Source organism: Variovorax cryoconiti, from assembly GCF_051216395.1.
Taxonomy (GTDB): Bacteria; Pseudomonadota; Gammaproteobacteria; order Burkholderiales; family Burkholderiaceae_C; genus Variovorax.
Window position 1 is genome coordinate 1 of the sequence record NZ_JBPJZI010000003.1, and the last position, 224155, is coordinate 224155.

At 68.4% G+C, this 224155-nt stretch carries 201 protein-coding genes and 2 pseudogenes (1 of these 203 cut by a window edge); 116 read left to right on the forward strand and 87 right to left on the reverse strand.

Going from position 1 to position 224155, the window contains the following annotated elements; genetic code table 11:
- Positions 1 to 118 (forward strand): annotated as a pseudogene (locus tag ACSFA2_RS09140) (TorF family putative porin); the annotation flags it as partial.
- Here ACSFA2_RS09140 and ACSFA2_RS09145 read toward each other — a convergent pair.
- Positions 102 to 860 (reverse strand): tRNA-uridine aminocarboxypropyltransferase, encoded by a 759-nt coding sequence (locus tag ACSFA2_RS09145; protein WP_435455012.1) that lies wholly within the window; start codon positions 858 to 860, stop codon positions 102 to 104. The pseudogene ACSFA2_RS09140 and the gene ACSFA2_RS09145 overlap by 17 nt on opposite strands.
- A 175-nt stretch (positions 861 to 1035) precedes the next feature.
- On the opposite strand from ACSFA2_RS09145, the gene ACSFA2_RS09150 reads away from it, so the two are divergent.
- The 4 genes from ACSFA2_RS09150 to ACSFA2_RS09165 all read left to right on the forward strand — a co-directional run bounded on the left by ACSFA2_RS09150 (position 1036) and on the right by ACSFA2_RS09165 (position 3956).
- On the forward strand, positions 1036 to 1872 hold the full coding sequence (locus tag ACSFA2_RS09150) for a DUF6502 family protein (RefSeq protein WP_435455013.1): 837 nt from the start codon (positions 1036 to 1038) through the stop codon (positions 1870 to 1872).
- Positions 1869 to 3248: a DUF5666 domain-containing protein gene (locus ACSFA2_RS09155; RefSeq protein ID WP_435455014.1), complete on the forward strand. Its 1380-nt coding sequence runs from the start codon at positions 1869 to 1871 to the stop codon at positions 3246 to 3248. The genes ACSFA2_RS09150 and ACSFA2_RS09155 overlap by 4 nt, the downstream gene beginning before the upstream one ends.
- Before the next feature lie 181 nt (positions 3249 to 3429).
- On the forward strand, positions 3430 to 3741 hold the full coding sequence (locus ACSFA2_RS09160; RefSeq protein WP_435455015.1) for a hypothetical protein: 312 nt from the start codon (positions 3430 to 3432) through the stop codon (positions 3739 to 3741).
- A complete protein-coding gene (locus ACSFA2_RS09165) occupies positions 3738 to 3956 on the forward strand; it encodes a hypothetical protein (protein ID WP_435455016.1) in 219 nt (72 codons plus the stop codon). Before ACSFA2_RS09160 ends, ACSFA2_RS09165 begins: the two co-directional genes overlap by 4 nt.
- A 71-nt stretch (positions 3957 to 4027) precedes the next feature.
- Here the strand turns inward: ACSFA2_RS09165 and ACSFA2_RS09170 are convergent, their stop codons facing one another.
- Positions 4028 to 4975: a LysR family transcriptional regulator gene (locus ACSFA2_RS09170; protein WP_435455017.1), complete on the reverse strand. Its 948-nt coding sequence runs from the start codon at positions 4973 to 4975 to the stop codon at positions 4028 to 4030.
- A gap of 105 nt (positions 4976 to 5080) precedes the next feature.
- Between ACSFA2_RS09170 and ACSFA2_RS09175 the strand changes: the two genes are divergently transcribed.
- The 3 genes from ACSFA2_RS09175 to ACSFA2_RS09185 are packed head-to-tail and all read left to right on the forward strand — an operon-like array spanning position 5081 to position 8468.
- Entirely contained in the window at positions 5081 to 6922 is a 1842-nt protein-coding gene (locus ACSFA2_RS09175; RefSeq protein WP_435455018.1) for a gamma-glutamyltransferase family protein, read from the forward strand.
- Positions 6923 to 6958: 36 nt separating this feature from the next.
- Complete coding sequence (locus ACSFA2_RS09180) at positions 6959 to 7924, forward strand: Bug family tripartite tricarboxylate transporter substrate binding protein (RefSeq protein WP_435455019.1); 966 nt, start codon at positions 6959 to 6961, stop codon at positions 7922 to 7924.
- Complete coding sequence (locus ACSFA2_RS09185; RefSeq protein ID WP_435455020.1) at positions 7917 to 8468, forward strand: GAF domain-containing protein; 552 nt, start codon at positions 7917 to 7919, stop codon at positions 8466 to 8468. Before ACSFA2_RS09180 ends, ACSFA2_RS09185 begins: the two co-directional genes overlap by 8 nt.
- On the opposite strand, the gene ACSFA2_RS09190 is transcribed toward ACSFA2_RS09185, so the two are convergent.
- From ACSFA2_RS09190 to ACSFA2_RS09210, 5 genes are read right to left on the reverse strand one after another with little or no spacing between them, the layout of a single operon-like run.
- On the reverse strand, positions 8465 to 9430 hold the full coding sequence (locus tag ACSFA2_RS09190; protein WP_435455021.1) for a D-2-hydroxyacid dehydrogenase family protein: 966 nt from the start codon (positions 9428 to 9430) through the stop codon (positions 8465 to 8467). The two genes, ACSFA2_RS09185 and ACSFA2_RS09190, sit on opposite strands and share 4 nt — an antisense overlap.
- An 11-nt stretch (positions 9431 to 9441) precedes the next feature.
- Complete coding sequence (locus ACSFA2_RS09195; RefSeq protein ID WP_435455022.1) at positions 9442 to 10446, reverse strand: Bug family tripartite tricarboxylate transporter substrate binding protein; 1005 nt, start codon at positions 10444 to 10446, stop codon at positions 9442 to 9444.
- The gene (locus ACSFA2_RS09200) at positions 10443 to 12584 is read right to left on the reverse strand and encodes an acetate--CoA ligase family protein (RefSeq protein WP_435455023.1); all 2142 of its coding nucleotides are present in this window, start codon (positions 12582 to 12584) and stop codon (positions 10443 to 10445) included. The genes ACSFA2_RS09195 and ACSFA2_RS09200 overlap by 4 nt, the downstream gene beginning before the upstream one ends.
- On the reverse strand, positions 12581 to 13387 hold the full coding sequence (locus tag ACSFA2_RS09205; protein ID WP_435455024.1) for an enoyl-CoA hydratase/isomerase family protein: 807 nt from the start codon (positions 13385 to 13387) through the stop codon (positions 12581 to 12583). The genes ACSFA2_RS09200 and ACSFA2_RS09205 overlap by 4 nt, the downstream gene beginning before the upstream one ends.
- 10 nt (positions 13388 to 13397) lie before the next feature.
- On the reverse strand, positions 13398 to 14405 hold the full coding sequence (locus ACSFA2_RS09210; protein ID WP_435455025.1) for a tripartite tricarboxylate transporter substrate binding protein: 1008 nt from the start codon (positions 14403 to 14405) through the stop codon (positions 13398 to 13400).
- 115 nt (positions 14406 to 14520) lie between these two features.
- Between ACSFA2_RS09210 and ACSFA2_RS09215 the strand changes: the two genes are divergently transcribed.
- Positions 14521 to 15294 carry an IclR family transcriptional regulator gene (locus tag ACSFA2_RS09215; protein WP_435455026.1) on the forward strand — a complete coding sequence of 258 codons (774 nt, stop codon included), beginning with the start codon at positions 14521 to 14523 and terminating at the stop codon, positions 15292 to 15294.
- Positions 15295 to 15316: 22 nt separating this feature from the next.
- On the opposite strand, the gene ACSFA2_RS09220 is transcribed toward ACSFA2_RS09215, so the two are convergent.
- Positions 15317 to 16555, reverse strand: a complete 1239-nt coding sequence (locus ACSFA2_RS09220; RefSeq protein ID WP_435455027.1) for a dienelactone hydrolase family protein — start codon at positions 16553 to 16555, stop codon at positions 15317 to 15319.
- Positions 16556 to 16885: 330 nt separating this feature from the next.
- On the opposite strand from ACSFA2_RS09220, the gene ACSFA2_RS09225 reads away from it, so the two are divergent.
- Positions 16886 to 17899 (forward strand): AraC family transcriptional regulator, encoded by a 1014-nt coding sequence (locus ACSFA2_RS09225; protein WP_435455028.1) that lies wholly within the window; start codon positions 16886 to 16888, stop codon positions 17897 to 17899.
- 24 nt (positions 17900 to 17923) lie between these two features.
- Here ACSFA2_RS09225 and ACSFA2_RS09230 read toward each other — a convergent pair whose 3' ends face one another.
- A complete protein-coding gene (locus ACSFA2_RS09230) occupies positions 17924 to 19057 on the reverse strand; it encodes an HD-GYP domain-containing protein (RefSeq protein ID WP_435455029.1) in 1134 nt (377 codons plus the stop codon).
- 307 nt (positions 19058 to 19364) lie between these two features.
- Here ACSFA2_RS09230 and ACSFA2_RS09235 point away from each other — a divergent pair, with 307 nt between their 5' ends.
- Both ACSFA2_RS09235 and ACSFA2_RS09240 read left to right on the forward strand, forming a co-directional pair.
- The gene (locus ACSFA2_RS09235; RefSeq protein ID WP_435455494.1) at positions 19365 to 19907 is read left to right on the forward strand and encodes a hypothetical protein; all 543 of its coding nucleotides are present in this window, start codon (positions 19365 to 19367) and stop codon (positions 19905 to 19907) included.
- A gap of 10 nt (positions 19908 to 19917) precedes the next feature.
- Positions 19918 to 20256 (forward strand): c-type cytochrome, encoded by a 339-nt coding sequence (locus ACSFA2_RS09240; protein ID WP_435455030.1) that lies wholly within the window; start codon positions 19918 to 19920, stop codon positions 20254 to 20256.
- Positions 20257 to 20412: 156 nt separating this feature from the next.
- Here ACSFA2_RS09240 and ACSFA2_RS09245 read toward each other — a convergent pair whose 3' ends face one another.
- Positions 20413 to 21348: a hypothetical protein gene (locus ACSFA2_RS09245; protein ID WP_435455031.1), complete on the reverse strand. Its 936-nt coding sequence runs from the start codon at positions 21346 to 21348 to the stop codon at positions 20413 to 20415.
- Positions 21349 to 21548: 200 nt separating this feature from the next.
- On the opposite strand from ACSFA2_RS09245, the gene ACSFA2_RS09250 reads away from it, so the two are divergent.
- Positions 21549 to 22418 (forward strand): hypothetical protein, encoded by an 870-nt coding sequence (locus ACSFA2_RS09250; RefSeq protein ID WP_435455032.1) that lies wholly within the window; start codon positions 21549 to 21551, stop codon positions 22416 to 22418.
- A 16-nt stretch (positions 22419 to 22434) separates the two neighbouring features.
- On the opposite strand, the gene ACSFA2_RS09255 is transcribed toward ACSFA2_RS09250, so the two are convergent.
- From ACSFA2_RS09255 to ACSFA2_RS09270, 4 genes are read right to left on the reverse strand one after another with little or no spacing between them, the layout of a single operon-like run.
- Complete coding sequence (locus ACSFA2_RS09255) at positions 22435 to 23220, reverse strand: SDR family oxidoreductase (RefSeq protein ID WP_435455033.1); 786 nt, start codon at positions 23218 to 23220, stop codon at positions 22435 to 22437.
- Entirely contained in the window at positions 23217 to 23828 is a 612-nt protein-coding gene (locus tag ACSFA2_RS09260; RefSeq protein WP_435455034.1) for a cysteine hydrolase family protein, read from the reverse strand. Before ACSFA2_RS09260 ends, ACSFA2_RS09255 begins: the two co-directional genes overlap by 4 nt.
- On the reverse strand, positions 23825 to 24361 hold the full coding sequence (locus ACSFA2_RS09265; RefSeq protein ID WP_435455035.1) for an aromatic-ring-hydroxylating dioxygenase subunit beta: 537 nt from the start codon (positions 24359 to 24361) through the stop codon (positions 23825 to 23827). Before ACSFA2_RS09265 ends, ACSFA2_RS09260 begins: the two co-directional genes overlap by 4 nt.
- Positions 24348 to 25679, reverse strand: a complete 1332-nt coding sequence (locus ACSFA2_RS09270; RefSeq protein WP_435455036.1) for an aromatic ring-hydroxylating dioxygenase subunit alpha — start codon at positions 25677 to 25679, stop codon at positions 24348 to 24350. Before ACSFA2_RS09270 ends, ACSFA2_RS09265 begins: the two co-directional genes overlap by 14 nt.
- A 252-nt stretch (positions 25680 to 25931) precedes the next feature.
- Here ACSFA2_RS09270 and ACSFA2_RS09275 point away from each other — a divergent pair, with 252 nt between their 5' ends.
- Positions 25932 to 27119, forward strand: coding sequence for an ABC transporter substrate-binding protein (locus ACSFA2_RS09275; protein WP_435455037.1), 1188 nt, complete (start codon positions 25932 to 25934; stop codon positions 27117 to 27119).
- Positions 27120 to 27146: 27 nt separating this feature from the next.
- Here the strand turns inward: ACSFA2_RS09275 and ACSFA2_RS09280 are convergent, their stop codons facing one another.
- A complete protein-coding gene (locus tag ACSFA2_RS09280) occupies positions 27147 to 27689 on the reverse strand; it encodes a VOC family protein (RefSeq protein WP_435455038.1) in 543 nt (180 codons plus the stop codon).
- Between the two features lie 188 nt (positions 27690 to 27877).
- On the opposite strand from ACSFA2_RS09280, the gene ACSFA2_RS09285 reads away from it, so the two are divergent.
- From ACSFA2_RS09285 to ACSFA2_RS09335, 11 genes are all read left to right on the forward strand, one after another.
- Complete coding sequence (locus ACSFA2_RS09285) at positions 27878 to 28525, forward strand: carboxymuconolactone decarboxylase family protein (RefSeq protein ID WP_435455039.1); 648 nt, start codon at positions 27878 to 27880, stop codon at positions 28523 to 28525.
- Positions 28522 to 29610 (forward strand): LacI family DNA-binding transcriptional regulator, encoded by a 1089-nt coding sequence (locus ACSFA2_RS09290; RefSeq protein ID WP_435455040.1) that lies wholly within the window; start codon positions 28522 to 28524, stop codon positions 29608 to 29610. The genes ACSFA2_RS09285 and ACSFA2_RS09290 overlap by 4 nt, the downstream gene beginning before the upstream one ends.
- On the forward strand, positions 29607 to 30389 hold the full coding sequence (locus ACSFA2_RS09295; protein ID WP_435455041.1) for an SDR family NAD(P)-dependent oxidoreductase: 783 nt from the start codon (positions 29607 to 29609) through the stop codon (positions 30387 to 30389). The genes ACSFA2_RS09290 and ACSFA2_RS09295 overlap by 4 nt, the downstream gene beginning before the upstream one ends.
- A 36-nt stretch (positions 30390 to 30425) precedes the next feature.
- A complete protein-coding gene (locus ACSFA2_RS09300) occupies positions 30426 to 31394 on the forward strand; it encodes a Bug family tripartite tricarboxylate transporter substrate binding protein (protein ID WP_435455042.1) in 969 nt (322 codons plus the stop codon).
- Between the two features lie 4 nt (positions 31395 to 31398).
- Positions 31399 to 32151, forward strand: coding sequence for an SDR family NAD(P)-dependent oxidoreductase (locus ACSFA2_RS09305; RefSeq protein ID WP_435455043.1), 753 nt, complete (start codon positions 31399 to 31401; stop codon positions 32149 to 32151).
- Between the two features lie 119 nt (positions 32152 to 32270).
- Positions 32271 to 33050, forward strand: a complete 780-nt coding sequence (locus ACSFA2_RS09310) for an amino acid ABC transporter ATP-binding protein (protein ID WP_435455044.1) — start codon at positions 32271 to 32273, stop codon at positions 33048 to 33050.
- Positions 33051 to 33072: 22 nt separating this feature from the next.
- The gene (locus ACSFA2_RS09315) at positions 33073 to 34026 is read left to right on the forward strand and encodes an aminotransferase class IV (protein ID WP_435455045.1); all 954 of its coding nucleotides are present in this window, start codon (positions 33073 to 33075) and stop codon (positions 34024 to 34026) included.
- Between the two features lie 47 nt (positions 34027 to 34073).
- Positions 34074 to 34913, forward strand: a complete 840-nt coding sequence (locus ACSFA2_RS09320) for a transporter substrate-binding domain-containing protein (protein ID WP_435455046.1) — start codon at positions 34074 to 34076, stop codon at positions 34911 to 34913.
- A 24-nt stretch (positions 34914 to 34937) separates the two neighbouring features.
- Positions 34938 to 35618 (forward strand): amino acid ABC transporter permease, encoded by a 681-nt coding sequence (locus tag ACSFA2_RS09325; RefSeq protein ID WP_435455047.1) that lies wholly within the window; start codon positions 34938 to 34940, stop codon positions 35616 to 35618.
- A gap of 165 nt (positions 35619 to 35783) precedes the next feature.
- The gene (locus tag ACSFA2_RS09330; RefSeq protein ID WP_435455048.1) at positions 35784 to 36452 is read left to right on the forward strand and encodes an amino acid ABC transporter permease; all 669 of its coding nucleotides are present in this window, start codon (positions 35784 to 35786) and stop codon (positions 36450 to 36452) included.
- A gap of 13 nt (positions 36453 to 36465) precedes the next feature.
- Positions 36466 to 37170 carry a GntR family transcriptional regulator gene (locus tag ACSFA2_RS09335; RefSeq protein ID WP_435455049.1) on the forward strand — a complete coding sequence of 235 codons (705 nt, stop codon included), beginning with the start codon at positions 36466 to 36468 and terminating at the stop codon, positions 37168 to 37170.
- A gap of 30 nt (positions 37171 to 37200) precedes the next feature.
- Here ACSFA2_RS09335 and ACSFA2_RS09340 read toward each other — a convergent pair whose 3' ends face one another.
- Together ACSFA2_RS09340 and ACSFA2_RS09345 are read right to left on the reverse strand one after the other, a co-directional pair.
- On the reverse strand, positions 37201 to 39633 hold the full coding sequence (locus ACSFA2_RS09340) for an AAA family ATPase (RefSeq protein WP_435455050.1): 2433 nt from the start codon (positions 39631 to 39633) through the stop codon (positions 37201 to 37203).
- 537 nt (positions 39634 to 40170) lie between these two features.
- Positions 40171 to 41994, reverse strand: coding sequence for a DEAD/DEAH box helicase (locus tag ACSFA2_RS09345; protein WP_435455051.1), 1824 nt, complete (start codon positions 41992 to 41994; stop codon positions 40171 to 40173).
- 651 nt (positions 41995 to 42645) lie between these two features.
- Between ACSFA2_RS09345 and ACSFA2_RS09350 the strand changes: the two genes are divergently transcribed.
- The 3 genes from ACSFA2_RS09350 to ACSFA2_RS09360 all read left to right on the forward strand — a co-directional run bounded on the left by ACSFA2_RS09350 (position 42646) and on the right by ACSFA2_RS09360 (position 45851).
- Positions 42646 to 45153 carry a hypothetical protein gene (locus tag ACSFA2_RS09350; RefSeq protein WP_435455052.1) on the forward strand — a complete coding sequence of 836 codons (2508 nt, stop codon included), beginning with the start codon at positions 42646 to 42648 and terminating at the stop codon, positions 45151 to 45153.
- Positions 45154 to 45302: 149 nt separating this feature from the next.
- Entirely contained in the window at positions 45303 to 45500 is a 198-nt protein-coding gene (locus tag ACSFA2_RS09355) for a hypothetical protein (RefSeq protein WP_435455053.1), read from the forward strand.
- Between the two features lie 120 nt (positions 45501 to 45620).
- On the forward strand, positions 45621 to 45851 hold the full coding sequence (locus tag ACSFA2_RS09360) for a DUF3606 domain-containing protein (protein ID WP_435455054.1): 231 nt from the start codon (positions 45621 to 45623) through the stop codon (positions 45849 to 45851).
- Between the two features lie 23 nt (positions 45852 to 45874).
- On the opposite strand, the gene ACSFA2_RS09365 is transcribed toward ACSFA2_RS09360, so the two are convergent.
- Both ACSFA2_RS09365 and glgX read right to left on the reverse strand, forming a co-directional pair.
- Entirely contained in the window at positions 45875 to 46576 is a 702-nt protein-coding gene (locus ACSFA2_RS09365; protein ID WP_435455055.1) for a hypothetical protein, read from the reverse strand.
- Between the two features lie 23 nt (positions 46577 to 46599).
- Positions 46600 to 48726, reverse strand: coding sequence for a glycogen debranching protein GlgX (gene glgX, locus ACSFA2_RS09370; RefSeq protein WP_435455056.1), 2127 nt, complete (start codon positions 48724 to 48726; stop codon positions 46600 to 46602).
- A gap of 242 nt (positions 48727 to 48968) precedes the next feature.
- Between glgX and ACSFA2_RS09375 the strand changes: the two genes are divergently transcribed.
- The 5 genes from ACSFA2_RS09375 to ACSFA2_RS09395 are packed head-to-tail and all read left to right on the forward strand — an operon-like array spanning position 48969 to position 53141.
- Positions 48969 to 49670: a helix-turn-helix domain-containing protein gene (locus ACSFA2_RS09375; RefSeq protein WP_435455057.1), complete on the forward strand. Its 702-nt coding sequence runs from the start codon at positions 48969 to 48971 to the stop codon at positions 49668 to 49670.
- Positions 49667 to 50425 carry an ABC transporter substrate-binding protein gene (locus ACSFA2_RS09380; RefSeq protein ID WP_435455058.1) on the forward strand — a complete coding sequence of 253 codons (759 nt, stop codon included), beginning with the start codon at positions 49667 to 49669 and terminating at the stop codon, positions 50423 to 50425. The genes ACSFA2_RS09375 and ACSFA2_RS09380 overlap by 4 nt, the downstream gene beginning before the upstream one ends.
- 30 nt (positions 50426 to 50455) lie before the next feature.
- Entirely contained in the window at positions 50456 to 51106 is a 651-nt protein-coding gene (locus ACSFA2_RS09385) for an amino acid ABC transporter permease (protein WP_435455059.1), read from the forward strand.
- On the forward strand, positions 51103 to 51834 hold the full coding sequence (locus ACSFA2_RS09390; RefSeq protein ID WP_435455060.1) for an amino acid ABC transporter ATP-binding protein: 732 nt from the start codon (positions 51103 to 51105) through the stop codon (positions 51832 to 51834). The genes ACSFA2_RS09385 and ACSFA2_RS09390 overlap by 4 nt, the downstream gene beginning before the upstream one ends.
- Before the next feature lie 8 nt (positions 51835 to 51842).
- The gene (locus tag ACSFA2_RS09395; RefSeq protein ID WP_435455061.1) at positions 51843 to 53141 is read left to right on the forward strand and encodes an NAD(P)/FAD-dependent oxidoreductase; all 1299 of its coding nucleotides are present in this window, start codon (positions 51843 to 51845) and stop codon (positions 53139 to 53141) included.
- Between the two features lie 12 nt (positions 53142 to 53153).
- On the opposite strand, the gene ACSFA2_RS09400 is transcribed toward ACSFA2_RS09395, so the two are convergent.
- Entirely contained in the window at positions 53154 to 53750 is a 597-nt protein-coding gene (locus ACSFA2_RS09400) for a TetR-like C-terminal domain-containing protein (protein ID WP_435455062.1), read from the reverse strand.
- A 75-nt stretch (positions 53751 to 53825) separates the two neighbouring features.
- Here ACSFA2_RS09400 and ACSFA2_RS09405 point away from each other — a divergent pair, with 75 nt between their 5' ends.
- Genes ACSFA2_RS09405 through ACSFA2_RS09420 form a run of 4 tightly spaced genes read left to right on the forward strand, consistent with a single transcriptional unit; the run spans position 53826 to position 59179 of the window.
- Positions 53826 to 54872, forward strand: coding sequence for an alpha/beta fold hydrolase (locus ACSFA2_RS09405; RefSeq protein WP_435455063.1), 1047 nt, complete (start codon positions 53826 to 53828; stop codon positions 54870 to 54872).
- A complete protein-coding gene (locus ACSFA2_RS09410) occupies positions 54869 to 55843 on the forward strand; it encodes a fatty acid desaturase (protein ID WP_435455064.1) in 975 nt (324 codons plus the stop codon). The genes ACSFA2_RS09405 and ACSFA2_RS09410 overlap by 4 nt, the downstream gene beginning before the upstream one ends.
- Before the next feature lies 1 nt (position 55844).
- Entirely contained in the window at positions 55845 to 57086 is a 1242-nt protein-coding gene (locus ACSFA2_RS09415) for a Zn-dependent hydrolase (RefSeq protein ID WP_435455065.1), read from the forward strand.
- Between the two features lie 5 nt (positions 57087 to 57091).
- Positions 57092 to 59179, forward strand: coding sequence for a molybdopterin-containing oxidoreductase family protein (locus ACSFA2_RS09420; protein ID WP_435455066.1), 2088 nt, complete (start codon positions 57092 to 57094; stop codon positions 59177 to 59179).
- 1 nt (position 59180) lies between these two features.
- Here ACSFA2_RS09420 and ACSFA2_RS09425 read toward each other — a convergent pair whose 3' ends face one another.
- The 4 genes from ACSFA2_RS09425 to ACSFA2_RS09440 form a co-directional block, all read right to left on the reverse strand.
- Positions 59181 to 59507 carry a hypothetical protein gene (locus ACSFA2_RS09425; protein WP_435455067.1) on the reverse strand — a complete coding sequence of 109 codons (327 nt, stop codon included), beginning with the start codon at positions 59505 to 59507 and terminating at the stop codon, positions 59181 to 59183.
- A 34-nt stretch (positions 59508 to 59541) separates the two neighbouring features.
- On the reverse strand, positions 59542 to 61353 hold the full coding sequence (locus ACSFA2_RS09430) for an AfsR/SARP family transcriptional regulator (RefSeq protein WP_435455068.1): 1812 nt from the start codon (positions 61351 to 61353) through the stop codon (positions 59542 to 59544).
- A 43-nt stretch (positions 61354 to 61396) separates the two neighbouring features.
- Entirely contained in the window at positions 61397 to 61672 is a 276-nt protein-coding gene (locus ACSFA2_RS09435) for a DUF4242 domain-containing protein (protein ID WP_435455069.1), read from the reverse strand.
- An 83-nt stretch (positions 61673 to 61755) separates the two neighbouring features.
- A complete protein-coding gene (locus tag ACSFA2_RS09440; protein ID WP_435455070.1) occupies positions 61756 to 62331 on the reverse strand; it encodes a flavin reductase family protein in 576 nt (191 codons plus the stop codon).
- An 86-nt stretch (positions 62332 to 62417) separates the two neighbouring features.
- Here ACSFA2_RS09440 and ACSFA2_RS09445 point away from each other — a divergent pair, with 86 nt between their 5' ends.
- From ACSFA2_RS09445 to ACSFA2_RS09455, 3 genes are all read left to right on the forward strand, one after another.
- On the forward strand, positions 62418 to 63920 hold the full coding sequence (locus ACSFA2_RS09445; protein ID WP_435455071.1) for a CYTH and CHAD domain-containing protein: 1503 nt from the start codon (positions 62418 to 62420) through the stop codon (positions 63918 to 63920).
- A gap of 54 nt (positions 63921 to 63974) precedes the next feature.
- Positions 63975 to 64925, forward strand: a complete 951-nt coding sequence (locus ACSFA2_RS09450) for a FecR family protein (RefSeq protein WP_435455072.1) — start codon at positions 63975 to 63977, stop codon at positions 64923 to 64925.
- Positions 64926 to 65031: 106 nt separating this feature from the next.
- Entirely contained in the window at positions 65032 to 66180 is a 1149-nt protein-coding gene (locus ACSFA2_RS09455; protein ID WP_435455073.1) for a YihY/virulence factor BrkB family protein, read from the forward strand.
- Here the strand turns inward: ACSFA2_RS09455 and ACSFA2_RS09460 are convergent.
- Positions 66164 to 67108 (reverse strand): alpha/beta fold hydrolase, encoded by a 945-nt coding sequence (locus ACSFA2_RS09460; protein ID WP_435455074.1) that lies wholly within the window; start codon positions 67106 to 67108, stop codon positions 66164 to 66166. The genes ACSFA2_RS09455 and ACSFA2_RS09460 overlap by 17 nt on opposite strands.
- Positions 67109 to 67227: 119 nt before the next feature.
- Here ACSFA2_RS09460 and ACSFA2_RS09465 point away from each other — a divergent pair, with 119 nt between their 5' ends.
- The gene (locus tag ACSFA2_RS09465; protein WP_435455075.1) at positions 67228 to 68142 is read left to right on the forward strand and encodes a LysR family transcriptional regulator; all 915 of its coding nucleotides are present in this window, start codon (positions 67228 to 67230) and stop codon (positions 68140 to 68142) included.
- A gap of 4 nt (positions 68143 to 68146) precedes the next feature.
- On the opposite strand, the gene ACSFA2_RS09470 is transcribed toward ACSFA2_RS09465, so the two are convergent.
- From ACSFA2_RS09470 to ACSFA2_RS09480, 3 genes are all read right to left on the reverse strand, one after another.
- Positions 68147 to 68755: a hypothetical protein gene (locus ACSFA2_RS09470; protein ID WP_435455076.1), complete on the reverse strand. Its 609-nt coding sequence runs from the start codon at positions 68753 to 68755 to the stop codon at positions 68147 to 68149.
- Between the two features lie 98 nt (positions 68756 to 68853).
- Entirely contained in the window at positions 68854 to 69645 is a 792-nt protein-coding gene (locus ACSFA2_RS09475; RefSeq protein WP_435455077.1) for a transglutaminase-like domain-containing protein, read from the reverse strand.
- A 136-nt stretch (positions 69646 to 69781) separates the two neighbouring features.
- Positions 69782 to 72223 (reverse strand): catalase, encoded by a 2442-nt coding sequence (locus tag ACSFA2_RS09480; RefSeq protein ID WP_435455078.1) that lies wholly within the window; start codon positions 72221 to 72223, stop codon positions 69782 to 69784.
- A gap of 136 nt (positions 72224 to 72359) precedes the next feature.
- Between ACSFA2_RS09480 and ACSFA2_RS09485 the strand changes: the two genes are divergently transcribed.
- The 4 genes from ACSFA2_RS09485 to ACSFA2_RS09500 all read left to right on the forward strand — a co-directional run bounded on the left by ACSFA2_RS09485 (position 72360) and on the right by ACSFA2_RS09500 (position 77934).
- On the forward strand, positions 72360 to 73685 hold the full coding sequence (locus ACSFA2_RS09485; protein WP_435455079.1) for an Nramp family divalent metal transporter: 1326 nt from the start codon (positions 72360 to 72362) through the stop codon (positions 73683 to 73685).
- Between the two features lie 186 nt (positions 73686 to 73871).
- Positions 73872 to 74378, forward strand: coding sequence for a (2Fe-2S)-binding protein (locus ACSFA2_RS09490; RefSeq protein ID WP_435455080.1), 507 nt, complete (start codon positions 73872 to 73874; stop codon positions 74376 to 74378).
- Positions 74375 to 76630: a xanthine dehydrogenase family protein molybdopterin-binding subunit gene (locus ACSFA2_RS09495; RefSeq protein WP_435455081.1), complete on the forward strand. Its 2256-nt coding sequence runs from the start codon at positions 74375 to 74377 to the stop codon at positions 76628 to 76630. Before ACSFA2_RS09490 ends, ACSFA2_RS09495 begins: the two co-directional genes overlap by 4 nt.
- Positions 76627 to 77934, forward strand: coding sequence for a c-type cytochrome (locus ACSFA2_RS09500; RefSeq protein ID WP_435455082.1), 1308 nt, complete (start codon positions 76627 to 76629; stop codon positions 77932 to 77934). Before ACSFA2_RS09495 ends, ACSFA2_RS09500 begins: the two co-directional genes overlap by 4 nt.
- Positions 77935 to 77971: 37 nt before the next feature.
- On the opposite strand, the gene ACSFA2_RS09505 is transcribed toward ACSFA2_RS09500, so the two are convergent.
- Positions 77972 to 79315 (reverse strand): aminotransferase-like domain-containing protein, encoded by a 1344-nt coding sequence (locus ACSFA2_RS09505; protein WP_435455083.1) that lies wholly within the window; start codon positions 79313 to 79315, stop codon positions 77972 to 77974.
- Between the two features lie 62 nt (positions 79316 to 79377).
- Between ACSFA2_RS09505 and ACSFA2_RS09510 the strand changes: the two genes are divergently transcribed.
- Positions 79378 to 79980 carry a DJ-1/PfpI family protein gene (locus tag ACSFA2_RS09510; RefSeq protein WP_435455084.1) on the forward strand — a complete coding sequence of 201 codons (603 nt, stop codon included), beginning with the start codon at positions 79378 to 79380 and terminating at the stop codon, positions 79978 to 79980.
- Between the two features lie 12 nt (positions 79981 to 79992).
- On the opposite strand, the gene ACSFA2_RS09515 is transcribed toward ACSFA2_RS09510, so the two are convergent.
- The 10 genes from ACSFA2_RS09515 to ACSFA2_RS09560 form a co-directional block, all read right to left on the reverse strand.
- Positions 79993 to 81177: an ABC transporter substrate-binding protein gene (locus tag ACSFA2_RS09515; protein WP_435455085.1), complete on the reverse strand. Its 1185-nt coding sequence runs from the start codon at positions 81175 to 81177 to the stop codon at positions 79993 to 79995.
- A gap of 46 nt (positions 81178 to 81223) precedes the next feature.
- Positions 81224 to 81931 carry an ABC transporter ATP-binding protein gene (locus tag ACSFA2_RS09520; RefSeq protein WP_435455086.1) on the reverse strand — a complete coding sequence of 236 codons (708 nt, stop codon included), beginning with the start codon at positions 81929 to 81931 and terminating at the stop codon, positions 81224 to 81226.
- Positions 81918 to 82694, reverse strand: coding sequence for an ABC transporter ATP-binding protein (locus ACSFA2_RS09525; RefSeq protein WP_435455087.1), 777 nt, complete (start codon positions 82692 to 82694; stop codon positions 81918 to 81920). The genes ACSFA2_RS09520 and ACSFA2_RS09525 overlap by 14 nt, the downstream gene beginning before the upstream one ends.
- Complete coding sequence (locus tag ACSFA2_RS09530) at positions 82687 to 83700, reverse strand: branched-chain amino acid ABC transporter permease (RefSeq protein ID WP_435455088.1); 1014 nt, start codon at positions 83698 to 83700, stop codon at positions 82687 to 82689. The genes ACSFA2_RS09525 and ACSFA2_RS09530 overlap by 8 nt, the downstream gene beginning before the upstream one ends.
- Positions 83697 to 84566 carry a branched-chain amino acid ABC transporter permease gene (locus tag ACSFA2_RS09535; protein WP_435455089.1) on the reverse strand — a complete coding sequence of 290 codons (870 nt, stop codon included), beginning with the start codon at positions 84564 to 84566 and terminating at the stop codon, positions 83697 to 83699. The genes ACSFA2_RS09530 and ACSFA2_RS09535 overlap by 4 nt, the downstream gene beginning before the upstream one ends.
- 241 nt (positions 84567 to 84807) lie before the next feature.
- Positions 84808 to 84978: a hypothetical protein gene (locus ACSFA2_RS09540; RefSeq protein WP_435455090.1), complete on the reverse strand. Its 171-nt coding sequence runs from the start codon at positions 84976 to 84978 to the stop codon at positions 84808 to 84810.
- A gap of 36 nt (positions 84979 to 85014) precedes the next feature.
- The gene (gene dbpA / locus ACSFA2_RS09545) at positions 85015 to 86412 is read right to left on the reverse strand and encodes an ATP-dependent RNA helicase DbpA (protein WP_435455091.1); all 1398 of its coding nucleotides are present in this window, start codon (positions 86410 to 86412) and stop codon (positions 85015 to 85017) included.
- Positions 86413 to 86431: 19 nt separating this feature from the next.
- Complete coding sequence (gene infA, locus ACSFA2_RS09550) at positions 86432 to 86695, reverse strand: translation initiation factor IF-1 (protein WP_068631262.1); 264 nt, start codon at positions 86693 to 86695, stop codon at positions 86432 to 86434.
- Positions 86696 to 86745: 50 nt separating this feature from the next.
- Complete coding sequence (locus tag ACSFA2_RS09555) at positions 86746 to 87147, reverse strand: hypothetical protein (protein WP_435455092.1); 402 nt, start codon at positions 87145 to 87147, stop codon at positions 86746 to 86748.
- A gap of 205 nt (positions 87148 to 87352) precedes the next feature.
- Complete coding sequence (locus tag ACSFA2_RS09560) at positions 87353 to 88408, reverse strand: sugar phosphate isomerase/epimerase family protein (RefSeq protein ID WP_435455093.1); 1056 nt, start codon at positions 88406 to 88408, stop codon at positions 87353 to 87355.
- Positions 88409 to 88547: 139 nt separating this feature from the next.
- On the opposite strand from ACSFA2_RS09560, the gene ACSFA2_RS09565 reads away from it, so the two are divergent.
- A complete protein-coding gene (locus ACSFA2_RS09565) occupies positions 88548 to 89435 on the forward strand; it encodes a gamma-glutamyl-gamma-aminobutyrate hydrolase family protein (RefSeq protein ID WP_435455094.1) in 888 nt (295 codons plus the stop codon).
- A gap of 6 nt (positions 89436 to 89441) precedes the next feature.
- Here ACSFA2_RS09565 and ACSFA2_RS09570 read toward each other — a convergent pair whose 3' ends face one another.
- Positions 89442 to 89615: a hypothetical protein gene (locus ACSFA2_RS09570; RefSeq protein WP_435455095.1), complete on the reverse strand. Its 174-nt coding sequence runs from the start codon at positions 89613 to 89615 to the stop codon at positions 89442 to 89444.
- A gap of 17 nt (positions 89616 to 89632) precedes the next feature.
- Entirely contained in the window at positions 89633 to 92569 is a 2937-nt protein-coding gene (locus ACSFA2_RS09575) for a DNA topoisomerase III (RefSeq protein ID WP_435455096.1), read from the reverse strand.
- Between the two features lie 88 nt (positions 92570 to 92657).
- On the opposite strand from ACSFA2_RS09575, the gene ACSFA2_RS09580 reads away from it, so the two are divergent.
- The 3 genes from ACSFA2_RS09580 to ACSFA2_RS09590 are packed head-to-tail and all read left to right on the forward strand — an operon-like array spanning position 92658 to position 94290.
- Complete coding sequence (locus ACSFA2_RS09580; RefSeq protein ID WP_435455097.1) at positions 92658 to 93302, forward strand: SET domain-containing protein; 645 nt, start codon at positions 92658 to 92660, stop codon at positions 93300 to 93302.
- Positions 93302 to 94111, forward strand: a complete 810-nt coding sequence (locus ACSFA2_RS09585) for a biotin--[acetyl-CoA-carboxylase] ligase (protein ID WP_435455098.1) — start codon at positions 93302 to 93304, stop codon at positions 94109 to 94111. Before ACSFA2_RS09580 ends, ACSFA2_RS09585 begins: the two co-directional genes overlap by 1 nt.
- Positions 94108 to 94290, forward strand: a complete 183-nt coding sequence (locus tag ACSFA2_RS09590) for a sporulation protein (RefSeq protein WP_435455099.1) — start codon at positions 94108 to 94110, stop codon at positions 94288 to 94290. The genes ACSFA2_RS09585 and ACSFA2_RS09590 overlap by 4 nt, the downstream gene beginning before the upstream one ends.
- A gap of 21 nt (positions 94291 to 94311) precedes the next feature.
- Here the strand turns inward: ACSFA2_RS09590 and ACSFA2_RS09595 are convergent, their stop codons facing one another.
- The 3 genes from ACSFA2_RS09595 to ACSFA2_RS09605 all read right to left on the reverse strand — a co-directional run bounded on the left by ACSFA2_RS09595 (position 94312) and on the right by ACSFA2_RS09605 (position 97037).
- Positions 94312 to 95745, reverse strand: a complete 1434-nt coding sequence (locus tag ACSFA2_RS09595) for a sensor histidine kinase (protein WP_435455100.1) — start codon at positions 95743 to 95745, stop codon at positions 94312 to 94314.
- Positions 95746 to 95761: 16 nt separating this feature from the next.
- Positions 95762 to 96436 carry a response regulator gene (locus ACSFA2_RS09600; protein WP_435455101.1) on the reverse strand — a complete coding sequence of 225 codons (675 nt, stop codon included), beginning with the start codon at positions 96434 to 96436 and terminating at the stop codon, positions 95762 to 95764.
- A 118-nt stretch (positions 96437 to 96554) separates the two neighbouring features.
- A complete protein-coding gene (locus ACSFA2_RS09605) occupies positions 96555 to 97037 on the reverse strand; it encodes a MarR family winged helix-turn-helix transcriptional regulator (protein ID WP_435455102.1) in 483 nt (160 codons plus the stop codon).
- A gap of 146 nt (positions 97038 to 97183) precedes the next feature.
- Here ACSFA2_RS09605 and recA point away from each other — a divergent pair, with 146 nt between their 5' ends.
- The 11 genes from recA to ACSFA2_RS09660 all read left to right on the forward strand — a co-directional run bounded on the left by recA (position 97184) and on the right by ACSFA2_RS09660 (position 108804).
- Complete coding sequence (recA, locus tag ACSFA2_RS09610; protein WP_435455103.1) at positions 97184 to 98308, forward strand: recombinase RecA; 1125 nt, start codon at positions 97184 to 97186, stop codon at positions 98306 to 98308.
- Between the two features lie 15 nt (positions 98309 to 98323).
- Positions 98324 to 98776, forward strand: coding sequence for a recombination regulator RecX (gene recX / locus ACSFA2_RS09615; protein WP_435455104.1), 453 nt, complete (start codon positions 98324 to 98326; stop codon positions 98774 to 98776).
- A 144-nt stretch (positions 98777 to 98920) separates the two neighbouring features.
- A complete protein-coding gene (locus ACSFA2_RS09620) occupies positions 98921 to 99844 on the forward strand; it encodes a MurR/RpiR family transcriptional regulator (RefSeq protein ID WP_435455105.1) in 924 nt (307 codons plus the stop codon).
- Entirely contained in the window at positions 99841 to 100782 is a 942-nt protein-coding gene (locus ACSFA2_RS09625) for an isoaspartyl peptidase/L-asparaginase family protein (RefSeq protein ID WP_435455106.1), read from the forward strand. The genes ACSFA2_RS09620 and ACSFA2_RS09625 overlap by 4 nt, the downstream gene beginning before the upstream one ends.
- Positions 100783 to 100793: 11 nt before the next feature.
- On the forward strand, positions 100794 to 102689 hold the full coding sequence (locus ACSFA2_RS09630) for a dipeptide ABC transporter ATP-binding protein (protein WP_435455107.1): 1896 nt from the start codon (positions 100794 to 100796) through the stop codon (positions 102687 to 102689).
- 58 nt (positions 102690 to 102747) lie between these two features.
- Positions 102748 to 104286 (forward strand): glutathione ABC transporter substrate-binding protein GsiB, encoded by a 1539-nt coding sequence (gene gsiB / locus ACSFA2_RS09635; RefSeq protein WP_435455108.1) that lies wholly within the window; start codon positions 102748 to 102750, stop codon positions 104284 to 104286.
- Positions 104287 to 104310: 24 nt separating this feature from the next.
- Positions 104311 to 105231: a glutathione ABC transporter permease GsiC gene (gsiC, locus tag ACSFA2_RS09640; RefSeq protein ID WP_435455109.1), complete on the forward strand. Its 921-nt coding sequence runs from the start codon at positions 104311 to 104313 to the stop codon at positions 105229 to 105231.
- A gap of 13 nt (positions 105232 to 105244) precedes the next feature.
- A complete protein-coding gene (gsiD, locus tag ACSFA2_RS09645; RefSeq protein WP_435455495.1) occupies positions 105245 to 106126 on the forward strand; it encodes a glutathione ABC transporter permease GsiD in 882 nt (293 codons plus the stop codon).
- Positions 106127 to 106128: 2 nt separating this feature from the next.
- Positions 106129 to 107175, forward strand: a complete 1047-nt coding sequence (locus tag ACSFA2_RS09650) for a DmpA family aminopeptidase (RefSeq protein WP_435455110.1) — start codon at positions 106129 to 106131, stop codon at positions 107173 to 107175.
- The gene (locus ACSFA2_RS09655; protein WP_435455111.1) at positions 107172 to 107990 is read left to right on the forward strand and encodes a M55 family metallopeptidase; all 819 of its coding nucleotides are present in this window, start codon (positions 107172 to 107174) and stop codon (positions 107988 to 107990) included. The genes ACSFA2_RS09650 and ACSFA2_RS09655 overlap by 4 nt, the downstream gene beginning before the upstream one ends.
- Positions 107991 to 108069: 79 nt before the next feature.
- Positions 108070 to 108804: a hypothetical protein gene (locus ACSFA2_RS09660; protein ID WP_435455112.1), complete on the forward strand. Its 735-nt coding sequence runs from the start codon at positions 108070 to 108072 to the stop codon at positions 108802 to 108804.
- A 24-nt stretch (positions 108805 to 108828) separates the two neighbouring features.
- Here ACSFA2_RS09660 and argC read toward each other — a convergent pair whose 3' ends face one another.
- Positions 108829 to 109752, reverse strand: coding sequence for an N-acetyl-gamma-glutamyl-phosphate reductase (gene argC / locus ACSFA2_RS09665; protein WP_435455113.1), 924 nt, complete (start codon positions 109750 to 109752; stop codon positions 108829 to 108831).
- Positions 109753 to 109927: 175 nt separating this feature from the next.
- Between argC and sucC the strand changes: the two genes are divergently transcribed.
- The 8 genes from sucC to ACSFA2_RS09705 all read left to right on the forward strand — a co-directional run bounded on the left by sucC (position 109928) and on the right by ACSFA2_RS09705 (position 118217).
- The gene (gene sucC, locus ACSFA2_RS09670; protein WP_435455114.1) at positions 109928 to 111091 is read left to right on the forward strand and encodes an ADP-forming succinate--CoA ligase subunit beta; all 1164 of its coding nucleotides are present in this window, start codon (positions 109928 to 109930) and stop codon (positions 111089 to 111091) included.
- Positions 111092 to 111101: 10 nt separating this feature from the next.
- Positions 111102 to 111995, forward strand: coding sequence for a succinate--CoA ligase subunit alpha (sucD, locus tag ACSFA2_RS09675; protein WP_435455115.1), 894 nt, complete (start codon positions 111102 to 111104; stop codon positions 111993 to 111995).
- An 88-nt stretch (positions 111996 to 112083) separates the two neighbouring features.
- Positions 112084 to 112770 (forward strand): TerC family protein, encoded by a 687-nt coding sequence (locus tag ACSFA2_RS09680; protein WP_435455116.1) that lies wholly within the window; start codon positions 112084 to 112086, stop codon positions 112768 to 112770.
- A 33-nt stretch (positions 112771 to 112803) separates the two neighbouring features.
- Complete coding sequence (locus ACSFA2_RS09685; protein ID WP_435455117.1) at positions 112804 to 113616, forward strand: Stp1/IreP family PP2C-type Ser/Thr phosphatase; 813 nt, start codon at positions 112804 to 112806, stop codon at positions 113614 to 113616.
- Between the two features lie 64 nt (positions 113617 to 113680).
- Positions 113681 to 114334 carry an FHA domain-containing protein gene (locus tag ACSFA2_RS09690; RefSeq protein WP_435455118.1) on the forward strand — a complete coding sequence of 218 codons (654 nt, stop codon included), beginning with the start codon at positions 113681 to 113683 and terminating at the stop codon, positions 114332 to 114334.
- A 36-nt stretch (positions 114335 to 114370) separates the two neighbouring features.
- The gene (locus tag ACSFA2_RS09695; protein WP_435455119.1) at positions 114371 to 116641 is read left to right on the forward strand and encodes a CHASE2 domain-containing protein; all 2271 of its coding nucleotides are present in this window, start codon (positions 114371 to 114373) and stop codon (positions 116639 to 116641) included.
- A gap of 16 nt (positions 116642 to 116657) precedes the next feature.
- On the forward strand, positions 116658 to 117467 hold the full coding sequence (locus tag ACSFA2_RS09700) for a 3',5'-cyclic-nucleotide phosphodiesterase (RefSeq protein WP_435455120.1): 810 nt from the start codon (positions 116658 to 116660) through the stop codon (positions 117465 to 117467).
- Between the two features lie 231 nt (positions 117468 to 117698).
- Positions 117699 to 118217 carry a pilin gene (locus ACSFA2_RS09705; protein ID WP_435455121.1) on the forward strand — a complete coding sequence of 173 codons (519 nt, stop codon included), beginning with the start codon at positions 117699 to 117701 and terminating at the stop codon, positions 118215 to 118217.
- A 190-nt stretch (positions 118218 to 118407) separates the two neighbouring features.
- Here ACSFA2_RS09705 and ACSFA2_RS09710 read toward each other — a convergent pair.
- The 7 genes and pseudogenes from ACSFA2_RS09710 to ACSFA2_RS09740 form a co-directional block, all read right to left on the reverse strand.
- Positions 118408 to 118809, reverse strand: a pseudogene (locus tag ACSFA2_RS09710) (transposase family protein); the annotation flags it as partial.
- 94 nt (positions 118810 to 118903) lie between these two features.
- Positions 118904 to 123079 (reverse strand): PilC/PilY family type IV pilus protein, encoded by a 4176-nt coding sequence (locus tag ACSFA2_RS09715; RefSeq protein ID WP_435455122.1) that lies wholly within the window; start codon positions 123077 to 123079, stop codon positions 118904 to 118906.
- A 16-nt stretch (positions 123080 to 123095) separates the two neighbouring features.
- Positions 123096 to 123752: a pilus assembly PilX family protein gene (locus ACSFA2_RS09720; RefSeq protein WP_435455123.1), complete on the reverse strand. Its 657-nt coding sequence runs from the start codon at positions 123750 to 123752 to the stop codon at positions 123096 to 123098.
- The gene (locus tag ACSFA2_RS09725; protein ID WP_435455124.1) at positions 123749 to 124951 is read right to left on the reverse strand and encodes a PilW family protein; all 1203 of its coding nucleotides are present in this window, start codon (positions 124949 to 124951) and stop codon (positions 123749 to 123751) included. The genes ACSFA2_RS09720 and ACSFA2_RS09725 overlap by 4 nt, the downstream gene beginning before the upstream one ends.
- On the reverse strand, positions 124948 to 125376 hold the full coding sequence (gene pilV / locus ACSFA2_RS09730; RefSeq protein ID WP_435455125.1) for a type IV pilus modification protein PilV: 429 nt from the start codon (positions 125374 to 125376) through the stop codon (positions 124948 to 124950). The genes ACSFA2_RS09725 and pilV overlap by 4 nt, the downstream gene beginning before the upstream one ends.
- The gene (locus ACSFA2_RS09735) at positions 125373 to 125969 is read right to left on the reverse strand and encodes a pilus assembly FimT family protein (protein WP_435455126.1); all 597 of its coding nucleotides are present in this window, start codon (positions 125967 to 125969) and stop codon (positions 125373 to 125375) included. The genes pilV and ACSFA2_RS09735 overlap by 4 nt, the downstream gene beginning before the upstream one ends.
- Complete coding sequence (locus ACSFA2_RS09740) at positions 125966 to 126451, reverse strand: type IV pilin protein (RefSeq protein WP_435455496.1); 486 nt, start codon at positions 126449 to 126451, stop codon at positions 125966 to 125968. Before ACSFA2_RS09740 ends, ACSFA2_RS09735 begins: the two co-directional genes overlap by 4 nt.
- A gap of 129 nt (positions 126452 to 126580) precedes the next feature.
- Between ACSFA2_RS09740 and ACSFA2_RS09745 the strand changes: the two genes are divergently transcribed.
- The 3 genes from ACSFA2_RS09745 to ACSFA2_RS09755 all read left to right on the forward strand — a co-directional run bounded on the left by ACSFA2_RS09745 (position 126581) and on the right by ACSFA2_RS09755 (position 130736).
- Positions 126581 to 128275, forward strand: coding sequence for a PglL family O-oligosaccharyltransferase (locus ACSFA2_RS09745; protein WP_435455127.1), 1695 nt, complete (start codon positions 126581 to 126583; stop codon positions 128273 to 128275).
- A 62-nt stretch (positions 128276 to 128337) separates the two neighbouring features.
- Positions 128338 to 129534, forward strand: a complete 1197-nt coding sequence (locus ACSFA2_RS09750) for a glycosyltransferase (RefSeq protein ID WP_435455128.1) — start codon at positions 128338 to 128340, stop codon at positions 129532 to 129534.
- Positions 129531 to 130736: a glycosyltransferase family 4 protein gene (locus tag ACSFA2_RS09755; protein ID WP_435455129.1), complete on the forward strand. Its 1206-nt coding sequence runs from the start codon at positions 129531 to 129533 to the stop codon at positions 130734 to 130736. Before ACSFA2_RS09750 ends, ACSFA2_RS09755 begins: the two co-directional genes overlap by 4 nt.
- Here ACSFA2_RS09755 and moaC read toward each other — a convergent pair.
- Positions 130721 to 131200, reverse strand: coding sequence for a cyclic pyranopterin monophosphate synthase MoaC (gene moaC / locus ACSFA2_RS09760; RefSeq protein ID WP_435455130.1), 480 nt, complete (start codon positions 131198 to 131200; stop codon positions 130721 to 130723). The two genes, ACSFA2_RS09755 and moaC, sit on opposite strands and share 16 nt — an antisense overlap.
- A gap of 63 nt (positions 131201 to 131263) precedes the next feature.
- On the opposite strand from moaC, the gene ACSFA2_RS09765 reads away from it, so the two are divergent.
- Together ACSFA2_RS09765 and ACSFA2_RS09770 are read left to right on the forward strand one after the other, a co-directional pair.
- Complete coding sequence (locus ACSFA2_RS09765) at positions 131264 to 132904, forward strand: M48 family metalloprotease (protein WP_435455131.1); 1641 nt, start codon at positions 131264 to 131266, stop codon at positions 132902 to 132904.
- 4 nt (positions 132905 to 132908) lie between these two features.
- The gene (locus tag ACSFA2_RS09770; RefSeq protein ID WP_435455132.1) at positions 132909 to 138134 is read left to right on the forward strand and encodes an amino acid adenylation domain-containing protein; all 5226 of its coding nucleotides are present in this window, start codon (positions 132909 to 132911) and stop codon (positions 138132 to 138134) included.
- On the opposite strand, the gene ACSFA2_RS09775 is transcribed toward ACSFA2_RS09770, so the two are convergent.
- The 3 genes from ACSFA2_RS09775 to ACSFA2_RS09785 form a co-directional block, all read right to left on the reverse strand.
- Positions 138121 to 138471, reverse strand: a complete 351-nt coding sequence (locus tag ACSFA2_RS09775; protein WP_435455133.1) for a phage holin family protein — start codon at positions 138469 to 138471, stop codon at positions 138121 to 138123. The genes ACSFA2_RS09770 and ACSFA2_RS09775 overlap by 14 nt on opposite strands.
- Before the next feature lie 100 nt (positions 138472 to 138571).
- Positions 138572 to 139036 carry a hypothetical protein gene (locus tag ACSFA2_RS09780; protein WP_435455134.1) on the reverse strand — a complete coding sequence of 155 codons (465 nt, stop codon included), beginning with the start codon at positions 139034 to 139036 and terminating at the stop codon, positions 138572 to 138574.
- 48 nt (positions 139037 to 139084) lie between these two features.
- Complete coding sequence (locus ACSFA2_RS09785; RefSeq protein WP_435455135.1) at positions 139085 to 139822, reverse strand: TerC family protein; 738 nt, start codon at positions 139820 to 139822, stop codon at positions 139085 to 139087.
- A 417-nt stretch (positions 139823 to 140239) separates the two neighbouring features.
- Here ACSFA2_RS09785 and ACSFA2_RS09790 point away from each other — a divergent pair, with 417 nt between their 5' ends.
- Together ACSFA2_RS09790 and ACSFA2_RS09795 are read left to right on the forward strand one after the other, a co-directional pair.
- Positions 140240 to 140689, forward strand: a complete 450-nt coding sequence (locus tag ACSFA2_RS09790; RefSeq protein WP_435455136.1) for a DUF3717 domain-containing protein — start codon at positions 140240 to 140242, stop codon at positions 140687 to 140689.
- Between the two features lie 8 nt (positions 140690 to 140697).
- Positions 140698 to 141003 (forward strand): DUF2007 domain-containing protein, encoded by a 306-nt coding sequence (locus ACSFA2_RS09795; RefSeq protein ID WP_435455137.1) that lies wholly within the window; start codon positions 140698 to 140700, stop codon positions 141001 to 141003.
- Here the strand turns inward: ACSFA2_RS09795 and ACSFA2_RS09800 are convergent.
- The 4 genes from ACSFA2_RS09800 to ACSFA2_RS09815 form a co-directional block, all read right to left on the reverse strand.
- The gene (locus tag ACSFA2_RS09800; protein WP_435455138.1) at positions 140996 to 141556 is read right to left on the reverse strand and encodes a YaeQ family protein; all 561 of its coding nucleotides are present in this window, start codon (positions 141554 to 141556) and stop codon (positions 140996 to 140998) included. The two genes, ACSFA2_RS09795 and ACSFA2_RS09800, sit on opposite strands and share 8 nt — an antisense overlap.
- 82 nt (positions 141557 to 141638) lie before the next feature.
- Positions 141639 to 143018: an adenylosuccinate lyase gene (purB, locus tag ACSFA2_RS09805; protein ID WP_435455139.1), complete on the reverse strand. Its 1380-nt coding sequence runs from the start codon at positions 143016 to 143018 to the stop codon at positions 141639 to 141641.
- Between the two features lie 32 nt (positions 143019 to 143050).
- Positions 143051 to 144115 (reverse strand): M48 family metallopeptidase, encoded by a 1065-nt coding sequence (locus ACSFA2_RS09810; RefSeq protein WP_435455140.1) that lies wholly within the window; start codon positions 144113 to 144115, stop codon positions 143051 to 143053.
- Positions 144116 to 144120: 5 nt separating this feature from the next.
- A complete protein-coding gene (locus ACSFA2_RS09815; protein WP_435455141.1) occupies positions 144121 to 145296 on the reverse strand; it encodes a YjgN family protein in 1176 nt (391 codons plus the stop codon).
- Positions 145297 to 145434: 138 nt separating this feature from the next.
- Here ACSFA2_RS09815 and ACSFA2_RS09820 point away from each other — a divergent pair, with 138 nt between their 5' ends.
- Entirely contained in the window at positions 145435 to 146046 is a 612-nt protein-coding gene (locus ACSFA2_RS09820) for a glutathione S-transferase N-terminal domain-containing protein (protein ID WP_435455142.1), read from the forward strand.
- Positions 146047 to 146116: 70 nt separating this feature from the next.
- Here the strand turns inward: ACSFA2_RS09820 and ACSFA2_RS09825 are convergent, their stop codons facing one another.
- Positions 146117 to 149722 carry an indolepyruvate ferredoxin oxidoreductase family protein gene (locus ACSFA2_RS09825; RefSeq protein WP_435455143.1) on the reverse strand — a complete coding sequence of 1202 codons (3606 nt, stop codon included), beginning with the start codon at positions 149720 to 149722 and terminating at the stop codon, positions 146117 to 146119.
- Positions 149723 to 149900: 178 nt separating this feature from the next.
- Between ACSFA2_RS09825 and ACSFA2_RS09830 the strand changes: the two genes are divergently transcribed.
- Both ACSFA2_RS09830 and ACSFA2_RS09835 read left to right on the forward strand, forming a co-directional pair.
- On the forward strand, positions 149901 to 150395 hold the full coding sequence (locus tag ACSFA2_RS09830; RefSeq protein ID WP_435455144.1) for an Lrp/AsnC family transcriptional regulator: 495 nt from the start codon (positions 149901 to 149903) through the stop codon (positions 150393 to 150395).
- Between the two features lie 20 nt (positions 150396 to 150415).
- Positions 150416 to 152038 carry an MFS transporter gene (locus ACSFA2_RS09835; protein WP_435455145.1) on the forward strand — a complete coding sequence of 541 codons (1623 nt, stop codon included), beginning with the start codon at positions 150416 to 150418 and terminating at the stop codon, positions 152036 to 152038.
- Here the strand turns inward: ACSFA2_RS09835 and otnI are convergent.
- From otnI to mdeB, 5 genes are all read right to left on the reverse strand, one after another.
- Positions 152028 to 152849, reverse strand: coding sequence for a 2-oxo-tetronate isomerase (gene otnI / locus ACSFA2_RS09840; protein WP_435455146.1), 822 nt, complete (start codon positions 152847 to 152849; stop codon positions 152028 to 152030). The genes ACSFA2_RS09835 and otnI overlap by 11 nt on opposite strands.
- A 23-nt stretch (positions 152850 to 152872) precedes the next feature.
- Positions 152873 to 153535, reverse strand: coding sequence for a class II aldolase/adducin family protein (locus tag ACSFA2_RS09845; RefSeq protein WP_435455147.1), 663 nt, complete (start codon positions 153533 to 153535; stop codon positions 152873 to 152875).
- A 303-nt stretch (positions 153536 to 153838) separates the two neighbouring features.
- Positions 153839 to 155110, reverse strand: coding sequence for a 3-oxo-tetronate kinase (gene otnK, locus ACSFA2_RS09850; RefSeq protein WP_435455148.1), 1272 nt, complete (start codon positions 155108 to 155110; stop codon positions 153839 to 153841).
- Complete coding sequence (gene ltnD / locus ACSFA2_RS09855) at positions 155107 to 156006, reverse strand: L-threonate dehydrogenase (protein ID WP_435455149.1); 900 nt, start codon at positions 156004 to 156006, stop codon at positions 155107 to 155109. Before ltnD ends, otnK begins: the two co-directional genes overlap by 4 nt.
- A gap of 97 nt (positions 156007 to 156103) precedes the next feature.
- Positions 156104 to 158755 (reverse strand): alpha-ketoglutarate dehydrogenase, encoded by a 2652-nt coding sequence (mdeB, locus tag ACSFA2_RS09860; protein ID WP_435455150.1) that lies wholly within the window; start codon positions 158753 to 158755, stop codon positions 156104 to 156106.
- A 107-nt stretch (positions 158756 to 158862) separates the two neighbouring features.
- Here mdeB and ACSFA2_RS09865 point away from each other — a divergent pair, with 107 nt between their 5' ends.
- Entirely contained in the window at positions 158863 to 159330 is a 468-nt protein-coding gene (locus ACSFA2_RS09865; protein WP_435455151.1) for an Lrp/AsnC family transcriptional regulator, read from the forward strand.
- 64 nt (positions 159331 to 159394) lie between these two features.
- On the opposite strand, the gene ACSFA2_RS09870 is transcribed toward ACSFA2_RS09865, so the two are convergent.
- From ACSFA2_RS09870 to mltA, 6 genes are all read right to left on the reverse strand, one after another.
- On the reverse strand, positions 159395 to 161617 hold the full coding sequence (locus ACSFA2_RS09870; RefSeq protein ID WP_435455152.1) for a PhoX family protein: 2223 nt from the start codon (positions 161615 to 161617) through the stop codon (positions 159395 to 159397).
- A 75-nt stretch (positions 161618 to 161692) separates the two neighbouring features.
- Positions 161693 to 163165 carry a glycosyltransferase family 87 protein gene (locus ACSFA2_RS09875; protein ID WP_435455153.1) on the reverse strand — a complete coding sequence of 491 codons (1473 nt, stop codon included), beginning with the start codon at positions 163163 to 163165 and terminating at the stop codon, positions 161693 to 161695.
- A gap of 24 nt (positions 163166 to 163189) precedes the next feature.
- The gene (locus tag ACSFA2_RS09880) at positions 163190 to 164425 is read right to left on the reverse strand and encodes a hypothetical protein (protein WP_435455154.1); all 1236 of its coding nucleotides are present in this window, start codon (positions 164423 to 164425) and stop codon (positions 163190 to 163192) included.
- A complete protein-coding gene (locus ACSFA2_RS09885) occupies positions 164422 to 165843 on the reverse strand; it encodes a UbiA family prenyltransferase (RefSeq protein WP_435455155.1) in 1422 nt (473 codons plus the stop codon). Before ACSFA2_RS09885 ends, ACSFA2_RS09880 begins: the two co-directional genes overlap by 4 nt.
- A gap of 3 nt (positions 165844 to 165846) precedes the next feature.
- Positions 165847 to 166221, reverse strand: coding sequence for a DMT family transporter (locus ACSFA2_RS09890; protein WP_435455497.1), 375 nt, complete (start codon positions 166219 to 166221; stop codon positions 165847 to 165849).
- 101 nt (positions 166222 to 166322) lie between these two features.
- On the reverse strand, positions 166323 to 167459 hold the full coding sequence (mltA, locus tag ACSFA2_RS09895) for a murein transglycosylase A (protein WP_435455156.1): 1137 nt from the start codon (positions 167457 to 167459) through the stop codon (positions 166323 to 166325).
- Here mltA and ACSFA2_RS09900 point away from each other — a divergent pair.
- On the forward strand, positions 167458 to 167604 hold the full coding sequence (locus ACSFA2_RS09900) for a hypothetical protein (protein ID WP_435455157.1): 147 nt from the start codon (positions 167458 to 167460) through the stop codon (positions 167602 to 167604). The two genes, mltA and ACSFA2_RS09900, sit on opposite strands and share 2 nt — an antisense overlap.
- Before the next feature lie 251 nt (positions 167605 to 167855).
- Positions 167856 to 168503 carry a YiaD family glycine zipper/OmpA-like lipoprotein gene (locus ACSFA2_RS09905; protein WP_435455158.1) on the forward strand — a complete coding sequence of 216 codons (648 nt, stop codon included), beginning with the start codon at positions 167856 to 167858 and terminating at the stop codon, positions 168501 to 168503.
- A gap of 6 nt (positions 168504 to 168509) precedes the next feature.
- Here ACSFA2_RS09905 and ACSFA2_RS09910 read toward each other — a convergent pair whose 3' ends face one another.
- From ACSFA2_RS09910 to ACSFA2_RS09925, 4 genes are all read right to left on the reverse strand, one after another.
- The gene (locus ACSFA2_RS09910) at positions 168510 to 169136 is read right to left on the reverse strand and encodes a response regulator transcription factor (RefSeq protein WP_435455159.1); all 627 of its coding nucleotides are present in this window, start codon (positions 169134 to 169136) and stop codon (positions 168510 to 168512) included.
- Between the two features lie 7 nt (positions 169137 to 169143).
- The gene (locus tag ACSFA2_RS09915) at positions 169144 to 171162 is read right to left on the reverse strand and encodes a two-component system sensor histidine kinase NtrB (RefSeq protein WP_435455498.1); all 2019 of its coding nucleotides are present in this window, start codon (positions 171160 to 171162) and stop codon (positions 169144 to 169146) included.
- A 76-nt stretch (positions 171163 to 171238) separates the two neighbouring features.
- The gene (locus ACSFA2_RS09920) at positions 171239 to 172054 is read right to left on the reverse strand and encodes a carbon-nitrogen hydrolase family protein (protein WP_435455160.1); all 816 of its coding nucleotides are present in this window, start codon (positions 172052 to 172054) and stop codon (positions 171239 to 171241) included.
- Complete coding sequence (locus ACSFA2_RS09925) at positions 172051 to 176100, reverse strand: YhdP family protein (protein WP_435455161.1); 4050 nt, start codon at positions 176098 to 176100, stop codon at positions 172051 to 172053. The genes ACSFA2_RS09920 and ACSFA2_RS09925 overlap by 4 nt, the downstream gene beginning before the upstream one ends.
- Before the next feature lie 24 nt (positions 176101 to 176124).
- Here ACSFA2_RS09925 and glnE point away from each other — a divergent pair, with 24 nt between their 5' ends.
- Together glnE and ACSFA2_RS09935 are read left to right on the forward strand one after the other, a co-directional pair.
- On the forward strand, positions 176125 to 178911 hold the full coding sequence (glnE, locus tag ACSFA2_RS09930; RefSeq protein WP_435455162.1) for a bifunctional [glutamate--ammonia ligase]-adenylyl-L-tyrosine phosphorylase/[glutamate--ammonia-ligase] adenylyltransferase: 2787 nt from the start codon (positions 176125 to 176127) through the stop codon (positions 178909 to 178911).
- Complete coding sequence (locus ACSFA2_RS09935) at positions 178895 to 179959, forward strand: septal ring lytic transglycosylase RlpA family protein (RefSeq protein ID WP_435455163.1); 1065 nt, start codon at positions 178895 to 178897, stop codon at positions 179957 to 179959. The genes glnE and ACSFA2_RS09935 overlap by 17 nt, the downstream gene beginning before the upstream one ends.
- A gap of 3 nt (positions 179960 to 179962) precedes the next feature.
- On the opposite strand, the gene ACSFA2_RS09940 is transcribed toward ACSFA2_RS09935, so the two are convergent.
- From ACSFA2_RS09940 to ACSFA2_RS09950, 3 genes are all read right to left on the reverse strand, one after another.
- Entirely contained in the window at positions 179963 to 180421 is a 459-nt protein-coding gene (locus tag ACSFA2_RS09940) for a carboxymuconolactone decarboxylase family protein (protein ID WP_435455164.1), read from the reverse strand.
- A gap of 75 nt (positions 180422 to 180496) precedes the next feature.
- Positions 180497 to 181378, reverse strand: a complete 882-nt coding sequence (locus ACSFA2_RS09945) for an RNA polymerase sigma-70 factor (protein ID WP_435455165.1) — start codon at positions 181376 to 181378, stop codon at positions 180497 to 180499.
- 57 nt (positions 181379 to 181435) lie between these two features.
- A complete protein-coding gene (locus tag ACSFA2_RS09950; RefSeq protein WP_435455166.1) occupies positions 181436 to 182293 on the reverse strand; it encodes a ferritin family protein in 858 nt (285 codons plus the stop codon).
- Positions 182294 to 182911: 618 nt separating this feature from the next.
- Here ACSFA2_RS09950 and yajC point away from each other — a divergent pair.
- From yajC to ACSFA2_RS09970, 4 genes are all read left to right on the forward strand, one after another.
- Positions 182912 to 183244: a preprotein translocase subunit YajC gene (gene yajC, locus ACSFA2_RS09955; RefSeq protein WP_435455167.1), complete on the forward strand. Its 333-nt coding sequence runs from the start codon at positions 182912 to 182914 to the stop codon at positions 183242 to 183244.
- A gap of 41 nt (positions 183245 to 183285) precedes the next feature.
- Positions 183286 to 185169 (forward strand): protein translocase subunit SecD, encoded by a 1884-nt coding sequence (secD, locus tag ACSFA2_RS09960; protein WP_435455168.1) that lies wholly within the window; start codon positions 183286 to 183288, stop codon positions 185167 to 185169.
- A 12-nt stretch (positions 185170 to 185181) separates the two neighbouring features.
- Positions 185182 to 186135: a protein translocase subunit SecF gene (gene secF, locus ACSFA2_RS09965; RefSeq protein WP_435455169.1), complete on the forward strand. Its 954-nt coding sequence runs from the start codon at positions 185182 to 185184 to the stop codon at positions 186133 to 186135.
- A 135-nt stretch (positions 186136 to 186270) separates the two neighbouring features.
- Complete coding sequence (locus ACSFA2_RS09970; protein ID WP_435455170.1) at positions 186271 to 188628, forward strand: DUF1631 family protein; 2358 nt, start codon at positions 186271 to 186273, stop codon at positions 188626 to 188628.
- A gap of 30 nt (positions 188629 to 188658) precedes the next feature.
- Here the strand turns inward: ACSFA2_RS09970 and ACSFA2_RS09975 are convergent, their stop codons facing one another.
- The 3 genes from ACSFA2_RS09975 to ACSFA2_RS09985 form a co-directional block, all read right to left on the reverse strand.
- The gene (locus ACSFA2_RS09975; RefSeq protein WP_435455171.1) at positions 188659 to 189174 is read right to left on the reverse strand and encodes a Smg family protein; all 516 of its coding nucleotides are present in this window, start codon (positions 189172 to 189174) and stop codon (positions 188659 to 188661) included.
- 78 nt (positions 189175 to 189252) lie between these two features.
- Positions 189253 to 190401, reverse strand: a complete 1149-nt coding sequence (dprA, locus tag ACSFA2_RS09980; RefSeq protein ID WP_435455172.1) for a DNA-processing protein DprA — start codon at positions 190399 to 190401, stop codon at positions 189253 to 189255.
- Positions 190402 to 190425: 24 nt separating this feature from the next.
- Positions 190426 to 191631 (reverse strand): LysM peptidoglycan-binding domain-containing protein, encoded by a 1206-nt coding sequence (locus ACSFA2_RS09985; protein WP_435455173.1) that lies wholly within the window; start codon positions 191629 to 191631, stop codon positions 190426 to 190428.
- A 162-nt stretch (positions 191632 to 191793) separates the two neighbouring features.
- Between ACSFA2_RS09985 and def the strand changes: the two genes are divergently transcribed.
- From def to ACSFA2_RS10015, 6 genes are all read left to right on the forward strand, one after another.
- Positions 191794 to 192315 (forward strand): peptide deformylase, encoded by a 522-nt coding sequence (def, locus tag ACSFA2_RS09990; protein WP_435455174.1) that lies wholly within the window; start codon positions 191794 to 191796, stop codon positions 192313 to 192315.
- Positions 192312 to 192800 carry a hypothetical protein gene (locus ACSFA2_RS09995; protein ID WP_435455175.1) on the forward strand — a complete coding sequence of 163 codons (489 nt, stop codon included), beginning with the start codon at positions 192312 to 192314 and terminating at the stop codon, positions 192798 to 192800. The genes def and ACSFA2_RS09995 overlap by 4 nt, the downstream gene beginning before the upstream one ends.
- 13 nt (positions 192801 to 192813) lie before the next feature.
- Positions 192814 to 193764: a methionyl-tRNA formyltransferase gene (gene fmt, locus ACSFA2_RS10000; RefSeq protein ID WP_435455499.1), complete on the forward strand. Its 951-nt coding sequence runs from the start codon at positions 192814 to 192816 to the stop codon at positions 193762 to 193764.
- Positions 193764 to 194501 carry an AzlC family ABC transporter permease gene (locus tag ACSFA2_RS10005; RefSeq protein ID WP_435455176.1) on the forward strand — a complete coding sequence of 246 codons (738 nt, stop codon included), beginning with the start codon at positions 193764 to 193766 and terminating at the stop codon, positions 194499 to 194501. The genes fmt and ACSFA2_RS10005 overlap by 1 nt, the downstream gene beginning before the upstream one ends.
- A gap of 58 nt (positions 194502 to 194559) precedes the next feature.
- Entirely contained in the window at positions 194560 to 194898 is a 339-nt protein-coding gene (locus ACSFA2_RS10010; protein ID WP_435455177.1) for an AzlD domain-containing protein, read from the forward strand.
- A gap of 67 nt (positions 194899 to 194965) precedes the next feature.
- The gene (locus ACSFA2_RS10015; protein WP_435455178.1) at positions 194966 to 196159 is read left to right on the forward strand and encodes a phosphoglycerate kinase; all 1194 of its coding nucleotides are present in this window, start codon (positions 194966 to 194968) and stop codon (positions 196157 to 196159) included.
- 70 nt (positions 196160 to 196229) lie between these two features.
- On the opposite strand, the gene ACSFA2_RS10020 is transcribed toward ACSFA2_RS10015, so the two are convergent.
- The gene (locus ACSFA2_RS10020; RefSeq protein WP_435455179.1) at positions 196230 to 197339 is read right to left on the reverse strand and encodes a fatty acid desaturase; all 1110 of its coding nucleotides are present in this window, start codon (positions 197337 to 197339) and stop codon (positions 196230 to 196232) included.
- 203 nt (positions 197340 to 197542) lie between these two features.
- On the opposite strand from ACSFA2_RS10020, the gene pyk reads away from it, so the two are divergent.
- The 5 genes from pyk (at position 197543) to ACSFA2_RS10045 (ending at position 203858) form a co-directional block, all read left to right on the forward strand.
- Positions 197543 to 198991 (forward strand): pyruvate kinase, encoded by a 1449-nt coding sequence (gene pyk, locus ACSFA2_RS10025; protein ID WP_435455180.1) that lies wholly within the window; start codon positions 197543 to 197545, stop codon positions 198989 to 198991.
- 61 nt (positions 198992 to 199052) lie between these two features.
- Entirely contained in the window at positions 199053 to 199961 is a 909-nt protein-coding gene (locus ACSFA2_RS10030; protein WP_435455181.1) for an alpha/beta hydrolase, read from the forward strand.
- 54 nt (positions 199962 to 200015) lie between these two features.
- Positions 200016 to 201080: a class II fructose-bisphosphate aldolase gene (gene fba, locus ACSFA2_RS10035; RefSeq protein WP_435455182.1), complete on the forward strand. Its 1065-nt coding sequence runs from the start codon at positions 200016 to 200018 to the stop codon at positions 201078 to 201080.
- A gap of 100 nt (positions 201081 to 201180) precedes the next feature.
- The gene (locus ACSFA2_RS10040) at positions 201181 to 202086 is read left to right on the forward strand and encodes a phosphoribosylaminoimidazolesuccinocarboxamide synthase (protein WP_435455183.1); all 906 of its coding nucleotides are present in this window, start codon (positions 201181 to 201183) and stop codon (positions 202084 to 202086) included.
- A 119-nt stretch (positions 202087 to 202205) separates the two neighbouring features.
- Positions 202206 to 203858: a hypothetical protein gene (locus ACSFA2_RS10045; RefSeq protein WP_435455184.1), complete on the forward strand. Its 1653-nt coding sequence runs from the start codon at positions 202206 to 202208 to the stop codon at positions 203856 to 203858.
- A gap of 14 nt (positions 203859 to 203872) precedes the next feature.
- On the opposite strand, the gene ACSFA2_RS10050 is transcribed toward ACSFA2_RS10045, so the two are convergent.
- The 3 genes from ACSFA2_RS10050 to ACSFA2_RS10060 form a co-directional block, all read right to left on the reverse strand.
- Positions 203873 to 204310 carry an META domain-containing protein gene (locus ACSFA2_RS10050; RefSeq protein WP_435455185.1) on the reverse strand — a complete coding sequence of 146 codons (438 nt, stop codon included), beginning with the start codon at positions 204308 to 204310 and terminating at the stop codon, positions 203873 to 203875.
- A 78-nt stretch (positions 204311 to 204388) separates the two neighbouring features.
- Positions 204389 to 205690: an aspartate carbamoyltransferase gene (locus tag ACSFA2_RS10055; RefSeq protein WP_435455186.1), complete on the reverse strand. Its 1302-nt coding sequence runs from the start codon at positions 205688 to 205690 to the stop codon at positions 204389 to 204391.
- Between the two features lie 40 nt (positions 205691 to 205730).
- Complete coding sequence (locus tag ACSFA2_RS10060) at positions 205731 to 206651, reverse strand: tetratricopeptide repeat protein (protein ID WP_435455187.1); 921 nt, start codon at positions 206649 to 206651, stop codon at positions 205731 to 205733.
- A gap of 36 nt (positions 206652 to 206687) precedes the next feature.
- On the opposite strand from ACSFA2_RS10060, the gene purE reads away from it, so the two are divergent.
- From purE to ACSFA2_RS10080, 4 genes are all read left to right on the forward strand, one after another.
- Positions 206688 to 207245: a 5-(carboxyamino)imidazole ribonucleotide mutase gene (gene purE, locus ACSFA2_RS10065; protein ID WP_435455188.1), complete on the forward strand. Its 558-nt coding sequence runs from the start codon at positions 206688 to 206690 to the stop codon at positions 207243 to 207245.
- Positions 207242 to 208423: a 5-(carboxyamino)imidazole ribonucleotide synthase gene (locus tag ACSFA2_RS10070; protein WP_435455189.1), complete on the forward strand. Its 1182-nt coding sequence runs from the start codon at positions 207242 to 207244 to the stop codon at positions 208421 to 208423. Before purE ends, ACSFA2_RS10070 begins: the two co-directional genes overlap by 4 nt.
- Positions 208420 to 209421, forward strand: a complete 1002-nt coding sequence (locus ACSFA2_RS10075; protein ID WP_435455190.1) for an L-threonylcarbamoyladenylate synthase — start codon at positions 208420 to 208422, stop codon at positions 209419 to 209421. Before ACSFA2_RS10070 ends, ACSFA2_RS10075 begins: the two co-directional genes overlap by 4 nt.
- A 135-nt stretch (positions 209422 to 209556) precedes the next feature.
- The gene (locus ACSFA2_RS10080) at positions 209557 to 209871 is read left to right on the forward strand and encodes a hypothetical protein (protein WP_435455191.1); all 315 of its coding nucleotides are present in this window, start codon (positions 209557 to 209559) and stop codon (positions 209869 to 209871) included.
- A gap of 19 nt (positions 209872 to 209890) precedes the next feature.
- On the opposite strand, the gene dacB is transcribed toward ACSFA2_RS10080, so the two are convergent.
- Complete coding sequence (gene dacB / locus ACSFA2_RS10085) at positions 209891 to 211348, reverse strand: D-alanyl-D-alanine carboxypeptidase/D-alanyl-D-alanine endopeptidase (RefSeq protein ID WP_435455192.1); 1458 nt, start codon at positions 211346 to 211348, stop codon at positions 209891 to 209893.
- Between the two features lie 67 nt (positions 211349 to 211415).
- Between dacB and ACSFA2_RS10090 the strand changes: the two genes are divergently transcribed.
- The 13 genes from ACSFA2_RS10090 to ACSFA2_RS10150 form a co-directional block, all read left to right on the forward strand.
- Positions 211416 to 212438, forward strand: a complete 1023-nt coding sequence (locus ACSFA2_RS10090; protein ID WP_435455193.1) for a DMT family transporter — start codon at positions 211416 to 211418, stop codon at positions 212436 to 212438.
- Positions 212431 to 213144: a tRNA (adenosine(37)-N6)-threonylcarbamoyltransferase complex dimerization subunit type 1 TsaB gene (gene tsaB / locus ACSFA2_RS10095; protein WP_435455194.1), complete on the forward strand. Its 714-nt coding sequence runs from the start codon at positions 212431 to 212433 to the stop codon at positions 213142 to 213144. The genes ACSFA2_RS10090 and tsaB overlap by 8 nt, the downstream gene beginning before the upstream one ends.
- A 1-nt stretch (position 213145) precedes the next feature.
- Positions 213146 to 213646: a ribosomal protein S18-alanine N-acetyltransferase gene (gene rimI, locus ACSFA2_RS10100; protein ID WP_435455195.1), complete on the forward strand. Its 501-nt coding sequence runs from the start codon at positions 213146 to 213148 to the stop codon at positions 213644 to 213646.
- Positions 213643 to 214428, forward strand: a complete 786-nt coding sequence (locus tag ACSFA2_RS10105) for a uracil-DNA glycosylase family protein (protein WP_435455196.1) — start codon at positions 213643 to 213645, stop codon at positions 214426 to 214428. Before rimI ends, ACSFA2_RS10105 begins: the two co-directional genes overlap by 4 nt.
- A 40-nt stretch (positions 214429 to 214468) precedes the next feature.
- On the forward strand, positions 214469 to 215293 hold the full coding sequence (pyrF, locus tag ACSFA2_RS10110) for an orotidine-5'-phosphate decarboxylase (protein WP_435455197.1): 825 nt from the start codon (positions 214469 to 214471) through the stop codon (positions 215291 to 215293).
- A 175-nt stretch (positions 215294 to 215468) separates the two neighbouring features.
- The gene (locus ACSFA2_RS10115) at positions 215469 to 217292 is read left to right on the forward strand and encodes a DUF1800 domain-containing protein (protein ID WP_435455500.1); all 1824 of its coding nucleotides are present in this window, start codon (positions 215469 to 215471) and stop codon (positions 217290 to 217292) included.
- A 20-nt stretch (positions 217293 to 217312) separates the two neighbouring features.
- The gene (locus ACSFA2_RS10120) at positions 217313 to 218812 is read left to right on the forward strand and encodes a DUF1501 domain-containing protein (RefSeq protein WP_435455198.1); all 1500 of its coding nucleotides are present in this window, start codon (positions 217313 to 217315) and stop codon (positions 218810 to 218812) included.
- Between the two features lie 88 nt (positions 218813 to 218900).
- Complete coding sequence (locus ACSFA2_RS10125; protein ID WP_262075994.1) at positions 218901 to 219122, forward strand: hypothetical protein; 222 nt, start codon at positions 218901 to 218903, stop codon at positions 219120 to 219122.
- A 4-nt stretch (positions 219123 to 219126) separates the two neighbouring features.
- Entirely contained in the window at positions 219127 to 219621 is a 495-nt protein-coding gene (locus tag ACSFA2_RS10130) for a GFA family protein (protein ID WP_435455199.1), read from the forward strand.
- Positions 219622 to 219756: 135 nt separating this feature from the next.
- Positions 219757 to 220800 carry an L-glyceraldehyde 3-phosphate reductase gene (gene mgrA, locus ACSFA2_RS10135; protein ID WP_435455200.1) on the forward strand — a complete coding sequence of 348 codons (1044 nt, stop codon included), beginning with the start codon at positions 219757 to 219759 and terminating at the stop codon, positions 220798 to 220800.
- Positions 220801 to 221002: 202 nt separating this feature from the next.
- On the forward strand, positions 221003 to 222175 hold the full coding sequence (locus tag ACSFA2_RS10140; RefSeq protein ID WP_435455201.1) for a porin: 1173 nt from the start codon (positions 221003 to 221005) through the stop codon (positions 222173 to 222175).
- 28 nt (positions 222176 to 222203) lie between these two features.
- A complete protein-coding gene (locus ACSFA2_RS10145) occupies positions 222204 to 223058 on the forward strand; it encodes a TauD/TfdA dioxygenase family protein (protein WP_435455202.1) in 855 nt (284 codons plus the stop codon).
- A gap of 26 nt (positions 223059 to 223084) precedes the next feature.
- Positions 223085 to 224155, forward strand: the 5' portion of a protein-coding gene (locus ACSFA2_RS10150) for an ABC transporter substrate-binding protein (RefSeq protein WP_435455203.1). The gene runs 456 nt beyond the window's last position; the window shows 1071 of its 1527 coding nt (coding positions 1-1071); the start codon lies at positions 223085 to 223087; its stop codon lies off the right edge, out of view.

A 224155-nucleotide genomic window follows, 5' to 3' on the forward strand; every position in this document is an offset into this window, starting at 1 on the left:
GTACGACTTCGGCAGCGGCGTGGCGCTGTACGGCGGCGTGCAGGGCGCCAACAAGAAAGACTTCTACGGCTTCGTGAACAAGGCGCGTGGCATCGTCACGCTCAGCAAGACGCTGTAGACGGCGGCAGTGCCGACACTTCGCGCAGCCGCCGATGGGCCGCATCCTCCCATGCAACGGGCTGCTGGTTCCTGGCGCACAGGTAGTGCTGGGTGAAGACATCCAGATACGCTTCCAAGGTCTGCTCGGCCGCGTGCTCGCCCGCCAGGCCCATGCACAGCGCGGCCACTTCGCTGGTGCAGAGGTGGTCGTCGCGGCCGGAGTCGCGCAATTGGTATCGAGAAGCCCGGTCCGGCGCCAGGCTCAGCACCGGCAGCGCGTCGAGGTAGGGGCTTCGGCCGAACATCTTGCGGCCCTCGGCCCAGGTGCCGTCGAGCAGGATGAACAGCGGGCGCTTGCCGGTTCGGTCACCTGAGGGCGCTGGCGGCGGCACGCTGTACACCACGCGCTCGGGCGCGGCGTACTGCCCGGGGAACACCACACAGGGTTGCCATTGCGGGTCGCTCAGCAGGGCCAGCAGCGCGGGGTCGGTGTCGGTGCGCGCCCAGCCGAAGGCGAAGGTGTCGGCCACCACGTCGGCGACCAGCCAGCCGGTGTTGCTGGGCTTGAGCGGCTCGATGTCGGCCATGAGCAGGCAGACGCCGGCGCGGGTGGAGATCGTCGGGCGCAAGGCGCACAGGCAGTGGCTCGGCAGCAGCCGGCAGCCGGCGCAACGCTCGCGCTTGAAGCCACCGCGGGCGAGAAAGGGTTTGCTGCTGCGCGCCAGGCGGGCGGCGCGCAGCCGGGCGACGGCGTGGGGCATGCGGGGATTCTCGGGCCAGTCGGTGGCCGATTTCGTCGGCTGCGTCGCCTCGACCTTGGGGCGGTTCGCGATGGTGATGCCAACGCGGCCTCGCATCCGGGTCCGCCGCAGACCGCCCATGGCGGTCCCGACGTCCTGAGTTTTTGAACAACTCGGCGACAATCGCAGCCGTCCAATGAATCAACTCGCCTTGGCACTGTCCGCTTGCGCACGCGTTCTGCGGCCTGTGGTCAGGCTCGCCATGGGCCTGGGTCTGAAGCAGCCGCACTTGCAGGAGCTGCTCAACGAGTTGCTGCTGGACGAAGCTCGGAGGTCGTGGCGTTCCAAGGGGGTGCAACCGAACCTCAGTCAGCTCTCCATCACGACCGGCATCAACCGGAAAGCTGTCACGGCGAGGGTTCGCACGCCGCGCGATCCATTGGCGCCGACCGAGCTCTCGTCTGCTGCGAAGACCCTCACGGTGTGGCTGGAGATGGCCACGGACAACCAGAAGCTGCGCAAACTCCCCGTAACGAGCGAGAGCAAGGCGCCATCGTTCGAGTCCATGGCATGGATCGGCAGCCGGGGCAATGTGCATCACCGCGTCATCCTTGAAGAGCTTGTCCGCCTGGGACTGGTGACCGACCACGGCGCGCAGGTCGAACTCAAGGCCGACGGCTTCATCCCGGCGAACGACCTCGGCGGCATGTTGGCCTTCTTCGCCGACAACGGGCGTGACCATCTGAATGCATCGGTGTCCAACATCCTGGCGGAACGTCCTCCGATGCTGGAGCGCTCGATTTTTGCGCATGGTCTTCCGATGGAAGCATGCGAAGAAATTCACCAGTTGGTACGAGCCCGCTGGACCACGTTGCATCACGAGCTGGCACATGAAATGCGAACGGCCATCGATGCCGGCGGCGCGGGCGCAACGGCTCGCATCAGAGTGGGCATCTACACGTATTTCGAAGACGACAAGGGAATCTCCGAGGAGCCGTTCGATGTGGCACCAACGGAAAATTTGAAGCAATGAACAAGCTCCTGATGCGTTGCCTCGTCGCGCTGTCGACCGTATTCGTGCTTTCCTGCGGCGGTGGTGGTGGTGACTCCATCGAAGGATCGTCGGCTGCCGGTTCGACGGGCACTGCCGCCGCCTTCAGAGACGCGAGTTCGCCTGACTGGGGCTTCGCCGGCCAGGCCGGCTCCCAAGACGGCGGCGGCAACGCAGGCGCCGGTGCCGACGGTGGTCCTGGCAGTGCGGGGTCGAGCGCGTCCGGCGGCAGCAGCGGTGACACGGCCTCGGCCTCGTCCGGCGATGCCGGTGGCGTGGGCTCCGGCGGCACGGGTGCTTCCGCATCCGCGGGGGACAGCGGCGATTCGGGCGTTGGGGGGGTGGGCGGCGTCGCCAGCATCATCGTCAACGACGTTCGGTACAACACCGCTGGCGCGGTGCTGAAGTTGCGCGATGCGCCCCAGCTCCAGCTGGGCATGACCGCCAAGGTCAACGGACCCACGAATGCGGACTTCACCGCTGGTGAGGCCACGGAAGTCGAGTCCGCGGCAGATGCGCGCGGCGTGGTCACCTCGATCAACGCGGGCAATGGCGACCTGGTCGTGCTCGGCATGACGATCGGCACGGATTCGACGACGGTGTGGGGCAACATCTCGGGTCTCGGCGCGCTGACCCCCGGAATGACCGTGCAGGTGTGGGGCTTGCCTGCCGGGCCGGGCTCACTGCGCGCGACGCGGATCGAGAAGCTTTTGGCCGGCACCCCGATCCTCTCGGGCGTCGTGCAAAACCTCGATGTGTCCAGCCGCAAGTTCCTGCTGGGAAGCCTGGCCGTCGATTTCGGCCAGATCGCTTCTCCGTCCGCGCTCGTCGCGGGGGTCAACGTGCGCGTGCGTGCGAACCTGTCGCTTGCGGGCGGTGTGCTGCAAGCCAGTTCGGTCGAGCTCTGGTATCCCGTGTCGCTGCAAGACGGAACGCGCCGCCAGCTGGGTGGCGTGGTGACGGATTTCAGCGGACTTTCCAGCTTCCGGGTCCTCGGCACGCCGGTGGACGCTTCGTCCGCTCAAGTGTCCGGGGGGCCGGCAGCGGCGATTGCCAATGGCGTCGAACTGAATGTCGCCGGCACCGTCATCAACGGATCGTTGGTGGCCAGCAAGATCAAGATCAAGAAGACCCCGGGTGGTGCGAGCTCGGCTTCCTTCACTGCCATGGGCACGGTGGGCGCTTTCAAGTCACTCGCGCAATTCAAGGTCAAGGGCCAAGCGATCGACGCCAGCGGGGCCGGCATCCAGTATGTGAATGGGGTGGCAGGCCAACTCGGCAATGGCGTCAAGGTCACCATCGTGGGGGGGCGCATCGTCAACGACGTGTTGATCGCCACGCAGGTCATCTTCGAGTGATCACGCTCCAGAGCCAGATGGCCTTGACCCTTCGGCTCGTCTGGGAGGCTGCTGCGCGCGACACCTCCCGTTACCAGAGAGTCCTTGGGCGAGCGTGTGTCCGACAGCCAGCGACCGCCTGAACAGAAAAAATGCGCGGATGTGAATTTTTCCCATCCGCCGAATTTTTCTGGGAGGGGCCATGTCGGCTCAACATTTCCTGCGGGTCGAACGGCCCAGGCTGGGCGCGATTCCGGCCTTCAATCGAGACGCCGCGGCGCTCGCGCGTGCAACGCGCGCCCGTGCTGCATTTCAGTCGCGTCTCGTCGACACCTTTCGCACCTACCTGGAAGGCGACGGCGCGGAGCCCAGCGATTCGGCGCTGCGCACCTTCGCGCTGCTTGCGGCTGAAGAGCATCGGCTCGAACAGCGGTTGGCCGGTGTCTCGGACCGCAGCACTGCAGGACCCACCCAGGCAGTGCGCGCGGGGCCGGCGTCTGGGGGGCTTCGGTGAAAGTGGTCAGCGGATGCTTCACGGTGCAAGGAGCGCCGTCGGGCGATGGCTATGGTGGGCGCTTTGAATACACCAATCCCGCACCCCTCGTGGCATCGGTGCGCGCCGACAGGGTGTCGCCGATGTTCGCCTTCGAGTTTTCGCCGTTGTGCATCGCGTTCTGCATTGTCATGAACATGGCAGCGCTGATGCTGGTGCTTTCCAAGGCGTGGTGACGACGCGCGCGTGAGGGGCGAGCGTCGCGGTCATCCTGCTGCCGACTGGCGCTCCCTGGCTTTCGTCACCCTCATCGCAGCGCCGCCGCCAACCCCTGGATCACCCCCGCCTTCGGCGAATCCCGCAGCCACGCCAGCCCCACCGGCGGCAGGCTCCACGGCAGCGGGCGCGGCATGACTTCAGCGGCGCCGGTGGCGGCCACGGCCTGCGCCACGTCGCGCGGCAGGATCGTCACGGCCCGCGACAACTGCTGCATGGCCGAGGCGACGGTGCGCACCGCATAGGCCTCGAGCAGCGGCACGGGCACCGTGCGGCCCGCAGCGGCGAAGACGGTGTCGATCATCTGGCGGATGGGCGTGTCCGAGGGCGGAAAGATCCAGTCCATCTCCGACAGCAGCGAGATGTCGACCGTGTCCTGGCGTGCGAGGCGCGGCGCGCTGGCCTTCGACACCACCACGCAGGCCTCCTGCCGGTACAGCAGCTCCTGCACCAGGTCGTCGTCGGTGCTGTCGTGCGAGAAGCGGCAGATGGCGCAGTCGAGCGTGCGCTGGCGCACCGCCAGCACCAGGTTGTGTGTGGTGTCCTCGTGCGCCAGCAGCGCGATGCGCGGGCGCAGGCCGAAGAGGTGCTGCCACGCGGCGTCGAGCGTCTGCGTGGCCGCATAGGGAATCACGCCGACGCGCAGCCGTCCTTGCAGCCCGGCGCCGCTGACGGCGCGCAGCTCCTGCTGCAGCGCGTGGTTGTCCGCCACGGCGAGCTTGGCGCGTGCCAGCACCACCTCGCCGGCCACCGTCGGCTCCAGGCCGCGGCGGCTGCGGAGGAAGAGCGGCGTCATGAAGATGTCCTCGATGTCGGCCAGCGCACGCGTCACGGTCGGCTGCGCGAGCGACAGCTGCTCGGCCACACGCGTGATGGAGCGGTGCCGGTCGACCGCCATCAGCAGCACGTAGTGCCGCATCTTCAGGCGGGTTTCCAGGCGCAGGGCGAGGGCGTCGGGGGCGAGGGGCGCAAGAGACATGGTGTCTCGAAGCATAGCAATTGATGCATGCATCGATAGCAATCCATGTGCATTGGCCTATTTCATGCGACCAGAATCGGCGCATCCCTTCGATGCACCAGAACCATGAGCACCTTCACCACCCGCCCTGAAATCACCGGTACGCACGGCGTCGCCGCGGCCACGCACTGGCTCGCCGCGCAGACCGCCATGGGCGTGCTCGAGCGCGGCGGCAATGCCTTCGATGCGGCCGTGGCCGGCGGCTTCGTGCTGCAGGTGGTGGAGCCGCACCTCAATGGCGCGGGTGGCGAGGTGCCGATCCTGTTCTGGAGCGAGAAGGACCGGCGCATGCAGTCGGTCTGCGGCCAGGGCGCCGCGCCGGGCGAGGCGTCGGCCGCCGCGTTCCGCCGCCTGGGTCTCGAACAGGTGCCGGGCATCGGCCTGCTGCCGGCCACCGTGCCCGGTGCCTTCGGTGCCTGGCTGACGATGCTGCGCGACCACGGCAGCTGGTCGCTGGCCGACGTGCTGGCGCCGGCCATCGGCTATGCGCGCGACGGCTACCCGCTCATTCCGCGCGCGGTGCAGGCCATCGTCGCGGTGCAGTCGCTGTTCCGCGAGCACTGGACCTCGTCGGCCGAGGTCTGGCTGCCCGACGGCCAGGTGCCCCAGCCCGGCGCACTGTTCTGCCAGCCGCAGTTGGCCGCCACTTACGAGCGCATCCTGCGCACGGCCGACGACGAGGGCGGCGGCACGCGCACCGGCACCATCGAAGCCGCGCTGCGCTGCTGGTACCGGGGCTTCGTCGCGCGCGAGATCGACAGCTACTACCGCACGGCACAGGTGCGCGACACCACCGGCGAGCGGCACGCCGGCCTGCTGCGCTACGACGACATGGCGCAGTGGCAGCCGACCGTCGAGTCGCCGCTCACCGTCGATTTCGGCCGCTACACACTGGCCAAGTGCGGCTTCTGGAGCCAGGGCCCGGCCTTTCTGCAGCAGATCGGCATGCTGCGCCACGCCGGCCTCGAGCAGCACGCGCCGCACACCGCGGGCTTCGTGCACCGCATCGCCGAAGCCGCCAAGCTGGCGCTGGCCGACCGCCTCGCCTGGTACGGCAGCGCACCCGGGGCGTCGCGCGAGGCGCAGATGGCGCTGCTGTCCGACGACTACCTGCGCCAGCGCTGGATGGCGGTGGGCGACAGCGCATCGCAACAGCTGCAGCCTGGGTCGCCGCTGGGCCAGGCGCCGCGCCTGCCCGACCTCGACGTGGCGGCCCGCACGCTGCGCACCGCCGACACGCGCTTCGGCATCGGCGAGCCGACCTTCGCCGCGCTGCCGCCCGTTGCGGAGTGGGCCGAGCGCGAAGTCTTCGTCGGCGACACCTGCCACATCGACGTGATCGACCGCCACGGCAACATGGTCGCGGCCACGCCGTCGGGCGGCTGGCTGTCGTCCAGCCCGGTGATCCCGGCGCTCGGTTTCGCGATCAACACGCGCCTGCAGATGACCTGGCTCGACGACGGCTTGCCCAACACCGTGACGCCGGGCGTGCCGCCCTGCACCACGCTGTCGCCCTCGCTCGCGCTGCGCGACGGCGAGCCCTACATGGTGTTCGGTACGCCCGGCGGCGACCAGCAGGACCAGTGGTCGCCCGCCTTCTTCCTGCGCCATGCGGTGCACGGCATGAACCTGCAGGAAGCCATCGACGCGCCGGCCTGGCACGTCGACCATTTCCCCGCGTCGTTCTGGCCGCGCGCCACCACACTCAACCGGCTCACCGTCGAGTCGCGCTTCTCGCCCGAGGTGCTCGATGCGCTGCGCACGCAGGGGCACGACGTGAAGGTCGGCGAGCCGTGGTCCGAAAGCCGCCTGTCGGCCTGCACGCGCGAGCACGACGCCCAGGGCCGCCTGTTGCTGCGCGCCGCGGCCAACCCGCGCGGCATGCAGGGCTACGCCGTCGGCCGCTGACCTGAACCCTTTCTTTTTTCTTGAGGAGTCCTTCCCATGTTTTCACGCATCCGACGCAGCCTCACGCTGCTGGCCCTCTGCGGCTTCGCCACCCTCGCCGCGGCCGAGTGGCCCGACAAGCCCATCACGCTGGTCGTGCCCTGGGCACCCGGCGGCTCGACCGACATCCTGGCGCGCTCGCTGGCCGAGCAGCTGACCAAGTCACTGGGCCAGACGGTCATCGTCGACAACCGGGCCGGTGCGTCCGGCAACATCGGCTCGAACTTCGTGGCCAAGGCCAAGCCCGACGGCTACACGCTCTTGATCGGCTCGATGAGCACGCATGCGATGAACCCGGCGCTGATGCCCGCCATGCCCTTTCGCGGCGTCGAGGACTTCACGCCCATCGCGCAGATGGCCAACGTGATCAACACCATGGTCATCAACCCGGCCGTGCCCGTGACCAACGTGAAGGAGTTCATCGCCTACGCCAAGGCCAACCCCGGCAAGCTGGCCTATGCGTCGGCCGGGCCCGGCTCCACCAACCACCTGAGCGCGGTGCTGTTCGAGAAGGCCGCGGGCATCCAGATGCTGCACGTGCCCTACAAGGGCGGCGCGCCGGCCGTGGTCGACACGGTGTCGAACCAGACGCAGGTGCTGTTCTCGGCCGGCACGCAGACGCTGCCACACGTGAAGGCCGGCAAGCTGCGCCTCTTGGGCGTGACCGAGGCCAAGCGCTCGCCGCTGCTGCCCGACGCCCCCACCGTCGCCGAGACGCTGCCGGGCTACGAGCTGGGCGTCTGGTACGGCGCCTTCGGCCCGGCCCACCTGCCCAAGGAACTGGTGACCAAGCTCAACGACGAGATCAACAAGGCGCTGGCGCAACCCGAGGTGCGCACGCGCATGGATTCGATGGGCGTCGAGATCGTCAAGGGCACGCCGCAGCAGTTCGCCGCCGTGCTGCGCAGCGACGCCGACCGCTACGGCAAGGTCATCCGCGAGCTCGGCATCAAGAATGAGTGAGGTGCAGACCGGGGCGATGCTCTGCCTGCCGGCAGAGGCCTGTGCGGCGCTGTGCCACGACCTGCCGCGAGCGCCCCATCTGGACGCGGCACTCGGCCTGATCGAGGCCGTGCGACAGGCGCAGCTCGGTGACGGGCTGCTGACCGTCAACATCGATGCCGCGCCGGACGGTCCGCAGGAGGGCGACACCATCGAGCTGCAGCGGCTGTGGAGCTCCAACCCCGACGCCTACCCGGTCGGCGGCCGCAAGCGCAAGACCATGACGCCCTGGACGCGCCAGCTGCTGCGCGGCGGCGAGCTGTTCGTCGGCGAGGGCGATGCGGTGCTGCGCGAGGTGTTCGACGACCATGCGCGCATCGCCTCGCTCGGCCTGCATGCGGTGCTCAACGTGCCGCTGATCGACGCCGGCCGCTGTCTCGCAACCTTCAACGTGCTGGGCAGCCGGCCGCGATGGTCGCCGCAGGAGCGGATGCTCGTGCAGCTGCTCGCCGTGCTCGCGACGCCCTGGGTGCTGCGTGCGGCGGCTGCATCGACACGCGACTAGCGTCGCGCCTCGGGGTTGACGATGTCCGTGAGCGTGCCCGCGGCGAAGGCCCGGACGTGGTCGAAGGCGATGCCGAAGTAGCGCTCGTAGTTGTCCTTCTCGACATAGCCGATGTGCGGCGTGCACAGCACGTTGGGCAGGCGCAGCAGCGGATGGTCGGCACCCAGGACAGGCTCGGCCTCGTACACGTCGACCGCTGCGAAGCCCGGGCGACCCTGGGCCAGCGCCTGTGCCAGCGCACCGGGCGCGACGAGTTCGGCACGGCTGGTGTTCACCAGCAGCGCCGTGGTCTTCATGCGGCCCAGGTCCTGCGCATCGACCAGGCCCAGCGTGTCGGCGTTGAGCCGCACGTGCAGGCTGATCACGTCGCTCTCTGCGAAGAAGTCCTCGCGCGACGGCGCCACCTCGAAGCCGTCGGCGCGGGCGGCGGCGGTCGATGCCTCGCGGCCCCACACCCAGACCTTCATGCCGAACACGCGGCCGTACGCCGCCACCTGCCGTCCGATCCGGCCATAGCTCCACACGCCCAGGCGCTGCCCGCCCAGCTGCTGACCGAGGTGGCCTTGCCACAAGCCCTGGCGCAGCCGCGTCGCTTCGTCGACCAGGTGGCGCCGGCTGGCCAGCGCCAGCGCCCAGGTGAGTTCGGCCGTGGCCGAGCCGGCGCCGCTGCCCTCGGCGACCCGCACGCCGCGTGCCGTGCAGGCGGCCAGGTCGACATGGCCGGCCAGCTTGCCGGTCTGTGCGATGAGGCGCAGGCGCGGCAGGCGATCGAGCAGCGCGGCGTCGATGCGCGTGCGCTCGCGCGTGAGCACGATGGCCTCGGCGTCCGCGAAGCGCGCGGCCAGCGCTTCGGTGTCGTGGACGGTGTCGTTGAACACCTGCACGTCGTGGCCGGCGAGCTTCGCGAAGCATTCGAGGCCGCGGACGCAGTCCTGGTAGTCATCGGGAATGACGATGCGCATGGAGGTCTCCTTCACTGCTGCGGAATGTGCAGCTGTTCGACGGTGCGCTTCCACCACGCCAGGTCGCTCTGCACCAGCGCCGTGAACGCCGCAGGCGGCATGCCGCCCGGCTCGATGCCCTGCGCCTCGAAGATGCGCCGGACCTCGTCCGTCGCCAGCGCGCGCTTGACCTCGGCATAGAGCGCGTTCATCACCGGCTCGGGCGTGCCGGCGCGGGCCAGCAGGCCGTACCACCCGTGGATGTCGAAGCCGGGAAAGCCCTGCTCCGCGACGGTCGGCACATCGGGCAATCCCACGAAGCGCTTGCTCGGCGCCACGGCGAGCGCGCGCAACTTGCCTGCCTTGATCTGCGAGAGCGCACTGCTCATGTCGAGAAACATGAACTGGATCTGCCCGCCGAGCAGGTCCTGCACGGCCGGCCCGGCTCCGCGATAGGGCACGTGCACCACCTGGATGCCCGCGCGCTGCGCGAACAGCGCAGCCCCGAGGTGCGCCGAGGTGCCGTTGCCCGACGAGCCGTACGACAGGCTGTCGGGTTTGGCCTTGGCCAGCGCCACCAGCTCGGGCAGCGTCCTGGCCGGGAAGTCGGGCCGCACCACCACCGCGTGCGGCACGAAGCCCACCACGGTGAGCGGCGCGAAGTCGCGCAGCGTGTCGAAGGGGTAGTCGCGCATCAGCGCAGGGTTGGTCACGGCCAGGATCGATGGAAAGACCAGGGTGTAGCCGTCAGCGGGTTGGCGCACGATTTCGCCCATTCCGATGACACCGCCGCCGCCCGGCTTGTTGTCGACGATGACCGGCTGCCCGAGCGACACCGACATGCTCTTGCCGATCGCGCGCGCCATCAGGTCGGTGGGGCCGCCGGGCGCGAACGGCACGACGATGCGGATCGGCTTGGACGGGAAGTCCGGTGCGCCGGCGGCTTGCGCGAGGCGCATCGGCAGTGCCGACACGGCCAGCCCGGCACCGATCGCAGTGCTGAATTGCCGGCGCGACATCGAATGAAGCGATCTCATGATTTGTCTCCTTGCAAGCCCTGGGGCTGCAGCACCGCCACACCGTCCGCTGCGCGCACGCCCTGGCCTTGGGGCAACACGAACAACGGGTTGATCTCGGCTTCGAGCAGCCGGTCGCCCAGCGTCGCCGCCATCTGCGAGAACGCGACGATCGCGTCGACCAGCGCATCGACGTCGGCCGGGGGCCGGCCGCGGAAGCCGTCGAGCAGCGGCCAGGTCTTGAGGCCGCGCACCAGCGAGGCGGCCTCGCCGCGCGTGAGCCCGCCTGCGGGGAGCATCTGCAGGACCGTGTCCTGCAGCAGCTCGGCCGTGACGCCGCCCATGCCGAGCAGGATGGCCGCGCCCAGCGGATCGCGGTGAAAGCCGAGGATCAGCTCGACGCCGCCGCTGGCGACCATCTCCTGCACCAGGAACCGGGACGGTCGCACGCCGGCGTGCGCTTCGACATCGCTGGCCATGCGCACCAGCCGCTCGCCGACCTGCGCCGGTGCCACGCCCACCGCCACGCCGCCGACGTCGCTCTTGTGCGTGATCGTCGACGACAGGATCTTGAGCACGACCGGCCCTTCGAAGGCGCGTGCCGCCTGCACCGCTTCGGCGGCGTCGGACACGATGTGCTCGCGCACGCAGGGCACGCCGAAGCGCGCGAAGAGCTGCTTGGCCTCGGCTTCGTCGAGCGCACCGGCGGGCCACGTGGCATCGATGGCCATCGGCGGCAAGGCCGGGCGCACGGCTGGCGCGCGCCACGACGCGGTCTGCTGCATGGCAGCCAGCGCGCTGCTGCAGCTCTCAGGGGCCATGAAGGCCGGCACGCCGCGCTGGTTGAGCAGGCTCGCGATGCCGGGCGCATGCGGACTCACGTACACCAGCAGCGGCTTGTCGCTGGCCGGCAGGCAGTCGTGGATGGCGTCGGCCATCAGGTCCGGCATGGCGAGTCCCGACGAGCCGACGATGACGATCGTCGCATCGTAGGTCGGGCTGGCGAGCAGCGCGTGGATGGCGCCACGCAGCAACGCCGGTTGCAGGCCGGCCAGCGTGACGTCGATCGGGTTGCGGTCGAGCACGGCATGGTCGCCCGACTGCAGCGCGCGCAGCGCGGCGGCGGTGAGCTCGTCGGGGGGGGGTGTCTCGAAGCCGCTGGTGCCGAGGCTGTCGGCCACCAGCGTGCCGGCACCGCCGGTCGACGTGAGCACCGCCACGCGCCGGCCCTGCAGGCGCCGGCCGCTCGCGAGCGCCGCCGGCAGGTCGAGCAGGTCGGCGAAGCTCTGCGCGCGGATCACACCGACCTCGCGGAACAGTGCATCGTACATGCGGTCCGCGCCGGCCAGCGCCCCGGTGTGCGACACCGCAGCCGCAGCGCCCGATTCGGAGCGGCCGATCTTGAACACCACCACGGGCTTGCCGCGCCGCGCCGCCTTCAGCGCGGCGGCGCGGAACTTGTCGGGGTGCCGCAGGCCCTCCATGTAGAGCGCAATCACCGAGGTGGCCTCGTCGTCGGCCAGATGGTCGACGAAGTCGGCCATGTCGAGGTCGGCCTCGTTGCTGGTCGAGACCAGCTTCGACAGCCCGATGCCGCGTGCCGCGGCACGCGACAGCAGCGCCCCGAGGATGCCGCCGCTTTGCGAGACCACGCCGATGTGCCCGGCCTCGAAGCCGGCCATCTCGAGCGCACCGGTGGCCGACAGCGTGATGTTGTCGGTCAGGTTGACCAGCCCGATGGTGTTGGGGCCGAGCAGCCGCATGGGGCCGGCCGCCTCCAGCAATTGCTGCTGCCGCCGAGCGCCTTCCTCGCCGACTTCGGTGTAGCCGCTGGCCAGCACGATCGCGGCCGAGGTGCCGAGCGCCGAAAGCTCGCGCACCGCCTCGTGGGCGCGTTCGGCACCGAGCAGCACGATGCCCACGTCAGGCGCCTCGGGGAGCGAGCGCACGTCGGGATAGCTCTTCAGGCCGCCGATCCGGTCGGCGCGCGGGTTCACCGGATAGATGGCGCCACCGAAGCCGTGCTTGGTCAGGTAGGCGACCGGCCGGCCCGCGGTCTTGGTCGGGTCGGCCGACGCGCCGATCACCGCCACGCTGCGTGGCTTCATCAGACGCGAGATCGCGTCGGTGCGCTCGCCAGGTTCGGTCGTGCCGCTCATGCCGCCTTCTCCCGCGTCGGGTTCAGGAAGGCCATCACCGCGTCCCGGTGCTGCTGTGTCGTGTAGCAGATGCCCTGCGCCTGGCTGCCCTGCGCGAACACCTGCTCGGCCGACAGCTCGAAGCTCTGGTTGAGGATCGACTTGCCCAGCGCCAGCGCCGGGGCCGAGCCCTGCGACAGTTCGCGCGCCCAGGCCTGCGCATCGGCCAGCAGCGCATCGGCGGCGCTCACGCGGTCGGCAATGCCGAGCGTCAGGGCTTCGGCCGCCTCGACCTTGCGGCCGGTGAAGATCAGTTCCTTGGCGCGCGCCAGGCCGACGCGTCGCGGCAGGAAGTACATGCCGCCGCCATCGGGAATCAGGCCGCGCTTGATGTAGCTCCAGGCGAAGCTGGACTCCTCCGACGCCACCACGAAATCGCAGGCCAGCGCCATGTCGGCACCCAGCCCGTTCGCGCCGCCGTTGACGGCTGCGATCACCGGCTTGGGCATCGTGTGCAGCAGGGCGACCGAGTGATGCACGCGCTGCTGGCGCGTCCAGCCGTTGAAGCCGACCTCGCCGGCCGGCGCATCCATGCGGCGCTGCATGCCGGCGACGTCGCCACCGGCGCAGAAGCCCTTGCCGGCACCGGTCAGCACCAGCGCGCGGATGGTGCCGTCGGCCGTGACCTGTTCGAGCGCGTCGATGAGTTCGGTGCGCATCGCATCGGTGATCGCGTTGCGCTTGTCCGGGCGGTTCAGCGTGAGGGTGGCGATGCCGGTATCGACCTTCAGGTCGATCAGCGAAGGTGCGGGGGTGTGGCTCATGGGGTGGACCTCAGTCGATGGTGATGTGGTTGTCCTGGACGACCTTGCGCCAGCGCACTTCTTCGGCGCGCACGTAGCGGTCCAGTTCGTCGGGCGAGCCGACGTTGACGTCGAGCCCTTCGGTCTGCGTCTGCTGGACGAAGGGCGCTTCCTTGACGGCACGGCGCACGGCGGCGTTGAGGCGATCGATCACGTCCTTGGGCGTGTTCGCGGCGGCGTACAGCCCGTACCAGCTCTCCGCGGCATAGCCCGGCACGCCGGCCTCGGCCATGGTCGGGACGTCGGCATAGGCGGGCGAACGGTGCGCCGTGGTCACGGCCAGTGCGCGCATCTTTCCCGCGGTCACGAAGGACTTTGCTGCGGCTGCGGTGGCGAACATCATGTCGACCTGGCCGCCCAGCAGGTCGGTCATGGCCGGGCCGGCACCGCGGTACGGCACGTGCACGAGGTCGATCCGGGCGAGGTTCTTGAACAGTTCGCCCGCCAGGTGCGCGGAGGTGCCGTTGCCCTGCGAAGCAAAGCTCAGCTTGCCCGGCTTGGCCTTCGCGCCGGCCACGAGGTCGGCCAGCGTCTTGTAGGGCGAGTCGGCACGCACCACCAGCACGTTGGGCGACGCGCCGATCAGCGCGACCGGGGCGAAGGCCTTGCGCGTGTCGTAGGGCAGCTTGGGCTGCAGGGCCGGGTTGACCGCATGCGCGAACGTCGCCATGACCAGCGTGTAGCCATCGGGCGCGCTCTTGGCCACGAAGTCGGTGCCGATGATGGTGCCGGCGCCGGGCTTGTTGTCGACGATGACGGGCTGGCCGAGCGTGTTCGCCATGCCCACGCCGAGCGTGCGCGTGATGGCGTCGGTCCCGCCGCCCGGGGCGAAGGGCACGACGATCCGGATCGGCTTGTCGGGGAACGCCGCCACGGCGGGCAACGCGCCGAAGAGCGCGATGGCAAGGAACGCAAGGAGCGCAATGAAGCGAAGGAACGTCGGGCGACGCAGCGCCCGCGAGTGCATGAATGCAAGCATGGTTTGTCTCTTTTCTTTGTGGATCGACGCGCTTGCAGCTTAGGTCGCATACTCGCCCGATGCACCCCTTCAATTCCACTGGATGGAATTGAGAGGCCCGACCGAAAGGACACCCATGGCGACGACGAACCGCTCCCTCGAACGCGGGGTGGAGATCCTGCGGGCCTTCCGGCCGGGGTCCACCTTGCTCGGCAACGGCGAGCTGGCCGAGCGCACGCAGCTGTCGCCGGCCACCGTGAGCCGCCTGACGCAGACGCTGGTCGGCGCGGGCCTGCTCGAGCACGACCGCCCGGCACGCGCCTACCGTCTGGCCGCGCCCGTGCTGAGCCTGGCGCATGCGATGCGCACCGGCTCGACCGTCCTGCAGGTGGCGGCGCCGCTGATGCGCGCACTGGCCGAAAAGCTGCGCATCAACGTCGGCCTCGCCGTGGCCGACCGTTCGGAGATGGTCTACATCGAATCGCTCCGCTACAACCGTCGCCCGTCGCTGCGCAACGTGGTCAGCGGCCAGCGGGTGCCCATCGAACTGACCTCGCTCGGTCGCGCCTGGCTGGCGGTCGCCCCCGAAGCGCAGCGCAATGCGCTGTTCAAGACGCTGAAGGCGCGCCGTGCCGACTGGCCGGCGCTGCGCCGAGAGATCGATGCGGCAATGGACAGCGTGCACACGCACGGGTGGTGCGTCGCGTCATGGCAGCCCGAGATCGTCGCATTGGCCGTGCCGCTTCGCGTGCACGGTGCGTGGGGCCATGTGCTGAACGTCAGCGTATCCACGACCGAGCCGGTGGCCGATGTGGCGGCCCATCTCAGCGCGCCGCTGGTGGCGCTGAGCCGGCAGATTGTCCACGGCCTCGATGGCCTGGCGCCTGCCACCGGATGGCCCTTGCCCTGACCGAGCGGGGGACGTCAGGGCGTCACACGCCCTCGCTCGTCTTCCAGCGCGCCATCAGCGTGTTCGACGGCAGCGTCTCGTCGATCAGCTTGTGCGCCTGCTCGGCCCCGGTCACCGGCAGGCCGGCCGGGTCAAGCACGCCGACCTGCACCAGCGCGCTGGCCTGGTCCCAGTAGATGTGCTCGTGGCACAGCTTGTCGCCGCGAAAGCGCACCACGCCGAGCATCGGCAGCTCGACCTTGCGGCCGGTCGGTGCGATGCCGGGCAGCATCCAGTCGACCTCGGTCGTGTGGGTGAAGCTCATGATGAACTCGTCGACGATCTGGTTGGAGCCGACGGTGCGCGACAGCGGCCGCAGCCCCATGTCCGGCGGGTTGCCGTGCACGAAGTGGTGCTTGTAGAAGCGGTAGAGCTGCGCGTAGCCCACGCCGCCGGTCATCGTCGGGATGTGGTTGACGTAGGGCTCGGCCACCATCGTCGCCATGGTGTCGTCGACGTTGCGCGTGCCGAACTCGTACTCGCAGTGCTTGTCCCACAGTGCCGACAGGTCGTAGTCAGGGCCGAGCTCGCGCTTGAGCGTGGCGATGGTGCGCTGCTGCGCCATCATCGAGGCGAGCTTGTCGAAGTGCATCCCGCCCAGGCGTGCAAAGGCATGCTCGACGCCCGGGTAGGTGTAGATCTCGATGCGCTTGTTGGGCGCGAGCGCTTCCGTGATGGTGGCGCGCGCCGCGGCGTCGCAGTAGCCATCGAGCTCGGCGAAGTGCAGCACCAGCCGGCCCTTGATCTTCGGTGCCTCGGCCAGCGCATGTTCGATGCCCATGCCGTAGTAGCCCACGGCCACCGCCACGTCGGTGCGGCAGGCTGCGAAGTAGGCGAGCCGCCCGCCCAGGCAGAAGCCGACGAGCCCCTGGCCGACGGATTGCTCGACCTCGGGCAGCGTACGCAGCAGGTTCAGCGTGGCCTGGATGTCGTCGATGCCCTTGTCCAGGTCGAAGCCCTGGAAGTAGCCAATGGCCTGCTCGAAATCGGCCGGGGTGTAGCCCAGCTCGATGCCGGGCTTCTGGCGCCAGAACAGGTCGGGCACGATCGCCACATAGCCTTCTTCGGCGTAGAGGTCGGCGGTGGCGCGCATGTTGGCGTTCACGCCGAAGATCTCCTGCGCGATGACGATGCCGGGGCCATGGCCGCTGGCGGGCACGGCCACGTAGGCGGAGAAGCTGCCGCTGCCGTCCAGCGCCGGGAGGGTGAGGGTTCTGCTCATGGGGGCGGCCTGCGTGGGGCAGGCGGAGTGAGTTGGCGACCGCCGATCTCACCGCAAAACCGGGCGCGTGGCTATCCGGAATCCGCAACCCCGTGCCGGGCGGGCTGCGGCGCATCGCCGATACCGGACAAAGGCGCCCGCGCCCGGCAGGGTCATCGGCATGGCTCTTGCTCGCCGGCAGGTGTGGATGCAGACTGCGATGCCGCACGCACGGCACCCGCCCCACCCCCGCGCACCCCACGGCGCCCCAAGGAGCTCGAAGCACATGACTCGGACCGCCCCGTCCCTTCCGTTCGGCTTCGACCGTGCCGCGTCCGCGGAGGGCCGGCCATGAGTCCGGCCATGCCGGCAATGGACCTGTCGCGGCTCTACCGCAACCGGGTCTTCGCGTCGAACCGCATCGACTCCTCCCGGGCCTACCTGCGCGACGCGCTGGTCGAGCACGACGTGCGCTGCGGTGCTGGCGCGGTCGATTCGGCGCTCTACAGCGCGGGTTCGCCGCGGCTGCAGATGTTCATCCTGCGTTACGGGCCCGAGGTCGAGGTGCGTCCCCAGCCCTTCGATGGCTTCGCGCTGGTGCAAATGCCACTCAGCGGCAGCGCCGAGATCGAGAGCGACGGCCACAGCCTCTCGATCGGCCGCGGCCAGGTGGCGGTCATCGCGCCGCGCCGCAGCGTGCGCCTGCGCTGGAGCCGCGACTGCGAGCAGCTGCTGCTGCGCATCCCGCTGACGCTGGTGCACGACGCCGCCGTGCGCAGCGCGCAGGCGACGACCGCCACCGGGTTGCAGTCGGCCCATCGGCTGCACGACGGCGCATCGGCCCAGTGGTTCGGCCTGGTGCAGTCGCTGATGGAACTCGCCCTGCCCGATGCCGCCGACCAGCCCGCGGCCTGCCACCCGGCCTGGCTCGAACATGTCGAGCAGAGCCTCGCCTACTTTCTGCTGACGCAGCAGCCGGCGGGTGCTGGACCGGCGCTGAACGACGCGGCGCTGACCCTCGACGCACCGTCGTCCGGCGCCGCCGCGCTCGAGCCGCCGCTGGCCGCCGCCGAGCGCTACATGCGCAGCCGCCTGTGCGCGCCGCTGTCGCTCGAAGACCTGGCACGCGCGGCCGGTGTGAGCCCGCGCACCCTGCACATGCACTGCAAGCGCCGCTTCGGCGTCGGCCCGATGGTGTGGCTGCGCCAGGTGCGGCTGGAGGCCGCGCGGCAGATGCTCGAGAACGATGCCGACTGCCTGGTCACCGACGCGGCGATGGAATTCGGCTTCGGCCATCTGGGCCGCTTCTCGGCCTACTACCGCGAGCGCTTCGGCGAACTGCCGCGGCAGACGGCGCGGCGCTGAGCCGCCGGCTGCGTCGGCCGACGTTCAGTCCGGCAGCGACAGCCGCTGGATGTGCGCGTCGTCCCAGAGGTCGCGCGGCTCGCGGCCGACGATCTGCACGTCGCAGCCCGGCTCGCTCAGATCCAGCAGCGCCGGCACCGTCGGCGTCTCCTGGATCGTGGAATAGAAGGTCCGGACCACCGGCGTGTACAGCTTGTCCTGGCGCTGTTGCACCACCACCGCCAGCAGGCCGGAACTCAGCCGCACCAGCGAGCCCACGGGGTACACACCCACCAGCTTGATGAAGGTGGCCAGCAGGTCGCGATCGAAGTGGCCCTTCCAGGCGGCCATGCGGACCAGCGCATCGGCCGGATCCCAGGCGCTCTTGTAGACGCGTGCGGAGGTCACGGCATCGAAGACGTCGCAGATGGCCGCCATGCGCGCGTAGATCGAGATCTCGTCGTCGTCCAGCCCGTCGGGGTAGCCACCGCCGCTGATCTTCTCGTGGTGATGCAGGCAGATGTCCAGGGCGATCGGCTCGTCGAAGCCGTTGCGCACCAGCATCTCCGTGCCCAGCCGCGGGTGGCTCTTCATCGTCGTGAACTCCGCGTCGGTGAGGGCGCCCGGCTTGTTCAGGATGTCGATCGGCACCCGTGCCTTGCCCAGGTCGTGGAAGAGGCCGCCGATGGCTGCGTTGCGGACCTGCCCTTCGTTCATGCCCAGCTCGCGTGCGAACGCCGCCATGAGCGCGCAGACCGCGACGCAGTGCATGTACGTGTACTCGTCGGCGGTCTTGAGCCGGGCGACGCTCAGCATGGCGCCGGCGTCGTGTTCGATCGATGCGTAGATCCCGTCGACCACCTGGATCGCCAGCGCCACGTTGAGAGGGCGGTTCGCCTGCACGTCGGCGAAGGCCCCTTTCATGGTGGAGGCGCCCAGGTTGCGCGCGCTCAGGGCGGCCTCGTGCGCATCGACCGGCGGCGGCGCTTGGACCACCGGCGGCGCCTCGGTGACTTCGATCCAGACGGCGATGTCGCCCCGGGCGCGCAGCGAGCGCAGCAGCCGCCGGTCGAGCACCCGCGAGGTCGAGCGCGAATTCGGCACACCCGTCCAGACGCCATCGAGCCCTTTGAGGACCATGCCTTCTTCCAACTGCGTGGCCTTGATCTTCTTCAGCATGACGTTCTGTGCGCGTTTCGAAGCAAGCGCTGCGGTGGGCAGGTATGAAAAAATTAACTATAGGACGAAAAGGTGTCCAAACCTGCTCGATGCGCGCGGCCCGCGTCAACCTTGGCACGTTCGCAACGGCGTGTTTTGCGGGCTGTCTTTCGGCTGTTGCCTTTCGCCTTACTACACTGACCCGATGCGCCCCGCCTCACCGCTGCCTGCCGAACACGGCCCCTCGATCGTCCGCTTTTTCACCGGCGAGAACCTGCGCAGCCGAAGCGTGAGCGATGTGGTGCTGGTCGGCACGCTCGACGTGCCGATGCCGCCCGCGCGTCTGACCGCCGACTGGGAACGCGAGGTGTCGTCCCGCCTGGGCCTGGCGCCCGGCGATGTCGAGCCGCTGCCCCTGCCGCGCGCCCGCGCGCGCTGGCCGGACTACCGGCCCTGCGTGCAGGCGATGGCCGAGTGGACCCGCGCGCTCGGGCTGGCGGAGGTGCTGGCTTCCAGCGAGGTGGCGCTGATGGCCTGCCGCGGCGCGAAGGTCCACCACGACGCCGCGCAATACGGCGGTGCGGCCTTCTGCAATCTCTTCCTCAGCGAAGACAAGGGGCTGGACCTGCATTTCCCGGCGGTGGGCCTTCGCCTTCCCCTCGCCCGCGGCCTGGCGGTGGTCTTCGACACGGGCCAGCCGCACGCCGTCATCCGGCGCGGTCGCAGCGGCTTCGACGAAGCCGACTTCGCGCCGGAGGTGGACGGCACCCTGGTGTTCCTGAGCTGGGAGCTGCCGATCGAGGACGCGCATGTGGCACGTGCGCTGGGCGTCGTCTTCGATGGCGAGCCGCCCATCGCGCACAGCGCTTAGAGTCCATCGCATGCGGACGCTTCTTTTCGCCGGCCTCCTGATCCTTTCCGCCACCGCGCATGCCGCGCAGGCGATGGACGGGCGGCCCGACGACGCGCCGCGGCTGAGCGGCACCTACGGTTGCATGGCCTGCCATGGCATGGTCAGAAAGCAGGTCGGCCCCGGCTTCGCGCAGATCGCGGCACGCTACGGTGGCGACGCCGCCGCCCCGGCACGGCTTGCCGCGAAGATCCGCGAGGGCAGCGTCGGAACCTGGGGCCGCGTGATCATGCCGCGCCAACCGAAGATGACGGTGGCGGAATCCGAGACGCTGGCGCGCTGGGTGCTCGCGCAGCCGCCGCAGCCCTGAGAACGTGTGAATGAACCTGCTGCGCACCCCGATCTCGCCTCTGCGGTCCTCACCGCACGCGAGTGCGGCTCCGGTCCTCGACGCAAGCTCGGGGCGCTCGCGACGGTTCCTTCACACGTTCTGCCCTTCTGGGCAGTCGGTACGGGGATCGGCGTATCAGCGCCGCCGGTACACCCGCCCGAGCGCCGTCGCCAGCGCCATCGACACGCGACGCCGCGCCAGCGTCAGGGGCGACAGCGACGCGAGCGGGCCGCGCGTGAACCGGTAGAAGGCCTGGCTCGCGACCGACGGCGGCAGCCCACGCAGCGCCCCGCGGAAATGCCGGCCCTGCCAGGGTTTGGCCACACCGACCGCATGCGACAGGTGCCGCCCCCCGGGGATGAAGTCCATCGCCTCGGGGCCTTGCGTGTGCAGCGGTGCCAGCGACAGGCTCAAGGCAAAGTTGAGCGCGTCTTCGTCGGTGGAATGGAAGGGATGGTCGGGTCCGCCGATCTTGCGCTGGCGCAGGGCGTTGCCGGTCTCGGCCGCGACCCGCTCGCAGATGCGCTGCCAATGCCCGAGGACATCGGCCTGCGCGCGCGGCACACCCACGAAGCCGCTGTTGTAGTAGCGCTCCAGCGGGCGTTGCGGCTGCTCGCCATGCGCGGCGAAGAACTGGCGCCACTGCTGGCGCTTGGGATGGTCCGACGGCAGCGCGCTGTCGAAGTCCTCGATCAGTGCGACCTCGCCACCGGCGAGCCAGGCCTCGATCTCCGACCAGGCGCACTTCACCACCAGGTCGGGGTCGAGGTAGACCACCGCGTCAGCCGCCGGTGCCCGCCGGTGCAGCAGCTCGCGCATGAAGGCCGGCTTGTGATAGTTGAGGCTCAGCGGCGGGTCGAGGGCCACCGTCTGCAGCGCCAGCCGCGAGGTCACCTGCAGCCGCGCCCGGCCGCGCTCGAAGCCTGCGCGGCGGGTCAGCCAGTCCGGCAGCGGCCCGCGGTGGCCGGCCCACACCGTGCCTTCGTAGCCTGCCGCCGCCAGCGAATTCACCAGCACCGCCACGCCGTGGTGGTAGTGGCCTTCGAAGAGGGTGCAGACCGCAATCGTCATGGGCCCATGATCGCGCATCGGGCCTCGGGGGTCGGCGGTGCGGCCTTCGGACGAGAAGGCCCTGGACTTTAGGGGGGTGGGCCGTTTTGCCACGCCGCGATCGTTAACTTCTTGGCAGTACGGCGATCTCAGATGCGGAATGCGGCCCGAGCGTTGACATTGCACAGACATTCGTCACCCCATGCCTCGACAATCTGGCCATGACCCGACGCCTCCTCTCCCTGTGTTTTCTGCTGGCGCTGGGCGCCTGCGCGCAGCGAGAGGCCCTGCCGCCGGCGCCCATCGATGCCACGCTGCGCGTGCCGACCCTGGAGTTCCACGCACCGCCGGTCGACAGCGTCATCTCGACCGTCCGCTACACGCTCGACCGCCAGTTCACGCCGCTGGTCAACTTCTACCTCCAGGACGAGGTGGCTGCGTTCGGGCGGGGCGAAGACACGGCCGTCGGCGAACTCTTCGGCACGGTGGCCGTCACCGCCGAAGAGGCCCGGCGGGTCTATGCCAAGGACCCGGCCGCGGGCGACCGCCGCCTGCTCGGCCGCCAGGTGCTGCTCAGCGGCAGCGTCCTGGGCATCAGCAAGGACGACGACCAGGTGCCCTACGTGGTGCTGCGCGACGGCGTGCTGCTCGGCACGAAGGCACGCATGGCGCGCGACAGCGTGGCCGTGGCGTCGACCGTCACGAAGGACCAGGAGGTCGCCTTCGTCTGCACCGGGCGCGGGCTCGTCGCCCGCACGCCGCTGTTCGACGACTGCCACCCGGCCGCGGTCGTGGCAGAGCGCCAGACCCAGATGCTGGCGAGTGAATTCGCCCGCTTCGCGCGCGGCCAGTCGGTGTCGCCCGAAGCGACCGAACTGGCTGTCCGCTTCGAAAGCCTGGCCCGTGCCGTGGATGACCGCGTCGATTGCTCGACCGGTTGCGAGCGTCGCGTGGACCACCGCCGCGCCGCCGACGCGAGCACGCTGGCCGCGCTCGTCAAGACGATGCGCGCCGGCGGCCTGCGCATCGACGCGAAGGCCGAGCGGGCGCTGTCGCAGTCGACGCTGACGGCCGCCGCGTCGAATCACTGAGGCATCACCGAGGCGGTCAGGGCGTCGCCTCGAACCACTCCCGCGGCGAGCGCCCCTGGTCCGGCCCCAGGCACGAGAAGCCGCCGTCCACCGACAGGTCCACGCCGGTGATCCACGAGGCTTCCGCCGAGCAGGCGAAGGCCACCGCCGCCGCCACTTCCTCGCCACGGCCGACACGGCCGAGCGGATGCACGCGCGCGCCGACGGCATCGGCCCGTTCGATCGAGCCGCCGCTCATGCGATCCAGCGCCGGCGACCAGGTCCACGCGGGTGACACGCTCACGCAGCGGATGCCCTGCGGCGCCAGCGTCACCGCGAGGTTGCGGGTGAGCTGCAGCAGGCCGGCCTTCGACGCCGGGTAGGTCGCGCGCCCGGCCGCGCCGAACTTGCCGCCCACGCTGCCGAGGTTGACGATCACGCCGCCACGCGGCATCACCGCCGCGGCCTGCTGCGCGAAGATCGCGGCCGACACCAGGTTGACGTTGAGCGTGTGCAGCCACTGCGCACGCGTCGACGCTAGCCCTGAGTCGTCGTAGACGCAGGCGTTGTTCACCAGCAGGTCGAGCTGGCCGAAGTGCGAGAGCGTGGTCGCGATGCACTGCGCGATCTGCGCGTCGTCCTCGATGTCGGTGCCGACGTAGCGCGCTGCATCGCCCAGTGATGCGGCGATCGCGCGCCCCGCGTCGTGGTCGATGCCGGCGATCACCACGCGCGCGCCATTCGCGATCAAGCCGAGCGCCACGTCGCGCCCCAGCCCCTGCGTGGCGCCGGTGACGATCGCGACCTTGCCTGCGAGCTTCATGCGTGGGCCTCCAGCGTGGCGAAGGCCCCGGCCACGGTCGTGACCGTCGCCACCAGCGCCATGCTCGCCAGCGACGCGTCGTGCACCGCGCGGTCGGCGGCGGCGCAGGCGTCGGCCGCCACGAACACGTCGAAGCCGCGGTCGGCCGCGTCGCGCACCGTGCCCTCGACCACCGAATGCGTGGCGACGCCGGCGACCAGCAGCCGCTTGGCATTGACCAGGTGCAGCAGCTGTTCCAGGGGCGTGCCGGCGAAGGCGCTGATGCGCGTGTGCGTGACGACGAACTCGCGCTCGCCCGCCTGCGGCGCCAGCGCTTCCAGAAACTCCGCGCCCCATTCGCCGTCGCGCACCGCGCCCAGTTCGACCGTGCGCCGGAAGATCGGCGTGTTGCGCGGGCAGTCGGCGTAGTCGGGCCGGAAGGCGATGCGCACATGCACGATCGGCCAGCCGCGCGCGCGGGCACCGGCCAGCAGCGTGGAGGCGGTGGCGATCACGGCGTAGCGCACCGCGTCGCCTGCGGCCAGGCCGACACGGATGCGCCCGTCCGGGTGCAGCGTCTCGTTCTGGTAGTGCAGCGCCAGCACGGCGGTCGCGGATGTCGGTGTCACACGAAGACCTCGAGGTTGCCGAACACGCTGTCGCAGTTGACCAGGTTCACCCGCTTGAGCTGCAGGCGAAAGCCGCCGTCTTCGGCGCGCGCGAGCTTGTAGAAGACCTGGCCGGCCAGCACGCGCTGCTCGAGCCGGTATTCGACGCAGTGCAGCGTCGCGCACACGATGAGGTGGCCTGCCGCATCGAGCCCGTCGAGCTGGATGTTGCCGACCAGCCGGCTGCTGCGCGTCGGCGGTTGCTGCGACCAGTTGCGCGGGTGCAGCAGGCGGCGCACGCGGGTCTCGCGCAACATGCGGTCTTCCCAGAACAGCGAAATCTGCGCGAAAGGGTCGGCCTGGCCGTGGTGGCGCGGCATCCAGTAGCGGCCCTCGTCGGTCCACAGCGCGAGCCAGTCGTCGAAGCGGCGCTCGTCGAGCAGGCGCGACTCGCGGCCGATGAACTGGGCGGCCTCCTGCGCCAGCGCCGGGTCGGCGGGTGCCGGCGTCGACGGCGTGGTCGAGACGTCGAAGGTGCGGTCAAGCAGCAGCATGCGCGGCCTCCGTGCCGGTCATCTCGCCGAGCATGTAAGCGCGCCATGCGGCGAACTGGTTGCGCATCGGCAGCTCGCTGGTGCCGTTGGTCGACACCGCGCCGTCGGGCAGCACGCGGTCGGTGCCGGCGTAGCGGTGCAGGCTCACCCACTCGCCGCCGCGCGTGTTGTTGCCCTGCTGGCAGCGGCGGTACAGCTCCACGTCGTCGGGCATCACGTTCGACGAGGGCGAGTTGATGAGGTTGGCGTAGGTCAGCGCACGGTCGAACACCGCGTCGGGTGCGCCCTTGCAGCGGAACAGCTGGATCTCGATCAGCGTGCGGTCGACCGCCAGCGGCCGGATCACGCGGAACTGCTGGAACACGTTGTGCGGCGAGCCGCTGCCGTAGAGGATGGTGTTGTGGCGGTTCATGCCCAGCACTTCGCGCGCGCGCTCCTCGCCCACCGCGTCGCTCAGGCACTCGAAGTGCGCCCGTGCCACCGGGTCGCGCGTGGCGGCGCCGGGGTCGAAGATGCCTTCCATGTAGCCGTGGCCGCCGTGGTAGGCGCGCAGCTCCAGCTTTTCCCAGAAGGTGTAGGGCTCGCCGTTGCCGTCCTGGATGAGCAGCTCGAAGGGCATCTCGCCGATGGCCGCGGCCTCGTCGCGCGCCGCGCGGAACGACGACTCGTGCGTCACGCGCGCATGCATCGTGTCGTGCAGGTTCTCGTAGAACACCTTCCAGTTCGACTCCTGCAGCACGCGGAACACGCCGCCCACCACCTCGACCTCGCCGATGGGCGAGCGGTCGCACAGGTTGTCGATGGAGCTCGCCACGCCGCCGAGGAAGTCGCGCAGCCCCGGCCCCTCGGCGCTCTGGCTGGCGAAGACGAAGCCACGGTAGCTGTCGACCCGCGCCACCGGCGCCATCGAGAACTGCGGGTTCGTCGGGTCGTAGGCCGTGCCCTCGAAGCCGTCGCGCATCGGTGCCGACAGGTGCGTGCCGTCGAGCTTGAAGGTCCACGCGTGGTACGGGCAGCGGAAGAACTTGCCGGCGCAGCCGTCGCCTTCGCTCACCAGCTTGGCGCCCTTGTGCGGGCAGCGGTTGTAGAGCACCTTCACCGCGCCGTCGGCGGCGCGCACCAGCACCACGTCCTGGTCGCCCAGGCGGGTCGTGTGGTAGTCGCCGGTGTGGGGCACCTGGCTGTCGTGGCCGACGTAGATCCAGGCGCGGCCGTAGATGCGTTCCATCTCCAGCGCGAAGATGGCGGGGTCGGTGTAGACGCGCTTGTTCACGCTGTCGGGCCGCACCAGGGCGGCCAGTTCGTCATCGGCAATCATCGAATGGGTCCTTGTCCGTCCACGACGAAAAGCACCAGTGTGGGGAGATCGCGCGATGCGAACTAGCCGCGATCGGCAAGGGCTTGTCCGGAAACGGCAAGGCGTCGATGGGCGCGCGGTGCGCTGCGTAAATCGGACAGCCCGCCGCCGCGCGCTTGCCGTTTGCGGATAGCTGCCGGCGCGGGTCGGCTCCTAGACTTCGCCGCACCCTTCCCCGGGCCTCACGCCTGCCCCACCCACTGGAGCTCCCGCATGCCACGTCCCTCCCTGCACCGCCTCGCCCTGGCGGCCACCCTTGGCGGCGCCCTGCTCGCCGCCTCCGCCGCGCAGGCGGCCGACGCGCTCAGGATCGGCTTCCTCACGACGCTGTCGGGCCCCGGCGCGGTGATCGGCAACGAGGTGCGCGACGGCTTCAACCTCGGCATCAAGAACAGCGGCGACAAGCTCGGCGGCCTGCCGGTGCAGATGGACATCATCGACGACCAGCAGAAGCCCGAGAGCGGGCTGCAGGCGGTCGACCGCTTCATCAAGCGCGACAAGGTGGACCTCGTGACCGGCGTCGTCTTCAGCAACGTGCTGCTGCCGCTGCTGCCCGGCATTTTGGCGAGCGACACGATCTACCTGAGCCCCAACACCGGCCCGAGCGACTATGCCGGCGCCAAGTGCAACCGCAACTTCTTCGCGGTGGCCTGGCACAACGAAGACATCCCGCAGGCCGTGGGCAAGTACGCGACCGACCGCAAGTTCGCGCGCGTCGCGCTCATCGCCCCCAACTACCCGGGCGGCCGCGAATCGCTGGCCGGCTTCAAGCGCCAGTACAAGGGCGAGATCGTCGAAGAGATCTACACCAAGATGGGCCAGCTGGACTACGCGCCCGAACTCGCGACGATGCGCGCGGCCAAGCCCGACGCGGTCTTCTTCTTCCTGCCCGGCGGCATGGGCGTGAACTTCATCAAGCAGTTCGGCGCGTCGGGCCTGTCCAAGCAGGTCACGCTGCTGGCGCCGGGCTTCTCGGGCGACGAGGACACCATCGGCGCCATCGGCGAACCGATCGTCGGGCTCTACAACGCATCGCAGTGGGCCTCGGACCTGCCCAACGCCGCCAACCAGAAGTTCGTCGCCGACTTCCGCAAGGCCTACGGGCGTGCGCCGACGCTCTACGCCTCGCAGGCCTACGACACGGCGATGCTCATCGACAGCGCGGTGCGCGCCGTCGGCGGCAAGGTCGAGGACAAGGACGCGCTGCGCAAGGCGCTGCGCAAGGCCGACTTCGCATCGGTGCGCGGGCCGTTCAAGTTCAACACCAACCAGTTCCCGATCCACAACCTGTACATGCGCGTGGTCGAGAAGGACGCACAGGGCAAGCTCGCGAACAAGCTGGTCGGCACCACGATGACCGACCACGCCGATCCGTTCGTGGGCGAGTGCGCGATGAAGTGAGGTGAGGTGGCGGTGCGCTGCTGCGCTTCAGCGCGCCGGCGTGCCCATGCGCCGGATCGGGTCGCTGCCGTCCCAGCCCCGCGAGGCCTCGGCGATGCGGCGGAAGTAGTCGCCCTTGCCGCCGGTGAGTTCCGACAGCTCGATCATTCCGCTCGGCAAGTCGGGGTGCACGTAGTACGCGAAGCGCCCGCGCTGCCCCATCTGCCCGCCGTGCCCTTCGACATAGCCGGCGGCCGTCAGTTGCGCGGCGAGTTCGTCGAAGCGGTCTTCCGTCCAGTACGCGATGTGCTGCGCGCCTTCACCCGATCGCTGGAGCGAATCGAGGTAGAGCGAGGGCGCGTCGTTGCGCTGCTGGATCAGCTCGATCTGCAGGTCGCCCGAGTTGGCCAGCGCGATCGACAGGTCCGGCAACGCCGAAGGCTGGCCGTAGTAGCGGAACTCGGTCGTACCCACTTCTTCCTTGTAGAACCACGGCCCGACGCCGAGCACGCGGCTCCAGTGCGCCATGGCGCGCTCGATGTCGTGCACCACGAAGCCGACCTGGCGGGCTCCCCCGAAAAAGCGACTCATGCGTGGACCTTTCTGCGCCAGCGGCGCTGATGGATAGAAACGGTTCCATCCATTCTGGTTGTAGCCGCCGCGACAGTGGCTCAGGGTATTCATGGAGAGGCATGGCGCAAAGTGGGCGAACAATGAAACGAAAGCGGAAACGTTTCTACGCCGCATCACCGCACGCCACCGCCGCTCATCCAACGCCCATGTCCTCCTCCGCCATCGCGACCCACGCCCACCCCTTGCCCCTCGAGCTGGCGACCTCGACCCGCCTGCCGTTGCGCCCGCCGCCTTACGAGCCCGAGGTCGAGAAGGCCATCCGCAACAGCGCGTTCAAGGGCCTCTCACCGCTCAACCTGCGGCTGGTGCTCGCGCAGGAGCCGAAGCTGTCGGTGGCCTTCCAGTCGATGGCGCATGTGGTGCTGTTCCAGGGCGCGTTGCCCGAGCGCGAGCGCGAGATCGCGATCATCCGCACCGGCGCGCTGACCCGCTCGGAATACGAGTGGGGCATGCACGTCAGCATCTACGCCGAGAAGTGCGGCCTCTGCGAAGCGCAGGTGATGGAGCTGACCGTCGGCCAGCCCGGCGAGGCGCTGTGGACCGAGAAGGAGCGCGTCATCGTGCGCATGGTCGACGAGCTGCACCACCACTCGACCGTCAGCGATGCGACCTGGGCGGCGATGTGCACGCACTGGCCCGAAGACCAGCGGGTGGAGCTGATTTTGTCGTCGAGCTTCTATCACATGGCTGCCTTCTTTTTGAACAGCACGGCGGTGCCGCTGGAGACCGGCGCGCGCCGCTTTCCGCCCGGCATGACGCAGGCCAGCGTGCCTGCCGACGGGGCCGCCGCATGAAGCCGGCACGCAAGGCCAAGCCGACCATCCGCGACGTGGCGGCGGCGGCCGGCGTGTCGGTCGGCACCGCGTCGCGTGCGTTCAACCGCGCCGGCCGCGTGAGCGATGCCGCCATCGAGGCGGTGCAGGCAGCCGCACAGCGCCTGGGCTACGCGCCCGACGCCATCGCGCAGAGCATGCGCACGCGCACCAGCGGCGTGGTGGGCCTGCTCGTGTCCGACCTGGCCAACCCGCTGTACGCGCGCATCGTCAACGCGGTGGAAGCGCGGCTGCAGCGCGACGGCTATGCGCTGCTGCTGGCCAACACCCACAACGACAGCCGCCACGAGCGCGCGATGATCGACTTCTTCCGTCGCCGCCGCGTCGATGGCCTGATCCTCGGGCCCTGCGAGTCGGAGCGCCCCGAGATGCTCGACGCGCTGCTGGCGCAAGACCTGCCCGTGGTGGCGCTCGACCGAGACTTCGGCCCCGCCGGCAGCGGCGTGCACGTCGACCACTTCCACGGCGCGCTGCAGGCCACGCGCTACCTGCTCAACCTCGGCCACACGCGCATCGCCCTGATGACGCCGGGCCAGACGCTGCGGCCCGGCCGCGAGCGCATTGCCGGCTTCACCGATGCCTTCGCCGAGCGGGGCCTCAAGCCCGCGCCCAAGCTGATCCGCGCCGAACGCTCGGCCATGGAGTTCGCCTTCAGCGAAGCGCTGGCGCTGCTGTCGTCGACCGAACCGCCAACCGCCTTCGTCTGCCTCGGCACGCGCATCCTGGCCGGCGTGCTGCAGGGCCTGCGCCATTCGGGCCGCAGCGTGCCCGACGACGTGAGCGTGATCAGCGTCGGCGACACCGACCTGTCGCAACTCTTCAGCCCGGCCATCACCTCGCTTACCTGGGACTTCGAGGCCGTCGGCACTGCCGCCGCCGAGCTGATGCTCAAGCGCCTGCCGCCCGCCGCGGGCGGCCAGGCGGTGGAGCCCGAGCGCATCGTGATGACCACGCAGATGGTGCTGCGCGAATCGTGCGGGGCGCTGGCGACACCGCGCCAAGCCAAGGCGCAGCCCGCGCGCGCACGCCAGGCGGCGAAGAAATGACGCAGCGCCTCGCAGGCCGCGCGGCGGTGGTCGTCGGCGCCGGCTCGATCGGCGCCGGCGTCAGCAACGGCGCCGCCTGTGCGATGCGCTTCGCGCAGGAAGGCGCGGCCGTGCTGTGCGTCGACCGCTCGCTCGCCGCTGCGCAAGACACCGTGCGCCGCATCGCCGACGCCGGCGGCACCGCCAGCGCGTTCGAGGCCGACGTGCGCGACGCCGCACGCATCCGCGCGATGGTGGCCGAATGCCTCGAACGCCATGGCCGCATCGACGTGCTGCACAACAACGTGGGGGTCGAGGAATTCGGCGAGCTGCTCGAAGTCACCGAAGCGTCGTGGGACCGCGTGCACGCCATCAACCTGCGCGGCGCCATGCTCACCGCGCGCGAAGCCATGCCGCACATGATCCGCCAGGGCGGCGGCTCGATCATCAACATGTCGTCCATCGCGAGCCGCAAGTGGAGCGCGATGCAGTTCCTGTCGTACAGCACCTCGAAGGCGGCGCTCAACCACATGACGAAGGTCGTGGCACGCCAGTACGCGCCGCATCAGGTGCGCTGCAACGCGATCGTCGCGGGCCTCATCGACACGCCGCACGCGGCCCACCTCTACCCGAACGAAGAAGCGGCGCGCGAAGGCCGCGAGATGCGCAACCAGCGTTGCCCGATGGGCCGCCAGGGATCGCCCTGGGACATCGCCAACGCTGCCTTGTTCCTTGCCTCGGACGAGTCGAGCTACGTCACCGGCCTCGAGATGGTCGTGGACGGCGGCGTCTCGCTCTGAGCAGGGCCCTGCCAATGAAAAGACGGAGACACAACCATGAAGACGTACGTATTGGGGGCGGTGCTGGCCGCTGCATGCGCCGTGGCCGCGGCGCAGCCTGCAGCGGCACCCGCCGACTACCCGAGCAAGCCGGTGCACCTGCTGCTGCCGTTTTCGGCCGGCGGTGGCGGTGACGTGCTCGGCCGCATCCTCGCGGAGCGGATGGGCAAGCGACTGAACCAGTCGATCTTCGTCGACAACAAGCCCGGCGCGGCGGGCACCATCGGCACCCACGCCGTGGCGACCTCGCCGGCCGACGGCTACACCATCACCATCGGCGGCATGTCGACGCACACGCTGGCGCCGGCCACCTACCCCAAGCTGCCGTACGACCCGCTCAAGGACTTCGCGACCGTCGGCCGCATCGGCACCTCAGCCATCGTGATGGTCGCGTCCAAGGACTTCCCGGCCAACAACATCAAGGAATTCGTGGCGCTGGCCAAGGCCAAGCCCGGTGTGCAGTACGCCAGCTGGGGCCCCGGCTCGACCGGGCACTTCTGCGGCGAGGTGCTGGCGCAGAAGGCCGGCGTGCAGCTCACGCATGTGCCCTTCAAGGGCGCGTCGCAGATCATGACGGACATCCTCGGCGGGCATATCGGCGTGGGCTTCGTCGACATGGCGACCGGCACGCCCTTCGTCAAGGAAGGCCGCGTGAAGGCGCTGGGCGTGTGCACGCAGCGCTCGCCCAGCCTGCCCGACGTGGCGAGCTACAAGGAGCAGGGCATCGACTTCGACAAGACGCTCAGCTGGGTGATGTACGCGCCGGCCGGCGTGCCCAAGCCCATCACCGACAAGCTGGCCGCGGCCTTGCAGGCCACGCTGAAGGAGCCCGAGGTGGTGTCGAAGCTGGTGGCGCTGGGCATCACGGCCGACTACCTCTCGGGCAGCGAGCAGGCCGCCGCCAACGCGATCGACATTCCGATCTGGCGAAAGATCGCGCAGGACGCGAACCTCAAGCTCGAGTGACCCGATGAAGCTGCTCGACAACCGTGTCGCCGTGATCTCCGGCGCCGGCCGCGAACGCGGCATCGGCAAGGCCACCGCGCGCCTCTTCGTGGAACACGGCGCCCGCGTCGCGATGCTCGACCTCGAGGAGGCCGAGGTGCACGCCGCCGCCGCGGAGATCGGCCCGCACGCCATCGGGCTCGCGTGCGACGTGCGCTCGGCCGCAGCGTGCCACGCCGCCATCGAACGCGTCATCGCCTGGGCCGGGCCGGTCGACGTGCTGGTCAACAACGCGGGCGTGACGCAGAGGCGCGGCGTGGTCGACGTCAGCGACGACGACTACGAGCTCGTCACCGGCGTGGTGCTCAAGGGCACGCTGAACCTGTCGCAGGCGGTGATCCCGACGATGCGCGCGCGGCGCTCGGGCGCCATCGTCTGCGTGTCGTCGATGTCGGCGCAGCAGGGCGGCGGCGTGTTCGGCGGGGCGCACTACTGCGCGGCCAAGGCCGGCGTGCAGGGCCTGGCGCGTGCCATGGCGCGCGAGCTCGGGCCGGACAACATCCGCGTCAACTCGATCGCGCCGGGCCTGATCCTCACCGACTTCTCGCGCAGCGGCAGCACCGACGCCGCCAAGCACGCCATCGCGCAGGCCTGGCCGATGCGGCGGGCGGGTTCGCCGGGCGAGGTGGCAGGCGTGTGCCTGTTCCTGGCGTCGGCGCTGTCGTCGTTCATGACCGGCGCGACGCTCGACGTGAACGGCGGGGCGCATATCCACTAAGAGCGGTTGGTTCGGCAACGCGCGCACCGCCGTGGCGCGCCGGCGCAGGCACGTCCTTTGCTTGGGTCGTAGAACTACCGATTGTCGATCGTCCGACAATCGCTACGATCCGCCGACCCATGACCGCCACACCGCCCATCCTTCAGATCCAAGGCCTGCACAAGCGCTTCGGCGATCACGCCGTGCTGCGCGGCATCGACCTCGACGTGCAGCCGGGCGACCGCATCGCCATCATCGGGTCGAGCGGCTCGGGCAAGAGCACGCTGCTGCGCTGCCTCAATTTCATGGAGATGCCGTCGGCCGGCCGCGTGGTGCTGAACGGCCGCGCCGTCGGCACAGAAGGCAAGGACGGCGCGTTTCGCTACGGGCAAAACGAGCTGAGCGAGGTGCGCAAGCAGGTCGGCATGGTGTTCCAGCAGTTCAACCTGTTCCCGCACATGACGGTGCTGCAGAACGTCATGGAGGGGCTGGTCACCGTCAAGCGGGTGTCGGCGAACGACGCACGTGAGCGCGCACTGCGCGAATTGACCAAGGTGGGCCTTGCCGAGAAAGCCGACGCCTACCCCGGCCACCTGTCCGGTGGCCAGCAGCAGCGCGTGGCCATCGCCCGCGCGCTGGCCATGGAGCCCGAGGTGCTGCTGTTCGACGAGCCCACGTCGTCGCTCGACCCCGAGCTGGTCGGCGAGGTGCTGCAGACCATCCTGGCGCTCGCCAAGGAAGGCCGGACCCTGCTGCTGGTGACGCACGAACTGGGCTTTGCGTATCACTTCGCCACCAAGGTCGTCTTCCTCGCCGACGGCCAATTGCACGAGACCGGCACGCCCGACGAGGTGCTCAAGCACCCGAAGCAGGAGCGCACGCAGCGCTTCCTCGAGCGCTTCACCGCCTTCCATTTCTGAACACCCCCATTCAAACGACCCCATGACCGCCGACAGCGCCCTCTCGAAAACCAGTTCCCAGGCCTACACCCCCGACGACCGCAACGACGCGGTGCTCGTCTACGTCAACGGCAACTTCGTGCCGCGCCACCAGGCGACGGTGTCGGTGTTCGACGCCGGCTATGTCTGCGGCGACGGCGTGTGGGAAGGCGTGCGGCTGGTCGATGGCCGCATCGTGTCCTTCGACGCGCACATCGACCGCCTGTGGGAAGGCGCCAAGTCGATCTCGCTCGACATCGGCATGCACAAGGAGCAGATCAAGAAGGTCGTCACCGACACGTTCTTGCGCAACGGCATGCGCGACGGCGCGCACGCGCGGCTGATGGTCACCCGCGGCGTGAAGAAGACGCCCAACCAAGACCCGCGCTTCATCATCGGCAGCGCCACCATCGTGTGCGTGGCCGAGCACAAGGTCGTCACGCCCGAGGCCAAGCAGAAGGGGCTGAAGCTCTTCACCTCGACCTTCCGCTGCAGCGGGCCCGACGTGTTCGACCTGCGGCTCAACTCGCACAGCCGGCTCAACTTCATCCAGGCGCTGATCCAGGCGATCCAGGCCGGCGCCGACGAGGCGCTGATGCTCGACCCGCACGGCTTCGTCGCCAGCTGCAACTCGACCAACTTCTTCATCGTGCGCAACGGCGCGCTGTGGACCTCGTCGGGCCGCTACTGCTTCAACGGCATCACGCGCGCGACCCTCTTGCGGCTGGCGCGCGAGGCTGGCATCCCGGTGTTCGAAGGCGACTTCACGCTGGCCGAGGTGTACGCCGCCGACGAGGCCTTCGTCACCGGCACGCTGGCCGGCATCACGCCGGTGCAGTCGGTCGATGGCCGCGCGCTGGTGCCGGGCGGCCCCGTCACGCAGCGGCTCGATGCGCTCTACCGCGCCTACATCGCGAGCCCAAACGCGGGGCACGGCACGCTGCCGGCCGCGCTCTGATCTCAGCCACTTCTTCATCCACCCACTTCAAGCCACCGGAGAAACCCATGAACGCCCACACTTCGTTCCTGCGCCGTGCCCTCACCGTCACGTTCGCCACCGCCCTGTCGCTCGGCAGCCTTGCCGCATCCGCGCAGACCCTGCAGAAGGTCAAGTCGGCCGGCGAGCTGCGCATCGGCGTCGCGCCCGGCGACCCGTGGTACTTCCGCGATCCGGCCGCCGACAAGTGGACCGGCCTGGGCGTGCTGCTGGGCGAGCAGGTCGCCAAGGAGATGGGCGTGAAGATGACGCCGGTCGAGACCACCTGGGGCAACAGCGTCGCCGCGCTGCAGTCGGGCCAGATCGACGCGATGTTCGTGCTCGACGCCACCGAGGAGCGCAAGAAGGCGCTCGACTTCCCGGCCAACCCGCTGCTCTGGTATGCACAGGGCGTGCTCACGAAAGACGGCCTGGCCGCCAAGAACTGGGCCGACCTCGACAAGCCCGAGGTGCGCATCGGCGTGGCGCTGGGCACCGCCACCGACCGCGACCTGACCGTGCGCCTGCCCAAGGCCAAGATCGAGCGCTTCACCAACACCGACGAGACCGTGGCCGCCTTCATGTCGGGCCGCGTCGACGCCATCGGCTTCTATCACCCGGCCCTGGTCATCGCGTACTCGAAGATCCGCAAGGGCAAGGTGGTGGTGCCGCAACCGGTCGTCGCGCTGCCGACCAGCGTGGGCATCCGCCGCGAAGCCGACACCGCCTTCCGCGACCAGCTCAACACCATCATCGGCAAGCTCTACACCTCGGGCCAGACGCAGGCGCTTTACGCGCAATACCTCAAGACCAAGAACATCGACGCCGCCACCGTGCCGGGCGTGATGAAGGAAACGCTGGGCCAGTAAGCCGGCGCAAAGCGACAGCGCGATATGAACTACGAATGGGACTTCAGCGGCGTCTGGGCGCACCGCGACATGCTGATGGCCGGCTTCGTCGGCACGATGAAGATCGCGGCCGTCGCCATCGCGGTGGGCGTGGTGGTCGGCATCGTGCTGGCCACGCTGCGGCTGTCGGGCAAGCGCTGGCTGGCGCTGCCTGCCCTGTGGTTCATCGAGTTCTATCGCAACACGCCGCCGCTGGTGCACTTCTTCTGGGCCTTCTATGCCCTGCCGGTGCTCATCGGCGTGAGCCTCGACCCGTACGTGGCGGCCGTCATCGCGCTGTCGACGCAGTCCGGCGCCTTCTTCGCCGAGGTGTTCCGCGGCGGCGTGGTGTCGGTCGAGCGCGGCCAGTGGGAAGGCGCCCGCGCCATCGGCATGAAGCCGCACCAGGCGCTGCGCCGCGTGGTGCTGCCGCAGGCCATGGCGCGCATGGTGCCGCCCTTCATCGAACGGTCTTTCGAACTCATCAAGACCACCGCGCTGGCATCGACACTGGCGTATTCCGATCTGCTGTACCAGGCGATGCAGGTCAACTCCATCACCTTCCGCCCGCTCGAGGTCTACACCGTGGTCGCGGCCATCTTCTTCTGCACGCTGCTGGTGCTGAGCATCGGCGCGCGTGCGCTCGAACACCGGCTGGGCGTGTCGACCCGGCCCCAGGGAGCTTGAGAAGCTGTGAACGAATCCGCCATGCCCGCTCGAACTGCCAAAACACGCCCACTCGGCGTTGCAAATGCTCGCCATAGCCCGAGCTATGGCTGCGCTTTGCGCCTTGATTGGCCGCGTTTTCGCAGCCCGCTCGGCCACGTCGAATTCATTCACAGCTTCTGAGCCATGGACTTCACCTGGGACTTCAGCGTCATCCTGCAGAACTGGCCCGTGCTGCTGCGGGGCGTGGGCGTCACGGCCGGCCTGTGGGCGGTGGCCTTTCCGGCGGCGATGCTCGTCGGCGTGCTCATCGCGCTGGGCGCGCGGTCGGGCAATCGCTGGGTCGGCGCGGCGGCGCGCGGCTACATGGAGCTGTTCCGCAACATCCCCATCCTCATCCAGCTGGTGTGGTTCTTCTATGCGTTCCCGATCGTCACCGGCGTGCAGCTGAGCCCGTACGTCGCGGCGCTGCTGGCGCTCACGCTCAACGCGTCGGCCTACTGCTCGGAGATCTTCCGCGGCGGCATCGCGTCGCTGCCCAAGGGCCAGTGGGAAGGCGCGCTCGCCATCGGCATGCAACGCACGCAGGTGCTGCGCCGCGTGGTGCTGCCGCAGGTGCTCAAGCGCATGCTGCCGGCCTTTACCAACCGCGGCATCGAGCTGGCGAAGAACACCTCGGTCGCCTCGGTGATCGCCGTGCACGAGCTGATGTACCAGGGCCGCGCGCTCAGCGCCGTGTCGTACCGGCCGCTGGAAATGCTCACCGCCGTGGCCGTGATTTACTTCGTGCTCATCTACCCCGGCGCCTGGGCCGCGGGCCGGCTCGAGAAGCGGCTTGCGCTGCGCAGCAACTGAACCCAAACACCCGATGGCGACCCACACCCTTCTTCCCGACTTCGCGCCCGCGCCGTCCGCCACGCGGCGCGACTATGTCGCCCAGACCCTGCGCACCGCCATCCTCACCGGCCAGATTGCGCCCGGCACGCAGTTGGTGGAAAGCCACTTCGCCACCCAGTTCGGCGTGAGCCGCGGCCTGCTGCGCGAAGCCATCCGCGAACTGATCGAAACCGGCCTGGTCGTGAACCGCCCCTACGCCGGCACCTACGTCGCCGACATCGACGAGAACACGATGAGCGACGTGTACGAGGTGCGCCGCATCATGGAAAAGCAGGCCTTCATCCGCCTCTGGCCGCAACGCGACGCCGCGTTCCGCACCGAGATGACCGCCCGCTACGAAGCCCTGGCCGAAGCCGCCGCCAACCGCGACCTCAACCGCGAAAGCGCCGCCGAGGCGTACTTCCACGGCCTGGTCTACGAACGCTGTGGCAACCATTTGCTGCTCGACGTGTGGCAGCAGATGACCCAGAAGATCCAGCTCGGCTTCGCCGTGTGCCGCCTCACGCACACGCCCAAGCCGGACTATGCGGAGAACCACCAGCTGTTCCTGAAGCTGGCGATCGGGGACGACCTGAACGCGATGCTGGAGGAGCTGGATGCGCATTTGCTACGCGGGTTGTCGACGATTCGGGCGGCGTTGAGGGGGTTGGGGGGCGGGGGTAATTCGGGCGTCTAAAAACCTGGTGATTTAGCTAATGCTCGCAGATCAGGCAATCCGCTCTGGTTCACCTATGCTTTTGAGCAGAGCGTTGTATTGAGTCTTGTCCGAGGCATAAATCTTGTCTAGAACATAGTTTGCAACCTTGGCAATTTCGGGAATTTCTACAGGCTTGAAACCCCGATCTGGTACAGCGTCAAGGTGAGAGAATTCATTGCTCAGACGGTTGATTAATGCGATAGCAGTGTCCTCCTCCTCGCCGAAGAACTTTTTGATTCGCTCAAATGCATCGTTCCTGTCGTCATGGTAGGGGAATTTGAAGAAAAGGAAGGCCTCTAGAAATTTGCGCAGGTTGTTGCCAAAACCGAAAAATGGTTCGTGACTATCTGCTGCCGCAGTTTGGTCTTTGCACTTGTAGATCTGGTGAAAGAGGTAGTGGAATTCCGTGATGTATTCACGGAGATAAGAGGGCATAAGCAGGATATTGCTTGAAGCCCCGTTGCGCTCAATCATGAAGCATTCAAGATCGTTTGTGCTTTTGGTCTTGCCATCACCAGTCGGAATCTTCTTTGTCGGGATCGAGAGCCGCTTCAGATATTTGAGAAAATCCAAATTGTGCGTGGATATAAAAAGTTGCTTGTAGCGATATACGTTCGCGCCATCTTTCTTGATTGGTTTGGCAATCAAGCTTTCAATCAAGCTGAACATGAAGAAAATGTGGTTTCCATCGAGGCTTGAGATTGGATCGTCAATGTAGATGATTAGCTCTTTACCCTTGCTCTCTGGATCGTCAAGTTTCGCCATGAAATAGCAGAACGCGATAAGGCTGCACTCTCCTTCGCTCAGGTTGTACGCGGCTTTTCCGTCCCGCGTGACTTCAAACTTGACCGTGGCTTCTTCTTCACCGTCACGAGCTTCAAGTTTGATGCCGTCATGACCAAAAAAGTTTGTAAGCAGGGAGTTGACCCGTTCGGCTCCCTTCCGCTCGTCCTTTTGCTTAGCCCTCAAGGTCTGAATTTCGGCTTCTGCCTCACGAATTTCCTTTTCTGCATCCGTATGGACTGTGCCTGCTGTTTCGGCCTCTGTCTTCAGAGTAACAATGCGACCAAGTTCCTTTTCATACGTAATTGCATCAGCGAATTCGAATATGTCAGTTAGGCGAAGCGCATCTCTGGCAGAGGTCTTGTCCTTCTCAAGCGTTAAGGTCTTGCCGTTGTTGGCGACGATCAGTGCATTGATGTTGGCAACACACTTCTCGATCTCCTTTGCATCATGTGACGGGGCCTTCAACGACGTCGGCTGGAACAAGTTGTCCTTGCGGGTCTCAAGCGCCTTCTTCAGCGTCTCTAAATCATTCTTGTAGACGGCCAGTGCCTGCGACAGCGCCTTGCTGCTCGCCTCAAATGCGGTTCGCTCGTCAGCGTAGAACTGGGCACCTGTGAAAGTGTTGAGGCCTGCAATGGTGTCGATCTCGTTCGCCACTGACGTGATGGCAGCGTCCAAGGCTGTTTCAAGATCGCCTGATTCTTTGCTGAAATGCTCATCGAGCACGTGCCAGATGTCGTGAGGTAGGTTCTGCCGGCAGAAAGCACATGTGTCCCGCTTTTTCCGGTGGTGCACCATCCCCTGCTTAACCCAAAGTTGCAAGGCGCTGTCTTTCAGCAGTTCCTCGATGGCTTTGGTTGGGGTAATGGCCTTGGACAGCAATGGCTCAGCGATGGCCGTTAGAGACTCCAGCTTGAGTCTGATTACCAGCGTGCCATTGAGGTCAGGCAGAGCTTCTTGCTTGAGCAGGCTGAGCTTGCCCGCTTTTTCTTCGGTGGTCAGCGCTACAAAGCCCGGTTTTTTTGTCGACGCAATGTCGCGTCTGATGTAGTCAATATTGTAAACAGCACTGCCGTATTGACGGTTCTTCTTGATCTTGTCGGCGGCATGGGTTCGCAACTTTTCATCCAAGCCGCTGGATGCCGTGGTGTGGGTAGACTTGGTGCGATCGCGCTCTTTTTTCTTGGATTCAAGATCAAAGCGCAGCCCAGCTTTGCTTTCTATGCTTCCAAGCCTGGATTCAATGGTAGCGATGGCATCGTCAATTTCCTTGTTCTGCTCACCGACGATAGCAAAGGTCTTAATAACGCCACCGACATCCTGATTAACCAAGAAGCTCAAATTGTCGGTCACGAAGTCTCGGTTGTAGACCCGCACGTCATAGTTGTGTGTCGTGAGGCCAGCATGGGTGACGGCACCTCTGTCACCTGTCGCCGTGAAGGAAGAACCTACATAGTTCAATGGGAGTTTGCGCGTCTCCAGCGCACGGAAGATGCGCGATAGCGTTGTCTTGCCGGAGTAGTTGCGCCCATACAGGATGTTCAAACGCTGAAACAGTTTGACATTCTTTCCGCTGTCACGAACTGACTTCTTCCAGTCCAACCCTCGGAAACTGCCAAAGTTCGCTATGTCTATCTGATTGATCACTGGTCCCATCCCCCTTGTGGTGGCCTTTCGGCGGTGCAGAAAATGTTGTACGCAGTCTATAAGTCTGAACTAGAGCTCGCGAAATCCCATAACATCGGCGTCACAAAGTTTGAAGCAGAGCTTGAGACGTTCAATACAACATTTGTGAAAAACTACGATCTAGCCTCTGGGCAATCTAGAAGGCGATCGCTGAGATCCACAGTGTCGATCGATCAATTGCAAAAATCAAACAAAGCGTGGCGGGTCACGGATCAGAATTTCGTCTTGCAAGCCACAAGGTGCAAGTCGTCACGATCAAGAAGTTGACGCGTGGCAATCCGACAGTGGCGGCCCACTCCTCCAAGCTGAAAAGGACCCGCCCAAATGGTTTGAGTGACGCAAAGCTGGTCAAGACTTGAAATGAATCCGAATTGAATCGGGGCGTATCCCATAGACAGGGGCGCCCTACGTCACCATTCAATTCTTTATAGCGCTTCATTTCTTTATTTGATCATTGGTTTCGTGACGCGTGAAAACAGCGCAGTCCGTCAAGCTACGCAGGACTCCCTACAACGTGAGCGCTTGCGCCGTCGCAATCAGGAGCCTTTGCGTAGCCCGCGTTGCGGCAACATAGAGCAACCGCGCTTCCGCTTCCACCTCGTCTTGCTTGGTAGACGATTCGTTGAGCCCCATCACCGCCACGATCGGAAACTCCAGCCCCTTGCTGACATGCATCGTCATCACCTTGATGCTGTCCTCCAGCGGCTTGAAATCCCCCGACCCCTTGCGCACTTGATGCGGCAACCTGCGCCGAGTCAGCGCACGCGCGCATTCCTCCATCCCGTCGTGGTGCCGACACAGCACCGCCATGTCGCCCCACGCATGCCCTTCCTGATGCGCTGCGCTCAGCAACTCGGCGACCTTCGCGGCCTCTTCGTGCAGCGTGGGCAGGTTGATCACCATCGGCTCCGGCCCTTCGCGGCCGCAGCTCACGGGTAGCAGCAGCGGGATGCCGTCTTCGCCCTGCTCGGAGTTCTCGGCCGTGAGCAGCCCGCCCGCAATCTGGCTGGCGGTCTGCAGGATCTGCCGCGTGTTGCGGTAGTTGATCTTCAGCACCGTGGTGCGCCCCTGCGCCTGGATGCCGACGCTCTTGAAGCTGAACTGCTTGCTGCGCTGCCGCTCGTAGATGCTCTGCGCGTCGTCGTACAGCAGCAGCAGGCTGTTGGTGCTCGGGTCGACCATCTGCGTCACCAGCTTCAGCCATTCGGGGCGGAAGTCGTGGCCTTCGTCGATGAGCACGGCGAGGTACTGGCCCGACGGGATGTGCTTGCGGTCGACGGCGCGGATCACGCGGTCGACCATGTCGTCCATCTTGGCGCCGGTCGCCATCTTCTGCGGCGGCAGTTCCTGGCCGAAGGCGACGAGCTGCTGCCGGCACCACTTGTGGAAGTTGCGCACGTGCACGCGCTCGCTCAGGCCCTTGGCTTCCATGACAGAGGCGAGCTTCACGGCCAGCGGCTCGTTGTAGCAAAGCACGAGCACAGGCTTGGCCGCGCTGGCGGCCTGGGCCAGGAATTCGGCGCGGTAGCCGAGGATCATGGTCTTGCCCGAGCCCGCCACGCCGTGGATCACGCGATGGCCGTCGCCCAGGCTGCGTGCCAACTGCTCCTGCTGCAGGTCCATCACGCTCAGGATGCTGGGCAGCGCGCGTTCGGCCGCTTCGTCCTGGCCGGGGTCGGAGCCGTCGAACAGGCTGCGCTGCGAGTTGACGCGCACCTCGGGGAACAGCAGCCAGCGCACACGGTCGATCTGCGGCAAGGTGAGCGCGCCGCGCATGAGCGTGGGGAACATGCCCCACAGCCGGCTCTGCAGGTCTTCGGGGTCGGCGTTCTCCTGCATCTCGTCGGCGCACAGCACGCGGTGCCCGTCGATGGCGTGGTTCAGCCCGCTGGCCTCGAACTGCCGGCGCGTGATGTGGCTGAAGACGACGCCGTAACTCCACGGAAAGGTCAGCATGCCCTGCCACTTGCCGCTGGGCTGCACCAGTTGCGGGTCGCGCTTGAGGGCGTCGACCACTTCCTCGGCGTAGTGCCGCGCCTGCTCGAAGGGGTTGTTGACCGACTTCAGTTCGCCGCCGGGCACGATCTCCCACATGCCGCGGGTGGCCTTCTGGATGGTCTCGAGCCGCCAGTCCTTCACCTCAAGGATGAGCAGGCCACGCAGCGGGTGCAGCACGATGAAGTCGGGGTGCGACCGCTTCGGCCCGACCGGCACGTCGTACCAAAGCAGGTAGTCGCTATCGAGCTTCTGTTCCAGCCGCTCGGCCAAGCGGCGCTCGCCCGTCGTCATGCGGGACACGCTGGCGCCGAACGACGGTATGAGAACAGCCATGGTTTGCCTGGAGCAACAATTGTTTACAAACCATCATGCCTCCCTGAACGCTGTCTGACTAGTCCTACAAACGTGCGCCGCTCATACGGGGCCGTGACTTTGTGCCCATCGAAGCGTTGCACCTGCCCAGTCCGTCGCCGCTCCAGCATTTGCGGAGGTCGGAGTCTTCGTTCCCGCATGTAGCGCGCCCTCCAGCCCGCAAAGCCCGGGGCCCGCGCAAGCAGGATGGCGGGGATTTGTCGGCGAATGCGTGCGCAAGAGGCCGAAAGTTTCGGTTTTGGCCGCACTTGCGATTTTTTGGTTACGCGCCTGAAACATGGCGTGGTTGTGCGGAGCAAGGCGCGCCCGTTCAAACGTGAGAGCTGCAACTGTCTGTGCAAAAGATTGCGGAACTTTCCGCGAGACCGTCAAATCGCGGCATCCGCAAGGATGAGTAGGGGCTTGTCTCCCGCAGGCGTCGGATATGTCCGACATCCCTTGAAGCTCAGTTCTCCGTTTGCAACCCCGCAAGGGGTCTGCAGATCCTGTAATTTTCTCGCCGGTAGTCGAACGCGCCCAGTGGCCTCCAAGAGGCCTTTGCTCTGCCATGCACCTCGTTCGACGGTCGTGCCAATCCACCTCTTCATCGTGTCAAAACTACTCGTCTCATGTTTGGGCGCCGTCGCCGCCATTGCCACTCTCCATCCCACGTCCGTTCTGGCGCAAAGCCGCTACCTCACCGGTCAAGGCGGTGGGTTCTCGCTGAGCAGTAGCACGGTGGTTCGCTACGGCGCCAACAACGCGTTCAACGCCAAGACGTTGGCGTCCGGCTCCTACACCTGCAGCGATCAGCTGTTCGGGGACCCTGCGCCCGGTCTTCCCAAGTCGTGCTTCGCGGATGGCGCGTCGGCACCCGCTCCGGCCCCAGCGCCCGCACCCGCTCCAGCGCCTGCGCCTGCGCCTGCGCCTGCGCCGGCCGCTCCTGCACCGAGCCCCTCCACCACGCAGCTGAAGGAGCTCACCGGTCAAAGTGGCCGCTTCACGCTGACGACGACGACGAGCGTCGTGTACGGGAGGGGCACCCAGACGGTGACCAAGGTGCTTGCTGCCGGTACCTACACCTGCGGCGACCAGCTGTTCGGTGACCCGGCACCGGGCGTGAGCAAGTCCTGCTACACGGCCACCACGTCGACCCCCAGCACGCCGGCGCCTGCACCGGCCCCGGCGCCCGCTCCGGCACCCGCGCCGAGCCCCGCACCGGCTCCCGCTCCCGCTCCCGCTCCGTCCAGCCCGAACGTGCTGGGCATTTCCGGTGACGTGATGGTCAACGGCGCGGTGTCGAATGCGGAGTACCAGGCCATGGCTCAGAAGATGGGCACCGACGCAGCCATCGCCTACCGCTACGGCCCGTCCCCGGCTGAATACGGCACCGCCACGCTGAGCGGCCTGCCGACCTACGGCAAGCGCCCCAGCCAGCCGATGAACATGGTGTCGATCCAGAACCCCAACGGCCGAGGCAACCGCGGTTGTGGCTGGACGAGCTGGTGCGGCAACTGGCAAGTCGGCGGGCCGCTCGACTACGAACCGGGCGACTACAGCTCGAGCATCCTGAACTTCGGCTACATCGCCGACGCCACGCCCGACGCCAGCTTCTACAAGAAGTCCTACGCCCCGGGCCTGGGCTCCGTGCAGGCCCTCGGCATGGCACACAACACGATGTCGGTCGAGCCCGAGCCGAGCTGGACGCGCAATGACGGCGTCTCCAACGACGGCGGCGCGCTCGATGCGAGCATCGTCTCCTACCTCAAGAGCTTCCCGCTCGACAAGCCGGTGGCGCTGGGCAAGTGCTATGGCCGCGGCGGCTGGTGCACCAACACCCTGGCGGTCTACGCCGACGGCCGCATCGTGAGCGTCGGCAGCAACACCGCCAGCACGCAGGTCAGCACGCAGTTGCCCTCGGGCAAGGTGCCCACGGCCATCACCATCACCAACAGCGGTGAGTTCGCCCTGGTGACCGTGTGGGACACGGCCGCCATGCGCGGACAGGTCGCCGTGCTGGCGCTGGGTGACGGTTGCCAGAACTGCACCATGGCCAACGAATCGCAATGGAGCGGCAACTGGGGCAACTGGAAGCGTTCCTACCCGGGCCTGCCGGGGCTGGGCAACTACAACTTCATCAAGCTCGTCGGCTTCGTGGATCTGCCCGAGAGCATGAGAGCGCCGACGGAGATTTCCGTGTCCACCGGTTTGGCCAACAACGACTACCAGCTCGTTCGCCGCTACTTCGACACCGACCTGGACAATTCCAGCGTTCGCGCCCGCTACTTCAACGGCGACCTGGCCAACGCCTACGCCCGCACCGGCATGGCGGTGGTGATCTCGAAGTCGGAAAAGCGCGCCGCGTTCGTCGACCTGCGCCCGCTCCTGGCGTACTACAAGCAGCAGTACTTCGGTCAATCGCAGTCGGGCTTCAACAGCATGATCGCCAACCGTGGCACGCAGCCATCGCAGTGGCCGTACACCTTCGACGTGGCGCCGAGCCAGAAGCCGTCGGTGATCAAGGTGATGGACCTGGACAACCGGCCGACGGCCGTGAAGGTGGCGCTGGCCGCACCGTTCCGCGCGTTCATCGCCACGCAAGAGGGCAAGCTGCGCGTGTTCGACCTCGGGTCGGGCTACCTGAACCAGCAGGCCGGCGGCTCGCCGTCGGACATCGTGGAACGCTTCTCCGTGGCCGTCGGGCGCAACCCGACCGGCCTCACCTACGCCAAGGAGAAGGGCGCGCCGCCCAAGGAGATCTACCCCAACTCCGTCGAGCGCGAGATGATCGTGACCTCGCGCGGCGACCGGAAGATCCAGTGGGTTCGCTTCGATGCGGCCATCAACGCGGGTTCCGTGGCACGCACGCTGCAGGAAAGCCGGATGGTCGACCCGATCTCGACGGAAGACGCCGACAACCACGGCAGCGAAAGCTACGTGCTCAGCGTGGCCGACTACGGCGGCAAGGGCATCCACAACTTCCTGTACGGCCCGATGGTCTGGCACACCAACCCGGCGTCGACGGCCTGCTCGACGGCCAAGGGCGGTTGCAAGCTGCTCAACAACGCGGCCTTCGAATACGGCGGCACGTTCAAGGTCCCGGGCAAGCCGTTCCACGCCATGGGCGCGAACATCAACTGATGTCGACGGGTGGTGCACACACCACCCATCCCTGACGCTGCACACCTTCCTCCCTGCCAGGCGCCATTCGGCTGCCTGCCAGGCGCCATTCGGCTGCCTGGCGGGCGTGCGGCTGTCACCCCCTCATCCCTATTCAAGAAAGAAATCACATGTCAGCCAAACTCAACGCGTTCGTCCTCCTGTCCATCGCCGCCCTGATCGGCGGCTGCGGTGGTGGCGGCAGCGACGGAGACGGAAACGATGCGGCGACGTCCAGCGCCCCGACCGTGATCGAGCCGGTCGGCCAGGCATCGCCGTCATCGACGCCGGCCAGCGGCACGGACCCGGCCGCGCAGCGCACCAACTGATCGCCGCCGACACGTCGGTCCAGGCAGACCTGTGTCGGCCCCCTGCGCCTACAGGGGGCCGTGCGAAGCGTCGCTAAGTTCATCTCATCGAACCAACGCTCCGCAAGGAAGGAACACACCATGACCGACAACGACCAACGCAATGCCCGCAACGGCGCAGAGCCCGACCGCATCGACCTCGTGTCCGATGCGTCGCTCACGGAATGGGCGAAGAAGCTCGCCGTGACCGAGGATCAGTTGAAGGAAGCGGTGTCGAAGGTCGGCGACCGGGCCACCGATGTCGAGATGCACCTCAAGGGCAGCCGCAGCACGACCAACAAGGAGCGTGTGAAGGAAGCGGGCGGCGTCTGAGGCGAAGCGCCGCGGGACCGCTCTCAGCCGCCCGTGGGGTTGCGCCGCGCCTCGTCGCGTCGGCGCTGGTCGCGCACCGCTTCGCAACGCGGGTGCCGTGCATACGCGGCCTGCTCGCAATGCTCGGCTTCGCAACGCGCGGCGAGCACGAAGAACAGGTGCTCGCAGCCCGTGCGTGGGTCGCCGGCGCTGCGTATCGTCGATAGGCGGGTGGGTGACGTGACGGGCGGCTTCGCGACCGGCGGTGCCGACGCCATGACGGGTGCAGCCACGACCGGCGGCGTCGCCGGTACCGTCGATTCACCCGGCGAGAGCGCCGACTCCACCGGAATCTGAACCGGCGGCGGCGCGACCGCAACGGCCGCGGGTGCGGCCACCGCTGTCGCGGGGAGCGTCTGAAGCGGCGGCGCCGCTGCCGACGCCAGCCCCGGGGCCGCCGCGCGCTCCGGGCCGAAGCTGATCCATGCCGCCAACGCCACCACGGTGGCACCCAGCAGCAGCACGGCCATCATCAAGCCACGCGGCGCATGGGGTGCAGGCGTGCCTGCCTGTTGGGGCATGGGCGCAGCGTCATCCGCCACCTTGTCCGGCCGCAGCTTGCCGCGAACCGTCTCCAGCGCAGAGGGGCCGGTGGCGGCAAAGGCCGGCAGCTTGCCCGCGCAGCCGATGCAGAACATGGCGCGGTCCCGGTTCGCGGTGTGGCAGTTGGCGCAGAGAACGGTCATGAACGTTCAGGCAGTCGGTCGGGTCAGGGTTGGCAGGTGAACATGAGCAACGACCGGCCGGTCACGGTGTAGCCGTGGCCAGGCTGGAAGTCGGCATCTTCCTGCGGGTCGAGGGCGGTGTCGATCACGCGCTTCCACGACTTGCCTTCGGCGCGCGGCGGCAGCACGAAGTCGATGGCGCCTTCCCACGCGTTGAAGACGAGCAGCACGCTGTCGTCGGCCGCGGGCTGCGGCAACGACGACGCGGGGGCGGTGCCTTCGAGCAGCAGGCCGAAGCAGCGGGTCTGCGGGTCGGTCCAGTGCGCTTCGTCCATCTCGTTGCCGTCGGGCGCGAGCCAGGTCGAGTCCTTCACCTGCGCCGTCTCGCTGAACTGGCCGGTGAGGAAGCGGTTGCGGCGCAGCACCGGCAGCGTGTGGCGCAGGTGCGTGAGGTGCTGGGTGAAGCTCGTCAGGCTGCGACCGGCCGGCGCGCTGGCGGCTTCCCAGTCGAACCAGGAGATGTCGCTGTCCTGGCAGTAGGCGTTGTTGTTGCCCTGCTGGGTGCGCGCGAACTCGTCGCCGGCCAGCAACATGGGCGTGCCTTGCGACAGCAGCAGCGTGGCGAGCATGTTGCGCTGCTGGCGGGCGCGCAGCGCGAGCACGGCCTCGTCGTCGGTCGGGCCTTCGACGCCGCAGTTCCAGCTGCGGTTGTCGCCGTGGCCATCGCGGTTGCCTTCGTTGTTGGCGTCGTTGTGCTTCTCGTTGTAGCTGGTGGTGTCGGCCAGCGTGAAGCCGTCGTGCGCAGTGATGAAGTTGACGCTGGCCCAGGGCCGGCGGCCGCGCTTGTTGAAGCGGTCGCTGCTGGCCGTGAGGCATTGCGCCAGCGCCGGCGCCATCGACTCGTCGCCCTTCCAGAAGGCGCGCACGGTGTCGCGGAAGCCGTCGTTCCACTCGGCCCAGCCGGGCGGGAAGCCGCCGACCTGGTAGCCGCCGGGGCCGATGTCCCACGGTTCGGCGATCAGCTTGACGCTGGAGAGCACCGGGTCTTGACGGCAGCTGTCGAGGAAGCCGCCGCCTTCGTCGAAGCCGTGCGGCTCGCGCGCCAGGATGGTCGCCAGGTCGAAGCGGAAGCCGTCGACGTGCATCTCGGTCACCCAGTAGCGCAGGCTGTCGGTCACCATCTGCAGCACGCGCGGATGGCTCAGGTTCACCGTGTTGCCGGTGCCCGTGTCGTTGATGTAGTAGCGCGGCTGGTCGGGCAGCAGGCGGTAGTAGCTGGCGTTGTCGATGCCCTTGAAGGAGATCGTCGGGCCGAGTTCGTTGCCTTCGGGCGTGTGGTTGTAGACCACGTCCATGATCACCTCCAGCCCGTGGGCGTGGAAGCGGTCGACCATGTTCTTGAACTCGTCGATGTTCGGGCCGTCCATGTAGCGCTGGTCGAGCGCGAAGAAGCCGATGGTGTCGTAGCCCCAGTAGTTGGTCAGGCCCTTCTCGGTGAGGAAGGGCTGGTTCAGGAACATCTGCACCGGCAGCAGCTCGACGCTGGTCACGCCCAGTTCCTTGATCGGGCCGATGACGTCGTCGAGCGCCAGGCCGGCGAAGGTGCCGCGGAACAGCTGGGGCACCTTGGGGTGCTTCATGGTGAAGCCGCGCACATGCGTCTCGTAGAAGACGGTCTGGTTCCAGGGCACGCGCGGCGCGTCGGTCTGCGTCCACTGGTAGCGCGAATCGACCACCACGCACTTGGGCATGCAGGGCGCACTGTCGCGCTCGTCGAAGCTCAGGTCGGCATCGGGGTGGCCGACGGTGTAGCCGAACAGCTCGGGGCCCCACTTGAGCTCGCCCATGTGCGCCTTGGCGTAGGGGTCGAGCAGCAGCTTGTGGTGGTTGAAGCGGTGTCCCTTCTCCGGCTCGTACGGGCCATGTACCCGCAGGCCGTAGCGGGTGCCGGGCTCCAGGCCGGGGACGAACCCGTGCCAGACCTCGTCGGTGTATTCGGGCAGCGTGATGCAGGCCGTCTCGGTGGTGCCCGCATCGTCGTACAGGCAGACCTGCACCTTCGTCGCATGGGCCGAGAACACGGCGAAGTTGACGCCGCGGCCGGTGTAGGTGGCGCCCAGGGGGTGGGGGGCGCCTTCTTCGAGCGCATGGGAAGTCACGGGTGCAGGCATCAACGCTCCGGGCAAAGATCAGCAATGTGCGCTCGTGCAGGCGTGGCCGCTATGGCGGGCCGGCCGGACTTCTCGTAGGCGAAAACCCTCGCCGGCCATCGACCCGATGTCGGTGGGCGACGGCCGTCACTGCGCGCGTTTGTACGGATAGGCAGCGCTGAGGCTCGGGCTAAGCTGGCGCGGCTCTTGCGTGTGAAATATTCACAAACGTGAAAGTTTTACCGAACCCCGCCCGCAGCCTCATGAACAGCCGACAGCCCTTCACCGCCGGATCCGGCCCCGCGCCGGACGCCGGGCCGGCGCACCGCATCCATTCGGTGATCGACCTGTGGCTGGGCGAGCAATTGAGGCGCCGGCGCAAGGCCATGGGCCGATCGCTGCTGCATGTGGCGCAGGCGGCCGGCATCTCGGTGAGCCTGCTGAGCCAGCTCGAACGCGGGTTGCGCTCCATTTCGATGCGCACGCTCGAGGCGCTCGCGCACGAACTGCAGCTCCCGATGGAAATGCTGGTGCGCAACAGCACGCACGGCGACGCGCAGGACGAGGTCGACGGCGCGGTGGTGCGCGTGGGCGCGCACCGCCGCATCGACCTGGGCGACAAGGGCATCCACAAGGAAAACCTGACGCCGCCGGCCGCAACCGGCCAGGTCGAGCTCTACCGCGCCGTCATCGAGTCGGGCGGCTCGACCGGTGACGAACTCTTCTTCACCCACCGTGGCGAGCAGGTCGGCTACGTGATCGAAGGCCAGCTCGAACTCTTCGTCAACGACCGGCTGCTCAAGCTGCATGCCGGTGACAGCTTCTGCTACGACGGCAGCACGCCGCGCCGCTGGCGCAACCCCGGCCCCACGCTCACCACCGTGCTGTGGGCCATCACCCGCGCTCCCCATTCCCCCGTGCCTCCCCTCCCGCAACCGTCCACCCTCCAAGGAAAGACACCATGAAGCTCCCCGCACTTGTCGCTTCGCTGTTCACGGCGCTCGCGTTGACGATCACGGCACCGGCTTCGGCCCAGGCCGTGCTGAAGGTCGGCTCCACACCGACCGGCAGCCCTTTCACTTTCCTCGACACCAAGACCAACACCATCGATGGCGTGATGGCGGACATCGTCAAGGCCGTCGGCAAGGAGGCCGGTTTCGAGGTGCAGATCGAGGCGATGCAGTTCTCCACGCTCATCAGTTCGCTCACCACCAAGCGCATCGACCTGATCTCGGCGGCCATGTTCATCACGCCGGTGCGGCTCGAGGTGGTCGACTTCTCGCAGCCGATCTACAGCTACGGCGAAGGCGTGGTCGTTCCGGTGGCCGACAAGACGGGCTACGTCACGATGGCCGACCTGAAGGGCAAGCGCGTCGGTGTGCAGGTCGGTACCGCCTTCGTCGATCCGCTGCAGAAGAGCGGCCTCTTCACCGAGGTCAAGCTCTACGACACCACCGCCGACCTGATGCGCGACGCCAACGCCGGCCGCATCGACGCGGGCTTCCTCGATTCGCCGATCGCGGGCTTCGCGATCTCGCGCAGCCTGTTCCCCAACCTGCGCATGGCGACGACCTTCAAGCCGACCATGGTCAGCAGCATCGGCATCGCAACGCGCAAGGGCGACACCGAGACGATGGGCAAGGTCAACGCTGCGCTTACCAAGCTCAAGGCCGACGGCACGATCGACGGCATCCTGAAGAAGTGGGGCCTGGCGTCCTGATCGGCGTCTGAACCGTTGAACGAAACAGCCATGCTCGTGCTGCTCGAACGCATCCGGGAGTACTTCCCGATCCTGCTGCAGGGGGCCTGGCTCACCATCTTGGTGACGCTCGGCTCGCTCGCCTTGTCGACCGTGCTGGGCATGGTGTGGGCCGTCATGCGCGTGTCGGGCATCCGCTGGCTGGCGAACATCGCCACGACCATCGTCAACCTGCTGCGCGGCATCCCGATCATCGTGCTGCTGTTCTTCCTCTACTTCGTGATGCCGGACTTCGGCCTCTCGCTGTCGGCGGTGCAGGCCTCGATCCTCGGCCTGGGCATCGCCTATTCGGCCTACCAGTCGGAGAACTTCCGCGCGGGCATCGAGGCGGTCGACCATGGGCAGGTGGAGGCCGCGCGCGCCATGGGCATGGGCTGGCCGCTGATGATGCGGCGCGTGGTGCTGCCGCAGGCCGTGAAGATCGTGCTGCCGCCCTACGGCAACATCATGATCATGATGCTCAAGGACTCGTCGCAGGCCTCCACCATCACGGTCGCCGAACTTGCGCTGCAGGGCAAGCTGATCGCCACCTCGACCTTCCAGAACGCCACGGTGTTCTCGATGGTGGCGGTGATGTACCTCGTCATGTGCGTGCCGCTGATCCTCTTCGTGCGGCATCTCGAGAAGCGGAACAAGACATGATCGAGATCCGCGGACTCCAGAAATTCTTCGGCACGCACCATGTGCTCAAAGGTGTCGACGCATCGGTCGCCAAGGGCGAGGTGGTCTGCATCATCGGCCCCTCGGGCTCGGGCAAGTCGACCATCCTGCGCTGCATCAACGGGCTCGAAAGCTACAGCGGCGGCACCATCGACATCGACGGCGTGCACGTCGACCACCAGGCGCCGAGCATCAAGAAGATTCGCACCGAAGTGGCGATGGTGTTCCAGCGCTTCAACCTGTTCCCGCACCGCAGCGTGCTGGAGAACATCATCGAGGGGCCGGTCTTCGTGAAGGGCGAGCCGCGTGCGGCGGCCATCGACCATGCGAAGGAGTTGCTGGCCAGCGTGGGCCTGGCCGAGAAGATCGACGCACGGCCTTCGCAGCTCTCGGGCGGCCAGCAGCAACGCGTCGCGATCGCGCGCGCGCTGGCGATGAACCCCAAGGCCCTCCTGTTCGACGAACCCACGTCCGCGCTCGACCCCGAGCTGGTCGGCGACGTGCTGGAAGTGATGCGAAAGCTCGCCGAAACCGGCATGACGATGGTCGTGGTCACGCACGAGATGCAGTTCGCGCGCGAGGTGGCCGACCGCGTGTTGTTCATCGACGGCGGCGTGGTGGCCGAGCAGGGCCCCTCGGCCGAGCTGCTCGGCAACCCGCAGCATCCGCGCACGCAGGACTTCCTGCGGCGCGTTCTCCATCCGATGTGAAAGGCACCATGCCGCAAGAAGAGTTTTTTCCGTTGACGCCGTCGCTCTGGGCCGCGACCGCCTCGCCCGCGCCGGACACGGCACCGCTCGACAGCGACGCGCAAGCCGACGTCGTCATCGTCGGCGCCGGCTACTGCGGCTTGAGCACGGCCTTGCACCTGGCCGAGCGCGGCGTGCGCGTGGTGGTGCTCGAAGCGCGAGAGGTCGGCTTCGGCGGCTCGGGCCGCAACGGCGGGCAGGTCATCCCCGGCTTCAAGCACGACCCGAGCGAAATGATCGCGATGTTCGGCGCCGAGAAAGGCCAGCGCCTCGTCGATTTCGCGGGGAGCACCGCGGACGCGGTGTTCGACCTGATCGACAAGCACCGGATGGACGTGCCGCATGTGCGGCGTGGCTGGATCCAGGGCGCGCACACGACGGACGCCCTCAAGCTGGCCGAGCGCCGTGCGCGCGACTGGCGCGCGCAGGGCGTCGCCACCCAGCTGCTCGATCGCGCAGAGACCGCACGCCTGCTCGGCACCGACAAGTATTTCGGCGGCTGGGTCGATCCGCGCGGCGGCGGCGTGCAGCCGCTCAGCTACGCGCGCGGGCTGGCACGGGCCGCGATCGCCGCCGGGGTGGTGATCCACACCGCATCGCCGGTCACGCAGTTGGCGCAGGCCGGCGGCAAGTGGCACGTCACCACGAAGCAGGGCGCCAAGGTGGTGGCCGAACGTGTGGTGCTGGCCACCAACGGCTACACCGACGACCTCTGGCCGCAGCTGCGCAAATCCATCATCAACGCGAACTCGTTCCAGGTCGCGACCGAGCCACTGGCCGAGCCGGTGCGCCGCAGCATCCTGCCCGAAGGCCATGTGACGTCGGACGCGCGCAACCTGCTGCTGTACTACCGCATCGACCACACGGGCCGGCTCATCATGGGCGGCCGCGGCAGCTTCCGCGAGCCCGATCCGTCGCAGCCCGGCAACTGGTCGCATCTGGAGAACGTGGTCGGCAAGCTGTTCCCGCAGGCGGCCGGCGTGCCGATCGCCTACCGCTGGTGCGGGCATGTCGCGATCACGCGCGACTACATGCCGCACCTGCACGAGCCGGCGCCGGGGTTGCTGATCGACATCGGCTGCCAGGGCCGTGGCGTCGGCCTGCAGACGCGCATGGGCCAGGCGCTGGCCGAGTACATCGCGACCGGCAACCAGCAGGCGTTGCCTGTCGCGCCGTCGAGCATCAAGCCATTTCCGCTGTACGGCCTGCGCCGGCTCTACGTCTCGGCCGTGATCGGCTGGTACAGGATGACCGACGGGGGCGTCTGAGCCGCCTTCGCGTCAGGCCGCGAAGGCGGTGTCGACCAGCGACTGCACGAAGCCCTTGTCGAGCCCCTTCAGCCCGAACTGGAAGCGGTAGAAGATCGTCCCGTAGATCTGGTCGTACAGCGCTTCGGCGGGGCGCTTCGACGCGATGCTGCCGTCGCGCTGGCCGCGGCGGATCACGCGCACACCCAGGGTGCGGCGCACGCGGAGGTAGCGCGCCACGAAGACCTCCGAGGTGCCGGTCTCGGCCATGCACTCGGCCAGCACCGCCAGCTGCACCCGGCCCAGGTCGCCGCGCAGCGCCACCAGGTACTGCTGCACGTGGGCGTGGATCGCCTCGGGGGGCGGCAGCGTTTCCGACAGCGGCAGCATCACCGTCGCCTGGCGCATGTACGCGTCGATCAGCAGTTGCAGCCGGCCTTCCCACCACTTGTAGATGGTCATCTTCGACACGCCCGACACGGCGGCGATGGCCTGGATGGTGGCGCCGCGCAGGCCTTCGGTGGCGCTCAGGCGCCAGGCGGCGTCGAGCACGGCGGCGGTCGCCGCGTCGGAGCGCGGGCGGCCGCGGCGCCGGGGCGCTTCGTCGTCGGGTGGCGGGGTGGCATGCATGTTGCGTCGGCTTTGCTGTACGCGGAGTATAGTTATTCAGCCGCACGATCGAAGCACCAAAAAAGGACATCCACCATGACGCCCACGCCCGTTGCCGATGCACGCGCCGATACCGGCACGTTCCAGGCCGGGGACGTGGTGCTGCAGTCCGGCCGCACCTTCCGCAACATGTTTCTGGTCTACAAGACCTTCGGCACGCTGAACGCCGAGCGCTCCAACGTCATCCTCTACCCAACCTCGTACAGCGCGCAGCACACCGACATCGAGCACATGGTCGTCGAAGGCGGCGCGCTCGACCCGTCGAAGTACTTCATCGTCATCGCCAACCTGTTCGGCAACGGGCTGTCGAGCTCGCCGTCGAACACGCCCTGGCCCGATGTCGGCACGCGCTACCCCGACGTGACGTACTACGACGCGGTGCACGTGCAGCGTCGCCTGCTGGCCGAACTGTGGGGCATCGAGCGGGTGGCGCTGGTCTACGGCTGGTCGATGGGCGCCATGCAGGCCTACCACTGGGCCGCGCTGTTCCCCGACGCGGTGGACCGCATCGCCGTGGTGTGCGGCGCCGCGCGCTGTGCGCCGCACAACCGCGTGTTCATCGAAGGCGCGGCGCACGCGCTGATGGCCGACCCCGCCTGGCGCGATGGCGCGTTCACCGAAAAGCCGGTGCGCGGCCTGCGCGCCATGGGCCGTGTCTATGCCGGCTGGGCGCTGTCGCAGACCTTCTACCGCGAGGAGATGTGGCGCCAGCTCGGCGCGTCGTCGCTGGAGGACTACCTCGTCAGCAACTGGGAAACCACCTTTGCCCGCCGCGACCCGGCCGACCTGCTGGCGCAGTTCCGCACCTGGCAGACGGGCGACATCAGCGCCAACGACCTGTATGGCGGTGACCTGAAGAAGGCGCTCAATGCCATCCGCGCCCGCGTGCTGTTGATGCCCGGCGACCACGACCTGTACTTCCAGGTCGACGACAACCGGGCCGAGTTGCCGCACCTGCGCCATGGCGACCTGCAGCCCATTCCGTCGGTGTGGGGCCATCGCGCGGGCAACCCCAGTGCCCTCCACCAGCCCGAAGACCGGGCCTTCATCGAGACGCGCGTGAAAGCGCTGCTGGCCACATGAGCACCACGACCATCACCGACACCGAGGCACCGCGCACCGTGCGCAAGCCCGCCACCTTCCGTGTGAGCGCGCAGGACCTGAAGGCGCTGGCAGTGCGTTCCGACGCGGCCGGCGCGCGCCGCGCCCTCGGCCACCTGGGCGCCATCGCACTCGGCGGCGTCGCGCTGTGGCACGCGCTCGGCACCGTGTGGGCCGTGCCGCTCACGCTGCTGCAGGGCTGGTTCATCGCCTTCCTGTTCAACGTGGTGCACGAGACCGCGCACCAGACCGCCTTCCGCACCCGCGCCTTCAACCACGCGCTCGGCCACTTCGCCGGCTTCGCGGTCGTGCTGCCCTACGAGTACTACCGCGCCTACCACTGGGTGCACCACCGCCACACGCAGGACCCGGACAAAGACCCGGAACTCGCCAACCCGCTGCCGCGCACCCGCGCCGCCATCGCCTGGACCTGGACCGGCATGCCGATCTGGGTCGGCCGCGCGAAGCTGCTGTGGCGCCACGGCGTGCTCGGCCGCGTGACCGTGCCCTGGGTGCCGGAAGACAAGCGCGGCCTGATCGTGCGCGAGGCGCGTGCCTATCTGGCGGGCTACGTGCTGATCGTGGCCGCGTCGGTCGCCACCGGCTCGCTCGCCGCGCTGTGGCTGTGGGTCGTGCCGCTGATGGCCGGCCAGCTCTTCCTGCGGCCCTACCTGCTGGCCGAGCACACCGGCTGCGCCCACAGCAACGACATGCTGGCCAACACGCGCACCACCTACACCAACCGCTTCGTCCATTTCTTCGCGTGGAACATGCCCTTCCACGTCGAGCACCACGCCTACCCGGCCGTGCCCTTCCACGCACTGCCGAAGCTCAACGCCATGCTGGCACCGCACATCGTCAACACGTCGCCCGGCTACCCGGCCGCGACGGCGGCGGTGCTGCGCCACCTGCTGCCCGCCGACACCCCCTTGCCTCACACGGAGAAGAACTGACATGACTGCCATCTCGATCAACGGCGACCGCCTCTGGGCCAGCCTGATGTCCCTCGCCGAAATCGGCGGCACGCCCGCCGGCGGCGTGGCCCGGCTGGCGCTGACCGACCTCGACCGCCAGGGCCGCGAGCGCGTCATCGGCTGGGCGAAAGAGGCCGGCTGCACCATCCGCGTCGACCAGATCGGCAACATCTTCGCGCGCCGCGCCGGCCGCGAGAACGATGCGCCCGCGGTCGCGTCCGGCAGCCACATCGACACGCAGCCGACCGGCGGCAAGTTCGACGGCAACTACGGCGTGCTGGCCGTGCTCGAAGTCTTCCGCACGCTGAACGACCACGACATCCAGACGCGCCTGCCGCTGGAGATGGCGATCTGGACCAACGAGGAAGGCTCGCGCTTCGTGCCGGTGATGATGGGCTCGGGCGTGTACGCCGGCGCCTTCACGCTCGAGACCGCACTGGCCGCGGTCGACCGCGAGGGCATCAGCGTCGAGACGGCGCTCAAGGCCATCGGCTACGCGGGCGAATCGCCGGCCGCCGTCTCGGCCGGCGCACCGCTGTTCGCGGCCTACTTCGAAGCGCACATCGAACAAGGCCCGGTGCTGGAAGACGCCGACGTCGTGATCGGCGCCGTGACCGGCGCGCTCGGCCAGCGCTGGTACGACATCACCGTGACCGGCCAGGAAGCGCACGCCGGCCCGACGCCGATGGCGCTGCGCCGCGACGCGTTGCAGGCTGCGACGAAGCTGATGCAGGAGACGGTCGCCATCGCACAGCGCCACGCGCCGCACGGCCGCGGCACCGTGGGCACGGTCGACGTGTTCCCCAGCTCGCGCAACGTGATCCCGGGCCGCGTGAAGTTCACCGCCGACCTGCGCAACATCGACGACGAGACGCTGTCGAAGATGGACGCCGAGATCCGCGCCGCCTGCGCCGAAGTGGCCACCGCCACCCGGACGAAGGTCGACATCGAACAGGTCGTGTACTTCCCACCGACCGCCTTTGCACCCGCATTGGTCGAAGGCGTGCGCCAGGGCGCGAAGACCCGCGGCTACAGCTGCATGGACGTGGTGAGCGGCGCCGGCCACGACGCGGTGTACGTCGCCAGCCAGCTGCCGGTCGGGATGATCTTCGTGCCGTGCAAGGACGGCATCTCGCACAACGAGGTGGAAGACGCCAAGCCCGAGCATCTGACGGCCGGCTGCAACGTCTTGCTCGACGCGATGCTTTTAGCGGCAGCCTGACGGCCATGGCCGCGATCGGCATCACCGGCGAACGCACCGTGCGCGGCACCTGCCCGCACGACTGCCCCGACACCTGCGCGATGCTGATCACGGTGAAGGACGGCGTGGCGACCAAGGTGCGCGGCGACCCGGCGCATCCGACCACGCAGGGCGTGCTGTGCACCAAGGTCTCGCGCTACCTCGAGCGCACCTACAGCCCCGACCGCGTGCTGTACCCGATGCGCCGCGTCGGACCCAAGGGACCGGGACAGGGCACGTGGGAACGCATCGGCTGGGACGAGGCGCTAGACATCGTCGCCGGCAAGCTCCAGGCCATCGCCGCGGTCGACCCGCAGGGCATCTTTCCGTATGCGTACTCGGGCACGCTGGGGCTGGTCCACAACTTCGGCATGCCGCGCCGCTTCTTCCACAGGCTGGGCGCCTCGCAGCCCGAGCGCACGCTCTGCGCCACCGCCGGGCGCATGGGCTACGCCACGGTGATCGGCGCGCAGATCGGCACCGACATCACGCACTTCGCCGAGTCGAAGCTGATCATCTTGTGGGGCACGAACCCCATCACATCGAACCTGCATCTGTGGACGCGCATCGCCGAGGCCAAGCGCAATGGCGCGCAGGTGATCGCGATCGACCCGTTCCGCTCGCAATCCGCCGAGAAGGCCGACTGGCACCTCGCGCCGCACCCCGGCACCGACGGTGCGCTGGCCTTCGGCCTGATGCACGTGCTGATCGAAGAAGACCTGCTCGACCACGACTACATCGCACAGCACACGCTGGGCTTCGACGCGCTGGCCGCACGCGCGAAAGACTTCACGCCGCAACGCGTGGCCGAGATCACCGGCCTGGCTGCCGACGACGTGGTGAAGCTCGCGCGCCTCTACGGCGCCGAGCGCGCCAGCGCCATCCGCATGAACTTCGGCATGCAGCGCCATGCCGGCGGCGGCAACGCGGTGCGCGCCATCGCCTGCCTGCCGGCGCTCACCGGCGCCTGGCGCGACGCTGCGGGCGGCGTGCTGCTCGACAACGCCGGCGCGCACGCGGTCGACCTGGCCGCGCTCGACGGCCGCGCCCTGCTGCCCGACCCGGCCAAGCCGCCGCGCACCATCAACATGGCGCAGATCGGCCGTGCGCTCAACGAGCTGACCGACCCGCCGATCCAGGCGCTGTTCGTCTATGCCTCGAACCCGATGGCGGTGGCGCCCAACAACGGCCTGCTGCGGCGCGGCATGCTGCGGCCCGATCTCTTCACCGTCGTGCACGAGATCTTCCTGACCGACACCTGCGACTACGCCGACATCGTGCTGCCCGCCACCACGCAGCTGGAGCAGTTCGACGTGCACCGGCCCTACGGCACGCTCTACACCATGCTCAACCAGCAGGCCATCGCGCCGCTGGGCGAGGCCTGCTCCAACGCCGAACTGTTCCGCCGCCTCGCTGCACGCATGGGCTTGGACGACCCGGCGCTGCAGGAGAGCGACGAGACCATCGCGCGCGCCGCGCACGACCTGCAGTCGCCGGTCAACGCCACACTCGACTTCGACCGGCTGCAGCGCGACGGCTGGCGACGCCTCGATGTGCCCGAGCGCTATGCGCCTTTCGCCGAGGGCCACTTCCCCACGCCGTCCGGCCAATGCGAATTCGAAAGCGCCAGCGCTGCCACGCAAGGCTGGAGCGCGGTGCCCGAGTTCATCCCGCCACGCGAATCGGCGCTGGCCGACCCGGAACTGGCGGCGCGTTATCCGCTGATGTTGTTGACGCCGCCGGCACGCCACTACCTGAACTCGAGCTTCTCGGCGATCCCCTCGCTGGCCGCCGAGGTCGGCGAGCCATGGGTCGACCTGCACACCGACGACGCGGCCGCGCGCGGCATCGTGGATGGCGAACGGGTGCGCGTGTTCAACGCCCGTGGCGCGTTCGAGGCGGTCGCGCGCGTCGGCACCAAGGCGCGCACCGGTGTGCTGGTGGCGCCGTCGATCTGGTGGCAGAAAAAGTCGGCCGATGGCGAGAATTCGAACGCCGTCACCTCCGACGGCCTGACCGACATCGGCCGCGGCGCGACCTACTACGACACGGCCGTTGAGATCAGCCGCTGCTGATTCAGCCCGCGTCGCTCTCGTCGAGCTGCGGCGTCTGCCAACCCAGCAGCTCCGCCAGCCGCAACACCACCCAGCGCGCCTCGTCGGTCGACACGCCCGAGCCGGCCGAGCGCAGGCCAGCGTGGATGCGCTGCAGCACCTCGTCTTCCGACGGCACCTCGACATGCGCCAGGATGCGCGCCTGCTCGACCAGCGCGGTCGCCAGGTCTTCGCACACCTCGTAGCGTTCGCGCACCACGCCGATGGGTTCGCGCAGGCGCTGGCGCACCGGGTCGCTGAACACGGCGAAGAAGGAGGGCGGGATATCGATCTGGTACTCGTCGGACATGGCGCCATCATGCCCGCGCAGCGCTCAGGGTCGCTCAGAGTCGCGACAGGGGCAGGCGATCGAGTGCGCGGCACAGCGCCGGGCTGTCGATGTCGCCCGCGAGCAGCCGTGCCGCAGCGGCGCTCGCGCCGTCGCCCCTCGCGGCACGGTGCAGGTGCGCGCGCACGGTGAAGTCGCGCATGCCGCTGCGCGCCGCGAGCTGCTGCATTTCGTCGATCCACGCCGCGGCCTGCGGCAGCGACTGGCGGGTGGCCAACCCGCACAGCGCATCGAGCGCATGGCACTTGCCCCACAGATAGGCATCGGGCAGGCGCATGCAGCGTGCGATGGCATCCGTCAGGGTCTCGACGGCGCGCGCCGTCTCGCCCCGGGCGATGGCCACGCAACCCAGGCCACGGCCCGCGATGCCTTCCCAGCAGGGGTCGCCGAGCTGGCAGCCGAGCGCGAACGCATGCTCGAAGCGGTCCGCCGCAGCGCCCACGTCGCCGCGCAGCAGATCGATTTCTGCGCGCAGCGATTCCGGCCAGGGCAGGAAGGCGGTCCAGCGGGACTGCGCCATGGCGATCGAACGGTCCAGCGCCTCGGCCGCGGCGTCCAGCTCGCCGTGCAGCATCAGCGCGCGCCCCGACATCGACAGCGCGTAGGCCAGCTGCCTGGGTTCGCCGATGCCGTTGGAGAAGGACACGGCGTCGCACAGCATGGCGATCGCTTCGGGGTAGTGCGCGGTATCGCTGAGCGTCGCGCCGTGCACGATGGCGATGCGGGCCTGTTCGGCGCGGTCGTCGCCGGCCAGGGGCCGTGCGCGCGCCAGCCAGACCTGCGCCCGTTCGTAGCGTCCGCGCAGGAACTCGACGTAGCCGAGCTCGCGGCAGGCGGCGGCCGCCAGCGGTGGCGAAGCGTCCTGCCCCACCGCCAAGGCTTCGTGCAGCGCGGTCGCGCCCTCTTCGTCGCGACCGCGCGCGGCATGCACCAGCGCGCCACCCAGCGCCAGGCGGGCGCGGGTGCGCAGCACCGGGTCGCCGGTGTGGTCCGCTTCGACGATGGCGCGCCGCAGGCACTGCAGCCCGGCGTCGAGTGCGCCGGCGCCGATGGCCGCCTCGCCCGCTTCGAGCTGGGCGAGCGCAGCGACGCGGCCGGTCGCCGGCCGCGCAGTGGGCAGGGCCGTGACGGTGCGTGCGGCGGCCTCCAGCGTGGCGCCCGGTTCGACGCCGAGCTCGCGCCGGAACAGCTCGCGGCACGCCGCGGCCTGGCGTGCCGCGCCGAAGCCGTCGCCCGCGGCAGCCAGGCTGCGCACGAGCAAGGCCTGGAAGTTCTCGTCCAGCGGATTCCGGCGCACCAGGCGCGCAGCCAGGTCGGCGGCTTCGCCGGCCGCTCCGTTCGCCAGGCGTGTCAGGGCGGCTTCGCGCAACACCGCCTCGGCCGTGGCCTGGAGATGGCGCCGCTCGGTCGCCAGCCAGACGTCGAAGGACGGGCTGCTGGCGAAGCCCATGCCTTCGAGCAGCTCGCGCCCCAGGCCCGGAACCGCCAGCGCCTGGGCCGAGTCGCCCCGGGTCAGGGCCTCGACATCGATGTGGCGTTCGGGGTCGGGCGAGAGCGTGGGCACGTTGCCGCGCAGGCCGGCGTCGCCGAGCAGGCGCCGCAGTTCGCTCAGGTTCCAGCGCAGCGCCGCCAGCGGATCCTCGGCGTCCTCGAAGAGCAGGTCCGCGAGGTGCTGGCGGGTCGCGCGGGTGTCGCTTCGGAGCAGGTAGGCGAGCAGCGCCCAGACCTTGAGGCCGCGCGGCGCAGGCACCGCCTGGCCGTCGCGTTCCACACGCGGCGCGCCGAGGAGGTGGATCGCGAGGCCCATGGCCCGATCGTCGCGCGCGTGCCTGCGGCCTGCAAGCGCGGCCTCAGGCCTCGGCGGTGGTCGGGCCGATGACGTGCACGACCCGTGCCACCTGCGTGGCCGGAAAGCCGCCGCGCCGGGCATGTTCGCGCACGAGGTCTTCGTGGGTCGCGTTGTAGATGCAGTACATCTTGTCGGCCGTCACATAGCTGTGCACCCACTGCACGTCGGTGCCCAGCGCCTGCAGCACGGCGCAGGATTTCTGCGAGACGGCTTGCAGTTCGTCGGCCTGGAGTTCACCGAGGCCGGGGATGTCGCGTTCGATCACGAATTGAGGCATGGCAGTTCCTTGAAGTGAAGAGGAGCTGCCGAGGCTAGGCACGGGCCGTGTGAGCGGGCGTGTGACGGAACGACCGTCCGTGCTCAGGCGCGTCGGGCCGTCAGCATGCCCCCGGCGCGCACGAAATTCCCGGCGCCGAGGTGGTGGATCGTCTGCAGGTCGCTGTTGTCGTTGCGAAAGGACCAGTGGCCGTCCGAGAAGATGCGTGCATCGGCCGCGGCGGCCACCACTTCGCCGAAACAGGTGTCGTAGGCGTCCTCGGTGTGGCGCTCGGGGATCAGGCGGCATTCGAGCCAGGCGGCGCAGCCGGCCTCGATCACCGGCAGGCCGAGCACCGGGCCCTCTGCAACCTCGATGCCGTGCTGCGCGAACTTGTCGGTCGTCCGGCCGCTGACGCTGCCGACGGCGTAGGTGAGGTCCACCAGCGCGGTGCCGGGGATGCAGATACCGAAGGTACCGCTCGCGGCCACCAGTTCGCGGGTGAAGGTGTTCTTGTCGATCACCACGGCGATGCGCGGTGGCGTGAATTCGACCGGCATCGACCAGGCGGCCGCCATCACATTGCGACGGCCGCCGTGTGCGCTGGTCACCAGCACCGTCGGTCCGTGGTTGATGAGGCGGCTGGCGTGTTCGAGGGCGACGGGGCGGAAATGGGTCATGGACATCTTTCGGGACAACGATTGGGCCACGGCTGCGTCGGACGTGCGACGATGCCACGAGTCCGCCGTCCTTGCCGAGACACGCCATGGAAATCGAGTTCAAGTTCCACATCCCCGCCGAGCGGCTGAAGACGCTCGAAGCCGCCGTGCGCCGCGCGCCGGTGCAGCGCACCCGCCTGCGCGCGCGCTATTTCGACACCGCCGACGGCACGCTGGCCGCGCACGGCGCCGTGCTCCGGCTGCGCCAGGAGGGCCGGCGCTGGGTGCAGACGGCCAAGGCGCTGGGCGACAGCCCGCTGCATCGCCTGGAACACAACGTCGATCTCGGCCTGGCCCGTGCCGGCGCGGCGCCGATGCCCGACGTGCAGCGCCACGCAGGCACGCCGGTGGGCGACACGCTGGCGCGGCTGCTCGCCGACGCGGGCCAGCCGCTCGTCGAAACCTACGGCACCGACATCTGGCGCCTCACGCGCGCGCTGCGCACCCCCGGCGCGGTGGTCGAGCTGGCGCTGGACACCGGCACCATCACCGCCCACCCGGCCGATGGCGGCGCGCCGCGGATGGCCGCCGTCTGCGAGCTGGAGCTGGAGCTGGTGAGCGGCAAGGTCGAGGGCCTGGTCGCGCTGGCCTATCGCTGGTCGCAGCAGCACCGACTGTGGTTCGACACGGTGTCGAAGGCCGAGCGGGGCGAGCGGCTGCTGGCTGGGATTGCGCGCGGTCCGGCAATGAAGGCGACCGCCCCTCGCCACGCCACGGGCGACGGCTTTCCGTCGGGGCCGGCGCTGCAGCGGGCGGTGGTCGCCGCCTGCCTCGCGCAGATCCTGCCGAACGCCAGCGAGGTGGCGGCCGGCAGCGACGACGCCGAGCACATCCACCAGCTGCGCGTCGGCATCCGCCGCCTGCGCACCGCCCTGCGCGAACTTGACGCGCTCGGCACGGGCTTCGATCCGGCCTGGGAGACGCCGCTGGTGGCGGCCTTTCGCGCCCTCGGAGCCCACCGCGACGCGGACATCGCGACCGGGATCGTCGCCCCCGGCCTGCGCGCGGCCGACGCGCCGGACATCACGCTGCCGGCCGACGCGACCGAGGCGCCGTCGCCCGGCACCGTGGTGCGCAGCCCGGGCTTCCAGGCGGCGCTGGTCGGGCTGATCGGTTTCGCGGCGCAGCCGCTGCCGCCGGAGGACATGGCGCCGGCCGAGGCGCGCCGCCACCTGCGCGAACGGCTGCAGGCGCTGCACGACCGCGCATGCAAGGATGGCAAGCGCTTCGACACGCTCGATATCGCCGCGCGACACACGGTGCGCAAGCGCCTCAAGCGGCTGCGCTACCTGGCCGAGTTCGTCGCGCCGCTGTTCGACGCCGCACGGGCCGGGCGCTACCTCCAGCGCCTCGCCCCGGCGCAGGACGCGCTGGGCCGGGCCAACGACGAGCAGGTGGCGCTCGAGGTCTACCGCGCCGCCGCCGCGAGCGACCCGCGTGCCTGGTTCGCGGTCGGCTGGTTGAGTGCTCGACAGGCGGAAGGCGTACAGACAAGCCGCCGCGCGCTGCGCAAAATGGCCGATGCCCCGCGCTTCTGGAAAAAGCGGTAACGGGCCTGCCGGCGCCACGCCGCCCGCCCCTGGTCCGCGTTTCGTCGAGCTCGTATGAACCCTCTCTCCGATTTCTGGAAGAAAAAGAACGTTCCGGGCCGGCCGTCGGACACCCCACGCGACGCTGCGCCCGCTGCCGTCCCTGACCCGGCCACCGTGGAGCCACCGGCGCCGCCCCGGTCGCACCGCTACGACTACGAGCCGCCCGCGATCGCGTTCCTCGGCGTGCCGAGGCTGGACGAGGTCGAGGCATTGGGCGCTACGCGTGCCGGTCGGCCGGCACTGGCGGCCGCCGTGGTGCTGGCCGTGACGGCCGGCCTGTGGTGGTCGAACGAGCGCTTCGACGCGGCAACCGGCGTTGGCGAAAGCCGAACCATGCGTCTGACCGACGGCAGCCAGCTGCAGCTCGACACCGACACCGCCGTGGACATCGAGGTCGGGGACAGGGAGCGCCGCGTCGACCTGGCGCGGGGTGGGATCTATGTCGAGACAGCATCGGCGGCCCTGCGCCCGCTGCTGATCGACGCGAGCGTCGGGCAGGTACGGGTGCACGACGGCGCGTTGTCGGTGCGGCGTGACCTCGACGGCACCGTGGCCGTCGCGGTCGAGCGCGGCGAGGCCGAGGTCGTGGGCACCGCGCTGGACGCACCCGCCGTGCTGCGCGCAGGGGACGTCCTGCGCTTCGACCGGCGCACGCATTCGGGTGTGCGGCATGAAGAGGCGCCACGCGCACTGGCCTGGCGCCAGGGCGAGCTTCAGTTCGAGAACGAGGCGCTGGGCCGGGTGATGGACGAAGTGCGCCGCTACGACCGGCGCCTCTGGTACGGGCCGGCCGGTGCGGTGGCCGAGACGCGGTTGAGCACCGTGGTGGCCTTCGACCACATCGACGATTGGCTCGACACGCTGCCCCAGACCCTGCCGCTGGACATCGTCCGCGTCGGCCCGGTGGTCTGGGCCCGGGAGCGCGGGGTGCCGGTGGCGCGACCTGTCGAGGCCTCGCGCTGAGTCCGGGGCGGCGCGGTCCCCGCCTACTTCAGCTTCCGCGCTTGGCGCATCGGCAGCGCCTTCCGGGCATTCACAGTGGGCGTCATTCCCTCGCGATGGTCGCCCCATGAAGCCTTCCCAACTCGTCAACCTTTGTCGGAAGGCCGTCAACGCCTGGATCGACGACTTCGCGCCCAGCATGGGCGCGTCGATTTCGTACTACACCGTGTTCTCGCTGGCGCCACTGCTGGTGATCGTGATCGCCATCGCAGGCGCGATCTTCGGGCGCGAGGCGGTGCAGGGCGAAATCGTTTCGCAGCTGCAGGGGCTGATCGGCCGCGACGGCGCGCTCGCGGTGCAGGGCATGATCCAGAGCGCCAACGAGCCCGGCAAGGGGCTGGTGGCCGGCGGCATCAGCATCGTCGTGCTGCTGGTCGGCGCGACCACTGTCTTCGCCGAGCTGCAGAGCTCGCTCGACCGCATCTGGCACGTGCCTGCGGCCGAGAAGCCCAGCGGCGTGTGGGCGGTGCTGCGGGCGCGCGTGCTGTCCTTCGGGCTCATCCTGGGCCTGGTCTTCCTGCTGATGGTGTCGTTGCTCGTCAGCGCGGCGGTGGCGGCTTTCGGTGGCTGGGCCGGCGGGCTTCTGCCGGGATCGGAAATCCTGCTGCTGGCATTGAACACCGCAATCTCGGTAGGCATCACCACCGTGCTCTTCGCGATGATCTACAAGCTGATGCCGACCGCCAGCATCGCCTGGCGCGACGTGTGGGTCGGCGCGGTGGTCACGGCCGTGCTCTTCGAGATCGGCAAGACGCTGATCGGCCTGTACCTCGGCAAGAGCGGCGTGGCCGAGACTTTCGCCGCGGCGGGCTCGCTGGTGGTGCTGCTGGCCTGGGTCTATTACGCCGCGCAGGTCTTCTTGCTGGGGGCCGAATTCACCAAGGTGTATGCCGACGAGCACGGCTCGGTCGCCGGCGCCAAGGCTGTCGCGAGCACGCAGGCCACGGCAGCGGCGGCCGAGGCGGGCACCGACGCCGCGCCGGCCGCCATCGCTGCCGGCGCGGTAGCGCAGGCCGGCACGCGACCGCGCGCCTCGCAGGCGCGGCTCGCCCGGACGACCGCCATGCAGCGCGACATCGAACGCCACATGCACGAGCGGTCGGCCGCCCTGGTGCGCCAGGTGTTGCTGCTGGTGGTGGCAGCGGCCGCGAGTTCGGCGGCCACGCGCTGGCAGAAGCGCCAGCGCAAGGCGGCGAAGCTCAGCCGAGGAACTTGACCAGCGCCGGGATCACCTGCTCGGGCGCTTCTTCCATCAGCCAGTGGCCCGAGCCCTTGACGATCACGCCTTCGACGTTCGTCGCCACCAGCTTGCCCTGGTCGATCAGGAAGCTGCCGCCGGCCTTCTCGCCGGAGAGCACCAGCATCGGCATGGGCAGCGGCGTCTTGCCCAGTTCGGCGAAGTCCGCCGCGTCGCGCTCGAAGGCCTTGAAGTACTCGAAGCCGGCGCGCATGCCGCCCGGTTGTGCATAGGCCTTGGCGTAGAGGCGGCGGTCGGCTTCGGGCACCGAGTGCTTCGGGTCGGCCGCGAAGTCGTTCCAGAAGTGTTCGAAGTAGGTGCGTTCGCGACCCTTCACCAGCGCCAGCGGCGTGGTGCCGTGGAAGTGGAAGTGCCACAGGTCGCGCAGCAGCCAGACGTTCTGCCATGGGCCGATGCCGGGGAGGAAGGCGTCCATGAGCACCACGCGCTCGGTCTCGGCCGGGAACTGCGCGGCGTACGCGTAGGCCACCATCAGGCCGATGTCGTGGCCGACGATGCTGGCCTTGGCGATGCCGAGCGACTTCACCAGTTCGTGGATGTCGACGGCCATGTTCTTCTTCTCGTAGCCGGTCTCGGGCTTGGCCGAGTCGCCGGCGCCACGCAGGTCGGGAACGATCACGGTGTGGGTCTTGGCCAGCAGCGGCATCAGCGGGTTCCACATGTGGCCGGTTTCGGCATAGCCGTGCAGCAGCACGACGGCCGGACCGCTGCCGCCGATGCGGTAGTGGATGCGCGTGCCGTTGACCTCGGCGCTGCGCGATCGGAAGCCCGTGACAGCGTCGGCAGCCGGCGCGGCGTGCGCCGTGCCGCCGAGGGTCAGCGCGGCGCCGAGGCCGGCGGCGCCGGCGATCAGGGCGCGGCGGGTGGGAAGGGTGTCGGTGGTCATGGTGAAAGTCCTTTCGATGGGTGGTGAAGCGATGGGGTGAATTTAGGATTCAGCTTCGCTTTCAAGAAGGCCCCAAAACTGCTCTACTCATTCAGCTTTTGTGAATGATTGGAGCGGCCATGGACCGATTGAGAGCCTTCGAAGTCTTCGTCACCGTGGTGGCGCGCGGCAGCTTCACCAAGGCGGCCGATGCGCTCGACACCTCGCCGGCCAACGTGACGCGCTACGTCAACGACCTGGAGGCGCACCTGGGCACGCGCCTGCTCAACCGCAGCTCGCGCCGGCTGTCGCTCACGGAGGGCGGCGAGACGCTCTACGAGCGGGCGAAATCGATCCTCGAAGAGGTGGCCGAGACCGAGGCGCTGGCCAGCACGGCGTCGCTCAAGCCGCGCGGGCGGCTGCGCATCAACGCGCCGCTGAGCTTCGGCATCCTGGTGCTCGCGCCGCTGTGGCCGCGCTTCATGGCGAAGTACCCGGAGGTCGAACTGGACGTCGTGCTGATCGACCGCATCGTCGACATCGTGGAAGAGGGCTACGACCTGGCGATCCGCATCTCGCGCAGCGGCTCCACCAGCCACATCGCCCGCCGGCTGAGCCGTTCGCGCAACATCGTCTGTGCCTCACCGACCTACCTGGCTGCGCACGGCATGCCGCAGGTGCCGGCCGACCTCGCGCGGCATGTGTGCCTGGGCTACACCTACGGTGCCACCGCCGACGAATGGCAGTTCGTCGACGCGGCCGGCACCCCGCATTCGGTGAAGGTGCGATGGGCCATGCGCGCCAACAACGGCGACACCGCACGGGCGGCCGCGCTGGCCGGCGCCGGCGTGATCTGGCAGCCCAGCTTCCTGATCGGCGAGGACGTGCGCGCCGGCCGTCTGGTCGAGGTGCTGCCGGGCTTTCGCATGCCCGACATCGACATCCAGGCCATCTACGCCAGCCGCCGCCACCTGAGCGCCAAGGTGCGCGTGATGGTGGACTTCCTGGCCGACACGCTGGCGGGCACGCCGGCGTGGGATGCGCCCATGCCGTGAGCGTTCAGTCCGGGTTCTCGACGCGCCGCAGCGTGGCCAGGTCGATCGGCCCGTGCTGGCTCGAGAAGCACAAGGGGCCGGCGCCGCCCTGCTGCTGCGCCACGCCGCCGATGCGGTGGTCGTCGGTGTCGTAGAGCGTGACCTCGCCGTCGCGCTCGACGGCCAGGCGGCGCTGCTCGGGGAACCAGGCATAGCGGATGCCGTTCTGCGCGCCGCTACTCGCGGGGGTAGACAGACCGGCGGGCCACCAGTGCACCGACAGCCGCCGGGGCGGCTCCGCCGCCCATTCCGGATGGGCGGCCAACAGCTGCGAGAGTTCGTCGCACAGGGCGCCCACGCGCAGCGCGAGGGCGTCGTTGAAGATGTCGCCGACCACGATCATCCCGCCGCGCAGCCACTGGCCGTTGCCACCGAATTCCGCATGGTCGAAGTGCGCCATGTGGCCCTGCCCGCGGCGCAGCGACTCCCACATCGCGTGCACCGCATTGCGGGCAAATCCATGCTGGCGGGCGATGCCGGCCAATGCGTCCGCCAGGGCGGCGAGCTGCTGGGTGGAGGGCGTCGAGGCGGCGCCGAGGGTCCCGCTCGGTCGTTCTTGTTCTTCTTTTCTCATGGCCCGACCCTAGACGTTTCCGTCTGCGGGCGGTGTGAGCCGAGGTCGCGTCGACGGGCCGGTACAGGCCGACGCCCCCGCTGCCGGAACCGTCGTCGTCAGCGTGCCGTGTCGAGTTGCTTGACCGCCACATGCATCTCGCCCATCTCGAGCGGGCCGTAGTTCGACACGAAGGCCACGTCGGCGGCGTCGCGGCCGTACGCCACCACGATGCGGCCGCCGCGCGGCGTGCTCTGCGTCGCGTCGAAGGTGTACCAGCGTCCATCGACGAAGGCTTCGAACCAGGCGTGCATGTCCATCGGGTCGAGTTCGTGCAGGTAGCCGACCACGACGCGCGCCGGGATCTTCAACGCGCGCGTCAGCGACACGCCGATGTGCGAGAAGTCGCGGCACACGCCAGCGCCGTGCCCCAGCGTGTCGAGCGCGTCGGTGGTGGCGTCGCTCACGCCGTAGCGGTATTCGATGTTCTGGTGGATCCAGGCGCGAATGGCCTCGACCTGGTCATAGCCTGGCAGCGCATCGCCGACAATCTCGCGCGCCTTCGCCTCCATCTTGTCGGACGGGCAGTAGCGGCTTTGCAGCAGGTACAGCAGCGCATCGTCGGGCAGTGACGCGATGGGCGTGGCCGGCGCGCCGGGCGTCACGCGGATGTGTTCTTCGGTCTCCATCACCATCTCGACCTCGATGCGCATCTCGCCCTGCGGGATGGTCAGGCGCTGGCACAGGTTGCCGTAGCTGTCGACGTACTCGGTGGTGCGCACCCAGGGCGAGAGTTCGTACCGCTCGCTGATCATCCACTGCGCCATGCCGCTGCGCGGCCGGAGCATGGCGATCACGGGGCAATCCTCCGCCGCCTTGACGGTCATGGTGCAGTTGGCCTGGAGCTTCATTCGGTGCTTTTCACAAAGATGGGAATGAGGCCCAGGGTGCCACGTCGGCATGGCGCCTGCGTGACCGCCAATGCCTACAGCTGCGGTCGGACGCCAGCGGCGCGACGGAAAACCGCCGCACCGCCGCGTCGATCGCTCAGACGCGCGGCGGGTCGGTGTCGCGTGCCGTGTGGCGGTGCATGCCGACAGCCGCGATGAAGTCGACCGTGGCACCGGCAATGTCCGCACCGTCCGCCAGGATCAGGCCGGGGTCGGCGGCGCCGTCGGGCAGCGTCAGCGGGATGCCCGCTTCGCCCAGCAGCGCCTGTGAGGCACCGAGCGCGAGGAGGGTCTTGCAGTGGCGATACTGATCCTTGATGAAGTCCATCGTGTGGCCCACCGCCGCCAGGGCTTCGGCTGCGGCCTGGCCATCGGGCAGCACCAGCGCGTCGAACAGGAAGCCGGGACTGTTCTCCATCGTCGCATCGGGTTCGAGCTTCTGGCCGTCGGCCGATGTCACGGTGCCGAGCTTGGCCGCGACCATGCGGGGCACGGCGCCGGCATCGAGCAGGGCGGCCTGCAAGGTGGCGAGCGATGCGCCATCCACGCCGTCGGCGACCAGCAGCGCGATCTTGCGCGAGCGGATGCCACCGTCACCGGTGCGCGCCATCAGCGACAGCGCCGGCGAGGTGTCGACCTCGGGCGTCACGGGCGTTTCGAGGGCCAGCGGCAGCGGCGCGGGCAGCTCCATGCCGAGACCGTCGGCCACCTTGGCGGCAAGGTCCTGCGACACGTTCAGCAGACCCGCGACCATGCGCTGGCGCACCGCCGGCACGGTGACCTTCGACAGCTCGAAGCGGAAGGCGGCCACGATGTGGGCCTGCTCCACCGGCGTCTGGCTCGCGAAAAAAAGCTTGGCCTGCGTGTAGTGGTCGGCGAACTTCTCCGGCTTGGCGCGCACCTTGTCGCTCGAGGCTTGCGCGTCGATGCGGCGCGCCACGCTGGTGAAGCCCTGCGCGGCACCGGCCTGGAACGGGCAGCCACCGGCCAGCGAATTCGGTTCGTAGGCCACACGACCGCGGTTGATCGCCTGCCGGTGCATGCCGTCGCGCTGGTTGTTGTGCACCGGTGCGACCGGGGCGTTGATCGGCAGTTCGTGGAAGTTCGGGCCGCCCAGGCGGCTGATCTGCGTGTCGACGTACGAATGGATGCGGCCGGCCAGCAGCGGGTCGTTCGAGAAGTCGATGCCCGGCACCACGTGCGCGGTGCAGAACGCGACCTGCTCGGTCTCGGCAAAGAAGTTGTCGGGGTTGCGGTTGAGCACCATGCGCCCGACGATCTGCACCGGCACCAGTTCTTCCGGCACGATCTTGGTCGCGTCGAGGATGTCGAAGCTGAAGCTCTCGGCCTGCTCCTCGGTGAAGATCTGCAGGCCCAGTTCCCATTCGGGGTACTCGCCCGCATCGATGGCTTCCCACAGGTCGCGGCGGTGGTAGTCCGGGTCGGCGCCGGAGATCTTCACCGCCTCGTCCCACACCAGCGAATGGGTGCCCAGCTTGGGTTGCCAGTGGAACTTGACGAAGACCGACTCGCCCGCCTCGTTCACCAGCCGGAAGCTGTGCACGCCGAAGCCCTGCATCATCCGGTAGCTGCGCGGGATGGCGCGGTCGCTCATCTGCCACAGCAGCATGTGGGTCGACTCGGGCATCAGCGAGGCGAAGTCCCAGAAGGTGTCGTGCGCCGAGGCCGCCTGCGGCATGCCATGGTGCGGTTCGGGCTTGACGGCGTGGATCAGGTCTGGGAACTTGATCGCGTCCTGAATGAAGAAGACCGGCATGTTGTTGCCCACCAGGTCCCAGTTGCCTTCGTCGGTGTAGAACTTGACGGCGAAGCCGCGCACGTCGCGCGCCGTGTCCTTGGAGCCGCGCTCGCCCGCCACGGTCGAGAAGCGCACGAACACCGGCGTGATCTTGCCGGCTTCCTGGAACGGTGCGGCCTTGGTGTATTTCGTGAGCGGTTCGTAGGCCTCGAAGAAGCCATGCGCGCCCGAACCCCGTGCATGCACGATGCGCTCGGGAATGCGCTCGTGGTCGAAGTGCGTGATCTTCTCGCGCAGGATGAAGTCTTCCAGCAACACCGGCCCACGGGCGCCGGCCTTCAGCGAGTTCTGGTTGTCGGCGACGGGCACGCCCTGGTTGGTCGTGAGGCGCTGGCCGCTCGAATCGACGCGCACGCGGTTGAGCGTGTCGATGGTGGCATTCACGCCTTCGGCGGCCACGGTGCCGGTCTTCTCAGAAGCATTGGATTCCGACAGCGTGCTGCCGCCCGGCAGGCGCGAGGGCGGCGTGGCCGTCAGGCCCTGCGGTGCCTTCAGCGCATTGGCTTCGCCATGTTCCAGCGGCTTGTTGGTGTTGGCCGGCATCGCGGCAGCGAGCGCCTGCGTGTCGGCGGCTTTCTGCGCGGGCAGGTCGCCCGGCGCGGCGCCCGGCGGTGCCGGGTGCGCGGGGCCGCTGTCGGTGTTGCGGGCGGCGGCCTTGGCGGTGTGGGTGGTGACGGGATCGACGGGCGATCGAGACGGAGCGCGAGGGGTTTTGGCCATGGTGGGGTTCTTTGGAAATGGACGGCGGTTCAGGGGCTGTTCAGCTTGAGCAGCATTGAAAGTAGGCAAGCCCCGATGGCCTCCGCGTAGGACGCCGCGCCTCCTTTGCCGCCGCGCGCACCTATCATCGGGCGCCATGTTTTCGCTGCCACGCACCGCCACCGCGCCCTTCTGCCCTTCCGAAGTCAAAGGCAGCGTCGCCGTCGACGCCGGGCTGCCCTTCCACAAGAAGCTCTGGCGCTACGCCGGCCCCGGCCTGCTGGTGTCGGTCGGCTACATGGACCCGGGCAACTGGGCCACTGACATCGAGGCGGGCTCCCGCTTCGGCTACGGCCTGCTCTTCGTCGTACTGCTCGCCAGCCTGGCGGCGATGCTGCTGCAGACGCTGTGCGTGCGGCTCGGCCTGGTGGCGCAGAAGGACCTGGCGCGCGCCTGCCGCGAGCGCTATTCGCCCGCCGTCAACCGCTTCCTGTGGCTGGGCGCGGAACTCGCCATCGTGGCCTGCGACCTGGCCGAGGTGCTGGGCAGCGCACTGGCGCTGCATCTGCTCTTCGGTGTGTCGATCCCGGTCGGCATCGCGATCACCGCCTTCGACACGCTGCTGGTGCTGGGCCTGCAGGGCGCGGGCTTCCGCCGCGTCGAAGCCATTGTTCTGGGCCTGGTGACGACCATCGCCGGCTGCTTTGCCGTCGAACTGGCGATGTCGCAGCCCAACTGGTTCGGCGTCGCGATGGGCTTCGCGCCCAGCCTGGAGCGGCTGCAGCATCCCGGCGCGCTGTACCTGGCGATCGGCATCGTCGGCGCGACCGTGATGCCGCACAACCTGTACCTGCACTCGTCCATCGTGCAGACGCGGCTGGTGGCCAAGACAGATGCCGCACGGCGCGAGGCGGTGCGCTTCTGCACGCTCGACGCGGTGGTGTCGCTGTCGCTGGCGCTGCTGGTCAACGCGGCCATCATGGTGCTGGCCGCCAGCGCGTTCAACGCGAACGGCCACCGCGAGGTCGCGGACATCGAGGACGCTTACCACCTGATCGAGCCGCTGGTCGGCAGCGCGCTTGCCGCCACGCTCTTCGGCATCGCGCTGCTCGCCTCGGGCCAGAGCTCGACCTTCACCGGCACCATCGCCGGCCAGATCATCATGGAAGGCTTCCTCGATTTGAAGATCCCGTGCTGGCAGCGCCGCCTGATCACCCGTGCGCTGGCGCTGGTACCCGCCTTCGTCGGCGTCTGGTGGCTCGGCGACGGCGCCATCGGCAAGATGCTGGTGGCGAGCCAGGTGGTGCTGAGCTTCCAGCTGCCCTTCGCGATCTGGCCGCTGGTGCGCTTCACCAGCGACCGCGCGCTGATGGGCGATTACGCCAACGGCATCGCGTTGAAGACGGTGGCCTGGTCGCTGTTCGGCGTGATCAGCGTTGCGAACGTGTGGCTGGTGGTGACGGTGATGGGCGGCCTGGGCTGACCCACCGTCGGCGTCTTCTACCAGCTTTGCGCTGCCTCCGACGAGGCAGGCGCGCATCGTCCGATGGACGTTCTGCGGCTCTCTCGGGCGTCGTGCACCAGCGCGTGAAAAAGAGGCGAGACTGCAAGGGCACCATAAATACAAGTGGGCGCATCACCCGACCGCGCCCACGACACGAGGAATCCCATGATCGATCTCAACATCAACGGCAAGCCCCATGCCGTGAACGTTCCCCAGGACATGCCTCTGCTCTGGGTCTTGCGCGACGTCGTGGGCCTGACCGGCACCAAGTTCGGCTGCGGCATCGCGCAGTGCGGCGCCTGCACGGTGCACCTCGACGGGCAGCCGGTCCGCTCGTGCGTGCTGCCGGTCGGCGCGGTCGGCACGAAGCCCATCACCACCATCGAGGGCGTGGCCCAGACGGCCAGCGGCCAACAGGTGCAGAAGGCCTGGCTCGACGTCGACGTGGTGCAATGCGGCTACTGCCAGTCGGGCCAGATCATGTCGGCGGCGGCACTGCTCAAGCGCGTGCCGAACCCGAGCGATGCCGACATCGACCTCGCCATGGCGGGCAACGTCTGCCGCTGCGCGACCTACGTGCGCATCCGCGCGGCCATCAAGCAGGCGGCCACGGGCAAGCCCGAGGTGCTGCAGTCGATCGTTTCCATGCCGGCGGCCAGGAGCGCATCGTGAAAGCGCCCGCCACCGTCGATCGACGGACCCTGCTTCAGGCCGGCGGCCTGGCCATCGCCTTCACCTGGCTCGGCGGCGCCGGCAAGGCCGTGGCGGCGATCAACGCCCGGCAGCAGCCCGGCGACGCCGCCGCCGCGCTGGCTGACGGCAACCCGCCCTTTGCGCCCAATGCCTTCATCCGCGTGGACGCCGACGGCGGCGTGCGCCTGGTCATGCCCATGGCCGAGATGGGGCAGGGCATCTACACCGGCTCGGCGATGATGATCGCCGAAGAGCTGGGCGTGGAACTCGACCAGGTGCGCGTGGAGCATTCGCCGCCCGACGAAGCGCTCTATGGCATGCCGCTGCTGGGCGGCCAGATCACCGGTGGGTCGACCAGCACCCGCAGCACCTACGGCGTGCTGCGCGAAGCGGGCGCGGTGGCGCGCACGCTGCTGGTGGCGGCCGCCGCCGCGCAATGGAAGGTGGACCCGGCGAGCTGCACCGTCGCCCGCGGCGTGGTGAGCCATGCACCCTCGGGTCGGCAGCTGGGCTTCGGCGCCCTGGCGGCGAACGCGGCCAGGCTGCCGATGCCGGGCAAGGTCGCGCTCAAGGACCCGAAGGACTTCACCGTCATCGGCAAGCCCTTGCGGCGCGTCGATTCGCCCGACAAGGTGAATGGCACGTCGCAGTTCGGCATCGACATCCGGCTGCCCGGCATGAAGGTCGCGACGGTGCAGGCCTGCCCGACGCTCGGCGGCATGCTGGCGTCGGTCGACGACAAGGCGGCGCGCGCGGTGCCCGGCGTCATCGACGTGCTGCGCATCGCGAACGCGGTGGCCGTGGTCGGCGAGCACTTCTGGGCCGCCAAGCAGGGGCTCGATGCGCTGAAGATCCAGTGGACGCCGGGTGCGAACGCCGGCCTCACCACCCAAAAGCTGCGCGACGCGCTGGCCGACAGCCTGGCCAAGGGCAAGGCCATCGTCGGCCGCGAGGTCGGCCAACGGCCGGAGGGCACGGTGGTCGAGGCGACCTACCAGCTGCCCATGCTGGCGCATGCCCCGATGGAGCCGTTGAACACGACGGTGCATGTGAAGCCCGATCAGTGCGAGATCTGGGTCGGCACGCAGGTGCCCGCGCGCTGCGTGGCCGTCGCTGCCAAGATCACCGGCCTGCCCGCGGCCAAGGTCGTGCTGCACAACCAGTACCTGGGCGGCGGCTTCGGCCGGCGGCTGGAGACCGACTCGGTGGAACAGGCCGTGGCCTTCGCCAAGCAGGTGCCGTATCCGCTCAAGGTGGTCTGGACCCGCGAGGAAGACATCCGCCACGACGTCGTGCGCCCGATGTACCACGACAACATCTCCGCCGTGGTGGACGCGAACGGCAAGCTCGTCTGGTTCGGTGATCGCATCAGCGGCGGCACCGTGCTGGGCCGCTGGGCGCCGGCGTTCATGGGCAAGGACGGCATGGACGGCGACCTGATCGAATGCGTTGCCGAGCCGGCCTACGACTTTCCGAACCTGAAGGTCGAATGGGTGCGCCACGACATGCCGCCGGGCCTGGATGTGGGCTGGTGGCGCGGCGTGGGGCCGACGCACAACCTCTTCGTGCTCGAGAGCTTCATCGATGAACTGGCGCAGCGCGCCAAGCAGGACCCGGTGGCCTACCGGCGCGCCATGCTGCAGAAGAACCCGCGCACGCTGGCGGTGCTCGACCTGGCGGCCAGCAAGATGGGCTGGGGCCAGGGCACGCTGCCGGCACGCGTGGGCCGCGGTGTGGCGCTGGGCGACCCGTTCGGCAGCCGGGTCTGCGCCATGATCGAAGTCGAGGTCACGCCCCAGGGCGAGGTGCGGCTGCGGCGCGCCGTGGTGGCGCTCGACTGCGGCATCGCCATCAACCTGGGCTCGGTCGAAGCGCAGGTGCAGGGCGGGCTGCTGTTCGGGCTGAGTGCGGCGCTCTTCAACGAGATCACGATCGAGAACGGCGCGATCCAGCAGAGCAACTTCCATGACTACCGGAGCTTGCGGATCAACGAGACGCCGCCCGTCGAGGTCCATACCGTCAAGAGCGGCGAAGCGCCCGGCGGGCTCGGCGAGGTCGGCACGGCCATCGCCGCACCGGCACTGGCCAACGCCATCTTCGCCGCCACGGGCGTTCGTCTGCGGGCGCTGCCGGTGAACCGCGCCCTGCTGGTGCAGGACAAGGCGGCACTCAAGAAGAAGGTCGCCGATGCCCGCACAAGCGACATGCGTGCCGAAGGGAGCGCAGCATGAAGCGGCTTTCGATGGTGATCGTGGCGCTGCTGGTCGCAGGCGCTGCGCTCTACGTCTTCCTGACCCGCTCCGACACGTCGCCGGGCCAGGCCCCGGTGCTGGCCGGCGCGCCGGCCGATGCGGCGGTGCTGGTGCGCGGCGAGTACCTCACGAAGGCGGCGGACTGCATCGCCTGCCACACGGTCGCCGGTGGCAAGGGGCAGCCTTTTGCGGGCGGCGTGCCCTTCAAGCTGCCCTTCGGCACGATCTATTCGTCCAACATCACGGCCGACCCGGACACCGGCATCGGCCGATGGACCGACGACCAGTTCGTGCGCGCGGTGCACGACGGCGTGCGCAGCGACGGCCAGCGGCTGTACCCGGCGTTCCCGTACACCTCGTACACGCAGTTGAGCCGCAGCGACGTGCTGGCGATCAAGGCCTACCTCTTCAGCCTGCCGACGGTGAGCCAGCCGAACCAGCCCGCCGACCTGAGCTTTCCGTTCAACCAGCGCTGGGCCATGGGCTTCTGGAACGCGGCCTTCTTCAAGAGCGAGCGCTTCGTGGCCGACGCGGCCAAGCCAGCCGAATGGAACAAGGGCGCCTACCTGGCGACCGCGCTGGGGCATTGCGCCGAATGCCACACGCCGCGCAACCTGGCCTTCGCGATGGACAAGGGCAACGACCTGGCCGGCGCAGAACTGCAGGGCTGGCGCGCCTACAACATCACCTCGGACCCGAAGGCGGGCGTCGGTGCGTGGAGCGATGCGCAACTCGCCAGCTACCTGTCGACCGGCCATGCCGACGGACGCGGCTCGGCCGGCGGACCGATGGGTGAAGCCGTCGAGCACAGCCTGCAGCACCTGAAGGCGGAAGACGTGGCGGCACTGGTCACCTACCTGCGCAGCGTGCCGGCCCGCCAAGGCCAATCACCGATCGACATCGACCCAAAGGCGCCGTGGGCCGTGACGGCCAGCGCCGCGGCGCCGGCCGCTAACACGGCCGAAGGCCACGAGATGGGCTTGAAGCTGTTCGCGGCGGCGTGCGCCAGCTGCCACCAGTGGAACGGCAAGGGGCAGCAGACGCCGTACGCGGCGCTGCTCGGTACGCGCGGCGTGAACGACCCCGAGGGCGCGAACGTCACGCAGATGATCCTGCAGGGCGTGAACATGCATGTGGGGGAGCACCACGTGTACATGCCGGCCTTCGGCAAGGCCTACACCGACACCGAAGTCGCCGCCCTGTCCAACTACGTCATGGCGCAGTTCGGCAACAAGGCGGGGCGGGTCACGCCGGAGATGGTGGCGGCGCAACGCAAGAAGTGATCTGTGGTGGACGGCGCGGGCTGATGCGTCGGACGGGTCACCAAGGCTGCGCATCGATCGCGCGCCGCACCGTTTCCAAGGCGCTGCGCAGCGCGTCGAGGCTGACCGACCCCAGCGCCAGTCGCAGGGCATGCGGCACCTGCGCGGAGCTCGCGAAGGGCTCGGCCGTCGACACGGAGATCCCGTCGCGCATGAGGGCCGCGGCCAGCTGGTCGGCGCGCCGCTCTTCCGCCAGCGGGAGCCAGACGAAGTACGACGCCGGATGGCGCACGCTTCGCAGCCCGGCGAACACCTCGGCGGCGATCGTCTGCCGCGCCGCGGCGTCCTGCCGCTTCTGCGCCTCGAGGCGCGTGACGGTGCCGTCGTCGATCCAGCCGCAGGCGATGGCGGTCATCACGCCGGGCGTGTTCCAGGTGGTCGCCCGGATCGCGCGTTCGAGCGCCGGCACCCGGTCGCTCGGTGCCGCGACGAAGCCGACGCGCAGGCCGGTCGCGACGCTCTTGGACAGGCCCGAGACGTAGACCGTCGATTCGGGCGCCAGCACCGCCAGCGGCGGGGGCGGGTTCTCGGCGAGGAAGGCATAGGCCGCGTCTTCGATGATCAGCAGGCCGTGCCGGTGCGCGATCGCCACCAGCCGCCGCCGGCGGCTCGCGCTCATCACCCAGCCGAGCGGGTTGTGCAGCGTGGGCATCGCGTAGATGGCGCGCACGCGTCGGCGGCTGCACAGGCGCTCCAGCGCGTCCAGGTCGGGGCCCTGCCCGGCCGCTGGAATCGGTGCCAGCTCCAGGCGATGCGCCTCTGCCAGCACCTTGAAGCCGGGATAAGTCAGCGCATCGGTCGCGACCACGTCGCCCGGTTTCAGCAATGCCATCACGGTGATGGCCAGGCCCTGCTGGGCACCGTTGACGATCAGCACCTGATCGGCAGGGACCGTCAGGCCGCGGTCCGCGAGGTGGCGGGCCACGCTCGCGCGTTCGTGCGGGCGGCCGCCGTGCGGCTGGTAGCGCAACAGGGCTTCCAGGTCGCCACCTGCCGCGAGCTGGCGCAGGCCCTCGCGCAGCAGTTCGGCCTGGCCCGGCAGCGCGGGGTAGTTGAAGTTCAGGTCCACCAGGTCCACCAGGCCCGCCGCCGTGGCGTGCTGGTCGATGCCCTGGCCGGGCGAGAGCGCGCTCTCGCGCACGAAGGTGCCGCGCCCGGTCTCGCCGCTGACCAGCCCCATCGCTTCGAGCTCGGCGTAGACGCGCGTCGCGGTGACGAGCGCCAGGCCGTGCTGCGCGGCGAGCGCGCGATGGGTGGGCAGGCGCGTGCCCGGCGGGAGGCGGCCCGATCGGATGTCAGCGGCGAGCGCGTCGACCCATTGTTTGTAGCGAGCCAGAGCCATGACGGATTGTATTCATGACAATTTTTTGATTGTATTGATCGACCTCTCTACGATCGTGCGGCATGCACATCGCCATCCTGACCTTCGACGGCTTCAACGAACTCGATTCGCTGATCGCGCTCGGCATCCTGAACCGCGTGAAGACGCCCGGCTGGCGCGTCTCGATCGCCAGCCCCACGGCACGGGTCCGCTCGATGAACGGCGTGGTGCTCGAGGCGCAGGCCTCGCTGCGCGAGGCGGGCGAGGCCGATGCCGTCATCGTCGGCAGTGGCGCGCTGACGCGGGAGGTCGTCGCCGATGCGGCCTTGATGGCGCAGCTGCAGCTCGACCCAGCCCGGCAACTGCTGGGCGCGCAATGCTCCGGCACGCTCGTGCTGGCGACGCTGGGGCTGCTCGACGGCCTGCCGGCCTGCACCGATCTGACGACCAGGCCCTGGGTCGAGGCCGCCGGTGTCGGTGTGCTGAACCAGCCCTTCGTGGCCAGGGGCCACGTGGCGACCGCGGGCGGCTGCCTGGCGTCGCAGTACCTGGCGGCCTGGGTCATCGCACGCCTGGCGGGCGTGGACGAGGCCCGCAGCGCGATCCACTACGTTGCGCCCGTCGGCGAGAAGGACGACTACGTCGCGCGTGCGATGCGCAACGTCACGCCCTTCCTCACCGCCTGAGCGCGAACCCCGTTACTTCAGCAGATCGCTCAGGATCACCGGCTTGATCTTCCCGCCCTCGACGGTGGCGACCGGCGGGTCGAGCAGCGTGCCGCCCGCGGCGTCGACACCGCGGAAATCGCCGGCATTCAATTCCTTGGGCAGCTTGCTCAAGGCGTCGCCGATCCTGGCGCGGATGGCGGTGGCGTCGGTGGTGGTGCCGGCCATCTTCATCGCGCTGGCGAGCGCGTGCGTCAGCGTGTAGTTGTACGAGGACTCGGTGGTCGGCGCCTTGTCCTCGCCATAGGCCTTGCGGTAGGCGGCGGCGAAGGACTTGGCACCCACGCGCACGTCGTCCGACACCGGCAGCACGCCGATCGAGCCATCGAGCATCGCCAGCCCGCCCGTGACCTTGGCCATCTCGTCGAACTTGGCCTGGTCCATGATCAGGAAGCCGCCCTTGAAGCCGAGCTCGCGCGCCTGCTTGACCACCAGCGCGGTCGGCTCCGACGGGCCACCGACGAAGAGCACGTCGGGCTTCTCGGCCAGCACGCGGCTCACGCCGCTGTAGAAGTCGGCCGAGCGGTTGTACGACATCGGGTTGTTCGACACCACCGTGCCGCCGGCTTTCTTCCAGGCGGGCTCGAACAGCGCGCTCCAGTTCTTCGCGTACTCGTGGTCGCCGGGCAGCATGCCGACCTTCTTGCCGAACTTGCCCATCTCGTAGCGCGTGAAGGGCTCGATGTAGCCGGCGAAGGTCGGCGGGATGCGGATGGTCAGCTTGTTGCCGGTCTCGGTGATCTTCGGCGTGCTCGAGTACGCCATCACGATGAACTTCTCCTGCTCGTTGAAGGCCTGCATCGCGTAGATGCCACCGGAGTGCGGCACGAAGACGGCCGGCGTCTGGTACTGCTGCACCAGCCGGCGCGCGTTGATGGCGGCCTCGGCCGGCGCGTACTTGTCGTCGAGCGACACCAGCTCGAGCTTGACCTTCTTGCCGCCGACCTCGAGCCCGGCCGCATTGATCTCCTTGATGGCCATCTCGATGCCGTTGACCACGTTCTTGCCGTAGAGCGCGGCGCCGCCCGAGAGCGGGCCGGTGAAGCCGATCTTCACGGCATCCTGGGCCGAGGCGGCGCTGGTGCCGAAGGCGGCCAGCAGGGCGAGGGCGAGCGGCGCACCGGTGAATCGGCGGCGGGTTTCGAAAGCGATCTTCATGGGTTTGTCTCCGGAGGTCGGGGTGGAATGAACGGCTGAATGGGCGTCAGGCGCCGATGTACGCGGCTCTGACGGCCTCGTTGTTGAGCAGGGAATCGCGGTCGCCTTCCAGCGCGATGCGGCCGCGTTCGATCACGTAGGCGCGGTCGGCGATGGCGAGCGCGGAGTAGGCGTTCTGTTCGGCCAGCAGCACCGTGGTGCCGGCGCGGTGGATGCGCTGGATCACCTCGAACACCTGCTTGACCACCAGCGGCGCGAGGCCGAGCGAGGGTTCGTCGAGCAGCAGCACCTTGGGCCGGCCCACCATCGCGCGGCCGATCGCCACCATCTGCTGCTGGCCGCCCGAGAGCGAGCCGGCGGCGTCGTGCTGCTTCGCCTCGAGGATGGGGAACAGACTGAACACCTCGTCGATCGAGCGCTGGATGCCGGCCTTGTCGCTGCGGTGCACGTAGGCGCCCAGCTCCAGGTTCTTGCGCACCGACATCAGCGGGAAGAGCTTGCGGCCCTCGGGGCAATGCACCAGGCCCGACTGCACGATCTGCGCGGGGCGCATGCCGACCAGCTCCTGCTTGTCGAAGCGGATGCTGCCGCGGCTCGGCTTCTCGATGCCGCTGGCCGCCATGAAGATCGAGGTCTTGCCTGCGCCGTTGGCGCCCAGCAGCACCACCAGCTCGCCCGCGTCGGCATGGAGCGTGACGCCCTCGAGCGCGCGGAAGCTGCCGTAGTGCAGGTCGACGTTTTCAAACCGCAGCATGCGCGACTCCATGGTCCGTGCCCAGGTAGGCCTCGATGACATGCGGGTCGCGCCGCACTTCCGCGGGCGTGCCCTCGGCGATCTTCGCGCCGTTGTTCAGCACCACGATCTTGTCGGCCAGCCGCATGATCATGTCCATCTTGTGTTCGATCAGGCACACGGTCTTGCCGTGGTCGACCAGCTTGCGGATGAGCGCGGCCAGGCCGACCGTCTCTTCCGGGTTCACGCCGCCGGCGGGCTCGTCGAGCAGCAGCAGCTCGGGGTCGGTGGCCAGCGCCAGCGCGAAAGCGACGCGCTTGCGCTCTTCCTGCGTGATGTCCGCTGCGATGCGGTTGGCCACGTGCGACAGGCCGACGAAGTCGAGCGCCTCGCGCGCCTTCTCGCGGCACAGGCGCTCTTCGCTCTGCAGCCGGCGCGAATTGATCAGCACGTCCCACAGGCCCGAGTGCGTGCGCAGACGGTGGCCGACGATCAGGTTGTCGAGCACCGTCGCGTTGTCGAACAGGTTGGTGGTCTGAAAGGTGCGCGCGATGCCCAGCCGCGCCACGTGGTCGGGCCGCATGCCGGTGACGTCCTGCCCGTTGAACACGATGCGCCCCGAGGTCGGCGGGTGCGTGCCAGCCACCAGGTTGAAGAAGGTGGTCTTGCCCGCGCCGTTGGGCCCGATGATCGCGCTCACCTGGCCGCGCTCGAAGCGGGTGGTGATGTGGTCGACCGCGGTGAGGCCGAAGAACTGCTTGGTGAGGTCGGTGATCTCAAGCATGGGAGCGGCCCTCCGAAGCGGCCGCGACCGGTGGCGTCGCCGCGGACTGCGCCGATGCCCGTGCATCGGCGCGCCGCGCACGCCGCTTGAGCCAGGTGCCCACCAGCCCGTCGGGCAGGAAGATGATCAGCGCGATCAGCACCGGGCCGAACACCACCATGCGGTAGTCCTGCAGGAACTGCAGGCTCTGCGTGAGGTAGGTGACCAGCACGGTGCCGACCAGCGGCCCCAGCAGCGTGCCGACGCCGCCGACCAGGATGAACATCACCAGGTCGAAGGTGACGACCTCGCTCGCCAGATCCGGCCCCAGGAAGCGCACCTGACCCGCGTACAGCGCACCGGCGAAGCCCGCGTAGGTGACCGACAGCACGAAGGACAGCGTCTTGGTGCGCATCAGGTCGACGCCCAGCGCCTCGGCCAGCAGGTCGCTGTTGCGCACCGCCATGAAGCTGCGCCCGAGCAGCGAGCGCACGATGCGCGCCATGATCCAGATGCCCAGCACCAGGAAGGCCAGCACCAGGTAGTACTGCGACAGCGGTGTGCCGAACTGCAGCGGCCCGATGCCGGTCGGCGCGGGGATGCCCATGATGCCCACCGGCCCGTGCGTGAGGCTTTCCCACTTTTCGATGAGCAGGAACATGATGTAGCTCACGCACAGCGTGAAGATCGAGAAGTAGTGGCCCTTCAGGCGCAGCGACAGCAGGCCGACGAAGTAGCCCAGCAACGCGGTCACGCAGCCCGCCAGCAGAAAGGCGATCCAGAACGGCACCTGATGGTCGACCGTCAGGATACCCACCGTGTACGCGCCCACCGCCATGAAGGCGCCGTGCGCCAGGTTGAACTGGCCGGTGTAGCCGGTGATCAGGTTCAGGCCCAGCGCGGCGATCGCCATGATGAAGGTCTGCGTCGCGACCGAGATCAGGTAGTTGTTCTGCGCGAACAGCGGGAACACCAGCGCGATCGCGGCCAGCAGCGCCCAGCCGGTCTTGCCTTCGAGCAGCTTCATGCGCGGGCTCCCTTCGGCGTGAACAGGCCCTGCGGACGGAACGACAGGATCACCACCAGCAGCACGAAGGCGATGATGTCCTTGTAGTCGGTCGAGAAGTAAAAGCCGCCAAAACTCTCGGCCAGGCCGATGATCAGCCCGCCGACGATGGCGCCCGGGAAGCTGCCCATGCCGCCCAGGATGATGATGACGAAGGCCTTGGTGATGACCAGGTGCCCCATCGCCGGGTAGACCAGGTTGATGGGCGCGTAGAGCACGGCCGCGATGGCCGCGAGCGCGCCGGAGATCGCGAACACCAGCAGCTTCACGCGCGTGGCGTCGATGCCCACGAGCGCGGCGCCCTTGGGGTCCTGCGCCATCGCGACGATGGTCGAGCCGGTGACGGTGCGCGTGAGGAAGAGGTGCAGCACCACCATCAGCGAGAAGGCGCCGACGATGATCAAGAGACGCTGCAGCGGTGCCGTGAGGCCGAAGACCTCGACGATCTGGCCGTAGGGCGTGGGCATGCGGTGGAAGTCGGCCCCGAACATCGCCTGTGCGCCGGCCTCGATGAACAGCAGGATGCCGATGGCGGCGATCATGTCGTGGAGCTCGGGTGCGTTGCGCAGCGGGTGAAACACCAACCGGTCGGCCAGCATCGCGATGACCGCCACCACCGCCGCAGCGCCCGCCATGGCCACCCAGTAGTTCAGGCCCAGCTTCGTCATGAAGTAGTAGCCCGCGAAGGCCCCGGCCATGTAGAAGGCGCCGTGCGCGAAGTTCGGCACGTGCAGGATGCCGTAGACCAGCGTGAGGCCGAGCGCGACCAGGCTGTACACGCCGCCGACCGTGAGGCCGTTCAGCAATTGCTGGAAGAAGAGTTCCACATCGATCCCCGGGGAAGAGCCAACACCGCACGGAAAGGTGCGGCGGTCCAGCGAGGCATTGTGGGGATGGGTCTGCGGCGGGTCGACTGAGGTTTGCCCGCAGTCGCGTCGCGTCGGCGACTTCTACCGCGGGGTAGGTCGCGTCTGCGCCGGACAAAGAAAAACGCGCCCGGCGGGCGCGTTTTTCAGGGAAGCGAACGAGAGAAGGGGAAAGGGGCGGAAGCAGTGCCTCCGCGCGCCTTCAACCGCCCTTCTTGGGGCGCTTGCCGGGGTTCTTCTTGCTGCGGGTCGCGGTGCCGCGTTCCAGGCTGACCTTCTGGCCGCCACCGGACTTGGGGATGCTGTAACCCGCCAGCGGCGTGGGGGCGGGAGTGGCAATGCGATCTGCCTCGGTGCGGATTTTCTTGGGCATGGTAGCTCGGGATAAAAAAGGGGTCGAAGGGCGTAATTAAGCCACATCGTCGAGCAGGCGCACTTTGACGCTCTTGCCCTTGACGCGGCCGGTGGAGAGTTTGTGGGCAGCCTCGCGCGCGATGCGCCGGTCGACCGCCACGTAGGTGGAGAACTCGTTGACGTTGATCTTGCCGACCTGTTCCTTGGCGAAGCCGGCGTCGCCGGTGAGCGCGCCCAGCACGTCGCCGGCGCGGATCTTCTCCTTGCGGCCACCGACGATCTGCAGCGTGGACATCGGCGGGCGCAGCGGCTCGCCGGTGCCGGGCGTGAGTTCGGCCAGCGGGCGCCAGTCGGATTCGCGGCCCTGCAGCTGCTCGATCTTGCCCACGAAACCCATCTCGTCCATGCTGGCCAGGTTGAGCACCAGGCCTTCGGCATCCGCCCGGCCGGTGCGGCCGATGCGGTGGATGTGGATCTCGGCGTCAGGCGTCACGTCGACGTTGATCACGGCTTCGAGCTGGGCGATGTCCAGACCGCGGGCGGCCACGTCGGTGGCGACCAGCACGGAGCAGCTGCGGTTGGAGAATTGCACCAGCACCTGGTCGCGCTCGCGCTGTTCCAGCTCGCCGAACAGCGCCATCGCGCTGAAACCCTGCGCCTGCAGCACGGCGACCAGGTCGCGGCACTGTTGCTTGGTGTTGCAGAAGGCCAGCGTGCTGGCCGGGCGGAAGTGGTCGAGCAGCATCGACACGGTGTGCAGCCGATCGCTGTTCTTCACTTCGTACCAGCGCTGAACGATCTTGCCTTCGTCGTGCTGCGAGGCGACCGTGATCTGCTGCGGCGACTTCATGAACTGCGCCGCCAGCTTGGCGATGCCGTCGGGGTAGGTGGCCGAGAACAGCAGCGTCTGACGCTCGGGCGGGCACTGGCGCGCCACCGTCACGATGTCCTCGAAGAAGCCCATGTCCAGCATGCGGTCGGCTTCGTCGAGCACCAGCGTGTTGAGCGCATCGAGGCTCAGGTTGCCGCGCTCGAGGTGGTCCATGATCCGGCCGGGCGTGCCGACCACGATGTGGGCGCCGTGCTCCAGGCTGGCGGTTTGGCCGCGCAGGGCGACGCCGCCGCAGAGCGTGACGACCTTGATGTTCTCTTCCGCGCGCGCCAGGCGGCGGATTTCGGTGGTGACCTGGTCGGCGAGTTCGCGCGTGGGGCACAGCACCATCGCCTGCACGGCGAAGCGGCGCGGGTTCAGGTTGGCCAGCAGGGCGAGGGCGAAGGCGGCGGTCTTGCCGCTGCCCGTCTTGGCCTGGGCGATCAGGTCCTTGCCGAGCAGCGCCACCGGCAGGCTGGCCGCCTGGATGGGCGTCATCTGCACGTAGCCGAGCTGCGTGAGGTTGGCGAGCGTCTGCGGCGCGAGCGGCAGCGTGCCGAAACCGGTAGCGGGACCTGTCACTGGCGGGTTTCTGCTGCGATCAACGACGCTGGGCGCCGCTGTTGACCGGCGGCGGGCCGCGGCGTTCCAGGTGGCGGAAGGTGATCCGGCCCTTGGTCAGGTCGTAGGGCGAGAGTTCGAGCGACACCTTGTCGCCCGCCAGGATGCGGATGTGGTGCTTGCGCATCTTGCCGCCGCTGTAGGCGATCAGCTGGTGACCGTTGTCCAGCGTGACGCGGTAGCGCGAGTCGGGCAGCACTTCGGTCACTGCGCCGTTCATTTCGATCAGTTCTTCCTTGGCCATGAATTACCTCTGAAAAGTTGTCGTGATGATGATGAAAAACCAGGTGCCGCTCAAGCGGCGCAAGTCGTTGGCGTCGGTCGGACGGCGGTGCGTTGACGCACCCAGTGCAGTCCTTCGTCGACGGCGTAGCGCAGGGCGGCGGCATGGCTGCCGAAATGCGGGGTGAAGCGCATCACGCGGTCGTGCATGCCGCTGCCGCGGCCCGAGCGGATCGAGACGGCTGCTGCGAAGCGGCCGTCGTCCAGGTTCTTGATGAGAGGCGACACGAGGTATTTGCCCACCGTGTGTTGAATGTTGTCCATGAAAGCCTTGGCGTTTTGCGACACCGCAAGACGCTGAAAATAAGTGAAAACGAACGCAGGTGCACCGGGAGAGGCGCCCGACAGGGGCGCGCACGGCGCAGACAGCGCGGAATTCGCTTCAACAGGAACGAAGGCAGTGGTGGCAATCATGGGCGCCCGGTCTGGCGCTCCAACACACTGTATGAGCCGGCTTGAGAATGAAAGGCCTGGCAAATCCGTAGATGGTCCAAGTCAGCCGGCAATAAGACGAAAGTGCTTCGTCGTGGTATCGAAACGAACCGCGTATTCTACCCGATCGGGCACAAGTGTTGCTAACCGCTGTCGTTATTTGTCCGCGGCTGCTGCGCGGCGACCGTTAGTCCAGGCCCAGCATGCGCCGGTTGGCCGCCTGATCGACCCCGCCGGCGGCGAAGTCGTCGAAGGCCCGGTCGGCCACCCGGATGATGTGCCGGTCGATGAAGGGCGCGCCTTCGCGGGCGCCGTCTTCCGGGTGCTTGATGCAGCATTCCCATTCCAGCACCGCCCAGCCCGGGTAGTCGTAAGCCGCCATCTTCGAGAAGATCGCACTGAAGTCGACCTGCCCGTCACCCAGCGAGCGGAAGCGTCCGGCGCGGTTCAGCCAGGGCTGGAAGCCGCCGTACACGCCCTGCTTGCCGCTCGGGTTGAACTCGGCGTCCTTCACGTGAAAGGCCTTGATGCGCGCGTGGTAGTGGTCGATGTAGGCCAGGTAGTCGAGCTGCTGCAGCAGGAAGTGGCTCGGGTCGTAGAGCAGGCAGGCGCGCGGATGCTGGCCGACGCGGTCGAGGAACATCTCGTAGCTCACGCCGTCGTGCAGGTCCTCGCCGGGATGGACCTCGTAGGCCACGTCGACGCCGGCGTCGTCGAAGGCATTGAGGATCGGCAGCCAACGCCGCGCCAGTTCGTCGAAGGCCTCGTCGATCAGGCCCGGTGGGCGCGGCGGCCACGAATAGAGATAGGGCCAGGCCAGCGCGCCGGAGAAGGTGGCGTGCGCCGATAACCCCAGGCGCGACGACGCGCGCGCCGCCAGCATCAGCTGCTGCACCGCCCACTGCTGCCGCGCCACCGGGTTGCCGCGCACTTCGGGCGCTGCGAAGCCGTCGAAGCCGGCGTCGTAGGCCGGGTGCACTGCCACCAGTTGCCCCTGCAGGTGGGTCGACAGCTCGGTGATCTGCAGCCCGTGCCGCGCCAGCGTGCCGCGCACCTCGTCGCAATAGGTCTCGCTCTCGGCGGCCTTCTGCAGGTCGAACAGGCGTGCATCCCAGGTCGGAATCTGCACGCCCTTGTAGCCGAGCCCTGCGGCCCAGCCGGCGATGGCGTCCAGCGAGTTGAAGGGGGCGGTGTCGCCGGCGAACTGCGCCAGGAAGATGCCCGGGCCCTGAATGGTCTTCATCGCGATGTCCTCATGGGTGTCGTCTCGGTGATCTTGTGGCCGAAAGCATACTTGGCGCGCCGTCCGACTCGCGGTGCGCGGGCCGTGACGCCACAATGGGCGCCTGTCTTTCCCTCACCGCTTCGCCCGCGCTCCAGACATGCAACAGACCGCCGCCGGCCGCCTCAAGATCGGCCTTTCCGCCTGCTTCCAGCACGCCGATCCGGCGCGGTCCCTCTTCACCAACAAGACCTTGCAGTACGTCGAGCAGTCCATCGCGCACTGGCTGATGTCGGCCGGCGCGATGGTCGTGATGGTGCCTTGCCCGACCGGGGAGACCGCGCGCGGCGACACCAAGCTGTCGCACTACGCGGAATGGCTCGACGGCGTCGTGATGCACGGCGGTGCCGACGTCTGGCCCGGCAGCTACGGCGAAGTGCCGCTGCGCGATGCGTGGGTGGGCGACCGCATCCGCGACCTGTACGACCTGGCGCTGGTCGAGGCCTTCGAGCAGGCCGGCAAGCCGATCTTCGGCGTCTGCCGCGGGCTGCAGCTCATCAACGTGGCCTTCGGCGGCACGCTGTTCCAGGACATCGAGACGCAGCATCCCAACGCGCTGCGCCACCGCGACCCGGTGAGCTACGACCAGAACTTCCACGACATCGTGATGGTGGAGAACACCCACCTCTCGCGCATGTATCCCGGTGTGCAGCACGCGCGGGTCAACAGCATCCACCACCAGGGCATCAAGGACCTGGCGCCGGGCTTCGAAGTCGAGGCCTGGAGCTACCCGGACCGCGTGCCCGAGGCGATCCGCAGGGTGAGCGGGCGTGCGGGGCGCGGCTACATCGCGGCCACGCAGTGGCACCCCGAGTTCCACAAGGCCGGCGGCACCATCAGCACGGTGGACGACACCGCCATCCTCAACGACTTCCTCGGCGCCTGCACCGCGGCGCGGGTGCAGCCGCACCGGCCGCACCACAGCACGCCCGGCAAGATCCGCGATCGGGCGGCGCGCATGCTGCGGCAGGCGCTCCTGCGGCGCTAACAGGCCCTAACGCTTCGTGTCAGTCCGGCCCACGCCGGCGTCGATGGTGCCGAACACCTCGACACCGCTGCGCGAGGCGCCGGTGGACCGGCTGTCGCCTGTCGGCAGGCCGCTGCAGCCCGAGGCCAGCAGCGCCACCAGCAGCGCGGGAACAAGCAAAAGGCGGGTCGAGATGTTCATGGTCGTCTCCAAAGGGTTCAACTGCTCAGGTGCTTGCCGACGATGCCGGCCAGCTCGAACATCGTCACCTGGTCCTTGCCGAAGACAAGCTTGAGCTTGTCGTCGGCATTGATGGCGCGCTTGTTCGCCGCGTCCTGCAGCCCGTTGGCCTTGATGTAGTCCCACAGTTTCTTGATGACCTCGGTGCGCGCCACCGGTTCGGCGCCGATCACCGCGGCCAGCGCCTCGCTCGGCTTCAGGCCGGCGCCGGGCTTGCGCGGCGCCTTGGGTGCGGCGGCTTTCTTGGCGGCGGGCGTCTTCGCTGCGGCGGTCTTCTTGGCCGCGACCTTCTTCGCCGGCGCGGCCTTGCCGAAGGTCTTGCGCGGCGGGAACTTGCTGCCGCCCTCGCGTGGCGCGAACTCGAAGGTCACCTTGCCCTCGTCCTTGTTCCAGACCAGGAAGGCCTTGAAGGCGCGGCGGGTGCGCATCGAGACGAACTTGTCGAGCAGGTCGGTCTTGCCGGTGGCCAGCAGCTTTTCCATCTGCGCGGGTTCCACCGGCTGTGTCAGGATCACCTTGCCGGTCTTGAAGGTGCAGCTCGGGGTCGGCTGCGCGTTCGTCGGCACCGACTTCTCGCAGACGTAGTTGGCGCCGTGCTCGAACACCGGGGCGCCGCAGATCGGGCACGGGCCCAGCGTGTCCTGCGCGCCGAAGTCGACAATCTCGCCGCTGTCGGCGTTGTCGTCGCCGAAGTCGAACTCCAGCTTCCAGTTCTTGCTCTCCTCGGCGTCGTACTTGAGGATGATCTCGGCCGTGAACGGCCAGCCCGCCTTGGAGCGGAAGCCTTCGAGCGGGCCGATGTGCTTGTCGCGCAGCAAGGCTTCCGCCTCCACCACCTCGAAGGTGCGGCCGGCGGGTGACTTGCCGAAGGAGAAGCCGCAGGCATCTTCGCCGGTGCCGGTTTTTCCGATGCATGCATAGCGACGGTAGTTCTCCTTCACCACGCCGCCGCAGTTGGGGCAGGGTGTCGCGAGCGTCGCGTAGTCCCCGGGCACGGTGTCGCGGTCGTACTCCTTGGCCTTCTTGACGATGTGCTGCGTCATCTCGGCGATCTCGCGCATGAAGTCGGCGCGGCTGAGCGCGCCCTTCTCCATCTGCGCGAGCTTGTATTCCCACTCGCCGGTGAGCTCGGCCTTGGAGAGTTCCTCCACGCCCAGGCCGCGCAGCAGCGTCATCAGCTGGAAGGCCTTGGCGGTCGGGATGAGCTCGCGGCCTTCGCGCAGCATGTACTTTTCGGCGATCAGGCCTTCGATGGTGGCCGCGCGCGTGGCGGGCGTGCCCAGGCCCTTCTCCTGCATGGCCTCGCGCAGCTCGTCGTCGTCGATGGTCTTGCCGGCGCCTTCCATGGCGCCCAGCAGCGTGGCTTCGGAGTAGCGCGCCGGCGGGCGGGTCTTCAGCGCCTTCATGTCGGCTGATTCGGTCTTCACCGTTTCGCCCGGCTTCACCACCACCAGGTTCTTGCCGTCCTTCTCGTCGTCGTCGTTGACGGCTTCCTTGCCCCAGATGGCGAGCCAGCCCGGCTTGACCAGCACCTTGCCGTCGCTGCGGAAGGGGTACTTCTTGCCGTTGGTTTCGACCGTGCTGATGCGGGTGGTCACCTGGAACTCGGCGCTCGGGAAGAACACCGACATGAAGCGACGCACGACGAAGTCGTAGAGCTTCTGTTCGGCGTCGGACAGGCCGCTGGGCGCCTGCAGCGTCGGGATGATGGCGAAGTGATCCGACACCTTGGCGTTGTCGAAGATGCGCTTGTTCGGTTTGACGTAGTTGCCGTCGACCGCCTGCCTGGCGAAGGGCGCCAGATGCTTCATGCCGCTGTCGGCGAGCATCTTCATCGTGTCCTTGACGACCGGCAGGTAGTCCTCGGGCAGCGCGCGCGAGTCGGTCCGCGGGTAGGTCAGCGCCTTGTGGCGCTCATACAGGCTCTGCGCCAGCGCCAGCGTGGTCTTGGCACTGAAGCCGAAGCGGCCGTTGGCCTCGCGCTGCAGCGAGGTCAGGTCGAACAGCATCGGCGAGGCCGAGGTGGTGGGCTTGCTCTCTTCGGTGACGGTGGCGGGCTTGCCGCGCGCGGCATCGGCGATCTCGGCGGCCTCGCGCTCGCGCCACACGCGGTCGGCGCGCATCTCGGGGTCGGCCACGCCATCGGGGCCGGGCGGCGGCTTCTTGAAGTTCGCATCGAACCACTTGCCCGGGTACTGGCCGGCCTCGGCCTGGAAGGCGCCGTGGATTTCCCAGTAGTCGCGGCTGACGAACTTGCGGATCTTCTCTTCGCGCTCGACCACCACCGACAGCGTCGGCGTCTGCACGCGGCCCACGGTGGTGAGGAAGAAACCGCCGTCGCGCGAATTGAAGGCGGTCATGGCGCGCGTGCCGTTGATGCCCACCAGCCAGTCGGCTTCGGAACGCGAGCGCGCGGCGTCGGCCAGGCCCTGCATCTGCGCCTCGGTGCGCAGCGACTCGAAGCCGTCGCGGATCGCCTGCGGCGTCATCGACTGCAGCCAGAGGCGCCGGACCGGCTTGTTCAGCGGGGTCTTGCCGCCGGCGTACTGCTCGATCAGCCGGAAGATCAGCTCGCCCTCGCGGCCCGCGTCGCAGGCGTTGATGAGCTGGGTCACGTCCTTGCGCTTGGCCTGCTTCACCACGGCGTTCAGGCGCGTCTTGGTCTTGTCGACCGGCTTCAGGTCGAAGTGCGGCGGAATGACGGGCAGGTTGGCGAAGCTCCACTTGCCGCGCTTCACGTCGAATTCCTCCGGCGCCTGGATCTCGACCAAGTGGCCGACGGCGCTCGTCACGACGTACTGCTCGCTCTCGAAGTACTCGTCGTGCTTCTCGAACTTGCCCGCCGTGGGCGTGAGGGCGCGGACGATGTCCTGCGCAACCGACGGCTTTTCTGCAATTACCAACGTCTTTGTCATCTGGGCTCTCTCTATACTTCGCTGCTCTCGCGTGCGTGCATACGCGCACGCGCACATGTGTGCACATTCAAACTATCAGACTTCGGCGATGCCTTCAAAAACCCCTCCGCTCCGTGGCCGCCGCATTCAGACCCGTCGATCGGGCGTCCATGGCAAGGGCGTGTTCGCCGCGCAGGACATCGCCGAGGGTGAAACGCTCATCGAGTACCTGGGCGAGGTGATCAGCTGGAAGGAGGCGCTGCGCCGCCATCCGCACGACCCGGCCCAGCCGAACCACACCTTCTACTTCCACATCGACGACAAGCGTGTGATCGACGGCAAGGTCGAAGGCAACGCCGCCAAGTGGATCAACCATTCCTGCGACCCGAACTGCGAAGCCGACGAAGTCGACGGCCGCATTTTCATCAAGGCGCTGCGCGACATCCCGGCCGGCCAGGAATTGAACTACGACTACGGCCTGGTCATCGACCTGCCCTACACGCCGGAGCTGCTGGCCGACTTCCCCTGCTGGTGCGGCTCTGCCAGCTGCCGCGGCACGCTGCTCGCGCCGAAGGACGAGGACAAGAAGAAGTCGAAGAAGCAAAAGAAGAAGGCCAAGGCCAAGAAGGCGGAAAAGAAGGCCGAAAAGGTCGACAAGAAGAAAGCCGAAAAGAAGGCAGAGAAGAAAATGGGCAAGAAGTTGCGCAAGCACGCTTCGCCCACGCCGGCCACCGAGGCCGCGGCCCTGGTGTGATGCACGCCGTGGCCGGGCCAGGGTTCGACGACCGGATCGCTGCGGCGGTCGCGCCGTATTGCCCGGGCTTCGCGGTCGAGCGCGTCGACGAAATCGACTCGACCAACACCGAGCTGATGCGCCGAGCGCGCGCCGGCAACCCGGCGCCGGTGCTGCTGGTGGCCGAGCGCCAGACCGCCGGCCGCGGCCGGCTCGGCCGCCCCTGGCAGAGCGCCCAAGACACGGCGCAGCCGGCCTCGCTGACCTTTTCGCTCGGCCTCCCGCTGGCCCCGAAAGACTGGTCCGGCCTCTCGCTGGCCGTGGGGGTGAGCGTGGCCGAAAGCCTCGATCCGACCGCATCGGCCAATGTGCGCCTGAAGTGGCCCAACGACCTGTGGGTGGACGACCGCAAGCTCGTCGGCATCCTGATCGAGACGGCCGTGCCGCAGGGTGATGCGGCGCAGCGCTACGTGGTGATCGGCATCGGCGTGAACCTCGGCCCGCGCGAGGCCGATGGCTTGCGCATGCCGCCGGCCTGGGTCCATGAATGGCGGCCGGACGCGACGCCTGGCGAATTGCTGTTCGATGTGGTGCCGCCGCTGGTCGCGACGGTGCAGGCGTTCGCCGAACGCGGCTTCGCGCCCTTCGCCGAGCGCTTCGCCGCGCGCGACGCCTTGCGCGGGCGCGAGGTGCAGTTGAGCGACGGCACCACCGGCCTGTGCGAAGGCGTTGGATGGGGCGGCGAGCTGTGTGTGCTGACGGCGGCCGGCCTGCAGCGCATCACCAGTTCCGACATCAGCGTGCGGCCGCGGGGCCTGGCCCTGCCATGAACACCCGTTGGCGTGTCGTCGTGGTGCTGCTGGTGCTGGCCAACGGGGGCTACTTCGCCTGGAGCCAGGGCGCCTTCGCGGCCTTCGGCTTCCAGCCGGCGCGCTTCAGCGAAAGCGAACCGCATCGCGTCGAGCGGCAGGTGCGGCCCGAGTTGCTGCAGATCCGAAAAGCCCCCTGAGGGAACACCGCCTCGCGACGTTCAGGCCGCGAGCTCGAAGCGCACGGTGACCCGCGTCCCGGGCAGCTGCTCGCCAGGGTGGGCGTCTTCCAGGCGCACGGTGGCGCCGTGCTGGCGCGCGATCTCGCGCACGATCGGCAGGCCCAGGCCCGAGCCGTCGGCCTCGTTGCCCAGCACGCGGTAGAACGGTTCGAAGACCAGTTCGCGGTCGGCCTCGGCGATGCCGGGCCCGTTGTCTTCCACCTGCAACAGCACGATGCGACCGAAGGGGTCGGCCAGCACGCGCGCCGTGACGATGCCGGTGCGTTCCAGGGCCGACGGCGTGTAGTTGAGTGCGTTGTCGACCAGGTTGCGCACCATTTCCTTGAGCAGCGTCGCATTGGCGCGCAGCACGACGCCGGCCGTGCCCGCCTCGGCCCCGTCGTAGCCCAGGTCGATGCGCTTCTCGATGGCACGCGGCACCGCCTCGCGCACCACCTCGATCGTCAGCCGCGCCAGGTCGCAGTTCTGCCAGCCGATCACGGCGCCACTGCTCTCGGCGCGTGCCAGCGAGAGCAACTGGTTCACCGTGTGCGTGGCGCGCACGCTGGCCAGGCCGATCTGCTTGAGCGACTGCTTGAGTTCCTCGGCGTTGGCCCCCTCGCGCTGGGCCAGGTCGGCCTGCATGCGCAGTCCAGCCAGCGGCGTCTTCAACTGATGCGCCGCATCGGCCAGGAAGCGCTTCTGCGTGGCGATCGAGTCGCGCAGCTTGTTGAGCAGCTCGTTGACCGACGACACCAGCGGTACCACCTCGAGCGGCACCGCTGACTCGTCGAGCGGGCTCAGGTCGTCGGGCCGGCGCTCGCGGATGCGCGCCTCCACCACCGACAGCGGTTTGATGCCGCGCACCAGCGCCAGCCAGATCAGCAACACCGCCAGCGGAAGGATCGCGAACTGCGGCAGCAGCACGCCCTTGATGATTTCGGTGGCGAGTACCGACTGCTTGGCGCGCGTCTCGGCCACCTGCACCAGCGCGGGCGGGTCGTCGTGGGCGCCGGCCACCCACAGCGACGCGATGCGCACCGCCTTGCCGCGCATCGTCGCGTCGTGCAGGTAGACCGTGCCCGGCGCGGTCGTCTCGTCGGCCAGCGGCGGCGGCACGTCGCGCTCGCCGCTGAGCAACTGCCCGCGCCCGTCGATCACCTGGTAGTAGACGACGTCCATGTCGTCGGCGCGCAGGATGTCGCGCGCGGGCTGCGGCAGCGCGAACTGGATGCGCCCGTCCTGCACCACCAGCAGCCGGGCCAGCGTCTGCACGTTGTTTTCGAGCGCCCGGTCGAAAGGGGCGTTGGCGATGCCCTGCGCCACCAGCCAGGTCACGCCGATGCTCACCGGCACCAGCAGCAGCAGCGGCGTGAGCATCCAGTCGAGGATCTCGCCGAACAGGGAGCGCTGCGCGCGCTGAAAGAGCTTCATCGCGCGGGGAAATGGCTCAGGCCTGGATCTTCTCGAGGCAGTAGCCGAGGCCGCGCACGGTGGCGATGCGCACCGGGCCCTTCTCGATCTTCTTGCGCAGGCGGTGGATGTACACCTCGATGGCGTTGATGCTCACCTCTTCGCCCCATTCGCAGAGCCGCTCGACCAGCTGGTCCTTGCTCACCAGCCGGCCGGCGCGCTGCAGCAGCACCTCGAGCAGGCCGAGCTCGCGCGCCGACAGCTCGATCATCTTGCCGTCGATGGTGGCCACGCGGCCGGCCTGGTCGTACACCAGCGGGCCGTGCTTGATGGCGTTGCTGGTGCCGCCCATGCCGCGGCGTGTGAGCGCGCGCACGCGGGCTTCGAGTTCCTGCAGCGAGAAGGGCTTGGCCATGTAGTCGTCGGCGCCGTGGTCCAGGCCCTTGACGCGTTCTTCCACGCTGTCGGCGGCAGTCAGCACCAGCACCGGCAGTTGCGAGCCACGAGCGCGCAGGCGCTTGAGGATCTCCAGGCCGTGCATGTTGGGCAGGCCGAGGTCGAGGATCAGCAGGTCGAATTCGCTGTTGGTCATCAGCGCGGCGTCGGCCTGCGTGCCGGTGGCCACGCGGTCCACCGCCGCCCCCGAGGTTCGCAGGCTGCGCAGCAGGGCGTCGGCCAGCACCTGGTCATCTTCTGCAATGAGGATCCGCATGAGCCACCTCCGGCTTGTGGGGCGCGTGTGTCGCGCCTTTGTTTGTCTCCGCGGCGAATTCTAGGGGCCGCACCGGCGGCCGCGCTTGTTCTGGCGCAGGTCTCGGTGCAAACCCCCGTCAACCCGCGTAGGCCTCCAGCCCCAGGGTGACCACCGTCGCGACCTCGTCGCCCACGCTCGCACGGAACTCGCCTTCGGCCTGTGCCACCGCCTGGCGGAAGGCTTCCAGCCACGCGAGCCCGTCGGCCGTGAAGCGCACCCGCCGCGCCCGCGCGTCCAGCGGGTCGGGCTCGCGCGTGACCAGGCCCCAGGCCTCGCACTGGTCGACCAGCGTGCCCATCGCCTGCTTGGTCATGCCGGCGCGCTCGGCCAGCTCGGTCAGGCGCGAGCCGCCGCGCGACAGGTGACGCGTGATGTGGATGTGCGCCGCGCTGACCTGCGCCCGCGCCGCCAGGTTCGACAGCGCCAGCGGCACGTCGGCGTCGTGCGCCATCAGCGCGAGCACGCGCTCGTCGAAGCGGCGCATCGCGTGGCCCAGCAGGCGGCCCAGGTGGGTCTGGCGCCAGGCGTCGGGATCGGTGGGAAACAGGGGCTCGACCATGGCGCCAAATGGTAAAGCAAACTGACTATAAATCGGGTTTACTTGAAAGTACGCACCGCTACACTACTGTTCAAGCATCCAGGCCTGTGGTTAAAAGCAGCGGGATGATTTCCAACACAACCCGTTGATATTCAAGGAGTTTTCTCATGGACGCACTCGTCAAGGGCAGCAGCATTTCGGTCGCCGGCAGCGAAAAGGCCAAGGCTCTGCAGGCCGCGCTTGCACAGATCGAAAAACAGTTCGGCAAGGGCACGATCATGCGGCTGGGCGAAGGCGAAGCGCTGGAAGACGTGCAGGTGGTGTCGACCGGCTCGCTCGGTCTGGACATCGCGCTGGGCGTCGGCGGCCTGCCGCGCGGCCGGGTCATCGAGATCTACGGCCCGGAATCCTCGGGCAAGACCACGCTCACGCTGCAGGTCATCGCCGAAATGCAGAAGCAGGCCGGCACTTGCGCCTTCGTCGACGCCGAACACGCGCTCGACGTGCAGTACGCCCAGAAGCTCGGCGTCAACCTGTCCGACCTCCTGATCAGCCAGCCCGACACCGGCGAGCAGGCGCTCGAGATCGTCGACTCCCTGGTGCGCTCGGGCGCCGTCGACCTGATCGTGATCGACTCGGTCGCCGCGCTCACCCCCAAGGCCGAAATCGAAGGCGAAATGGGCGACTCGCTGCCCGGCCTGCAGGCCCGCCTGATGAGTCAGGCGCTGCGCAAGCTCACCGCCACCATCAAGAAGACCAACTGCATGGTCATCTTCATCAACCAGATCCGCATGAAGATCGGCGTGATGTTCGGTTCGCCCGAAACCACCACCGGCGGCAATGCGCTGAAGTTCTACGCCTCGGTGCGCCTGGACATCCGCCGCATCGGCACCATCAAGAAGGGCGACGAGGCGATCGGCAACGAAACCAAGGTGAAGGTCGTGAAGAACAAGGTGTCGCCGCCGTTCAAGACGGCCGAGTTCGACATCCTGTTCGGCGAAGGCATCAGCCGCGAGGGCGAGATCATCGACATGGGCGTGACCGCCAAGATCCTCGACAAGTCGGGCGCCTGGTACGCCTACAACAACGAGAAGATCGGCCAGGGCCGCGACAACGCACGCGAATTCCTGCGCGAGAACCCGGCGCTGTCGCGCGAGATCGAGAACAAGGTGCGCGAGTCGCTGGGCATCCCGCTGCTGGCCGCCGAGGCCGGCTCGGCGGAAGCCAAGGCCGAGAGCGACGCCAAGGCCAAGGCCGACGCCAAGGCTGCCAAGGCGGCCGCCAAGGAATGAGCAGGCGCTGAATAGATGGGTTTTGCCGCACCGTCGCTCAAGGGCCGCGCCCTGCGGCTCTTGAGCCAGCGCGAGCATTCGCGCGCCGAGCTCGAGCGCAAGCTGGCGAAGTACGAGGAAGAACCCGGCACGCTGGCGCAGGCCCTCGACGAGCTCGCTGCCAAGGACTTCATCAGCGAGGCGCGGGTGGTGCAGTCGGTCGTGCACCAGCGCGCGCCGCGCATGGGTGCGGCGCGCGTGCGGCAGGAACTGCAGCACAAGGGCATCGCGCCCGCGGCCATCGCCGAGGCGGTGGCCGGCCTGCGTGACACCGAACTGGCGCGCGCCCGCGAGGTCTGGGCGCGCCGCTTCGAAACCCCGGCCGCCGATGCGAAGGAGCGTGCACGGCAGGCCCGCTTCCTGATGGCGCGTGGCTTCAGTGGGGACGTGGTCGCCAAGGTGCTGAATCCGAGTCGACACGACGACTGACGGCCGGCAGGGAGGGCGGCAGCTTCCAGCGTGGCCGGCCCGGAATTTGCATCACGCACTGCAAATGACCAAAAATTTTCGGCGTGAGGGTATATTTGTAATCAAATTTACTTTTTCGCCCACGAAGGGTGCACGCGCAGCGGCATGAACCCGACTTCTCCATCGATTCCTGGCACCACGGTGGCGCAACGCATCGCGCAGGAACTGCCGCGCCTGACGCGTTCGCACCGACAGGTGGCCGACTACGTGCTCACGCACCCGCTGCAGGTCGCGACGCTGCCGATCGACGAGCTGGCCGTGGCTGCAGGCGTCTCGGTGGCGACGGCCAACCGCTTTGCGCGGGCGCTGGGCTACGAGGGCTACGCCAGCTTCCGGGCCGAGCTGGTGCGCGGCTTCGAGCCGCTGATCGCACCGGTCGAGCAGTTGCGCGGCAACCTGGCGCTGCCGTCGACCGTGGCCGACGTGTTCGCCACGGCCCTGGAAGAAAGCCACCGCAACATCGAGGCGACCCGCCGCACGCTGGACTACGGCGCCTGCGAGCGCGCGGTGCAGCACATCCTGGACGCCCGCACGGTCTACATCGCCGGCTTCGGTGCCAGCGCCTGGCTCGCGGGGCTGCTGCACCATGGCCTCGACGCCTACTGCGCCGACCTGCGCCTGCTGCCGACGCCCAGCGGCGTGACGCACGGCGCCCGCTCGGTCGCGCGCGGCACGTCGCGCGATCTGCTGGTGGCCATCGGCTTCCCGCGCTACCTGACCGACACCGTCACGCTGGCCGGCATCGCGCGGGCACACGGCGTGCGGGTGCTGGTGCTGACCGACCGGCCCAGTTCCCCCTTGGCGCCGCTGGCCGATGTGGCCCTGTATGCGCAGACCGAAACCCGTTACCGTCCCAACTGCGAGACCAGCGCGCTGGCCGTGATCGAGGCGTTGAGCAGTGCGGTCGCCTTGCGCACACCGGGCGCCTTCCAGCTCGCCGGCAACGTGATGGAGTCGGTCGTGCCCTGGCTGCACGGCGCGCAAGCCCTGCGCGCGGCCGCGACGGCCCACAAGAAAGAGACACCATGAACACCACCCCCGTGATCGCCATTCATGGCGGTGCCGGCACCATCGCCGCCGTGGCGGCCGACGCCGCCAGCGCCCAGCCCTACCGCGACGCGCTGCACGCCATCGTCGCCGCCGCCCAGGCCGCCCTGCTGCGCGGCGCGCCGGCGCTCGACGCCGTCTGCCTGGCCGTCGAGATGCTGGAAGACTGCCCGCTGTTCAACGCCGGCCACGGCGCGGTCTTCACGCACGACGAAACGCATGAACTGGACGCCGCGGTGATGAACGGTGCCGACCTGCGCGCCGGCGCCATCGCGGGCGTGAGCCATATCCGTCGACCGGTGCGCGCCGCGCGTGCGGTGATGGAAGACGGCGCCCACGTGCTGCTCGCCGGTGCCGGCGCTGAGGCCTTCGCGCGCGAACGTGGGCTCGAGATGGTCGACCCGAGCTACTTCTCGACCGAGGCACGTCGCCAGCAACTGCACCATGCCCGCGCCGGCGATCGCGTCTCGCTCGACCACGACGGTGCGCCGCTGGCCGAGGGCAGCAAGTTCGGTACGGTCGGCGCGGTCGCGCTCGATCGGCACGGCCACCTGGCCGCGGCCACGTCCACCGGCGGCATGACCAACAAGCGCGTCGGCCGCATCGGCGATTCGCCGCTGATCGGCGCCGGTACCTATGCCGACGACGCCACCGCTGCCGTGTCGTGTACCGGCAGCGGCGAGATGTTCATGCGCGTCGTCGCCGCCTACGATGTCTGCGCGCGCATGCGCTATGCGGGCCAGACGCTGCAGGAAGCGAGCGACGCGGTGGTCATGCAGTCGCTGCCGACCATCGGCGGGCGCGGCGGGCTGATCGCGGTCGACCGGCTCGGCAACGTCTGCCTCCCTTTCAACACCGAGGGCATGTACCGCGCACATGCCCGTGGCGCCGAAGCGCCCCACACTGCCATCCACCGTTGAAACGGGTCGCCATGTCTGCCGTCCTCACTGCTCCGCCACCCGCCGTTGCTTCCGCGTCCTCGCTCACCCTGCCCGAGAGCCAGGTGCTGGCGGTCAACGACCTCAACGTCCGCTTCTCGACTTCCGAGCGCGTGGTCGACGCGGTGCGCCACCTGTCTTTCCACGTCGAGCGCGGCGAGACGCTGGCCATCGTCGGCGAGTCGGGCTCGGGCAAGTCCGTGACCTCGCTCGCGCTGATGCGGCTGGTGGAATATGGCGGCGGCCGCATCGTCGGCGGGCGCATGGCCTTCCGCCGCCGCAACGGCCACGTGCTCGACCTGGCGCGCGCGCCCGACGCCACGATGCGCGGCATCCGCGGCGCCGACATCGCGATGATCTTCCAGGAGCCGATGACATCGCTGAACCCGGTGTTCACCGCCGGCGACCAGATCGCCGAGGCCATCGCGATCCACCAGCACAAGGACCGCGCCGCCGCACGCGCCGAGGCGCTGCGCATGCTTGAACTGGTGCGCATTCCCGAAGCGAAGAACGTGCTTGACCGCTTTCCGCACCAGCTCTCGGGCGGCATGCGCCAGCGCGTGATGATCGCGATGGCGCTGTCGTGCAAGCCCTCGCTGCTGATCGCCGACGAGCCGACCACCGCGCTCGACGTCACCATCCAGGCGCAGATCCTCCAGCTCATCCGCGAGCTGCAGACCGAGATGCAGATGGGCGTGCTCTTCATCACGCACGACATGGGCGTGGTGGCCGAGGTGGCCGACCGCGTGCTCGTGATGTACCGCGGCGACAAGGTCGAGGCCGGCCCGTCGGAAGAGGTCTTCGCGCAGCCGCGCCATGCCTACACGCGCGCCCTGCTGTCGGCCGTGCCGCAGCTCGGCGCGATGCATGGCACCGACCTGCCGGCGAAGTTCGAGTTGCTCCGCGTCGATGGCGACGCGACTCCGGTGGCCGCCGTGCCGCAGGACACCGTGCGCGCCGACCAGCCGCCCATCCTGCGCGTGAAGGACCTGGTCACGCGCTTCGACCTGCGCAGCGGCATCCTCGGCCGCGTCACGCGCCGCGTGCATGCGGTGGAGAAGGTCAGCTTCGACCTGCATGCCGGCGAGACGCTGGCGCTGGTGGGCGAATCGGGCTGCGGCAAGTCGACCACCGGCCGCTCGCTGCTGCGCCTGGTCGAGAGCCAGCGGGGTGCGATCGAATTCAACGGCCGCAACATCCTCGAACTGCCGAAGAAGGACGTGCAGGCGCTGCGCCGCGACATCCAGTTCATCTTTCAGGACCCGTTCGCCTCGCTCGACCCGCGCGTGACCGTGGGCTACTCGATCATGGAGCCGCTGCTGGTGCACGGCATCGCGAGCGGCGACGAAGCGCAGGCGCGCGTGCGCTGGCTGCTCGAAAAGGTGGGCCTGCCGGCGGACCATGCGCAGCGCTATCCGCACGAGTTCTCCGGCGGCCAGCGGCAGCGCATCGCCATCGCCCGCGCACTGGCGCTCAACCCCAAGGTCGTGGTGGCCGACGAGTCGGTGTCGGCGCTCGACGTGTCGATCCAGGCGCAGATCGTCAACCTGCTGCTCGACCTGCAGCGCGAGCTGGGCGTGGCCTTCCTCTTCATCTCGCACGACATGGCCGTGGTCGAGCGCGTGAGCCACCGCGTGGCCGTGATGTACCTCGGGCAGATCGTCGAGATCGGCCCGCGCCGCGCGATCTTCGAGAACCCGCAGCACGACTACACCAAGCGCCTGATGGCCGCGGTGCCGGTGGCCGACCCGACGCGCCGCCACATCGGCCGCACGCTGCAGAAGGGCGAGATCCCGAGCCCGGTGCATCCGGTGGGCTACGAGCCCGATCTCAAGCCGCTGGTCGAGGTCGGTCCTGGCCATTTCGTCGCGCGGCATCCGATTGTCTGACCCAATTCAGTTTTCTCTTTTCAATCCCCACCCCAACCGACTTCAAAGGAGTCTTCGCATGTTCACCCAACGCCTTTCCCGCATCGCAGGCGCGCTGGCCCTGGCCGGCATCGCGCTGTCCGCCCACGCCGCCAAGGACATCGTTGTCGCGGTGCAGTCGAACTTCACGACGACAGACCCGTACGACGCGAACGACACGCTGTCGCAGGCCGTCGCCAAGTCCTTCTACCAAGGCCTCTACGGCTTCGACAAGGACATGAAGATGGTGCCGGTGCTTGCCACCGGCTACACGGTCAGCAAGGATGGCCTGGTCTACACGCTGAAGCTGCGCAGCGGCGTGAAGTTCCACGACGGCACCGACTTCAACGCCGAAGCGGTGAAGGCCACCTTCGACCGCGTGACCAACGCCGACAACAAGCTCAAGCGCTACAACCTCTACAAGAACATCGCCAAGACCGAGGCGGTCGACGCGACCACGGTCAAGTTCACGCTGACCGAGCCGTTCTCGCCGTTCATGAACACGCTGGCGCATCCGTCCGCCGTGATCATCTCGCCGGCGGCGCTGGCCAAGTTCGGCAGCAAGGGCATTGCGCAGAACCCGGTCGGTACCGGCCCCTTCAAGTTCGTCGAGTGGAAGTCGACCGACTACCTGAAGGTCGCCAAGTTCGACGGCTACTGGCGCAAGGGCTACCCGAAGGTCGACTCGATCACCTGGCGCCCGGTGGTGGACAACAACACCCGCGCCGCAATGATGCAGACCAACGAAGCGCACTTCGCCTTCCCGATGCCGCCGGAAGCCGCGCAGACGCTGCAGGGCAAGGCCAGCCTGGAAGTGACGGCCGCGCCGTCGATCATCCAGCGCTACATCTCGTTCAACACGCAGCAAAAACCCTTCGACAACCCGAAGGTGCGTGAAGCCATCAACTACGCGATCAACAAGGAAGCGCTGGTCAAGGTGGCCTTCTCGGGCTATGCGATCCCGGCCGAAGGCGTGTTGCCCAAGGGCGTCGATGGCGCGGTCAAGCTGGGCCCGTGGCCCTACAACCCGACCAAGGCGAAGGAACTGCTGAAGGAAGCCGGCTACCCGAACGGCTTCGAGAGCATCCTCTGGTCGGCCTACAACTACACGACCGCGCAGAAGGTGATCCAGTTCGTGCAGCAGCAGCTGGGCCAGGTCGGCATCAAGGTGCAGGTGCAGGCGCTCGAAGCCGGCCAGCGCGTCGAACGCGTCGAAAGCGCGCAAGACCCGGCCACCGCGCCGGTGCGCATGTACTACGTGGGCTGGTCGTCGTCGACCGGTGAAGCCGACTGGGCGCTGCGTCCGCTGCTGGCGTCGGAATCATTCCCGCCGAAGCTCTTCAACACGGCCTACTACAAGAACGACGAAGTCGACGCCGGCATCAAGAAGGCACTGGTCACGACCGACCTGGCAGCCAAATCGAAGATCTACGCCGACGTGCAGCAACGCATCTGGAAGGACGCACCCTGGGCCTTCCTCGTGACCGAGCAGCTGCTGTCGGTGCGCGCCCGCAACCTGGCCGGCTTCTACGTGATTCCTGATGGCAGCTTCAACTTCGACGACGTCGAACTGAAGTAAACGCGTCAACGCTGATCCGCGACGATGACTTCCTACATCCTCAAGCGCCTGCTGGGTCTGCTGCCGACGCTCTTCATCGTCGCGGTGCTGGTGTTCCTGTTCGTCCACATGCTGCCGGGCGATCCCGCGCGGCTCGCGGCGGGCGTCGACGCCAGCCCCGAGACGGTCGAACTGGTGCGCCAGGACCTGGGTCTCGACAAGCCGATGCCCCAGCAGTTCCTGAACTTCTTCGTGAACCTGGTGCAGGGCGACTTCGGCACCTCGCTGCGCTCGAAGCGCCCGGTGTCGACCGAGATCGCGGAGCGCTTCATGCCGACGCTGCTGCTCACCCTCACCAGCATGGTGTGGGCGGTGGTCTTCGGCATGGTGATCGGCATCGTGTCGGCCGTGTACCGCAACCAATGGCCCGACCGCATCGGCATGACGCTGGCGGTCTCGGGCATTTCCTTTCCCGCCTTCGCGCTGGGCATGCTGCTGATGCAGGTGTTCTCGGTGCAGCTGGGCTGGCTGCCCACGGTCGGTGCCGACACGTGGCGCCACTACATCCTGCCCTCGCTCACGCTGGGGGCGGCCGTCGCGGCCGTGATGGCGCGCTTCACGCGGTCGTCCTTCATCGAGGTGATCCAGGAAGACTTCGTGCGCACCGCGCGCGCCAAGGGCGTGAGCGAGAAGTGGGTGGTGCTCAAGCATTGCCTGCGCAACGCGCTGATTCCCGTGGTGACCATGATGGGCCTGCAGTTCGGCTTTCTTCTCGGCGGCTCGATCGTGGTCGAAGCCGTCTTCAACTGGCCGGGGCTGGGCCGTTTGCTGGTCGATGCGATCGACATGCGCGACTACCCCGTCATCCAGACCCTCGTGCTGCTCTTCTCGCTCGAGTTCATCCTGATCAACCTCGTCGTCGACGTCCTTTATGGCTTCATCAATCCCACCATCCGATACAAGTGAAGCGTCCGTGACGATGGCCGCCGCCGTGGCGGTGGTCGAGGCCGGCGTGCGCACACCGTGGAGCGAGTTCTGGCGCAAGTTCCGCATGCAGCACGTCGCCTTCGGCGCGCTGATCTTCGTCGTGCTGCTGGTGGGGGTCGCGGTGCTTGCACCGTGGATCGTGCCCTTCGACGCCGAGAACTTCTTCGACTACGACCGCATCAACCAGGGCCCGTCGGCCATGCACTGGTTCGGCGTCGACCCGCTGGGCCGCGACATCTTCAGCCGCATCCTGATGGGCACGCGCATCTCGCTGGCCGCGGGCTTCTTCTCGGTGGTGCTGGGCGCGATCATCGGCACCGTGTTCGGCCTCTTGGCCGGCTACTACGGCGGCTGGTGGGACCGCATCGTCATGCGCATCTCCGACGTGCTCTTCGCCTTCCCGGGCGTGCTGCTGGCGCTGGGCGTGGTGGCGATCCTGGGCAGCGGCATGGTCAACGTGGTGATCGCGGTGTCGGTGTTCAGCGTGCCGGCCTTCGCGCGCCTGGTGCGCGGCAACACGCTGGTGTTGAAGAACCTGACCTACATCGAGGCCACGCAGAGCATCGGCGCGAGCGACCGCACCATCCTGCTGCGGCACATCCTGCCGGGCACCATCTCGGCCATCGTCGTGTACTTCACGATGCGGCTGGGCACCTCGATCATCACGGCGGCGAGCCTGTCCTTCCTCGGCCTTGGCGCGCAGCCGCCGACGCCCGAATGGGGCGCGATGCTGAACGAGGCGCGTGCCGACATGGTCAATGCGCCGCACGTGGCGCTGTTCCCGTCGCTGGCGATCTTCTTCACCGTGCTGGCCTTCAACCTGCTGGGCGACGGCCTGCGCGACGCGCTCGATCCGAAGATCGACCGGCTGTAGCCATGGCGATGCCGGTTCCGCGCATCGGCCGCTTGCCCTCGGGTGCGCGCGATGCGATCACCGATGTGGCGGGCGTCACCGTCGGTCACGCGACGCTGGACGAGGGCGACGTGCAGACGGGCGTGACCGTGGTGCGGCCGCATGGCGGCGACCCGTATCGGCAGCGCGTGCCGGCGGGCTTCGCGGTGCTCAACGGCTTCGGCAAGAGCGTGGGGCTGATGCAGGTCGAGGAACTCGGCGTGCTGGAGACGCCGATCGCGCTGACCAACACCTTTTCGGTGCCGGCGGTGGCGGCGGCACAGATTCGCCAATGCGTGGCGGCCAACCCCGAATGCGGCCGCGACCTGCCGACCGTGAATCCGCTGGTCTTCGAGTGCAACGACGGCTATCTCAACGATATCCAGCGCATGGCGGTGGGCGAGACCGACTATCTGCGGGCGTGGTCGCACGCCGGCGTCGATGTCGCGCAGGGCGCGGTCGGCGCGGGGCGCGGCATGTCCGCCTTCGGCCTCAAAGGCGGCGTGGGCAGCGCCTCGCGCTGCGTGGCGATCGGCGCGACCCCCTTCACGGTGGGCGCGCTGGTGCTGGCGAACTACGGCCGTCCGGAACAGCTGACGGTGGCCGGCGACGCGTGGGGCCTGCGGCTTGCGGCGCAACTCGGCGCCTCGGACGCCAGCCCCGAGAAGGGCTCGATCATCATGCTGCTCGCCACCGACGCGCCGCTCGATGCGCGCCAGCTGGGCCGCCTTGCGCTGCGCGCCGGCGCGGGGCTCGCACGCACCGGCTCGGTCTTCGGCCACGGCAGCGGCGACATCGCGCTGGCCTTCTCGACCGCCTACACGCTGCCGCAGCACCCCGATGTGCCGATGCCCCCGGTCGCGCTGCTGCACGATGCGCTGCTCGACCCGCTCTTCCAGGCCGCGGCCGACAGCACCGAGCAGGCGATCCTGCATGCGCTGTGGTGCGCCGCGACCGTCACCGGCCGCGACGGCCATGTGCGGCGCGCGCTGTGCGATGTGCTGTCGCTTCCCAACGAACGGACCCCATGAAAATCCTCATCTCCACCGACATCGAAGGCGTGGCCGGCGTCTACCACCCGCAGCAGACCCGATCGGGCAACGGCGAGTACGAGCGCGCCCGCCGCTGGATGACCGACGAGGCCAACGCGGCCATCGCCGGCGCCTTCGACGGCGGCGCGACCGAGGTCTACGTCAACGACTCGCACGGCGACTTCCGCAACCTGCTGCCCGATGCGCTCGACCCGCGCGCGCAGGCGATCCAGGGCAAGCCGCGTTACCTCAGCATGGTGGCGGGTGTGGAGCTGGGCATGGACGGCGTCTGCATGGTCGGCTACCACGCACGCGCGCAAGGCGCCGGCATCCTGGCCCACACCATCAACAGCTTCGCCTTCGCGGCCATCGAATTCGACGGCCAGCCGATGAGCGAGGCCGGCCTCTACGGCGCGCTGGCGGGCGCGTACGGCGCGCCGGTGCTGATGGCGAGCGGCGACGACCTCTTTATCGAAGAAACGCGTCCGCTGTTCCCGTGGGCCACCTTCGTGCAGACCAAGCGAGCGACCGGTCAAACCAGCGGCATCTCGCTGTCGCCGGCGCAGTCGTGTGCGGCGATCCGTGCAGGCGTGGTCGAGGCCATGGCCGCGCGAACGGCGGCCCAGCCGCTCGTGTGGCCAACGCCGCTGCGCGTGACGCTGCGCACGCAGACGCCGGCGCTGGCCGACCTGTTCTGCCAGTGGCCGACCTTCGAGCGCGTCGCGCCGGTCGAACTGCGTTTCGCCGCGCCTTCGGTCGAGGCGGCGGTACGAATGCTCAATTGCTGCTCAGCGATGTCGGCCATGCTGCGGTAGCCCCTCTGCCAATGGCATGATCCCGCTCCAATCGGGGCCGCCACGCATGCGGACCCCTGGTCAATCAGGGAGGACCGTCATGTCATCGAATTCCAATGCCGCGCCGTCCATCGCGCGCACCGGGCTGAAGGCCGGTGCCGCCTTCGCCGGCTCGGCCATCCAGGGCCTCGTGCTCGCCTTCGTGCTGGGTGGCGGCGTGTTCGCGTTCTACGTCACGCAACTGAACGGGCCGGGCGCGCCTGCTGCGCGCGCGGGTGGCGCCGGTGCAGCGCTGGCGCTGCTGGTGTCACCCCCGTTGCTGGTGGCCACGCTGCTCATCTGCTTCATTCCGCTCTACGTGATGGTCGGCGTCGCGAACGGTCGCCGCAAGGCCATGCAGAAGGTGGTGGCCGACCATGGCGATGCGATGTCGCAGCGACTCGCCATCGCGATCGCCAGCCGCATCGAAGCCATGCCGCGCACGCATGGTGCGCTCCAGCGAACGGCCGATGGGCTGTCGCTCGACCAGCTCTGCAGCCAGGTGGCGCCGATGCTGGGGAAAGGGCGGGCAGTCCGCGCCGTGATCGCCTTCGTGCTGAAGCGTCTGCCGCTGTCCGACACGTTGACGGAGTGGCAACAGGCGCGCGCCGACATGCCCGATCAGCCCACGCCACCCGGCGTCGACAAGCCGACGGATCCGGCGCTGCGCGAATTGCTCACACGCCGCATTGCCGAGACGCTGAACGGCCTGGCAACGCCATCGCGCACGCCGCTCTACATCGCCCTCGCAGCGCATGCCGTGCTGCTCGGCATCGGCCTCTGGCTCGTGTGGTGAGCGGAGCGGACTTGAGCGGAGGGCTCAGAGCCCCAGCATCAGCTTCAGGTTCTGCACCGCGGCGCCGCTGGCGCCCTTGCCCAGGTTGTCGAGCCGGGCGATCACCACGGCATGGCGATGGTCCTCATTCGGGAACACCCGCAGCTCGAGCTGGTTCGTGTCGTTCAGCGCCGTGGGCTCGAGCTTGCCGTCCGGCGTCGGTGGCAGCACCGCGACGTACTTCTCCGGCGTGTTGCTCTGCGCATAGTGCGCGGCCAACACGTCGTGCAGGTCGCCGGCCTGGGGCTTGCCCGGCAGGTCGTCCAGGTGCAGCGGCAGCTGCACCAGCATGCCCTGCTTGAAGTTGCCCACCGACGGGATGAACACCGGCCGGCGCGTGAGCCCGGTGAACTTCATGATCTCGGGGATGTGCTTGTGCTTGAGGCCCAGCGCGTAGGTTTCGAAGGGCGGCGCCTCGCCCTTTTCATAGGCCTCGATCATGGTGCGGCCGCCGCCCGAATAGCCGCTGACCGAGGGCAGGGCAATGGGGAAGTCCTTGGGCAGCAGGCCGGCATCGACCAGCGGGCGAACGATGGCGATGGCGCCGGTGGCGTAGCAGCCCGGGTTGCCCACGCGCTGCGCCTTCGCGACGGCCTGCCAGTGGCCTTCGACCAGCTCGGGAAAGCCGAACACCCAGTCGGCATGCGTGCGGTGCGCCGTCGAGGCGTCGATGATCTTGGGCTTCTTGCCAGGGAGCTGGTCGATGAGCGCGACCGATTCGATGGCCGCGTCGTCGTGCAGGCAGAGGATGACGAGGTCGACGCCGGCCATCAGGTCACGCTTGGCGTTCGCGTCTTTTCGCAGCTCGGGCGCGATGCTGACGAGTTCGATCTGGGGCATCTTCGCGAGCCGCTCGCGAATCTGGAGGCCGGTGGTGCCGGCTTCGCCGTCGATGAAGACCTTGGCCATGGTGTTTTTACCGATTGAGGGCTACGTGATGACCGCAGGCGCACGCGCGCCGTTGGTGCGGCGCACCATGATACAGTCGCCTGTTGTTCCCGCCCCCGCCCTCCGGTGCGCCGTGGCCCGTGAACAACAGCCACATCCCTCTCCTGTTTTCAACCTCCGTTCCGAGAGACACCTCATGAAGATTCACGAGTACCAAGGCAAGGAAATTCTTGCCAAGTTCGGCGTGCCCGTGCCGCGCGGCATTCCGGCATACACGGTCCAGGAGGCGGTCGAGGCCGCCCAGAAACTTGGCGGCCCCGTGTGGGTGGTCAAGGCCCAGATTCACGCGGGCGGCCGCGGCAAGGGCGGCGGCGTCAAGGTCGCCAAGACCATCGAGGACGTGAAGCGCATCGCCGGCGAAATCCTGGGCATGCAGTTGATCACGCACCAGACCGGCCCCGAAGGCCAGAAGGTCCGCCGCCTCTACATCGAAGACGGCGCCGACATCAACAAGGAATATTACATTTCCGCCGTGACCGACCGCGCGACCCAGAAGGTCGCGTTCATCGCGTCGAGCGAAGGCGGCATGGACATCGAGGAGGTGGCGCATTCGTCGCCCGAGAAGATCATCACGGTCTTCGCCGACCCGCAGCTGGGCCTGACCGACGCGCAAGCCAAGGAAATCTCCGACGGCATCGGCATGCCGGCCGATTCGACCGCGCAGACCGTCGACATCCTCAAGAAGCTCTACACCTGCTACATGGAGACGGACGCCTCGCTGGTCGAGATCAACCCGCTCAACCGTGACAGCAAGGGCAACGTGATGGCGCTGGACGCGAAGTTCAACTTCGACCCGAACGCGCTGTTTCGCCACCCTGAAATCGTGGCGCTGCGCGACCTCGACGAAGAAGACGCGGCCGAAGTCGAAGCCTCGAAGTTCGACCTGGCCTACATCTCGCTCGACGGCAACATTGGCTGCCTGGTGAACGGCGCCGGCCTGGCGATGGCCACCATGGACACCATCAAGCTGTTCGGCGGCGAGCCGGCCAACTTCCTGGACGTGGGCGGCGGTGCCACCCCCGAGAAGGTGACCGAAGCCTTCAAGATCATGCTCAAGAACAAGAACGTCAAGGGCATCCTGGTCAACATCTTCGGCGGCATCATGAAGTGCGACACCATCGCCACCGGCGTGATCGCAGCCTGCAAGGCCGTGAACCTCTCCGTGCCGCTGGTCGTGCGCATGAAGGGCACGAACGAAGTCGAAGGCAAGAAGATGCTGGCCGATTCGGGCCTGCCCATCATCAGCGCCGACACGATGGCCGACGCGGCCCAAAAAGTGGTTGCGGCAGTCGCCAAGTAAGGAACAAGTCATGTCGATCTACATCAACAAAGACACCAAGGTCATCACCCAGGGCATCACCGGTAAGACCGGTCAATTCCACACGGAAAAGTGCCAGGAATACGCGAACGGCAAGAACGCCTTCGTCGCCGGTGTGAACCCGAAGAAGGCCGGCGAGTCGATCTTCGGCATCCCAATCTTCGGTTCCGTCAAGGAAGCCGCATCGCAGACCGGCGCGACCGTGTCGGTGATCTACGTGCCGCCTCCGGGCGCCGCTGCCGCGATCTGGGAAGCCGTCGAAGCCGACCTGGACATGGCCATCTGCATCACCGAAGGCATTCCGGTCAAGGACATGCTCGAAGTGCGCAACAAGATGAAGGCCAAGGAAGCCGCCGGCGGCAAGAAGACGCTGCTGCTCGGCCCGAACTGCCCCGGCCTGATCACGCCCGACGAAATCAAGATCGGCATCATGCCGGGTCACATCCACCGCAAGGGTCGCATCGGCGTGGTCTCGCGCTCGGGCACGCTGACCTATGAAGCCGTGGCACAGCTGACCGAAATCGGCCTGGGCCAATCGTCGGCAGTCGGCATCGGCGGCGACCCGATCAATGGCCTCAAGCACATCGATGTGATGCAGGCCTTCAACGACGATCCGGACACCGACGCCGTCATCATGATCGGCGAAATCGGCGGCCCGGACGAAGCCGACGCGGCCCGCTGGTGCAAGCTGAACATGAAGAAGCCGGTGGTCGGCTTCATCGCCGGTGTCACGGCGCCTCCGGGCAAGCGCATGGGCCACGCCGGCGCGCTGATCTCGGGCGGTGCCGACACGGCCGATGCCAAGCTCGCCATCATGGAAGAGTCGGGCTTCACCGTGACGCGCAACTTCTCGGAACTGGCCAAGCTGCTCAAGGCCAAGCTGTAAGACTCGCGTCCCGTCCCACACACAAACGAAGAGCGCTCGCAATCCATATTGCGGGCGCTTTTTCTATACATAACAGTGGAATAGAGACATGGAACTCCTTCAAAGCGCCGACTTCTGGATCGGCCTGATCAAGATTGTCTGGATCAACATCATTCTTTCGGGCGACAACGCGGTGGTGATCGCGCTGGCCGCCCGCTCGCTGCCGCCCGAGCAGCAGAAAAAAGCCGTGCTCTTCGGCTCGGGCGCGGCCGTGGTGCTGCGGATCGTGCTGACGGTGGTGGCGGCCAAGCTGCTGGCGCTGCCTTTCCTGCAGATCGTCGGCGGCCTGCTGCTGCTGTGGATCGGTCTGCAGTTGCTGGGTGACGAGGAAGAGGGCGACGGCGAGGGCAAGGAATACGGCAGCCTGATGGCGGCCGTGCGCACCATCCTGATCGCCGACCTGGTGATGAGCCTGGACAACGTGATCGCTGTGGCGGCCGCGGCACAGGGCGACACCACGCTGCTGATCCTGGGCCTGGCCATCAGCATTCCCTTGGTGATTTTCGGCAGCACGCTCATGATCAAGCTGATGGAACGTTTCCCCATCATCGTGATGCTCGGCGCGGCCCTCATCGGTTGGGTCGGCGGCGAAACCATCGTCAGCGATGTCTTCCTGCGCGATGTGCTGGCCGCCAACCCGTGGCTCCACTATGCGGCTGCGGCGGCCGGTGCCGCCTTCGTGGTGTTCGTCGGGCGCTGGCTCGGGCGCCGCGCTGCCCACAGGCCTGCACACTGACGCACCGCACGCGCCCCTTGTCGTAGCTCTTCAATGAACCGCCCCGATCCCACTCCTTCGTCCCTCCAGGACAGCATCCGGTCATGGGATTTCGCGGCGCTCACCGACGCGGGGCGGGTTCGCGCCAACAACGAGGATGCGATTGCCTTCGACGCCTCCCTCGGCCTGGCCATCCTGGCCGACGGCATGGGCGGCTACAACGGCGGCGAAGTGGCCAGCGGCATGGCGATCGCCCTGCTGCAGGCCAGCTTCGGGCGCTGGCTGGCGCATGCGGGCGTCGACGCGCATGTGCGCGCCATCAAGCGCGCCCTGCAGGCAGGCACGGACGAGGCCAACGCCGCGATTCTCGAAGCCGGCGTTGCGAACATGCAACTCCAGGGCATGGGCACGACGCTGGTGCTGGGCGCCTTCGGGCCGCAGCGGGTGGTGGTCGGCCACATCGGCGACTCGCGCTGCTACCGGTTGCGGGACGGTCGGCTCGACCTGCTGACGCGCGATCACTCGTTGCTGCAGGAGCAACTGGATGCCGGCCTCATCACGCTGGCGCAGGCGGCGCAGTCGCCACACCGCAACCTCGTCACCCGCGCGATGGGCATCGAGCCTTCGGTCGACCTGGAGATGCACGACCACGAGGCGCAGGTCGGTGACCTGTACCTGCTTTGCTCCGATGGCTTGAGCGAGATGGTGAGCGACGCGGAGATTTGCACGCTTCTGTTACAAAACTGCGACTTATCGCAGAAAGCACTACTTTTGGTTGCAGCTGCGAACGACAATGGTGGCAGGGACAATATTTCGGTCGTCCTCGCACGGGCTGCCGGTGACGAATCGGTGCGAGCCCAGGGGTAAAGAGGCCCAGGAATCTGCCGTTCCGCAGGCCCGCTGATACAAACAGGCAGTTCAGGAGTCGGCCATGCCGAAAATGATCGTTTCGATCGATGGGGTTGTCATCAAAGAAGTGACGCTCGCAAAGGACCGGACCACGTTGGGTCGGCGGCCTTACAACGACATCGTGATCGACAATCTGGCGATCAGCGGCGAGCATGCCGTGCTGCACATGATCGGCGGCGACGTCTACCTTGAAGACCTCAACAGCACCAACGGCACGTACGTCAATGCCCGCGCCATCAAGAAGCAGGCGCTGGAGAACAACGACGTCATCGAGGTCGGCAAGTACAAGATCCGCTACCTGGCCGGCGGCGAGCCGGGCGCTGTCGCGAGCGGGCCGGTCCGCGTCGGGCCGCCCATTGCCTCCGGGCCCATTCCCCTGTCGAGCGCGCCCACCGTGTCGTCGCCGCTGGGCGGGCCGGTCGCTGCGGCCGCCATCCGCGTCCTCTCCGGCGTCGGCGCCGGACGCGAAATGTCCCTGGAAAAGGTCGTCACCACCATCGGCAAGCCGGGTGTGGCAGTCGCTGCCGTCACGCGGCGCCTGCACGGCTATGTCGTCGCTCCGATCGACGGTGGCACCACGCTCAATGGCGAGCTGCTGGGCAACGAGGCCGTCGCCCTGCAGGACGGTGACGTGCTCGAGCTGGGCGGCACGCGCATGCAGTTCGTCCACGCCTGAGGCGGCGCGGCCCCACCGAGATCGGCGCTGCGCGCCATGAAAGCGCTGCGCCAGCACTGGCTGCGGATCCTCATCACGCTGGTTCCCGTGGTCATGGCGCTGGCCCATGCAACGGGCGCGTGGCGCTCCCCCTTCGTCGAACCCTTCGACAACTTCATCTACGACGCACGGCTGCGGCTGACCATGCCGCGCACGCTCGACCCCCGCATCGTCATCGTCGACATCGACGACCCCAGTCTCCAGCAACTGGGCCAGTGGCCGTGGAGCCGCGACAAGCTGGCGCGCCTGACCGACGAGCTCATGAGCCGGCAGCAGGCGGCGGTGCTCGGCTATGACGTGCTCTTCGTCGAAGCCGACGGCAGCTCCGGTCTTGCGACCCTGCGCGGCCTGGCCGAGGGAGCGCTGAAGGACAACCCGGCCTTCGCCGTGGCGCTGGAGCGCATTGCGCCGAGCCTCGACTACGACGTCACCTTCGCGCAGTCGCTGGCCAGGCAGCGCGTGTCGCTCGGCTATTACTTCACGCAGACCGACAAGCCGCATGCCAAGGGCATGCTCCCGGCACCGGTGCTGTCCACCGAGGCCTTCCCGCGCGGTCAGGCCTACGCCACGCGCTGGAACGGTTTCGCCGGCAGCATCGCGCCGCTGGCCACCGCGGCGCCGGCCAGCGGCTTCATCAATGTGCTGATCGAATCCAGCGAAGACGGTGTGGTGCGCGCCGCGCCGTTGCTCGCGCGCTATGACGGCGACGCGGCGGCGCCGGGCTTCTACGAGTCCCTGGCCTTGGCCGTCTATCGGCTGGCGAAGGGCGCGCCGCCGGTCCGGCCGGCGTTCACGCCGAACGCCCTGCAGCACTCGCCGGTCCTGCTCGAGGCGGTCGTGCTGGGCACGCCGGCAGCGCCGCAGTTGCGGGTGCCCGTCGACCAGAGCGCCAGCCTGCTCGTGCCCTACCGCGGGCCCGGCGGCGCGCGCGGCGGGTCGTTCCGCTACGTGGCCGCGGCGGACGTGCTGGCCGGCAAGCTCGCGCCCGCCGAGTTCAAGGACAAGATCGTCCTGGTCGGCGCCACGGCGCCAGGCTTGCAGGACCTTCGCGCGACACCGGTAGGCGCAGCCTTCCCTGGCGTGGAAGTGCACGCCAACATCATCTCCGGCCTGCTCGATGGCCGGTTGCCCTTCGTGCCCGACTACGCCCCCGGCTACGACGTGCTGGTGCTGCTCATCGCCGGGCTCACGCTGGCCCTCGGCATGTCGATGCTGCCTGCGTCGCGTGCCGTGCTGCTGGGTGCGGCCGTCGGCACCGTGGTGGTCGGCCTGAACGCCGTGCTGTTCGCCAGCTTCGGGCTGGTGCTGCCCCTGGCGGTCGCGCTGATGATGATGGCCATGGCCTTCGTGCTCAACATGAGCTGGGGCTACTTCGTCGAGGCGCGCGCCCGGCGCAGCCTGGCACGGCTCTTCGGCACCTATGTGCCGCCGCAGCTGGTCGACGAAATGCTCGCCCGCCCCGAGCGCTACAGCATGCGGGCCGAGAGCAAGGAACTCACGGTGATGTTCTGCGACATGCGCGGCTTCACGCAGCTGTCCGAGTCGATGGCGCCGACCGAGCTGCAGGCTTTTCTCAATGCCGTCTTCAGCCGGCTCACCGACATCATCAACGCCCACCGTGGCACGGTCGACAAGTACATGGGTGATTGCGTCATGGCCTTCTGGGGCGCGCCGGTCGACACGCCGCACCATGCGACCCTGGCTGTCCAGGCGGCGATCGAGATGGTCGCGGCCGTGCAGGAAATCAACCGCACCCACCGCGGCACCGGGCGCCCCCAGATCAGCGTGGGCATTGGCCTCAACACCGGCGTCATGAGCGTCGGCGACATGGGCTCCGCCGTGCGCCGCAGCTACACGGTCGTCGGCGACGCCGTCAACCTGGCCGCTCGGCTCGAGAGCCTCAGCAGCCACTACGGCACGCAGATCCTGGTCGCCGAAACCACGCGGAAGGCCGTGCCCGCCTATGTCTGGCAGGAACTCGACCGGGTCTACGTCCGCGGCAAGGCCCATGCCGTGGCCATCTTCACGCCGGTCGGGCGCGGCGGCGACGTGGGTGTGGCGCAGCGGGCACAGCTCGAGCGATGGGCATTGGTGCTTTCGGCTTACCGCGCGCAGCAATGGGCGGAAGGGCGGACCCTGCTGGCGCCTTTGCTGGCCGCGGATACGAAAAAAGTCCTTTACCAGCTTTACGCGAAGCGTTTAGCCTCCATGGCATTGCAGCCCAAAGACCCGAACTGGGACGGCGCAATCCGCTTCGATACCAAGTAACCAAGGGTCTTACACAATGCAGGTGCGTGTGCTCGGCTGTTCTGGCGCCATCGCCAAAGACTGCCGCACGACATCCTTTCTGGTCGACGACGACCTTCTCGTCGACGCCGGCACCGGCGTCGGCGACCTCACGCTCGAGCAGATGGCCGGCATCGACGACGTGCTGCTCACGCATTCGCACCTCGACCACATCGCGGCCCTGCCGCTCATGATCGACGCCATCGCCTCCCGCCGGGTACAGCCGCTGCGGGTGCATGCGCTGCGCGCCACCATCGAGGCGCTGCGTGCCCACGTCTTCAACAACGTCATCTGGCCCGACTTCGCCAGCATCCCCAGCCGCGAGGCGCCCTTCGTCAGCTTCCACGACATCGCCGTCGGCCAGACCCTGCAGCTCGGCAGCCGCCGCCCCAAGGCCATCGAGGTGCTGCCCGCCGTGCACACCGTGCCCGCCTGCGGCTACGCCGTGCGCTGCGCCGCGAGCCAGGGCCCGCACTGGGTCTTTACCGGCGACACCGAACGCAACCCGCCCTTCTGGGAACGCGTGAACGCGCTCGACGTGGCCATGCTCGTCATCGAGACCGCCTTCAGCGACCGGGAACAGGCCCTGGCCCAGCGCAGCCTGCACCTGTCACCCGCCAGCCTGGTCGACGAGCTCGCCCATATCGCCCCCGGCCGGCAATACCCGATCTACATCACCCACACCAAGCCAGCCGAGACCGGCGAAATCATGAGCCAGATCGACGCCATCACCGCGGACTGGCAAGCGCGTGGCGTGGCGGAGCACGACATCCGGTGGCTGCAGACGGCGAGCGTGCTGACCGTCTGAGTCGGACAGCGCAGTCGAAGGCGCTGCCATCGACACTTTCGGCAGGAGTGACAGGATTTGTCAGGGCATGAGGCCTCAAAGCAACGCGATCTGTCACATCATGTAAGTGAAACGTGAAGAACTGCACGTCTGCACGGGCCTGACGGCGCTTCAGGTGGTTGGCACAGTAGCTGCGGTTAGAAGACCGCACCGGGGGCGACCCGGGCCCCGTCAACCAACCTGGAGTAAGTAATGAACCGTCGTTCCATCGCACGCAACGTGCAAAAGGGTTTCACCCTGATCGAGTTGATGATCGTTGTGGCGATCATTGGTATCTTGGCTGCCGTGGCTCTGCCGGCATATCAGGATTACACGGTGCGAGCACGTGTAACGGAAGGTCTGGCATTGGCTTCCGGTGCGAAAACTGCCGTCGCTGAAAATGCGGCTCAAGGGGCCAGTTTCTATTCTGGTTGGACAGTTCCGACCGCGACTGACAATGTGTCTGCCGTCGCCATCGATGCGACCACTGGTGCCATTACGATCACTTACACCACGCGTGTTGGGCCTACGACCGCCAACAGTTTGACGCTGACCCCCACCTCTGGTGCTGCTGCGCTCGTGGGAACCGCCGGAACTGCCCCGACTACGACGACACCTGGATCGGGTGGCTCTTCCACTGTTCCTCAAGGCGGCTCGATCAATTGGCAATGCCGCCCCGCTGCCACTAACCCCATCCTGCCGAAATTCCTGCCGGCATCCTGCCGCGCCTGACGCTAGGCTCTCACGATCAGCCGCCTTTAGGCGGCTTTTTTTGGGCCTGTCACTTGAAGTGTTCGGCACGACAGTCGTTCACACCTAGCTGGGCTTCCTAAGAAACCGCCCTGCGCTCCTGAGCAGGATGCCCGAATGTCAGGTGAACAAACTGCAGGCTGGTGTTGAGCTTGGGTTCGCAGTTTTTCTACGGTCGCCCGTTCGTCTCCAGCCAAGCAACGCTGCGCTCGACCACCCAGCGCTCTAGGCATGTGAGGCTTGCTGCGCTCGGCGATCTGCACTGTGAGGTGCTGGCCCAGTATCTCCTCCACTCCCAGCGCAAAGGGCCGTCCCACGCAGCCGCTGTACTCAGTGGCTTGGCACCTGGCTCAGGCTCCGCAATGGCGCATCGCCTACAGCACTCCTGCGGTCTGTCACCTCGGCTGTGTGCACCGCAATTTGCGCTGCGCCCCAGTTTCTCGCGAGCCACCAACCTGATGTGTTTAGAGCCCGCTCCACTTGGCAAAGTACGGACGCAGCGTGCGCCATTTGGGGAAGTCGCTTGGCAGCAAGCCGTCCCCTGACGGCCGCTTCGCAGCAGATACAACATCGCGCTTCCCAGTTGGGGAGTTAGTGTGCGGACGCACGCTCTGCAGCAGCGGCAAGATTCCTTGAACCTCTATCGATCAAGCTCGGCGATCTTGACATCAATCCACCGTCGGCACTTCCCGCCAGTTCAACAGCCGCACACCCAGGCCTGCAGGCAACTCAAATGGCTCCTTCTTGCGGTCCGCATTGTTGGTGCCGGTGATCTGACGCACCGAGCCATCGATGTTCACGAACTTGATGTCCGTGATCGTGCTGGTGTATTCGGAGTAGCCGATTCCGGTAAGCACTGACCGTCCTGTCGCCAGGTCCACCGAGTACAGCCGGCTGCGTCCGGACGGGCTGCAAGCGTCGGCCGTGGTCAGCATCGGTGCGAAGGACACGATGCCGCTGAATGTGGCCGGGTTGGTCACCATCCGCCAACCTACGCCTGTGGCGGCGTCGTTTCCGAGGTCGATGTACCAGCCGCGGGACGACGCCGACAGCGTGACGCCAGTGGTCAGGTTTGTGACCTGGGTGAGTTGCGAACGGGTAACCGGCATCGTCTCGTCCACGGGGCGGAAGCCGCTGATCGTCCCATCCAGCACGCTGTAGAAGCTCTGTGCCCGGGTCGATCCGATGTCGACGGCGTCCAGCAGCTGGCCGGTTCCGAACATCACGAAGCGCTTGCGGGTCTGCGGCTGGATCTCGATCAATGGTGGCGTGGTGATGGGCTGCGCCACAGGCGTCGCCGACCCATCGCTTGCCTGCACCAGCTTGGTCGCGGCAGGGTAAGGCGTCGAGGTCCCGCGAGCGGCGGTCACATCGAAGCGCCACAGCTGGCCGTCCAGGTCGCCGGCGTAGAAGGCGTCGGCGGTGTTGTCGCTGAAGTCCTGGACGTAGGCCGAGGCGTGTGCCAACCCGTTCGATGCGCTGCCAGTGCTGACCTTCTCCAGAAGGGCCCCAGTTCGGGGGTTGACGAAATAAAGGTAGCCGTTGCCGCCACCGCCATCGTTGTTGTAGCCCGAGGTCAATACGACCACCCAGCCGTACTTCTTGGTCTTGACCACGTTGGGTGCGCCGAAACTGAAGCCCATGGTGGGGTCGGTGAACTCCCATAGCACTTTCCCCGCCGCGATCGCTTCGGTGGTCATGGTCGTGGGGTCGCTCACGTCGATCGCGTAGAAGCTGCGCCCGCCCTTACCGAGTCCCCCGATGAGGATGGAGCGCCAATCGGAGGTCGCGACATTGGTCGTCGTGAAAGTGCCGCCCGCATGATTGAAGTCGACGTCGAACACCTTCGGCGTCGCATCGACGTAGTAATGGTGCTGGTAGTTCGGGCTGCCCAGCTGAGCCAGTCCGTCGGCCTGCGGCGTTCCATTCGGGCCGCTGATGACGGCGCTGGGCACGTAGGCGAACTGTTCCGTCCCGTTGCTACCGTTGAAGGCATGCAGCATCCCGTCGTTGGCCCCGACGTAGACCATGGTCGGCCGCGCCGCCTTGGCCGTCTTGAAAGCCGTGTAGCCCGGATTGATCGATTCCGAGAAGGATTTGCTGGGCGGCCCCACAGGCGTCACTTTCGAGTTGACGACGTCCCCAAGCAGCAACGCGCGTTTGCGATAGGGCTTACTCCCGTCGCTGTCGGTCTTCTCCATGCTCCGATCGCCACGCAGGTAGTTGAGGTAGTTGGCCCTGTCGCTGCCGCCACCGTAAGAAGTGTTCAGGGAGTTGGCCTGCGCAGTACTCAGGCTGTCCAGGCGAAACGGCACACCGAGCGAGCCATTCCAGGTCATGATGCGGCGGTTGGTATGCCAGCCGTCGCCATTCAACTGCGCCGGCAGCGTTGTGGAGGTGCTCCAAAGCGTGGCCCCGCCCGGTGCCGGGTTGCCCTGCGCGTCGAAGGTGATCTGGGTCGCGGTCACGATACCGGTCCAGTCCTTCGAATCGTATTGGGCGCCATAGGACGCCACGCCGCTGGACTGCGCGTCGACGCTCGAAAGCGAGAACGAGGTGGTGTAGGCATCGATGTCGCCGGAGATGCGTTCGAAGGCCTGCTTTAGGCCGGCCACCATGGTGTCGGGGCGGCCCGCCGTGAAGTAGTTGTCGGGGCGTTTGACGTTGCCTGGCAGCAGATCACCTGTGGTGGTCCACCAATCGTCCGGGATGCTTGCGGCAGTCACGGTGTCTGGGTTGAAGGTGAGGGGCAGCTTCTTCTGGTTGAGGCCGCCGAACTTGGCCGCCATGTAGAACTTGTTGTTGGCCACGAAAGGCGCCTCCAGCACGTCGACCCAGTACGTCTGCACGGTCTGTTTACCCGTCAGGTCGCTGCGGATGTCCTTGGTGTTGGCGTAATAGGCCATGCCCGCCATGTAGTCGGTGGAGTAGGCGGAGCCGGTTGCCGCTGTTGCCCTGTTTTCCCCCAGGCCCTGCAGGCTCTTGACCTTGTTGGTAGATGTGACTGCGTCCGCGACAGCTGCGTTGTTCGTGAAGTCGGCGCGCACCTCCGTCGGCATGGTCGGCTCGTGATCGGTGAGCGTGTTGCCGGGCACGTTCTTGTCACGGTGTGTATAGATGTCGCCGATGCCCAGCACGAAATTGCGCTGGCATGAGTACTGGATCGGGTCGCCCCAATTGGTGATGACCGGGAAGCCATCGACCCATTTGGTGCGCGTGGCAGCGTTGCTTGCCCCGCTCATGTCGCTCCAGGCGGGCACGTTGCCCAGATTGCGGTAGTAGCGCAATGCCGCATAAAACAGTTCATTGACCGGGTCGATAGCCTTGTAGGTTCCAGGCATGAGCTGCCCGAACTTGTTGAGGTAGTTCATCACGCCGCTGTCCTGCACCGTGGCGGCGGTCGTGTTGGTGGCGTCGGTCGGGTCTGGGTTGCGCAGGAAGACGCCGGTGTTGGCGTCCCACTCGCGTCCGGCGTTGATCGCTGGTACCTGGCCTGGCACCGGGTAGGTGGGCCCGACGAACTTCTGCCGTGCTCGCAGCACCGCGCCGTCGCGGTATTCGTTGTCGTCGTTCAGATAACCGAAGGCGCTGTAGCGCATCTTGTCGGCGTATTGCTGGATCAGCCCCTCGGGCTTGTAGTTGCTGCCGTAGGCCTTGCAGTTTCCTTCCAGTCCACCCGCGGCAGCCGAAGGGTCGCACACCTTCACGCGCACCGTGTAATCGTTGGTGCCCGAGTCGTCACTGAAGGTGGTGAAGCTGCCGGAAGACGGCTTGCGCCACATCAATTGCATGACGGCGCCGCCGGCTGCTTCGTAGTACTCAACCCGCACGCTGAACTGCTGGCCGCCCGTCATGGGAATGACTGCGGAGTCGTCGAGGATGGGCCCGTGGTCGATCCAGTTGTTGATGACGCAGTTGCCCCCCGCGGTGCCGCAAGTGGTGAAGGTGCCGCCATTGGTCGACACCCAGACGCGTACACCGTCATCCGAGTTGGTGCGAAAGACATAGTTGCCTGTCTCGGGGGCGGTAAAGGTGCCCTCGAAGCGGGCCGAGAAGTTGTCGGCATTGATGCCGGTTGCGGGGCTGCCGGTGCCCCAATCGTGATAGGCGGAATCGTTGTTTCTAACAACTGGCGAACCGCTGAACGTGGTGTTGTTGTAGTAGTACGCCGTCATGGTTCGCGTGACTGCACCACTGACGCCGAGCCGCATCGCGAAACCGCGTCCATTGATCTCCACAGACAGCGCGGTCGCGGTCGAGAACGGCGTGGCGCCAGCGACCTGGTTCAGCGGGACGCGGCCTTCGGTGCGGGCCGTTTGGTCGCGGGTGGGGAAGTAGCCTTGTCCGGCGTTCCGACCTTTTTCGATGATGGTTTCGGTCGCGGTGTCGACGACGCGACGCCCACCCGTCATGGCCCAGCGGAAAGGATCGATGGCCGTGAGCGTGGCCCAATTGAGAAAGTTGCCACTCCATTGCCCGGTGCAGGTCCGATTGGTTGCGCGGCCTACTGGTCTGAAGTAACTGGAGTCGCCCAACGTGATGTCGGTGAGCACACCGTTCGGCGTTGCGTCGGGCACGTATTCGTAGCACTTCTCGGGGTCGAAATACCCCAGGAAGCTGCTGGCGCTGCTGTAGTCGGCGACGTGCGCCACACGCGACACCGTGGGGTATTCCACCGACAGCGACAGCGCCAGATTGCCCGGCACACTGGATGTCGAGAACACGGGCTGGTCCGCCAGCGTGGTGGCCGAAACGATCATGGCACTGGCCAAACCAAGGCCCAGGGCGGTGGCGATGCTGGCGCGCAGCAGCTTTCCCGCCACCCGTCGAATGCGTCTATTCATGGGAGCCTCTTTGCCGTTATTCCGGCTTGCTGAAAGATGTCTGCAAGAAGACCTGCGTGTCGCGAGGTCCATCCACGCGTACGCTCAAGCGGTACATGGCAGGCGGGGGAACAGGAGGGCGCTCCTCTCCGGCGGTGCCGCCCGTCACCTGCGACGCGGCGGTTGGAGAAAAGGTACAACGGGTCTTGCCAAGCGTCGCGAAGGTTCCCGTGGCGTTGCACAGCCGATCGATCACGTAGCGGATCTTCACGCCGTCCCGGCCGTTGACCTCGACGATGCCCGGCGTGAAGCTGTTTCCTGCCACATCAACGCCACTGGGGGCTGTGGACCGTTGCAGCAACAGCCTTGGAATGCCGCGATCGTTTGTCTGCAGTTCGATGGCGCTGTAGTTGAGTTGGGGTTGACTGGAGGCTGTTTGCAGTGCCGACCCCAGGCCTCCCGTGCTGGAGAACGAACGCAGCACAGTGGAGACGGCCTGCTCGCCCTGGTTGACCAGATCGCGCTTGAATGCCAGGTTGCCCGCGCTGAACATCGACGCGTTCATTGATCGCAAGATCGCCACGCCACCGGCCATCAGGATGGCGAGGATGACCAGGCAGAAAAGCAAGACCACCCCATGCTGGCGTTTTGCCCTGCCAGGCGCTGTGCCATTCGACTTTCGGTTCTTCATCATGATGTCGCCAGCAGCAGCATGTTGCGCAACGGGATCGTGGTGTCGATCACCCGCAGGCGGAAGTGCTGGTTGTCGCTGCCTTCGGTGTAAGTCTCAGCCGCGATCGCGCCGGGCGTGCCCTCGAATAGCGCCTGACGCGCCAGCGTGACGGGCTCTTTTTCGTAATGCGCCCCGCGCAGCACGATGGCCACGCGCACCGCTACGATTTGCCGCATAAGGTTCGGGTTGGCCAAAACATTGGCGCTGGCCCACGTCCCCGTGGGGGCGACCCATTGCAAGTTCGCCCCTGTATGCGGCGCGACAGGATCGATGCCGTACATGGCATGCAATTCAGTGACGCCGTCGGCCAGCGCCTGCAGGGCCTCCGTATCGGTTCCGCCTCCGACAGTACGCAGCAGATCGTAGGAAAACAGGGTGCGGTTCGTGTCCACGCCGAATACCTGAAACTGCAAGCTTCCCGGCGCATTGCGATTGCCCAGTACCGAGAAAAACGAAGCGCCGCCTGCCGCCATGGTGCTCAGGTTGCTGCTGGCGTTCAGGTAGTCGCCGCCCAGCGGCAACACGTCATTGCCTGCAGCAGCAAAGCTCGCGTCGGTTGGCCCGACCTGTTCAAGAAGGCAGTCCGTCGCGCCAGGCTGGGTGATAAGCCCGATGTCGCCTGCGCGCATCCCGACCGTGTTGTCCAGCCGAAGGTTGTTGCTGCCTGTCACGTCTGATCGAATGGGGCGGGCAACATCGCCCGCTGGGCTGTTGCCGGTCATCACCATCAGAACGTCGGATCCACCCGCCGATTGACCGTCACCGATGAGCACCGGTGCCAGGCGCAAATTGGCCATGCCTGACGCGCCGCCCAGGTAACCTGCGAAGGGAACAGGCAGCGCTGTGGCGCGCGGCAGGATGGTGGTGGCGGCGCCGCCCACGAGCCGTGCCACGCTCAAGCGGCAGCCGAACATGCCTTGATCCCAAGCCAGCGCGAAGCCGGAGCCCGCGCCGCGCAGCGCGCGATCAAGTGAATAGGCCACATAGGCGCCGCTCTGGCTGGTGTCATTGTTGCTGCTGGTGCTGCGCTTGTGGGTTTCGCCGACCAGCACCACGTTGGTGGCCGCCAGCACGATCACCAAACCGATGACGACCGCCACCAGCAACTCGACCAAGGTGACGCCCCGTTGCGCGTCAAGTGGATTGCGAGGAGTTTTCATAGAGGTGGCGCGAGGGTGACGCGCGTGGTGAGGCGGCTTCTCGCGGCTTCGTTGGTCCTGCGCTGGGGCGGCGCCCAGTCAATGGTCACATTGGCGCTGTTGGGGATGGTCGCCTCTGGTGCCACGACCACTGTGCCACCTGGCAAGGCCGCGCTGACACGGTCTGCCCAGGAGGGCGTTCCGGTTTCGGTATCCATCGTGACGCTGTTGGCCAGCCACATTGCGCTGGCGATCTCGTTGGCGAGCATGGCAGCGCGGTTGCGGTCTTCCACCTCGACGGAGTAGTTGATGGCACGGGCCTGGAGGCCGATCAGTCCGAGGATGCCCAGCGAGAACAGCAGTACCGACACCAGCACTTCAAGAAGAGCCATGCCGCGCTGCGGCCGCTCGGCAGGCAAAAGATGGGGACAACGTTGTTTTCTCATGGCGCACACCCATCGGGATGACTGGCGGAGAGCGTCTTGTCGCGGTCGCACATGCGAACTTGACCACCCAGCGCAACGGTGACACGCAGCCGCCGCGTATCGGTTGTGTCGGGTAACGAAAGGTTGTAGTCGACCGCCGCATTGGCCGTGCAATCAGCGCCATCGATGCCGGGGGTCGCATTGGCGATCAATCGCCCGAGCGAGCTGAAGCAGATCGACGCCGGCCCTGTGATCGACACGCCTGTGCTGGTCAGCACGCCCGACTGCACGAACGCAGCGACGTCCGTCGTTTCTCCGGTCAGCACCACCGTGTTGATCGACCAATAGCGTCCGTTCGCGACCGCTGTAAGGCTGGCTTCCGGAGAGGCACTGTTGGTCAGTGAGAACACCGTTTGGCGGTTACGGCGTAGCGCTTCGGCCTGTGCCAGGCGCAATCCGTTCTGCAAGGCCTCGGCGGTCGTGCGCAACTGGCTGTTTCTGATCCAGGTACTGAACGAGGGCGCGGCCAGCATGGCCAGAATGGCCACCAGCGTGATGGTGACCATCAATTCGATGAGGGTGAAACCCGCTGCGCGGGCACGTGGGCGGCTCATGATCCAGGGCAGGTCATGCCCTTCTTGGTCACCCAGGCGGTGGTGCAGAGTGTCCAGCTGGCTCCGGCAGCGGGCGTGGCCCGCGTGTCCTGCTGATTGATGGTGAACGTGAAACCGTTGGTGGGACCACTTCCGACGGCTTGCGCAGTAAACGTGGTCGCCGTGAGTGTTGGGCAGGTGATGGCGAAGGTGCCGGCGTGGAGGGGCGTTGCGTCGGGCGGGCACGGCGTGGTGAAGGTCCCCTGCGTGGTGTACTGCCGGTTATCCTGAAAATGCCGTTCCATGTTGGCGCGCAATGCAGAAAGAGCGTTCTGAGCTTCCACGATCTGCCCGCGTAGCACGTAGTCGCGATAACTCGGCAAGGCGATCGCCGCCAGGATGCCGATGATGCCGACAACGATCATGACCTCGATCAATGTGAAACCTCGGGAAGCTCGCAGTGGGCGATGTATGGCGTTGAACACTGGATGACCTTTGTGCATTGAAATTGGCAACAGTGACAAATTGTCACCAGAACGCGGATGCAAACGTTAACCGCTTGTCCGTCCGCCGACGCCTTTCGTCCATGACGTGAGGAAAAAGCTCGCTCTTTCGGTCGGCACAATCGACCCATGAGCTCCCCCGCCGCCCCGCCCGCCACCCCATCGGCCGGCGCACCAGGCTTCGCCCCCGCGGCCCTCATCGCCTTCCCCTTCCTCTCCCCCCTCGTCGCCGGCCCCTCCGCCAACGTCTGGCAACTGCTCGTCGCCTGGGCCTGCGCGACCGCGCTGTGGGCGCTCGGCCCGCGTGCGCTGCCGTCGCGGGGCGTGCTGGCGCTGCTGGCCTTCCTGGGCGCGTCGATCGCGCTGCGGCGCGGGCACGATCTGTCGCAGACCCTGGGCGCCTGCGTGGCGTTGGCGATGGCAGCCGTGGCCGCGTCGGTCGGCGCGGGGTGGGCGCGGGCGCGCGGTGGCGCCGCGGCGCCGCTGGCGCTTGGGCTCTTCGCCGCCGGCGTGCTCAGTGCGGTGCTCGGGCTGCTGCAGTACTACGGCGCGGCGGACTGGCTGGCGCCCTTCACGACTGCGCCCGACGTGGGGCAGGCCTACGGCAACCTGCGCCAGCGCAACCAGTTCGCCACGCTGATCTCGATGGCACTGGTCGCGGCGCTGTGGCTGCACGTGGACTTCGGCGGGCGGCGCCGGTGGGCGTGGTGGGGCGGCGTGGCGCTGCTGACGCTCGCCGCCGCCGCGTCGACCTCGCGCACCGGGCTGCTGCAGTGGCTGGCGATCAGCGTGGGGGCGGCCGGGCTCGCGTGGGGGGAGCGTCGCGGCAAAGCGGCCGCGGCCCCGCGGCTGCCGCACCCGGTGGGGTTGCTGTCGCTGGTCCCGGCCTATTTCGTCGCCGCCAGCCTGCTGCCGATGCTGGCCGGCCCGGCCGTCGAAGACATGCTGCGCCGCCTGCGCGAAGGCGCGCCCGAAGGCCACAGCCGCCTGCTGCTGTGGCGCAACGTGCTCGACCTGATCGCCGAGCGCCCCTGGGGCGGCTGGGGCTGGGGCGAGCTCAGCTTCGCGCACTTCAGCCATCTGTACGCCGGGCCGCGCTTCGTCGAGATCCTGGACAACGCCCACAACCTGCCGCTGCACCTGGCGGTGGAGCTGGGGGTTCCCGTGGCGGTCGCGGTCTGCGCCGGTTTCATGGCGCTGGTGCTGGGCGCCCGGCCCTGGCACGAGCGCGACCCCACGCGGCTGATGGCCTGGGGCGTGCTGGGTGCGATGGTGCTGCACAGCCTGCTCGAGTACCCGCTGTGGTACGGGCCCTTCCAGCTGGTGTTCGGCCTTTGCCTGGGGCTGCTCTGGCCGGCGATCGGGGCGGCGGTCACGGTCGGCCATGCCGCACCGCGCCGGCGCGCCTGGCCGGTCGCAGCGCACGCGGTGACGGCGCTGCTGGTGGCGGTGGTGGCCTACACCGGTTGGGACTACCTGCGCATCAGCCAGATCTACCTGGCCCGCGCCGAGCGGCTGCCGCCCTGGCAGGACCACACGCTGGAAAAGCTCCGCGCCTCCTGGCTGTTCGCCGGCCAGGTGCAGTTCGCCGAACTGTCCCTCACGCCGGTGGTGCGCGCCAATGCGCCGACGGTGAACGCCCTGGCGCAAGGCGTCTTGCACTTCTCGCCGGAGCCGACGGTGGCCGCGAAACTGATCGAAAGCGCCACGCTGCTGGACCGCGACGACGAGGCGCTGGCGCTGGCGGCACGCTTCAAGATCGCCTATCCCGTGGAATATGCCCGGTGGATCCGGGGTGAAGCGCCTGATGCGCCAGGAGATTGAGCGTCGTTTAGTCACAATTTGGGTCAAAATGTAAACTTTCGACTGCCTATCGTTTGCCCCGCATGAAGATCCTGAGCGTCATTTCCAGCATGGACCCAGTCAAAGGCGGGCTGTCGCAGGGCGTCCGCAACCTGGTGCCCGCACTGGCGGCGCTCGGCGTCCACAGCGAGGTGCTGAGCTTCGACGCGTCCGACGCGGGCTTTCTCGGGCAGGACGACTTTCCCATCCACGCCATCGGCCCGGCCAAGGGGCCCTACGCCTACTGCGCCGCCCTGCGGCCGTGGCTGGAGGAGAACGTCTCGCGCTTCGACGCGGTCATCGCGCAGGGGCTCTGGCTGCACAACAACGCTGGCACCTGGCGCGTGTTGCGGCAGCTGCGGCGTGCGCAGTCGGCAGCGGCCCCGCGCTTCTACGTGATGCCGCACGGCATGCTCGACCCCTATTTCCAGAAGGCCCCCGAGCGCCGGTGGAAGGCGCTTCGCAACGTGCTGGCGTGGAAGCTGTTCGAAGGCGCCGCGGTCAACGGTGCCGATGGCGTGCTTTTCACCTGCGCGCAGGAACTGCTGCTGGCCCGCGAGCCCTTTTCGCCCTACCGGCCGCAGCGCGAGCTCGACGTCGGCTTCGGCATCCAGGCGCCGCCGCCGCTCACCGCCGCCATGGCGCCCGCCTTCGCGGCCCGCTGCCCCGGCCTGGGCGACAAGCCCTACCTGCTCTTCCTCGGTCGCGTCCACGAGAAGAAGGGCACCGACCTGCTGCTGCGCGCCTACCTCGAACTGCGGCGCGAGCGGCCCGACATGCCGGCCCTGGTGATCGCCGGCCCGGGCCTCGAGAGCGACCATGGCCGCAGCCTGCTCGCCACGGCGGACGGCCAACCCGACGTGTATTTCCCCGGCATGCTGGGCGGCGACGAGAAGTGGGGCGCGCTCTACGGGTGTGACGCCTTCGTGCTGCCCAGCCACCAGGAAAACTTCGGCATCGCCGTGGTCGAGGCGATGGCCTGCGGCAAGCCGGTGCTGATCAGTCCGCAGGTCAACATCTGGCGCGAATGCGCGCCGGGCGGTCTGGTCGACGAGGACACCGCCGCCGGCGTGACCCGCCTGCTGACGCGCTGGTTCGCGCTGTCGCCGGCCGAGCGCTCGGCGCGCGGCGTGGCGGCCTTCGCCGCCTACCGACGCCACTTCGCCGCCGGCGAGGCGGCGCAGCGATTGCTGCGCGCCCTGCGCGCGGTGCAGAACGAACCCATGGGTGCCGCCGCATGAACATCGTCCTCTTCGCGCATCCGACCTTCCTCGGTTCGGCCAGCATGCCGCGCTACACGCAGTGGCTGGCCGACGGCATGGCCGCGCGCGGCCACACGGTGCGCATCTGGGCGCCGCAGCCGGGCTTCCATGCGCTGCCGGTGCCCGGGCGCCTGAAGAAGTGGATGGGCTACCTCGACCAGTTCCTCGTCTTCCCGCGCTGGGTGCGCCGGCAGATGGCGGCCCAGCCGGCCGACACGCTGTATGTCTTCAGCGACCATTCGCTCGGGCCGTGGGTGCCGCTGGTGGCATCGCGGCCGCATGTCATCCACTGCCACGACCTGTTGGCGCAGCATTCAGCCCTGGGCCGGGTGCCGCTGAACCCGACAGGCCTGAGCGGCCGGCTGTACCAGCGCTACATCCGCCGGGGCTTCGCGCAGGGCCGGCGCTTCATCGCGATCTCGAAGAAGACCGAGCAGGACCTGCGCGGCTTCGTCGGGCCGGCACCGACCATCGAGGTGGTCTACAACGGCGTCAATCCGCAGTTCGTTCCGGCGCAGGACATCACGGCCCAGCGTGCGGCGCTCGGGCGCCGGCTGGGCATCGACCTGTCTCGCGGCTTCCTGCTGCATGTCGGCGTGAACGTCTGGTACAAGAACCGCGCCGGCGTGCTCGCCATGGTCGACCGCTGGCGCCGCAGCACGCCCGAAGGCCTGCCGCTGCTGATGGTCGGCCCGCCGCCGCCGGACGCGCTGGCCAGCCAGCGGCTGGCGATGCATGCGCCGAGCGAGGTGCACTTTTTGTCGCGGGTCGACGACGACGTGCTGATCGGCCTCTACGGCACCGCCACCGCCTTCCTCTTCCCGTCGATCGCCGAAGGCTTCGGCTGGCCCATTGCGGAAGCGATGGCCTCGGGCTGCCCGGTCATCACGACCGATGCCGCGCCGATGAACGAGGTCGGCGGCCAGGCCGCGTTCTATGTCCCGCCTGCCGACGCCAACGCGCCCGCCGATGCGGCGTGGACGGCGGCAGCCGCCGTCGTGATCGCGAAGGTGGTGGCGTTGTCGCCGCTCGAGCGGCAGCTCGCCATCGACCAGGGGTTGTCGCAGGTGCGCCGCTTCGATTCCGAATCGGCGCTCGACCGCATCGAGGCCATCTACCGCCAGACCCTGGCCGCGCCCGCCGCGGTGCGGCCGGCCGCGGCACCTCAGTCGGCCACGTAGCTCCCGGACTTGCCGCCGTGCTTCTCCAACACCCGCACGTCCGTGATCGTCATCGCGCGATCGACCGCCTTGCACATGTCGTAGATGGTGAGCAGCGCCACCTGCACGGCGGTCAGGGCTTCCATCTCGACGCCGGTGGGGCCGACCGTCTCGACGGTCGCGGTGCACACCACCTGGGGCACGCCGCCTTCGGACAGCGCGAAGGCCACGGCCACGCGGGTGAGCGCGAGCGGGTGGCACAACGGAATCAGGTCGCTGGTCTTCTTGGCCGCCTGGATGCCGGCGATGCGCGCGATGCCGAGCACGTCGCCCTTCTTGGCGGTGCCGGATTCGATCAGCGCCAGCGTGTGGGCCTGCATCTCGATGCGGCCGGTGGCCACCGCCACACGGTGCGTGGCGGGCTTGGCGGCCACGTCCACCATGTGGGCCTGGCCTTGTGCGTCGAAGTGGGTGAGTGGGCTCATGGTGAACGTTCCCGAAGGGTGTGCATCATACGAGCCCACCGCTTCCTGAAGATGACGAACGCCATGCCGCGCCCGACCGCCGTTGATCGCCCCCTGAACCGCCGCCGGCCGCTGCGCCGCACGCTGCGTGCGGCGGCCCTGGCCGTGTGGGTCGCGTCGCAGGCGCTGGTGCTGCCGGCCGCGCAGGCGCAGCTGCTGCCGGGCCTGGGCGACGGCGGCGAGATGACGGCCGCGGCCGAGCGCCGGCTGGGCGACCAGATCGCCCGCGAGCTCTACCGCGACCCCGACTACATCGACGACCCGGTGCTGGTCGACTACGTGCAGGCCATCTGGCAGCCGCTGCTGGCTGCGGCGCGCGTGCGCGGCGAACTCACGCCCGAACTCGACGAGCGCTTTGCGTGGGCGGTGCTGCTCGGGCGCGATCGCAGCATCAACGCCTTCGCGCTGCCCGGCGGCTACCTGGGCGTGCACCTGGGGCTGATCGCCGTCACCGACAGCCGCGACGAACTGGCCACGGTGCTGGGCCACGAGCTGTCGCACGTCACGCAGCGCCACATCGCCCGCATCATGGCCAAGCAGAGCCGCGACATGCCGCTGATGCTGGCGGCCCTGGTGCTCGGCATGATTGCCGCCACCAAGAGCGGCAGCGGCGATGCGGGGCAGGCCGTGATCATGGGCAGCCAGGCCATGGCGATGCAGAACCAGCTCAATTTCTCGCGCGACATGGAACGCGAGGCCGACCGCGTCGGCTTCGGCGTGATGACGCAGGCCGGCTTCGCACCGCAGGGCGCGGCCTCGATGTTCGAGAAGCTGCAGTACGCCTCGCGCCTGAACGACAACGGCTCCTACCCGTACCTGCGCAGCCACCCGCTCAACAGCGAACGCATCTCCGACATGCAGGCGCGCTTCCAGTTCCGCGGCGACGCCGCGGCGCCGGAAGATGCGAGCGCCGGCCTGGGGCTGGCCGGCGCGGTGCGGCCGGCCGGCCCGCGCACCGCGGCGGCACCTGCGCTGCGGATGGAGCACGCCATCGTCGCCGCCCGGGCCCGTGTGCTGTCGCGCCCCGGCGTCGACGTGCTGCGCCTGTGGATCGACGCCGCCTCGGGCACCGAGTTCGCGCGGCGCTCGCCGGCGCAGCAGGCCGGCATGCTCGCCGCGGCGGCGCTGGCGGCCAACGAACTGCGCGATCAGCGGGCGGCCCGTGCGCTCTCGGACCGGTTGACCACGCTCGCCGCGGGCGACCCCGCGTCGGCGCGCCTGGCGCGCCTCCTCAGCGCCGAGCTGTACCTTGCCGCAGGCGCTGCCCCGCAGGCGGCCGCCTTGCTCGACGTGCGCGCCAAGGCACGTGCCGACATGCTGCTCGCGGCCCAGGCGGCCGTCGCCACGCGCCAACCAGAACCCGCCGTTGCCCCGTTGCGCGACTGGGTCGCGACCCATCCGCGTGATGCCGGGGCGTGGCAAATGCTCGCTTCCGTGTATAGCGCACAGAACGACACCTTGCGTGCGGTACGCGCCTACGCCGAAGCGAACGTAGCTGTGCTCGACTATGCAGCGGCACGCGACCGGTTCAAAGCCGCCCAGGACATGGCGGCGCGAGGCTCAGGCGGCACCGTCGATCATTACGAGGCCTCCATCATCGATACCCGGGCGCGCGCCGTCGAAGCCCTGCTGCGAGAGCAGCAGGCCGAACCGCCCTTGCGCTGACACCATGAACCATGACGCAGGACTCGTATCGCCGAGTTCCCTGTCTGCCGTCTTCGAGTCGGGCTGCGCCAAGCACCCCGACCGGCCTGCCTACATCTTCCTGAAAGATGACCTGTCCGCTGGCGAGCAACTGAGCTACGGGGACCTGTCCATCGACTGCCATCGCCTGGCCGTGCGCCTGGCGGCGCTGGCCCGCCCCGGCGACCGCGTCCTGCTGGCCCTGCCGCCCGGACTCGACTTCGTCCGCGCGTTCTGGGCCTGCATGCTCACCGGCTGCGTGGCCGTGCCGGTGCCCGCGCCCGACCCGGTGCGGCTGCTGCGCTCGGCGCCGCGGCTGCGCGGCATCCTCCAGGACACCGACGCCACGCTGGTGTGGACCGCCGCCGACCTGCTCGACGGCGCGCGCCAGGCCTTCGAGCCCGCCTTGTTCACCGCGGCGCGCTGGATCTCGACGGCCGAACTCGAGGCCGCCGAACCCGGCATGCCCGGCCAACTGCCCTTCGTCGCCGGCGACGCGCTGGCCTATCTCCAGTACACCTCGGGCTCGACGCTCGCGCCACGCGGCGTGCGCATCAGCCATGCGCAGGCGCTGGCCAACGTGCAGGCGCTCAACGCCGCCGGACGGGTCGACGCCCGAAGCCGCACGCTGAACTGGCTGCCGCACTTCCACGACTACGGCCTGGTCTGCGGGCTGCTGGCACCATTTCAGGCCGGCGCCACCAGCTGGCTCATGTCGCCGCTGACCTTCCTGCGTCGCCCGCTGCGCTGGCTCGAGGCGGTCGGTGCGCTGGGCATCACGCACACCGGCGCGCCGATGTCGGCGTACGTGGCGTGTCTGCGTGCGCTCGCCGGCGCCCCGCTGGCCAGCGACCTCTCGTCGCTGGTGTCGCTCAGCTGCGGGGCCGAGCCCCTGCGCGCCGATGCCGTCGAGCGCGTGCTCGACGTGTTCGGTGCCGCGGGCCTGCGCCCCGAGGCCTTCATGCCCGCTTACGGTTTGGCCGAGACGGTGCTGGGCGTCACGCTGTCGACGTCCGATCACCCACCGCGCCTGATGGCTCTCGACGCCCAGGCACTGCAGCACGACCGCGTCGTGCCCGCACGGGGCAACGGAACGGCGGCGGTCCGCCTCGTCGGTTGCGGCCTGCCGCTCGCGCGCACCACGCTGCGCATCGTCGACCCGGCGACCGGCGCGGTGGCGGCGGCCGATGCGGTGGGCGAGATCTGGGTGCAGTCGCCCAGTGTTGGTCATGGCTACTGGCGCCAGCCCGAACTGACCGAAGCCGGCTTCGGCGCGCGCCTGGCCGATGTCGACGGCCCCTTCCTGCGCACCGGCGACCTGGGCTTCCTGGCGGAGGACGGCGAGCTTTTCGTCACCGGCCGGCTGAAGGACCTGCTGATCGTCCACGGCGGCAACCACTACCCGCAAGACATCGAATGGACGGCCGAGCATGCGCACCCGGCGCTGCGGCCCGGCTACGGTGCGGCCTTCTCGGTCGAAACGTCCGAGGGCGAGGCGCTGGTGCTGGCGCTCGAGACCGAGCGCCGCACCCGCGACGACGCCGCCCAGGCCGCAGCGGCCGCCGTGCGGCGCGCCATCGGCGAGGCGCACGGCCTGCCGGTCGAGGCCGTGGTGCTGGTGCGCTCCGGCTCGCTGCCGCGCAGCTCCAGCGGCAAGATCCAGCGGCGCGCCACCCGGCAGCGCTACCTCGACGGCACGCTCGACATCCAGGCGGCCGTCACGCGCGAGGCGGTGCTGCCGAGCGTGGACGAGGCGGCTGACAGTGCCGTCGTGCCCTCGATGCACGAGATGCCGCGCGACGCCGCCGAGCAGGCGGTCTGGGACATCTGGCGCGAGGTGCTCGACAGCACCGCCTTCGGCGTGCACGAGAACTTCTTCGAGCTGGGCGGCACCTCGCTGCTGATGACCCAGGTGGCGTCGCGCGTGAGCCAGCAACTCGGGCTCGAACTGCCGCTCGCCGCGCTGTTCGACCACACCAGCGTCGCGGCGCTGGCCGACCATGTCACGCGGCTGCTGGCCGAGCATGGTGGCGTCGCGCCCGCCGTGCCGGCGGCCATCGCGCGCGTGTCGCGTGGCGTGCCGCTGCCGGTGTCGCTGTCGCAGCGGCGCATGTGGATCATCCAGCAGTTCGACCCGGCCTCCACCGCCTACAACGTCGTGGTCTCGCTGCGCATCCGCGGTGCGCTCGACGTGGCGCTGCTGCAGCGCGCGTTCGACCACATGGTCGAGCGCCACGAAAGCCTGCGCACGCGCCTCGTGCTCGAAGGTGCCGAGCCGATGCAGGTCATCGAGCCGTCGGCGCCCGCGCCGATCGAGCAGATCGACCTCTCCGCGCGACCCGACCGGCTGGCGCAGGCGCGCACCCTGCTGGCCGAGCGGCTGGACACGCCCTTCGCGCTCGACCGCGCGCCGTTGCATCGCGCCACGCTGCTGCGCCTGGGCACCAACGACCAGGTGCTGCTGTGGGTGATGCACCATGCCATCGCCGACAACTGGTCCTTCGCGGTTCTGATGCGCGAGGCCCTGACCGTCTACGCGGCCTGGCAGGCCGGGCGCGAGCCGGAACTCGACCCCATCCCGGTCGCGTACGCCGACTACGCCGCCTGGCAGCGCAGCCCGTCGTCGGTGGCGCAGCGCCGGCCGCAGATGGACTACTGGCGCCAGCGGCTGGCCCATCTGGCGCCGCTCGACCTGCCGACCGATTTCGCCCGCCCGCCACGCCCGAGCTTCCGCGGTGCGCGCGTTTCCGCCACGCTCCCGGTCGCCCTGCGTGCGGCCATCCGGGCCTACGGCGCGCACGTCTCGGTCACGCCCTTCGTCGTGCTGCTGGCCGCCTTCAAGCTGATGCTCACGCGCCAGGCACGCAGCACCGACATCGCCGTGGGCACGCCGGTCGCCAACCGCCACCGCTTCGCGGCCGAGCACCTGGTCGGCACGCTGGTCAACACGCTGGTGATGCGCACCGACCTCGGCGGCGACCCGAGCTTCGACACGCTGGTGCAGCGCGTGCGCGCCACCGCCATCGAAGCGTATGCGCACCAGGAAGCGCCCTTCGACGAACTGGTCGAGTCGCTCGGCCATGACCGCGCGGTGCATCCCGAAGGGCTGGTACGCGTGCTCTTCAACGTGCTGAACGCGCCGCTCGGCCGGCTCGACCATGCCGGCCTGGAGGTGGAGGAGTTCCCGTTCGACCGGGCCACCGCGCAGTTCGACCTGTCGGTGCACATCGACACCGAGTTCACCCACCGCGTGCACTTCGAGTATTCGACCGACCTGTATGCGCACGCCACGGTCGAGCGCATGCTCGAGAACTACCTCGCGCTGCTCGAGCGGCTGCTCGCCACGCCGTCGCTGCCGCTGTCGCAGATCCCGATCGTCGCGCCGTCGCAGCAGGCGTTGCTGCGGGATGGCTGGAACGCCACGCGGCGCCCGTTGCCCGCGACGCAGACGGTGCACCACTACCTGCTCGGCGCGCGATCGGTGGGCGACGACGCGGTGGCGCTGGTCGACGCAGAGGGCACCACGCTGTCGTTCGGCGACCTGGAAGCTCGCGCCAACGCGCTCGCACGCACGCTGCGTGCCCGCGGCATCGGCCGTGGCCACCGCGTGGGCCTGGGCGTTGCACGCGATGCCGGCCTGCTGGTGGCGCTGCTGGGCGTGCTCAAGTCGGGCGCCGCCTACGTGCCGCTCGACCCGGGCTTTCCGCAGGAGCGCCTGCGCTTCATGGCCGAAGACGCGGGCCTGTCGGCGCTCGTCACGCGCGGTGTGTCGGCGGACTGGCTCGCCGCGGCCGGCGTGCCGGTGCTGGCACTGGACATCGATCAGCCCGTCGCGCCGGGGCAGGGCGACGCGCTGGCGCCCGATGCATCGCAGGACGCCGGCCCGCTCGATGCGGCCTACATGATCTACACCTCCGGCTCCACCGGCCAGCCCAAGGGTGTGGCGGTGCCGCACCGGGCGGTGGTCAACTTCCTCGCGAGCATGGCGCGCACGCCGGGGCTGGCCGCGGACGACCGGCTGGTGGCGGTCACCACCCTGTCCTTCGACATCGCCGTGCTCGAGCTGCTGCTGCCACTGGCCGTCGGCGCGCGCGTCGTGCTGGCCGACGCGGCGCAGGTGCACGATCCGCACGCGCTGCGCGACCTCATCGCGCGTGAGCGCGCCACCGTCATGCAGGCCACGCCCACGCTCTGGCGCATGCTGCTCGACGCCGGCTGGTGCCGCCCGGACAGCGTGCCGCATTTCAAGGCGCTGATCGGCGGCGAGCCGCTGCCGGCGGCGCTGGCCGAACGGCTGCTGGCCGGTGGCGTCGAACTCTGGAACATGTACGGGCCGACGGAGACCACGGTGTGGTCGAGCGTGTGGCGCGTCAGTGCACCGCGCGACGGCATCTCGATCGGCCGGCCCATCGACAACACCGACATCCAGGTGCGTGATGCCGACGGCCAGCTGTGCCCGATCGGCGTGCCCGGCGAGCTGTGCATCGGCGGGGCCGGTGTCACGCTCGGCTACCACCAGCGCGACGAACTCACGGCCGACCGCTTTCCGCCGGATCTCGACAGCGACGAGCCCGGCGCGCGCTTCTACCGCACCGGCGATTTAGGCCGCTGGCGGCACGACGGCTGGCTGGAGCACCTGGGCCGGCTCGACCGACAGGTGAAGGTGCGCGGCCTGCGCATCGAGCTGGGCGAGATCGAGGCCGCGCTGCGCGACCATCCGGCGGTGGCCGAAGGCATCGTCGCGACCCACGCCCAGCACGAGGACGACGTGCGGCTGGTGGCCTATATCGTGCCGCGCGGCGAAGCACCCGACACGTCCTTGCTGCGCGACCACCTGCGCACGCGCCTGCCCGAGTACATGCTGCCGCAGCACGTCGTGGTGCTGGACGCGCTGCCGCTGCTGCCCAACGGCAAGATCGACCGCAACGCCTTGCCGGCACCGCACGTCGACCTGCGCCCGACCCACCGTGCCAGCCGCGCGGCACCGAGCACGCCGGCCGAACGCGCCGTCGCCGAGGTCTGGTGCGAACTGCTGGGCATCCACACGGTCGACCTGCGCGACAACTTCTTCGACCTGGGCGGCCATTCGCTGCTCGCGATGCGCGCCGTGATGACCATCCGCGAGCGCTTCGGCTGGGAGATCCAGCCGCCGCGTTTCGTCTACGAGACGCTCGGGCAGCTGGCCCGCGAAGAGAACCTCAGCGTTTCGTGAAACCGCCCAGCGCGGCCTCGATGATCAGGCGCAGCAGCGAATAGATCAGCGAGCCGATCAGCGCCGCGACGAAGCCGGTCACGACGAAGCCGCCGAGCAGGCCCGAGGCGGCCCAGAACATCAGCGCGTTGATGACGAAGAGGAACAGGCCGAAGGTGACGATGGTGACCGGCAGCGTCAGCACCACCAGCACCGGCCGCACGACCATGTTGAGCAGGCCGATCACCGCGGCCGCGATCAGCGCCGAGGTGAAGCTGCTCACCTGCACGCCGCTGTAGAGGTAGGTGACGGCGAGCAAGGCTGCCGCGCTGAGAAGCCATCGTAGGAGAAGTCGCATGGCGGGCAGGATACCCCAGCATGGCCGTCGCCCCCAAAGAAACGGCCGCCCGGAGGCGGCCGTCGTGACGGGTGCGGTGGACCCGTGCCGTGGGGCCGATCTACTCGGCCAGCTCGTTCGCCAGCACCAGCAGGGCGCCCAGGCCCATGGTCGCGCCAGGCAGTGCCCAGCCGCTGTGGCCGGCCGGCTTCTGGTCGGGCGACACGGGCTCCATGTCGACGCCGAGCTTCGGGCGGCGCGCATCGATGACGCGCGCTGCACCGTGCTCCTGCTTCAGGCGTTGCGTGAGGTCGGTCAGCGAGCCCTGGGCCAGCACCGGCGTGATCGCATCGCCCGAGCGCTGCAGCAGCGGCAGCATCTGGTCCTGCGTCTTGGCGAACCACTTGCCGCGCCAGTTCTCGCGGGCGCTGTGGCTGACCCATTTGCTGATGCGGTGCGTCATGCGCGGGGCGCAGGCCACCAGCACCCAGTGCTTGGCGCCGGCGCTCACGGTGCCGGCCGGCGCCTTGGCGAGGAACTCGCGGGCGTAGGCCGCGTCGTCGACGTACAGGATGATCTTTTCCACGATGCGCTCCTTCAGGTAGTTAGAGTGGCAGAGACTTCGGTCGCGAGATCAGACGGTGGCTGCATCGTGCGCCTTCGGACGGCGCGAAGCAACCCATTTGCCGATGGCCAACACCAGCAGGGCACCGGCGATGCCGGCGGCGTACTTGATGGTGTCGGTCTGCGGAATCTTCGGCACCCAGGTCCAGGCGTCCAGACGCACCACGGCCGGGTCGGAGATCAGCATCGTGCCGGCGATCCAGCCCAGCAGCATGCCGCCCAGGGTGATGATGAACGGGAAGCGGTCCATCAGCTTGATGACCAGCTGGCTGCCCCACACGATGATCGGGATGCTCACGAGCAGGCCGAAGATCACCAGCGGCATCTGGTGGCCGTCCCCGGCACCCTGTGCGGCACCCGCGATGGCGATCACGTTGTCCACGCTCATCACCAGGTCGGCCACGATCACGGTCTTGACGGCAGCCCAGAGCTTGTCGCTGCCGGCGATGTTGCCGTGCGCGTCGTCATGCTCGGGCGCCAGCAGCTTCACGCCGATCCACAGCAGCAGCAGCGCGCCGACGATCTTCAGGAACGGGATGGCCAGCAGCGTGAGCGCGAAGAAGATCAGGATGACGCGCAGGATGATGGCGCCAGCGGTTCCCCACAGGATGCCCTTCGTGCGCTGGGCGGGTGGCAGCTTGCGGCAGGCCAGCGCGATGACGACGGCGTTGTCGCCGCCCAAGAGAATGTCGATCATGATGATCTGACCGACCGCGACCCAGAATTCCGGGGTCATAAAAGCTTCCATGGCGTCCTCTGTGCATTTCGATGGGGGCCGAGCGGATCGGATCGAAGCGACTGAATGAAAAGACCAGAGTCAACGGGCCGCGCAAACGCTTCGATCAAACCTGCCAGGTTCAAATCGAAGGTCTTGCTCGGCAACGCGCATGGCGATGCCCGACAGGCCGGAAGTGTTGTGCTTCGTATTGACGACCTGGCGATACCCGCAGCGTGAGCGGCGGGCGGGAGCTACTCCCCTTCGTGCGCGGATTAGAGCATCCTGCGCTCGGGGCTGGCAACCGGGCTTGCCCGTGCTTCAAGGAAAAGCGTCCTGAAAGCCGCATGAATAGAAGCTTTGATGCTTTCAAAAGCATAGCGATTCATAACCTTGGACGAGCCCGGGACTTTGCCGCACTATGATGCCGCTCCGCAGTTTTTCTCGACCATGGCCGCCATTCACATCACTGACATCGAGGCCGCCATCAACCATTGGCGCGACAGGACTCCCTCGCCCGACGGCATCACGCTGGGGCCCGAATTGCGCGCGCTGGCGGAGGTCTACGCGCTCATGGTGTTCCACCACGAAGACGAGGTCGACGAGGTCGGCTTTCCCCCCAAGGCGTGGGCCGCGTGGATGGCCTGGTACGAGACCACCATCGACACGCCGTGCATCGCGATCTGTTCGACCAGCCAGGGCGATGACGAGTGCAAGGGCTGCGGCCGCAGCTTCGGCGAAGTGCAGCACTGGCCCGCCATGACGCCGGCGGAAAAGCGCCAGACCTGGCGCCGCATCACGATGGAAGACCGCGCCTGGCGCTTCAACACCTATGCCGAACGTGCGCGCGAGGCCCGGACGCCGTTGCCGCCGATATCGCCGGACGACGCGCCGACCTGAGCCCCGCGATGCGTCGACTCGCCCAGGCCCCCAACCTCGCGATCGCCACGCTCTGGGTGCATGCGCTGCACGAAGACGGCATCGCGGCCTCGGTGCAGCGCGAATACCTCGGTGCGGCGGCCGGCCAGTTGCCGCCGGACCAGTGCCTGCCCGAGATCTGGATCGAGGACGACGCGCAGTTCACGCAGGCACAGGCCGCGTTGCGCGACCTGCAGCACCGTCCGCAGCGCCGCTGGCATTGCGGCTGCGGCGAGCTGGTCGAAGGTGGCTTCGACCAGTGCTGGCAATGCGGCGCGATGATGCCGGTTACTTGAGCCGTTGAAGCTCGATGTCGATGCTGTTCTTGCCGTCGCCCAGCATCAGCGCGTTTTCCTGGATCGTCGCCTGCAGTTGCATGCTGCGCTGCGCCAGGGCCGCGACCGCCTGCGAGGTCTCGCTCGGGATGCGCCACACCGCGAGGTTCTGCAGGCGCACGAGCTTGTTCTCGATGCCCTTCCACCAGATGCCTGCGGCATGGCTGAAGCAGTAGAGCAGCACCTCGTCGGCCTTGCCGCAGGCCTTCATCAGCGGCTTCTCCTCGGGCTGGCCGACTTCGATCCAGACGCGCGTGCGGCCGGTGAAGTCGCGCAGCGACACGTCGGGGTCCTCCGGGTTCGACAGCCCCGCGCCGAAGCCCAGCACGCCGTCGCCGTCGCACACGCTCTGCAGCTTGTAGGCGTTGAGCGCCAGCGCGATGAGCCGCACCATCATGCGTTCGTCGTTCTCGCTCGGATGGCGAGCGAGCGTGAGCGCATGGTCGGCGTAGTAGTTGTGGTCGATGTCGGCGACCGCGAGGTTCGCCTTGAAGATGGTGGATTTGAGGGCCATCAGATCCGCCGGCGGGCCGCCCCAAGGCGGATCAGCCCCCGCGGGGGGCAGCGAGGACACGAAGTGCCGAGCGTGGGAGCCTTCATGCGCGTTTCGCGAGTTCGGCCGCCTTGCCGATGTAGCTGGCGGGCGTCATCGCGAGCAGGCGTTCCTTCTCGGCTTCCGGAATCTCCAGCGAGCGGATCAGGCCGTGCAGCGCTTCGGCCGTCACGGTCTTGCCGCGCGTGACTTCCTTGAGCTGCTCGTAGGCGCCCTGCACGCCGAAGCGGCGCATCACGGTCTGGATCGGTTCGGCCAGCACTTCCCACGAGGCGTCGAGGTCGTCGGCGATGGCTTCTTCGTTGATCTCCAGCTTGCCCAGGCCGGTCATGAGGCTCGCGTACGACAGCGTCGCGTAGCCGAAGGCCACGCCGATGTTGCGCAGCACGGTGCTGTCGGTCAGGTCGCGCTGCCAGCGGCTGATCGGCAGCTTCTCGCTCAGATGGCGCAGCAAGGCGTTGGCCAGGCCCAGGTTGCCTTCGGCGTTCTCGAAGTCGATCGGGTTGACCTTGTGCGGCATGGTCGACGAACCGATCTCGCCCTTCTTCAGGCGCTGCTTGAAGTAGCCGAGGCTCACGTAGCCCCAGATGTCGCGCGAGAAGTCGATCAGGATGGTGTCGGCGCGCGCCACCGCGTCGAACAGCTCGGCCATGTAGTCGTGCGGTTCGATCTGGATGCTGTAGGGCTGGAACGCGAGGCCCAGGCCCAGCGGGGCCGGCGTCTCGACGACCTTGCGGCTGAAGCTTTCCCAGTCGAAGTCGGGCCAGGCGGCCAGGTGGGCGTTGTAGTTGCCCACGGCGCCGTTCATCTTGCCCAGCAGTTGCACGCCGGCGATCTGCTCGCGCGCCTTGGCCAGGCGCACCGCGACGTTGGCGATTTCCTTGCCGACGGTGGTCGGGCTGGCGGTCTGGCCGTGCGTGCGCGAGAGCATCGACACGTCGGCGAACTGGTGCGCCATCTCGCGCAGTTTGGCGACGAGCCCGTCGAGCGCGGGCAGCATCACCTTGTCGCGCGCCGCCTGGATCTGCAGCGCGTGGCTGGTGTTGTTGATGTCTTCGCTGGTGCAGGCGAAGTGTACGAACTCGGCCGCGGCCAGCAGCTCCGGCCGGGCCTCGAACTTCGACTTGATCCAGTACTCGACCGCCTTCACGTCGTGGTTGGTGGTCTTTTCGATCTCCTTGATCGCGATCGCATCGGCCTCGGCGAAATTGGCGACCAGGCCCATCAGGTACTTGCGGGCGCCCGGCGTGAGCGGCTTGAATTCGGCGAAGCCGCAGTCGGACAGCGCGATGAACCAGGCCACCTCGACCTGCACGCGCCGGTGCATGTAGCCCTGCTCGCTCATCAGGGGGCGCAGCGCGGCCAGCTTGGCGGCGTAGCGGCCGTCGAGGGGGGAAAGGGCGGAAACGGTGGAGAAGCTCATGGGGCGAATTTTAGGCGTCGCCCCGCCCGCACCTATTCGGCCGCCGCCTTGAAGAAGGCGATGCGCTCCGCCGTCGCCGGGTGTGTCGCGAAGGCCAGGCCGATGGCGCTGTCGTTCCGGCCGTCGCGCGCCTGGTCGCCGCGCCAGCGTTCGATGGCCTCGAAGAAGCCCGCCATCACGCGCGGCGAGATGCCGGCGGCGCGCATCAGGCGCACCGATTCCTCGTCGGCCTCGCGCTCGGCGTCGCGGGAATAGCCCAGCGTGGCCAGCACCACCGGCGCCGTGCCGATCAGCGTGCCGAAGTCGCCGAAGGCGATCGACACCGCGAAGCCGACGGCCGAGGCCTGCACCAGCTGGCGCATTGTGTGGCGCAGCCGCACATGGCCGAACTCGTGCCCCAGCACGCCCAGGACCGCGTTCTCGTCACCCGGCAGCAACTGCACCAGCGCGTCGGTCAGGACGATGGTGCCGCCCGGAAGCGCCAGCGCGTTCGGCCCGAGCTTGTCGTCGCGGCCCTGGCGGAACTGCAGGTTCCACGGGGGCGCGCCCTCGGGATGCGCGCCGGCCACCATCCGCGTGAAGGCGCGGCGGATGCGGTCCTGCGTGTCCGTCGGCAGGGCGCTGGGGCGCAGCATCGCATCGTCGAGCGACGCCAGCGCCTCTGCGCCGATGAGCGCGTCGACCCGCTGCGGCACCAGCGCCGTCACGCCGCGCGCGATCCACGGCAGCCCCCACTGGTACACGGCCGCGGTGGCGGCGAGCAGCAGCACCAGCGCGAGGGCGACGCCCCGCCAGCTCTGCTGGGCGCGAACGATGGGGCTCTCGCGCCCGGGCAGGGCGCGCGCGCACCAGTCGTCCCAGCCGGGCACATCGAGCGCCTGCACACTGGCACCGCCCGGCAGCGACGCGAGCCGCCCGCCATGCCGGGTGCGCTCCGGCCAGCGGACCTGCGCGATCGGCACGGCGAGCGCTTCGAACGCCGCCGGCTCGGTGGCCGCGGGCGTGATGTGCAACTGGCCGTCGGCCACATGAAGGCGGGCGGCGCGCGGCCGGCTGCGGCGGCCGTCGAAGTAGCGGGCGTCGAGCGTGTCGGTCACCGGGCTCACATCCCGATGTCCAGGCCGAACAGGTCGGCCGCCATGTCGCCAGCGGCACTCGGGTCTTCTTCGCCCGCGGCGCGCGTGAGTTCGTCGAGCGGCGTACGCGTCTCCAGCGTCACCGCCTCGAGCTGAGCGCGCCGCGTGCCGATCACCGCGAAGGGCCAGTACAGGCCGAGCGTCAGGAAGATCAGCAGGTAGTTCTTCAGTTGCAGGCGCAGGAAGGGGCCGAGCTTCAGGCGGCTGTCGAAGCGCAGCACCTCGTTGCCGGTGGTCGACCACAGCAGGTTCTGCAGCCGCACCTGCAGGTACGACTTGGGCAGGATGTTGAACAGCAGCACGCCGCCGATCGCGAAGATCATCAGTGTCGCGACAACGGCGACCCCCATGCCGGGGCCTTTGCGACCGATCGCGCCGATGCCGATCAGCAGGCCGACCCCCAGGCCCGCGAGCACCATGACCGCCAGGGTGAGCCCGATCAGTTTGATGAAGACCCCATAGACCACGCCCACGTCGGCATCGAGCCGCGTCTGCAGTCCGCCGTAGGCGAAGTGGCCGTGCTGGTAGCGCCGCAGCTTCCAGAGGAAGAAGGGCAGGCCCACGACGAAGACCAGCATGCACAGGCCGATCAGCCCGGTGGCCGCGGCCGACGGCGCAGCCGGCCTGCCGCCCTCGCCGCTGTCGACCGTGAGCCCGGCCACGGCGAAGGGCAGCAGGGCCAGGGCGAGCGGCGGCAACAGGGCACCGTAGGCCCCGGCGGTGTCGCCGGTGAAGCGAAAGCGCAGCCCGCGCCAGCTGGTGTTCGCCAGCCGGAAGCGCATCGACGCCCGGAACAGCGTAGGCCAGAGGCCGACGAAGGCCAGCGCCGCCAGCAGCGCGGCCCAGCCGGAGAAATGGCTGCCCACCGAATAGACGATCAGGAAGGCGGCGGCGATCAGCGTGCCGCGCAGCATCTTCGCCGGCTCGCCATGGAAGCCCAGCGCGTCGCCGTCGACCCAGGTGTTGGCATGGAAGTACTGCAGCTTGCGCACCTTGGCCCAGGGGAGGTAAAGCCCCAGGGTGACGACGATGAGCAGCAGGTTCACGATCCAGATACGAAAGTACTCGCTGCCGCTGGCGGTGAAGCCGATCGGATGGCGTTCGGGGGGCGGCCCCGCGGGTGTGTCGATGTCCATGGTCATGGGTCCTCCCTCGTTGGTGATGCGCCACGATTCTGCATGCCGGGGGCGATTGCGCGTGGGGGCGTCCGGTGCCCACCCGGGGTCGCACACTAGAATCAAAGCGCTAAAACGATGACCCAGAGGGAAGAGAGAAGCCGAATGAAACTGATTGGATCCAACGCCAGCCCCTACGTGCGCAAGGTCCGCGTCGTCATGGCCGAAAAGCGCCTTGACTATCAGTTCGTCCAGGAAGACGTCTGGGCGCCCGACACCACCATTGCCAACTCGAACCCGCTGGGCAAGGTGCCTTGCCTGGTGATGGAAGGCGGCGAGGCGATGTTCGACTCGCGCGTGATCGTCGAATACCTCGACACCCTGTCGCCGGTGGGCAAGCTCATTCCGCAGCAGAGCCGCGAGCGCGCCGAGGTCAAGACCTGGGAGGCCCTGGCCGATGGCGTGATGGACGCCGGCGTGCTGTGCCGCCTCGAAGCCACCTGGGCGGGCCGCGCCGAGGGTGAACGCAGCCAGGTCTGGATGGACCGGCAGCGCGCCAAGATGGTAGGCGGCATCGCCGCCATGGCCAAGGGCCTGGGCGACAAGCCCTTCTGCAGCGGCATCCACCTGAGCCTGTCGGACATCGCGGTCGGCTGCGCGCTGGGCTGGATCGAGTTCCGCTTCCCGGACATCGACTGGCGCAGCCAGTACAGCAACCTCGCGAAGCTGCAGGACAAGCTGATGCTGCGGCCGAGCTTCGCAGACACCAAACCTTGAAGACGCCGCCGCGGCGGGCCTGAAACGAAAAAAGCGCCGTGAGGCGCTTTTTTTCAGGGGTGTGGGCCACTCAAGCTGCGACGCGCTCCGTCGTCGGATGGCGCCATTTGGCCATCAGCTCGGTCCAGCGCGTACGCGCCGCGGCCAGGTTGCGCTCCTTCACATGGCCGTAGCCACGGATCTGCTCCGGCAGCGTGGCGATCTCCACCGCCGTCGCATGGTTCGCGGCGCTGAGGCCGGCGATCACTTCCTCGATGCTCGCGCGGTACTCGCCGATGAGTGCGCGTTCGGTCTTGCGCTCCTCGGTGCGGCCAAAGATGTCGAGCGCCGTGCCGCGCAGGCCCTTGAGCTTGGCCAGCACCTTGAAGCCGGTCAGCATGCCGGGGCCGAACTTCTGCTTCTGCAGCTGGCCCTTGCTGTTCTTCTTCGCGATGAGCGGCGGCGCGAGGTGGTAGTTGAGCTTGAAGTCGCCTTCGAACATGCCTTCGACGCGGTCGAGGAAGGCACGGTCGGTGTGCAGGCGCGCCACCTCGTACTCGTCCTTGTAGGCCATCAGCTTGAAGAGGTAGCGCGCCACCGATTCGGTCAGCGTCGTCTTGCCGACCACCGCCGTCTCGGCCTGCTGCACCTTGGCGACAAAGGCCGTGTACTGCTCGGCGTACGCGGCGTTCTGGTAGCCCCTGAGGAACTCGGCGCGGCGTGAAATCAGCGCCTCGACCGTCTCGCGCTTCTTGAACTCGATCACCTGGCCCGGCGACACCAGCTTCTGCACCGCCGCCAGGTCATGCGCCGCACGGCGGCCCCATTCGAAGGCCGTCTTGTTGTTCTCTATCGCGACGTTGTTGAGCTCGATCGCGCGCATCAGCGACGCGTAGTCCAGCGGCACCCAGCCCTTTTGCCAGGCGTAGCCCAACAGCATCGGGTTGGCGTAGAGGCTGTCGCCCATCAATGACACGGCAGCCGCATCGGCGTCGAAGCTGCCAAGGCCGTCGATGCCGACGATGCGCGCGATCTGGTTCGCGCAGTCGTCCTGCGGGTTCACCCAATTGGCGTTGCGCACGAAGGCCGCGGTCGGCGTGCTGTGGCTGTTGAGCGCCACGTGCGTGCGCCCTTCGCGCATGCGCGCCAGCGTCTCGGCGTTGACCGCCACCAGCGGGTCGGCGGCGAGGATCAGGTCGGCCGCGGCGGTGCCGACGCGCGTGGTGCGGATCGCCTCCTGCGTCTCGCCGATCAGCGCATGGCTCCAGGTGGCGCCGCCCTTCTGCGCCAAGCCGGCAGCGTCCTGCGTGACGATGCCCTTGCCTTCGATGTGCGCGGCCATGCCCAGCAGCTGGCCGATGGTGATCACGCCCGTGCCGCCGACACCGGCGACCACGATGCCCCAGACCTGGTCGCGTGCCAATTGCGGCACGGCCGGCTCGGGCATGACGCCCATCTCGAAAGGCGAGTTCGCCTTGGCCTTCGACTTCTTCCTGAGCGCACCGCCTTCGACAGTGACGAAGCTCGGGCAGAAGCCCTTCAGGCAGCTCATGTCCTTGTTGCAGGTGCTCTGGTTGATGGTGCGCTTGCGGCCGAATTCGGTTTCCAGCGGCTCCACCGAGAGGCAGTTGCTCTGCACGCTGCAGTCGCCGCAGCCTTCGCACACCAGCTCGTTGATCACGACGCGCTTGGCCGGGTCGACGGCCGTGCCCCGCTTGCGGCGGCGGCGCTTCTCGGTCGCGCAGGTCTGGTCGTAGATGATGGCCGTGGTGCCCTTGATTTCGCGGAACTCGCGCTGGATGTCGTCGAGCAGGTCGCGGTGCTTCACCTCCGGATCGCCGGCCACCTTCACGCCGTCGTACTTCTCGGGTTCGTCGGTGACGATCACGACCTTCGTCGTTCCTTCGGCCAACAGGCTCTGCGCGATCTGCAGCACCGAGTGGCCTTCGGGCCGCTCGCCGACCTGCTGGCCGCCGGTCATGGCGACCGCGTCGTTGTAGAGGATCTTGTAGGTGATGTTCACGCCCGCCGCGATGCTCTGGCGGATGGCGAGCAGGCCGCTGTGAAAGTAGGTGCCGTCGCCCAGGTTCGCGAAGATGTGCTGGTCGGTGGTGAAGGGCTGCTGGCCCACCCATGGCACGCCCTCGCCGCCCATCTGCGTGAAGCCGATCGTGCTGCGGTCCATCCAGGTCGCCATGAAGTGGCAGCCGATGCCGCCCATCGCGCGCGAGCCTTCGGGCACCACGGTGCTGGTGTTGTGCGGGCAGCCCGAGCAGAACCACGGCTGGCGGTCGGCACCCTGCACGCCGTCGAGCTTGATGACCTCCATCGAGCGCTCCTTGGCCTCGAGGATGGCGAGCTGCGCATCGATGCGCGCGCGCATGTCGGCGCCGATGGCGTCGAGCAGGCCGGTCTTCCTCAGGCGCTGCGCGATGGCCTTGGCGATCAGCGCCGGGTTCAGGTCGGCGTTGGCGCGCAGCAGCGTGTGCGCGGTCGGGTTGGGCATCGACCATTCGCCGCCCGAATAGCCGTCGGCACTGGCTCCCACGCCCTCGTCGAACTTGCCGACCACGTTGGGCCGCACGTCGGAGCGCCAGTTGTAGAGCTCTTCCTTCAGCTGGTACTCGATGACCTGGCGCTTCTCTTCGACCACCAGAATCTCCTGCAAGCCGGTCGCGAAGTCGCGCGTGAGCTGGGCCTCCAGCGGCCACACGACGCCGACCTTGTGCAGCCGGATACCGATCTGCCGGCAGGCCGCGTCGTCCAGCCCCAGGTCGATCAGCGCCTGGCGCGTGTCGTTGAAGGCCTTGCCGCTGGCCATGATGCCGAAGCGATCGTTCGGCCCCTCGATGACGTTGTGGTTGAGCTTGTTCGCGCGGATGTACGCGAGCGCTGCGTACCACTTGTAGTGCATCAGCCGCGCTTCCTGCTCCAGCGCATGGTCGGGCCAGCGAATGTGCAGGCCGCCGGGCGGCATCTCGAAATCGGTGGGGATCACGATGTCGACGCGCTCCGGGTCGATCATCGCGGTGGCGCTGGATTCGACGATCTCCTGGATCGTCTTCATGCCCGACCACACACCCGAGAAGCGGCTCATCGCGAAGGCGTGGATGCCCAGGTCGAGGATCTCCTGCACGTTGGTCGGGAAGAACACCGGCGTGCCGCAGGCCTTGAAGATGTGGTCGCTCTGGTGCGCGGCGGTCGAGCTCTTGGAGATGTGGTCGTCACCTGCGACGGCAATCACGCCGCCGAATTCGGTGGTGCCCGCCATGTTGGCGTGCTTGAAGACGTCGGAGCAGCGGTCCACGCCCGGCCCCTTGCCGTACCAGATGCCGAAGACGCCATCGAACTTGTTGGTGCCCGGCGGCGAGAAGCCCAGCTGCTGCGTGCCCCACAGCGCGGTGGCCGCCAGCTCTTCATTGACGCCCGGCTGAAACACGATGTTCTGCGCCTTGAGGTACTTGCTCGCCTTCCACAGCGCCTGGTCGTAACCGCCGAGCGGCGAGCCGCGGTAGCCGCTGATGAAGCCGGCGGTGTTCTTGCCGTTCTGCGCATCGCGCAGGCGCTGCAGCATCGGCAGCTTGACGAGGGCCTGAACGCCCGACATGAAGGCGCGACCGTAGTCGAGCGAGTATTTGTCGTCGAGCGTGACCGTCTCGAGGGCCTTGCGGATGTGCTCTGGCAGGGGGGCGTTCATCGTCTGTGTCTCCGGTTGGCGTGGCCTTGTGGGCGTGGCTGGGCGGCATGAGCGCCCGACGGGATGCGGTGCCTTCATGATGCGCCTGAAAGTGTATTGGCGGGTGTCGGACAGGTGCTTTCAGATACCGCCAGGGAAACCCTAGTTTCTGGAAGATCCTTTCTTAGAATCACCCTTTATGGAAAGCCTTGATAAGTTCGACCTTGCCATCCTGAAAGAACTCCAGACGGATGGACGCCTGACCAACGCCGAACTGGCCCAGCGCGTGGGCCTGTCGGCCGCACCCTGCTGGCGCCGCGTGCGGGCGCTGGAAGAGTCCGGCTTCATCAAGGGCTACTACGCCGAGATCGACCGCCGCAAGATCGGCCTGGGCGTGCTCGCCTTCGTGCGCCTGGACACCGAGCGCGCCAACAGCGAGGTCACCAAGAAGATCGAGGAAGCGATCCGCAAGCTGCCCGAAGTCATCGCCTGCCACTACATCAGCGGCACCGGCATGTTCGAGCTGCAGGTGGTGGCCGAAGACCTCGACGCCTTCTCGCGCTTCGCCCTCAACAGCCTCATGCACCTGCCCAACGTGAAGGACCTGCACACCAGCTTCTCGCTGGGGGAGGTGAAGGCGAGCCATGCGCTGCCGCTGGGGCATCTGGCCGCCAAAGGGTTGCGCGCTGCGTGACGGCCTGACAATCGACGCCGATGCCGCCCATCTCCCCCGACGAATCCCCCATCCCGCCGATGCGCGCCACGCCCGCGCGCATCGGCCCCTTCACCCCGCTGAAGCTCCCGGTCTTCCGCATGCTGTGGAGCACCTGGCTGCTCGCGAACATCTGCATGTGGATGAACGACGTGGCGGCGGCGTGGATGATGACGACGCTGACCACCACGCCGCTGTGGGTGGCGCTGGTGCAGTCGGCCTCGACGCTGCCGGTGTTCCTGCTGGGGCTGCCGAGCGGCGCACTGGCCGACATCCTCGATCGTCGCCGCTGGCTGATGGCCACGCAGTTCTGGCTGGCCGGGGTGGCGATCGTGCTGTGTGCGGCGGTGGCGCTGGACATGATGACGGCGCCGCTGCTGCTGGCGCTGACCTTCGCCAACGGCATCGGCCTGGCGCTGCGCTGGCCGGTGTTCGCCGCCATCGTGCCGGAACTGGTGCCGCGGCCGCAGCTGCCGGCCGCGCTCGGGCTCAACGGCATCGCGATGAACGCCTCGCGCATCATCGGCCCGCTGGTGGCGGGGGCGCTGATCGCCAGCGCCGGCAGCCTGTGGGTCTTCGTGCTCAACGCAGTGATGTCGGTGGCCTCGGGCTTCATCGTGCTGCGTTGGCGGCGCGAGCACACGCCCAACCCGCTGGGCCGCGAGAAGCTCGTGAGCGCGATGCGCGTGGGCGTGCAGTTCGTGCGCCAGTCGCTGCGCATGCGCGCGGTGCTCACGCGCATCTCGATCTTCTTCCTGCACTCGACCGCACTGCTCGCGCTGCTGCCCTTGCTGGCACGCGGGCTCGAGGGCGGCGGGGCCGGCACCTTCACGCTGCTGCTGGCGGCCATGGGTTCGGGCGCCATCGGTGCAGTGCTGGTGATGCCGCGGCTGCGCCAGGCCTATGTGCGCGACCAGCTGGTGCTGCGCGGCGCGCTGCTGCAGTCGGCGGCCACGGCGGTGATGGCGGTCGCGCCCAACACGTGGGTGGCCGTGCCAGCCATGTTCTTCGGCGGCGCGGCGTGGATCACGGTGGCCAATTCGTTGTCGGTGTCCGCACAGCTCGCGCTGCCCGACTGGGTGCGCGCGCGCGGCATGTCGATGTTCCAGATGTCGATCATGGGCGCGAGCGCCTTCGGTGCGGCGCTGTGGGGGCACATCGCCACGGTCAGCTCGCTGCAGGCCAGCCTGCTGATCGCGTCGGTCACCGGCGTGCTGATGATGGGCGCGGCCCTGCGCTATGTGCTGGACGGCGGCGTCGACGACGATGTGAGCCCCGCCGCGCCCGGCTGGGCCGACGCACCGCCGCATGCGCCGCCGGGCGATGGGCGGCTGGTCATCAACGTCGAGTACCTGATCGACCCGGCCCGCGCCGCGGCCTTCCACGTCGTGATGCAGCAGACGCGGCGCACGCGGCTGAGCGAAGGCGCGATCGGCTGGGAGCTGCTGCACGACATCGCCGAGCCGGGCCGCTACGTGGAACAGATCATCGACGAGTCGTGGACCGGCCACCTGCGCCGCTTCCACCGCGCGACGGCGGCCGACCTGGCGCTGCGCGAACGCCGGCTGGCCTTCCACCTGGGCGACGGGCCGCCGCTGGTGACGCGCTACGTGGTCAGGCGCTGAGCGCCTTCGCGGCGCGCAGCCAGCCCAGGCCGTCCGAGGTGCCGTTGGGCACCGCGCCGCGCGCCGGGCGGTACTCGCCGCCGACCCAGCCGTCCCAGCCGCACTGGGCCGACACCTCGTCGATCACCTTGAACAGGTAGGGGTGGTTCAGCTCGCCGATGTCGGGTTCGTGCCGCTCGGGCACGCCGGCGATCTGGATGTGGCCGACGCGGCCGGTCGGCAGGTACTGGCGGATCTTCATTGCCACGTCGCCCTCGACGATCTGGCAGTGGTAAAGGTCGAACTGCACCTTGAGGTTGGGCGCACCGACCGCTTCGACGATGGCATGCGCCTCGTCCTGCCGGTTGAGGAAGAAGCCGGGGATGTCGCGCGTGTTGATGGGTTCGATCAGGAGGTCGCGCCCGGCCTTCGCGGCCTCGGCCGCGGCCCAGCGCAGGTTCTCGACGTAGGTCGCCTTGGCCGTTTCGCGGGGCAGGCCGGCAGGCAGCAGGCCAGCCATCACATGGACGCGCGGGCAGTCGAGCGCAGCGGCGTAATCGAGTGCCTTGGCGATGCCGTCTCGGAACTCGCTCTCGCGCCCCGGCAGGCAGGCCAGGCCGCGCTCGCCGCCGTCCCAGTGGCCGGGCGGCGCGTTGAAGAGCACCTGCTTCAGGCCGTTGGCCGTCAGCCGCGCCGCGATCTCGGCGGCAGGGAAGGCATAGGGGAACAGGTATTCGACGCCCGCGAAGCCGTCCTTGGCGGCGGCATCGAAGCGGTCGAGGAAGTCGAACTCCGGGTAGAGCATCGAGAGGTTGGCAGCGAAACGGGGCATGGTGGTCTTCGGGAGGGAGTGGGTTACCAGCGCGCGCCGAACGTACGGCGCAGGTCGTCGATCGCGTCCTCGCCCAGCGGCGCGGGTTCGGTCGCAGACAGCAGGCGCAGGCGCGCTGTTTCTTCGAGTTCTTCGAGCACCGCCATGGCCGCGGCCGGCGTGTCGTGCCAGACGTTCGGGCCGAGGCGCGCGAGCATCACGGCACGGATCGGCTGGCCCGCGTCGCCGTACTGCGTGATCGCGGCGGCCACCGCATCGGCCGCTTCCGCAGCGCCGGGCCGGTGGTACGGGATCACCGGCACATGGCCGACCTTCATCACGAAGTAAGGCGTCAGCGCGGCCAGCAGTTCTTCGCCGGTGGGCCGCAGCGTGAGGCCGACGCAGTGCGTGCTGTGCGTGTGGATGACGCAGGCCGTGGCCGAGTCGAAGCGCTGTGCCGCGGCATAGATGCGGGTGTGCAGCGCGATGGTCTTGCTCGCGCGGTCGCCGCCGGTCTGCACGCCTTGCGCATCGAGGCGCGCCAAGCGTGCCGGGTCGAGGAAGCCGAGGCAGGCGTCCGTCGGGGTGATGAGAAAGCCATCGTCGAGCCGCACGCTGATGTTGCCGGCCGTGGCATGCACGTAGCCGCGCTCGAACAGGCTGCGGCCGACGCGGCAGATTTCTTCTCGGGCTTCTGGTTCGTTCATTGGATTACTAGGTTGGTTCGGGGCGCGTGTGCAGGCCACCGGGTACTCCCCTCCGCGAATGTCCCCCGCCTTCGGCTCCTCCTTTATTTCGCTGCGGGGAGCACCCGATACCCTGCGCACGTGGACACGGCCGTGGTGCACCGTCGATGAACCACGATCGCGCCCGAGGCTCACGTCGATGGCGTGCTCTGCGCAGCGAAATAAAGGAGGAGGCCGCAGGCCGGGGGACATTCGCGGAGCAGAGTACGCCGTCGGCGCGAGCCCGCCCCGAACAACGCGCCTCTCGCGCAACGACCAAAACCGTCATTCGAGCACAGCAAAGGCTTTGGTGAAAAAGTCGTCGGCCCCGAAGTTGCCGGACTTCAGCGTGAGGTGCACGCCCGCGCCACCAGCAGCCTTGGCCAGCGCATGGCACCACGGCACGCCGGGGTCGATCTGCGGGCCGATCTGCATTTGCGTGACACCCAGCGCCTGCACGCAGGCGCCGGAGGTCTCGCCGCCCGCCACGACCAGTTGGCGCACGCCCAGCGCGACCAGGCCACGCGCGATGGCGGCGATGGTGCGCTCCACCATCGCACCGGCTTCTTCCACCCCCAGGCGGCCCTGCACCGACTTCACGGCGCCGGTCTCGGCCGTGGAGTAGACGAGCACCGGGCCGTCCTTGAGCAGCGGTGCGGCCCAGGCCAGCGCCTCGGCCGCGACGTCGATGCCCGACGCGATGCGCAGCGGGTCGATCGTCATCGCGGGCCGACCGCTCTGGATGAAATTCATCACCTGACGGTTGGTCGCGATCGAGCAGCTGCCCGAGACGACGGCGGTCCGCCCTTCGGCCGCTGGCAGCGCACTCGCCTGTGACGACGGCGCGATCCCGAAATTGGCCGGCAGCCCGATCGCCACGCCCGAGCCGGCCGTCACCAGCGGCATCGCCGCCAGCGCCGGCCCGAGGCGCAGCAGGTCGTCGTTGGACACCGCGTCCACCACCGCCATGGCCACGCCCGCGGCGCGCAGTTCGGCGATGCGTTCGCGCACCGCGTCGGCGCCGCGCGCCACCACGGTGTGGTCGATCAGCCCGACCTGGCGCGTCGTCTGCGCCTGCAGCACCCGCACCAGGTTCGGGTCGGTCATCGGCGTGAGCGGGTGGTTCTGCATGCCGCTTTCGTTCAGCAGCACGTCGCCGACGAACAGGTAGCCCTTGAACACGGTGCGCTTGTTGTCCGGGAAGGCCGGCGTCGCGATGGTGAAGTCGCTGCCCAGCGCGTCCATCAGCGCCTCGGTGACGGGGCCGATGTTGCCGGCGGCCGTGCTGTCGAAGGTCGAGCAGTACTTGAAGTAGATCTGCTGCGCGCCCTGCGCCTGAAGCCATTTCAGGGCGTCGAGCGACTGCGCGATGGCGTCGGCCGGCGCGATGGTGCGCGACTTGAGCGCGACCACGACGGCATCGACATCGGCCGCCAGTGGCACGCTCGGCACGCCGATGGTCTGCACCACGCGCATGCCGGCGCGCACCAGGTTGTTGGCGAGGTCGGTCGCGCCGGTGAAGTCGTCGGCGATGCAGCCCAGCACCATCTTGCTCATGCGGCGCCGTCCTTCTTCTTGGGCAGTTCGATGCCCGGGAAGATCTTGATTACCGCGCTGTCGTCTTCCTTCGCGAAGCCGGCGGTCGAGGCCTGCATGAACATCTGGTGCGCGGTCGACGCGAGGGGCAGCGGGAATTTGCTGGCGCGGGCGGTGTCGAGCACCAGGCCCAGGTCCTTCACGAAGATGTCGACGGCCGACAGCGGCGTGTAGTCGGCGGCCAGCACATGGGCCATGCGGTTCTCGAACATCCAGCTGTTGCCGGCGCTGTTCGTGATGACCTCATACAGCGCGGCGGCATCGACGCCTTCGCGCAGGCCCAGCGCCATGGCTTCGGCGGCGGCGGCGATGTGCACGCCGGCGAGCAGCTGGTTGATGATCTTCACCTTGCTGCCCGCGCCGGCGCTGTCGCCCAGCCGGTAGACCTTGCCGGCCATCGCGTCGAGCACGGCGCCGGCTTTCGCATAGGCCTCGGGCTTGGCGGCCGACATCACCGTCATCTGGCCGCTGGCGGCCTTGGCCGCGCCGCCGGAGATTGGCGCGTCGATGTAGTGGATGCCCAGGTCGTTCAAGCGCTTCTCGAGCGCGACCGACCAGTTCGGGTCGACCGTCGAGCACATCACGAAGGTGCTGCCCGGCTTCATCGCGGCGGCGGCGCCGTGCTCGCCGAAGAGCACGGCTTCGGTCTGCGCCGCGTTCACCACCACGCTCACGACCACGGCGCAGGCGGTAGCGACTTCGGCCGGATTGGCATGCGCGACACCGCCGGCCTCGACGAACGCCGCCGCCACGCCCGGCCGCACGTCGCAGACGTGCACCTCGTAGCCGTGGCTGCGCAGCGTCTGCGCGATGCCGGCGCCCATGGCCCCGAGGCCGATCAATCCCACTGTGTTCATGGCGTGGCCCGCAGGCAGGCTGGTGAAGAGGGGTCGACGATAGCGCGAAGCCGCGCGCCGGCCATCGGGGCAAGTCCCTGTCGCGCGCTCGGCCGGTTCAGCGCAGCGCGTGCTTCGCCGCGCGCACGATGCTCGCCGCATCCACGCCGAAGAAGTCGCGCAGCGCGGCGCGCGTGTCGCTGCGCCCGAAGCCGTCGGTGCCCAGCGTGAGGTAGCGCCGGCCTTCGGGCAGGAAGGCGCGCACGCTCTCGGGCACGGCGCGCACATAGTCGGTGGCGGCGACGATGGGGCCTCGCGAGCTCGCGAGCTGCTGCGCGATGAAGGGCGTGCCGGCGTCCTCGTCGCCGTGTAACGCGCGCGCCTCGCAGGCCTGGCCATCGCGCGCCAGCTCGCTCCAGCTGGTCACGCTGATCACTTCGGCGGCGATGCCTTCGGCGTCGAGTTGGCGCGCGGCCTTCACCACTTCGGTGAGGATCGCGCCCGAGCCCATCAGGGTAACCTGCGGCGCCGTTCTCTTCGCCGATGCATCGCGCCAGCCCTCGTAGCGCCAGCAGCCGCGCAAGATGTCCGCGGCGGCCTCGGGCGGCACGTCGGGCTGCGCGTAGTTCTCGTTCATGAGCGTGACGTAATAGAAGACGTCCTGCTGCTCGACCATCATCTCGCGGATGCCGGCGTCGACGATCACCGCCATCTCGCCCGCAAAGCCGGGGTCCCAGGCCTTGCAGTTCGGGATGGTGGCGGCCACGAGGTGGCTGCTGCCGTCCTGGTGCTGCAGGCCTTCACCGCCGAGCGTGGTGCGGCCCGAGGTGGCGCCCAGAAGGAAGCCGCGCGCGCGCTGGTCGGCGGCGGCCCAGATGGCATCGCCCACGCGCTGGAAGCCGAACATCGAGTAGTAGATGTAGAAGGGCAGCATCGCCAGCCCGTGCACGCTGTAGCTGGTGGCCGCGGCCGTCCAGCTTGCGATGGCGCCGGCCTCGCTGATGCCCTCTTCCAGGATCTGCCCGTCGGTCGCCTCGCGGTAGCTCAGGATCGAGTCGATGTCTTCCGGCGAGTAGCGCTGACCCACGCTCGAGTAGATGCCGACCTGCTTGAACAGGTTGGCCATGCCGAAGGTGCGCGCCTCGTCGGCCACGATGGGCACCACGCGCGGGCCGAGCGTCGCATCCTTCATCAGGTTGCCGAGCATGCGCACGAAGGCCATGGTCGTGCTCATCTCCTTGCCAGCCGCCGCCACGGCGAACTGTGCGTAGGCTGCGAGTTCCGGCTTGGCGACCACGTCGCACGCCGTTTCGCGCCGCGGCATCGAACCGCCGAGCGCCGCGCGATGCTGCTTCAGGTAGCGCATCTCGACGCTGTCTTCGGCCGGCTTGTAGAACGCGAGCGAGGTCACCTGTTCGTCCGACAGCGGCAGGTTGAAGCGGTTGCGAAAGCCGATCAAATCCGCGCTCTCGAACTTCTTGTGCGAGTGCGTGGTCATCTTGCCCTGGCCCGCCGCGCCCATGCCGTAGCCCTTCTTGGTGTGCGCGAGGATCACGGTAGGCTGGCCGACGTGCGCGGCCGCGGCGGCATAGGCGGCGTGGATCTTCACCAGGTCGTGGCCGCCGCGCTTCAGGCGGTCGATCTGCTCGTCGCTCATGCCTTGCGCGAGGCGCGCGAGTTCGGGGTCCTGGCCGAAGAAGGACTCGCGGTTGAAGCGGCCGTCCTTGGCGGCGAAGGTCTGCATCTGGCCGTCGACCGTGTGCGCAAAGGCGCGGGCCAGCGCGCCGGTGGTGTCGCGGGCGAAGAGGCCGTCCCAGTCGCTGCCCCACACCAGCTTGATGACGTTCCATCCGGCCCCGGCGAAGAGCTTTTCCAGCTCGTCGATGATGCGGCCGTTGCCGCGCACCGGGCCGTCCAGGCGCTGCAGGTTGCAGTTGACCACCCACACCAGGTTGTCGAGCTTCTCGCGTGCGGCGAGCGTCAGCGCGCTCATCGACTCGGGCTCGTCCATCTCGCCGTCGCCGAACACCCCCCACACCTTGCGGGTGCTGCAATCCTGCAGTTTGCGGTCGGTCAGGTAGCGCATGAAGCGGGCGTGGTAGATCGCGCTGATCGGGCCGATGCCCATCGAGCCGGTCGGGAACTGCCAGAAGTCCGGCATGAGGTACGGGTGCGGGTAGCTTGAGAGGCCACGTGCGCCCGTGCCCTGCGTGAAGGCGGGCGCCGTCAGTTCCTGGCGGTAGTGCGCGAGGTCGTCTTCGCTCAGGCGCCCTTCAAGAAAGGCGCGCGCATAGACGCCCGGTGAGCTGTGCGGCTGGAAGAACACCAGGTCGCCGCGATGCGCTTCGTTCCGCGCATGGAAGAAGTGGTTGAAGCCGACCTCGAACAGGTCTGCCGCGCTCGCGTAGCTGGCGATGTGGCCGCCCAGTTCGCCATAGGCCTGGTTGGCGCGCACCACCATCGCGAGCGCGTTCCAGCGCATCAGCGAGGCGAGCCGCTCCTCGACCGCGAGATCGCCCGGGAACGCGGGCTGCTGGTCGACGCCGATGGTGTTGACGTACGGCGTCGCCAGCTCGGGCTGCCAGCCGATGCGCCGGTCGCGTGCCACGCGGGCGAGCTGGTCGAGCATCTGGCGCGCGCGTTCGGCACCATGCGTCTGCACGAGCGCGTCGAAGGCGTCGCGCCATTCCGCAGTTTCCTGCGGGTCCGGGTCGGTCGCTGCGGGGCTCAGCAGCGCGTGCATCTGGGAGGCGGAGATCGGGGCGTTCATGCTCGGCACTTTAGGCCGCTCCGCGCCGAATGGGCTGCTGTCCCGCCGGATCGTTATCCCTCGTTCAGCAAATAATATGCCGTCAAAACGAGAAACGACAGCATTTCATGAAGCTCGACGCCATCGATCTACGCATCCTCGACGAACTGCAGCGTGACGGCGCGCTGTCCAACGTGGAGCTCGCGCGCCGCGTGCACCTGTCGCCCTCGCCGTGCCTGGCGCGGGTCAAGGCGCTCGAGGCGGCCGGTGTGATCGACCGCTACGTCGCGCTGGCCAGCGCGAGCGCGCTGGGCCTGGGGCTGAACGTCTTCATCTCGATCAGCCTCAAGACGCAGAGCAAGGCGTCGCTGGGCGACTTCGAGCGGCGCATCGCCGAGCACGACGAGGTGATGGAGTGCTACCTCATGACCGGCGACAGCGACTACCTGATCCGCATCGCCGTGGCCGACATGGCGGCGCTGGAGAAGTTCATCCTCGAGCAGCTCACGCCGATCCCCGGCATCGAGAAGATCCGGTCGAGCTTCGCGCTCAAGCAGGTGCGCTACAAAACGGCGCTGCCGCTGCCTCGGGGATGAGGCAGCGGCAGCGCGGGGACAACGGGGACGAGGCCCGGCCTGCCGGCCGGGCTCGGTGCATCGATCAGAGACCGATCAGGCCGCCGTCGTCCTTGGTGATCACCACCGTGGCCGAGCGCGGGCGGGCGTTGCCGCCGTCCGGCCAGTGGCTGCCGAAGTTGGCGGGCGTGCCGATGTTGCCGGCGGCCGTGGTTTCACCCGGATGCTGGATGTTCACGAACAGCGCGCGGCCGTCACCCGATTCGGCGATGCCGGTGATCTCGCAGTCCTTCGGGCCGACCAGGAAGCGGCGCAGGCCGTCGGTGCCCGGTGCCTTGCCGACGATGGTGGCTTGCGTCGCGGTGGTGGCGCCGTCGACGTTGGTGATCGTCTTCGCGGCGCCGTCGCCGACCTTGCCCGGTAGCGCGGCCAGCAGCATGCAGTTGGTCACGTCGGTGTACTTGCCGTCGTCGGTCTCCAGCCACAGCAGACCGGGGGCGGCCTCGCTGAACCACAGGCCATCGGGGCTCGAGAAATCGTTGTCCGCGCCGAGCTGCGACAGGTTGACGTCGGGCGAGGCGGTCGAACGTGCGCCGAACAGGTAGACGTCCCAGTTGAAGCTGAGCGCGGCCGGGTCGCCGTTGGCATCGGCGAAGCGGACGATGTGGCCGTTCGGGTTGCCCTTCTGCGCAGTCTGCGCCACGCCCTTGGGGTCGTTGTACGAACGCGGGTTGGCGGCATCGGTGCCTCCGACCGGTCGCGCGGCATTGTTGGTAAGGGTGACGTACACCTCGCCGTTGCGCGGGTTGACGGTGGTCCATTCCGGCCGGTCCATCTTCGTCGCGCCTACCACGTCGGCGGCCAGGCGCGTGTTGACGGCCACGTCGGCGGCGTCAGCGAAAGCGTAGGCGCTGTTGGCGGCCGTGATGCCGTTCACGCCGAAGGCGAGTTCGATCCACTGGCCGGTGCCGTCGGCGGCGAACTTCGCCACATAGAGGCGGCCCGCGTCCATGTACTTGTCGCCAGCGGCCATCCCGCGTGTGGCGTCGGCCGCGTCCCAGAGGGCGGTCGAGACGAACTTGTAGATGTACTCGTTCTGCGAGTCGTCGCCCATGTACCAGACCAGCGGCTTGCCGACCACGACCGGGCCGAGGCAGGCGCCTTCGTGGCCGAAGCGGCCGAGCGCGGTGCGCTTCTTCGGGGTGGAGAGCGCGTCGAACGGGTCGATCTCGACGACCCAGCCGTAGGTGTTGGCGCCGTTGCGGTAGTCGGCAAGGGCGTTGGCGCCACGCACTTCGGTGTTCCAGCGGCCGTACAGGTCGTCGGTGGTGTCGGGCGTGACGGTGGCCCACAGTTCGCGACCGTTGCCGGCAACGCCGTAGCGCGCGAAGGAGGTCAGTTCCTTTGCCGTGCGGTTCGTGTTGTCCGTGGCCGCGACGCGACGGAAGTAACCTGCCCAGTTCTCTTCGCAAGCGAGGTAGGTGCCCCACGGCGTGGTGCCGTTGGCGCAGTTGTTGACTGTGCCGCGCGTCATGCTGCCGTCGGTCGAGTACTTGGTCTTCACATAGTCGGTCTTGGCGACCGGGCCCGAGAGCGCCATTTCGGTCAGCGTGTGCACGCGGCGGTTGAAGCCCGAAGCTTGCTTGTAGCTCCACTTGTTGGCGGTCTTGCCCACCTCGATCACGCTCACGCCGTGCAGATAGAACTCGCGCAGCACTTCGTCAGGCACGGTGCGCACGCCGCCCACAGTGGTTTGACCGGTGGGGTGCAGGAACAGCGGCGTGATGGCTTCATGGTTCATCACCAGCAGGCCGCGGTCGGCGGCGGTGCGGCTCCATTTGCCGTTGGCATCGACGCCGAAGAAGGTCATGCCGTCGTGGTGGTCGCCGGCACGGCGGTCGTAGGTGGCGGCAGCGTCGGTGCCGTCGTTCTTGTACGCGGGCACGCCCGTCGCGATCGGGTCGCCCAGGCGATACAGCACGCTGGCGGTGTAGCCGGCCGGCACGGTGACCACGTCGTTGAGGCTTTTCGCCACGGCGCCAAAGTTGAGTTTCTGGGCTGCGGGTACCGGTGCGGGCGCCGGTGCAGGGGCAGGTGCGGGCGCAGGGGCCGGCGCGTCGTCGTTGCCGCCGCCGCCGCAGGCGGTCAGCAAGGCGGCACCGGCGGTACCGACGCCCAGGCCGAACAGTTTCCGGCGGCTCAAGCGCGCAGCGATCAGATCGTTGAACTCGGGGTTTTTCGTTGTGTTGTGGCCGATGTCGTCAGGATCGATCGCGAGCGATTGCGTCAGGTTTTTGTCAGTCGTCATGTGCTTGCTTAGTCGTGGGTTGGAAATACCCGCGAAGGTAGGCATAGGGCATGACGCCCGCGCGAAAGCCGTGTGTCAGTTCGGTGACGGAACTGCTGCGCGGCGCGGTGGCTCGGGCGCTTCACCGACCGTTCCGCGTTCCATCCACGAGAGCCGGTACAGCAGCGCCAGCACCAGCAGCCCGCCGAAGAAGATATACGACTGCAAGACGTTCAGCCGCGTGTCGGCCAGCAGGTTCACGGCTGTCATGAAGGTCTGGCCCGTCAGCGCGAGCGCCAGCCACAGCAGCGGCTCGGTCCGCCGGCCCCACGGCCGGGTCTGCAGCGCGCTCGGGAACACGAGCGCGAAGATCGGGAACAGCACGGCGTAGTGGTGCTCCCAGGCGATCGGCGAGGCGATCGTCAGGCTCAGCATGATGAGCGCGAGGTCGATGGCGGTCGGCGCCTTGCGCAGGCGCCAGAACATCGTCAGCGCCAGGATGACGGCCGACGACACCACGGTCGCGACATACACCGTCGCGTGATAGGGCGGGAAGTCGGTGCCCGACCAGACCAGGCCGCGCCCGAACAGGTTGGCGCCGTTGAACAGCAGCCGGTTCATCAGGCCGTTGACCGACTGGTTGATGAAGTAGCTCTCGCCGTGCCGGCCGAGGAAGGAGACCACCGTCAGGTAGTCGAGGTTGTTGCGCAGGCCGTAGTACGCCACCGACACGGCCAGGAACGCGGCGCCGGTAAGCGTCGCCGCGATCGCGAACTTCCATTGCCGGCGCAGCAGCGCCCACACGACCACCAGCGCCCACTGCGGCTTGATGATGCAGCACAGGGCCACCAGGAAACCCGACAGGCGCGGCTGGTCGCGCTGCCAGGCCAGCAGCGCCAGGCCGGCGGCCAGCGTCATGGCGGTCTGGATCTGGCCGTGGTGCTCGCTGCGTGCGAGCGGATAGAACAGCGCCGCGCTGACCAGGCACAGCACGAAGAGCGTGGCAGTCGACTTTGGCAGCAGCGCCGGCGCGCGCTCGCCGGCCGGCGCCAGCTGCTGCGACGCGCCCAGGAAGAGCTTCATGAAGACGAGTGCGATCACCGGCACGCACAGCCGCGAGAGCACCTTGTAGATCACCACCAGTTGCTCGCCGCTGATCGGGAGCAGCGCCAGCGGCAGGTCGATGAAGAGCAGCGCCGTCAGCGGGTACTGGAACTTCACATGCTGGTCGAAGAAGATGGCCTGGTAGAACGGCACGTCCGGGTGCGCCTGGAACTGCGCCGAGGCGCGCAGCATCGGCATCCACGAATCGTCGCCCGCATAGGCGCGCAGCAGGGTGCGCACGTAGGCGGTCGCACTTTCGTAGGGGTCGCCGCCCACCAGCGCGACGAGGCTGCTCAGCGCCACGCCGCTGAAGACGAAGCAGGCCCACAGCCGCCACTGGCGGGAAATGCGTTCGGTCGAGGGGCTGCCCGGCTGCGCGGCCAGCAGCGGCTGCCGACGCCAGAGATAGGCGACGATGGCGGCCGAGACCAGGGCGGTCAGCAAGACCCCGATGAACATCTTCATGGTGCGATTCCCTCCGGGGCGCTCTCAGGGCGCCGGTGTCGCGTGCTGCAGCAGGTGGGCCGCGGCGGCATGCATGTCGAAATTGTGGAAGCCGACCAGCGCCGCGAGCAGCAGGGCCAGCACCGGCGCCGCGCGCCCCAGCGGCGATCGGCTCGCGAAGAGCGCGACGGCCATCAGCAGCGGCAGGAAATGCGCCGCGTACAGGAAGGTCTCGTCGCCGTACACCAGGTGCAGCGCAATCTGCGCGGCCAGCGTCAGCCCGAGCACCTTGCCGAAGGCATGCCAGCGCGGCGAGCGGACCAGGCCGACCACGCCGGCGGCCAGCAGCAGCGCCCAGATCAGGAGGGCGGCCCAGCTGGCCGCGTCGACGAGGCCGGCGCCGTTCATCTGCACCGAGATGATGTTGAGCACCGGTGGCACCTGCTCCTGCACGCGCACCGCGGGGATGCGGATCGGGTACCAGAGCATCCCGATCAGGCGATCGCCGAGCGAGCCGCCGGCGGCCTGGTTGATGTAGTGCAGTTCCTCGCGGCTGCCGAGGAAGAACAGCATCGACCAGTGGTAGAGCTGGCGCTGGACCAGGGCCAGGACCGAGACGATCAACAGCGCCACGGCGCTGAGCCCCACGGCGCGGCGCCACGGGCGCTGCACGATTGCAAGGGCGAGGCCGGCCACCCAGTTGGTCACGGTGATGCTCAGGCTGGCCACGCTGGCCGCGACCAGCCAGCGGTCACCGACGGGGCGGTGCACCGCGACGGCCGCCACCAGCAGCACCATCAGCAGCGTGAGCGAGCCCGCGAAGAAGGTCTCGGCCACCGAGAACCAGAACTGGAAGGCGGCGCTGGCGACGGCGAGCGCCGTGAAGCACACGCTGGTGATGCGCCCGGCGCCGGACAGGCGGCCCAATGCGTAGAAGCCGATCGCCCAGAGCACGCCGACGAACTTGACGACCCGCATCGCGGCTTCCAGGTCGCTGCCGGCCCAGACCGAGCGCACGGCCACCGTCACCGGATGCAGCAGCAGCGAGGAAATCGGGTGGACCTTGGTCCGGTAGTGGTTGCTCTGCGCGTCGACCATGTTGGACAGCGTGCGCGGCGTGTCGGCGCCGAACCAGACGTCCCCGCCGGATTGCTGCTGGTACAGGGCTGGCGGCAGATGCAGCATCAGCGCGCGCAGCAGCCACACCACCGCCAGGGCCAGGAGCACGGCGATCAGCACATCCGGCGCCCGGCGGCGCCATGTCGATGCCGGCGCGCTCAACCCGCGATCCACAGAAGAAGCGCGCCGATCCCCACGGCCGTGAGGCTGACCCAGTCGCGTGCCGCGAAGACCACCGGGTCTTCGTGGAGCAGGCCGCGCACGGCCTTGAGCCAGATGCGCATCGTCCAGAACAGGAACACCGGGATCAGCATCCAGAGCCACACCGGGTTGTCGTAGCGGCCCATCATGTCCTGGTCGTTGATGTACAGGCCGAGCAGCAGCACCGACATCTGGCCGGCCGACACGCCGCCGCACAGGACGAAGGTCAGGTCGTTCGGCAGGTAGCCGCGGTCGGTGTTCAGCTTGCTCGGGTCGTCGACCGCACTGGCCAGTTCGACATAGCGCTTGGCCAGTGCCAGGCTCAGGAAGATGAACAGCGAGAAGGACAGGACCCAGAACGAGAGCGGCAGGCCGGTGGCCGCCGTGCCCGCCGCGATGCGGATGGTGTAGAGCGCGGCCAGCGAGAAGACGTCCACCACCGCCCGGCGCTTGAGGTGCACCGAGTACGCGGTGGTCAGCGCCATGTAGATGAGCAGCACGTAAAGGAACTCGATCGGCAGCGTGGCGATCGACAGCGCGAGCGATGCCGCGCTGAGCGCGATGGCCATCAGCAGGCCGCGGCCGATCGAGATCTCGCCGGCGGCGAAGGGGCGCCGGCGCTTGCGGTGGTGGCGCCGGTCCGAGCCGAGGTCGAGCAGGTCATTCACCACGTAGATGCCCGAGGCCATCAGCCCGAAGGCCAGGAAGGCGAGCGATGCATCGACCACCAGGCCGAGCGTCAACTCGTGCAGCGAGGGCAGCAGCGGCAGGAAGATCAGCAGGTTCTTCAGCCACTGGTGCAGCCGCATGCCGTAGATGTAGCGCTGCAGCCGTGCTGTCTGCGGCCGGATCACGGCTTCGATCGTCGTGCGCTGCGCTGCGCGATGGTTGAGCCGGCTGGAACCGCTGACGACCACGGCAGCGTGTGCGCTCTGCCAGATCGGCAGGTCGACGTGGTGATCGCCGGCATAGGCAAACGGCAGGCCACCGGCGTCGCGCTGGATGGCTGCGAGCTTGCCCTCGCCGCGCAGGTTGTCCACACCGTTGGAGGCGATCACGTCGTCGAACAGGTCCAGGTGGTGGGCGATCTGCCGAGCGAACTTCATGTCGCTGGCGGTTGCGAGCACCACGCGCCGTCCGGCGGCCCGGGCCTCGCGCACCAGTCGCAGCACTTCCTCGCGATAGGGCAGGGTCGTCACGTCGATCTCGACGCGCTGCGCGACCTCGTGTTTGAGCGTTGCCTTTCCACGCGCCAGCCAGGCCGGGAGCATCAACAGCGACAGGGGGGAAGCCCGCACCAGTTGCAGCAGGGATTCGTGCAGCAGATCGGTGGTGATCAGCGTGCCGTCCAGATCGATGTAGAGAGCCGGTGCCGTCATGGATCAGGCCCGGCTGAGAACGACGACACCGACCAGGATGATCGCGATGCCGGCGATCCGGCCGGGCGTCAGCGCCTCGCCGAAGATCTGCCAGGCCAGAACCGCTGCGATGACATAGCCCATGGACAGCAGGGGGTAGGCCACGGTCACATCCACGCGCGTGAGCGCCACGATCCACAACCCTGCACTGAGGAAGTAGCAGCACAGCCCGGCCAGGATCCAGGGGTGCTGGGCGGCCTGCATCGCGGCGTTCAGCACCGAACTGCCGCTGGTCAGGGACATGCCCTGCAAGGTCCTGGCGCCGGCCTTCAACATCAATTGGGCACCGGAGTTCAACAGGACACCGGCGAAGATCACCAGAAAGGTGGAAAAGGTCATGGAGGCGGGGGTTTTGATGGTCAACGCCATCATGCGCGGACCCCGGCCATATTCTGCAACACTTGTGAAAAAGTTAGTGCAAAAGTTGTCAACTAGGGAAACTATTTAGGCCAAAAGGCCCACAGCCTTAAGGTCTGGTTCACCGTCGCGGCCAGCCTTCCAGCCTCCGGCCCGGTTCCCGCGAAGTAGTCGGCCCGCACCGCGCCGAGGATGGCGCTGCCGGTGTCCTGCGCCACCACCAGCTTCTGCAGCGCCACCGTCGGCCCCGGCGAGGCCAGCCAGACGGGGGTGCCGTACGGGATGCTCTCGCGGTCGACCGCGATCGATCGCCCGGCCGTCAGCGGCACGCCCTGGGCGCCGCGCGGGCCGAAGGCGGCGTCGACCTCGGTGAGCGCCTCTTCGCGGAAGAACACGTAGCGCGGGTTGCTCCACATGAGCTGCGGCACCCGCTGCGGGTTCTGGGCGACCCAGGCCTTGGTGTCGTCGGGCCAGCGGCTCACGCGCGTCGCGCCCTGGCTGACCAGCCACTGCTGGATGCTGCGGTAGGGCTGCTCGTTGGTGGCGGCGAAGGCCGCGCGCACGGTGCGCTGGCTGCCGTCGGCCTCGGTGATGCGCAGGCGCCCCGAGCCCTGGATGTGCAGCATCATCGCGTCGACCGGGTCGGCCATCCAGGCGATCTCGCGGCCGCGCAGCGCGGCCTGCGCCTCGGGCATCGTCTCGATCTGCTGGCGCGTGTACCAGGGGCGGCGCGGCACCAGGCCGGCGGGCGGCGCGTACAGCGGCACGTTGAACTGCGCCGTCGGCTGGCGCGTGGCGTCGTAGATCGGCTCGTAGTAGCTGGTGAGCTGGCCGTCGCTCTGGCCGGTGAGCGACTCCACGCGGTAGGGCTGCAGCCGCTCGGTCATCCACTGGCGCTGCGCGTCCGGCTCGGCGATGGCCAGGCGCCGCACCTCCGGACACAGCGGCGCGAAGGCGGCATTGGGGCGAGCGCAGTTGCTCACCATCGCGTCCCAGCCCTCGTGCAGTTCGTCGTCGGCGAAGCCCGGCAGTTCGGACCACGCCACCGGCACCCAGCGGCTCTTCGGATGGGTGAGCGGGCCGGTCAGCGGACCCAATGTCGGTGGTTGAGCGTTCGTGGGTGGCGTCGCTGGTGCGGGCGGCAGGCGTGTGCCGGTCGAGCAGGCGGCCAGCATTGCTACGATCGCCAACCCAACCAGCCTCCGGAGTCCTTGTGTCATGGGCCTGATTCTCCTTGAAGCGTTCGGCGCGCTCGTGCTGCTGGTGTTCATCGTGTGGTGGACCATGTTCTCGGGACGCAAGGGCGGCGAGATCGACGAGCCGCACACCCGGGACGGCCCGGACGACGGGGGACCGCGCGGTTGAATGTCACGTTTTCCCTGTCGGGCGATGGCTCAAGGTATCGTGGGGTAACAGATGGATTGCTCCTTTTTCAGGAGCAATAAACGCTGCTGCGACGAGGCATTCGAAGGGAGTGTTCGTTCCTCATGATGATGCGACGGGTGGGGTCGCCGGTCGCGAACCGGGCGGTCAATGACCATAATCCGACCACGTTCCGCAGCCATGGCGCCAACGCGCCGTTGCGGTGTAGTACTCATCGATCGAAGGGAAACCCCATGAAAAAAATCGTCCTCTCCACCGCCGCTTTGGCCGTCCTCCTCACCGGCTGCGCCGGCGGCATGACCGACACGCAACGCAACACCGGCATCGGCGCCGGCGCGGGTGCGCTGGGCGGCGCGGCCATCGGCGCCATGACGGGCGGCCGGGCCGGCACCGGTGCCGTGATCGGCGCCGGCGTGGGCGCACTGGGTGGCTACCTGTGGTCGCAGCGCATGGAAAACCAGAAGCGCGAAATGGAAGCCGCCACCCGCGGCACCGGCATCGGCGTGACCCAGACCGCCAACAACGAGCTGAAGCTGGCGATCCCGAGCGACGTGTCCTTCGACACCGGCCGCTCGGCCATCAAGGGGAACTTCGCGCCGGTCCTCAACCAGTTCGCCAACGGCCTGCGCAACAACCCGAACGCCGAAGTGCGCATCATCGGCCACACCGACAGCACCGGCTCCGATGCCATCAACAACCCGCTGTCGGTGGACCGCGCCGCCAGTACACGGGACTACCTGATCGCCCGCGGCGTGCCGTCGACGGCCTTCCGCATCGAAGGCCGCGGCTCGCGCGAACCGGTCGCCGACAACAACAGCGATGCCGGCCGTGCCCAGAATCGCCGCGTCGAGATCTACGTCGGCGAGCGCCCGCAAGGCTGATCGCGCTCAGAGCCCTCTGAGCAGGTTGGCCAGTTCCACGGCCGACTTGACGGCCATCTTCTCGAACACGCGCGCGCGGTGGACCTCCACCGTGCGCACGCTGATGGCCAGCTGATCGGCGATCAGCTTGTTCGGCAAGCCCTCGACCACCAGCCGCATCACGTCGCGCTCCCGTTCGGTGAGTTCGTCGATGTGCGCGCGCAGGGCGGCGCGCGTGGCTTGCGCCTCGACGGCACGCAGCGACGCGCCCAGGGCCTTCTCGATGCGGTCGACCAGCGCGTTGTCCGAAAACGGCTTCTCACAAAAATCGAAGGCCCCGCGCTTGACGGCATCGACGGCGGTCGGCACGTCCGCATGGCCGGTGAGGAAGATCACCGGCATGCTGTCCAGCAGGCCCCGTTCGGCCAGCCGGTCGAACAGCACCAGCCCGCTGGTGCCGGGCATGCGCACGTCCAGCAGCAGGACGTGCGGTTGCGGCGGCAGCGACTGGCTGTCGAGGTAGGCCTCGAACGCATCGGCGCTGGCGAAATGCTCGCTGGCCAGGCGGCGTGAACGCAGCAGCCAGGCCAGCGCCTCGCGCACGCTGGCGTCGTCGTCCACGATGAAGATCAGGCCGTCGATGAGGGGTTGCATGGGGCGTTCAGGCGATCGGTAAGGTGAAGCGGAAGATGGTGCCGCGCGGTTGGTGAGGCTCATGCATCAACACGCCGCCGTGCTGCTCGACCACGGTGCGGCACAGGCTCAGGCCGAGGCCCATGCCATCGGCGCGGGTGGTGAAGAAGGGCGTGAACAGGCGCTCGGCCACTTCCGGGGCGATGCCGCTGCCGATGTCGGCCACGGAGAACTCGAGCCACCGGCGCAGGTCGGCCGGTGCATCGGGTGCGCCAATGCGGCCGGCGCGCGCCACGCGCAGCGTCAGCACGCGCTCGCGCAGCTCCGGCATGTCCATCGCCTGCATCGCGTTGCGGGCCAGGTTGAGCAGCACCTGCTCGACCAGCGTGCGGTCGCACAGCACGGTGGGCAGCGCGTCGGCCAGCACCAGGTCGATGCGCACCCCGAGCTTGCGCGCCTGCAGCCGTACCAGCGGCAGCACCGCGTCGATCAGCGCTTGCGGCGCCACCGGCTCGCGGGTGCGGTCGCGTCGCCGCACGAAGTCGTGCACGCTGCGGATCACCTGGCCGGCGCGGTCGGCCTGTTCGGCGATGCGCCGCACCGCCATGGCCACCTCGGCGCCGTCGCCCATCGCACCCTGCAGCAGGTTCAGCGAGCCGCTCGCGTAGCTGGCGATGGCGGCCAGCGGCTGCGTCAGCTCGTGGCTCAGCAGCGAGGCCATCTCGCCGACGGTGGCCAGCCGGGCGCTGGCCTGCAGTCGCTCCTGCGTGGCGCGCGAGAGCTCTTCGACGCGGCGCTGCTCGCTCACGTCGATGAAGGCGCTCATCCATCCGGTCTGCACGCCGTGCGCGTTGATCAGCGGCGCTTCGAAGATGAGCACCGGGAAGCGCGAGCCGTCCTTGTGCATGAAGACCGACTCGAAGCCTTCGCGCGGTGGCATGCCGCCGGCCAGCCGCAGCGTCTGGCGCTTCTGGTATTCGTGCGCCAGTTCGGTCGGCCAGTAGGGTGCTTCGCCGGTGCCGGCCTGGATCAGCGCCTCGGCGCTGAAGCCGACCATTTCGCAGAAGGCGGGGTTGACGTAGGTGATGCGGCCTTGCAGGTCGCGCGCGCGCAGGCCGGTGATGACCGAGTCCTCCATCGCCTTGCGAAAGGCCAGCGCGTCGGCCAGTTCGTTTTCGGCGCGCAGCCGGCGCCGCGTGTCGCGCGCAAGCAGCACCAGCACCGACACCAGCGCGATCGAGATGGCCGTGACCAGGCCGGTCAAGAGGTTGGGGAACACGTCCGGCGCCGCACGCCAGCCGTCGACGCGCAGCACCAGTGCCGCGCCGGGCAGGTCGATCAGCTGCTGCGTGCTGAACACGCGGCTGCCGCTGCGCCGCGCGGTGCCGACCGATGCGAGCCGCGTGCCGTCGGGCTCGGTCAGCGACACCTCCTGGCCCCGCCGCAGCGTCGGTGCGACCAGCTCGATCAGCACGTCGCGCAGCGTGTACGTGGCGATCAGGTAGTCGCCGCCTTCGGTCGGCAGGCACAGCTCCATCACCTCGATGCCGCCGCTGTCGGGCAACGCGACGTAGTGGCTTGGCGAATAGGCGGCGCCATCGGTCTTGCGGGCCGAAGCGCAGGCCAGCGCGACGTCGGACTGCGCGCTGCGACGGCTGTCGTCGTCGAAGTGGCGCACGCGGTAGGGCGTGTCGACGGCCGCCACCGTGCGCAGCGTGCGGTCGCGCCATTCGAGGCGCAGCCACTCGCGGTGTCCGCGCATCAGTGCCGTCGACTCGGTGGCCCAGCGTTCGGGGTCGAGCCCCGGGGACTGCAGCGCGTGCAGGCTCTGCACGTTGCGCTGCAGGCCGGTCCGCAGGTCGGCGGCGGCGTCGGCCGTGTCGCGGTCGAGCGCGGCCTGCACCTGCTCGGCTTCGTGCCGGCCCGCCAGCCACACGACGGTGACCAGCAGGGCAGACACCAGCACCGCCAGCAGCACCCACAGAAACCAGCGCTGCCAGACCGAGCGCAGACTCAAAAAGGCCTGCCCGCCGACGCGGATCGCCAGCCGCGTGGCGAGGTTCTCGCGCGACGGGGCCGAGCCGGGTGAGTCGAAGGGCGGTGCGGACACGTCTTAGGGTCGGCTAGAGCACGGCGTGCGACAGTGCCGGCAGCTGTGCGCGCGACGCGGCCGTGCGCTCTGCGTCGATGTCGAACAGCACCACGCCTTCGCCCGTCGCCTGCTGCGCGACGACCGTGCCCCAGGGGTCGACGATCATCGACTGGCCCCAGGTCTGGCGGCCGTTCTCGTGCAGGCCGCCCTGTGCCGGCGCCACGACCCAGGCGAGGTTCTCGACCGCACGCGCGCGCAGCAGCAGCTCCCAGTGCGCGGCGCCGGTGGTGTGGGTGAAGGCGCTGGGCACCAGCAGCAGGTCGGCCCCCTGCCTGGACAGCGTGCGGTACAGCTCGGGGAAGCGCAGGTCGTAGCAGACCGACAGCCCGATGCGCCACGAATGGCCGTCGCGCGAAGGCAGGTCGAAGTGCACCGGCTCGCTGCCGGGCACGATGACGCGGCGCTCGTCGAAACGCTCGCGGCCGTTGTCGAAGAAGAAGAGATGGATCTTGTCGTAGCGCGCGACGCCATCGCCCGACGGCGCATAGACCAGCGAGCTGTTGAAGACGTGCTGGTCGTCGCCGGCCTCGAGCGGCAGCGTTCCGCCGACGATCCACAACCCGAATTCGCGCGCCGCCTCGGCCAGGAAGCGCTGCACCACGCCGTTGCCCTGCTTCTCGCGCAGGGCGAGCTTGTCGGTGTCCTTCGCGCCCATGATGCAGAAGTACTCGGGCAGCACCGCCAGCTCGGCACCGGCCGCCGCGGCTTCGGCCAGCAGCGCGTGGGCGCGCGCGAGGTTGGTCTCGCGGTCGATGGCCGAGACCATCTGCAGGGCAGCGACTTTCATGGCGTGATCTCCTTGGCCAGCGCATCGCGCGCGGCCGGCAGCGCGCGGCGCGGCACCTTGGTGATCTTCGGGTCGGTCCACGTGCCCTCGATCTGAAATTCCTGCGTGGCCGCGGCCGCCAGCGGCTTGCTCAGAAGCGCCTGCGCGAGGAAGGTGCTCAGGCCGATCAGCGGGTTGATGGCGGTGGCCACCAGCGCGGCGGTGCCGGCGCTGATCTCGGGCACGACCACCACGCGCAGGTTCTGCGTCTCGTGGGCGATGTCGGCCGAGCCGTCCATCAGCACCGCGGCGTTCACGCCCTTCATCTGCAGGTTGTTGGTGCTGGCCACGCCGTTGGCGATCTTGGCGTCGCCGCGGACGAAGTCGAAGGCGAAGCCCTCGCTGAAGATGTCGCGGAAGTCGAGCGTGAGCCGCCGTGGCAACGCCTGCAGACTCAGCACACCCAGCAGCTTGGCCAGGCCCGGGTCGGCCTTGAGGAACTGCCCGGTCGCCACGTCGAGGTGCACCTGGCCGTTGAGGCTCGGGTAGTCGAGCGACAGCGGCGAGCCGCGCCAGTCGACCGAGCCTTCGAGCCGCCCGCGCCCGCGGCGGATCACGTCCTTCATGTTGAAGCGGCCCAGCAGCGCGCCGGCATCGGTGACGTCGAGCGTGAAGTCCATCGCCGTGCGGCGCTGCGCAGCCTCGGTGCCCGACCAGCTGCCTTGCGCGGTGAAGCTGGCCTCGGGCATCGTGAAGGCGAGCTTGTTGAGCCGCCACTCGCGCTGCGCACCGCCGCGGTTGACCGCAACGATCTCGGCACGGCCCAGGTGCCGGCCGAGCAGTTCGAAGTCGTCCACCACGATGTCGAGCGCGGGCAAGGTGCCCGGCTGTTCGTCGAGCAGCGACTCGACGTTCTTCGCCTCGCTGGCCGCGATCTTCAACCGCGACAGCCGCGCATAGATGCGGCCGTCCTGCGCCTGGCGGTATTCCATGTAGCCGCTCAGCTCGGAGGCGTCGACGTTGGCGCGCCACAGGGCGCCGTCGCGCGAGCCACCCAGCACCACGTCGTGCAGCGTGCGCCCGCCGCCGATGTCCAGTGCCCGCGCGCGCACCGCGATGGCGGTCGGCAGGTAGGGCGAGGGCTCGGCGCCGTTGCCGACGCTGTCCCCGGCGTTGACAGCGCTCCCCGTCGCTTCGCCGACGAGCGATTGCCAGGCGGGCAGATTGAAGTCGTCCAGGTGGAAGGTGGCCTGCACGCCGCGCGTCGGTGCGGCGGGCGTCTCGCCGGCCGGCATGCCCACGCCGATCGCGCCTTGCAGCACCCGCGCCTCGGCGCCCCCCAGGTCGCGCACGTAGAAGGCCGAGGCGACGTTGCCGAGTTCGACCGAAATGCGGTCGTGCAAAAAGGGCGGCGCGCCCGCACGGGCTTCGCGCAGCACCACCTTCTTCTCGACCAGCAGCGGCAGCGACGCATCGGCGGGCTTGGACAGCGGTGCAGGCAGGTCGAGTCCCAGTCCTTGCAGGTTGCTGGAGATGGAAAACTCGGGCGTGCCGTCGCGCACCGACAGCGTCGCGGCGTAGGCCGTGCCGCCGCTGGCCTTGGCCGCCAGACGCGGCAGCCAGTCGATCTCGCGGGTGGCGCGCAGCCCTTCGGCCGTGATGCTGCCCTGCGCGCGGAAGCTCATCTCGGACGACGCGCCGGTGGCATAGCGGCCGCGGCCTTCGACGCGGGTGTCGCCGCCGGCGATGCGCCCCTGCACGCCATTCAACTGGAAGCCGCTTTCGGTGAAGCTCAAGCTGCCGCGGGCCTGGCCGACGACCGGCGCGTCGGGCGCCAGCTGCAGGTCGTTGCCGCCGAGCACCACGCTGGCCTGAACCTTGGTCTTGTCCATGTTCTCCAGCGGCAGGTCGAGCTTGAGCTGGTAGTCGGCGTTCCCGGTGGCGCGGATCGCGGCGACCGAGGCGGCCACCTCGCCGGTCAGCGGCGCACCGGCCTTGAGCAGCTCGCCCAGCGGCCCGCGCGCCTGCGCGTCGACCCCGAGCATCGGTGCCGGGTGCGCCATGTCCTCGATCTGGACGTCGGCCTTCGTCACCTCGATGCCCGGTGCGCCCACGATGCGACCCCGCGCGTTGCGCACCCGCATGCCGTTGCGCTCGAAGATCAGGTCGCCCGACACGCCGGTGAGCGCCGGCCACGCCAGCGTCTTGCCCGCCGTGGCCAGGGACGGCGGCGCATAGGCGTAGTTCACGTCGCTCACCTTGGCGGCGATGCGGAAGTCGCCGTCGCGCGGGTCCGGGAAGGGCACGTCGTGCAGGTCGCCACGCACCCGGAAATCGACCGTGCTGGCCACGCCCCTGGTCACGCTTTCCTGCACGTAGCTGCGCGTGTGCTTCGGAATTTCCAGCGGCAGGTAGCGGTGCACGCGGGTCCCGTTGGCACGGGTGAGCTGGCCCTGCAGGTCGAGCACGCCGGGGTAGCGCGACTTGCTGCGCGAGGTGGCCGGGTCGCTGGTGCGCCAGGTGGCGCGGGCTTCGCCGGCGGCGTCGGCGTTCTCGAAGCGCAGCTCGCTCACCTGCAACTGGGCCTTGTCGCCGTCGCGCTTCCACTGGAGCTGGGCCGAGAGCTGGTCGATGGGAATGCGCGGTTCCTCGAACACGCCCGGGAAGTCGAGCGCGCCCTGCGCGATGGCCAGCGTGGCCTTGCCGCCGTCCTGGGTGGCGTCGAAGCTGATGGCGGCGCCGCTCAGGCCGGGCGTTCCGGTGTGTGGCGCCGGCGCGGGTTGCGAGGCCAGGCTCAAGGCGCTGACGCTGCCGCGGGCCTTGTACTGGTGCGGGTCGCCGAGGGCACCCTGCCAGCTGGCATCGATGTGCTCGACCACGCCGCGCGGCGCGTAGGCGGCGAGCACGCGGTGCGTGGTGTCGCCCAGCGGCAGGCGTGCGGCGATCAGGCTCAGCGCGGCCAGGTCGAGCCGGTCGGCGCGGAAGGCACCGCGCTCGGGCGTGCGGCCCTGAACGGGGGTGTGCTGAAACCACAGGTTGCCGCCGGGCCAGCGCAGACCGTCGGCGGTGTCGAACTGCAGTGCCGTCGTTGAGAACTCGAGGGTCTGGTCCTTCACCTGGCCCGCCACGCGGCCCGTGACCGCGCGCAGCACCAGCGGCTCGAGGGCGGCGTCGAGCGAGGCGTCGATGCGGTCGAGCGCCAGGTCGACCGCGCCGCCCACGACCTGTCCGTCGCGCACGTCGGCCCAGGCGCGCAGGCCGCCGCGGCCGTCGCGGATGCGCGCGTCGAGCGACACGTAGTTGCCGAGCCGGCGCACGTCGATGTGCGGCAGCTCGGCGTACAGCTGGCCGGCCCAGCGCTGCCAGTTGCCGCGGCGCACCGACAGGAGCGGCTGGCGGAATTCGCCACGCAGGGTGAAGCGGTCGCCCCAGCCGGCAGGCGGTGTGGCGTCCAGACGCATCGCGTGGCGGCGGCTGCCGTTGCGGGCGATGAAGCGCACATCGGTCAGCAGCAGCGGCTCGGCGCGGCGGCGCTCGTCGGTCCAGCGCACCGTGCCGCCTTCGATGACGAACTCGCGCTGGCCGAAGAACCAGTCGGCGGCATGGGTGTCGCTGCCGCCGGTGTCGCCCGACATGTCGAGCCCGGCCACGTGCAGCTTGCCCAGCGCGTCGAGCCGCACGTCGAGCTGCGGGTTCTGGATGTAGAGCTGCACGAAGCTCAGACGCCACAGCGAACGCGGCGACACGCTCGCGACCACGCGTGCCAGACGCAGCGCCTCGCGCCCGCTGGCGTCGCGCACGACCACGTCGTTCAACTCGAAGGTGGGGAACAGGGTGCCAGATTTCGCACCGATGGCGCCGATCTGCACCGGTACCCCGATGATCCGGCTGGCTTGTGCTTCGACGAAGCCGCGGTACTCGCCGATTCGCGGCACAATCCAGCCGTGTAGGACCACCACCGACACCGCGAACAAGAGCCACGCAGCGATCAGCACACCGAGCAGCCACTTCGCCGAGACAGCGGTGATCTTGAGCAGCCGTGAAGGGTGAGTCGCCGTGTCGTTCATTGAGGATCGCGCTGTGCAGGAATTATGACCCCCAGCCTCTCGACAGGTTCCGATCCGACCGATGCCCTTGCGCATCCCTCGCCTGCCGCCGAGACGCCGCAGTCCACGCTGCCGTTGTCGTCTCATTCGCGCTTCGTGCAGCGGCTGCGCCGACGCTATGCCGACGAGTTGCACCTGCTGCCGGCCGGTGCGCCGCTGCGTCCGGCCATGGCCCAGGCCTACGATCAACTGCGTGCCCGCGGCGACAGTGCCGCCGATGCGCTGCGCATCGTCCGCCAGCTGGTCATGGAACGGCTCGTCACGCTCGACTGCGACGCGCAGGCGCCGCTGGCCGTCGTCACCACGGCGGTCACGCAGCTGGCCGAGTTCGCGCTCGACATCGCCTGCACCGAGAGCGCGGCCGAACTCGACGCGCGCCACGGTGTGCCCATCGGCCCGGACGGCCGCCGCGCGCAGTTCTGGGTCGTGGGCATGGGCAAGCTCGGCGCGCGCGAACTCAACGTGTCGAGCGACATCGACCTCATCTATCTCTACGACCAGGACGGCGAAACCACCGGCGATGCGGCCGGCCGCGGCCGCATCTCGAACCACGAGTACTTCGCCCACGCGGTCAAGCGCCTCTACGCGCTGGTCGGCGAGACCACCGAGCACGGCTTTGTCTTTCGCGTCGACCTGGCGCTGCGGCCCAACGGCAACTCGGGGCCGAGCGTGGTGTCGGTCGATGCGCTCGAGGAATACCTGCAGGTGCAGGGCCGCGAGTGGGAGCGCTTCGCCTGGATGAAGAGCCGCGTGGTCGCGCCGGCCTCGGTCGTGGTCGACGGCTCGGCCCAGGCACTGCGCAGCGTGGTGCTGCCCTTCGTCTTCCGCCGCTACCTCGACTACAGCGTGTTCGATGCGCTGCGCACGCTGCACCGCCAGATCCGCGAACAGGCGCTGCGCCGTTGCGCCGGCCGGCCCGAGCGGGCCAACGACGTGAAGCTGTCGCGCGGTGGCATCCGCGAGATCGAGTTCACCGTGCAGCTGCTGCAGGTGGTGCGTGGCGGCCAGTTCCCCGAACTGCGCACGCGGCCCACGCTCGACGCGCTGCAGCGGCTGGCCCGCGCCGGACTGATGCCGCAGGAGACGGCCGACACGCTGGCCGCGGCCTACACCTTCCTGCGCCGTGTCGAGCACCGCATCCAGTACCTGGACGACCAGCAGACCCATGTGCTGCCGGTCGACGACGAGGATGTGCGCTGGATCGCCCGTTCCCTCGGCCTGGCCGACAGCTGCGTCTTTCTGGCCGAACTCGACAGCCACCGCGAGTTCGTGGCGCAGGAGTTCGACAAGCTGCTGGGCGGCGACAAGCAATGCGTCGGCTGCAACGGCAAGACGAAGCTCGAGCCACCGATCGACCTGAACGACCTGATCGCGCAACTGCCCGCGGCCTTCGGCGCGCGCATGGAGCGTTGGCGCGAAAGCCCGCGCATCCTGGCGCTGCGCGACGAGACCCGCGCCCGGCTGCGGCAGCTGGTGCGCCGCACCGGCCACTGGATCCAGGCCGCCGACGGCGACGAGGCCGGCGCGCAGCGCACCGAAGCCGCGCTGCGCTGGGCCGACTGGATCGAGCCGTTGCTGCGCCGCGAAAGCTACCTGGCGCTGCTGGTCGAACGTCCCACCGTGCAGGAGCGGCTGCTGAGATTGCTCGGCGCGGCCAAGTGGCCCGCGCGTTACCTGATGCAGCACCCGGGCGTCATCGACGAGCTGGCCAGTGATGAGATGCTGGCCGGTCGCTTCGACGCGGAGGAGTTCGAGCGCGAATTGGAGATGCGCCTGGCCTCGCTGCGCCGCACCGGCGAAGACGACGAGGAGCGCCTGCTCAACCTGCTGCGCCACGCGCACCATGCCGAAGTCTTCCGCACCCTGGCGCGCGACGTCGACGGCCGCATCACGGTCGAGCAGGTGGCTGACGACCTGAGCGCCATGGCCGACACCGTGCTGCGCGTCACCGCGCGCTGGTGCTGGCCGCATGTGCGCAACCGCCACCGCGAGACGCCGCAGTTCGCCATCATCGGCTACGGCAAGCTGGGCGGGAAGGAGCTGGGCTACGGCAGCGACCTGGACATCGTCTTCGTCTATGAAGACGACGACGAGCGCGCTGGCGAGGTCTATGCCGCCTACGTGCGCAAGCTGATCAACTGGCTCACCGTCAAGACGCGCGAGGGCGACCTGTTCGAGATCGACACCGCGCTGCGGCCCAACGGCAACTCGGGCCTGCTCACCACCAGCTTCGCCGCCTACGAAAAATACCAGTTGGGCCGCGGCGGCAACACGGCGTGGACCTGGGAACACCAGGCCATGACCCGCGCCCGCTTCGTACTGGGCGACCCCGCCCTGGGCGAACGCTTCGACCGCGTGCGCGACGCCGTCATCTGCGCGCCGCGCGACCGCGAGGCACTCAAGGCCGAGATCGTGGCGATGCGCAACAAGGTGCGTGCGGCGCACCCGGTCAAGGCCGGGCGCTTCGACGTCAAGCACAGCCCGGGCGGCATGGTCGATGCGGAGTTCGCCGTGCAGTACCTGGTGCTGTCGCAGGCCTGCCTGCATCGCGAGCTGGTGCCGAACCTCGGCAATATCGCGCTGCTGCAGCGCGCCGAGGCGACCGGGCTGCTGCCCGACGACGTCGGCCGCAGCGCGGCGGCTGCTTACCGCGAACTGCGCCGCGTGCAGCACCGCGCCCGGCTCAACGAAGAGCCCACGCAGGTGCCGCTGCCCGGCCTGGCGCCGGAGCGCGAAGCGATGCTGGCGCTGTGGCATGCGGTCTTCGGTTGATCGGATGACACCGGGCCGCGGCCCCGCTGCGCTGGCCTTGATCGGCGCGGCCCTGGTGCTGGCGGGCTGTGCGAGCGGCCCCAAGGGCGGGTCCTTCGGTCGCGACGGTGCACCGACGAGCCCGCCCTCCAACCTCAGCGCCGTGCCTGACGCCGAACCGCGCGTCGAGCCCGTCCGCGGCAGCGGCGGCACCAGCAAACCGTACACCGTGCTCGGCCGCGCGTACACGCCGATCACCGACGACCGGCCGTTTCGCGAATCGGGCCTCGTCTCCTGGTACGGCACGAAATTCCACAGCCAGTCGACCGCCAGCGGCGAGCCCTACGACATGTACGCCATGACGGCTGCGCACAAGACGTTGCCGCTGCCAAGCTACGTGCGGGTGCGCAACCCGGCCAACGGCCGCGAGGTGATCGTGCGGGTGAACGACCGCGGCCCGTTCCACGACGGGCGCGTGATCGACCTGAGCTACACGGCGGCGGCCAAGCTCGACCTGCTGCGCGGGGTCGCGCCGGTGGAGATCGAGCGCCTGACGAACGAGGACATCCGGACCGGCGCCTGGCGCCGTGGCGGCGACACGATGTTGGCGGCGGCGCCGCCCGCGGCACCGATCGTCAACACGGCGGTGTCGGTGCCGTCCGGGTGGGCGGCCAGCGTCGCTGCGACACCGTCCGACGCGACAGCGCAGGCCGTCGTCCCCGCGGCAGCACCGCCGCCTGCGCCGCTGATCGTGACCGAGTTGCCGCCGATGGCGCCGTCACCCATGGCATCGCCCGCCCCGCTGGCCGCCGATGCGCCAACGAACATCGCGCCCGCCGGCTTCTGGGTCCAGCTCGGCGCCTTCCGCGAGCGCGATGGCGCCGAGAACCTGCGCACCCGTGCATCGCGCGGCCTGCCGACGCTGGCACCGCTGCTGCGCGTCTTCAATGATGCCGACACGCACCGGCTGCAGGCCGGTCCCTTCGCCACGCGCGAGGCGGCATCTGCCACGGTCGCGCAGGTGCGCGACGAGTTGCGCATGGCCGCGATCGTTGTCGAGCGACGCTGAAGCCTATTCGATCGGCTTGTCGGCCACCGGCAGGTGCATGCCGACGCCCAGCCGGTTCCACGCATTGATCTGCGCGATCAGCACGGTCAGGTCGACGATTTCGGCGTCGCTGAAAACGGCCTGCAACTGGGCGAAATCGGCATCGCGATCGCCGTGGTGTTCGACCAGGCGGGTGATGCTCTCGGCCCAGTTCAGCGCGGCGCGCTCGCGGGCGTCGTAGAAGCCGACCTCGCGCCAGGTGGCGATGCTGTTGATGTGCTGCCAGGGCGCACCGGCCTTGCGCAGGTCGCGCACGTGCATGTCGAGGCAGAAGGCGCAGCCGTTGAGTTGCGAGACGCGGGTCTGGACGATCTCGTACAGGCGCTGGCCGAGGGTATGAGCGGCGATGGCACCGTTGACGCCGAGCATGGCCTGGTAGGCCTTCGGTGCGATCTTGAACCAGGGGAGGCGGGGGCTGTTCATGGCGGTTTCCTTGTCTTGAAAAGTGATGACACCCTCAAGACGCGCCAGCCTCCGCGTTTGTGACGTGCCTGACGCTCAGCGTGAAAATTCCGCGGCGATCCGCGCCAGCTTGTCCGGGTTGCGCTGGGCATGGATGCGCGCGATGCGCTCGCCGTCCCACTCGATGCTCTGCACCGACTCCAGCAGGCCGTCGACCCAGCGCAGCAGGCCGGGCGCGCCGTTCACGTTGGCCACTTCCACACGCACCGCGCCCGGGAAGCGGCGCGCCACCGCGAAATAGATCTGCGCCACGCGCTGGCCGCCGACGACCGGCTGGCCGAAGGACGGCACCTTGCCGCCGCCGTCGCTGACGATCGCCACGTCTTCCGCCAGCAGGGCCTTCAGGGCGTGGAGGTCGCCCCGCTGTGCCGCTTCGGCGAAGCCGCCGAGCAGGCGCAGGTGGATCTCGCGCGACACGGCCTGCTTGGGGCGATCGTCTTCACGCACCTGCGCCTTCGCGCGGTGCACGAGCTGGCGGCAGGCCGCCTCGGTCTTTCCGAGCGTCCGGGCGATCTCGTCGTAGTCCACGTCGAAGACCTCGCGCAGCAGGAAGGCGGCGCGCGCTTCCGGCGTGAGCCGCTCCAGCACCACAAGGAAGGCCATCGAGAGGTCCTCGGCGCGGCCCAGCAACTGCTCGGGTGTGGCCGGCCCGTCGCTCACGAACGGCTCCGGCAGCCAGGTGCCGACGTAGTGCGTGCGCTGCGCCTGGGCGGATCGCAGCCGGTCGATGGCGATGCGCGTGGTCACGGTGACGAGCCAGGCCTCGGCGCTGTCGAGGGCGTCGTGCGCGGCCTCGTTCCAGCGCAGCCAGGCGTCCTGCACCACGTCTTCGGCCTCCGCCACCGAGCCCAGCATGCGGTAGGCGATGCCCTTCAGGCGCGGGCGGTGGCGGTCGAAGGCGAGGGTGGCGGCGTCCATGGGGCGATGATGGCATCGCCCGCGTGCGGTCGCCGTCGCTGCCGAGGCCTGATGGGCTCAGGCGCCCTGGTATTCCGGCTTCGGGCCGAGCGAGGCGGCCAGTTCCTTGCGGTACTTGTTGAGTTCCTGCACGCTCTTGAAGCTGCGGTTCATCAGCAGGCTGAGGTTGTGCAGGATGCGCTCGCCCACCTTGGTTTCCCACGCCGCGTCGAACTTGATCTGGTGGTCGAGCCAGTGCTCGAGCCAGTCCGGGTCGGGCATGCGACTCTGGATGGTGTCGTTGGGGAACAGCGCCTTGCTGACGTGCAGGTTGGTCGGGTGCAGCGCCTGGGCGGTGCGGCGCGCGCTCGCCATCAGTACGCCGACCTTGGTGAAGGCGGCGCGGGCCTCGTCGCCGAACTTCTCCATGGCGCGCTTCATGTAGCGCAGGTAGGCGCCGCCGTGGCGCGCCTCGTCCTGGCTGAGCGTGGTGTAGATGTGCTTGATCACCGGCTCGGTGTGCCATTCGGCGGCGCGTCGGTACCAGTGGTTCAGGCGGATCTCGCCGCAGAAGTGCAGCATCAGCGTCTCGAGCGGCGGCGCCGGGTCGAAGTCGAAGCGGATGTCGTGCAGTTCCTGCTCGGTCGGCGCGTGCTGCGGGCTGAAGCGCTTGAGGTATTCCATCAGCACCAGCGAGTGCTTCTGTTCCTCGAAGAACCAGATCGACATGAAGGCGGAGAAATCGCTGTCGTGCCGGTTGTCGCGCAGGAACATCTCGGTGGCCGGCAGTGCCGCCCATTCCGTGATGGCGTTCATCTTGATCGTCTGCGCCTGTTCGTCCGAGAGCTTGGCGCCGTCGAACGATTGCCAGGGGATGTCCTTGTCCATGTCCCAGCGGACGGACTCGAGCTGTCTGAAGAGTTCTGGATAAAGCATGGTCGTCCTTCGTGAGCCGGCGCATTTTAGTGTCGCGATGTGACTGCGCGAACCGGCTTCAAAGCCATGAGACTAAGCGCCCCGGCCGGGGGTGGCGTCATCCACCCTGAGTCTTGCAGGGTCGGACGGCACGCCGCGTGGCGAAGCAATTGGTCACAAAACCCTCGCGCGACATCGGGAACCCGATTCCTCGACCGGTGCTCATACCGGCTCGTGCTCTTCAGGAGCCCACTGTTTTCATGTTGCGAGGTCTTCGTGGCGCTGTCATGGTGCCGCGTTGAAATCCCGGAGCGATTCTCCTCCTCCTCCCTCCCTCCCCTCCTTCGCCCGGGGCGCCTCGCAACATTTTTGTCTTCCCGACGAGCCCGTTCCGGGCTCGTTCCTGCCTCCTCACGCTGCGCTTGTTCTTGCCCCCCCCGCGGAGGGGCAACGTGTCGCAGCGCCTCCGGAATGCCCCGAGGCGTTCCGCGGGGAAGGTCCCGATGCGCTGCGCCCCGCCGAATACAATGCGCGATGCTGCGCGCGGCCCCCTGCTGCGCGCCGTGGTCGCCCATCGTGGCCACGCAGGCGCGAACCCCGTCCGCGCTCTTTCTACTCTCTCTTCTGCTGGAGACTCTCTTGTTCATTTCCTCTGCTTTCGCCCAGACCGCACCGGCTGCTTCCGGAGGCGGCGACATGCTGTCCTCGCTCGGCAGCATGCTGCCGCTGGTGCTCATGTTCGTGGTGCTGTACTTCGTCATGATCCGCCCCCAGATGAAGCGCCAGAAGGAAGCGCGGGCCATGGTTGAAGCGCTGGCCAAGGGCGACGAAGTGGCCACGGCCGGCGGCTTGCTGGGCAAGATCACCTCGGTGGGTGACCAGTATCTCGGCCTCGAGATTGCCGGCGGCGTGGAAGTCAAGATCCAGCGTACCGCCGTGGTCCAGGTGCTGCCCAAGGGCGCCATCAAGTAAGTTGTGTCAGTCCATGCGGCACTGCCGCACAAAGCGCGATCATGAACCGTTACCCGGTCTGGAAGTACGCGATCATCGTGATCGTGCTGCTGGTGGGGCTCGTCTATGCCCTGCCCAATTTCTTCGGCGAGGCCCCTGCGGTGCAGGTGTCGGCGGCCAAGACGACTGTGAAGGTCGACGCGGGCACGCAGGCCCGCGTACAGGAAGCGCTCAAGGCCGGCGGCCTGACGCCCGACATGATGACGCTGGACGCCACCTCGGTGCGCGCCCGCTTCGCCACCACCGACGACCAGCTCAAGGCGCGTGACGTCCTGCAGCGCGCACTGGTGCCGGACGCCAGCGACCCGCCCTACGTGGTGGCGCTCAACCTGGTGTCGCGTTCACCGACCTGGCTGACGGCGCTGCACGCCTTCCCGATGTACCTGGGCCTGGACCTGCGCGGCGGCGTCGACTTCCTGCTGCAGGTCGACATGAAGGGCGCGATCGACAAGCGGGCCGAGGCCTTCGCCGGCGATCTGCGCACCAGCCTGCGCGACAAGAACATCCGCGGCAGCGCGGTGAGCCGCAACGGCCAGACCATCGAGGTCCGCTTCCGCGACGCGGCCAGCCTCCAGGCTGCCAAGCAGCTGGTGCAGGACCAGTTCACGGACCTTTCCACCGTCGACAGCCAGGAAGGCAGCGACTGGAAGCTGACCGCCTCGATCAAGCCCGAGGCGGCCCGCCGCCTGCAGGACGCGGCGCTCAAGCAGAACATCACCACGCTGCACAACCGGATCAATGAACTCGGCGTGGCCGAGCCGGTGATCCAGCAGCAGGGCATCGACCGCATCGTCGTGCAGCTGCCTGGCGTGCAGGACACGGCCAAGGCCAAGGACATCCTGGGCCGCACCGCCACGCTCGAGATGCGCCTGGTCGACGAGTCGACCGAAGGCCGCGCGGCGGAGCTCGGCAACGGACCGGTGCCTTTCGGCTCCGAACGCTTTCTGGACCGCGAAGGGCGAGCCATCATCGTCAAGAAGCAGGTGCTGGTCACCGGCGAGAACCTGACCGACGCGCAACCCGGCTTCGACTCGCAGACCCAGCAGCCCAAGGTCGATCTGACGATGGACGCGAAGGGTGGCCGCATCATGCGCGACGTCAGCCGCGACAACTTCAGGAAGCGCATGGCGATGCTGATCTTCGAGAAGGGCAAGGGCGAAGTGCTCACGGCCCCCTCGATCAACGGCGAGCTGGGCAACCGCTTCCAGATCTCCGGCTCGATGAGCGTGGTGGAAGCCGCCGACCTGGCGCTGCTGCTGCGCGCCGGCTCGCTGGCCGCGCCCATGGAAATCATCCAGGAACGCACCATCGGCCCGAGCCTGGGTGCCGACAACATCAACAAGGGCTTCAAGAGCGTGATGTACGGCTTCATCGCCATCATGGTCTTCATGTGCGCCTACTACGCGCTGTTCGGCGTGTTCTCGTCGATCGCGCTGGCCGTCAACTTGCTGCTGCTGGTGGCGATCCTGTCGATGCTCCAGGCCACGCTCACGCTGCCGGGCATCGCCGCCATGGCGCTGGCCATCGGCGTGGCGATCGACTCCAACGTGCTGATCAACGAGCGCGTGCGCGAGGAGCTGCGCAACGGTGCCTCGCCGCAGGCGGCCATCCACGCCGGCTACGACCGCGCCTGGGGCACCATCCTCGACTCGAACGTGACGACGCTGATCGCCGGCGTGGCCCTGCTGGCCTTCGGTTCCGGCCCGGTGCGCGGCTTCGCGGTGGTGCACTGCATCGGCATCGTGACCTCGATGTTCTCGGCCGTGTTCTTCTCGCGTGGCCTGGTGAACCTCTGGTACGGCGGCAAGAAGAAGCTCAAGACCGTGTCGATCGGCACGGTGTGGCGGCCCAAGACCGACGGCACGGCCGTGGTCGAAGCGAAATAAGGGGCGCAGGCCATGGAATTCTTCCGCATCCACAAGACCATCCCGTTCATGCGCCATGCCAAGGTGCTGAACATCATCTCTTTCGTGACCTTCGCGCTGGCGGTGTTCTTCCTGGCCCACCGCGGGCTGCACCTGTCGGTGGAGTTCACCGGCGGCACGGTGATGGAGGTCGCCTACCAGCAGTCGGTCGACGTCGGCAAGGTCCGCGAGACGGTCGGCAAGCTCGGCTACCCCGATGTGCAGGTGCAGAACTACGGCACCTCGCGCGACGTGCAGATCCGCCTGCCGGTGCAGAAGGGCCAGACCTCGGCGCAGCAGAGCGCGCAGGTGATGGACGCGCTCAAGGCGGTCGAACCGACCGCCGTGCTGCGCGGCAACGAGTTCGTCGGCCCGCAGGTCGGCGAGGAGCTCACCACCAATGGCCTCAAGGCGCTCGCCATGGTGGTGATCGGCATCATGATCTACCTGGCCTTCCGCTTCGAGTGGAAGTTCGCGCTGTCCACCGTGTTGGCCAACCTGCACGACGTGGTGATCATCCTGGGCTTCTTCGCCTATTTCCAGTGGGAGTTCTCGCTGGCGGTGCTGGCAGCGGTGCTGGCGGTGCTGGGCTATTCGGTGAACGAATCGGTCGTGATCTTCGACCGGATCCGCGAGAACTTCCGGCGCTACCGCAAGATGAGCACGGTCGAGACGATCGACAACGCGATCACCTCGACCATCAGCCGGACCATCATCACCCACGGCTCGACGCAGCTGGTGGTGCTGTCGATGTTCTTCTTCGGGGGGCCGACGCTGCATTACTTCGCCCTGGCGCTGACCATCGGCATCTGCTTCGGCATCTATTCGTCGTGCTTCGTGGCCGCGGCGATCGCCATGTGGCTGGGGGTCAAGCGCGAAGACCTGATCAAGGCGCCGCCCAAGCGCGACGGCGACCCGGACGATCCGAACGCCGGCGCCGCCGTCTGATCGACCCCGACGTGGTCAAATCGGCCATTCCCATACGCCGTTCGGGTAGCCGAGCATGGTGCGCACTTGTGCAGCGCGTCAGACCCGGGCAAGCTCGCAGGGTCCGATGACGTTTACTTGCAATCCTGACTTTTCATGAGCACTGCGCGGCCTCACGCCATCTCCCTGCAAATCGCGCGCGAAACACGCGAGCGCTTCGTCTCCGCCACCGTCGCGGCGATCGAGCCGACCGAGCAGGCGATCCGCGAGCGGCTCACGTCGGCGGCGAATGCGATGGGCAGTGCCCGTGACATGCAGAACTGGCGCGACGATTTCCTGTCTTTTCAGGGCCAGGGCGCGCGCTGGGTGACGGCGTCGCAGGTCGCCTGGCGCAAGACGCTGGGCGTGGCGGTCGCCACCGGCAACTCCAATTCGCTCCGGCTGGAGCTGATGGGCGACGACGTCGTCGAAACCACCATCCTGTCCTCCCGGCTGGCGCAGGCGATCCAGGGCAAGGCGAATTTCGAGATCAACGACCTGCGCCTGCGCGTGCAGTATCTGGAAGACGGCGTCGAGCTCGACAGCAAGGACGTGCTCCGGCCCGAGGCCCTCGCCAAGGTGCTGGTCGAGCAATGGCTGGCGGTCGGCCTGACGCGGGTGCTCTGGACCCGGGTGCAGGACGTGATCGAGCGCCAGATCGTCGAGGCCACCGCCGAGGCCTACAAGGCGGCCAACACCTACCTGATCGACAAGGGCGTCATGCCCGAGATCGACCTCAAGAGTTTCGTCAAGCGCACCGGCGCGTCCGGCTCGGGGGCCATGCCGCTGGGTGGCGGCAATGGCGGCGGCTTCCACGGTGGTCAGGTGGCCACCGGGACGCAGCACTTCACGCCGGGCATGGGCGGGGCCGGCATGACGGGCGCCATGCAGGGGCGCCCGTCGGGCGGGAGCGCCGCCGGCAATGTGCTGGGCGCCACCGGTGGCACGCCCTTGCTGATGGCCCGCCAGCGCGCCCAGGGCGTGCTGATGAACCTCAAGCGCTTCGTTACCGCCCGCATCGGCGGCGACTTCTCGCAGCAGCGCGGGTCCGCCGGCCAGGGCGCCGTGGCCGGCGGCGGTGGCGTGCTGGTGCCGCAGGCCTTCGCCGCCGCCATCGCCGACGCTGGCGCCGCCTACCAGGCCGCGTCGTCCCAGTACGTGGTGGGCAACGATGCCACCGCCCTCCAGCACAGCGCCGCCGACCTGCGCCGCCGCAGCAGCGAACTCAAGCGACGTGCGCCGACCACGGCCGACAAGGCCACGGTCGAGATCGTGGCGCTGATGTTCCAGGCCATCCTGGCCGAGGAGCGCATTCCCTTTTCGGCGCGCGTCTGGTTCGCGCGCCTGCAGATGCCGGTGCTGCGGGTGGCGATCGCCGAGCCCGAGTTCTTCGGCACGCTGCAGCACCCGGCGCGCATGCTGATCGACCGCATGGGCTCGGTCGTGATGGGCTTCGACGCCGCCGCCATCTCGGGCAGTGCGCTCGAGGGCGAGATCCGCCGCGTGGTGCAGGTCATCGAGCAATACCCCGAGACCGGCCAGCGCGTGTTCAAGCTCGTGTTCGACGAATTCGTCGCCTTCCTGAACAAGTACCTGACCCAGAGTGACACCACGCAGCGCGTGATGAGCGTGGCGCAGCAGGTCGAGCAGAAGGAGACGATGGCGATCCAGTACACCATCGAGTTGCGCAAGATGCTCAACGACATGCCGGTGCGCGACGAGATCCGCGAATTCCTGTTCAAGGTGTGGGCCGAGGTGCTGGCCATCGCGGCCCTCAAGTACGGCGCGCAGGACGACCAGACCGTCACGCTCAAGCGCGCGGCGTCCGAGCTGGTGTGGGCCGCCAGCGCCAAGCCCAACCGCAACGACCGCACCCGTGTGATCCAGGACCTGCCCAAGCTGCTGCAGCGCCTGCGTGCCGGCATGGCCCTGCTCGGCATCGTCGGCGACCCGCAGGAGGCGCATATCAAGACGATCGGCGCCACGCTGTCCGATGCCTTCATGTCCAAGACCGAGGCGATTCCCCAGGCCAAGATCGAGGCGATGGCCGTGCGTCTGGCCAACCTCGAGGACTTCGTCAGCGACGAGGGCACCAGCGACCTGCCGCTCGACGCCGCCAGCATCGAACTGCTGCTGGGCGTCGACGCCGCGTCGATCGAGGTCGTGCCGGACACCGGCGTCAAGGTCGAGGAAGACATGCTGGCGTGGGCCCATGAACTGCAGGTCGGCAACTGGTTCATGCTCGACCACAACAACCGGGCGAGCCAGGTGCAGTTCGTCTGGCGCAGCACGCGCAAGCAGCTGCATCTGTTCGCCTCGGCCGATGGCCGCAGCTTCCTGATCCAGGCCGGTCGTCTGGCGTCCTACCTGCAGGCAGGCCTCCTGGTGCCGGCCGAGGAAGAGACGCTCACGGTGCGCGCCACGCGCGAGGCGCTGGCCAAGCTGGACGCGAACCCGGAGCGGTTGCTGGACTGACGCCTGCCTGGCCGAGTCGGCCGGCAGCGTTCAGTGGGCGATGCGGCCTTCGCGCCCGTCGCACAGTTCGTCGAGCACCAGCGCGTCGGGCTCGATGCCGCTGCTCCAGTGGACCATCAGCAGGATGATCTTGAGCTCGTCGAGCGCCATCGGCTGCTCGGACGTGGCCATGGCGCGTTCGATCACGATCTCGCGCAACGTACCCGACAGCACACCGGCCGCCTCGAGAAAATGGATGAAGCCCAGGCACTCCGCGCCGAGCTGATCCTGCTCGGCGGCGGAGTAGATGCGCATCGCGTCGGCCGAGGGGGCGCGCACGCTGCCGGTGGAGGCGCGAAGCCCGATCGTCACCTCCGACGCATCGACGCCGCGCTCCAGGGGCAGGCCCTGCGTCACTGCGCTGAGTTCGTCGAGCCATTGCAAGGCGGCGCGGATCTCGTCGGCCTCGAAGCCGTGCGCGCTGAGCTTGCGGCTCAGTTGCTCGGGTTCGGGGCACGCGTCGCCGCGCCAGTAGTTTTCGTAGACGAACACGAGCACTTCAAACATGGGTCAATATAGCCCAGCAGCGGCGCTGCGTCCGTGCTGTTGCGTGGATGCTGCGCATCCCGAGGCGTCGATCGTGCGTCAGCCGCGTGCCTGGCGCTGAAAGAGCCCGCCGGGCAGCCGTGCCACATGGTCGGCGAGCTCGAGCTCGAGCAGCAGCGCCTGCAGCCGCGCGGTGGTCTCGCCGGTGCGCGCCACCAGTTCGTCGAGGCCGACCGGATCGAAACCCAGCGAGGCCAGCAGGGCGACCGCCTCGGGCGGCACGGTGAGGTGGTTGTGCGGCGTGCGCGCGGTCGATGTCACGGTGGCTTCGTCCGTCGGCAGCTCCTCCAGCACGTCGTGCACCGACTCGACCAGCTTGGCGCCCTGGCGGATCAGCGCGTGGCAGCCGCGCGACTGCGGCGAGTGGATCGAGCCGGGGATGGCGAACACCTCGCGGCCCTGTTCAGCCGCCATGCGGGCCGTGATGAGCGAGCCGGAGGCCAGCGCGGCCTCGACCACCAGCGTGCCCCGGGTCAGGCCCGAAATGATGCGGTTGCGCCGCGGAAAGTTCTGGTTCAGCGGCGGCGTGCCGAGCGCGAACTCGCTGACGATCAGGCCATGTGCCGTGATGCGGTGCGCCAGCGCGCGGTGGCGTGCCGGGTACACGCGGTCCAGGCCGGTCCCCACCACCGCCACGGTGGTCAGTCGGCCCGGCGCTGCGGCTGCACCGTCGAGCGCGCCCTGGTGCGCCGCACCGTCGATCCCCAGGGCGAGGCCCGACACGATCGGAATACCGGCCTCGACGAAGGCGCGTGCGAAGGCCCTTGCATTCGCCTCGCCCTGTGGCGTCGGGTTGCGGCTGCCGACGATGGCCAGGCTCCGGCCCAGCTGGGTGAGATCGAAGTCCACCGCGCCGAGCAGGTAGAGCATCACCGGCGGGTCGGCCGTCTCGAGCAGCGACGTGGGATACGCGGCGTCGCCCAGCGTCACCAGGCGCCGCACCACGCCGTCGGGTTCGACCTCCTGCAGCCAGCGCAGCGTCAGGCCGATCTGTGCGGCCAGCCCCTCGGGCGCCTGCCGCAGCGCGGTGGCCTGGGCGGGCGTCACGATCTGGCGAAGGGCCGCGGCCGGTTGCCGGAAGATGTTCTCCGGCAGGCCGAAGGCGGCCAGCAACCGGCGTGCCGCGGTGTCACCGATGCCGGGCGTCAGCGTGAGCCGAAGCCAGTCGGCCAGTTCGTCGCGGTCCACGCGGACGGGCGGTGAAGCGTCAGCTCAGGGGTTGACGAGCAGGTCGCCAACCTTCGGCGTGTCGCTGATCTCGAGCACCAGCGCGTACGAGACCCGGTCGAAGGGGCGGAACACCATCAGCAGGCCGATGCGTTCGTTCGGCAGCTTGAGCGTTTCCTTGGCGGCGCCGGTCTTGTCGACGATGGTTTCGCCGTTCTTCAGAATGGCCAGCACGTGTCCGTTCTCGATGCCGTCGCGCAGGCCCTTGTTGATGGCCACCACCTGGTTCTGCGCCGCGAACTGCACCGCGTTGCCGTAGACCGAGACGATGCGGCCCTCGAAGGTGGCTGTCGGCGCGTGGGGCGTGTAGCTGAGCAACTGGCGGGCCGGCTCGGGCAGGAGGCGGTCGCCGGCGCGCATTTCCTCGCGGGCGGCCACGATGTCGATGGTCGCGGGCACGACGGTGGTCAGCTCCTTGCCGCCCTCCATCGAGCGCTCGGTCGATTCGCCGCGCTGCAACTGCGCCTTGCCGAGGTACTGGGCCTCGTAGCCCAGGATCTCGCCGGTGCCCGGGTCCTTCAGCGGCGTCGCGTTGCGGAAGATGCGGAAGGTCTTGATGGGGCCGGCCGTCTCGACCAGGGGCGAATTCGTCTCGCCGCGGGCATAGGCGCGGTCGCCGCGCGCCAGCAGCACGCGGCCATCGTTGCCCGCCACGATGCGGGGCGCGGCCAGCAGCGTGCCCTCGTCCACCACGATGGGTTCGCTGAGGAAGGGTTCGATCAGGGAGGGATTGAGCGTCGGCAGCGCCATGCCCGAGAGGGACTCGTAGCGGGTGCGGGGCGACAGCCGGATCGTCTGGTCGCCGCCCATGCCGCCGCGGCGCGTGCTCAGGCGGGCTCGACCGCCGGTCTTGTCCAGGTACAGCACCTGGCCGGGGTAGATGCGGTGCGGGTTGCGGATCTCGGCGAGGTTCATGCCCCACAGTTCCGGCCAGCGCCACGGGCTGCGCAGGTACAGCCGCGAGATGGCCCAGAGCGTGTCGCCGGACTTGATGGTGTATTCGTCCGGGGCGTTCGGCGCGAGTTCGCTGACGGGAATGCCGGCCTGGGCGGTCTGCTGCGCGGTGGCACGCTGCTGCGGCGTGACGGGATAGTTCTGCGCCAGCGCCGTGCTGCCGAAGCCGATCGCGGCGAGAGTCGCCAGCGTTGCAAGGACGGCCGGCCGCCGGCGATGGATGCGGAGTTTGTTCATGGTTGCTTCGATGGTCACGCAGTCGCCACGCCGGGCGTACGAATCCTCACAATTTGCAACGAATTTTGCGCTGAAGCCCTTGAATCGGCAACGCTTATCGCGTTTGCCGGCGCCGGCACGGCTTGGAATTGGCGAAAATAGCCACAATTTCCTTCCCGTTTCATGGCCAAAAGAACCATCCTGAGCTTCCCCGATCCGCGCCTGCACACCGTGGCCAAGCCCGTGCAGGGCGTGGATGCGCGCATCAAGGCGCTGGTCGCCGACATGCTCGAAACCATGTACGACGCCAAGGGCATCGGCCTGGCGGCCACGCAGATCGACGTCCACGAGCGGCTGGTCGTCATCGACGTTTCCGAAGAGCGCGACGAACCGATCGTCCTGATCAACCCCGAGATCGTGTGGGCCAGCGACGAGAAGGTACTCAACGAGGAGGGGTGCCTGTCGGTGCCCGGCATCTACGACGGCGTGGAGCGCTCCACGGCCGTCCGCGTGACGGCGCTCGATGCCGACGGAAATCCGCAGACCCTCGAGGCCGACGGCCTGCTGGCGGTCTGCATCCAGCACGAGCTCGACCACCTGCTGGGCAAGGTGTTCGTCGAGTACCTGTCGCCGCTCAAGCGCAATCGCATCAAGAGCAAGTTGCTCAAGCAGCAGCGCGAAGAGCTGCGGGACGCCGGGCGGTGACCCGCCGTCGCGCGCTGTCGTTCGCACTGACCGGCGTGTTGCTGGCAGGTTGCATCAGCGAGCCGACCCGCCTGCCGCTGGGAACGACGCGCGCCGATGCCCTGCAGCGCCTGGGCACGCCGACCGCCGTGTACCCGCTCGCCGCTGGCGAACGCCTGCAGTACTCGCGGGCACCGATGGGCACCGAGGTGAACAACGTCGACCTCGACGCCGACGGGCGGGTCGTTTCGATCCGTCAGGAACTCGACCCGGCGCTGTTCGACCGCACCATCCGCCCCGGCGTGTGGCGCGAGGCCGATGTGATGCGCACCTACGGCCGGCCCTTCGAGATCACGCGCGTGTCGTCCTTCGACGGCGTGATCTGGACCTGGCGCTTCAAGACCCTCAACCAGTACCGCCTCCTGCACATCTACATCGACCCGACCGGGGGGGTGGCGCGCTATCACACCGCCGACGACCTGATGCGCGACGTCGATCGCCGATGAGGCCGTCTTGACCCTGAAGATCGGATTCGCGGGCACGCCGGAGTTCGCCCGCGTCGCGCTCGAAGCGCTGCATGCCGGCGGCTTCGACATCGCGCTGGTGCTGAGCCAGCCCGACCGCCCGGCCGGCCGCGGCATGAAGCTGCAAGCCTCGCCGGTCAAGCAGTTCGCGTTGCAGCACGGCTGGCCCGTCGCGCAGCCGCGCAGCCTGCGGCTCGACGGCAAGTACCCGGACGAGGCGCAGGCGGCGCACGACACGCTGCAGGCCGCCGCGCTCGACGTGCTGGTCGTCGCGGCCTATGGCCTCATCCTGCCGCAATGGGTGCTCGACATGCCGCGCCTGGGCTGCCTCAACATCCACGCGAGCCTGCTGCCGCGCTGGCGCGGCGCCGCGCCGATCCACCGTGCCATCGAAGCGGGTGACGCCGAGACAGGCGTGACCATCATGCAGATGGACGCCGGACTGGACACCGGCGCCATGCTGCTGCGCGAGTCGCTCGCCATCGGCGACGACAGCACGGCCCAGCTGCACGACCGCTTGGCTTTCATGGGCGGCCGCCTGATCGTCGACGCACTGCACCGGGCCGCGGCCGGCACGCTGCAGCCGGTGCCGCAACCGGCCGACGGCGTGACCTATGCGCACAAGATCGAGAAGCACGAGGCGGCGGTCGACTGGACGCAGGATGCCGAGACGATCGTGCGCCGCGTCCGCGCCTTCGACCCCTTCCCTGGCGCCAGCAGCACGCTCGACGGCGCCGCGATCAAGTTCTGGGCGGCCCGGGCGCGCGACGCTACGGTGGCCGACGCGCCGGGCACCGTGCTGGCCGTTTCTCCGGCCGGCATCGAGGTCGCCGCGCACGGTTCCATCGTCAGCTTCACCGAACTGCAACGCCCCGGCGGCAAGCGCCTGCCGGTGGCCGACTTCCTGCACGGCTTCGACGTGAAGGCCGGCCAGGTGTTCGGCTGATGTTCCTGAGCGCCGACATCCGCCGTCGCCCGACCTTCCGCGAAGGCGTGGCGCTCATGGCGCCGATGGCGGTGGGCATCGGCGCCTGGGGCCTGATGACCGGCGTGGCCATGGTCAAGTCGGGCATGAGCGTGATCGAGGCGCTGGCCATGACCTTCCTGGTCTACGCCGGCAGTTCGCAACTGGCGGCCATCCCGCTGCTGGTGGCCGGCGCGCCGGCCTGGGTCATCCTGGCCACTGGCTTCTGCGTGAACCTGCGCTTCGTGGTGTTCAGCCTGCACCTGCGGCCCTACCTGATGCACATGCCGCGCTGGCGCCGACTGGTGCACGGCTACCTGACGGCCGACCTGAGCTACGCGACCTTCACCACGCGCTACCCGGCTCCGCCCGTCACCCGCGACGAGGAGCGCGCGCAGGAGGCCTTCCTGACCGGCGGCTACTTCATCACCTGGAGCGCGTGGATGGGCATGAGCACCGTTGGCATCGCGCTGGCCAACCTGATCCCGCAGGCCTGGGGCCTGGGCTTCGCCGGCGTGCTGAGCCTGGTGGGCATCCTGTGCTCGATGGCGACCACGCGCCTGCGCGTCCTGTCGGCGCTGATCGCCGGCGCGACGGCGGTGGCGGCCTATGCGCTGCCGCTCAAGCTCAACATCGTGACCGGCATCGGCGTGGCGGTGCTGCTGTGCTTCTGGCTGGAGAAGCAGTTCGTCCGCGATCCGGCGGAGGCGGACGAATGAGCGCCGCCCGGCCGCCCGAAGGCGCTCAGCACCGCAGCCCGCAGGGCGGAGGTCTTCCATGAGCGGCGAGACCGACCTCTGGAGCCTGGCCGTCATCGTCGGCCTGGCCGGCGTGACCGTCCTGGCCCGCTGCTTCTTCTTCATCCTCGACCGGCCCTGGGGCCTGCCCGAGTGGGCGCACCGCGCGCTGCACTACGCACCGGTCGCCGCGCTGGCGGCGGTGATCGTGCCGGAAATCGTGATGACACAGGGCCACCTCGTGTCCACCTGGCAGGACGCGCGCATCTTCGGTGCCCTGGCGGGCGCGGCCTACTATTTCTGGCGGCGCGGCGTCCTGGGCACGATGCTCGTGGGCATGGCGGTCTACCTGCCGCTGCACCTGGGTCTTGGCTGGTAGTGGCAGGAAGCGCGAAAACTACAATAGTTAAAGCTTTCTTATTCCTTTCACCTTCATCTCACCTCCCATGAACGTCATCCGCTTCACCGATCTCTGTGCGCAAGGCAAGGTTGCCGGCCAACGCGTCTTCATCCGTGCCGACCTCAACGTGCCGCAGGACGACGCGGGCCGCATCACCGAAGACACGCGGGTGCGCGCCTCGGTGCCCTGCATCCAGGCCGCGCTCGACGCCGGCGCGGCGGTGATGGTCACGTCCCACCTCGGCCGCCCGACCGAGGGCGCCTTCAAGCCCGCCGATTCGCTGGCGCCGGTGGCCAAGCGCCTGGCCGAGCTGCTCGGCCGCCCGGTGCCGCTGGTGGCGAACTGGGTCGACGGCGTCGACGTGGCGCCGGGCCAGGTCGTGCTGCTGGAGAACTGCCGCGTCAACAAGGGCGAGAAGAAGAACGACGAGGCGCTCGCCAGGAAAATGGCCGCGCTGTGCGACATCTACGTGAACGATGCCTTCGGCACCGCGCACCGCGCCGAAGCCACCACCTACGGCATCGCGCAGTTCGCGAAGATCGCCTCGGCCGGCCCGCTGCTGGCCGCCGAGATCGATGCCATCACCAAGGCGCTGGCGCACCCCGCCCGGCCGCTGGTGGCGATCGTCGCCGGCTCCAAGGTCAGCACCAAGCTCACCATCCTCAAGGCACTGGCCGAGAAGGTCGACCAGCTCATCGTGGGTGGCGGTATCGCCAACACCTTCATGCTGGCGTCGGGCCTGTCGATCGGCAAGTCGCTGGCCGAACCCGACCTGCTCGACCAGGCCAAGGCGGTGATCGAGGCGATGCGCGCGCGCGGCGCGGCGGTGCCGATCCCGGTCGACGTGGTCACGGCCAAGACCTTCGCAGCGGATGCAGTGGCCACCGTCAAGGCCGCCGATGCGGTGGAGGCCGACGACCTGATCCTCGACATCGGCCCCAAGACCGCCGAGATGCTGGCCGCACAACTGCGCGAAGCCGGCACCATCGTGTGGAACGGACCGGTCGGCGTGTTCGAGTTCGAGGCCTTCTCGCACGGCACCGAAGCCATCGCCCGCGCCATCGCCGAGAGCAAGGCCTTCTCGATCGCCGGCGGTGGCGACACGCTGGCCGCCATCGCCAAGTACGGCATCGAGAAGGACGTGGGCTACATCTCGACCGGCGGCGGCGCCTTCCTCGAGATCCTGGAAGGCAAGACGCTGCCGGCCTTCGAGATCCTCAGCAAGCGCGCGGCCGGCTGAACGCCCACTCCACGCCCATGAAAAAGCCCGCATTCGCGGGCTTTTTGCTGTCGTCGTCGCGGGCCGGGTGTCAGGCCATGGCCGCCGCGGGCGCACGCATCGCGCTGGTCGCTCGGCCCTGGAAGTCGGTCCAGCACTGGCGCGAGAAGTCGTAGAGCTTGCAGGCGCGGGCGGTGGAGAAGTACCACTTCCAGGAGAAAGGCTGGACGATGATGCGTTCGGGCAGCAGGTGCTCGAGCATCTTCTGGGCTTCCTTCAGCTTGTAGAGCGGGATGCTCATGTCCACGTGGTGCGCCGTGTGCTCCATGATGTGGTGAATGAGCGCACCGATCTGCAGCGGGAAGGTGAGGTGCACGGTGGTCGACACGAAGGGCTGCGCGCGCTGCCAGGCGGCCTTCTCGTCGTGCCACTGCACCTTGACGTGCGTGTGGTGGCCGTAGATCACGAAGCCCATCATGGTGAACCAGAAGGCCATCGGCACCACGAAGCCGAGCAGCAGCGCCAGCAGCACCGACTGGCCGGTGGCCAGCGCGGCGGTGCTCAGCGCGGCGATCCAGAGGGCGGCAAAGCCGGTCACGAGCGCGCAGTCCTTGGCGAAGATCGGGCGGTAGCTGTTGCCCATCGTGGCGCGGGACGGGAACATCATCTTCTTCCACCAGATCTCGACCATGTAGTACAGGCCGGGGCCCCAGCCGCTGCGGTAGATGCGCTCGAGGGCGCGGCGCACCGGCGACAGCGCGCGGTACTCGGCCTGCGTCAGCGGCGCCCAGACGAAGTCGACGCCCTTCAGGTTGGTGAAGCCGTGGTGCACCACGTTGTGCCCCATGTCCCAGAGGCTGTAGGCCGTGAGCGAGGGCAGGAAGGCAATGCGGCCCAGCCACTTGTTCAGGCGACGGTGCGGCGTCAGGCTCTGGTGGCAGCCGTCGTGGCCGATGATGAAGAGCCGGCCGATGACGAAGCCCGCCAGCAGTCCGGCGAGCAGCTTGAGCCAGACCGGCTTGAGCAGCACCGTTCCCGTGACGAGCGCACCGAACAGCAGGTAATCGATGGCCAGCAGCACGAAGGCGCGAACGGTCGTGCGCTGCGAGATCGGGATCAGCCAGGAGCGGATGACCTTGCGGTGCGGCAGCGGCATGTCCGGCGACAGGGGCGTGGGAACAGGATCGGTTGGGGTCTGCATAAGACGAGGCGAAAGAAAGGAAAAACGACGGCGCGGGTGTGCACCGTAACGCATTCATCGGAAGGGGTGATGACGAAGATCAAGTGCGTGGGGTTGTCAAAGCAACCGTGTCGTATCGCGCAACGACATCTCCACATGTGAGAATTGTGCCAAAACCCCGGTCCGCCCGCGGAACGGATTCCCCGACAGCCCCAGGAGACACTGTGGACACGACCCGCCTTCCCCGCCATGCCACCAAGATCGTCGCGACGCTCGGCCCCGCGTCGAACACGCTCGAACTGATCGAGCAGATGATCATTCACAAGGTCAGCGTGGTGCGGCTGAACTTCAGCCACGGCACCGCGCAGGACCACATCGACCGTGCGACCATGGTGCGCGAAGCCGCTCGCCGCGCCGGCCGCGAAGTGGCCATCATGGCCGACCTGCAGGGCCCGAAGATCCGCGTGGGCAAGTTCGCGCAGGGCAAGATCTGGCTCGAGCCGGGCGCCAAGTTCGTGCTCGATGCGTCACGCACCGAGCTTGGCGACGTCGACGCCGTCGGCCTTGACTACAAGGACCTGCCGCGCGACGTGAAGGCCGGCGACCGCCTGCTGCTCAACGACGGCCTCATCGTGCTGATCGTGAACCTGGTCAAGGGCGAGGCGGTGCACACCACCGTGCTGCTCGGCGGCGAACTGTCGAACAACAAGGGCATCAACAAGCAGGGCGGTGGCCTCACGGCGCCGGCGCTGACGGCCAAGGACATGGAGGACATCAAGACCGCCATGAGCTTCCAGGCCGACTACGTGGCGGTGAGCTTCCCGAAGAACGCGACCGACATGGAGATGGCGCGCCAGCTCTGCAACGTGGCCGCGGCCGAGTTCGGCCACCGGCCAGGAATGATCGCCAAGATCGAGCGGGTCGAAGCGATCCCGAACCTGGAAGCGATCCTGCGCGCCAGCGACGGCATCATGGTCGCGCGCGGCGACCTCGCGGTCGAGGTCGGCAACGCGGCCGTGCCGGCACTGCAGAAGAAGATGATCCGCATGGCGCGCGAGATGGACCGTGTGGTCATCACCGCCACGCAGATGATGGAGTCGATGATCACCAACCCGGTGCCCACGCGCGCCGAGGTGAGCGACGTCGCCAATGCGGTGCTCGACGGCACCGACGCGGTGATGCTCAGCGCCGAGACCGCCTCCGGCCGCTACCCGCTGGAGACCGTGCAGGAGATGAGCCGCATCTGCGAAGCCGCCGAGCAGGCCGAGGACACGGCGCGCGACACCGACTTCAGCGGCCACACCTACGCCCGCATCGACCAGGCCATCGCCATGGGCGCGCTCTTCACGGCCCACCACCTGGGCGCCAAGGCGATCGTCGCGCTGACCGAGTCGGGCTCGACGCCGCTGTGGATGAGCCGCCACTCGGCCCACATCCCGGTCTACGCGCTCACCTCGCGCCTGTCGACGCAGCGCAAGATGGCGCTGTTTCGCAATGTGCGCCCACTGCTGATGGATTCGCACACCGACCGCGACACGGCCCTCGAGCAGGCCGAGTCGCACCTGAAGAAGCGCGGCATCGTGCAGAGCGGCGACGTCTACGCCATCACCTGCGGCGAGCCGATGGGCGCGCCGGGCGGCACCAACATGCTGAAAATCTGCCGCGCCACCTGAGGCGCCCCGGGTGCAGGCGCCGTCCTGCAAACCGAAGCGTCGGGCGATGCGTACAGGGGGCATGACCCGTTCCTTCATCCTGCGCCGCCGCATGGCGTTCACCGCAGCGGCTGTCTCGCTCCTGGCCGCCTGCTCCCCCATCAAGCTGGTCGATCGGCTCACGCCACGCGACACCTACGTCGCCGAGACCGGCATCGCGTACGGCCGCGAGCCCCGGCAGCAGCTCGACCTTTACCGCCCGCTGCCCGAGACGGCACCGGTCGAGGGGCGGCGTCCGCTCATCGTCTTCTTCTACGGCGGCACCTGGACGAGCGGCGAGCGCGCGAGCTTCCGCTTCGTGGGCGAGGCGTTGGCATCTCGCGGCGCGGTGGTCGTCATCCCCGACTACCGGCTGTCGCCGCAGGTGCGCTACCCGGTCTTCGTCCGCGACAGCGCCCTCGCGATGAAATGGGGGCTCGACAACGCGGCCCGGCTCGGCGCGGACCCGACGCAGGTCTACGTCATGGGCCACAGCTCGGGCGGCTACAACGCGGCCATGGTGGCGCTCGACCCGCGCTGGCTGGGCGAACTCGGCGCCAGCCCGACGCAGCTCGCCGGCTGGATCGGGATGGCCGGGCCTTACGACTTCCTGCCCATGGGCGACCCCGATGCGCAGCGCGCCTTCGACTGGCCGACCACGCCGCGGTCGTCGCAGCCCATCGCGCATGTCTCGGCGGCCGCGCCGCGCACGCTGCTGCTGGCGGCCACGAAGGACACGCTGGTCGACCCCGTGCGCAACACCGACCAGATGGCTCGCCGGTTGCGCGCCGACGGTGTCGACGTGCAGGTGCAGACCTTCGACAACCTGAGCCATGTCACCCTGATCGGCGCGGTCGCCGCACCGATCCGCTGGATCGGCGGCCCGGTCATGCCGCCTCTGCTGGCCTTCGTGGGCCTGCCGTCGGACCCGTCCCACAAGCCCCCTCGGTAGAATTGAGCTAGTTTTTCTTCATTTCCCATCTTCAATTCCCGCGAGGTATTTCCCATGGCACTCGTCTCGATGCGCGAACTGCTGGACCACGCAGCCGCCAACGGCTACGGCATTCCGGCCTTCAACGTCAACAACCTCGAACAGGTACAGGCCGTGATGGAAGCCGCCAAGGAAACCGGCGCGCCGGTCATCCTGCAGGCCAGCGCCGGCGCCCGCAAGTACGCGGGCGAGGGCTTCATCAAGCACCTGATCCAGGCAGCGATCGAAAGCTACCCGAACATCCCGCTGGTGATGCACCAGGACCACGGCCAGAACCCGGACGTGTGCCAGGGCGCCATCGACCTGGGCTTTTCGTCCGTGATGATGGATGGCTCGCTCGAAGCCGACGGCAAGACCATCGCCAGCTACGAGTACAACGTCGAAGTCACCAAGAAGGTGGCGCAGCTGGCGCACCGCGTGGGCGTCACCGTCGAAGGCGAACTGGGCTGCCTGGGCTCGCTCGAGACCATGAAGGGCGACAAGGAAGACGGCCACGGCACCGACGCGACCATGACGCGCGAGCAGCTGCTGACCGACCCGGAGCAGGCCGCCGACTTCGTCAAGCGCACCCAGATCGATGCGCTGGCCATCGCCATCGGCACCAGCCACGGCCCGTTCAAGTTCACCCGCAAGCCCACTGGCGACATCCTGGCGATCGACCGCATCAAGGAAATCCATCAGCGCATTCCGGGCACCCACCTGGTGATGCACGGTTCGTCGTCGGTGCCGCAAGAGCTGCTGGCGATCATTCGCCAGTACGGCGGCCAGATCAAGGAAACCTACGGCGTGCCCGTCGAGGAAATCCAGGAAGCCATCAAGCACGGCGTGCGCAAGATCAACATCGACACCGACATTCGCCTGGCCATGACCGGCGCGGTGCGCAAGTTCCTGTTCGAGAACCCGGAAAAGTTCGATGCCCGCGAATGGCTCAAGCCGGCGCGCGAAGCCGCCAAGCTGGTCTGCAAGCAGCGCTACATCGAGTTCGGCTGCGAAGGCCAGGGCGCCAAGATCAAGGGCGACACGCTGCAGGTCGTGGCGGCGAAGTACGCCAAGGGCGAGCTCGCACAAGAAGTGCGCTGAGCATCTCCCGTCTGCCGAAGCCACCGCTCGCGGTGGCTTTTTTCTGCGCGCACAATCCGTCTTTCCGCTTCGTTCCGTTCCCCGTTCTCACCAGCCTGCCATGACGACCGTCCACACCTCCTCCATCCAAAGCCTGCCCCTGCTTGCGCGTGGCAAGGTGCGCGACAACTACGCCGTGGGCGACGACCGCATCCTGATGGTCGCGAGCGACCGGCTCTCGGCCTTCGACGTGATCATGGGCGAGCCGATTCCCGGCAAGGGCGTGATCCTCACGCAGATGGCGCTGTGGTGGTTCGACCGGCTCGGTCACCTCTGCCCCAACCACCTCACCGGCGATGCGCCCGAAAGCGTGGTGACCGAGGCCGAGGTGCCGCAGGTCAGGGACCGCTCGATGCTGGTCAAGCGCCTGAAGCCGATCCCGGTCGAGGCGGTGGTGCGCGGCTACCTGGCCGGCAGCGGCTGGAAGGAGTACCAGGAGAACCGCGCCGTCTGCGGCGTGCCGCTGCCCGAAGGCCTGACCAACGCCAGCCAGCTGCCGCGGCCGATCTTCACGCCCGCCGCCAAGGCCGCCGCCGGCGAGCACGACGAGAACATCAGCTACGACCGCGTGGTCGAGGTCGTTGGCCCGGCGCTCGCGCAGAAGATCCGCGAAACCAGCATCGCCATCTACGAAGCCGCCGCCGAAATCGCGCTGACCAAGGGCATGATCATTGCCGACACCAAGTTCGAGTTCGGCCTGGACGACGCCGGCACGCTGGTGCTGATGGACGAGGTGCTCACGCCCGACAGCTCGCGCTACTGGCCGGTCGAAGGCTACGAAGAGGCGCTGCGCAGCGGCACCAACCCGCCGAGCTACGACAAGCAGTTCGTGCGCGACTGGCTCGAGGCCACCAAGGTCAACGGCAAGCCCTGGGACAAGACGCCGCCGGCCCCGCGCCTGCCGGCCGAGATCATCGAGAAGACCGCGGCCAAGTACCGCGAGGCGCTGGAGCGGCTGACCGGCTGACCGGCTGAGGCTTGATGCTTTCTTAGTGGTTTTTGCGCGCGTTGTCACCCTTTCAACCGGGGATGCCCACGCGAACCGCGCTCACCATCATGTGGAGACCAACATGAGGGGTGAGAGGCATGAACTGCAAGGATGTTTTTCCGTGGCAGCGCTGCGTCGCTATGGCCGTGGCCGTATCGGTGGGGGGCTGCAGCAGCTTCAATCCCTACCAGCGTAGCAAGCGTGTCGATATACCGGTCCGGCAACTTGCCGCAGACGAGAAAAAAACGCATGTCGAGGTTGAAGAGCTTGCCGGCGGTCTGCATGGCGCCGTCGGCGCGCTGAAAGATCAGCGCGAGGAGTGGTACGACTCGCTTTCGACACAAGCGCGCGTTCGTTCCGCCACGCAGTTCGGGCTGATCGGCTTGACCGCTGCGGCGCTCTACAGCGGACTCAAGTCCGGTGTGGCCCGCGACAACGACAAGAAGCGCCTGGCGCTGGCCGGCGCCGCCGGATTCGCGGCGTATTCCAGCAGCACCTGGTTCGTCAATCCGGGCCAGGAGCAAGCCTATATCGAGGGCATCCGCGAACTGACCTGCGCGATGATGAACATCGAACCCTTGCGGATGAGCGCGGCGAATCTCGCGAACATGAAGGGCGAGCAGGTGGTTCTGAATTACGAGATCGACGTGCTCGACAAGGCGGTGCTGCAGGCTGAGGCCGCCTACAGCTACCCACCCGACAGTGAAAGTGCTTATGCACGCGTTCGAAAAGAGGCCAAGAGTGCGTTGTGGCGCGCCCGGCGAACGCTGACATCCTCCTGGCAACTGCACGATCAATTGGACAACAGCGGTGTCGTCCTGATGCGAGAAGGTGATCTGGTGTTTGCCCGCGTGGCATTGCGAATCAACCAAGCCCAGAAGGACATCTCGTCACCGGACACTCTGGCCACGCAGGGCGTCGGCATCATCAAGAGCTTCCGATCGGTGAAGATCGATCTCGAAAACGAAGCCCCATCGTCTCCGTCCACGACCGGGGAAGCGACGGCAGCAGGGGGCGGCGAGCCGGCCAAACCCCCGGCCGCGGGCAACGCATCTGCATCGAACACGTCAACGACATCGACCTCGTCAACTTCAACGACTTCAACGACTTCAACGACTTCAACGACTTCAACGACGTCGCAGGCCGCGAGCGCGAAAGCACCTGCGAAGACACGAACGCTGGATCAGGCGACCGAACAGGAACTGCTGGCGCAGATCGTCGTCGTGCAGAGCACCCAACTTGCTGCTGCTGAGAAAGCCGAAAGGGCCCGGAAGGCGAAGGAGGAGGAAGTGAGGAAGGAAAAGGAAAAGGAGAGCGCGAGAGAAAGGGCGCGCGTAACCTCGCCCGCGGAAGAGGCCACTTCGGCGAAAAAGCTGGCGACGAAGACCGCTGACCTGTATGCAATGCGTCGCCCACTGAGCGACCGCCTTCTGCGCTTCTACGAGGCGCGCAAATCCGTGGAAAAAGGAAACTGCGCGGGTACTCTCAGCAAGATGGCCCTTGCGCCAAGCAAGGACGCCAAGGTCAATCCGGGCGACGTGTACGAGATTACCGTGAGCGGTGTGCCTGTTCCACCCCTGGTGACGATCACGGGCTCGGCGACATCGGAGACCGTGATCGTCGGCACGGCCAATCAGTATCGCGTGCGCATCAAGCTCGCGGCGGATGCCGAAGACACCGTGAACGTCGCGATCTCGGACCGAGGCCTGATGACGGAAGACATCCAGCTGAAAGTGACCAAAGCCAAGTAGCCGCCAGCCGCCCTTCAGCGGCTGTCCAGCACCGCCAGCGTTCGCCCGCTGTCGTCCAGTAGCGTGAGCTGGCTGCCGAGCCGGCTGTAGCCCGTGGTGGCCTGCAGCGCGATCAGGAAGTTCGTTTCCATGGCGCTGCGCTCGGGTTCGATGCAGGCCATGCGGGTCGCGGCCAGCGGGCCGATCGTCAGGCGATGGCCGGTGCGCTGGTAGGGGCCGGACACGCGGTTGCAGCCGCCGGAGCCGCTCACGCGCGAACCGTCGAACTGCAGCTGCGCGTCGCGCCGCGGGTCGGCATCGCGCTGGGCCGGCTGGGTGCCCACGCTGACCAGTCGCCAGGTCTGCGATTCGATCGGCTCGTCGAGGCTCACGCTGGTGCCGCAACCGGCCAGCAGGGCGATGCCGAGGATCGGCAGGGCGACGCGTGAAGAAAGGCGGCGGATGAACGGCATGGAAGTCCTGTGTCGATGCGCGCGGCGACGCCCGCCGCGCCGCGATGGTAATGCGGCGTGCGTCGCTGCATCAGGCGATCAGGCTTCGAGCGCGTCGAAAGCCGCGTCGTCCGGGCCGATCGCCGCGGGTGGCTGCCAGCCGGCGTCGCGCATCGAGCGCGGCACCTGGTCTTCCACGCCGAGCAGCACCGCGAACAGTGCCATGCGCACCGGGATGCCGTTGTCGGTCTGGCGGAAGATGGCCAGGCGCGGGTCGTGGTTCAGGTCGGTGCTCAGGTCGTTGGCGCCGGGCCGGCTGTCGCGCGGCAGCGGGTGCATCACCAGCGTGCGCGGGCTGCAATGGGCGTCGATCAGCGCCTGGTGGACCTGGAAATCCGGCGTGTAGCCCTCGAACTGCTCCTGCTCCTTCGGCTCGAAGCGCTCCTTCTGGATGCGGGTGGCATACACCACGTCGGCGCCGGCCAGGCCCTCGGCCAGCGAGGCGGTCTGCACCACCACGTGGCCGTTGCGCGAGATGCGGTCGGCCAGGTGCGCCGGCAGCTCGAGCCCGGCGGGCGCGATCAGCGTGAACTTGAGGCCGCGGTAGAGCGACAGCAGTTTCACCAGCGAATGCACCGTGCGGCCGTACTTCAGGTCGCCGACGAAGGCGACATGCGCGCCGTCGACGATGCGCCCGAGCCGCGAGAACTCGCGCTGGATCGTGTACAGGTCGAGCAGCGCCTGGCTCGGGTGCTCGCCGGCGCCGTCGCCGCCGTTGATCACCGGGATGTTCGTGGCCCGTGCGAATTCCGCCACCGAGCCCTGCTCGGGGTGCCGCACCACCAGCGCGTCGACGTAGCCGCTCATGACCCGGCTGGTGTCGTAGATCGACTCGCCCTTGGCCATCGACGAGAAGGTGAAGCCGGTGGTGTCGCAGACCGAGCCGCCGAGCCGGCAAAAGGCCGCACCGAAGCTCACGCGGGTGCGGGTGCTGGCCTCGAAGAAGAGGTTGCCGAGCACCGCGCCCTCCAGCACCCGCGACACCTTCTGGCGGCGTGCGATGGGCTGCATGATGTCCGCCACCCGGAACAGCGCCTCGACCGAATCGCGCGAGAACTGGTCGACCGACAGCAGCTGCGGTCGGCCCTCGAACAGGATGCGGTCGCGCAGGGCGCCGGACTGTACGCTCTGCGTCACCTCGGTGGCGCTCGCCGCCTGCAGGATCTCCGAGACGAAGCGCTGGACGATCTCGGGCATGCCCCGCGCTTCCGACGATCCTTCGGGCAACAGCCAGGTGTCGAGCGCGCGGCGCGTGACGCCGATGCGCTGCGAGAAGGCCTCGCGGGTGAGGTTGAGACGCCGCATGGCGTCGCGAAGAAAGGTTTGCTGGTCGGCGTTCATGCCGGAAATGTACGCGATGCGTACATTTCCGTCGACGCCCTCAGCTCAGGACGACGCTGCTCAACCGACGGCGGTAGGTCGCCACGGTCGGGTCGTCCGGCGGGATCTGGCCATCGGCCACCTTGGGCTTGGGCGGCTCGATGATGTCGAGGACGGCGATGTAGGTCTTGCGCGCCAGCTCTTCGCTCCAGGCCTTGTCGCGCATGAGGATTTCCAGCAGCTCGTCCATCGCGTCGGTCCAGCGCTGCTCGGCCATCAGCAGTTGCGCGCGGGCGAAGCGGGCGTCGAAGTCGCGCTTGCCGGCGGCAATGCGGGCGTCGGCATCGGCCAGCGTCGGTGCGCTGCCCGTGGCCGGCGCAGCGAAGTCGATGGCGTTCATCCAGCGCTGCAGCGCGTCGAAGCGGCGCACCGCCGGCGCCTTGGCGATGACCGGCGCGAAGGCGACCTTGGCGTCGTCGCTGCGGCCTTGCTGCAGCAAGAGCTTGACGTAGTCGAAGCGGGCGTCGTCGTTGGCCGGGTCGGTGGCCACGGCGTGCTGCAGCTTCTCGAGCGCGCCTTCGGTGTCGCCCTCGGCCAAGGCTTCCTGCGCGGCTTCTTCCCCGGCGGCGGCTTCCAGTTCTTCCGCGGCCGGCACATGCTTGTCGAGGAACTCGCGGATCTGCGCGGCGGGGATGGCGCCGACGAAGCCGTCGACCGGCTGGCCGCCCTTGAACATCACGCAGAAGGGGATGCTGCGCACGCCGAACATCTCGCTGAGCTGGCCCGAGATCTGCGGCACCTTGTCGGCGTCGAGCTTGGCCAGCGTGAAGCGGCCGGCGTAGTCGGTCTCGAGCTTTTCGAGCACCGGCCCGAGCTGCTTGCACGGCCCGCACCATTCGGCCCAGATGTCGAGCAGCACCGGCGTGGTCATGGAGCCGTCGATCAGTTCGGTCTGGAAGTTTTCGAGGGTGATATCGATCATCGGATGCAGATGGAGGCGAAACGTAAAATTGCGACCATGAACCAAACAATCCAGGTCGGCGTGGTGATGGGCTCGAACTCCGACTGGGAGACGATGCGTCACGCGGTCGAGATTCTCCAGCAATTCGGCATCGCCCACGAAGCGCGGGTGGTCTCGGCCCACCGCATGCCGGACGAACTCTTCGCCTACGCCGAGAGCGCCGCCCCGCGCGGGCTGGCCGCGATCATTGCCGGCGCCGGTGGCGCGGCCCACCTGCCGGGCATGCTGGCCGCCAAGACCACCGTGCCGGTGCTGGGCGTGCCGGTCGCCAGCCGCCACCTGCAGGGCGTCGATTCGCTCTACAGCATCGTGCAGATGCCCAAGGGCGTGCCGGTCGCCACCTTCGCCATCGGCAACGCGGGGGCTGCCAATGCAGCGTTGTTCGCCGTGGCCATGATGGCGGTCGGCAATCCGCGGCTGCGCACGCAGCTCGACACCTTCCGCGCGGCGCAGACCGCCGCGGCCCAGGCCATGACGCTGCCACCGCCCGAGGCCGGCGCGCCCGCCTCGGCGCCAGTGTCGCCGTTCTCGCCGCAGGGCGGGGGCGCGCTGTGAGTGCGCCGACGCCCTACGTGCTGCCCGGCGCCACGCTGGGCGTGATCGGCGGCGGCCAACTGGGTCGCATGTTCGTGCACGCGGCCCAGCGCATGGGCTACTTCACGGCCGTGCTCGACCCCGACGCCGAGAGCCCGGCGGGCCGCGTGAGCCACCACCACATCCACACCGACTACATCGACGTCGATGGCCTGGCGCGCCTGGCCGGTCTGGCTGACGCGATCACGACCGAGTTCGAGAACGTGCCGGCGCCGTCGCTGGAACACCTTGCCGCCGCGCGCCCGGTCGCGCCGGCCGCCGCGTCGGTGGCGATCGCGCAGGACCGCATCCGCGAGAAGGCGCATTTCGGGCGCTGCGGCGTGGCCTGCGCGCCCTATGCCGTGATCGAGACGGCCGAGCAGCTCGCGGCCGTGACCGACGACCTGCTGCCCGGCATCCTGAAGACCGCGCGGCTCGGCTACGACGGCAAGGGCCAGCAACGCGTCGCCACCCAGGCAGAACTCGCGGCGGCATGGGAAGCCACGGGCGGCGTGCCCTGCGTGCTGGAGAAGCGGCTCGCGCTCGACTACGAATGCTCGGTCATCGTGGCGCGCGGCCAGGACGGCCAGATGGTCCATTTCCCGCCGCAGCGCAACCTGCACCGCGACGGCATCCTCGCCGTGACCGAGGTCTACCCAGGCAACATCCCGGCGGGCCAGGCGTCGCGCGCGGTCGAGTCCACCCGTGCCATCGCCGACGGCCTGGGCTACGTGGGCGTGCTGTGCGTCGAATACTTCGTGCTGGTCGACGGCACCATGGTGGTCAACGAGATGGCGCCGCGTCCGCACAACAGCGGCCACTGGTCGATGGACGCCTGCGACCTGTCGCAGTTCGACCTGCAGGTGCGCACCGTCGCCGGCCTGCCGCTGTCGACGCCGCGCCAGCACAGCCCCGCCGTCATGCTCAACCTGCTGGGCGACCTGTGGTTTGTCGGCGCCGACGACACGGCCACCGAGCCGCCCTGGGCCGACGTGCTGGCGCTGCCCGGCGTGCACCTGCATCTCTACGGCAAGACCGAGGCGCGGCGCGGTCGCAAGATGGGCCACCTGAACATCACGGGGCCGGACATCGACACGGTGCGCAGCACGGCCGACTTCGCGGCGGCGGTGCTGGGCCTGCCCATCCCGCTGTCCGAATGATCGTCGACGGCCAGTCGCCTGCCGCCATCGACGCCGCCGCCGACCGGCTGCGCGCGGGCGGCCTGGTGGTCTTTCCGACCGAAACCGTCTACGGCCTGGGCGCCGACGCGGGCAGCGATGCGGCGGTCGCGGGCATCTTCCGGGCCAAGGGTCGGCCGTCGGACCATCCGCTGATCGTCCATGTCGCGGCCGGCGCCAAGGGCACCGAGGCGCTGTCGCATTTCGCGCAGCCGCTGCCGCCCTTCGCCGAGAAACTGGTGCGCGCCTTCTGGCCCGGCCCGCTGACGCTGATCGTCACGCGCCAGCCGGGCGTCGGGGCCGCCGCTGCCGGCGGACAGGCCACCATCGGCCTGCGCTGCCCCGCGCACGCCGTGGCGCAGGCGCTGCTGGAAGCCTGTGCGGAGCGCGGCGTGCTCGGCCTGGCCGGCCCGAGCGCCAACCGCTTCGGCCGCGTCAGCCCGACCACCGCACAGCACGTGCAGGACGAGTTCGGTGATGAGCTGCTCATCGTCGACGGCGGCCCGTGCGCGGTGGGCATCGAATCCACCATCGTCGACTGCAGCCGCGGTGCGCCGGTGCTGCTGCGCCCGGGCGCCATCACCCGCGACCAGATCGAGGCGGCCTGCGGCGAGCCGCTGCGCGACAAGGCCGACCTTGCGGCGCCCGACCCGCGCGCCTCAGGCACGCTCGAGGCGCACTACGCGCCCGATGCCAAGGTCCGGCTGATGGACGCGAAGGCGCTGCAGTCGGCGCTCGACGTGCTCGGCGCCCAGGCGGCGCACATCGCGGTGTGGGCGCGCTCGTCGCTCAAGAGCCGCTCGCAGCGCGTGCTGCAGCGCCGCATGCCCGACGATGCGGCGGCGGCGGCGCAGCAACTGTTCGCCGTGCTGCGCGGCTTCGACGCCGAGGGCGCGAAGCTGATCTGGATCGAAACGCCGCCGGACACGCCCGAATGGGAGGGCGTGCGCGACCGGTTGCAGCGCGCCGCGGCCGCCTGACGGTGCGCGATCGGCCGCCGCCGGGCCCTTCGCCACAGAATACTTTCGTTGACGTTCGTGAAATTGTTGCACCCCGCCGGCCGGGGCCGCTGGCAACATCTGCAGCTACAAAAAAAGTCATTCAGGGAGAAGCCGATGATCACGAAGCTCAGCGATGCTGCGTTGATCGACAGTGCCGTGGCCGCCATCGGCGATCTGCTGGCACGCATCGAAGACGATGCCACCTGTCGTCAAAGCACCGAACGATCCTGCGAGAACCGAGCGATCCAGCGCTGCCTCACCTCTGCCGTCGCGCTGCTCGACGTGAGCCGCACGCTGGTTCTCAAACCCGCCTCGCCCACGCCGCTGGAAACGGTGCGCCACTGGGACGCGCTGGTGCTTCAGACCAAGACCGCCGGGCGCGCCGCCTACGAAGCAGCGCTGATGCTGGCCGAGGGCCATGCCACATGACGCGCGGCCGGCCGGGTCCTCAGTCTTGGGTCGCCCAGTCCACCAGCGCATCGAAGGCCGGCCGGGCGGCCGCAGCGTTGGCGTGGTTGGCGATCGCCACCACCACATAGCGCCGGCCGCTGGCGCCGTCGACGTAGCCGGCCACGCCCGCCGCATCGCGCAGCGTGCCGGTCTTCAGGTGCGCGGCGCCCCCCGAGCGCAGCGCGCGCCGCCGCAGCGTGCCGTCGACGCCGGACGCCGGCAATGACGACATCAACTCCGACATCACCGGCGAGCGCCAGGCCACCTGCAGCATCTTGGCGAGTTCACCGGCGGTGATGCGCTCGTCGCGCGACAGCCCCGAGCCGTTGTCGAACACCGGCTGGCCCTCGCCGGTGCCGATGCGGTTGTTCCACCATTGGCGCATCGTCGTGCGCGACGCGTCCAGCGAGCCGCGCTTCTTCTGCTGCAGGCCGAGCGTGAGGAACAGCTGCTGCGCCATCACGTTGTTGCTGTATTTGTTGATGTCACGGACCACCTCGGCCAGCGGCGGCGAGACGATTTCGAAGGCCGGCTTCAGCTCGGCCGGCACGCGGCCGTCGCGCACCGTCCCCTTCAGGCGCCCGCCGACCTCGGCCCACATGCCACCGACGGCGCGTGCGGCGTAGCTGCGCGGGTCGGCATAGGCCAGCGCCCAGGTCTTCTCGCCGCAGGCGGTCGGGTAACTGCCGGCAAAGCGCAGGCGCGCCGGGTCGGCCACGTCGGCGGCCAGCGTGCCGTGCCAGTCGCCGCAGTCGCCGGCCGACAGCGGCACCGTCGGCTGCATCGCCACGCCGGCCAGCGGCGGATCGAAGCTCACCTGCGCGGTCGCCGCGCTGCGGTTGGGCACGAAGGTCATGACGACCGACTTGAAGTTCACCAGCAGCGCATCGGGCGAGGCGTTGTACGGCCGCAGGCCCTCGCCGTCGAAGGCGTTCGGGTCGGCTTCGATCGCTTCGAAGGCGCTGCGGTCGAGCACGATGTCGCCCTCGATGGCCTGAATGCCCAGGCCCTGTACGCGGCGCAGCAGCAGCCAGAGCCGCTCGATGACGAGCTTCGGATCGCCCTGGCCCTTGATGTAGAGGTTGCCCTGCAGCACGCCGTGGCGGATCGGGCCGTCGACGTAGACCGGCGTGGCCCAGGTGAAGGCCGGGCCCAGCAGGTCGAGGCCGGCGTAGGTCGTGACCAGCTTCATGATCGACGCCGGGTTCACCGGCACCTGGCTGCGCCAGGCCAGGCGCGGCGGCTGCACCGCGTCGGCGTCGGCCACCAGCAGCGTGACCGCGTCGCGCGGCACCTTGGCGCGGGCCAGGGCGGCATCGACCTCGGGCGGCAGCTGCTGGAACTGCGATTGCGCGGCAGCGCTGCCCAGGGCAAGGAGTGCGAAGGCGGCCACGCGGTGCGCGCGTGCGGCACGGCGGCCCAGGGCCCGCCAGGCCGGGAAGGAAGCGAAAGGCATCGACCCATTATCCGGGCGGCATGGCCCCACGACGGCGGCCCGGCGGCGTGGCCCGGATAATCCGGGGATGCCTGCCGTTGCCCGCCTTCTCCCGCGTTTCTCCGCGCGCCAGCTGGGCATCGGCGCGGCGGTGGTCACGGTGCTGGTGTGGACCGCCTTCATCCTCGTCGCACGCGCTTCGGCGACACGGTCGCTCACGCCCTTCGACCTGGCGTTCACGCGCATCGTCGGCGCCAGCCTCGTGCTGATGCCGTGGGGCGCCTGGCTCATGATGCAGGCGCGTCGGCACGCACCGGGGCAGGTGGTCGGCTCGCTCTTCGGCCTGTCGCCGCTGACGCTGCGCGTCACCGCGATCAGCGGCTTCTTCGGCGGCCTGCTGTACGCCCTGCTGGCCTATGCAGGCTTCTTCTTCGCCCCGGCGTCGCATGCGTCCGTGCTGCTGCCGGGCAGCCTGCCGCTGTGGACCACGCTGCTCGCCGCGCTCGTGCTGCGCGACCGCATCACGCCGGCCCGAGCCATGGGCCTGGCATTGATCGTCGCGGGCGACCTGTTCGTCGGCGGCCGCAGCCTGCTGCATGCCTTCGAGGGCGGGGACGTCTGGAAGGGCGACCTGCTCTTCATGAGCGCCGCCTTCTGCTGGGCCTGCTACACCATCGTCGCGCGCCACCATCGGCTCGACGCGGTGCGCGCCACCATCGCGATCACCGTCTTCGCCTTCGTCACCTACGTGCCGGTCTATGCGGTGCTGGCGGCGGGCGGCTGGGCGGCCAGCCGGCTCGCCATGGCGCCACTCGGCGAAGTGCTGTTCCAGCTGGTGTTCCAGGGGCTCGGTTCGGTCGTCATCGCGGGCATCGCCTTCACGCGGATGGTTCAGCATTTCGGGCCGGTGCGCACGACCATGATCACGGCGCTGGTGCCCGGCCTGTCGGCGCTGGGCGCGGTGCTGCTGCTCGACGAGCCGCTGCACTGGAGCCTGCTGGCCGGGCTGGTGCTGGTCACCGGCGGCATCCTGTTCGGTGTGCGCCAGGCCGGTGCTGCCGCCTCGCCGCCCAAGGGCAAGCCGGCGTTGCCGCGAGGTTGCGATGCCTGAACCGAAACTGCTCGCCTTCGACACCAGCACCGACGTGCTGTCGGTCGCCGTGCGCCACGGCGATCGCATCGTCGCCCACAGCGGCGCCGGCGGCGCGCAGGCGTCGAGCACGCTGATCCCGCTGATCCGCCGCCTGCTGGCCGACGCAGGCCTGACGCTGGCCGAGCTCGACGCCATCGCCTTCGGGCGTGGCCCGGGCTCCTTCACCGGCCTGCGCACCGCCTGCGCCGTGGCGCAGGGCCTGGGCTTCGGCGCCGGCGTGCCGCTGCTGCCGATCGACACGCTGCAGGCCGTCGCCGACGAGGCGCGCCACCGCTTCGGTGCCGTGCGGGTCGTGGCCCTGCTCGACGCGCGCATGGACCAGGTCTACGCCGCGCGCTACGCCTTCGACGGCGACGACGCGTCCGGCGCGGCCGTGCCCGAGTTGCTGGCACCCGAGCAGGTCGCCGTGCCCGACGGCTGGGCGCTGGCCGGCAATGCCTTCGCGCCCTATGGCGAACGCTTGCGCGGCGGCACCGCGCGGCACGGCGTGCTGCCCACCGCGGAGGCGCTGCTGCGGCTGGCGCCGGCGCTGCTGGCGGCCGGCGCTGCCGTGGCGCCAGCCGACGCGTGGCCGCTGTACGTTCGCGATAAAGTCGCGCAGACCACCGAAGAACGCGCGGCCCTCAAGGCCGCTGCGGCCGCCACACCCGTCCCCACGCCCTGACATGAGCGCCGTCCTGCAACCGCTGGAAGCCCGCCTCGACGCGATGACCGTCGAGCGCCTGGACGCGGTCTGCGCGGTCGAGAACCAGGCCTACACCCACCCCTGGACGCATGCCAACTTCATCGATTCGCTGGCGGCCGGCTACCACTGCCAGCTGCTGCTGGGGGGTGAGACGGTCATCGGCTATTTCGTCGCCATGAAGGGCGTGGACGAGGTGCATCTGCTCAACATCACCGTGGCGCCCGAGTTCCAGCGCCAGGGCTGGGCGCCGCTCATGCTCGAAGCGCTGGCCGGCTGGTCGCGCGGGCAGGGCGCGCAGTGGCTGTGGCTCGAGGTGCGCACGGGCAACGACCGCGCGCTGCAGATCTACGAGCGCAACGGCTTTCGCCGCGTCGGTGTGCGCAAGGGCTACTACCCGGCGCACGGCGGCCGCGAAGATGCCGTCGTGATGAGCCTGCGCCTGCACGAGCCGACCAGCGCCTGGGGTGGGTTGCCCCTGTGAGCGCGTCATCGCTGAACCTCGACGCGCGCCAGCGCGCCATGCTCGACGAGATGGGCGTGAAGGTCTGGTGGCCGGTGGCGGCGCCGCCCGTCGCCGTGGAACTCGCCGTCGCCCCGGTGGCCGAGCCGCCAGCGCCGCACCGTGTCGCGGCGGTCGAAGAAGCGCCGTACGAGGCACCACGCGCTGCGCCGACGCCAGCGCCCGTGCGCGCGCCGATCGCCGTGCCGGCGCCCAGCGCGCCCAGCGCGCCCGCCGCACGCGCCCACGGGGCCGCCGTGCTGGTGGCCCCGCCACATCGCCTGTATGCGACCGAGGGTGCGGCCGAAGGCGGCTGGCTGGTGGTCGCCGACATGCCGCCCGAGGCCGATGGCCGCCACGGCGAGCCCCTGGCCGGCGACGCGGGCCGGTTGCTCGACAACATGCTGCGCGCCTTGCAATTGCACGCGGGCGACATGCCGGTGCACCTGATGCGCACCCACCGCGGCGTGGCCTCCGGTCGCGACGGCAGCCCGCAGCCCTTCGCCGACGCCTTCCTGCCGCAGGCCCAGGCGCTGGCGCCCCGCCTGATCTTCGCCATGGGGCCGCTCGCCGCGCAGACCCTGCTGCAGAGCGCCGACCCGCTCGGCAAGCTGCGCGGCCGTGCGGCCCGCCTCGACGCGCTGGGCGGCACGCCGGTCGTGGTGAGCTACCACCCGGCTTACCTGCTGCGCAATCCGGCCGACAAGGCCCGCGCCTGGGTCGACCTCTGCCTGGCGGCCGACGCGCTCGCGGCCGTCCGCTAGCGCTCCGCGGCCGGCTCGCCGGTCCCACCTAAAATTCGGCATGACTTTCATCGACCAGCTGCGCGCCGCCGAGCGGCAGAACCGCTCCCTCCTGTGCGTCGGCCTCGACCCGGAACCCACCCGGTTCCCGGCGCGCCTCAAGGGCGACGCCAACAAGATCTACGACTTCTGCGCGCGCATCGTCGACGCCACGGCCGACCTGGTGATCGCCTTCAAGCCGCAGATCGCCTACTTTGCCGCGCACCGCGCCGAAGGCCAGCTGGAGCGGCTGATGGAACACATCCGCCGCGTCGCTCCGCAGGTGCCGATCATCCTGGACGCCAAGCGCGGCGACATCGGCTCGACCGCCGAGCAGTACGCGATCGAAGCTTTCGAGCGCTACGGCGCGGACGCGGTCACGCTGTCGCCCTTCATGGGCTTCGACTCGGTCGCGCCCTATCTCAAGTACCCCGGGAAGGGCGCCTTCCTGTTGTGCCGCACCAGCAACCCGGGGGGCGCCGACCTGCAGGGCCAGCGCCTGGCCAGCGTCGACGGCCAGCCTTTGTTGTATGAACATGTAGCCAGCCTCGCCCAAGGCCCGTGGAACCTGAACGGCCAGTTGGGGCTGGTCGTGGGCGCCACCTACCCGGCCGAAATCGAGCGGGTGCGGGCGCTCGCGCCGACCGTGCCGCTGCTGATCCCGGGCGTCGGCGCGCAAGGCGGCGATGCTGTCGCCACGGTGCGCGCCGGGTGGCGGGCGGATGCGCCGATCGTCGTGAACTCCTCGCGCGCGATCTGCTACGCGTCCGACGGCGACGACTTCGCGGACGCCGCGCGCCGCGAGGCGCTGCGCACCCGCGACGGCCTCGAAGCCGCGAAGCCCTGACCGACATTTCCTGTCACTTCAAGCCCCAGGTTGTGTCCGAACGACGGAAAAAGTCACGTTTATTAACAGCGTTTGTCTGACAGACGGCGCTTAGAGTCCTTGCAGCCCGGTGAGCGCCGGGCATGGCGTTTGCCTTGAAAGGCATATGGCGCATCGCGCCGAGGAGCGGGGACTCATGGTGGAAGAAATGGTGACGGGCCGCGTCGGCGTGCCCGGGGAAAGCGTGCGCGAGCTCGAACGGCCCGGTGCGTCAGACGCCACGTCGGGCGCACCGGCGCTGTCGCTGGCAGCGACTCTGGCCGCCGCGGCGGCGCTCGCGGCCTGCGGAGGCGGCAGCGGGGGCGGCAGCGGAAGTGCCGGTTCGGCCACCAGTGGCGACGGGGCCGGATCGCTGTCGGCACTGGCGACCACCGCGACCGCCCAGACCTACGTCTACACCAAGCCGCAGAACGACGCCGAAGCGGCGCGCTTCCTGCTGCAGGCGCAGCTCTCCGCGTCGGAAGCGGACATTGCTGACGTGAGCGCCAAGGGCTACCTCCCCTGGCTGGGCGAACAGTTCGACGCGGCGCCCACGCTCACCGGCTGGGCCTGGATCGCCAGCAAGGGCTACAACGCGGTCGATACCGACGGCATGATCTGGCAGCAGCTCATGACGTCGCGCGACAGCCTGCGCAAGCGGATGGCCCTCGCGCTCACCGAGATCTTCGTGGTGTCGGCCAACGACATCGGCTCCAACTGGCCGCAGTACATGATGGCCCAGTACTGGGACATGCTGGTGGCGGGCGTCACCGGCAACTTCCGCTCGCTGCTGGAGAACGTCACGTTGAACCCGGCGATGGGCTACTACCTCAACACGCGCGGCAACCAGAAGGAAAATTCGTCGGGCCGCCAGCCCGACGAGAACTACGCCCGCGAGGTGATGCAGCTCATGACCATCGGGCTCTACCAGCTCAACCCCGATGGCACCGTCAAGCGAGGGGCCGACGGCACGCCGCTCGACAGCTACTCGCAGGACGACGTGACCAACCTCGCGCGCGTCTTCACCGGCTACGACCTCGACATCGCGACCGCCGACAAGGGGGCCTTCACGCCGCCCGGCGTCACTTACGCGATCGAGACCAACGCCTGGACCACGCGGCCGATGGCGCTCACCGCCAGCCGCCATTCGACGCTGGCCGCGAACTTCCTCGGTGCGTCGGTGGCGGCCGGGACCGAAGGCAAGGCCGCGCTCAAGACCGCGCTCGACACGCTCTTCAACCACCCGAACGTCGGGCCCTTCATCGGCAAGCAGCTGATCCAACGGCTGGTCACCAGCAACCCGAGCGCGGCCTACGTGGCACGCGTCTCGGCCGTGTTCGCGAACAACGGCGCGGGCGTGCGCGGCGACATGAAGAGCGTGATGGCCGCCGTGCTGCTCGACAACGAGGCGCGCAGCCCGGCCGGCCTCACCGACGCGAGCTTCGGCCGCCTGCGCGAGCCGATGCTGCGCTTCGTGCAGTGGGGCCGCACCTTCGGCATCGGCTCCACGCTCGACACCTGGAAGATCGGCAACCTCTCGGGCACCGCCAACCAGCTCGGCCAGAGCCCGCTGCGTTCGCCGTCGGTCTTCAACTTCTTCCGGCCCGGTTACGTGCCGCCCGGCACTGCGCTGGTCGAAGGCGGCCAGGTCGCGCCGGAGTTCCAGCTGGTCAACGAGACCACGGTGGGCGGCTACCTGAACTTCATGCAGGGCGCCATCCAGAACGGCTTCAGCAGCAAGGATGTGATCCCGACCTACGCGGCCGAGAAGGCGCTGGTGCTCGAGCCTGCGAAGCTGGTGCAGCGGCTGAACCTGCTGATGACGGCCAACCAGCTGCCGGCCGACACGCTCAAGCTGATCACCGATGCGCTCGCGCAGCCGGCGGTCACCGCGACCAGCACCGACGCCGTGAAGGCCAACCGGGTCTACGCGGCCGTACTCATGGTCATGGCCTCGGCCGAGTACCTCGTCCAGAAGTAAGAAACCGGAAAGCCAAGGTCATGCACTTCATCGATCCCCAGGGCCACACGCGCCGCGCCTTCCTGCGCCGTTCGGGCCAGCTCGCGATGGCCGGCACGGCGTTGCCCTTCGCACTCAATCTCGCCGCCATGGGCGAGGCCGCCGCGCAGAGCGCCACCGACTACAAGGCGCTGGTCTGCGTCTTCCTGTATGGCGGCAACGACTACGCCAACACCGTCGTGACGTACGACGACCCGAGCTACCTGGCCTACAGCCAGATCCGCGGCGGCAACGGATTGGCCGGCGGCGGCGTCGCCATCCCCAAGGCGGCCCTCACGCCCACGCTGCTCAGCCCGACGACCGCGCTGCCCGATGGCCGGCAGTACGCGCTGCACCCCGCCATGACGCAGCTGGCCAACCTGTACAACACCGACGGCAAGGTGGCGGTGCAGCTGAACGTCGGCCCGCTGGTGGTGCCGCTCACGCGCGCGCAATACCAGGGGAGCGACCGCCGCAACTACCCCGTGCCGCCGAAGCTCTTCTCGCACAACGACCAGCAGTCCACCTGGCAATCGTCGTCGCCCGAAGGCTCGGCCGTTGGCTGGGGCGGCAACATCGGCGACCTGGCGATGACGCAGAACGGCAACGCGCTCTTCACCTGCATCTCGGTGTCGGGCAACGCGGTGTTCCTGTCGGGCGATAACGCGCTGCAGTACCAGGTGAGCACCGACGGTGCCATCGCCATCAACAGCCTGAAGAACAACGTGTACGGCTCCTCGACGGTGAAGGCCGCGATGGCGCAGCTGGTGCAGCAGACCCGCGGCCACACGCTGGAGAACGAATACAACCGCATCACCGTGCGGGCGGTGCAGGCCGAAGGGCAGATCAACAGCGCCAGGGGTGCCGCCTATCCCGGCGGCGAGCCCGGCGTGGCGGGCACCTTCCCGTACACCGTGACCACCGGTGGCGTGCCCTACAACGGCAACGGCCTGGCGTCGCAGCTGTCGATGGTGGCGCGGCTCATCCGCGGGCGCAGCACGCTCGGTGCCAAGCGCCAGGTCTTCTTCGTGTCGATGGGCGGCTTCGACCTGCACGACAACCTGATCGCCAACCAGTCCGGCCTGATGGCGCGCCTGAGCGACGCGATGGCGGCCTTCCACAAGGAGATGGTCGCGCTCGGCCTGGGCAACAACGTCACGAGCTTCACCGCGTCCGACTTCGGCCGCACGCTGGCGAGCAACGGCGACGGCTCCGACCATGGCTGGGGCGGCCACCACCTCGTGGTCGGCGGCGCCGTCAAGGGCAAGGACAAGCTGTACGGCAAGGCGCCGGTGGTGAGCATCAACAACGACTCGAAGCTGGCCGGCTACGAAGGCCACGTGGGGCAGGGTCGCCTGATCCCCGGCACCTCGGTCGACCAGTACGCGGGCACGCTCGCCAAGTGGTTTGGCGTGCCGGCCGCCGACCTGGGCAGCATCCTGCCGAACCTCAAGAACTTCGGCAGCGCGGACTACCCGACCGACATGGGCTTCATGGCGTAGCCGCGGTACGCTGCATGCGGCCTGCATGCGGAACGAGGGGCACAATGCGCGGGCCGGCGCGCATGCCGGTCGAAGGAGGACCCTCACCATGAACGCAACCCGCATCGTCGGCATCCTGCTGATCGTCGCCGGCATCGCTGGCCTGTCGATCGGCGGCTTCAGCTTCACCAAGGAAACGCACCAGGCCAAGCTCGGCCCGCTGGAGCTGTCGGTGAAGGAGCGCGAGAACGTCAACATCCCCACCTGGGCCGGCGTCGCGGCCATCGTGGTGGGCGGCCTGCTGCTGGTGGTGGGCGGCAAGAAGGGCTGACGCCGTGACGGCCGCGGAAGGCGGTTGCACCTGTCGCGCGGTGCGCTACCGCCTCATCGACACACCGCTCTTCGTGCACTGCTGCCACTGCCGTTGGTGCCAGCGCGAGAGCGGCAGCGCCTTCGCCCTCAACGCCATGATCGAAGCCGACCGGGTCACGCTGTTGGCCGGCACGCCCGAGCCGCTGCACACGCCGTCGGCCAGCGGCCGCGGGCAGACGATCGTGCGCTGCCCGCAGTGCCGCGTCGCGCTGTGGAGCCACTATGCCGGCGCCGGGCCGTCGGTCAGCTTCGTGCGCATCGGCACGCTCGATGCGCCGGATGCCTTCCCGCCGGACATCCACATCTTCACGGTGTCTAAACAGCCCTGGGTGCAACTGCCGACCGGCGCGCTGGCCGTTGACGCGTACTACGACCGCACGACCTGCTGGTCGGCTGCGTCGCTGGCGCGCATGGATGTGCTGCGGGCGCACCGCGACCCGCCGACCACAGCGGTCTGACGTCGACGCTCACCGTCGCGGGCAAGAACCCGGGCGCGCTGGAACAAGAAGCGCGCCCCCGATCCGCGTAGCCTTTCTCTGCAGGGTCGACCATCCGGCCGGCATCCCTGCCTCACAGAGAGAGAACGCGAATCCATGACCTACATCGCCGCCGCCGAGCGCTACCAGCAGATGCAATACCGGCATAGCGGCCGCAGCGGGCTCAAGCTGCCCGTGCTGTCGCTGGGTCTCTGGCACAACTTCGGCGACACGACGCCTTTCGAGCGCCAGCGCGACATGCTGCGCACCGCCTTCGACCTGGGCATCACGCACTTTGACCTGGCCAACAACTACGGCCCGCCCTTCGGCAGCGCCGAGCGCAACTTCGGCCGCCACCTGAGGGAAGACTTCAAGGCGCATCGCGACGAACTGGTGATCTCGACCAAGGCCGGCTGGAGCATGTGGCAGGGCCCCTACGGACGTGGCGGCGGTTCGCGCAAGCACATCCTCGCGAGCCTCGACCAGTCGCTCGGCCGCCTGGGGCTGGACCACGTCGACATCTTCTATTCGCACCGCTTCGACGCCGACACGCCGCTGGAGGAAACCGCCGCGGCCTATGCCAGTGCGGTGCAGCAGGGCAAGGCGCTGTACGTCGGCATCTCGTCGTACTCGGCGAACAAGACGCGCGAGTTCGCGCGGCTGCTGGCCGAGCACCGGGTGCCGCTGCTGATCCACCAGCCGGCCTACAACATGCTCAACCGCTGGATCGAGTCGGAGCTGACCGGCACGCTCGAGACGCTGGGCGCCGGCTGCATCGCCTTCACGCCGCTGGCGCAGGGTCTCTTGACCGACAAGTACCTGAACGGCATTCCGGCCGACGCGCGCATCAACCAGCCGGGCGGCGATTCGCTGCCGGCCTCGCACCTGAGCGAGCGCAACTTGGCGTCGGTGCGCATGCTCAACGAACTGGCGCAGGGCCGCGGCCAGACGCTCGCGCAGATGGCGGTGGCCTGGATCCTGCGGGACCCGCGGATGACCTCGGTGCTGATAGGTGCCAGCAGCGCCCGGCAGATCCGCGAAAACGTGAAGGCGCTTGAGCATCTGGATTTCACCGCCGAGGAATTGGCCGAGATCGACCGGCACCTGATCGATGGCGGCGTGAATCTCTGGGAAAAGCCGTCGACAGACCAGCGAATCTGAACCACAGCGGCATGTCGCCCTGATAGAGGACTTGATCGCAAATGAACCGGGAACGGCCAAAAGACGCCCATGCGGTTATCTGCAAGTTCTTGAACATTCTCGAACAAGAAGGAGTGCAGTGCTCTGAAATAACCTGAAAGAACCGATGCGGCATATCGGAGGAGAAATTCCAAATGCCTGTCGGAGCTGCGTTTTTCCCACGTTGAAAACGCAAGGTTCTTCATCTCGGAACACTGAGGGTATTGAAATGATCAAGCGTTGTCTTTGGGCTGCGATCGCCGCTTTTTCCCTGTCGGCCAATGCGCAGAGTTCGGTCGCCATCTACGGCATCATCGATGCGGGCATCACCTATATCGACAATCAGGGCGGCGGGACGCAATACAAATTCGCCGATGGGGTGAATTACGGAAACCGTCTCGGATTTCGGGGCGCCGAAGACCTGGGTGGCGGATTGCGCGCGCTGTTCAACCTTGAAATGGGCTTCAATCTGCGCAACGGAACCCTGGGCCAGGGCGGCCGGGCCTTCGGCCGGCAATCCTGGGTCGGGCTGGAAAGCGCCTCGCTCGGCACCGTGACCCTGGGCCGCCAGTACGACTTCGTGCGGGACTACCTCACCCAGTTCAACTACGGCGGCTTCGCCAGCGTCTATGCCGGCCACCAGGGCGACTACGACCGGATCTCCGGCAAGCAGATGGACAACACCATCAAATACGTGACGCCCAGTTTCGGCGGCTTCACGGCGGGCGCCATGTTCGCGTTCGGCGAGCAGATCGACGCCTTCAACACCAAGACGGCCTTCAGCCTGGGCAGTGGCTACAAGAACGGCCCGCTGAGCGTCGGCGCTGCCTATGTGCGGCTCAACGACACCAACGTCTATCCGTACGCGCAGACCGGCGTATTCTCGTTCATGGGAGTTCCCGCGGCGCTCGCCGATCCGGCAACGAACACCGTGACCGATCTCTACGGGACGACGGGTTCGGGCTTCCTGGTGGACAAGCAGGAGATCGCCGGCATCGGCGTCAGCTACAACTTCGAGAAGTTCCTGCTCGCGGCCAACACCACGGCCACCAAGTTCACCAAGGGCAACAACAGCACCACACAGCATGTGTACGAGCTCGGCGGGATGTACTTCCTGGGAGGCCCGTGGGCACTCGTCGGCGGCTACCAGCACGTGACCATGGCCGACGACAAGTGGGACCAGTACACCGGTGCGGTGCGCTACAGCCTGTCCAAGCGCACAACCCTCTACGCATCGGCTTCCTATCTGCACGCGTCGTCGAATGTCGATGCCTCGCAAGGCGCCGGCTTCTACACGCTGCCCTCGAACGACAACTCGCAGACGACCTACCGCGTCGCGCTGGTCCATACCTTCTGACAACGGAACGAATGCCCGAAAGAACCCCATGACCTTCGCTGAGACCCTTTCCATCCGCAAACTCAAGGACAACTACGGCGCCGAAGTGCTCGGCGTCGACGTCTCCACCGGCGAGGCCCAGACGCTGCAGGAGGTGGTCAACACCTTCAACCTGCACGGCGCGGTGCTGCTGCGCGGCCAGTCGCTCACGCCCGAGCAACTGGTGGCCTTTGCGCGTGCCTTCGGCGAACCCGAGGGCCACACCATCAAGGAGCACACGATGCCGGGCTTTCCGGAGATCTACATGCTCTCCAACCGCGAAGTCGGCGGCAAGCCGATCGGCAGCCATCGCGACGGCGTGGGCTGGCACACCGACTATTCCTACAAGGAAGAGCCGGTGATGTGCACGATGCTCTATGCGGTCGAGGTGCCGGCCGAGGGCGGCGACACGCTGCTGGCCGACATGTGCGCCGCCTACGACGCGCTGCCGGCGGACAAGCGCGCCGAGCTCGACGGCCTGAAGGTGCACCACAGCTACGAGCACCTGATGACCACGCGGCTCTACCAGCGGCGCGAGCTGTCGGCGCAACTGAAGGCCGAAAACCCCGACGTGGTCCATCCGCTGATCCGCACGCACCCGGCCAATGGCCGCAAGGCGCTGTGGCCCAGCAGCGGCACCGTCAAGGGCGTGATCGGCATGGACAACCCCCAGGGCGTCGACCTGGTCGATTCGCTGGTCGAGTACGCCACGCAGGCGCAGTTTGTCTACCGCCACCAGTGGCAGGTGGGCGACCTGCTGGTGTGGGACAACCGCTGCTCGCTGCACACCGGCACGCTGTTCGACGACAAGAAATACGTCCGCGAGGCCCATCGTCTGTGGGTCAAGGGCGACCGTCCTTACTGAAGCTTGTTTCTCCTTCGAGGCATCGCATGATCAATCGCCGCAACTTCACGCAGTCCGTTCCCGTGGGCATCGCCGGCCTGCTGTTCGCGCAGTGGGGCATCGATGCCCATGCCGCCGTCGAGCAGCTTCGCATCGCCTATCCGATCGACGTGCCGAGCTGGGACCCGAGCCGCAGCGCCGCGCCCAACCCCACCGCGCTGTTCAAGTGCGTGTTCGACCAGCCGCTGGAGTACACGCCCGACTCCAGGCTGCAGCCCGGCGTGGTCACGGCCTACCAGTGGCTCGACAAGGACGGCCTGGTGCTGCAGCTGGACTTCCGCGACGACGTCTACTTTCACAACGGCGACAAGCTGAGCTCGGCCGATTTCAAGTTCACCTTCTTCGACCGGCTGCGTGCCGAGAAGGGTCTGCAGCTGAGTTTCATCTGGGGCGACATCACCGCCATCGAGACGCCGTCGCCGACGCGCGCCATCGTGCGCTTCTCCAAGCCCATGGTCACGGCGCCGCAGTTCCTCGGCTACAGCGCGGCCTTCATCCTGCCCAAGGCCTACTACGAGAAGGTCGGGCTCGACGGCTTCCTTGCCAAGCCCGTCGGCTCGGGGCCGTACAGGCTGGTCGACTACCAGCGCGACTCGAGCATCACGCTCGAGGCCTTCGACCGCTACTGGCGCGGCCCGGCGAAGATCCGCAAGATCGTGTTCCAGGTCGTGAAGGACCCGACCACGCGCGTCTCGGCCGTGCAGTCCGGCCAGGTGCAACTGGCCGCCGCGCTGCCGATGCGCGAGGCGCTGCGCCTGGGCCAGAGCCAGGGCCTGGCCAACAGCCTCACGCCCACGGTCGACACCTACCTCGTGCAGATGGTCAACAGCGGCCCGCTGGTCGACAGGAACGTGCGCCTCGCGATGCACCATGCCATCGACAAGCAGGCCCTCTCCAAGGCCTTCTTCAACGGCATCGCGGCGCCGCTCTCGACCGCATCGGCGCCCGGCACCCCGGCCTATGCACCCGACTACACCTTCGCCTTCGACCCGGCCCGGTCGCAGGCGCTGCTGAAGGAATCCGGCTATGGCCCCGGCAAGCCGGTGCAGTTCCGCTTC

What these genes read in the sequence shown, in the direction of transcription:
- ACSFA2_RS09145 (WP_435455012.1), bottom strand. Translation starts at nt 860, where the DNA reads ATGCCCCACGCCGTCGCCCGGCTGCGCGCCGCCCGCCTGGCGCGCAGC.
- ACSFA2_RS09150 (WP_435455013.1), top strand. Translation starts at nt 1,036, where the DNA reads ATGAATCAACTCGCCTTGGCACTGTCCGCTTGCGCACGCGTTCTGCGG.
- ACSFA2_RS09155 (WP_435455014.1), top strand. Translation starts at nt 1,869, where the DNA reads ATGAACAAGCTCCTGATGCGTTGCCTCGTCGCGCTGTCGACCGTATTC.
- ACSFA2_RS09160 (WP_435455015.1), top strand. Translation starts at nt 3,430, where the DNA reads ATGTCGGCTCAACATTTCCTGCGGGTCGAACGGCCCAGGCTGGGCGCG.
- ACSFA2_RS09170 (WP_435455017.1), bottom strand. Translation starts at nt 4,975, where the DNA reads ATGTCTCTTGCGCCCCTCGCCCCCGACGCCCTCGCCCTGCGCCTGGAA.
- ACSFA2_RS09175 (WP_435455018.1), top strand. Translation starts at nt 5,081, where the DNA reads ATGAGCACCTTCACCACCCGCCCTGAAATCACCGGTACGCACGGCGTC.
- ACSFA2_RS09180 (WP_435455019.1), top strand. Translation starts at nt 6,959, where the DNA reads ATGTTTTCACGCATCCGACGCAGCCTCACGCTGCTGGCCCTCTGCGGC.
- ACSFA2_RS09185 (WP_435455020.1), top strand. Translation starts at nt 7,917, where the DNA reads ATGAGTGAGGTGCAGACCGGGGCGATGCTCTGCCTGCCGGCAGAGGCC.
- ACSFA2_RS09190 (WP_435455021.1), bottom strand. Translation starts at nt 9,430, where the DNA reads ATGCGCATCGTCATTCCCGATGACTACCAGGACTGCGTCCGCGGCCTC.
- ACSFA2_RS09195 (WP_435455022.1), bottom strand. Translation starts at nt 10,446, where the DNA reads ATGAGATCGCTTCATTCGATGTCGCGCCGGCAATTCAGCACTGCGATC.
- ACSFA2_RS09200 (WP_435455023.1), bottom strand. Translation starts at nt 12,584, where the DNA reads ATGAGCGGCACGACCGAACCTGGCGAGCGCACCGACGCGATCTCGCGT.
- ACSFA2_RS09205 (WP_435455024.1), bottom strand. Translation starts at nt 13,387, where the DNA reads ATGAGCCACACCCCCGCACCTTCGCTGATCGACCTGAAGGTCGATACC.
- ACSFA2_RS09210 (WP_435455025.1), bottom strand. Translation starts at nt 14,405, where the DNA reads ATGCTTGCATTCATGCACTCGCGGGCGCTGCGTCGCCCGACGTTCCTT.
- ACSFA2_RS09215 (WP_435455026.1), top strand. Translation starts at nt 14,521, where the DNA reads ATGGCGACGACGAACCGCTCCCTCGAACGCGGGGTGGAGATCCTGCGG.
- ACSFA2_RS09220 (WP_435455027.1), bottom strand. Translation starts at nt 16,555, where the DNA reads ATGAGCAGAACCCTCACCCTCCCGGCGCTGGACGGCAGCGGCAGCTTC.
- ACSFA2_RS09225 (WP_435455028.1), top strand. Translation starts at nt 16,886, where the DNA reads ATGAGTCCGGCCATGCCGGCAATGGACCTGTCGCGGCTCTACCGCAAC.
- ACSFA2_RS09230 (WP_435455029.1), bottom strand. Translation starts at nt 19,057, where the DNA reads ATGCTGAAGAAGATCAAGGCCACGCAGTTGGAAGAAGGCATGGTCCTC.
- ACSFA2_RS09235 (WP_435455494.1), top strand. Translation starts at nt 19,365, where the DNA reads ATGCCGCCCGCGCGTCTGACCGCCGACTGGGAACGCGAGGTGTCGTCC.
- ACSFA2_RS09240 (WP_435455030.1), top strand. Translation starts at nt 19,918, where the DNA reads ATGCGGACGCTTCTTTTCGCCGGCCTCCTGATCCTTTCCGCCACCGCG.
- ACSFA2_RS09245 (WP_435455031.1), bottom strand. Translation starts at nt 21,348, where the DNA reads ATGACGATTGCGGTCTGCACCCTCTTCGAAGGCCACTACCACCACGGC.
- ACSFA2_RS09250 (WP_435455032.1), top strand. Translation starts at nt 21,549, where the DNA reads ATGACCCGACGCCTCCTCTCCCTGTGTTTTCTGCTGGCGCTGGGCGCC.
- ACSFA2_RS09255 (WP_435455033.1), bottom strand. Translation starts at nt 23,220, where the DNA reads ATGAAGCTCGCAGGCAAGGTCGCGATCGTCACCGGCGCCACGCAGGGG.
- ACSFA2_RS09265 (WP_435455035.1), bottom strand. Translation starts at nt 24,361, where the DNA reads ATGCTGCTGCTTGACCGCACCTTCGACGTCTCGACCACGCCGTCGACG.
- ACSFA2_RS09270 (WP_435455036.1), bottom strand. Translation starts at nt 25,679, where the DNA reads ATGATTGCCGATGACGAACTGGCCGCCCTGGTGCGGCCCGACAGCGTG.
- ACSFA2_RS09275 (WP_435455037.1), top strand. Translation starts at nt 25,932, where the DNA reads ATGCCACGTCCCTCCCTGCACCGCCTCGCCCTGGCGGCCACCCTTGGC.
- ACSFA2_RS09280 (WP_435455038.1), bottom strand. Translation starts at nt 27,689, where the DNA reads ATGAGTCGCTTTTTCGGGGGAGCCCGCCAGGTCGGCTTCGTGGTGCAC.
- ACSFA2_RS09285 (WP_435455039.1), top strand. Translation starts at nt 27,878, where the DNA reads ATGTCCTCCTCCGCCATCGCGACCCACGCCCACCCCTTGCCCCTCGAG.
- ACSFA2_RS09290 (WP_435455040.1), top strand. Translation starts at nt 28,522, where the DNA reads ATGAAGCCGGCACGCAAGGCCAAGCCGACCATCCGCGACGTGGCGGCG.
- ACSFA2_RS09295 (WP_435455041.1), top strand. Translation starts at nt 29,607, where the DNA reads ATGACGCAGCGCCTCGCAGGCCGCGCGGCGGTGGTCGTCGGCGCCGGC.
- ACSFA2_RS09300 (WP_435455042.1), top strand. Translation starts at nt 30,426, where the DNA reads ATGAAGACGTACGTATTGGGGGCGGTGCTGGCCGCTGCATGCGCCGTG.
- ACSFA2_RS09305 (WP_435455043.1), top strand. Translation starts at nt 31,399, where the DNA reads ATGAAGCTGCTCGACAACCGTGTCGCCGTGATCTCCGGCGCCGGCCGC.
- ACSFA2_RS09310 (WP_435455044.1), top strand. Translation starts at nt 32,271, where the DNA reads ATGACCGCCACACCGCCCATCCTTCAGATCCAAGGCCTGCACAAGCGC.
- ACSFA2_RS09315 (WP_435455045.1), top strand. Translation starts at nt 33,073, where the DNA reads ATGACCGCCGACAGCGCCCTCTCGAAAACCAGTTCCCAGGCCTACACC.
- ACSFA2_RS09320 (WP_435455046.1), top strand. Translation starts at nt 34,074, where the DNA reads ATGAACGCCCACACTTCGTTCCTGCGCCGTGCCCTCACCGTCACGTTC.
- ACSFA2_RS09325 (WP_435455047.1), top strand. Translation starts at nt 34,938, where the DNA reads ATGAACTACGAATGGGACTTCAGCGGCGTCTGGGCGCACCGCGACATG.
- ACSFA2_RS09330 (WP_435455048.1), top strand. Translation starts at nt 35,784, where the DNA reads ATGGACTTCACCTGGGACTTCAGCGTCATCCTGCAGAACTGGCCCGTG.
- ACSFA2_RS09335 (WP_435455049.1), top strand. Translation starts at nt 36,466, where the DNA reads ATGGCGACCCACACCCTTCTTCCCGACTTCGCGCCCGCGCCGTCCGCC.
- ACSFA2_RS09340 (WP_435455050.1), bottom strand. Translation starts at nt 39,633, where the DNA reads ATGGGACCAGTGATCAATCAGATAGACATAGCGAACTTTGGCAGTTTC.
- ACSFA2_RS09345 (WP_435455051.1), bottom strand. Translation starts at nt 41,994, where the DNA reads ATGGCTGTTCTCATACCGTCGTTCGGCGCCAGCGTGTCCCGCATGACG.
- ACSFA2_RS09355 (WP_435455053.1), top strand. Translation starts at nt 45,303, where the DNA reads ATGTCAGCCAAACTCAACGCGTTCGTCCTCCTGTCCATCGCCGCCCTG.
- ACSFA2_RS09360 (WP_435455054.1), top strand. Translation starts at nt 45,621, where the DNA reads ATGACCGACAACGACCAACGCAATGCCCGCAACGGCGCAGAGCCCGAC.
- ACSFA2_RS09365 (WP_435455055.1), bottom strand. Translation starts at nt 46,576, where the DNA reads ATGACCGTTCTCTGCGCCAACTGCCACACCGCGAACCGGGACCGCGCC.
- glgX (WP_435455056.1), bottom strand. Translation starts at nt 48,726, where the DNA reads ATGCCTGCACCCGTGACTTCCCATGCGCTCGAAGAAGGCGCCCCCCAC.
- ACSFA2_RS09375 (WP_435455057.1), top strand. Translation starts at nt 48,969, where the DNA reads ATGAACAGCCGACAGCCCTTCACCGCCGGATCCGGCCCCGCGCCGGAC.
- ACSFA2_RS09380 (WP_435455058.1), top strand. Translation starts at nt 49,667, where the DNA reads ATGAAGCTCCCCGCACTTGTCGCTTCGCTGTTCACGGCGCTCGCGTTG.
- ACSFA2_RS09385 (WP_435455059.1), top strand. Translation starts at nt 50,456, where the DNA reads ATGCTCGTGCTGCTCGAACGCATCCGGGAGTACTTCCCGATCCTGCTG.
- ACSFA2_RS09390 (WP_435455060.1), top strand. Translation starts at nt 51,103, where the DNA reads ATGATCGAGATCCGCGGACTCCAGAAATTCTTCGGCACGCACCATGTG.
- ACSFA2_RS09395 (WP_435455061.1), top strand. Translation starts at nt 51,843, where the DNA reads ATGCCGCAAGAAGAGTTTTTTCCGTTGACGCCGTCGCTCTGGGCCGCG.
- ACSFA2_RS09400 (WP_435455062.1), bottom strand. Translation starts at nt 53,750, where the DNA reads ATGCATGCCACCCCGCCACCCGACGACGAAGCGCCCCGGCGCCGCGGC.
- ACSFA2_RS09405 (WP_435455063.1), top strand. Translation starts at nt 53,826, where the DNA reads ATGACGCCCACGCCCGTTGCCGATGCACGCGCCGATACCGGCACGTTC.
- ACSFA2_RS09410 (WP_435455064.1), top strand. Translation starts at nt 54,869, where the DNA reads ATGAGCACCACGACCATCACCGACACCGAGGCACCGCGCACCGTGCGC.
- ACSFA2_RS09415 (WP_435455065.1), top strand. Translation starts at nt 55,845, where the DNA reads ATGACTGCCATCTCGATCAACGGCGACCGCCTCTGGGCCAGCCTGATG.
- ACSFA2_RS09420 (WP_435455066.1), top strand. Translation starts at nt 57,092, where the DNA reads ATGGCCGCGATCGGCATCACCGGCGAACGCACCGTGCGCGGCACCTGC.
- ACSFA2_RS09425 (WP_435455067.1), bottom strand. Translation starts at nt 59,507, where the DNA reads ATGTCCGACGAGTACCAGATCGATATCCCGCCCTCCTTCTTCGCCGTG.
- ACSFA2_RS09430 (WP_435455068.1), bottom strand. Translation starts at nt 61,353, where the DNA reads ATGGGCCTCGCGATCCACCTCCTCGGCGCGCCGCGTGTGGAACGCGAC.
- ACSFA2_RS09435 (WP_435455069.1), bottom strand. Translation starts at nt 61,672, where the DNA reads ATGCCTCAATTCGTGATCGAACGCGACATCCCCGGCCTCGGTGAACTC.
- ACSFA2_RS09440 (WP_435455070.1), bottom strand. Translation starts at nt 62,331, where the DNA reads ATGACCCATTTCCGCCCCGTCGCCCTCGAACACGCCAGCCGCCTCATC.
- ACSFA2_RS09445 (WP_435455071.1), top strand. Translation starts at nt 62,418, where the DNA reads ATGGAAATCGAGTTCAAGTTCCACATCCCCGCCGAGCGGCTGAAGACG.
- ACSFA2_RS09450 (WP_435455072.1), top strand. Translation starts at nt 63,975, where the DNA reads ATGAACCCTCTCTCCGATTTCTGGAAGAAAAAGAACGTTCCGGGCCGG.
- ACSFA2_RS09455 (WP_435455073.1), top strand. Translation starts at nt 65,032, where the DNA reads ATGAAGCCTTCCCAACTCGTCAACCTTTGTCGGAAGGCCGTCAACGCC.
- ACSFA2_RS09460 (WP_435455074.1), bottom strand. Translation starts at nt 67,108, where the DNA reads ATGACCACCGACACCCTTCCCACCCGCCGCGCCCTGATCGCCGGCGCC.
- ACSFA2_RS09465 (WP_435455075.1), top strand. Translation starts at nt 67,228, where the DNA reads ATGGACCGATTGAGAGCCTTCGAAGTCTTCGTCACCGTGGTGGCGCGC.
- ACSFA2_RS09470 (WP_435455076.1), bottom strand. Translation starts at nt 68,755, where the DNA reads ATGAGAAAAGAAGAACAAGAACGACCGAGCGGGACCCTCGGCGCCGCC.
- ACSFA2_RS09475 (WP_435455077.1), bottom strand. Translation starts at nt 69,645, where the DNA reads ATGAAGCTCCAGGCCAACTGCACCATGACCGTCAAGGCGGCGGAGGAT.
- ACSFA2_RS09480 (WP_435455078.1), bottom strand. Translation starts at nt 72,223, where the DNA reads ATGGCCAAAACCCCTCGCGCTCCGTCTCGATCGCCCGTCGATCCCGTC.
- ACSFA2_RS09485 (WP_435455079.1), top strand. Translation starts at nt 72,360, where the DNA reads ATGTTTTCGCTGCCACGCACCGCCACCGCGCCCTTCTGCCCTTCCGAA.
- ACSFA2_RS09490 (WP_435455080.1), top strand. Translation starts at nt 73,872, where the DNA reads ATGATCGATCTCAACATCAACGGCAAGCCCCATGCCGTGAACGTTCCC.
- ACSFA2_RS09500 (WP_435455082.1), top strand. Translation starts at nt 76,627, where the DNA reads ATGAAGCGGCTTTCGATGGTGATCGTGGCGCTGCTGGTCGCAGGCGCT.
- ACSFA2_RS09505 (WP_435455083.1), bottom strand. Translation starts at nt 79,315, where the DNA reads ATGGCTCTGGCTCGCTACAAACAATGGGTCGACGCGCTCGCCGCTGAC.
- ACSFA2_RS09510 (WP_435455084.1), top strand. Translation starts at nt 79,378, where the DNA reads ATGCACATCGCCATCCTGACCTTCGACGGCTTCAACGAACTCGATTCG.
- ACSFA2_RS09515 (WP_435455085.1), bottom strand. Translation starts at nt 81,177, where the DNA reads ATGAAGATCGCTTTCGAAACCCGCCGCCGATTCACCGGTGCGCCGCTC.
- ACSFA2_RS09520 (WP_435455086.1), bottom strand. Translation starts at nt 81,931, where the DNA reads ATGCTGCGGTTTGAAAACGTCGACCTGCACTACGGCAGCTTCCGCGCG.
- ACSFA2_RS09525 (WP_435455087.1), bottom strand. Translation starts at nt 82,694, where the DNA reads ATGCTTGAGATCACCGACCTCACCAAGCAGTTCTTCGGCCTCACCGCG.
- ACSFA2_RS09530 (WP_435455088.1), bottom strand. Translation starts at nt 83,700, where the DNA reads ATGAAGCTGCTCGAAGGCAAGACCGGCTGGGCGCTGCTGGCCGCGATC.
- ACSFA2_RS09540 (WP_435455090.1), bottom strand. Translation starts at nt 84,978, where the DNA reads ATGCCCAAGAAAATCCGCACCGAGGCAGATCGCATTGCCACTCCCGCC.
- infA (WP_068631262.1), bottom strand. Translation starts at nt 86,695, where the DNA reads ATGGCCAAGGAAGAACTGATCGAAATGAACGGCGCAGTGACCGAAGTG.
- ACSFA2_RS09555 (WP_435455092.1), bottom strand. Translation starts at nt 87,147, where the DNA reads ATGATTGCCACCACTGCCTTCGTTCCTGTTGAAGCGAATTCCGCGCTG.
- ACSFA2_RS09560 (WP_435455093.1), bottom strand. Translation starts at nt 88,408, where the DNA reads ATGAAGACCATTCAGGGCCCGGGCATCTTCCTGGCGCAGTTCGCCGGC.
- ACSFA2_RS09565 (WP_435455094.1), top strand. Translation starts at nt 88,548, where the DNA reads ATGCAACAGACCGCCGCCGGCCGCCTCAAGATCGGCCTTTCCGCCTGC.
- ACSFA2_RS09570 (WP_435455095.1), bottom strand. Translation starts at nt 89,615, where the DNA reads ATGAACATCTCGACCCGCCTTTTGCTTGTTCCCGCGCTGCTGGTGGCG.
- ACSFA2_RS09575 (WP_435455096.1), bottom strand. Translation starts at nt 92,569, where the DNA reads ATGACAAAGACGTTGGTAATTGCAGAAAAGCCGTCGGTTGCGCAGGAC.
- ACSFA2_RS09580 (WP_435455097.1), top strand. Translation starts at nt 92,658, where the DNA reads ATGCCTTCAAAAACCCCTCCGCTCCGTGGCCGCCGCATTCAGACCCGT.
- ACSFA2_RS09585 (WP_435455098.1), top strand. Translation starts at nt 93,302, where the DNA reads ATGCACGCCGTGGCCGGGCCAGGGTTCGACGACCGGATCGCTGCGGCG.
- ACSFA2_RS09590 (WP_435455099.1), top strand. Translation starts at nt 94,108, where the DNA reads ATGAACACCCGTTGGCGTGTCGTCGTGGTGCTGCTGGTGCTGGCCAAC.
- ACSFA2_RS09595 (WP_435455100.1), bottom strand. Translation starts at nt 95,745, where the DNA reads ATGAAGCTCTTTCAGCGCGCGCAGCGCTCCCTGTTCGGCGAGATCCTC.
- ACSFA2_RS09600 (WP_435455101.1), bottom strand. Translation starts at nt 96,436, where the DNA reads ATGCGGATCCTCATTGCAGAAGATGACCAGGTGCTGGCCGACGCCCTG.
- ACSFA2_RS09605 (WP_435455102.1), bottom strand. Translation starts at nt 97,037, where the DNA reads ATGGTCGAGCCCCTGTTTCCCACCGATCCCGACGCCTGGCGCCAGACC.
- recA (WP_435455103.1), top strand. Translation starts at nt 97,184, where the DNA reads ATGGACGCACTCGTCAAGGGCAGCAGCATTTCGGTCGCCGGCAGCGAA.
- recX (WP_435455104.1), top strand. Translation starts at nt 98,324, where the DNA reads ATGGGTTTTGCCGCACCGTCGCTCAAGGGCCGCGCCCTGCGGCTCTTG.
- ACSFA2_RS09620 (WP_435455105.1), top strand. Translation starts at nt 98,921, where the DNA reads ATGAACCCGACTTCTCCATCGATTCCTGGCACCACGGTGGCGCAACGC.
- ACSFA2_RS09625 (WP_435455106.1), top strand. Translation starts at nt 99,841, where the DNA reads ATGAACACCACCCCCGTGATCGCCATTCATGGCGGTGCCGGCACCATC.
- ACSFA2_RS09630 (WP_435455107.1), top strand. Translation starts at nt 100,794, where the DNA reads ATGTCTGCCGTCCTCACTGCTCCGCCACCCGCCGTTGCTTCCGCGTCC.
- gsiB (WP_435455108.1), top strand. Translation starts at nt 102,748, where the DNA reads ATGTTCACCCAACGCCTTTCCCGCATCGCAGGCGCGCTGGCCCTGGCC.
- gsiC (WP_435455109.1), top strand. Translation starts at nt 104,311, where the DNA reads ATGACTTCCTACATCCTCAAGCGCCTGCTGGGTCTGCTGCCGACGCTC.
- gsiD (WP_435455495.1), top strand. Translation starts at nt 105,245, where the DNA reads ATGGCCGCCGCCGTGGCGGTGGTCGAGGCCGGCGTGCGCACACCGTGG.
- ACSFA2_RS09650 (WP_435455110.1), top strand. Translation starts at nt 106,129, where the DNA reads ATGGCGATGCCGGTTCCGCGCATCGGCCGCTTGCCCTCGGGTGCGCGC.
- ACSFA2_RS09655 (WP_435455111.1), top strand. Translation starts at nt 107,172, where the DNA reads ATGAAAATCCTCATCTCCACCGACATCGAAGGCGTGGCCGGCGTCTAC.
- ACSFA2_RS09660 (WP_435455112.1), top strand. Translation starts at nt 108,070, where the DNA reads ATGTCATCGAATTCCAATGCCGCGCCGTCCATCGCGCGCACCGGGCTG.
- argC (WP_435455113.1), bottom strand. Translation starts at nt 109,752, where the DNA reads ATGGCCAAGGTCTTCATCGACGGCGAAGCCGGCACCACCGGCCTCCAG.
- sucC (WP_435455114.1), top strand. Translation starts at nt 109,928, where the DNA reads ATGAAGATTCACGAGTACCAAGGCAAGGAAATTCTTGCCAAGTTCGGC.
- sucD (WP_435455115.1), top strand. Translation starts at nt 111,102, where the DNA reads ATGTCGATCTACATCAACAAAGACACCAAGGTCATCACCCAGGGCATC.
- ACSFA2_RS09680 (WP_435455116.1), top strand. Translation starts at nt 112,084, where the DNA reads ATGGAACTCCTTCAAAGCGCCGACTTCTGGATCGGCCTGATCAAGATT.
- ACSFA2_RS09685 (WP_435455117.1), top strand. Translation starts at nt 112,804, where the DNA reads ATGAACCGCCCCGATCCCACTCCTTCGTCCCTCCAGGACAGCATCCGG.
- ACSFA2_RS09690 (WP_435455118.1), top strand. Translation starts at nt 113,681, where the DNA reads ATGCCGAAAATGATCGTTTCGATCGATGGGGTTGTCATCAAAGAAGTG.
- ACSFA2_RS09695 (WP_435455119.1), top strand. Translation starts at nt 114,371, where the DNA reads ATGAAAGCGCTGCGCCAGCACTGGCTGCGGATCCTCATCACGCTGGTT.
- ACSFA2_RS09700 (WP_435455120.1), top strand. Translation starts at nt 116,658, where the DNA reads ATGCAGGTGCGTGTGCTCGGCTGTTCTGGCGCCATCGCCAAAGACTGC.
- ACSFA2_RS09705 (WP_435455121.1), top strand. Translation starts at nt 117,699, where the DNA reads ATGAACCGTCGTTCCATCGCACGCAACGTGCAAAAGGGTTTCACCCTG.
- ACSFA2_RS09715 (WP_435455122.1), bottom strand. Translation starts at nt 123,079, where the DNA reads ATGAATAGACGCATTCGACGGGTGGCGGGAAAGCTGCTGCGCGCCAGC.
- ACSFA2_RS09720 (WP_435455123.1), bottom strand. Translation starts at nt 123,752, where the DNA reads ATGATGAAGAACCGAAAGTCGAATGGCACAGCGCCTGGCAGGGCAAAA.
- ACSFA2_RS09725 (WP_435455124.1), bottom strand. Translation starts at nt 124,951, where the DNA reads ATGAAAACTCCTCGCAATCCACTTGACGCGCAACGGGGCGTCACCTTG.
- pilV (WP_435455125.1), bottom strand. Translation starts at nt 125,376, where the DNA reads ATGAGAAAACAACGTTGTCCCCATCTTTTGCCTGCCGAGCGGCCGCAG.
- ACSFA2_RS09735 (WP_435455126.1), bottom strand. Translation starts at nt 125,969, where the DNA reads ATGAGCCGCCCACGTGCCCGCGCAGCGGGTTTCACCCTCATCGAATTG.
- ACSFA2_RS09740 (WP_435455496.1), bottom strand. Translation starts at nt 126,451, where the DNA reads ATGCACAAAGGTCATCCAGTGTTCAACGCCATACATCGCCCACTGCGA.
- ACSFA2_RS09745 (WP_435455127.1), top strand. Translation starts at nt 126,581, where the DNA reads ATGAGCTCCCCCGCCGCCCCGCCCGCCACCCCATCGGCCGGCGCACCA.
- ACSFA2_RS09750 (WP_435455128.1), top strand. Translation starts at nt 128,338, where the DNA reads ATGAAGATCCTGAGCGTCATTTCCAGCATGGACCCAGTCAAAGGCGGG.
- ACSFA2_RS09755 (WP_435455129.1), top strand. Translation starts at nt 129,531, where the DNA reads ATGAACATCGTCCTCTTCGCGCATCCGACCTTCCTCGGTTCGGCCAGC.
- moaC (WP_435455130.1), bottom strand. Translation starts at nt 131,200, where the DNA reads ATGAGCCCACTCACCCACTTCGACGCACAAGGCCAGGCCCACATGGTG.
- ACSFA2_RS09765 (WP_435455131.1), top strand. Translation starts at nt 131,264, where the DNA reads ATGCCGCGCCCGACCGCCGTTGATCGCCCCCTGAACCGCCGCCGGCCG.
- ACSFA2_RS09770 (WP_435455132.1), top strand. Translation starts at nt 132,909, where the DNA reads ATGAACCATGACGCAGGACTCGTATCGCCGAGTTCCCTGTCTGCCGTC.
- ACSFA2_RS09775 (WP_435455133.1), bottom strand. Translation starts at nt 138,471, where the DNA reads ATGCGACTTCTCCTACGATGGCTTCTCAGCGCGGCAGCCTTGCTCGCC.
- ACSFA2_RS09785 (WP_435455135.1), bottom strand. Translation starts at nt 139,822, where the DNA reads ATGGAAGCTTTTATGACCCCGGAATTCTGGGTCGCGGTCGGTCAGATC.
- ACSFA2_RS09790 (WP_435455136.1), top strand. Translation starts at nt 140,240, where the DNA reads ATGGCCGCCATTCACATCACTGACATCGAGGCCGCCATCAACCATTGG.
- ACSFA2_RS09795 (WP_435455137.1), top strand. Translation starts at nt 140,698, where the DNA reads ATGCGTCGACTCGCCCAGGCCCCCAACCTCGCGATCGCCACGCTCTGG.
- ACSFA2_RS09800 (WP_435455138.1), bottom strand. Translation starts at nt 141,556, where the DNA reads ATGGCCCTCAAATCCACCATCTTCAAGGCGAACCTCGCGGTCGCCGAC.
- purB (WP_435455139.1), bottom strand. Translation starts at nt 143,018, where the DNA reads ATGAGCTTCTCCACCGTTTCCGCCCTTTCCCCCCTCGACGGCCGCTAC.
- ACSFA2_RS09815 (WP_435455141.1), bottom strand. Translation starts at nt 145,296, where the DNA reads ATGACCATGGACATCGACACACCCGCGGGGCCGCCCCCCGAACGCCAT.
- ACSFA2_RS09820 (WP_435455142.1), top strand. Translation starts at nt 145,435, where the DNA reads ATGAAACTGATTGGATCCAACGCCAGCCCCTACGTGCGCAAGGTCCGC.
- ACSFA2_RS09825 (WP_435455143.1), bottom strand. Translation starts at nt 149,722, where the DNA reads ATGAACGCCCCCCTGCCAGAGCACATCCGCAAGGCCCTCGAGACGGTC.
- ACSFA2_RS09830 (WP_435455144.1), top strand. Translation starts at nt 149,901, where the DNA reads ATGGAAAGCCTTGATAAGTTCGACCTTGCCATCCTGAAAGAACTCCAG.
- ACSFA2_RS09835 (WP_435455145.1), top strand. Translation starts at nt 150,416, where the DNA reads ATGCCGCCCATCTCCCCCGACGAATCCCCCATCCCGCCGATGCGCGCC.
- otnI (WP_435455146.1), bottom strand. Translation starts at nt 152,849, where the DNA reads ATGCCCCGTTTCGCTGCCAACCTCTCGATGCTCTACCCGGAGTTCGAC.
- ACSFA2_RS09845 (WP_435455147.1), bottom strand. Translation starts at nt 153,535, where the DNA reads ATGAACGAACCAGAAGCCCGAGAAGAAATCTGCCGCGTCGGCCGCAGC.
- otnK (WP_435455148.1), bottom strand. Translation starts at nt 155,110, where the DNA reads ATGAGCAAGATGGTGCTGGGCTGCATCGCCGACGACTTCACCGGCGCG.
- ltnD (WP_435455149.1), bottom strand. Translation starts at nt 156,006, where the DNA reads ATGAACACAGTGGGATTGATCGGCCTCGGGGCCATGGGCGCCGGCATC.
- mdeB (WP_435455150.1), bottom strand. Translation starts at nt 158,755, where the DNA reads ATGAACGCCCCGATCTCCGCCTCCCAGATGCACGCGCTGCTGAGCCCC.
- ACSFA2_RS09865 (WP_435455151.1), top strand. Translation starts at nt 158,863, where the DNA reads ATGAAGCTCGACGCCATCGATCTACGCATCCTCGACGAACTGCAGCGT.
- ACSFA2_RS09870 (WP_435455152.1), bottom strand. Translation starts at nt 161,617, where the DNA reads ATGACGACTGACAAAAACCTGACGCAATCGCTCGCGATCGATCCTGAC.
- ACSFA2_RS09875 (WP_435455153.1), bottom strand. Translation starts at nt 163,165, where the DNA reads ATGAAGATGTTCATCGGGGTCTTGCTGACCGCCCTGGTCTCGGCCGCC.
- ACSFA2_RS09885 (WP_435455155.1), bottom strand. Translation starts at nt 165,843, where the DNA reads ATGACGGCACCGGCTCTCTACATCGATCTGGACGGCACGCTGATCACC.
- ACSFA2_RS09890 (WP_435455497.1), bottom strand. Translation starts at nt 166,221, where the DNA reads ATGACCTTTTCCACCTTTCTGGTGATCTTCGCCGGTGTCCTGTTGAAC.
- ACSFA2_RS09900 (WP_435455157.1), top strand. Translation starts at nt 167,458, where the DNA reads ATGGGCCTGATTCTCCTTGAAGCGTTCGGCGCGCTCGTGCTGCTGGTG.
- mltA (WP_435455156.1), bottom strand. Translation starts at nt 167,459, where the DNA reads ATGACACAAGGACTCCGGAGGCTGGTTGGGTTGGCGATCGTAGCAATG.
- ACSFA2_RS09905 (WP_435455158.1), top strand. Translation starts at nt 167,856, where the DNA reads ATGAAAAAAATCGTCCTCTCCACCGCCGCTTTGGCCGTCCTCCTCACC.
- ACSFA2_RS09910 (WP_435455159.1), bottom strand. Translation starts at nt 169,136, where the DNA reads ATGCAACCCCTCATCGACGGCCTGATCTTCATCGTGGACGACGACGCC.
- ACSFA2_RS09920 (WP_435455160.1), bottom strand. Translation starts at nt 172,054, where the DNA reads ATGAAAGTCGCTGCCCTGCAGATGGTCTCGGCCATCGACCGCGAGACC.
- ACSFA2_RS09925 (WP_435455161.1), bottom strand. Translation starts at nt 176,100, where the DNA reads ATGAACGACACGGCGACTCACCCTTCACGGCTGCTCAAGATCACCGCT.
- glnE (WP_435455162.1), top strand. Translation starts at nt 176,125, where the DNA reads ATGACCCCCAGCCTCTCGACAGGTTCCGATCCGACCGATGCCCTTGCG.
- ACSFA2_RS09935 (WP_435455163.1), top strand. Translation starts at nt 178,895, where the DNA reads ATGCGGTCTTCGGTTGATCGGATGACACCGGGCCGCGGCCCCGCTGCG.
- ACSFA2_RS09940 (WP_435455164.1), bottom strand. Translation starts at nt 180,421, where the DNA reads ATGAACAGCCCCCGCCTCCCCTGGTTCAAGATCGCACCGAAGGCCTAC.
- ACSFA2_RS09945 (WP_435455165.1), bottom strand. Translation starts at nt 181,378, where the DNA reads ATGGACGCCGCCACCCTCGCCTTCGACCGCCACCGCCCGCGCCTGAAG.
- ACSFA2_RS09950 (WP_435455166.1), bottom strand. Translation starts at nt 182,293, where the DNA reads ATGCTTTATCCAGAACTCTTCAGACAGCTCGAGTCCGTCCGCTGGGAC.
- secD (WP_435455168.1), top strand. Translation starts at nt 183,286, where the DNA reads ATGAACCGTTACCCGGTCTGGAAGTACGCGATCATCGTGATCGTGCTG.
- secF (WP_435455169.1), top strand. Translation starts at nt 185,182, where the DNA reads ATGGAATTCTTCCGCATCCACAAGACCATCCCGTTCATGCGCCATGCC.
- ACSFA2_RS09970 (WP_435455170.1), top strand. Translation starts at nt 186,271, where the DNA reads ATGAGCACTGCGCGGCCTCACGCCATCTCCCTGCAAATCGCGCGCGAA.
- ACSFA2_RS09975 (WP_435455171.1), bottom strand. Translation starts at nt 189,174, where the DNA reads ATGTTTGAAGTGCTCGTGTTCGTCTACGAAAACTACTGGCGCGGCGAC.
- ACSFA2_RS09985 (WP_435455173.1), bottom strand. Translation starts at nt 191,631, where the DNA reads ATGAACAAACTCCGCATCCATCGCCGGCGGCCGGCCGTCCTTGCAACG.
- def (WP_435455174.1), top strand. Translation starts at nt 191,794, where the DNA reads ATGGCCAAAAGAACCATCCTGAGCTTCCCCGATCCGCGCCTGCACACC.
- ACSFA2_RS10005 (WP_435455176.1), top strand. Translation starts at nt 193,764, where the DNA reads ATGTTCCTGAGCGCCGACATCCGCCGTCGCCCGACCTTCCGCGAAGGC.
- ACSFA2_RS10010 (WP_435455177.1), top strand. Translation starts at nt 194,560, where the DNA reads ATGAGCGGCGAGACCGACCTCTGGAGCCTGGCCGTCATCGTCGGCCTG.
- ACSFA2_RS10015 (WP_435455178.1), top strand. Translation starts at nt 194,966, where the DNA reads ATGAACGTCATCCGCTTCACCGATCTCTGTGCGCAAGGCAAGGTTGCC.
- ACSFA2_RS10020 (WP_435455179.1), bottom strand. Translation starts at nt 197,339, where the DNA reads ATGCAGACCCCAACCGATCCTGTTCCCACGCCCCTGTCGCCGGACATG.
- ACSFA2_RS10030 (WP_435455181.1), top strand. Translation starts at nt 199,053, where the DNA reads ATGACCCGTTCCTTCATCCTGCGCCGCCGCATGGCGTTCACCGCAGCG.
- fba (WP_435455182.1), top strand. Translation starts at nt 200,016, where the DNA reads ATGGCACTCGTCTCGATGCGCGAACTGCTGGACCACGCAGCCGCCAAC.
- ACSFA2_RS10040 (WP_435455183.1), top strand. Translation starts at nt 201,181, where the DNA reads ATGACGACCGTCCACACCTCCTCCATCCAAAGCCTGCCCCTGCTTGCG.
- ACSFA2_RS10045 (WP_435455184.1), top strand. Translation starts at nt 202,206, where the DNA reads ATGAACTGCAAGGATGTTTTTCCGTGGCAGCGCTGCGTCGCTATGGCC.
- ACSFA2_RS10050 (WP_435455185.1), bottom strand. Translation starts at nt 204,310, where the DNA reads ATGCCGTTCATCCGCCGCCTTTCTTCACGCGTCGCCCTGCCGATCCTC.
- ACSFA2_RS10055 (WP_435455186.1), bottom strand. Translation starts at nt 205,690, where the DNA reads ATGAACGCCGACCAGCAAACCTTTCTTCGCGACGCCATGCGGCGTCTC.
- ACSFA2_RS10060 (WP_435455187.1), bottom strand. Translation starts at nt 206,651, where the DNA reads ATGATCGATATCACCCTCGAAAACTTCCAGACCGAACTGATCGACGGC.
- purE (WP_435455188.1), top strand. Translation starts at nt 206,688, where the DNA reads ATGAACCAAACAATCCAGGTCGGCGTGGTGATGGGCTCGAACTCCGAC.
- ACSFA2_RS10075 (WP_435455190.1), top strand. Translation starts at nt 208,420, where the DNA reads ATGATCGTCGACGGCCAGTCGCCTGCCGCCATCGACGCCGCCGCCGAC.
- ACSFA2_RS10080 (WP_435455191.1), top strand. Translation starts at nt 209,557, where the DNA reads ATGATCACGAAGCTCAGCGATGCTGCGTTGATCGACAGTGCCGTGGCC.
- dacB (WP_435455192.1), bottom strand. Translation starts at nt 211,348, where the DNA reads ATGCCTTTCGCTTCCTTCCCGGCCTGGCGGGCCCTGGGCCGCCGTGCC.
- ACSFA2_RS10090 (WP_435455193.1), top strand. Translation starts at nt 211,416, where the DNA reads ATGCCTGCCGTTGCCCGCCTTCTCCCGCGTTTCTCCGCGCGCCAGCTG.
- tsaB (WP_435455194.1), top strand. Translation starts at nt 212,431, where the DNA reads ATGCCTGAACCGAAACTGCTCGCCTTCGACACCAGCACCGACGTGCTG.
- rimI (WP_435455195.1), top strand. Translation starts at nt 213,146, where the DNA reads ATGAGCGCCGTCCTGCAACCGCTGGAAGCCCGCCTCGACGCGATGACC.
- pyrF (WP_435455197.1), top strand. Translation starts at nt 214,469, where the DNA reads ATGACTTTCATCGACCAGCTGCGCGCCGCCGAGCGGCAGAACCGCTCC.
- ACSFA2_RS10115 (WP_435455500.1), top strand. Translation starts at nt 215,469, where the DNA reads ATGGTGGAAGAAATGGTGACGGGCCGCGTCGGCGTGCCCGGGGAAAGC.
- ACSFA2_RS10120 (WP_435455198.1), top strand. Translation starts at nt 217,313, where the DNA reads ATGCACTTCATCGATCCCCAGGGCCACACGCGCCGCGCCTTCCTGCGC.
- ACSFA2_RS10125 (WP_262075994.1), top strand. Translation starts at nt 218,901, where the DNA reads ATGAACGCAACCCGCATCGTCGGCATCCTGCTGATCGTCGCCGGCATC.
- mgrA (WP_435455200.1), top strand. Translation starts at nt 219,757, where the DNA reads ATGACCTACATCGCCGCCGCCGAGCGCTACCAGCAGATGCAATACCGG.
- ACSFA2_RS10145 (WP_435455202.1), top strand. Translation starts at nt 222,204, where the DNA reads ATGACCTTCGCTGAGACCCTTTCCATCCGCAAACTCAAGGACAACTAC.